Raw genomic sequence first — 221,799 nt, forward strand, 5'->3', positions numbered from 1 at the left:
GAGGTTTGACATGAGACTGAAACTCGTACCGCAGAACACCTCGTTCGACTTCTTCAGTCGTTGGAAAATCTGGCTTGGAATCTCCGGCCTGATGATGGTGATCGCGTTCACCTCTTTTCTGCTGCAGGGGCTGAACTTCGGCATCGATTTCCGCGGTGGAACCACGATCCGGACCCAAAGCGCACAAGCAATCGACGTGGGTGTATACCGCGATGCTTTGTCTCCGCTGCAACTGGGTGACGTCACCATCACCGAGATTTTTGATCCAAGTTTTGGTCCAGCTGAAAATGTCGCGATGATCCGTATTCAGGCTCAGGAAGACGCCGAAGCGGTCACCGCAGACGTGATCACCCAGGTCGGCGAAGCGCTGGCTGCCGCAGACTCCGGACTAAAACTGCCCTTTGAAAGTGTCGAATCCGTTGGCCCAAAAGTGTCGGGCGAGTTGATCCAGACGGCTGTGATCGCGGTTGTCTTGGCCATTGGTGCCGTTCTTGTCTACATCTGGCTGCGCTTTGAATGGCAGTTTGCACTGGGGGCAGTTGCCGCATTGGTGCACGATGTGATCCTGACCATCGGCATCTTCTCGGAACTGCAAATCCGCTTCGATCTGGCGATCATCGCGGCGCTGCTGACCATCGTCGGCTATTCGCTGAACGACACAGTTGTCGTCTTCGACCGGGTGCGCGAGAATCTGCGGAAATACAAAAAGAAGGACCTCAAGGAGGTTCTGAACATCTCGATCAATGAGACCCTGAGCCGGACTGTCATGACCTCGGTTACTACGTTGCTGGCTTTGATCTCACTTTATGTTCTGGGTGGCGACGTAATCCGCGGCTTTGTGTTTGCGATGATCTGGGGCGTGATCGTTGGGACCTATTCTTCGGTCTTCGTGGCCTCAACCATCCTGCTGTGGCTGGGTGTCAAGCGCGACTGGTCCAAACCGTCGAATACGGCGGGCAACCAGTTTGCCAATATTGATGCCTGAGGCTCTACAACAGGCCTTGGCCCTGCCGGGCCTCACTTGGCTGATCCTTACCATTGGAGCCGCGGGACTTGTCCGCGGCTTCACAGGTTTTGGCACCGCGATGATCTTTGTGCCGGTGGCGACCCAGTTCCTGCCAATAGCGGATGTGGTCTTTCTGATGGCCGCCACCGGTATTGCATCAACCTTTGCCTTGGCTCCGCAGGCGTGGCGGGATTGTGACAAGGTTGAGATCAGCACTCTGGGCTTTGCCGCAACGATAACCGTACCGCTGGGGCTGTGGATCATGGTGCAGGTGGACTCGGTTGCGCTGCGCTGGGTTGTTTGCGGCATTACCGGTCTGACCCTGCTGGCCGTGGTTACTGGCTGGCGGTGGGAGGGTAAACTGGGACTGCCCGGACGTCTCGCCATCGGCGGCAGCGCAGGCGTTGTCGGCGGCATGACCGGGCTGACCGGCCCGGTTGTCATCGTGTTCTATCTGGCCAGTTCCACAGATGTGCGCAAGATTCGTGCCAACACCATCATTTTTCTGGCATTGCTCGACGTTGTCATCGTTTTCAACATCCTCATCAGCGGTGCCGCAGATTTGTCGATCCTATGGATTGTCCTGCTGCTGTGCGTGCCTTATCTGATCACTACGCTTATCGGCAAAGCATTGTTCGACCCGAAACTGGAACGGATCTACCGCCTCGCGGCCTATTCGGTCATCCTGATTGCGGTCATTTCCGGACTGCCGCTTCTGGATTGAAGAAGGGACATCATGCGTCTGAATCAGATTACTTTTACAGATGCCAAACCCATAGACGGTTATGGCCCCGGTTTTTTTCGAATTGGCGGCGATGTCTTCCACGGCGCTGTCCTGACAGGCCCGGCAGGCCCGGCAGAGTGGGGCGGCTATGACGACCGACACCCCCTTCTGGACCTGGCGGGCAGGATCGACGTCCTGCTTATCGGCACGGGCGCAGACATGGCCCACATCCCCCAATCGCTACGGGTTGAGTTGGAAAATGTCGGACTTGGTGTTGAAATCATGAACTCCCCCGCCGCCTGCCGCACTTACAATGTGCTGCTCGCCGAAGGTCGCCGCATCGCACTTGCCCTGATCCCTGTCTGATGGGATTCTCTTCATCTGGCCAAAAATATCCCGGGGAGTGTGAGGGGCTGGCCCCTCACTTCGACATGTGCCAGCTGTGGTGCGCTGGCATCCTGCGGCAAATCTCGCCTTTTGCCCCTGCGGACAATCCGCTAAGCGGGTCTCATGACTTTGACTGTAACAGATCTGTCGATCACTCGTGGCGGTGTTCCCGTCCTTGAGGGCCTCAGCTTTCAGCTGTCGCCGGGCAAGGCTCTGATCCTGCGGGGCCCAAACGGGATCGGCAAAACGACGCTTCTGCGCACGTTGGCTGGCTTGCAGCCTCCGCTGGAAGGCATGATCGAAGGGGCCGAGGACCGGATCGCCTACGCGTCCCATTCGGACGGGCTCAAACCGACATTGTCGGTGACTGAAAACCTGACATTCTGGGCAGCGGTCTTTGGTACATATGACATCCAGCCGGCGCTGGACGCTTTTGAGTTGAACGAACTCGCCGACCGTCACGCCGGCAATCTGTCGGCGGGCCAGAAACGGCGGTTGGGGCTGGCGCGGATGCTGGTCACAGGGCGGCCAATCTGGATGCTGGACGAGCCGACCGTCTCGCTGGACAGGAACGCGGTGCAAATGTTTGCCGATGCGGTGGGAGCACATCTGGGTCAGGGCGGGTCAGCCCTGATCGCGACCCATATCGACCTTGGCCTTGATGGCGAGGTTCTGGACGTCGGTCCTAACAAGGCCAAACCCAAACCCATCGACGATTTCGACGGAGGTTTCCTGTGATCGCCCTGTTGCTGCGCGACCTGAAACTGGCTTTACGCGCAGGCGGCGGGTTTGGGCTGGGTCTGGCCTTTTTCCTGATCGTTACTGTGATGGTGCCATTTGCGGTGGGGCCGCAATCCTCGCTGCTGTCCACGATTGCGCCCGGTGTGCTCTGGCTGGGGGCCTTGCTGGCCTGCCTTCTGTCGCTTGACCGCCTGCTGGCACTGGACTGGGAAGACGGCTCGCTCGACCTGCTGGCCACGGCACCGCTGCCGCTGGAATCGGTTGTCACAGTCAAGGCGCTGGCCCACTGGCTGACCACTGGTCTGCCGCTGGTTCTGGCCGCCCCGTTTCTGGGTGTCTTGCTGAACCTGCCGCTACCGGGGTTTTTCTGGCTGGTGATCTCGCTCCTGATCGGTACCCCGGCCATGAGCGTCATCGGGACATTTGGTGCTGCGCTCACCGTTGGCCTGAAACGTGGCGGGCTATTGCTGTCGCTTCTGGTGTTGCCGCTTTACGTCCCCACCCTGATTTTCGGGGCCGAAGTTGCCCGGCGTGGAACAACAGGGATGGAAGTGCAGACGCCACTGCTGATGCTGGCCGGGATCACGGCGGCAACCATCGCATTGTTGCCCTTTGCCAGTGCTGCCGTGCTACGTATCAATCTGCGGTGAACCGCGACAAGTTTGATGGATGTCAATTGAGAACCACCCCAACTCGGACTAGATAGGGCCCATGTCAATCGCAGCCAAAGCCAACGCCCTCTGGGAATATGCCAACCCGCGCAAGTTTCTTGAAACCAGCGAACGGGTCTTGCCGTTTTTCTGGATCGTCTCGATCCTCTGCATCGTTGTCGGTCTGACCTGGGGCTTTTTCTTTACACCGGACGACTACAAGCAGGGGTCGACGGTCAAGATCATCTATCTGCATGTTCCGGCGGCTCTGATGGCGATCAATTGCTGGCTGATGATGCTGGCCACCTCATTGGTCTGGCTGGTGCGTCGCCACCATGTCAGCGCGCTTGCGGCACGGGCTGCTGCACCGATCGGGATTGTAATGACCCTGATTGCGCTGCTGACCGGGGCCATCTGGGGACAGCCCATGTGGGGCACATGGTGGGCTTGGGATCCGCGCCTGACATCGTTTCTGATCCTGTTTCTGTTCTACCTTGGCTATGTCGCCTTGTGGGAAGCTATAGAAGATCCGGATACCGCAGCCGATCTGACCTCGGTTCTGTGTCTTGTTGGGTCGGTCTTTGCGATCCTCAGCCGGTATGCGGTGAATTTCTGGAATCAGGGCCTGCATCAGGGCGCATCGGTCATGCGGGCCGGGGCCGTTACCGGGGCGGATACGGAAGAGAAAGTCAGCAACGTCTTTTTCTACCCCCTGCTGGCCTGCATCATCGGATTTGTTCTGCTGTTCATCGCCTTGGTGTTGTACCGCACCGGAACGGAAATTCGCGCCCGTCGTATCAAGGCGTTACAGGCACGGGAAAGGGTGGGCGGATGATCCCCGATCTTGGAAAATATGCAGACGCTGTTTTGTCGTCTTATGCCGTTTCCATTGCCCTTATCGTGGTACTGGTTGCGTTCAGCGTGATGCGCGGGCGCAAGGTGCGTGCTGAAATGGAAAAGGTCGAACAGAGGATGTCGCGCAATGGCTAAAATCTCGCCCCTGATGATTGCGCCACCTCTGATATTTGGCGCATTCGCGGTTCTCGCAGGCATCGGCATGTTTCGCGAAGATCCCAACGCTTTGCCCTCGGCCCGCGAAGGCCAACCGGCGCCGCCCGTGGTTCTAACCGAGTTTCCGGGAAAGACCCTTTTCGACGACGAAACGCTGCGGGACGGAGAGGTCAAGCTGGTCAACTATTGGGCCAGCTGGTGCGCCCCATGCCGCGTCGAGCACCCCAATCTCGAAGCGCTGGCAGCTGAAGGCATCCCTGTTTATGGCATCAACTACAAAGACAAGCTGAGCAATGCCGATTCGTTTTTGACCGAGCTTGGCGATCCTTACGCCGCTATTGGGCGTGACGAGCAGGGCCGCATGGCGTTGGATTGGGGCCTTTATGGTGTTCCCGAAACCTATGTGATTGATGGCGATGGTACGATCATCCTGCGATTTGCGGGCCCAATCACGCAGCGGGTGATTGAAAACACCCTTCGCCCCGCCTTGGAAAAAGCTGCAGGCGGTTAAGGTCGGTCCTATAGCCAAAAGCCTAAACGGGTCTACAGACGATAGCCGCCGGTTACGCCCAGAACCTCTCCGGTAACAAATCCCGCCGCATCCGATGCCAGAAACCGTACGACGTTGGCGATATCTTCAGGTGTTCCGATCCGGCCCAATGCGGTCTCTTCGACGAAAAGCGAGGTCAGGTCGTCTGGCCGGGGGGCTTCGGGGATGTTGATGGCGCCCGGCGCGACGGCGTTGACACGGATACCGTCCGGGCCAAGCTCTTTCGCCATGGCACGGGTCCAGAGGTTCAGTGCGGCTTTGCTTGCCCCATAAGTCACGGCATCGCGCGGCGGCAGCGTTGCGTTCATGGATGAAATGCTGACGATGGATGCACCGCGTTTCAGATGTGGCAACGCAGCAGTGAGCAGCGCGGCAGGGGCCAGAAGGTTGAGATCGAGGATCGCCCGATGATCCTCAGCCTTAAACTCTTGCTTCGGAGTGGAACGGACAAGGCCCGCGTTATTCACGATCACGTCCAGCCGCCCGAAGTGATCGATGACCTGTTCAACAACCAAGGTCGGTTGATTGTCTTTCGTCAAGTCAGACTGAATCGCCAGAGCGTCGCCTTTCAGCAAATCTGGATCGGGCTCGCTGGCCAACCATGTGAACGCGATATGGTGATCTGGGCTTAGGTTTTCGACTATTGCCCGCCCAATCCCGCGGGCGCCACCGGTTATCAGCGCAACTTTATCCATGGGCACACAAGATCGGCAAAGTGTCCGAGATTCAACGCTGATCTTTTCGCGCTTAGAATTCTGTCACTTTCGCAGCAGTATCCAGAACATTGCTGCAATGAAAGCGAACGTTACGAGGTTCATCAGGGTGTCTGTGAGATCACCGATCAGCATCGCGTTGCCCCTCTTCTCTTAGTCCACGGAACAGGCAAACCATCAGCAGGACCGAAATAAAGACAAACGGCAAGGCTCCAAGCGAGATGAGGATTTTCACCGAGTCAACTGATCCAGAAAGGATCATTGCAACGCTTAGAAGTCCAAGCAATGCCCCCCAGATCAGACGCACACGTGGAGGAGGGTTTTCGTCCCCACCCGTCGAGAAAGTGCCCAAGACAAATGCCGCACTTACGACGCTGGTCACAATGAACAAAAATGCAGCCATTACAGTAGCGAGGGTCGTGATCAGAGACAGCGGTAAGCGGTCGAGCAGGGCAAAGGTTACACGCTCAATATTCGTTTGGGTGTAAGCCAGAAGTTCGCCCGCGCCATTGAGCGCTTCAAAAAGCCCGATGCCACCAAAAGCGCCGAACCAGAGGATCGAAAACAACGTGGGGGCGAACAGTACTCCGATCACGAATTCTCGTATTGTTCGACCGCGAGAGATGCGGGCGACGAAGACGCCCACAAATGGTCCCCAGGCGATCCACCAGACCATATAGGTAAGTGTCCAATCGCTGAACCATTTGGTGACGTCATCGCCGAAAAACGTAAAAGTCTGAAAACCCCTTGGAATGACATTGGTGACATAGTCGCCGAATCCCTGAACGACGGTGTTCAGAAGATATTCAGTTGGGCCGAGGACTACCGTGTAGGCCACAAGGCCGATCGCAATCAGCATAGCAGCGTTGGACAAACGCGCCATGCCTTGACCCAGATCGATCAAGAGCGCCGGGATATACGCAGCGACCATGGCCAGAAAGACAACGCCAATCAAAAGGGCTCCGACCGTTTCCCGGCCACCCAGAACAGCGATGCCATCTGCCACCTGAAACACGCCCATAGCCATGGAACCTCCAACACCGATGGCTATTGCGACGATTGCCATGAAATCTGAAAGCCACCCGACACGTTCTGCCCAGCGTTCACCGGGAAACAGGCTTTGGATCGGGGCGCTGACCATCATGCCGGTGCCGCGCCGGAAACTGAAATAGGCAATCGTCAGCGCGGTGGAGCCATAGATCGCCCAGGCATGTAGCCCCCAGTGAAAGTTCGTTGCCAGCATGGCTTGCTGCGCCGCGATGAAATCCGGCGCCATGCCTGTGATAAAGTTGAAGTGAGTTAGCGGTTCTGCCACTGCCCAAAACAACAGGCCGACGCCCATACCGGCGGAAAACAACATCGAAATCCATGTGGCCGTGGAAAACTCTGGTTCTTCGTCATCCCGGCCGAGGCGAATATTGCCATACGGTGAAAACGCCAAAAACAGGCATCCGATCAACATACCTGAAGCAGCGAGCATCACGAACCAGCCGCGGCTGTGGAAGGTCTGTTGGACGATACCACTTGCCCAGGTCACCAAGCTTTGAATGTCCACGACGCCCCATATTCCGATCACTGCAATAACGCTGAGGGAGCAAACCAGCAGAGCGTTGGGTTTCTTCATGGTGAATGGTTCCTGTGGATGACCTTGCCCAACAGTTTCAGGTTTTCGAATGAATGACCAGAAAACAAAAGACCCCCGGTTGTTGGCCGGGGGTTTTGATTGGTCGCATCGCTATCGGGTTACGATTCCTTTGCAAGGTTACGCAGCACATAGTGCAGCACGCCGCCGTTTTCGATGTATTCAATCTCGGGTGCGGTATCGATGCGGCACTTCAGGGTGATGGTCTTCTCAGTTCCATCGCCATAGACGATTGTGCAGGGTACCTCTTGCAGCGGTTGAATGGTGTCCAGACCGTGGATCGAGACGGTTTCGTCCCCCTTCAAGCCCAGTGTTTTGCGCGTGTCACCCCCTGTGAATTCGAACGGGATCACGCCCATGCCAACCAGATTGGATCGGTGGATACGCTCAAAGCTCTCGGCGATTACGGCCTTGACGCCCAGCAGCGCCGTGCCCTTGGCCGCCCAGTCGCGGCTTGAGCCCGCGCCGTATTGTTCGCCGCCGAACACGACCAGCGGGGTGCCATTGGCCTGATAGGCCATCGAAGCGTCATAGATCGACGTCTGTTCGCCATCCGGACCTTTGGTGTATCCGCCTTCAACTCCGTCCAACATCTCGTTCTTGATGCGGATATTGGCGAAGGTGCCGCGCATCATGACTTCGTGATTGCCCCGTCGCGAGCCATACGAGTTGAACTCGCGCGGCTGAACCTGACGGTCGGTCAGATACTTGCCAGCCGGCGTCGTGGTAGCGAATGATCCCGCAGGTGAGATGTGGTCGGTGGTTACCATGTCGCCCAGAATGGCCAGAACCTTGGCGCCTTTGATGTTCGAGATCGTGCCCGGTTCCGCCCCCATACCCTGGAAATAGGGCGGGTTCTGGATGTAGGTCGACGTTGGCGGCCAGTCATAGGTTTCCTGTTGCGGAACCTCTACGCTTTGCCATTTCTCATCCCCCTTGAAGACATCCGCATATTTCGACTGGAACGCTTCGCGGGTTACGGTTGCTTCGACCAGTTCCGCGATTTCACTTTGGGTTGGCCAGATGTCCTTCATGAAGACGTCGTTGCCATCCTTGTCCTGACCGATGGGCTCGGACGTCAGATCGATGTCGAGCGTACCTGCCAGCGCATAGACAACAACCAACGGCGGCGAAGCCAAGTAGTTTGCGCGGACATCCGGTGAGATACGGCCTTCGAAGTTCCGGTTGCCGGACAGAACCGACGTGGCGACCAGATCGCCCTCGGCAATGGCTTCCGAGATTTCTTTCTGGATCGGGCCCGAGTTGCCGATGCAGGTGGTGCAGCCGTACCCAACAAGGTTGAACCCAACCTTGTCCAGATCTTCTTGCAGTCCAGCGGCCTCAAGATAAGCAGATACAACCTGCGAACCGGGTGCCAGCGAGGTTTTGACCCAAGGTTTGCGGTTCAGACCCAGAGCTGCGGCTTTGCGAGCCACAAGGCCTGCACCGATCATCACGTAAGGGTTCGATGTGTTGGTGCAGGAGGTGATCGAAGCAATTACAACCTTGCCCGACTCCATGGTGTAGTCTTCGCCCTTGACGGCGACTTCCTTGCCCATGGAGCGCTTGAAAGTCTCTTTCATTTCCTTGGTGAAAGCGGCCTTGGCGTCGGTCAGCGCAACGTAGTCCTGCGGGCGTTTCGGGCCTGAAATTGCAGGAACGATTGTGCCCATGTCCAGTGATAGGGTGTCAGTGTAGATCGGCGCATAACCCGGGCCTCTCCAGAACCCGTTTTCCTTGGCATAGGCTTCGACCAGCGCGATGCGGTCTTCGTCGCGGCCAGTGTTGCGCATGTAGCGCAGGGTTTCGTCGTCGATCGGGAAGAAGCCGCATGTCGCGCCGTATTCCGGCGCCATGTTGGCAATGGTTGCACGGTCAGCCAGCGGCAGGCGGTCCAGCCCTTCGCCATAGAATTCGACGAATTTACCCACCACGCCCTTGGCGCGCAGCATTTCGACAACTTTCAGAACAAGGTCCGTACCGGTGGTGCCTTCGACCATCGAGCCGGTCAACTCAAAACCGATCACCTCAGGGATCAGCATCGAGATCGGCTGACCCAGCATTGCGGCTTCGGCCTCGATCCCGCCAACGCCCCACCCCAGAACGGCCATGCCGTTGACCATGGTGGTGTGGCTGTCGGTGCCAACCAGTGTGTCGGGATAGGCAACTTCTTCGCCGTTCTGATCGGTGTCAGTCCAGACAGTCTGTGCCAGATATTCCAGGTTCACCTGATGACAGATACCGGTGCCGGGAGGCACAACGCGGAAATTGTTGAACGCGTTCTGACCCCATTTCAGGAACTGATAGCGTTCCATGTTACGCTCGTATTCGCGGTCGACGTTCATCTGGAACGCACGCGGGTTACCGAACTCGTCGATCATGACCGAGTGGTCGATAACCAGATCGACCGGGTTCAGCGGGTTGATCTTCTGTGCGTCACCGCCCAGGCCCTTGATCCCGTCGCGCATGGCGGCCAGATCGACCACCGCTGGAACACCGGTGAAGTCCTGCATCAGCACGCGGGCAGGGCGGTACGCAATCTCGCGCGGGTTCTTGCCGCCATTGGCACCCCATTCGGCAAATGCTTTGATGTCATCGACCGAGACCGAAAAGCCGCTGTCTTCAAATCGGAGCATGTTTTCCAGCACGACTTTCAATGCGGCAGGAAGGTTGGAAAAATCACCCAAACCGGCCTGCTGCGCGGCGGGGATCGAATAGTAGGAAATGGATTTGCCATTCACGTTCAGGCTGCGGCGTGTCTTGGCGGTATCCTGTCCGACTTTAATGGGCATCGGGTGGCCTCCCTTCTCAAATGACTTGGATTTCGGGCATCGCTGAATGTTATCTGCATCACCCAAGCCGCTGGTTCAAGGTTCAATGACACTGGATTTGCAATTTTGTATACCATTGCACACATATGAGCGGAGAATTGCAAATACCGCCCTCAAGAAACGTTGATTGGCGGTTGAAGGGCAAAACGGCTATCCCAGAGAACACCCGCTTTATCCGAGAGTTTTTATGTTCAGACCCGCTGCTTTGACCGCTCTGATATCCTGCCTGCTCGCCACCCAGTCCATGGCCGGTGAGGATCCTGTGGTGGTTGAGCTGTTCACCTCACAGGGGTGTTCGTCTTGCCCGCCGGCGGACCGGATTATGCGTGAGCTGGCGAAACGCGACGATGTCATCGGGCTGGCGCTGCATGTCGACTATTGGGATTACATCGGCTGGAAGGACGAATATGCCGATCCTGATCACACGCTCCGGCAACGGGCCTATGCCCGCGAAAACGGAAAATCCATGATCTATACGCCCCAGATGATCATAAATGGTCAGCACGATATTGTCGGCGCTCAGGCTCAGGAGCTCGACCGTCTGATTGATGCGCATCTAAAGGCCGCCCCCGAGGCAGCGGTGACAGCAACCCGAGACGCTGACGAAGTGACCGTGAGTGTGACGCCTGTAGAACTGCCCGAAGGTGAGACCTATGACGTGCGTATCGTTCAGTATTCGCCTCTGCGCCATGCCTCGATCCGCCGTGGTGAACTAGCCGGGCGGGAATTGGATTATGCCAATGTTGTCGAGACCTGGCAGATTGCGGGCCGGTGGGATGGGCAAACGCCGCAGACATACTCGGCGCAGCTGGAGCCAGGCTTGCCAGCCGTCGTGCTTGTGCAAAGGGCCGGTCACGGGCCAATAGTTGCCGCGTCTTGGGCCAAGTGATCAGGGCATGTCGTCCGGTTGGACGCCGAGCCCGTTCCAGCTTTTCCAACGCCGATGGATCCAGAACCACTGTCCCATATGCTGCCGCACGATCTGTTCCAGATCGTCATTGGTGAACTGAGTCATCGTCTTTGGGTCCGTGTGCGGAACGGGATCATGCAGGATGATTTCAAAGTCGATGCCATTAGGCTGGCGCACGGCATAGCACGGTATCAGTACGGCCTTGTACTTGATGGCCAGCTCTGCGTTCAGCACGGATGTCACGGCAGGCTTGCCAAAGAATGTCAGCTCTTCGCCCCCCAGCGCATGCAGGTCGGACACGATGGCAATGATTCCACCGTTCTTGAGTGACCGGACCATTTCGACCATGCCACGCCGCCCCTGTTCGAACATCGGCGCGCCGGTTTTGTAAAAAGCTTCGACATAGGCGTCGTTGAAATAAGGATTCGCCATCCGCCGGTAGAGGCATCCAATCGGTTTGCCGCTGTGTTCCTGCAGGGCGACGCGTGCCGCAAGATAGTGACCAAAATGCGCCGTGATCATCATCACCGGGCGCCCTTCGGCAATCGCGGCGTCAAACGCAGCAATACCGGGCCCGGATATCTTGGCGTTCACCTGACGTTCGATGAAACCTTCGGGTGAGAAATGCTCCATTATTGCCCGACCGGCATTATCCGACACGTCTCGATAGATCGTTGTGATCTCGGCGTCAGACAATTCAGGGCAGGTGAGCTTTAGATTCCGGCGGACACGGGTGCGAAATCCAACGACGGGTGCAAGGGTTTTCATGATTGCACCCATGGTTGCTATGCGCCTTTCATAAGGAAGCAGGCGCATAGCGCCGATGATTCCCTGCAGGAGCAGATTGGCGACATAGTATTTTCCAAGCTCAAACCGGCTGAGCTCCGACTTTTCGACGGGCATGGAGGTGTCTCACCGCGTGTTGCGAAATGTTGCCTCAGACATACAACCCGGTACCCGTAACCTCAAGCACCCTGGCGAAATGGCTGCCCTAACGATCTGGCGGGTGCGCCTGTTCCTGCTTCAACCCGTGCTTTCGTCGTCTTCCTTTTCAATCAGCGTAATTGTTCCGGCGTCTGACAAGGCACGAACCGCCCCAACGATCTGGGTCATGGCATCTTCGGCCTCAGATTGCTTGACCCGCCCGCGTTCCGCGATTTCCTCGCGCAGGTTTTCTGCCATGCGGGAGGAGATATTCGACAGCAGAAACTCGACAGATGCCTTGTCATCGTCCGCGGCGGCACCAGCAAGGGCCGCGACCAGAACAGGCTGATCGACTTCCCTCAATATGGCTGGAACATCACGGGGCGAAATCCGGCCGGAGATATGGGCGAAGGTAAAGATCGAGCGGCGCACCAGATCGGCAAAATCGGCGTCGTCCTCATCCAGCGCGTTCAGCAGGTCGTCGCGCGTGGCGGACGCAGACTGGTTCAGAATTGCACCCACACGCGCGCCCGGACCGTCATTGAAGGCCTGAACAGGCCGCTGATCCAGCTGAGCAGCCAGTGACCAGCCGATCCGCTCAACCGCTTCGGGCGTGACATTTGCTGTTTTCGAGATTGCGTAGGTGATCCGCCGCGCCACCGGACCCGGCATGTGGCCCAGCATCTGCGCCGCCTGTGCCGTATCCATTTTTGAAAGCATCACAGCGGCCACTTCAGTGCTTTCCGCCTGTGCCATGGCCGCAAGGTCCTGGGCCGGAATGTCGCGCAACCTTTGCCAGGGATCACCGATCTGGCGAACTCCGGCAACTTTGCGCAAACGCGCCGCTGTTGCGGGCGTGATCTTTCCGCTGACGGCATCTAAGGCTCCGGCAAGCCCATGTGGAAAGGCCAGACCGACATTGTCCAGGGCTTCGCTGAATTCCTGTGCCACAGCACCCAGAGTCACCCGGTCCACAAGGCCCATTTCCCCCAATTGGTGTGTCAGTTTTTCTTGCAGGTCATCGGGAAGTTCCTCCAACGGAAGATCGGCGCCATCGTTCAACAACAGGCGCACGACGACAGCTGCTTTCTGACGGCTGGTCAAAGATCGGGGAACAAGGCGCGGGCTGTCGCCACCCCCTGCGGAAAATGGGGCCGAAGCCCCTTGAACCGTTTGAATTAATGCGTTGGTGTTCTGCATCTGCCTGTGGAGCCAAAGTTTTCGAACCACAGGCAGATTAGAGAGAGTCGGGTTAAATAACCCTGAACCTCAATAGCTGTATGTCAGGCCCGTTCGGATCGCTTCGCGCAGCGACGCCTCGGCCCATGTGCCTTCGCCGCCTCGGGCCTTTATTTCACGCCATTGTTCGATCGCCAGATCGGTTCGGCCTTCGGACACAAACCCCTGCGCCATGTAGCTGCGCGCCAAAAGATTGTCTGGGTTGGCATTGATCGCGTTTTGATAAAAGACATTTGCCAGTTCCAGCTCGCCCATTTTGCGATAGGTGAAACCCCAATAGGTCAGGACACGATCGTCCTCCTGATCCATGATGCGCAGAATGTCCTGAGCGTGCCCGTATTGCCCGTCATAAGCCAGTTCGCGGACCGCATTATACAGCTGATCATCGGTCAGGTTAGACTTGTCGGGTTTGACGCATTTTCCACGGGTTTCGTCATATACACGGCCGAACAGGCATTTCTTGGTCGTATTCGTGGGTTTCGGCGGGCTGCTGCTGTCACCGCCTGCGGCATGGACAGCTGGCGCGAAGGCAAAGGCTTGCAAGGCAAGGGCAGAAGCTAACAAAAGGCGCATTTCTTTACTCCGTTCTCGGGGCTCTTATTGAAATCATAGTGTGATCTACAAAAAAGCTAACAGTGGAACGGTCGCTTTTATTCACGAACTGGACAAAAATTGTCAGCTGTTGACAGATTTTGCACAGCTTTTTGTTTCAGTATCCCAGGCCGTACCGGGTACGCAGGATTGGGTCTGTTTGGAATGCTCTTCGCAGGCAAGCCCGACCGAGGCCACAAGAACCAGTGCCAATGCGCTTAGGAGTGTTCGGATCATGATGTTTCCCTCGTATGGAAAAAGCACATGCAGGATACCGCATTTCTGTTGATCTGGCAAAAAGCAAGGGGGTGCCCTGCATGTGGCAGAGCACCCCCGGCTAACAGACTGAAAAGATAACCGTTATTCGCCAAACACGCGCGCAAAGATCGTATCGACATGCTTGGTGTGATACCCGAGGTCGAATTTCTCTTCGATCTCCGCAGGGCTGAGTGCGGCAGTTACATCAGCATCCGCCAACAGTTCCTCCTTGAAGTCGGTGCGGTGTTCCCAAACCTTCAAAGCGTTGCGCTGTACCATGGCATAGGCGTCCTCACGGCTGACACCTGCCTGGGTCAGGGCCAGCAGAACGCGCTGGCTCATGACCAGCCCGGGGAACTTGTTCATGTTTTCCAGCATGTTTTCCGGGAAGATCAGCATTTTGTCGACCACACCTGTCAGGCGGGCCAAGGCAAAATCCAGCGTGATTGTGGCATCCGGACCGATCATGCGCTCGACAGATGAATGCGAGATGTCGCGTTCGTGCCAGAGCGCAACATTCTCCATCGCCGGTATTACGGCCGCGCGGACCATGCGTGCCAGACCGGTCAGGTTCTCAGTCAGCACCGGGTTTTTCTTGTGCGGCATCGCCGAGGAGCCTTTCTGGCCCATCGAGAAGAACTCAGCCCCCTCCAGTACCTCGGTCCGCTGCATGTGGCGGATTTCGATGGCGATGTTCTCGATGCTGCTGGCGATGACGCCCAGCGTTGCAAAAAAGGCCGCGTGGCGGTCACGCGGAATGACCTGCGTGCTGATCGGCTCAGGCACCAGACCCAGCTTGTCACAGACATGTTCCTCGACTTGCGGGTCGATATTGGCAAAGGTACCAACCGCGCCGCTGATCGCTCCGGTGGCGATTTCCGCACGTGCATCGCGCATCCGGGACAGGTTGCGGTCCATCTCGGCGTAGAAGCGGGCAAAGGTCAGACCCATGGTTGTCGGTTCGGCGTGGATGCCGTGGCTACGTCCGATACGAACCGTGTTCTTATGTTCCATCGCGCGGCGCTTGAGCGCGGCCAGAAGCCCTTCAAGGTCGCCAATCAGGATGTCGGCGGCGCGGGTCAGCTGTACGTTGAAACAGGTGTCCAGCACGTCCGAGCTGGTCATGCCCTGATGCACAAAACGCGCCTCTTCACTGCCGACATGCTCTGCAAGATGGGTCAGGAAGGCGATGACGTCATGCTTGGTGACGGCCTCGATCTCGTCGATGCGGGCGACATCGAATTCCACATCCTTGGCTTTCCAGACAGCTTCGGCATTTTCACGCGGGATCACGCCCAGATCCGCCATGGCATCGCACGCGTGCGCCTCGATCTCGTACCAGATGCGGAACTTGGTCTCGGGCGACCAGATGGCGACCATGTCGGGGCGGGAATAACGGGGAATCATAGGCGACGGCACCTTTTTTGCAGATTGGATGAGGCGTTGGCGCGGGGTTTAGCCGCGTGCGGGGTAGGGAACAAGATGCGAGAGCGTATATGAGACGGTTTGCCCTGATTATTGCCGTTTGTTTGGGCTTTTCAGCAGCAGACGGGTTCGGAAAACTGTCCTGCAAAGGATATGACAAGGCAGTGACGGGCAGGGTGTCGCAACAAGGCAAGTTTTGGGCCTGCAACTAGGTCTCACCGGATCATGCCGCCAGTTGGGGTGGATGCCCGTCTTGCCCTTGCTGCCAAGCGATGCTGGACAAACAGCGCTGCGACAGTTCAATCTGATCGGAAGGAAATAATCAGGTTATTGAGATATGCGTTTTTTATCATGTTATATACTTGCCCTCTGTGGTGCGTTTTGGGTCGGCGCAGCTGCACCAGCACTGGCTGACACACCCGTGATATACACCGATGAAGGCCAAGCGCTCTTTCGGTTTGACGTACCAGACTTCTGGGTCCTTCGTACCGGCGGCCCGCGCGAGATTGAGGATACCGAACTGGGCGACGCCCGTGCGGTCGCGCGGGTTATGGGGTTCCGACCGGTGACAGACGACGCGGTGTGGATGGGTTTCGTATCACCTGCGGGTGTTGGAACAATTCAGGGCGGCGTCCGGTACTTGCAGGATATCGACAAGTTACTGGTCAAAGACCCTACGACGACCAGCACCAGCGATACCCGTATCGGCGGATTGCCAGCCCGCGTGTTTCGGGGCACCGGGCACCGGGACGGCAAGGGAGTAAGCTTTACCGCCACCGTCATTGACCTTCCGCAAGGCCGGGTTGCCATCGCAGTTGCTATTCTGCGGGACGGGGCAGACCCGAGTTATGCAGATGATCTGAACGCCGTATTCGCGTCGTTCCGGGCGCTTCAGTGAGGGAGGGAGCGATGAGCGTTAGACTGATCAATCGGATGTCCCTTACGCTAGGGTTTGGGATCGCGACTTTGACGCTGTCGGCCTGTGACGGTGTTACGGTTGGGGTCGGGTACGGGTATGACCCGTTTTACGACTCGATGCTGTGGAACGACTACTACCATGACGTTAATGTGGATATTGACGTTGATCGTCCCAACCGACCTGATCGACCAGTGCGTCCCGAGCGTCCGAAACCGCCTGTGGCCAAACCTCCCGCGCGCCCGCGCCCACCTGTCGCGCGTCCGCCGGTTGCCCGCCCGCCCATTCATCGACCGGGCCCGCGGCGCTAAGGAACAAAAGGCCGCCTGTCAGGCGGCCTTTCTTATGAAAGAAGCTCGGTCGTTATGTGGGCCGAGCCTTCAAGCGTCCGGTGAACCGGGCACTTGTCCGCAATCTCAAGCAAACGTTGCCTTTGCTCCTGATTCAACGGGCCGCTCAGGCGGATTTTCCGGCGAAACTGGTCCACCTTGCCATCATTCACCAATCCGGCATCCTGTGCGTGAACCTTGTCATGACACACATCGACGCTGACATTTGTCAGGGGCCAGCCTTTGCGCCGGGCGTACATGCGTATTGTCATCGATGTGCAGGCCCCCAAACCGGCCGAGACAAAGCCATAAGGCGACATGCCCTTGTCCGTACCGCCATAAGATGCGGGCTCATCCGCGACCAGATGGTGGTTTGGACCCGCCTGAATATCCTGCATGAACCCGCCCGGATCTGCTTCGGTTATGCGCACAACGCCCTCTGGCGCACCCGGTGGCGGAGCGGGTGGGCACAGTTTCACATAGCGTGAAACCCAAGCGGCAATAACATCCGCTGCATATTCGGCGTCAGAGGCGCGCGTGATCAGATGGTCGGCGTCGTCGAGAGTTACAAAGCTTTTGGGGTGTTTCGCGGCCAGAAAGATCGCGCTCGCATTGTCGATGCTGACCGTTTCGTCGCGTGGGGCATGAAGGATCAACAGAGCAGCTTTGAGGTCGGCGATTGCAGATGACAGGGCCGATTTGGCAATGTCGTCCACAAAAGCTTTACCAATGCGGAAGGGGCGACCACCCAAAGAGACCTCGGCACTGCCATCCTCTGCGATCTGAGGCAGCGCCGCCTCAAAGTGATGCGACACATGGGCGGGGTCCGCCGGTGCACCCAATGTCACGACGGCTTTTACAGTCGGAATACCAGCCCGCGCCCGCAACACCGCCGCGCCCCCAAGCGAGTGGCCGATCAGCAGGGCAGGTGCCATTTTTCGACCAGCCAGATATTGCGCGGCTGAAATCAGATCCTCGACATTCGAAGTGAAGGTCGTATTGGCAAACTCGCCTTCGGAATGGCCCAGTCCGGTGAAATCGAACCGCAGCACCGCAATGCCCATGGCAGCCAGTCGGGCAGAAATGCGCCGGGCGGCCGGGATATCCTTGGAGCAGGTAAAGCAGTGGGCGAACATGGCCGTTGCCAGCACCGGTCCGTCCGGCAAATCCAGTCGCGCCGCCAATTGGCTGCCGTCATGTCCGGCAAAAGTGATGCGTTCCGTGGGCATGTCGGCTCCTTGAATGGTACGGGGGAACACGCCCAATACTGTGTATTTGCCCCTTGGGTCACAACCCTTAAGTCACACGCGTAACGGGAAGGTGAGAACGAATGGGTGTTTCACAGGCTGCGCAAGATCCCTGCCGTTTTCGTGTTGCACGACGGCGGAGCTCTTACCTTCTTTTATTATCAAGAAATTTGATGGTGATGCAAACAAACATTCGTTTCACTTATGTTCTTCCACATCCCATTTGTGGTTCCTGAAAGCTGAAACAGGAGACACAGATGTCACATGCAGATATTGCACCCCGGATACCCGACCTGCGTTCACGTATGATCCTGGCTATTGTTCTGGCCGGCGTTGCCGGGTTCGCGATTGGCCAATCCTGGCCCGCGCCCCAAGGTGGTTCGCAGGTTCAGATCAGCCCTGCCACGGAAGATTGGCATGGAAATGTCCGCCGGTCCCATTGGTCAAATTGAGGGCCCGGCCTTATTCGATCCCCATCAATTGGGGGTCAAAGGGGTATCTGGACAGGTTCTCATACCCGGTTTCTGTGATAAGAACCTGATCCTCAAGCTTGATGCTGAAATCGCCACCGACTTCGCCGACGCAGGCTTCGACGCACAGCACCATACCGGGCTCTAGTGGGTAATCGTAGGCGCCTTCGACGGCTTTGTCCGGATACGCAACCAGCGGCCATTCATCACACAATCCCACTCCGTGCATCAGGCAGCCATATTTCTGCGCCTGAAACTTGTCGTCAAGCCTGTGCGACATGGTGGTAAGTTCCGGGATCATCACACCGGGCTTCAGCATCTGCATGTTGGTCATGATGTGTTCATGCGCGTGCTGCATGGCATAGATCATGTCAGGGCGGGGCTTTTGGTCACCGATCCACCATGTGCGCGAGATATCGATGCATATCCCGTATGACCCGATCAGGTCGGTGTCGAAGGCGATGATTTCGTTTTGCTGCGTGATGCGCGGGCCGCATTCCTGGAACCACGGGTTCGTGCGTTGGCCTGACGCCAGCAGGCGGGTTTCGATCCATTCGCCACCGCGACGGATGTTTTCCGCGTGCAGAACAGCCCAGATATCATCCTCGGTTGTCTTGCCATTGCCGACATTCGCGCGTGCAAAGCTCTCCATCTCCGCCACAGCGGTTTCGCAGGCGTGATTGGCACAGCGCATGGCCAGAATCTCATCTGGTCCCTTCACGGCACGGGTCTTTTCGGTCAGCTCTTCGCCTTCCATGACCTCAAAGCCCTGCGCCTCAAGCGCGCGCAGACCGTGCAGCATGATCTTGTCGACAGCCAAACGTTTGTTGCCGCCGCCATGCGCATCGATCAGTACGCGCACCTCGTTCGAGAAAACATCTGCCGCAATATCCACCTTGTCGCCACGGTCGAAGTAAAACAGGTCCGCCCCTGAACGCTGTTCGCGCACCAGCGGATTGAACGTGCTGAGGAAAGGCGAGTTCTTGTAGTCCCAGATCACCATATAGCCATCTGCACATAACAGCACCGCGCGAAACGGGTTATGCGTGTTCCACAACTGCATGTTCGTGCTGTCGGTCGCATAGCGGATGTTCAGCGGGTCAAAAACCAGCAAACCTCCGTATCCACGATCAACGATGGCCTGCGTCAGACGCTTCCAGCGGTGTTCCCGCATCCGGGCAAGATTGGGCAGTTCCAGACCTGCCGCAACCCATTCGTCAAAAGCCAGCTGTGTCGGTCCGATCTCGATCCGATCATTTTCGTTTGGCGTGCCATCACCCAGCGTAGCGCCTCGGCTGGGGTCAATCTTGCGCGTGTCTCGGTAATGCTTGTTCATGACGGACCTCGTTGCTTGTTCAGTCAAACCTAAGGTGCCCATGTGGATCGTCTTGGAAAAATGCGACGGCGATCCTGTCGTTTTCGACCGACAAATATTTCGACCCATGCTAAGCCACTGGTATGAATAAAATTCTGCAAGATAAAATACCGTATGATGTCGGCGACCTACGTGCTTTGCCGGGTATCCAGCCTGCAACGATGGAAAACTGGTTGCATCGGGACGAGGCTTTTGCCGGTCAGATGCAACGCCGGCAGAAGCTGCTGACGGAACGCCGCGAAGACGTTCTGGCGCTTGATCCGCAGGCTGAACCCGCCGCTCGGGAACTGCTCGACCTTGTGCTGTCGCAGGTCTATCCCAATGCGGATGAAGAAGTCGTCAGACCCGACGGAGTAAGTGTCGCAGTCGACCGGGCGCAGCCGCTTGATACATTGTGCAGGCTGGTTCAGGAGGATTTTTGCATCCTGCAAAAGCGCGGAACTGTACATGTATTGACCGGCGCAATCCTGTGTTTCCCGGCCAGCTGGCTTTTGTCGGAAAAATTCATGCGACCACTGATCGACATCCATGTGCCTGTCGCAAGTTACGACGAAAATATCGCCAAGCGGGTGCAGCGCCTGTTCGACGGGATACAGCCCGGTCGTCCGCTCTGGCGTTTTAACGCGCTTTGGTATGAAGACCCCGAACTGTTTCAGCCCCGAAGCTCCAGTGACAGGCGGGGCGACACAGATCGACGTAAAACGTCCTACTTGCGAAGCGAGCGGCAAACTCTGCTGCGCTTGCCGAAAACGGATGCGGTCGTCTTTTCAATCCACACTTATGTTTTGGCCGCGAACGCGGTTCCCAAAATGGAAAACCCCGCCTGAAGGCGGGGCATCCAAGGAGGGTCTTCTGTAATTCTCTTACTGGCCCAAAGCGGCCGCAACATCGGCAAACGCATTCGTTGCGTTCAGGGCAACTATCGCGAAGGTAAAGACAAGCACCTGTGTGTTGAGGCGAAAATCTTCACCCCGGATCAGATTGACGGCAGCCATTGACAGGGCAATCGGGGTCGAAACGCCAGCCAGTACACCCGTCATGCACCAACTGCTGAGACGCAAAACGTCACTTGGCTTCGCGACACCATCTTCGTCATCGAACGTTTCCTGACCTGGCATGTTTGTATCTTCACTGCGAAACGCGATGCTGAGCAATTGTTCATCTGTCAGCTGGATCGGGCGGGACGTCGAAGCATGAAGAACACTTATGGTGTCATCGTTCTCGGGCACATTCATTGCCGAGAACTGCCCGGTCAGCGACTGGAAAATTTGTTTTCTGTCGCGTGTTCGGCTGGGGGCCAGAGTGTCAAAGGCGCTCATGAACTGCTCGACCGTCAGAACCGTGTGTGGCGACAGCCATTCAACGCGCCGGGTCGAACAAATATCGACCATGCGATACAGAATGACGACCATCATCAGTTCCGAAATCTCGGAGTCATCCAGCAGGGGGGAAACCGGCGTGATCGAAAGAACCAACCTGTTTTGCGGATTTGCGGCGCGGGGTTTTGTTATCGTTTTTAGCCCCGCGGCGCGATCCATACGCTCGTACCGGTCTTCCTGCTCGGGGGTGCCTGTATCCAAGGTCAGTCGCACAAGGTACTGACTTGAAACAATGCTTGCTTCGGAATTGCTCAGCAACGCCTTGCGTTCGACCAGATGGCCGTAATCTTCCAGCGTCGTGGCAACGATTGTGCCAAAACGCTCGATCGCGCCATTTGCGTCGCCATTGAATTGCAGGCCGCCATGGTAGCTGTGCTTCCGAACCACTGCACTGTCCTTTTTTGCGTACTGTTCAGCAAACACTGTAACAACCATTCGTGAGGAGAATTTGGCGGAAAATGCAAAAAAGGTGATTTTACCCCGGCATTGGTTACGCATTGGAAACCAAGAAACTAAAGGCTTTTGTTTGTCACTGTGGCGGAAATGTGGCGAAAGAGGGTGCGGAGTGTGTTTTTGGTGCGACCGGGCTATTGGTCGATTCGCGCGGCCATGATTGCTATGGATTGCTGATAAACAGAGGCCGCGTTCCACTGTTTCAGCACTTGAAAATTCCGCTCCCCTGGCTGATAGCCACGCCCTGGCTTCCACCCTTTCTTGCGAAGAAAATTGGCGGTCGAGGCAAGCGCGTCGGTCATGTCATAGAAGTCCACCCGACGGTCGCCGGTGGCATCGACGCCATAGGTCAGGGCGTTGCCCGGCAGGAACTGAGTGTGACCCAACTCGCCATGTTTTGCCCCTTTTGTCGCCACGGTAATGCTTCCTGCATCGACCAGTTTCAGTGCCCCGATTGCGTGCGGAACAAAGAACTCGGACCGGCGACAATCATAGGCCAGTGTCGTGATTGCGGAAACAACCTGACTGTCTCCCATAAAATTGCCAAAGCCGGTTTCCATGCCGTGAATGGCGATCAGAACGCCCGCCGGAACACCGTATTGCCGTTCAAGAGCAGTATAGAAATCGGGATTTGCCGCCTTGCGTTTGCGCCCCTGCGCGACGATTGCATCAGCGCCTCTGACACGCATGAATTTGTCCAGCGTGTATTTGAAGCTTTTCTGATTGCGATCCGCCGCAATTGTGCCCGTGGCGTATTGCGCCTGGGCAAGCGCCTGAAGGCCCTTCTTTTTCACACCAGCCTTGCGGGCCTGCTGGGCGAAATCGGCCTTCCAGGCCTCGAACCCCGCGCTGGTATTCCCACAAGGCGCGGCCAGAAGGGGCGAAGACACAAGCAGGGCGATTAACAGGTAAAGACGAAACATAATTATAATCCGATGGTGTTTAAATCTGTGGCCAGCCTACCTTGAGCTTTGAATTGGGCAAAGCAGTTCGTTGGAGTAGCACCAACCGTTCCTGCAAATGCCTGTTGATTGATCTGCGGAGCGCCGTTGAAGGGTTTCAGCATCGGGCACATAGCAAGGGCGAAGGTAAAAAGTGTGTATTCTGCGCCGTGGCACCCGAAAAGGCTGAACAGCGACAGACCGGCGCAAATGAAACAGGGGCGCCCGTTTGAGCGCCCCTGCAAATCCATGCCGTGGTTGCTTAGCAGCTGTAATACATGCCGTATTCAACCGGGTGTGGTGTGTGCTCGTAGGTTTCGACCTCTTCCATCTTCAGGGCGATGTAGCCGTCGATCTGGTCTTTGGTGAACACGTCACCTTGCAGCAGGAAGTCGTGATCCGATGCCAGCGCTTCCAGAGCTTCACGCAAGCTGCCGCAGACAGTCGGGATACCGGCCAGTTCCTCGGCAGGCAGATCGTACAGGTTCTTGTCCATGGCTTCGCCCGGGTCGATCTTGTTTTTGATGCCGTCAAGGCCAGCCATCAACAGAGCGGCAAACGCCAGGTAGGGGTTTGCAGCCGGGTCGGGGAAACGAGCCTCGACACGTTTTGCTTTAGGGCTTTCGGTCCATGGAATACGGACACAACCCGAACGGTTACGGGCCGAGTAGGCGCGCAGAACGGGGGCTTCGAAACCGGGGATCAAACGCTTGTAGCTGTTGGTAGCCGGATTGGTGAAGGCGTTCAGGGTCTTGGCGTGCTTCAGGATGCCGCCGATGAAGTACAGCGCTTCGTCCGAAAGATCAGCGTATTTGTCGCCCGCGAACAGTGGCTTGCCGTCTTTCCAGATCGACATGTTCACGTGCATACCGGTGCCGTTGTCACCTGCGATAGGCTTCGGCATGAAGGTTGCCGATTTGCCGTACGCGTGAGCCACGTTGTGGATGACATATTTGTACTTTTGCAGCTCATCCGCCTGCTTGGTCAGGCTGTCGAAGATCAGGCCCAGCTCGTGCTGGCAAGACGCAACTTCGTGGTGGTGCTTGTCGACCTTCATGCCCAGACGCTTCATGGTCGACAGCATTTCCGACCGCAGGTCCTGCGCTTCGTCGATCGGGTTCACCGGGAAGTAGCCACCCTTGACGCCCGGACGGTGGCCCGTATTGCCCATTTCGTATTCGGTGTCGGTGTTCCATGATGCGTCAGTTGCATCAACTTCGTAGGATACCTTGTTGATTGTGTTCGAATAACGGACATCATCAAACAGGAAAAACTCGGCTTCGGGACCCATATACGCGACGTCACCGATTCCTGATGCCTTCAGGTATGCTTCGGCTTTCTGCGCTGTGCCGCGCGGGTCACGCTCATAGGCTTCGCCTGTATCGGGTTCGACAACCGAGCAGTGCACGCAAATGGTTTTCTCTGCGTAGAACGGATCAACATATGCACTTTCGGTATCGATCATCAGCTTCATGTCCGAAGCTTCGATCGACTTCCATCCTGCGATGGACGAACCATCAAACATGAAGCCTTCGTCCAGGAAGTCTTCGTCGACCTGATCGGCCATCAGGGTCACGTGCTGCAGTTTGCCGCGGGGGTCGGTGAAACGGACGTCGACATATTCGGCGCCCTCTTCCTTGATCAGCTGAAGAACTGCGTCCTTGCTCATTCTCTTGATTCCTCTGACTTGAAGATTGGTATGTTAGAGCGCGTCCGAGCCGGTCTCGCCGGTACGGATGCGAATGGCTTGTTCAACCGGAGAGACAAAGATCTTTCCGTCGCCGATCTTGTCGGTTTTGGCAGCCGACACGATGGCTTCGATGGCGGCATCAACCTGGTCATCGTCCAATACGACCTCGACCTTCACCTTGGGCAAAAAGTCGACAACATATTCCGCGCCACGATACAGCTCGGTATGGCCTTTCTGACGGCCGAAGCCTTTGACTTCGACGACGCTGAGACCCTGAACACCTACGTCCTGCAACGCCTCTTTCACTTCGTCCAGTTTGAACGGCTTGATGATCGCTTCGATCTTTTTCATTCCGGCTCACCTTGAATGGTTGTCTCAGGCGCAGTGATCACGTCTAAGATCGGGCGGCAACGTGATTGCGGTATCGGTCGGGTCGGTATCCTTTGAAATCAGGCTCTGTGCTAAATTTTAGGCGGTTTGCACAAAAAGTAATCGAAATTGAATCGTGCGAAGGTGTGATATGACGGAATTGCTGACAGCAGCGCAGATGAGAGCCATCGAGCACGCGGCCATCAGGTCCGGTGAGGTTACGGGTTTGGAGCTGATGGAGCGGGCAGGGCAATGTGTTGTCGAGGCGATCTTCGAGGAATGGCCGGATCTGGACAGGCGAGGGGCCAGCCCCTCGCGCTCCCCGGATTTTTTGGAAAAAGATGAAGAGGATCCGCTGCGTGCAGTCGTATTGTGCGGGCCCGGAAACAACGGCGGTGACGGGTTTGTCGTGGCGCGGCTTTTGCGGGAACTGGGCTGGAAGGTTGAGGTATTCCTGTATGGTGATCCCGAAAAGTTGCCGCCGGATGCCCGGGTGAATTATGAGCGATGGGGTGGTTCGGCAAAGGATGTATCTGAGATCGCACGGGGCAGAATCTTGTATCCGGATATTCTCATCGACGCATTGTTTGGGACCGGTCTAACACGATCGATTGAAGATGTGAGGCTATGGGAAATTCTCTGGGCATATGATGACGCTGAGACGGCATGGGAGTTGCGGCGTCAGGATGCGAGTACGCACATAGTTCCTCCACGCACGGTCGCGATAGACGTTCCTTCAGGTCTTTGCGCAGACTCAGGCAAAGTCGTGGGAGAACTTTTCCCTCAGCATGGACGTCGCTGTGCACGATCAGCACTTACGGTTGCGTTTCATTCGAGAAAGCTTGGCCACGTGCTGAGTGAGGGACCGTATTTTTGCGGACATGTTGTCACGAAAGATATCGGGTTGAGGCAGGATGCGGGGGGCGACGAGATTTCGAAGGCTGTGGATAATCTGCCTGGGGTTTGCCTCGGTAAGAGTATGAATGAGCACAAATACACCCATGGGCATGTCCTGATTCTTTCCGGTGGGCCCGGCAAGACCGGTGCGGCGCGCCTGGCCGCGCGGGGGGCGTTGCGGATTGGGACAGGGTTGGTGACGCTGGGGGTGCCATCCTTGGCTTTGGCAGAGGTGGCGAGCCGGATCACCGCCCTCATGCTACAGTGCGTTGATGGTTCTCAAATGCTGTCAGACGTGTTGCAGGACGTGCGGATGAACGCCCTTTGTCTGGGCCCCGGTTTGGGGTTGGAGCGCGCGCGGGACCTGGTGCCGGTCGCCCTGATTGCGAAACGTGCGACGGTTCTGGATGCGGATGCGCTGACGGCTTTTGCGGGCGATCCAGGAAACTTGTTTGAAATGCTGCATGACCGCTGCGTTCTGACCCCGCATAGCGGTGAGTTTGCGCGGCTGTTCCCCGATCTGGCTGAAAAGCTGAGCGAAACGCCGGTCAGAGGCCCCGCCTATTCCAAGGTGGACGCAACGCGAGAGGCGGCGGCGCGCGCGGGATGCATCGTGTTGTTCAAAGGGCCGGATACTGTCATAGCGGCGCCGGACGGGCGATGTTCGATCAATGCCGCATGCTATAGTCGCGCGGCCCCTTGGCTTGCAACCGCCGGGTCAGGCGATGTGTTGGCCGGTTACATCGCCGGGCTACTGGCGCGGGGCTTCGATCCGATGGCGGCGGCTGAGACATCAGCGTGGCTGCACGTGGAATGCGCGCGTCGTTTCGGGCCGGGATTGATTGCTGAGGATCTGCCTGAGCAGTTGCCCGATGTTTTCAAACAGCTGAATATCTAGTTGTTTTGGGCAGAAAGCAGCTCAGGTTCTGTCAGAATGGCATGTTTTCGCTGTCAAGATGTGCGCAGATGCATACCGCATATTTGTCAGGTGCATAGGCAGGCATCACTAATCGTTTGCAAGCTGCCAGCACGAGTCGGGGTTATATCTTGTAAGTTAATGAAAAATAATGTAAAATGGCAAAATTCTTCGTGTGCTCTGTTGCTAAAATACAATTCTTGCGTAAGACAAGGCGCAGACCACTGGAACGCTCGGATTCAGTAAACAAATGGGCAGTATCTGAACCCCGAACCAACTATGGTGAGTGAAATGACCCCAAATATCAAAAAGTTATCGGTTGCCGCCTTTCTGACTGCCACGGTCGCTGTTCCGGCAGCCGCAGAGCTGAAATACGAAAATAACAGCGGCGGCTATGTGCTGCTTTACGGGCAGTTAAACCCGGCCTTGATTTCGGTTGATGACGGCCAAGATACCGAGACCCGAGTCCTCGACAACGATCTGTCGAACAGCCGGGTTGGCCTGCGTCTGATGCAGCCATTTGGCCAGAACGAGTTTACCTTCCGCTTGGAATCGGCGTTGGGCTTGCCGAACTCGACTGAATGGAACCAGAACGGTACAAACTTTAGCGGCTGGACCCGCGACGATATCCGGTTTGTGGATTTTGCCTTGAAGGGCAGCTACGGCAAGTTCTCGGCAGGTCAGGGCAGCATGGCGGCAGATGGTGCTGCAGAAGTGGACCTGTCCTATGTCGGCACCGCGCTGTATTCGTTCACAAACGATGAGAACTCTGGCTTTTTCTATCGCGGCACAAACGGTGTGCTGAGTGGTATTACGGTTGGTGACAGTTCCAGCAACTTTGATGGCTCACGTCGTGGGCGCGTCCGGTATGACACTCCAACGGTTAACGGATTCTCGGCCGCTTTTGCATATGGTCAGAACATTCTGTCCAGCAGTGACGATGATGACTACTACGATGTCGGCGTGTTCTATGAAAACACCTTTGCAGGCGGTGTAGAGTTTGCGGCAGCTGTCGCGTATTCGGTGCGGGAGCGGGATGACAATTCAGGGGATCGCAAGGATACACTCGGTTCGGCCTCGGTGCTGTTGCCCAGCGGTCTGGGGTTCACGATTGCCGGCGGCACGCGTGACGATGACCGGGCTGGCCAGACGGACCCGAATTACTGGTACGGCAAGGTCTCGTACGAGGGGAACTGGGTATCCTGGGGTAAGACAGGTGTCGGCATCGACTATTATGACGGCGCGGATTTCGAGACCAACGGGTCCGACACCAAGGCATGGGGTATCGCTGTCGTGCAGAAGGTCGAAGCGATCAATACCGATGTTTACCTGAAGTATCGCAACCACGATTTCGATGACGGAACGTCGTTCGAAAACAACGAAGCCTGGGTACTGGGCGCGCGCTGGAAGTTTTAATTGCCTTCCAGCGAGCCAACACGAACGCCCCGGTTTTCGGGGCGTTCTTTTTTGCCAAAACTAGGTTGATTCAGCCTTTGCCCCTTGCACGTTGGCGGCAGGGCAAATAGAAGGCGTCAAATTTGCCCGGCGCGCCCGTTTTGCGCGCCCCGAATCCTATGGGGACTACCAAAATGCAGGTTACCGAGACGCTGAACGAAGGTCTGAAACGCGGCTACAACATCGTTGTGACCGCAGCCGAACTGGACGACAAGGTCAATGAAAAGCTGACCGAAGCACAGCCGGAAATCGAAATGAAAGGCTTCCGCAAAGGCAAGGTGCCGATGGCGCTGCTGAAAAAGCAGTTTGGCCAGCGCCTGCTGGGCGAGGCGATGCAGGAATCCATCGACGGTGCGATGAACAAGCATTTTGAGGACAGCGGCGACCGCCCCGCGCTGCAGCCCGAAGTCAAGATGACCAACGAGGACTGGAAAGAAGGCGACGATATCGAGGTCGCGATGTCTTACGAAGCGCTGCCCGCGATCCCTGAGGTCGATCTGAAATCGGTTGCGCTGGACAAGCTGATCGTCAAGGCGGATGACGCCGCTGTCGAGGAAGCGCTGAACAACCTGGCCGAAACCGCTCAGGACTTCAAAGCCCGCCGCAAGGGTTCGAAAGCCAAGGAAGGCGACCAGATCGTGTTCGATTTTGTCGGCAAGGTTGATGGTGAAGAATTCGAAGGTGGATCGGCCGAAGATTACCCGCTGGTTCTGGGCTCGAACAGCTTCATCCCCGGTTTTGAAGACCAGCTGGTTGGTGTAAAGGCCGAGGAAGAAAAAGACGTCAACGTGACCTTCCCGGAAGAATATGGTGCCGAACATCTGGCCGGAAAAGACGCGGTCTTTACCTGCACGATAAAGGAAGTGAAAGAGCCCGTCGCGGCCGAGATCAACGATGATCTGGCGATGAAGTTCGGCGCCGAGGATCTGGCCGCTCTGAAAACTCAGATTTCGGAACGCCTGGAAGCAGAATATGCGGGCGCGTCGCGCGCTGTCATGAAGCGGGCCCTGCTGGACGTGCTGGACGAAAAAGTGTCGTTCGACCTGCCGCCGTCGCTGGTCGAAGCCGAAGCCAAGCAGATTGCACATCAGCTGTGGCACGAGGAAAACCCTGAAGTAACCGGTCATGACCACGATGAGATCGAACCCACCGATGAGCACAACAAGCTGGCCGAACGCCGCGTGCGTCTGGGTCTGCTGCTGGCCGAGCTGGGCCAGAAGGCAGAGGTGGAAGTCACCGACGCCGAGATGACCCAGGCGATCATGAACCAGGCGCGTCAGTACCCGGGTCAGGAACGCCAGTTCTTCGAGTTCGTGCAGCAGAACGCTCAGATGCAGCAGCAACTGCGCGCGCCGATCTTCGAAGACAAGGTTGTCGACTATGTGTTCGAGCTGGCGCAGGTCAGCGACAAGGAAGTCAGCAAAGACGACCTGCAAAAAGCCATTGAGGCACTGGAAGAGGAATAATCCTCTTCCTTCCCTCTTTTTTCAGAGAGGGCAAAAAAACGGAGCCGCCTGAGATCAGACGGCTCCGCATGGGTGGCCTTTGTATCTATGAGGTGAGGGGGTCAGGCCTCATGAGCAAAAGCACGGGGGGTATCTAGCAGAGCGATCTTCTGCTCTGGTGTGAACGTGTCCGAGAGCGCTTCGATCAGCTTCAGAACGTCTTGGCGTTCAGCTTCGTTACTTGCGGCGCTCATCTGTTCCACAAAATACTTCTCAAGATCAGTCAGTGGCTTGTGATCCTGATTGGCCGGGCTCTGAGTTGCTGCCTTCTTGGCTGCAAACAGTGCCAGCGCCTCTTCGTCATCCATAAAGACGTTCTCATGGATGCCTGCAAACTCACGCAGGCCCGAGATGCGTTCATCGGTACAATCCAACAGCGCGGCCAGTGCCGAAACTTTCCCCATGGGAACCGTTTCGCCGACATAGTCATATGGCGCGCAGTTCGACCGTTTCAGGACCCGGTCCATAACCGGATCGATTACGGTGATGATATCCTGAATGCCTGCGTTCTTGGCATATTCCAGAGAGCCGATCATCAGCTCGCAGGTGGCATAAGAGACAGAATTCTTTTCCTTGCCGCGTGTGAGACGCTGCGTGTCCACGCAGAAGCGTGTCGATTCCCACATGGTTGCGCTGCGAAGTGGTGCTTCCCCGCAAAGGATTGCCGAAAACACATCCGACAACATATGAGGTCCTGTGGTCTGAAGGGCACGCACGGCTGCGACGACATTCCCCCCGTCGTCGAGTCCGATTACATATGCCGGGTCCAGATGATCGAATTCATCAATTTCCTTACCGTCTTCGATCTTTACGTCCCATCCAAGACGTCCGCCAAAAACACGTGCTCTTAACTCGAACATTTCGTCAAGAACTTCGCTGAACATATGTCTGTTCAGGCCATCTACCACGATGATCATTTCTTCCCCCTTCGAGTGGTTGTTCGGTAATATTGACGTTACCGCTCTCGAAGGATTTTTCTATTGGGGGATTCCCGTATTTTGGCGGAATTTGGGGATTTTTTTGTTTATCCCGGGGTAATAAGCCCGATCGCTATCGCCCGCCCTACGGCTTGAGGGGTGGTCAGCGCACTAAGCTTTTCCCGGCTCGAACGCAAGTGTACTTCTACGGTTCGGTGCGAAATCGACAAAATATCGCCGATATCCTGCTGCGACTTACCTGCAGCGACCCATTGCAGGATTTCCGCTTCGCGAGAGGACAATGTCGGATGATATAGTGCGCCGGTCAGCTGATCCGAGGACACGACGTTGTCGTGGATGTGCACGGCCATGGCCTGCAAATCGCCGATAAAGTTCGTGTAAAGCTTACGCCACTCTTCCTTGCTGCAATTTCGGGTTGCGCTCAGCAGGCCAATATCACCGTAGGGGCCACGTACCGGGATCGTAACACCCTGACTGGGCAAGCCAAAATCGTGAGCATCCCGGAAAACGCGTTGAAAATCTGGGCTTCTTTCCAGACGGCTCCAATCCACCGGCGCGATACTGCGGCGGGCCATGTGGATGGTCGGATCGATCATGATCAGACCCTGTTTCTGGTAGTGCTCAGTCCAGGCGTCGTCATAGGTGACAAAGCCAGCCACAGTTCCTGCCGCCGGATTCATGCCAGCGTAGGCAGCATGATCCATGTCATGCTTCTCACAGATTTGCCTTAGAAATTCGGTATATCGAACTTCTGAATCCGGCAGGGTGCTCAGATCGACAATTTCCATGTGGCGCCTACCAGCTGTGGCCCATCTTGCTGCCCGATGGTGTCGTCGAGCATGCGTATTACACAGAGTGGAACCCGTTTACCTCACCAAGTCAGAACATCATACTTTTCTAAACATGACAAGGAGAGGTCTTAATTGTCTGTGCAATATCGCATATTGCGACACCCAATAGAACATTTTTGTCACTATTCAGTTTCAAGTGCTGTTTCCGATCGAATTCTGACGCGAATGACCGTCAGGGTGTTGGCCTAAGCCCGGTTTCGACCAGCATTCCTCGGGCTTTAGCTTCGGGATAAAAACCTTTGGCGTACAGAAAAATTGCCCTGCGTTGGTCCCCATCTGAAAGCATCCACGCCCCGCGCAAGTACTTCCCGGCAAACTCAAGGTTGGTGTCGGCGTCCAGCAAACCTTCGGCTTTGCCGGTGTATCCCATCGAGCGCGCCGTGGCTGGCAGGATCTGTAGAAGGCCGTAATAGGGCCGGTTGACGGCCCATGGTCGGTGTGTGCTTTCGCGAATGGCCAGCTTGTGAACCAACTCCCGCGGAATCTCGTAATGGTCCGCCCATCTGTTGATCGAAGCTCTCAGCTCGGGCGTTTCATTCGGGTGGAGCGGCGGGTCAAAATGTGGCGTACCCGCCTTGGAGACCTGGTCTGCCCCGCAGGCAACCAACGACACAAATAGAAACAGTGCCAGGAAACTTTGGCGCAGATAAACAAGCATTTTTCGGTCCTCTGGATTTCGGCGGCAATGATACGGAACGACAATGAGCCTTCAAGCGTACACGGGAAAATGGGCTGAAACTTGCCGGTACGACTTGTGAATACAAAGGGAAAAAAGAAAAGGCCGCGCGTTGCGCGGCCTTTAGAATGCTCACAAGCAGCCAGATCAGGCTTTGGCTTCGTCTTCGGCAACCGGTGCCGCGTCGGCAACCATGTCATCATCATCCGAAGCGGCCGAGCCGATGTCGTCGAACAGTTCGGCGATCTCGAATTCAGCAGCGGCTTCTTCTTCAGCAGCCAGTTCCTGAATCGATTTGCCCGAAGCCTGCAGTTCGGCTTCTTCTGCCGAACGGGCCACGTTCATTTTGATTTCGACTTCAACCTCGGGGTGCAGTTTCACTGCGACAGTGTGCAGACCCAGTTCCTTGATCGGGGCGATCAGGACAATCTGTTTCTTGTCGACGGTGAAACCTGCTTCGGTTGCAGCGTCAGCGGCGTCACGCGGGGTGACCGAACCGTACAGAGCGCCGGCATCCGATGCCGAGCGAATCACGATGAACTGCTGACCGTCCAGCTTTTCAGCCAGTGCTTCAGCTTCTTTCTTGGTTTCCAGGTTGCGGGCCTCAAGCTGCGCTTTCTGGGCTTCGAACGACGCGATGTTGGCGTCGGACGCGCTCAGGGCTTTGCCTTGGGGCAGCAGGAAGTTGCGGGCGTAGCCGGGCTTGACGTCAACGACGTCGCCCATCTGACCCAGTTTCGCAACGCGTTCCAGCAGGATAACTTGCATGTCAGTCTCTCCTTACTTCACAGCGTAGGGCAGCAGGGCGAGGAAGCGGGCGCGCTTGATAGCACGGGCCAGTTCACGCTGCTTTTTCGCCGAAACGGCGGTGATGCGCGAAGGCACGATCTTGCCACGCTCAGAGATGTAGCGCTGCAGCAGACGGGTGTCTTTGTAGTCGATTTTCGGCGCGTTCTCACCCGAGAACGGGCAGACCTTGCGGCGGCGGAAAAATGGTTTTGCGGCCATGGTTTAGAGTCCTTTTCTCAAGCGTTGATCAACGGCGCTCGCGGCGATCGCCACGTTCGTCACGCTTCTGCATCTGAACCGACGGACCATCTTCGTGGCCGTCGACCTTGATGGTCAGAACGCGCATGACGTCTTCATGCAGGCGCATCAGGCGCTCCATTTCCTGCACCGCGCCCGAGGGGGCATCGGTTTTCAGAAAGGCATAATGGCCCTTGCGGTTTTTGTTGATCTTGTAGGCCATCGTCTTGACGCCCCAGTACTCGCTATCAACCAGCTTGCCGCCGTTGTCAGCCAGAACGGTGCCGAAATGTTCGACGAGGCTTTCCGCCTGCGCGTTGGACAGATCCTGACGCGCGATCATTACATGCTCATACAGTGGCATGTGCACTCCTGTTTATATCAAGGCGCATTTCATAGGCGGGGCCAAACGTTCCTTCGCGACCCTGCCACGAGAGGCTGCGCGATTCATACGACTGCGAAGGATGGCCCCGTATACACGTCTGAGCCGCAGGAGCAAGCCCTGCCACATATGCCTCTGAGACGCCGTCCAAATTCCTTTGGGCCGCCCAATTGCTGACGCTTTTCGGCTCAAAGTTGTTTTGCATACCGGACATCAACCGGACCAACAGAATTTCGAAAGTAACCTTAAAAGGGTGACGTGTTATGACCGCTACTAACACAAACGCATATCAGGAAAACGTTGCCGGCTCGCGATTTGAGAATTCAGTGCCGGTAATGATCACGTTTGCACCTAACTGGAAGGCCCGCCTGATCCTGGCGCGGATGGTCGGGGCGTTTCTGATCGTTTCTGCGTTCTCAATGTGGTTGATGCCCGGATCGGTGGTCGGCGCAGATGTTTGGCCGATCAAGATGGCGGCATCCATGCTGTTTCTGGTCGTTGGTGTCGCCCTGCTGACAATCGAGGTTCTTGACCCGCGCCCTGACGCCTATTTCGACCCGATCCGCCGCGAAGTCCGGGTGTTGCAGAAAAACGAAGACGGACGCCCTCAGACTGTCCTGCGCCGCAGCTATGACTCACTGGGTGGGGCAAGTTTCGAAGAGAATGAAGTTCATCTGTTTGACGTGGACGGCAGCCTTTTGATGAAGCTGCCACTTGAATCGGCGGATGTCAGCCGGGCGCTGAAAGGTCAGCTTAGCAAAAGCATAACAATTTTCGGCTGAGTTTTATTCTGTTCAAAAACGAACAGAAGTTGTGATTCAAAAAAGGTTGTGTGCCGCCCTTGGGCGGCACATCTTGCGTTCAAGCAGTCCTGATGGACTGCATTCACAAAACCGCGGAGATTGATATGAAATCCACCCTTCTTGCTGCTGCATTGGCCGTATCAGCGACAACGGCATTCGCCAGCGCCGAGAAATACGTGTTGGATCCCAGCCACAGCCAAGTCATTTTCAGCTATGACCACCTTGGGTTTTCAACCACGACTGGCATGTTTTCCGGCTTTGAAGGCGAGATCATGTTTGACCAGGAAAACCCCGCCGCTTCGAGCGTGAACGTTTCGATGCCCGTGTTGGAGATGTTTACCGGCTGGAAGCCCCGTGAAGATCACTTCATGACCGAGGATTTCTTTGGCGCGGCCGAAGGAGATTTGATCACCTTTACATCGACAGGAATCGAAGTGACCGGTGACAACACCGCGAACATCACCGGCGATCTGACGATGAACGGTGTGACCAAATCGGTTGTTCTGGACGCAAAGCTCAACAAGGCTGACACTCACCCGATGGCAAATCAGCCCTGGGCGGGTTTCAATGCCACAACAACGCTGGTCCGTAGCGAATTCGACCTGGGTCAGTTTGCACCGTTTGTCAGCGGCGAAGTGCAAATCCAGATTTCGGTCGAGGCACAAAAAGCCGAGTAATCGCAGATTCACGAACAGAAAAACGCCGGTGATCAAATCACCGGCGTTTTTTTTTGCCTTACTGACCGCGTGCCGCAGTGAGTTCTACGGATACTGCGACGGTAAAGCCCAGCGAGTCTTCGGTAGGTTGCGATGTGCCTACGTCAAACTCCAACCGGTTAAGCTCGGTCGTGCCCGCCATTGTGGCTGTGTCGCCCTGAAGATCCAGCGAGAAGGGCAAAACGACGTCGATCGACTTGTCGCGAATTGTAAGCGGGCCGCGCGCCTCGTACCCATTTTCTGTTTTATAAAGGTCGGCCTTGAACTGGGCAGTTGGGAACCGGGCGTTGTCGAAGAAATCCGGCCCCATGGCCTGATCAGTTACGGTTCCAAGACTAAGCGAGCCAATGGCTATCGTGACATCGACAGATCCCGCCAATCCCGGGCCTGTGGGCTCGTCAAAGGCAATTGCTGCCGTCCAGTCGGAAAACGTACCCGTAACGGGGCTGTTCAGTTGCGAAATGGTAATCGACAGCGTGCCGTTCTGAACCTGCCATTCAGATTGAACCTCGGCCAGTTGGACATCCGGGGTTTTTTCAACGTTTTGGGCAAGCTTTCCAGTTGCCCAGCCACCGGTGACGACGACGCCCCAGACCGCCAGTGCCGCGACGGCTGGAATCAGTGAATGGGTTTGATGTGGTGGTACCGGTGCATCTGAAGGCCCCGGCAACATCCGGCGCAACGTGCTGTCCTTGTCGATGACGTGATGTTTCAGCGCACCTGCGACATGCAGGACAAGGGAAACAACCAGAACCCACATGAAGAGCCAGTGCAGAACCCCTGTAACCTCGGCCACGGCGGTGGATTTCGGTACATAAGGCAGGTTTTGGCCGAAGGGCCAAAGGATTGGGGCAAAGCCTTCGGTCGCGGCGTGGTGAATCCAACCGGTCAGCGGCACAAGGACCAGCGAACCGTAAAGCAGCCAGTGGATGGTTTCAGCGGCGAAGGCTTCGGGCTTGTTGTCAGCATTCAGAAGGCCGGGCTTGGTTTGGGTGAACGCCCAAAGAATGCGGGCCAATGCCACGAAGAACACGGTGACCCCGACGGTCTTGTGCAACGAGAACACGCGCGCGGCGCGGGCAATTTCCACCTCGGTAGGGGCAGTTGCCGAGTGTAATACCGCATGCGCCAGATTGTCTGCGACCCAGCCGAGGGGCAAAGCTGTGAAGATCAGCAACGCGGTCAGCCAGTGAAACGTCTTTGCGATGCTGCCGTAGCTTGAAATGGAATTGGTCGATTGCATATGTCGCGCGCTCCGGGATTCTAGGGTGTGCCCAAGGTAAAGCCGGATGAAACAGACACAAGTGAGCGCGGGTGCACACAAAAGGTGCCAGAATGCAGAAAGCAGGCAATACTTGTGCCAGACGGTCAGTCAGTTTACACCCCGCCGCAACCTGACACCATCCATGAGGTTGCAATGACACTCGCGTTCGTTTTCCCGGGGCAAGGCGCCCAGACCATAGGTATGGGCAAAGCTCTGGCTGAGGCCTACCCGGCAGCTCAGGCCATCTTCGATGAGGTGGACGACGCGTTGGGCGAGAAGTTGAGCAGCCTGATCTGGGATGGCGATATTGCTGACCTGACACTGACCCAGAACGCCCAACCCGCGTTGATGGCAACATCGATGGCAGCCATGCGCGCTTTGGAAGCCGAAGGCGTATCAGTCAGCAAGGCGGCTTTTGTGGCGGGGCATTCGCTGGGTGAATACTCGGCCCTGGCCGCGGCGGGTGCCTTGTCTGTTGCAGATACAGCGCGTCTGTTGCGCACCCGTGGTCAGGCCATGCAAAGCGCCGTACCCGTGGGCGAGGGGGCCATGGCCGCCATTCTAGGGCTGGATCTGGAGGCCGTGCGCGCTGTGGCGGAAGAAGCCGCACAGGGCGAGGTCTGTCAGGCCGCAAATGACAACGATCCCACGCAGGTTGTCGTGTCGGGTTCAAAAGCGGCTGTCGAGCGCGCAGCCGAGATCGCCAAGGAAAAAGGCGCAAAACGTGCTGTTATGTTGCCTGTAAGTGCTCCATTTCACTGCGCGCTGATGAAACCTGCTGCAGATGTAATGGCAGAAGCGCTTGCTGCCGTCGAAATTAAGGCCCCTGTCATACCTTTGGTGGCTAATGTGCGCGCCGAGGCTGTCAGCGATCCGGATCTGATCCGTCAATTGCTGGTCGAGCAGGTGACAGGTTCGGTTCGCTGGCGGGAAAGTGTGCAATATATGGCGGCACAAGGCGTGACCGAAACATGGGAAATCGGCGCTGGCAAAGCGCTGTCCGGTATGATCCGCAAGATCGATCGCGAAATCGCGGGTAAGGCTGTGGGCACACCGGAAGATGTTCAAAAGGCCATTCAGGCCGAATCGTAAGCAGAATTTGCGTTGTAGCCGACGCAGCAAGAGGGAAACAGAATGTTTGATTTAACAGGTAAGAATGCGCTGATCACCGGTGCTTCGGGCGGTATCGGAGGCGACATTGCACGTGCGTTGCATGGCGCCGGTGCAACGGTTGGATTGTCCGGTACACGCGTTGAGCCGCTGCAGGCTCTGGCCGACGAACTGGGCGAACGCGCACATGTTCTGCCCTGCAACTTAAGTGATCCGGAAGCCGTTGAAGCGTTGCCAAAGCAAGCGGCCGAGGCGATGGGATCGGTGGACATTCTTGTAAACAACGCCGGAATCACGCGCGACAATCTGTTCATGCGTATGTCTGATGAAGAATGGCAAAGCGTCATTGATGTGAACATGACCTCGACCATGAAACTGTGCAAAGGGGTGATCCGGGGCATGATGAAGGCGCGCTGGGGCCGGATCGTCAATGTCTCGTCCGTGGTGGCCGCAATCGGTAATCCGGGGCAGGCGAACTATGCCGCGTCGAAGGCCGGTATGATCGGGTTTTCCAAAGCTTTGGCTCACGAAGTTGCGACGCGCGGAATTACTGTGAATGCCGTGGCACCTGGATTTATCACGACGGCAATGACAGAGAAACTGACCGAGGAACAGAAAAAGGGTCTGTTGCTCAAGGTTCCAGCCGGGCGCATGGGCGATCCGGAGGAAATTGCAGCTGCCGTTCTGTATCTTTCCAGCCCCGAAGCGGGCTATGTTACCGGAAGCACCTTGCATGTGAATGGCGGTATGGCCATGTTGTGAGCGCGACAGGGGCGAGTGCGAAAGCGTTTGCCTCTTGCGTCGACTATGCTATAGGCGGCGCATCTATGCGGGGCCGGTCGTTCAGGTCGGCCTTCTATTTCCCGGTTCGCCGGGACCGAAACCGCCCAAAACGGGCAAACCAAAGCCAACCCGTGCGGGCAAGGGCAGAATCGGGCGGACCGCCCTGTAAAGGAATGAGGAATAGACATGAGCGACGTCGCAGATCGCGTTAAGAAGATCGTTGTTGAGCACCTGGGTGTTGAAGAAGATAAAGTCGTGGAAAACGCGTCCTTCATCGACGATCTGGGCGCAGACAGCCTGGACACTGTTGAGCTGGTCATGGCCTTCGAAGAAGAGTTCGGCATCGAGATCCCCGATGACGCAGCCGAGACCATCCAGACCTTTGGCGACGCCGTCAAGTTCATCAGCGAAGCGTCCTAAGCGTTTCTTTCTGATTAAAATCGGCGTTTCCGGGCAACGGGGGCGCCGTTTTTTTATGCCCGGCTGAAATTCGGGCTTGCGCGGCTATTGTGGCCTGCGCACTGTTTCCACTGAGGCAAAACTCAAAGTGGACAGGGCATGATAAGATCCACTCCAATGATAAATACCGCGCGTTTGACGCTGTGCGCCATGCGCCCAGAGGACTTTGACCAGTTCGCGGAAATCTGGCGTAACCCTTGCGTCGTGCAGCATATCGGCGGTTCTCCCCGATCGCGTGGCGAAGCGTGGGATTCTTTCCTGCGTAATGCGGGGCATTGGCAGATGGCCGGTTTTGGTCAGTGGGGCGTAATGCAGCAATCGAATCGCAAGCTGATCGGGCAAGCCGGATTCTTCTATAGCAACCGATGCATGGGCGACGATTTTGACGGCTTCCCCGAGGCAGGGTGGGTTCTGGTCCCCGAAGCACAGGGGCAGGGATTGGGATACGAGGCCGCCAAGGCTGCGCATGACTGGTTTGACCGGGTGATTCCCGGACCGTTGGTCGCGATGATAAACGCTTCAAATACATCCTCGCAGAAACTCGCCAAAAAGCTTGGCTATGTTTTGATGCGGGAAGGGGTGTATAATGAAACCCCGGTACACTTGTTACGACGCAACGGACCGCCAGCCCGCGCGTAAATTCGCCACTTAATCAGTATGCCGCAAAATGGCCAAACTGTGCCGATCCCGGAGATTTCGGGCGGGCATTCCAGTTGTATGGTGCCGGGGATTTCAAAACGATTGAGCGGAGGACCGAGCTCATGAGGATTTACCCCACGATGGAACTGCAGAACGGCCGGTGTGTCTCGCTGGACAAGGGTCGTCTGGAAGAAGCGATGATCTGGCACGTGAATCCGGTAGAAACCGCACGGAGCTGGGCAGAGGCGGGTGCCGAATGGATGCACCTGACGGATTTCGACGCGATCGAGGGCAAGGATACCAACGCGCAGCTGGTCGAAGATATCATTCGCAAGGCCGAGATTCCGGTGCAGCTGGCGGGTGGCATGCGCACGCGCGAACAGATTGAGCGCTGGATCGACAAGGGCGCAGGCCGCGTTGTGGTTGGCACGCTGGCCGCGCGCGAACCGAACTTGGTCAAGGAACTGGCCAAGCTTTACCCGGATCAGATCGTGCTGTCGGTTGATGTCTGGCAAGGCCTTGTTATGACTGACGGCTGGCGCAGCCAAAGTGCATTCACGCCCGAAGCCTTTATTGATGCGTTCGGCGATGCGCCGTTTGCCGCCATCGTGGTGACGGATATCGACAGTGACATGGAAGATGTCGAGGCACAGCTTGGTCTGATCTCGCGACTGGCAAACCATTCGCGTACCCCGGTGATTGCCAGCGGCGTCGTGCGCACAGCAGACGATATCTCGCGGCTTGCATACATCCCCAATATCTCGGGCGCGATTGTCGGGCGTGCGCTGTTTCGCAAGACACTGGACCTGACCGAAGCACTTGATACTGCCAAATCGGCGCACGAGCCGGTCGCGCAGTTTCAGTAAGCAACTCCGCCCTTTTGGCTGGACGCGCGAAAGGGCGGTTTTAGCAGGCGCCGAATTTCCGGTTTCCTTGGGCAATCGGCGGCAGGACGCCGGGATGGAAAGAACCGTTGCTCTTGCCCCCGCACCCCGGGCCGGGGTATGAGCGGTTCTCATAAGAGGAAGCAGGCAAGAGGCACTTCATGCGCAGAGTCGTTGTAACCGGTCTTGGATTGGTCACTCCTTTGGCCAGCGGGGTCGAGGAAACCTGGTCGCGGCTGCTGGACGGAGAGTCCGGCGCAGGCCCAATCACGCATTTCGATGCAGAGGCAAGCGGGGTCGCAACGACCTACGCCTGCGAGGTGCCGCGCGGCGACGGAACCAACGGGACCTTCAATCCCGATGACTGGATGCCGCTGAAAGAGCAGCGCAAGATTGAGGATTTCATCCTGTATTCCATCGCGGCCGCCGAAATGGCCTGCAAGGATGCAGGCTGGCTGCCGGAAGACGAAGAATCGCGCCTGCGTACCGGTGTTCTGATCGGCTCGGGCATTGGTGGTCTGGGATCGATTGCCAATACCGCGAACCTGATCCGCGACAAGGGTCCGCGTCGGGTATCTCCGTTCTTTATTCCGGGCGCACTGATCAACCTGGCCTCGGGTCAGGTATCAATCCGTCACGGGTTCAAAGGGCCGAACCACTCGGTCGTGACCGCATGTTCGACCGGTGCGCACGCAATCGGCGACGCCAGCCGCATTATCCGGGCGGGTGACGCGGATGTCATGGTGGCAGGTGGCGGCGAGGGCTGTATCTGCGAGATCGGTATCGCCGGCTTCAACGCATGTAAGGCGCTGTCGACCAAATTCGCAGATAATCCCAAGGCTGCCAGCCGACCCTATGACGTGGACCGTGACGGTTTCGTGATGGGCGAGGGCGCTGGCATCGTGGTTCTGGAAGATTACGAGCACGCCAAGGCGCGCGGTGCCAAGATCTACGCCGAAGTTCTGGGCTATGGTATGTCGGGCGACGCCTATCACATCACCGCCCCGTCCGAGGATGGCGACGGGGCCGAACGTTCCATGAGGGCGGCGTTGCGCAGCGCCGGGCTGGAGCCGAAAGACCTGGATTACATCAACGCGCATGGCACCTCGACCATGGCGGACACGATCGAACTGGGTGCTGTCGAGCGCCTGTTGGGCGAGCATGCCGGGAATGCGACGATGAGCTCGACCAAGTCGGCAACCGGTCACTTGCTGGGTGCTGCGGGTGCGATTGAGGCGATATTCTCAATCCTGGCGATCCGCGATCAGGTCGCACCGCCAACAATCAACCTGGACAACCCGGCAGTTGAAACCCCGATTGATCTTGCCCCCAACGCCAAGCGCGAGCGTGAGATTAACGTGGCGTTGTCGAATTCGTTCGGGTTTGGCGGAACCAATGCCAGCGTGATCTTCGGAAAGGTCAGTTAAATGTGGCGGGCCATCGCTTCGAATGCGCTGACCATCCTGGTGGTCGGCCTGTTTCTGGTGGGCGGTCTGATCCTGTGGGGACAGTCGCAGTACAAGGCCGAAGGCCCGCTTGAAACTGCGATTTGCCTTCAGGTCAAAAGCGGTTCGAATATGACACGTGTTAGTCGCGATCTGGAAGATCAGGGTGCCATTCGCAGTTCAATTCTGTTTCGGATGGCCGCTGACTATACCGATCAGGCGCAGCGGTTGAAAGCGGGCAGCTTTCTGGTGCGCGAAGGCGCGTCTATGGCGCAGATCATCGAAGAAATCACCAGCAGCGGCGCCAGCACCTGTGGGTCGGAAATCGAATACCGTATCGGTGTAACGCGCACCCAAACCCGCGTGCGTGAACTGGACCCGGCAACATTGGATTTCGTCGAGATTGCTTCATTTGATGCGGCAGAGGAAGAAACGCCTGATGCCTATACCGAGAAGCGCAACGAGGCTGACACGCGCTATCGCGTGTCGCTGGCCGAAGGTGTGACCTCGTGGCAAGTGGTTGAAGCTCTGAAATCATTCGAAGCGCTGTCAGGTGAAGTGACCGAGATCCCGGCTGAGGGCATGTTGGCCCCGGACAGTTACGATGTTGTGGCCGGACAGGATCGCAATGCGATTTTGCAGGCCATGCAGGACAAGCAACAACTGCGGATCAACGCGGTTTGGGAAAGCCGCCAAGGCGGGTTGCCACTGGACACTCCTGAAGAGATGCTGATCCTTGCGTCTATCATCGAAAAGGAAACCGGTGTTCCGGAGGAACGTGGCCAGGTCGCCAGTGTGTTCGTGAACCGCCTCAAACAGGGGATGCGGCTGCAAACCGATCCGACCGTCATCTATGGCGTGACAAAGGGGCAGGGCACATTGGGTCGCGGGTTGCGGCGCAGCGAACTGAACCGTCCGACACCGTGGAACACCTATCAGATTGACGGGCTGCCCCCGACGCCGATTGCAAATCCGGGTCTGGCGAGTCTTGAAGCTGCAGTTGCGCCGGATGACACCAACTATGTATTCTTCGTCGCCGACGGCTCGGGCGGTCATGCGTTTGCAGAAACCCTGCAGGAGCATAATCGCAACGTTGCCAAATGGCGCGAAATTGAGGAACAGCAAAGCTCGGGGAATTAAGCCCGGCGGAATGCTGGTTTTGCCAACGAAAACGCCGACGCCGGTATGAAAACTGGCGTCGGCGTTTTCTTTGGCAGCCTGTTCAGTCCTTAGGCGGCTGAACGTCTTTTGTTGGGACGGCGCCGTCTGCTGCTGGAAGGTTTCCCATCCCCGTTGGCTGGTTTGGGCTTGAACCCGCGACGGCGGTTGTTTTGACGACGTGCAGGTTGCTGAACCTCGACCCCTTCCGGCATGGTGCCGCTTGTGACAGGGATTTCAATTTTCATCAGCTTCTGGATCTGACGCAGCAGGTCAACTTCTTCCGGTGCACAGAAAGCGATCGCTTCCCCCTCGCGCCCGGCACGGGCGGTGCGCCCGATACGGTGGACGTAATTGTCGGGTACGTCGGGTAGGTCGAAGTTGATGACATAGGCGACACCGGGGATGTCGATGCCACGCGCGGCAACGTCGGTGGCCACCAGTATGTTCACCTCTCCAGCGCGGAAGGCATTAATGGCCCGGTCACGCTGGCCCTGGCTTTTGTTCCCGTGAATTGATGCTGCGTTGAAGCCATCGGCGACCAGCCCTTTCATCAGCCGTTCAGCGCCGTGTTTTGTGCGGGTGAAGACCAGCGTCAGTGCATCCGCGTCCTGCGACAGGATTTGGCGAAGTTTAGAGGGTTTTTCGGCTTTTGGAACAAAATGAAGGGACTGAGTGATCTTGTCCGCCGCCTTGCCCGGGGGTGAAACCTGCACCCGCTGTGGATTGTTCAGATAGGCACGGCTGAGCTCCTCCATCTGTTTCGGCATTGTGGCCGAGAACAGCATGGTCTGGCGGGGTGTTCCCAGTGCAGGCGCAATGCGACGCAGAGCGTGAATGAAGCCCAGGTCAAGCATCTGATCCGCTTCGTCCAATACCAGATGGCGCACCGAACCAAGGTCAACAGCGCCGCGTTCCATCAGGTCAATCAGGCGCCCCGGGGTGGCGACCAAAATATCGGTACCGCGGGCAAGGAACATCACTTGTTTGTTGATCGACTGGCCACCAACAACTGTGGCGACCCGCAGCTTTGTTCCTTTGGTGAGGGTGCGCAAACTGTCGGCGATCTGGTTCACCAACTCGCGTGTAGGGGCGAGGATCAGCGATTTGGCTGTTTTGGGATCGGGCTTGCCGGGCTGCGCCAGCAGGTGGTCGATCAGGGGCAGGCCAAAGGCCAGTGTCTTGCCGGTGCCGGTTTGGGCCAGCCCGAGGATGTCATGCCCGTTCAGGGCCAGCGGAATGGCCTGGTTCTGAATCGGGGTGGGTTGTGTGAAATTGGCGCGTTTCAACGCGTCGTTCAGTGTCGGCGCGAGGCCGAGCATGTCGAAGTCGAACAAAAAATTATCCTTTGCGGCCCGCAGGTTAAATCCCGCGAGCAGGTGATGACTGGCCACGTTCATGTGACCGGCAGGGTTGAGCGAGACCTCGGGATGCGCGAGCGAATCCAGCGCCATCCGGCCATCGCCTAAAGAACCCTGCGTGAAGGGGAACTGGGAGTTATGTGTTGGCGCTGTGGGGCCTGAAACCCGACGATGCTCACGCGGTGGCGCCGTGATGAGGGGCACATGAGGGTTTCGGGGGGAAATGTCAAGGACTGGTTTTGCAGCGCGCCGGACCCTGCGGTGCCGAAATCGGGTGATGCGGGCGATTTTGAGCGCGATTTCGGAAAATGTCAGGTTTGTACACGCGTCCGCGCGGGGGTTGTGCAATTTGTACACGCTGAAAGCGGCACCGGGGTAACCCTGTATTAACCCCTCTGGTCGGTGAGGCGGTCAGGGCTAGGGAGGCAAAAGGGCGGGGCGGCGTTTAGGCCGAGGGTTACCATAGCCGGAAATTCACTGTCCGTTAACCCGCACCGTACGATCCCTGTTGCGCACCTGTTGCGTAAACCCTTGACTTTGCGCGCTTTATCCCGTATAGGTTGTGTCATGCTAGAAGAAGTGGGCGAACGGCCTCGGGGTGACCCGGTGGCCGTTTTTTCGTTTCTCTCGTGCGGAGAACACTCACGCATGAGGTCACAGGCAAACATGACTTTGATTACCCCGGAAGAGCGGATTTCCCAGACGGCTGAACTGTTGCAGTCCCTGGAAAGGTCCATTCGCGATCTGCGGCAAGCGGCAGAAGACCTGCGCAAACAGATCGGTGCCGGGGAGGATGCAGATCTTGCTGGTTCAGCCAAGCAACTCGGTCAGCTGGAGGGGCTGATCCGAAGTTGCCAGAAAGTGGAGACAAGCTTTGTCGAACAACATTACAGACAAGCCGGAATTGCCCAAGGAGGGTACGCGCTCGACCTTGAGCGGGCCCGATTTGAGATCGGGTGCAGGCTGGCTCGCCTCCGCCGATGCTGCAGTGCGGGAGAGATTTCTGAGTGAGATCGGGGAGGGGGGGCTGTGTGCCCTCCCTTTCCTGTTTGAATTCTGGGCGCTGCCACATCAATTGCCGCCCGAAGGCGACTGGCGGTCCTGGGTGATCATGGGCGGGCGCGGTGCGGGCAAGACGCGGGCCGGGGCCGAGTGGGTAAGGTCGATGGTCGAGGGGCCGAAACCGCTGGACAAGGGCGAGGCGTGCCGCGTGGCGCTGGTGGGTGAAACATTCGATCAGGTGCGCGACGTGATGATCTTTGGCGACAGCGGGATATTGCAATGCTCGCCCCCGGATCGGCGACCCGTGTGGAAGGCATCGGAACGCAAGCTGATCTGGCCCAACGGGGCCGAGGCTCAGGCGTTTTCGGCACATGATCCCGAAGGGCTGCGCGGGCCGCAGTTCGATGCGGCCTGGGTGGATGAGCTGGCCAAGTGGAAGAAAGCAGGCGAGACCTGGGACATGCTGCAATTTGCGCTGCGTTTGGGCGAGAGGCCCCGGGTCTGCGTGACCACGACACCGCGCAATGTGAAGGTTCTGAAGGATTTGCTGGCGTCGCCGTCCACCGTGCAGACCCATGCGCCGACCGAGGCGAATCGGGCCAATCTGGCGGCGTCGTTTCTGGAGGAAGTGCGCGCGCGCTATGCCGGCACGCGGCTGGGGCGGCAGGAGCTGGACGGGGTGTTGCTGTCGGATGCCGAAGGGGCATTGTGGACAGGCTCTATGCTTGAGGCGGCGCGCTGCGCACAAGTGCCCGAGCTGGACCGTATCGTCGTGGCGCTTGACCCGGCGGTGACGTCCGGGTCAGGCGCGGATGCCTGCGGGATCGTGGTGGTTGGCGCGCAAGTGCAAGGCCCGCCCGAGGACTGGCGCGCCTATGTGCTGGCTGACCGGACGGTGCAGGGCGTTGGCCCGGCGGGCTGGGCGCAGGCGGCGATTGACGCGATGGATGAGTTCGGGGCCGAACGGCTGGTGGCTGAGGTCAATCAGGGCGGGCAACTGGTGGAAGAGGTCGTGCGGCAGGTAGACCCTCTGGTCCCTTATCGTGCTGTGCGGGCCTCCCGCGGCAAGGTCGCGCGGGCCGAGCCTGTGGCAGCGCTGTACGAGCAGGGGCGGGTGGCCCATGTGGCCGGGCTGGACGCGCTGGAGGAGCAGATGTGCCAGATGACCGCGCGCGGGTTCGAAGGGCAGGGCTCACCCGACCGGGTCGACGCGCTGGTCTGGGCGTTGCATGAGTTAGTGGTAGGGCCTGCGGGGGTGTTTAGAAGGCCGAGGGTGAGGGCGTTGTGAGAGGTTGTTCACTTTATACCTAGATAGCGAACGACTGAAAGCATCCTGTACTAATGGTGCTGCGCAAGACGCAAAAGTCAGCTTTCGAAGGCGCGTTCTTCGATACGATAGCGGAACTGGATATAGCCGCTCGGGCAGGCAACTGCCTGCGCATCAGTTAGAGTGACATCTCGGAGAGTTCTTCCAAATAATGGTGTTCCATCACCGATCAGGATCGGCATTTGGGTTATGGTGATCTCGTCAAGTCGACCGAGGTTGATAAAATTCTGAATAGTCTTGCCGCCGTCAACATACGCACTCTGATAGCCTTCAGCCTCAAGCCTGTCCAAGAGTGCGGCCAGGTCGCCTGAATACAGTTCGATTTTGTTTTTCAGATTGTCTGGTGGCGTTTGAACCGTTTTGCTTAGCACAACAATCTTTGTTGTTCCGTAGGGCCACTGATCGGGTGGCAGATCAAAGCTGCTGATCATTTCCATGCACTTGCGACCCATGATCACGCAATCGATGGTCGCAATGTAGGTCGCAAAGTCGATGTAGCCCTCGGCCATGCCGACCTCCGGGTCTCCGGAGGTTTCGAGCCAGTCAACACTGCCATCGGCCCGGGCTATAAACCCGTCTGCGCTTGTTGCGATATAAGCGCTGCACTTCATGATGACCTCCTTGATTTTCTAGCCAACTCAAAGGATGCTGGTTGTCATCTAACCTGATAGCAGACATTTGTTCCAACGGATATCTCGGCAGCTTCGTCCGCAATGAGGAAATTTGAACTCAATGCAAAGTTGGCGTGAAGCAGGCGGTCGAGATAGCCGTTGCCCACCCCCCGTACGCCTCGTTCCCAAGCCCTAAACCTCTATCCGTCATAACTCCTTTCAACAAGCCGGGCAGAGCGGCGGCAGAAAGGAGCACAGATGGTATTCGATTTCTTGCGTCGTGGATCGGCCGGCAGCGCGCCCGAGGCGAAGGCGAGCGCGACGGGGCCTGTGGTGGCGTGGCAGACTGGCGGGCGCGTGGCGTGGAGCCCGCGGGACACGGTGTCTCTGACGCGGACGGGGTTTTCGGGCAATCCGGTGGGGTTTCGGTCGGTCAAGCTGATTGCTGAATCGGCGGCGGCTCTGCCCTTGATATTGCAGGGTCAGGGGCAGCGTTTCGATGCGCACCCGATCCTGGCCCTGTTGCGACGCCCGAATGCGGCGCAGGGGCGGGCAGAGATGCTGGAGGCCCTGTTCGGGCAGTTGCTGCTGTCGGGCAATGCTTATGTCGAGGCGGTGCAGACCGAGGACGGGCTGCCGGTTGAGCTGCACGTTCTGCGCTCGGACCGGATGAGCGTGGTGCCGGGGGCGGATGGGTGGCCCAAGGCCTATGATTACAGTGTCGGTGGCAAGACGCACCGGTTCGCGGCCGAGGCCATCTGTCATATCAAGACGTTCCACCCGCAGGATGATCATTATGGGTTCTCACCGATGCAGGCGGCGGCGACGGCGATTGATGTGCATAACAGCGCCTCGCGGTGGTCGAAATCGCTGCTGGACAATGCCGCGCGGCCCTCGGGGGCGCTGGTGTGGAAAGGCGGTGATGGGCACGGAATGATGGCCGAGGAGCAGTTCCGCCGCCTGTCCGACGAGATCGAGCAGAACTATCGCGGGGCGCGCAATGCGGGTCGGCCGATGGTTCTGGAGGGGGGGCTGGATTGGAAGCCGATGGGCTTTTCCCCCTCAGACATGGAGTTTCAGAAGACCAAGGAAGCCGCCGCCCGCGAGATCGCGCTGGCCTTTGGGGTCCCGCCGATGCTGTTGGGGATACAGGGCGACGCGACCTATTCGAACTATCAGGAGGCCAACCGGGCGTTTTACCGCCTGACCGTGCTGCCTCTGGTGACGCGGGTGGCGGCGGCGGTGTCGGAGTGGCTGACGGGCTTTACCGGCGAGGATCTGATCCTGAAGCCCGATCTGGATCAGGTAACGGCCCTGTCTGCCGAGAGGGATGCGCAATGGGCGCGGGTCAACCGGGCGGAATTCCTGAGCGATGTGGAAAAACGCAGATTGCTGGGGCTGCCGGAGCGTGCCGATGGCTGAGGGGTATCCGCCGTTCGAATGCGCGCCGGGGCTACGTCTGGCCGCGCATGAGCGGGTGGCCGAGATCCAGCACGCGCATCTGTGCAGGCGGCTGGATCAGATCGAAGAGATGATGGAGCGGCTGGAGAAACGGCTGTGGCTGACGGTCTATGGTGTGGCCGCAGTGATCCTGGCGCAGGCGTTTCAGTCATTCCTGGTGGTAACGCCATAAGTTCAGTGGGTTACATGGAGAAGTTCATGGATTTGGAGCATAAGTTCGCAGGGTTCGGTGACATCCTGTCAGTGACCGAGGATGCGGTGATCGAAGGCTATGCCAGCCTGTTCGGGCAAGTCGATCAGGGCAGCGACATGGTGCAACGCGGGGCCTATAGCGCCTCGCTTGAGGGGCTCGCTAAGGCGGGTCAGCGGGTCAAGATGCTGTGGCAGCACGACCCGGCGCAACCCATAGGTGTCTGGGACGAGGTGCGCGAGGACGACAAGGGCCTGTGGGTCAAGGGTCGCCTGCTGGAAAGCACCCAGAAAGGCCGGGAAGCGGCCGAGCTGATCCGGGCGGGTGCGATGGATGGCCTGTCGATCGGCTATCGCACCAAACGGGCCGTGAAGAATGACAAGGGCCAGCGGGTCCTGACCGAACTGGAGCTGTGGGAGGTGTCGCTTGTGACCTTCCCGATGCTGCCCAGTGCGCGGGTGGCGGCAAAGGGGAGCGACCTCGATGCCGAGAACACCTGGCGCAGCATTGCCGAGGTGTTCAACGACGCCCGGCAGGAGCTGGCGCGGACCTAGCGCGCCTCAAACCCACCCAAAAACAGGACATGCTGATGAGCAAGACCGAGATCCCGGCCTTGACCGGAGAGGGTGCGCCCCTGGTTCAGGAGGTGAAGCAGGCGATGGCTGGCTTCGTGAATGAATTCAAGGGCCTGAAGGCTGAAGTTAAAACCAAATTGCAACAGACAGAAGAGCGACTGACCATGCTGGATCGTAAATCAACTATCGCGGCGCGCCCGCATCTTGCGGCCTCGACCCTGGACGGTGCCCCGCACCAGAAGGCGTTCGACGCCTATGTACGCTCGGGCGAGGATGATGGGCTGCGCGGGCTGGAAATGGAGAGCAAATCGCTGTCCACCGCCGTCAACAGCGATGGTGGGTATCTGGTCGATCCGCAGACTGCCGAGACGATCAAGTCGGTTCTGAACGCAACCGCGTCAATCCGTTCGATTGCGTCGGTGGTGAATGTCGAGGCGAATTCGTTCGATGTGCTGATCGACCATACCGATGTCGGTGCCGGCTGGGCAGATGAGAATTCGGCCACTTCCGAAACCGGAACCCCGTCGATCGACCGCATCTCGATCCCGCTGCACGAGTTGAGCGCGCTGCCCAAAGCCTCGCAGCGTTTGCTGGATGACAGCGCGTTCGATGTCGAGGGCTGGCTGGCCGGTCGGATCGCCGACAAGTTTGCCCGTGCCGAGGCGGCGGCCTTTATCACGGGTGACGGCGTGGACAAACCCAAGGGTCTGATGATCCACCGGGCGGTATCCGATGACACCTGGTCCTGGGGCAGCCTGGGGTACGTTGCCACCGGCATCGATGGCGGTGTCGATGCGGATGCGATTGTCGATGTGGTTTATGCGCTGGGCGCGCAATACCGGGTCAATGGCACATTCGTCATGAACTCGAAAACGGCGGGTGTGATCCGCAAGCTGAAGGACAGTGATGGCCGTTTCCTGTGGTCGGACGGTCTGGCCGCCGGTGAGCCCGCGCGCCTGATGGGCTATCCGGTACTGATTGCCGAGGACATGCCGGATGCGACCTCGGACAGCTTCTCGATCGCGTTTGGCGACTTCAAATCCGGTTACACCATCGCCGAGCGCCCCGATCTGCGCGTGCTGCGTGATCCGTTCAGCGCCAAGCCGCATGTCCTGTTCTATGCGACCAAGCGTGTGGGCGGCGATGTGAGCGACTTTGCAGCCATCAAGCTGGTGAAATTCGGCATCGCCTAAGCGGTGACGAATCCGGGGGGCCATCGGCCCCTCGGGCGGCGGGCGCGGGCCGGGGTGAGATCCCCCGCGTTGTCTAGCTGCTCCCCTCCGTCCGAGCAACGTGGGGCGGCGCGTGCCCGTCATTTTCCTGACTGAGGCCCCCGGTGGGGTCCGAGATTGCGGAGTGAATGGATGATGTTGATCGAAGAAACCGCCATCGCGGATGCGGCGCTGCCGGTGGATCAGTTCAAGGCGCATCTGCGGCTGGGCAGGGGCTTTGCCGAGGATGACGTTCAGAACGAGGTGCTGAAGGGGTTCCTGCGGGCGGCCATGGCCGCGATTGAGGCGTGCACCGGCAAGGTTCTGATCGAGCGCGACTTTTCATGGAGCCTGAGCGGTTGGCGCGATCCGTTGGGCGAGGTTTTGCCGGTTGCTCCGGTGACATCGGTGTTGGCCATGACGCTGACCGATGCTGCAGGTTCTGAAACCGTCGCGGATGCGGCGGTGTATCGGCTGGAACGCGATGGCCAGCGCCCGCGGGTGCGGCCGGTCGGGTCGGCCCTGCCTGCGATTGCAACGGGGGGTGCGGTGAAGATCTCCTTCACGGCCGGGATGGCCACGGATTGGGCCGGTTTGCCCGCCGATCTGGGCCAGGCGGTTCTGCTGCTGGCGGCGCACTATTACGAATACCGGGACGAGACCGCGCTGGGCGCGGGGTGTATGCCGTTTGGCGTCACCAGCCTGATCCAGCGCTATCGCATGGTGCGCTTTGGTGCGGGGGTGGTGCAATGAATACGCCGCGTCTGAACCTCAAGCTGGTCCTTGAGGCCCCGATGCGCAGCGCTGACGGGGCCGGGGGATATACCGAGGCATGGGCCGCGCTGGGAACGCTGTGGGCCGAGGTCACGGCGCGCAGTGGCGCGGAACGGCAGATCGCCGGCGTTTCCGTCTCGCGCGTGGGGTATCGCATCGTGGTGCGGGGCGCGCCCGAGGGGTCGACCATGCGCCCGGCGCCGGATCAGCGGTTTCGCGAAGGCAATCGCCGTTTCGTCATCCGCGCCGTGGCTGAGCGCGACGCGCGCGGTCAGTACCTGACCTGTTTCGCGGATGAAGAGGTGGCGGCATGAGTTATGGCGTATCAGCCGCCCTTCAGGCGGCGGTGTTTCAGCACCTGACCGGGGATGCGGATGTCAGCGGCCAGTCCGGTGGCGCGATCTATGACGCGGTGCCCACGGGAACGGTTCCGCAGACCTATGTGACATTGGGCCCGGAAGAAGTCCGCGACGCTTCGGACCGGTCGGGCGCGGGTGCGATCCACCGCTTTACGGTTTCGGTGGTGTCCGAAGCCGCCGGGTTTGGCGCGGCAAAGACGCTGGCCGGGGCGGTGTGTGACGCGCTGGACAATGCGCCGCTGGCTCTGAGCCGCGGGCATCTGGTCGGGCTGTGGTTCGAGCGCGCCTCGGCCCGGCGAACCGGGACAGGCGGCAGCATCCGCCAGATCGACCTGAGATTCCGCGCCCGCGTGGAAGACGACTAAGCAATCAACGGAGAGAGCACATGGCTGCCCAGAACGGAAAAGACCTTTTGGTCAAAGTGGATATGAACGGCACGGGCCTGTTCCAGACCATTGCGGGCCTGCGGGCCACGCGGATCAGTTTCAACGCCGAAAGCGTGGATGTCACCAGCCTGGAAAGCCAGGGGGGCTGGCGCGAGCTGTTGTCGGGGGCGGGGGTCAAATCGGCCTCGATCTCGGGCTCGGGCGTGTTCAAGGATGCTGGTACAGACGAACGCGCGCGGCAGCTGTTCTTTGACGGCGAGACCCCGGCGTTTCAGGTGATCATCCCCGATTTTGGCATTGTCGAGGGGGCGTTTCAGGTGACGGGCATCGAATATGCAGGCTCGCACAACGGTGAGGCGACCTATGAGATGAGCATGGCAAGCGCCGGTGCGCTGAGCTTTACGGCGCTGTAATCGCATGGCCAATCCGTGGACGGGCGAGGTGGCACTGACCATCGATGGAGAGCGGCGGGTGCTCAAGCTGACGCTGGGCGCTTTGGCGGAACTGGAGCAGGAGCTGAACACCGGATCCTTGGTCGAGCTGGTGCAGCGGTTCGAGGGTGGCGCGTATTCCAGCAGTGACGTGCTGGCGCTGATCGTTGCCGGATTGCGGGGCGGGGGCCGGGATACCAGCCGCGCCGACCTGCTTCATGCCGAAATCGAGGGCGGCCCGATGGCTGCGGCCAAAGCGGCGGCCGAACTGCTGGCCCGCGCCTTCATGGTGCCGGAAACGACATGAGCGGGTTTGACTGGCCCGCCCTGATGCGGGCCGGGTTTCTGGGGCTGCGGCTGACGCCGGATCAGTTCTGGCGTCTGACCCCGGCAGAACTGCGGCTGATGCTGGGGCAGGGCGCCGGGATGTCCGCGATGAACCGGGCAGGCCTTGACGCGCTGCTGGCCGCCTTCCCGGACAAGCAACAAGGAGAGCGTGATGACGGATCGTGACGGGTTTGACGACTTGCAGGAGCGGGGGGCAGCGCTGGGCGATGCCCTGGGTGATGCTGCGACGATGGCCGCGGCGTTTGACAGCCAGATGAAGCGGATCAGCGCCGCGTTCGAGGAAACCGGCAAGGATGTCGCCACGTTGGAACGGGGCATGTCCAGCGGTTTGCGCAAGGCGTTCGATGGCGTGGTTCTGGACGGGATGAGCCTGTCGGGCGCGCTGGATGTGCTGAAGAACTCGTTGATCCAAACGGCTTATGCAGCCGCGATCAAGCCGGTGACGGATCATTTTGGCGGATTGCTGGCAAACTCGGTCGGCGGGTTGGTGCAGGGTCTTCTGCCCTTTGCCGATGGCGGCAGTTTCAGCCAGGGCCGGGTGATGCCGTTTGCCAATGGCGGCGTGGTCAGCAGCCCGACGATGTTTCCGATGCGCGGCGGCACCGGGCTGATGGGCGAGGCCGGCCCCGAGGCGATCATGCCGCTGGCGCGCGGCGCGGACGGCAAGCTGGGCGTGCGCACGCAGGGCGGTGGGCGTTCGGTGAATGTGGTGATGAACATCACGACCCCGGATGTGCAGGGGTTCCGCCGCTCGCAGGGACAGATTGCAGCACAGATGAGCCGTGCGTTGGGGCGCGGCAATCGCAACAGGTAAATCAGGGAGCAGGTGATGACTTTCCACGAGGTGAGATTTCCCGCCAGCCTGAGCTTTGGCTCGGTCGGGGGCCCCGAGCGGCGCACGGATATTGTGACGCTGGCCAACGGGTTCGAAGAGCGCAACACGCCCTGGGCCCATTCCCGGCGCAGGTATGACGCGGGGCTGGGGATGCGCTCGCTGGACGATATCGAGACGCTGATCTCGTTCTTCGAGGCGCGGCAGGGCCAGATGTACGGGTTTCGCTGGAAGGACTGGTCGGATTTCAAATCCGGCAAGGCCACGTTGGATGTCGATGTCGGAGATCAGGTTATCGCACGCGGCAACGGTGTGCGAACCGAGTTTCAGCTGATCAAGACCTATAGCTCGGGCGGGGTCAGCTATGCCCGCCCCATCGTCAAGCCGGTGCTTGGGACGGTGCGTCTGGGGCTGGATCAGGATGAGATCCGGGAGGGCGTGGAATTCGAGGTTGATCTGGCAACAGGCCGGATCACCTTTGCCGACCCGCCACCGGAAGAGGTGGATATCACCGCCGGGTTCGAATTCGATGTGCCGGTGCGGTTTGACACCGACAAGATCCACACCAGCGTCGCCAGTTTTCAGGCCGGAGAGGCGCCGAACGTTCCCGTGGTTGAGGTGCGTGTCTGATGGCTGTGGATGAACAGGGCCTGCACGCGCATCTGCAAAGCGGGATGACCACCGTGTGCCGGTGTTGGGCGATCAGACGCCGGGATGGTCAGGAATACGGGTTCACCGATCATGATCTGGAACTTGGCTTTGACGGATTGACGTTCAGGGCCAGCACCGGTTTGACGGCGGCGGCCATCGAGCAGGCCACCGGCCTGTCCATTGACAACACCGAAGCCATGGGCGCGCTGTCGGATGCGGCCATTCGCGAGGAGGATATCGAGGCGGGGCGGTTCGACGGGGCCGAAGTGCGCGCGTGGCTGGTCAACTGGGCCGACCCGGATCAGCGCATCCTTCAGTTCCGGGGCTCGATCGGGGAATTGCGGCGCGCAGGCGGTGCATTCCACGCCGAGTTGCGTGGCCTGACCGATTTGCTGAACCGCCCGTTGGGGCGCGTGTATCAGAAGCCTTGTACTGCCGTTTTGGGGGACCGGACCTGTCGGTTCGACATGGATACGCCCGGCTATTGGATTGAGGGCGCCGTCACCGGTTTTGATGGTGGAACCGTTCTGCTTGTCGCGGGCGGGGCAACCATCGAAGACGGCTGGTTCGAGCGCGGCAGGATTGACGTTGTGTCGGGAGCGGCGAAGGGGCTCTGGTCATCAATCAAGCATGACCGGCAGGTGGCGGACGGGCGGCAGATCACGCTCTGGTCCGGTTTCGGGGAAAGCCTGGTGCCGGGTGACATGGTCAGGCTGCGGGCAGGGTGCGACAAACGCATGGAGACCTGTCGTTTGAAGTTCAACAACCTGCTGAACTTTCAGGGCTTTCCCGATCTTCCGGGCGAAGATTGGGTGATGGCCGTTCCCAAACAGAGCAAAGCCAACAGCGGAGGGAGCCTGAGGTGACGATACACAGGCAGGATATTGTCGCAGAAGCACGCAGCTGGCTGGGGACGCCTTATGTGCATCAGGCCTCGACCCAGGGGGCGGGCACGGATTGTCTGGGCCTGCTGCGCGGCGTCTGGCGCGCCGTGATCGGGCAGGAGCCCGAGGCGGTTCCGGTCTACAGTCTGGACTGGTCCGAGCCGCAGGGCGAGGAACGCATGTGGGCGGCGGCGCGGCGGCATCTGGTCGAAAAACCGGTCGGCGATTTCGCGGTCGCAGATGTGCTGCTGTTCCGGATGCGCGATGGCAGCGTGGCCAAACATCTTGGCATCGTCAGCGTCGCAGGCCACGAGCCGAGGTTCATTCACGCCTATTCCGGTCATGGCGTGGTCGAGAACGCGCTGAGCGGCCCATGGCGCCGCAGGGTCGTTTCCTGTTTCGAATTCCCGTTGGAGGTGCTCTGATGGCTACTATTCTTCTTTCCGCAGCCGGGGCGGCGCTGGGCGGTTCAATCGGCGGAACGGTCGCGGGCCTGTCCACCGCGATCATCGGTCGGGCCATTGGCGCGACGGTCGGGCGGGTCATCGACCAGAGGTTCTTCAGCCAGTCCGTCATGGGCAGTGGCAGCGAAGTCGTCGAAACGGGCCGCATGGACCGGTTCAGGCTGACGGAAACCGGCGAGGGTGCACCGGTGACCACTGTCTTTGGGCGTATGCGCGTGGGCGGTCAGGTCATCTGGGCGTCGGACTTTCTTGAGACCGAGACCCGTGAAACGCAGGGCGGCGGAGGCGGCGGCAAAGGCAAACCCAAGGCACCCGAAGTGACCACCGTCAGCTACAGCTATTCGATTTCGCTGGCCATTGCCGTTGGTGCAGGCGAGATCGCCGATGTCGGGCGCATCTGGGCAGATGGGGAAGAACAGGACCGATCCGGGTTGAACATGCGCATCTATCACGGCACGCAAGACCAGTTGCCCGATCCCCTTATCGAAGCAATCGAAGGGGCGGGCACGGTGCCGGCCTATCGCGGTACAGCCTATGTCGTGATCGAGGATTTCCCGCTTGCGAGTTTTGGCAACCGGGTGCCGCAGTTCTCGTTCGAGGTGGTGCGCCCCGCGCAGCGCGACATGCCGGATTACCCAAGCGCCCTGCCGCAGATCGTGCGGGGCGTGGCGATGATTCCCGGCACGGGCGAGTATGCGCTGGCCCGTTCGCAGGTGAATTATGCGCAATCCGGGACAAGCTGGGCGGCCAATGTGCATTCCGCGTCCGGTGTATCGGATCTTGTGAGCTCGACCCGTGCGCTGGAGACCGAGTTGCCAAATTGCGACGCGGCCTCGTTAGTGGTGTCGTGGTTCGGTGACGATCTGAGATGCGGCGCATGCACGATCCGGCCCAAGGTTGAACAGAGTGGCACGGACAGCCGCAACATGCCGTGGATCGTGTCGGATCAGGTCCGCAGCACGGCGGGCCAGGTCGCGCGGCAGGACGGCCGCCCGGTCTATGGCGGAACACCCGCAGACCCGGCGGTGGTCGAGGCGATCCGACACCTCAACCAGTCGGGAAAGCGGGTCATGTTCTATCCGTTCATCCTGATGGAGCAATTGCAGGGAAACGGGCTGCCTGATCCCTGGTCGGAGGCCACAAGTCAGCCCCACCTGCCTTGGCGGGGACGGATCACGCTGGATGTGGCGCCGGGGCGCGCAGGGTCTGCTGATCAGACCGCGGCGGCGGACGCGCAGGTGGCTGCGTTCTTTGGGACGGCAAGTGCTGCGGATTTTACGATCAACGAAGGTTTTGACGCCCCGGTGGACACCGGCGGTGGCAGCGGCACCAGCGGCTCAGGCCCGGTGCTTGGCGGGCGGCCGGATGATCGCGGGCCTGGCGATCTGCAATGGGTAAACGGTGGCGGCACATTTGGCGGCTTGCTTGGCAATGGTCCGGTTCCGGCCACGAAGATCGTCAAATACTCCGGCCCGCAGGAATGGGGCCTGCGCCGGTTCATTCTGCACTATGCCATGTTGTGCAAGGCGGCTGGTGGGGTGTCGTCCTTCTGTATCTCGTCCGAGATGCGTGGCCTGACCCAGATCCGCGGGGCCTCGGGGTTCCCCGCCGTTGCGCAACTGCGTGCGCTGGCGGCAGAGGTGCGCCAGATTCTGGGCCCGGACACCAAGATCGGCTATGCGGCGGATTGGAGCGAGTATTTCGGATACCAGCCGGATGGAAGCGGAGACAGGTATTTTCACCTCGACCCGTTATGGGCGGATGACAACATCGATTTCATTGGCATCGACAACTACATGCCTTTGTCCGACTGGCGTGATGGAGAAAACCACGTGGACGCCGAGGCAGGTGCGCCGTCGGTCTACGACCTTGGGTATCTGCGCGGCAATATCGAGGGGGGCGAGGGGTACGACTGGTATTATGCCGCGCCGGAAGAGGCCGAGGCACAGATCAGAACGCCCATCGAAGATCAAGAGCATGATGAGCCATGGGTCTGGCGCTACAAGGACCTGCGCGGCTGGTGGTCAAATCTGCATCACGAGCGGATCGGTGGCGTTCGTCAGCCCAATCCGACCGACTGGGTGCCCGGATCAAAGCCGATCTGGTTTACCGAGTTGGGATGTGCGGCAATCGACAAGGGCACGAACCAGCCGAACAAGTTTCTGGACCCGAAATCGTCTGAATCGCTGTTGCCTGCATATTCAAACGGGCTGCGTGACGATTTCATTCAGGTCCAGTACCTGGCGGCGACCCTTGGATATTGGAGCGACCCGAACGTCAACCCGGTGTCGCAAGTCTATGGCCGACCAATGCTGGACCTGGCGAATGCCTATGTCTGGGCGTGGGATACCCGCCCGTTTCCGACCTTTCCAAATCTGCGAAGCCAGTGGGATGATGGGGCAAACTATGACCGGGGGCATTGGCTGAACGGCCGGTCCGGTTCGCGCACGCTGGCCTCGGTCGTGACTGAAATATGCCATGCGGCAGGGGTGACGGATATCGATGTTTCCGGGCTTTACGGTGTGGTTCGGGGATATGTCATCGAAGATGTGACAAATGCGCGGTCGGCTTTGCAACCGCTGATGCTGCGCTATGGGTTCGACGCGATCGAACGGAACGGCATCTTGCGCTTTCAGATGCGGGATGGCTATGGCGCGATTGCCCTGAACCCCGATCATCTGGCGATCAGCGGTGATCTGGATGGCACGGTTGAACACCGGCGTGAAGCTGAGGCCGAGATGACGGGCCGCGTGCGCCTGCGCTTTGTCCAGTCAGATGCGGATCACGATCTGGTTGCGGAAGAGGCAGTTCTGCCCGAGGACAGCACGCATTCTGTCTCGGTCAACGAGATGCCGTTGTCCATGACACGCACCGAAGGTCGGCAAACGGCTGAGCGCTGGTTGAGCGAGGCCCGTGTTTCCCGCGATACGGTGCGGTTTGCCTTGCCGCCATCGCTGCTGCATCTGGGCGCAGGTGATCTGGTGCGGTTGTCAGAAACCGAAAACAGCCCCCTTTACCGGATTGACCGACTGGAATCGGCCGATCTGCAACTGGTCGAGGCGGTTCGGGTTGAACAGGGCGTGTATAAGGCATCGCAATTGCGCGACGACCCGGCGGTTGTCAGACCCTATGCCGCGCCCGTTCCCGTGCTGCCGGTGTTTCTGGACCTGCCGCTGATCACCGGGGCAGAGGTCCCGCATGCACCTTATCTTGCGGTGACCGCTGATCCCTGGCCGGGGGCCGCGACGGTTTATTCCTCCTCAACCGATGAGGGGTACAGCCTGAGTGATGTGATCCCCGGTCAGGCCATTGTGGGCGTGACCGAAACGCCGCTGAGGCGCGCCAGTATCGGCGTCTGGGACGAAGGCCCGGCGGTGACGGTGCGGCTGTTGGCCGGTCAGTTGGAATCGCGTCCGCGTGGCGCGGTTCTGAACGGTGTCAATCTGGCGGCCATCGGCGACGGAACACCCGGCAACTGGGAGGTGTTCCAGTTCTCGGATGCCACGCTTGAGTCCCCCGGCGTTTACGCGTTGTCCGGGCGGTTGAGGGGCCAGTTGGGGTCGGATGCCCTGATGCCGGATGTCTGGCCGGACGGGTCCATATTCGTGGTGCTGAACGATCAGGTGCAGCAGACCAACCTGTTGCGCAACGAGCGGGGGCTGGCCAAACACTATCGCATCGGCCCGGCGACCCGTGGTTACGATGATCCGGCTTACCAGCACCTGATCGCCTCATTCGACGGCAATGGTTTGCGCCCGTTTTCCCCGGTTCACCTTCGGGTGCGATCCGACGCAACCGGCGAGCACCTGACCTGGGTGCGGCGCACCCGGTTGGATGGGGATGACTGGTCAGGGCTGGAGGTTCCGCTGGGCGAGGAAAGCGAATCCTATCTTGTGCGCGTCTTTGCTGGGGGAACCCTTGTCCGTGAAGAGATGACATCCCTGCCAGGGTGGTCCTATTCGGCGGCATTGAAGGCGGCAGATGGTCTGACCGGGTCATATGAGGTCGGGATTGCGCAGGTGTCGGCCATTTACGGCCCCGGTGCGATGGCGCGACTGGTTGTCAGGTAAGCGGCCCGATGCGACCGCTATTGCACGGAGATGTAAGTGCCGCGGCGCGCGCCTTGTTGGCGGCGCCGCCGCCAGAGCGGACCCGCTTATGCGTCCGGATGATCCATGAGGCGGAACTGGCCGACAATCACCGCGCGCGCACGGGTCGGCTGCATCCGGTTTACGGCAACGGATCGTTGATGGCGGTTGCGCGCAACAGGGTGCTGGCCGATGAGCCGGGGTTTGACGATTTGCAATATTGTCAGTGTTTTTCGCTGGTTTTGCACCATCTTGCCGAGTTTCTGATCACCCGGTCGCGCAGCTGACGCATTTGCTGGCAGCCAGATCCAGAGACAATCGCCCATCGGGAATACGGTCGCCGCAATCCTCGCAATACCCGTATTCCCCCTCGTCCAGCCGCATAAGCGCGGCCTGAAGGCGGCGGGTTTCTACATTGCGATTCACCTGTTGCGCCTTTGCCATCGCCTGGTTTTGCAACGCATCCATGCGGCTGAGCCGACCAACCGCCTGCTGATCCAGTTCAACAACGGCCTGAGCCTGCTGGCCTGATGCGGACAATTGATCCAGTTCGGCCAGACGCTCGTGAATTCGTGTTTCAAAATATGCGCGCTCGGACTCATTCATTTTCGTTGTATCGCGGATCACGGGTTTGCGTTTGGCCTTTTTGCCACTAAATGGCATTCTAGGCGCAGCAAAGGATCAAAAGCTATGTTTGAAAAACGCAGCCCCGTGACACCGGTCGATCCGGTCTGGAACCGTATCACATCCGAGGCCCAAGCAGCCGTCGAGACAGAACCGCTTATGGGCGGGCTTGTACACGCCTGTATCCTGCATCACCGCAGCCTTGAGCGTGCACTGTCCTATCGGATCGCGGCCAAGCTGTGTTCGAACGAAATGTCGATGATGGTGCTGCGCGAGATCGTGGACGAGGCCTATGCAAACGATCCCGGTTTGCTGGAAGCCGCCCGCGCCGATCTGATGGCGGTTTATGAGCGTGATCCGGCCTGCCATCGGTTGTTGCAGCCCATTCTGTATTTCAAGGGCTATCAGGCCATGCAGGCCTATCGCGTCGCGCATTGGCTGTGGCGCAAAGGGCGTTATGATCTGGCGTATTTCTTCCAGATGCGATCGTCGGAGATTTTCGGCATCGATATTCACCCGGCCGCGAGGATCGGCAAGGGGATCATGATCGACCACGCCCATTCCATCGTCATCGGTGAAACCGCCGTGGTCGGAGACAATGTGTCGATGCTGCATTCGGTGACGCTGGGCGGAACCGGCAAGGAAGAGGAAGACCGCCATCCCAAAATCGGAGACGGTGTTCTGATCGGGGCCGGGGCAAAGGTGCTGGGCAACATCAAAGTCGGCCATTGCAGTCGTATCGCCGCCGGTTCGGTGGTGTTGCAGGACGTTCCGCCGTGCAAGACCGTTGCCGGTATCCCGGCCAAGATCGTGGGCGAGGCCGGATGCGATCAGCCGTCGATCTCGATGGATCACATGCTGGGCAAAGATCAGTAAACGGTTTCAGTCCGAGCGGTTGTTGCGCCTTTCCAACCGCTCGCGACGCCTGTCTTCCCGCTTTTGCCTGCGCATTTCCCTGCGCTGTTTTTGCTCGGCTTTCTGACGCGCGATGACGGCGGGATCGTTCGAATTGAACTTCGAATTCTCGCCGGGATAGCTGTTGGGCTTTGCGGATACCGCATCAGGTGACGCCCCAGCGAGTAGTACAAAGACGAACAGGATTTGGATCAGGGATCGTAGGAACATCGCGCACCTTTCTTCGTTCAGCATCCGCAGGAAGAAGGTGGGGATGGCGCCAGTGCCGGGCAATCGGTTCGCCGATCACGGGGGCTCAATTCAGCACCATAAAATATGTGCCCTCGCCAGAATTGCTTTCTGGCGAGGGCGTTTATTGTGATCAGGCCAACATAACCATCGGGTTTTCAAGATTGTCGACAATGGCCTTGAGCAACTCGGCCCCCAGCGCGCCGTCGATGACACGGTGGTCAACCGACATGGTGACAGACATCACCGTTGCCACGGTCAGCTCGCCATCATCCCCGACAACCGGTTTCTTGACGCCGGTGCCGACGGCCAGAATTCCGGCATGGGGTGGGTTCACGATGGCGTCGAAATTGTCGATGCCGAACATGCCCAGGTTCGAGATGGCAAAGGTGCCGCCCTGATATTCATGCGGAGCCAGCTTGCGCTCGCGGGCGCGGGCGGCAAGGTCTTTCATCTCGGTCGAAAGGGCTGACAGGGATTTCATGTCAGCGTCTTGCAGGACCGGCGTGAACAACCCGCCTTCGATTGCGACCGCAACAGCCACATCTGACGGTTTCAGTTGCAGCACCCGGTCACCTGCCCAGACGGCATTACAGGCCGGAACCTGTTGCAGCGCATTGGCTACGGCTTTGATGATGAAGTCATTGACGCTGAGCTTGACGCCACGGCCTTCGAGTTGCTTGTTCAGTTGACCACGGAATTTCAACAGCGCATCCAGCTTGATATCGCGGCGCAGGTAGAAATGCGGAATGGTCTGTTTGGCCTCGCCCAGGCGTGCGGCAATGGTTTTGCGCATACCGTCGAGCTTGATTTCCTCGTACGGGCGGCCTTCGTACATCCGCGCGACCATATCCGCCGATGGACCAGACGGAGCTGCAGGGGCAGCCGAGGGCGCGGCGGCGGCGGGAGCAGTGGCAGGAGCTGCTGCCGGAGCGGTGGCAGTTGCGCCTTCGACATCAACCTTGACGATGCGACCGTGCGGGCCGGAACCGGCAATCTGCGTCAGGTCGAGACCTTTTTGCGCAGCAATCCGGCGGGCCAGAGGCGAGGCAAAAATCCGACCACCATCAGCCTTGGCCGGAGCGGCCGGGGCAGGGGCGGGCGCCTCGGGTGCCGCTGGCGCGGCAGCCTCGTTGCCCGCGACGGCTGCGGGGGCAGCCGCCGGTGCAGCAGCCGGAGCCGTGCCAATGTCATCGGCGCTTTCGCCGTCTTCCAGCAGAACCGCGATGGCGGTGTTGACCTTGACCCCTTCGGTGCCCTCGGGGATCAGGATCTTGCCGATGGTGCCTTCGTCAACGGCCTCGAACTCCATCGTGGCCTTGTCGGTTTCGATCTCGGCCAGCAGGTCACCGGAGGAGACGGTATCGCCTTCCTTGACCAGCCATTTGGCGAGCGTGCCTTCCTCCATCGTCGGGGACAGGGCGGGCATCAGAATTTCTGTAGGCATCTGTCTGTCGCTCCTTACCGGTAGGTCACTTGTTTGACAGCGGCGATCACCTCATCCGTGGTGATCAGGGCCAGCTTTTCGAGATTCGCGGCATAGGGCATCGGAACGTCCTTGCCGGTGCAGTTGATGACCGGTGCGTCGAGGTAATCAAACGCCTCCTGCATCACGACCGAACTGATATAGCTGCCGACGGACCCCTGCGGCCAGCCTTCTTCCACTGTCACCAGCCGGTTGGTCTTCATCACCGAATTGATGATGGCGCCAGTGTCCATCGGGCGGATGGTGCGCAGGTCGATCACTTCGGCGCTGATGCCGTCTTCGGCCAGCTTGTCAGCAGCTTCCAGCGCGTATTGCATGCCGATGCCAAAGCTGACGATGGTCACGTCCGAGCCTTCACGCCAGATGCGGGCCTTGCCCAGAGGAATGGTCAGGTCATCCACCTGCGGCACTTCGAAAGAGCGACCGTAGAGGATTTCGTTTTCCAGGAACACAACCGGGTTGGGGTCGCGGATGGCCGATTTCAGCAGACCTTTGGCATCAGCAGCCGAATAAGGCATGACGACCTTCAGACCGGGGATCTGCATGTACCAAGCGGCGTAGTCCTGGCTGTGCTGTGCGGCCACGCGGGCCGCGGCCCCGTTGGGCCCCCGGAACACGATGGGGCACCCCATCTGACCACCGGACATATAAAGCGTTTTGGCCGCAGAGTTGATGATCTGGTCAATCGCCTGCATGGCGAAGTTGAAGGTCATGAACTCGACAATCGGTTTCAGACCGCCAAAGGCCGAACCCACCGCGATACCGGCAAACCCGTGTTCGGTGATCGGGGTGTCGATCACGCGTTTGGAGCCAAATTCATCCAGCAGGCCCTGCGAGATTTTATAGGCCCCCTGATATTCAGCGACTTCCTCGCCCATCAGATAGACGTTTTCATCACCGCGCATTTCCTCGGCCATTGCATCGCGCAAGGCTTCGCGCACGGTTTCGGACTTCATCTCGGCATCCGCGGGCCAGTCGGGTGACAGGTCCACCGCCGGAGCAGCGGGGGCTGCTGCGGCAGGAGCCGGGGCCGGGGCTGCTGTGGGGGCGGCCTCGGGCGCCGCTGCGGCTGCGGGGGCTGCTGCGGCTGCGGGGGCTGCTGCGGCTGCGGGGGCTGCTGTGGGCAGGGCCGAGGCGTCTTCGCCTTCTTCGACCAGCACTGCGATAGGGGTGTTCACCTTGACCCCTTCGGTGCCCTCGGCGATCAGGATTTTGCCGACGATGCCTTCATCGACGGCCTCAAACTCCATCGTTGCCTTGTCGGTCTCGATCTCGGCCATGATGTCGCCCGAGGATACGGTGTCGCCTTCCTTGACCAGCCATTTGGCCAGCGTACCCTCTTCCATCGTGGGGGAAAGGGCGGGCATGAGAATTTCGGTTGCCATGTCTTATTCGTCCTCTCAGGCGTAAATGTCAGTCCAGAGCTCTTCGACCGAAGGCTCGGGGCTTTCTTTCGAGAATTCGGCGGCCTGGTTGACGATCTCCTTGATTTCCTTGTCGATCGCTTTCAGGTCATCCTCGGTCGCGTGCTTGCCGGTCAGCAGCAGCTCACGCACATGTTCGATCGGGTCGCTTTGTTCGCGGACCTTCTGAACCTCTTCGCGGGTACGGTACTTGGCCGGGTCAGACATCGAGTGGCCGCGATAGCGGTAGGTCTTGATTTCCAGGATATAGGGGCCTTTGCCTGCGCGACAGTGCGCGACAGCTTTTTCACCCGCTTCCTTGACCGCCAGCACATCCATGCCGTTGACGATCTCACCCGGAATGCCGAACGCCTCGCCGCGATGGAAGATGTCCTTGGTCGAGGTCGAGCGGGACTGAGCGGTGCCCATGGCGTATTGGTTGTTCTCGATCACGAAAATCACCGGCAAGCCCCAGATGGCCGCCATGTTGAAGGTCTCATACACCTGACCCTGGTTCGCAGCACCGTCCCCGAAATAGGTGAAGGTCACGCGGCCGTTTTCCTTGTACTTGTCGGCAAAAGCCAGCCCCGCGCCCAGCGGAACCTGCGCGCCGACGATACCGTGCCCGCCATAGAAGTGCTTTTCTTTCGAGAACATGTGCATCGAGCCGCCCTTGCCCTTGGACAGGCCACCAATGCGCCCGGTCAGTTCGGCCATAACGCCGCCCGGATCCATTCCGCAGGCCAGCATGTGACCGTGGTCGCGATATGAGGTGATGCGCTTGTCGCCTTCCTCTGCGGCGGCCTCGAGCCCGACAACAACGGCCTCTTGTCCGATATAAAGGTGGCAGAACCCACCGATCAGGCCCATGCCATAAAGCTGACCGGCCTTTTCCTCGAATCGGCGGATCAGCAGCATCTCGCGGTAGTATGTCTGGAGTTCTTCCGCAGAAACATTTGGTTTCTTTGTGGTTTTTCGCGCAGCCATCGTGGCGATCTCCCCCTTTCGGACAGATAGTTTAGCGTTAAACTATCTCATAAAGCATTTGGGGCTTTCTGGCGAGGGGAAATGTGACGCAGCGTTCGGCGCGGCGCATCCTGGCCGAAACGCCGGGCCTGAGTTGCTTTTTCTGAAAAGGGTCCTTGATCAGCGGATCACAATTTCGTCCGACCGGATCATGCCCAGAACCGAGCGCGCCTGCTGGTCCAGCAGGTCCAGATCCAGATAGGTGTCGGACAGACGCCGTGTCAGGTTTTCCATCTCGGCGATTTCGACATTCAGTTTTTCCAGACTGCGTGACAGAGCGTCCCGTTCCGCCGCAATTTCGACCCGCCGAAACAGGCCGTAATCCCCCTGAACGGCGGCAAAGGTGAAATACACACCCAGCATGAAAGCCACCGAGAAGAAGAGAACTGCACCCAAACCGGGTCGATGGGAACGGGACACTCTGTTTACCGCCGTATGAAAACTTGCCTCAATAACGGGCTCTTTCCGAGCCTCTGATCGCACTATGTCACAGGCGATTCGGGTTGTGAATCCCCTGATTCGGTTTTTTCATCAGTATTTCGTGTGCGTCCCGGTCAAAGCTCAGCGCCAGGACTGAAGCTGCTGATTTCTTGCACGCGTCTGCTCTTTCATACAGGTCCAGTAGAACATGGGCGCAGCGCTGCCGCCGCCGGATAGTTCCTTGTCGCAAGTGGCGTCCCGCGCCTTTAGCCACGCACGTTGTTCATCCAGAAGGGCATCGCCGTTGCCACGTGCATCAGCGACCGGCTTGATCTGTTTCCACAATCGGTTGAGGTCGCGGTCAACAGCTTCCCATTGTTCCTTGGCACAGAAATTTGCATCAAGCTGTGTCTGGCCACCGCAGCTGGATTGTGCTGTTGCAGGCCACGGCATCGCGAGAAGGACGAACAGGTATAATGACCTCATTGTATAATCCCCCATTCAAATAGGGGATTATACCATGAACCGTGACAAGCGGCCAAATGCGGTCAGTGCCGATTATTGTTCCAGCGCAGCGACACCGGGCAGGGTTTTGCCTTCCATCCATTCAAGGAATGCACCGCCTGCGGTCGAGATATAGGTGAAATCCTTGGCTGCCCCCGACGCATTCAGCGCCGCAACCGTGTCACCGCCACCCGCGACCGAGATCAGCTGACCCGACCGGCTGAGGGCTGCGGCTTTCAGGGCCGCGGCATTGGTGGCCGTGTCGAACGGCTCCAGCTCGAACGCGCCCAGCGGGCCGTTCCAGATCAGGGTCTGGCTTTTGTCGAAAATCGCGGTAATCGCGGTGACGCTTTCCGGCCCCGCGTCCAGGATCATGCCATCCTCGGGGCACTGGTCGGCTGGCAGAACCTTGTGGGGTGCGTTGGCTTCGAATTTCTCGGCCACCACAATGTCACGCGGCAGGACGATCTGGCAGCCCGAGCTTTCGGCTTTGGCCAGAATTTCGGCTGCGGTGTCCTTCATTGCGGTTTCAGCCAGTGATTTGCCAACGCTGATGCCTTGGGCGACAAGGAATGTGTTCGCCATACCGCCACCGATCACCAGATAATCGACCTTGTCGATCAGATTGCCCAGCAGTTCCAGCTTGGTCGAGACCTTGGCGCCGCCGACAACCGCCGTTACCGGGCGCTTGGGCGCACCCAGCGCGCTTTCCAGCGCCTGCAACTCGGCCTGCATCAGACGGCCCGCACAGGCGGGCAGCAGACGGGCGATGGCCTCGGTCGAGCTGTGGGCGCGGTGCGCGGCTGAAAACGCATCGTTGCAATAGACATCGCCCAGCTTGGCCATGCCAGCGGCCAGATCGGCGTCGTTCTTGGTTTCGGCCGCGTGAAAGCGTGTGTTTTCGAGCAGCAGGACCTGACCGGGTTGCAAGGCACCGGCGGCCAGTTCCGCCTCGGCCCCGACGCAATCGGCGGCAAAGAGAACCTTGGCACCAAAAGCGCTTTCCAAAGTCGGAACCAGTTGTTTCAGTGACAGGCTTTCACGCCGTTCGCCACCGGGACGGCCAAAATGAGCCAGAAGGATCGGTTTGCCGCCAGCGGCCAGAATATCGCGTACCGAGGGGACGATCCTTTGGATACGGGTGGCGTCGGTCACAACACCGTCAACCACGGGCACGTTGATGTCCACACGCACCAGCACGCGTTTGCCGTTCAGGTCCATATCGTCCAGTGTTTTCCAGCCCATTGTGCGATCCTTGTCGTTGGCAACCGATTTAGGCGGTTCTTTTCCTGCATTTTGCCCTCAGGTCAATGCGTCACTTGGCATTCGCACGCGTGCGTCATAGGTATTTGCGCAAGATAAACGACAGGAGGGCCTCATGGCCGAGATCAAAGACCCCGAAAACACAATCATCATCGAGCTGAAAGGCGGCAATGTCGTCATCGAGCTGCTGCCGGATGTAGCGCCTTTGCACAGTGCGAGGATGAAGGAACTGGCCCGTGGCGGTGAATATGACAATGTGGCCTTTCACCGTGTGATCGACGGTTTCATGGCGCAAACCGGCGACGTGCAGCATGGCGATATGGAAGACGGGTTCAACCTGCGCATGGCGGGCACCGGCGGTTCGTCGCTGCCGAATGTTCCGGCAGAATTTTCCAAGCTGCCCCATGATCGCGGCACGCTGGGCGCGGCGCGCTCGCAGAACCCGGATTCGGCCAATTCGCAGTTCTTCATCAACTTCAAGGACAATCACTTCCTGAACGGTCAGTACACGGTCTATGGCCGCGTCATCGACGGGATGGAGCACGTCGATGCGATTGTACGCGGCGAGCCGCCTGCAAGCCCGGACCGCATGATCAGCGTCAAGGTGGCCGCAGATGCATAAACTGGCTGCGGCTTTTGCCTTGCTGGCAAGCCCGGCGCTGGCCAGCGGTTTGCAGATCGAGGTCGAAGGGGAAGGGGCCAATGGCACAATCTCGATCGACCTGTTCGAAGATGTGGCACCCCAGCATGTGGAACAGATCACCGCTCTGGCTGCTGACGGTCAGTATGACGGCGTCGTGTTTCATCGCGTAATCGATGGCTTCATGGCGCAAACCGGCGACGTGCAATACGGCAACTCGGGCGCAGACGGCTTCGACATGCGTTATGCCGGGCGCGGCGGGTCGGATCGCGCGGATTTGCCTGCCGAGTTCTCGGACGTGAGTTTTGACAGGGGTGTTGTCGGCATGGCCCGGTCAAGCGATCCGGATTCGGCCAATTCGCAGTTCTTCATCATGTTCGCCCCCGGCCCGTTTCTGGACGGCCAGTATACCGTGGTTGGTCAGGTGACCGACGGTATGGATGTGGTCGACGCGATCAAGCGGGGCGAAGGCCAGAACGGTGCGATCATCGGTGCACCGGATGTGATGAAAAAAGTTACCGTTACCGAATAAGATGATTTAGCCCGGCTCAAGCGCCGGGCTTTTTCTTTGGCCTATTGGTCGATGAAATCGCGGATGGCACGGGTATAGGCACCGGGATCCTGAAAAGATGCGAAGTGGCTGACATCATCCAGAACAAGCAACTTGGCGCCCGGAATCGCGTCAGCAATTGCTTGTGAATGCGCCATCAGAATGGCCTCGTCATGTGCGCTTTGAACCACAAGTGTCGGGACGGTGATCGATGACAGCGCCTCAAGCCCGCCGGGTTTTTCGGTGCCCCACATGGCTGCAACGCCGCCAAGAAATGCTTCGAACCCGTCAGGAGTCGGGGACATGGCCGCATAATCTTGGGCCATCATGCCTACATAAGTGCCAAACACCTCGTTGGTTTCCACCGAAGGATCGATCCCATCCAGTGTGACATTGCCTGCATGGGCAAAGTGACTGGCCAGCCGATCCGGGTTGGTGGTCGAGATTGAATACCCGATATTTGCCCCGTCGGACCAGCCGACCAGATGCACCTGATCGACACCCAGATGATCCAGCAGCGCCAGATAATCCAGCGACAACAACGCGTAGGAATAGGGGCTGCCATCGTTGGTGGATCGTCCGTGCCCGCGCGTATCCGCCACGATTACCCTGTGGTCCTGGGACAGGTCAGCAATCTGCGCGGCCCAGACATCGCCATGGGCAAGCCCACCGTGGATCATCAGAACCGGCGTGCCGCCCGCATCGCCATACGTGGCGTAATACATGTCGATGCCGTTGATCTCTGCCGTGCCCGCTTCGGTGGCGGCGGGCATCTGGGGGGCTAGCGGGATGCTCAGCCATTTGTCTTCGGCCCAGCCTGCCGTCGCGGCGCAGCTTAGGAAAAATGCTGTGGTTAATGTCTTCATTGTATCCTCCCGTTGAACCAAAGGCCGTAACCAAGCCAGGTTAGGCGGAAGGATACCGTGTTTTTCAGTAATCGGGATAATTACCTTTCCCGCGCGGATCAGTCATCCGAGGACATTGCTTTCCAGATCAAAGCGCCGATTGCGCCGCCAATCAGGGGGGCTACCCAGAACAGCCAGAGCTGAGCCAATGCAGGGCCGTCGGCAAACAGGGCAACGCCGGTTGAGCGCGCCGGGTTGACGGAGGTATTCGTCACTGGGATTGAGATCAGGTGGATCAGGGTCAGCGCCAGACCGATGGCAATCGGAGCGAACCCTGCGGGTGCCTTTTCCGACGTCGCGCCCAGAATGATCAGAACGAAGAAAGCGGTCATCACGATTTCGATGATCAAAGCCGACATCAACGAATATCCCTGTGGTGAGGCCTCACCATACCCGTTTGACGCAAACCCACCGACACCAGCGAAATCGGGTGCCCCGCTGACGATCAGGTACAGAACCACTGCGGCGGCAATTGCGCCAATGACCTGTGCAACCCAATAAGGCAGAAGGTCTTTGGCCGGAAACCGTCCTCCAATCATCAGGCCCAAACTGACGGCCGGGTTGAAATGCCCGCCCGAAATTGGGCCGACCGTGTAAGCCATCGTCAAAACGGTAAGGCCAAAGGCAAAGGAAACACCAAGCCAGCCGATGCCGACATCTGCCACACCAGCCGCCAGAACGGCACTGCCGCAGCCCCCCAGAACCAACCAGAACGTGCCGAAGAACTCGGCAAGTAGTTTCGATGACATAGAAAATCCTCCGCCCAATAATGAGGTTAACCGTAATTCAAGAATTAGCTTATGTTAAATTGTTGCGAACGGGGAATTTTTTTCGACGCTTCCTCAATCGGGTCAGAACGGACCGCTGTGCCATTGAGCGGGATCAAGATGAAAAAGCTTTGACAGCTGTTCATAGATTGCCGGGTCAGAGGATTTCAGTGCATGTGGACGTTCAAAGAACGCTTCGACCGAAACGGCAAAGAACTCTTCGTGCCCTTCCGCGCCGTAGGGATCGATCACTGTAGGTTTTCCGTTTTCCACGGCGTGAACATGTGTCTTGTAACCGTTCAGAAAGGCGGTTTCCCATTCGCCAAAGCTTTGGCTATTGCTGAGCACGGGAACACCATTGGTTGCGCCCGAGAGGTCATCAAGCTGGTGCGCGAACTCGTGAAAGACGACGTTCCGGCCATCGTGATCATTCAGGGCTCCGCGCTGGCTGTGGGCCCAAGACAGGATCACGGGGCCACGGTTCCAGCTTTCCCCGCTGCGGATGATTTCCTGTTCAGTGACGACATAGCCACTGTGGCGGCGCTGTTTTGACTTGAAGGCACCGGGGTAAACCAGAATGGTCGTCAGGTTGTCATACCACTGGTCCGTATTCACCACGAGCAGACAGGCTTGCGCGGCAATCGACACCTGCATGTCTTCGGTGACGTCCAGCCCGTCGCAGCCGACGAAATCGACCTGATCAAGAAACAGGTTGATCTTTCCTTCCAGCGCCCCGCGCAGGTCTTTGGGCAGTTTCCGGATAATTGGCACCTGAGCGTTCACAATATCGCGCTGGTGCCGGGACAGCGACGTGGCCAGCAAGGTCAGGCGGGATTGTCTTTTCGACCAGAAGTGAAAGGCCGCAGCGCCAGCGATCAGCGCGACAACCGTCAGAAAAAGCAACATGGATCGACTGTAGCGTGATCAGATAGGGACGAAAACGGGAAACCCGGATCAACCGGGCACGCAAAAGAAAAGACGCCACGGGTTTCCCCACGACGTCCTGACATAAAATGCAGTCTGCTTACTGCTTGACTTCTGCCGCCGGGTTCGATCCCGCTTTGGCGCTGCGGCCGGGGTTCAGGGGGTCGTCCTGACGCTGAACCGAGCCTTCGAAATGCGCGCCGCTTTCAATGGCGATGGTCTTGTGGATGATGTCACCTTCGACACGGGCGGTCGAGGTCAGGCGAACCTTGAGACCACGCACGCGGCCAACGATGCGACCGTTGATCACAACGTCATCTGCGGTGACTTCGCCCTTGATCGTTGCCGATTCACCAATGGTCAGCAGATGGGCGCGGATGTCGCCTTCGACAGTGCCTTCCACCTGAATGTCACCGCTGGTCTTGATGTTGCCGGTGATGTGCAGATCCGAGGACAGAACCGAGGCCGGCGGCTTGGGTTTGGGTGCCATTGCAGGTTTCGCGTCAGCCGGAGCAGGAGCCGCTGGGGTCGCCGGAGCGGCTGGTTTGGCCGCCTCGGGTGCTTTGGGTGCGGGCTCGTTGATTTTGCTTTTAGAAAACATTTTTCGCAGCCTTGATGTAAGTCATTGGGTTTACGGGATTTCCGTTCACGCGCACCTCGTAGTGCAGATGCGTGCCGGTGGACCGTCCGGTGTTACCCATATCAGCAATATGATCCCCGCGCGAGACCCTTTGGCCGACCTTTACGTTGATCTTGGTGTTATGAGCATAAAGTGTCTCAATTCCGAACGCGTGCTTGATTTTCACAAGGCGTCCGAAGCCTGATTGCCAACCGGCATGCGTGACCACGCCATCAGCGGTCGCAAAAATATCGGTGCCAGTCGCTGCGGCAAAATCCGTGCCGTTGTGCATCCGGCTACCGCCGGTTTTTGGGTCGCGGCGGCGACCATATCCGCTGGTAAAGCGAAACGCGCTTTTGACCGGGCTGGCGAAGGGTGCCTTTTCCGCCGCAATCCGGTACAGGTTCAGCTGATCCATCTGGCGCAGCAACGTGTTTGCGCGGACTTCTTCGGGCGAAAGCTCGTCTTCTTCGCCGCGTGTGCTAAGGGATAAAGGGGTCAGCGGACCGCCCATACCGCTATATCCGCGCCGGACCTCTTCGATGATGCGATCTGTCGGCATTCCGGCCTGACGGAACATCTTGTCCAGAGGCTCGACCGAGATGACCATCGCCTCTTCCAACTGGCGGAAAATCTCGTCGCTGCGTTCCTGCATCAGACGGATTTCCAGTTCCAGATCGTCCCGCTGTTCCAGCGCGTCCCGCGCGTTGGTGGCGATCAGGTCGCGTTCTTTGGCGGTTCGCGCCAAGGCGTCCGTCATAAAGGCCATCTGCACCGGGGCGCTGGAAACCGCAGCATACATATCGGATCCGCTGGTGTCCTGTTTCAATTGGGCCAGCTCTGAGCGCGCCTCCTCGCGCTGTTTCATCGTGGCGCGCAATGTCGTCTGGATGACTTCAATACCTGTCTCAAGCTCGCGGCGACGGTTTTCCGAGGCCAGCAGTTCCGACTGCATCGCGGAAATCTGGTCCAGCGCGGCATTGAATCGGTCCTGAGCGGCCAGTGCCTCATGCGCACGGGAATCGCGTTCTGCCGACAGGGTGTTCAGGCGTTCCTGATAGATGGCCTGATCGCGCTTTGCCTGTTCCCGGAAATTCCCGGCCCCGATGCTGTCCATCAGCAGTATGGCTGTCGCAACCGCTGTCCATCCGACCATGACGGCAACACCGGCCACTGCGACGACCTGAGTTTCCGAACTGAGCCGGATAAATTTTGTGTCTGTGTCGGATTTCAGAAAGACCCGGCGTTCCGGGAAATGCCTCTCAAGCAGTGAGTGCAGTTTTATTGCCAGACGTGTTCGCACGCGCCCTACCTTTCATCCCCAAGATCGGAACCGGTCGTGAGTGCCTGCCGTCCCTTGCGCCGATTGCATAAAGCGGCAGCGGCGTTCGGGCAAGTTTGTTGACCAATCAAGTGCAAACGACGCAGAAATCCCCCAAAGATCGGCGAGATTTTGCCGAAAATGACGCAGAAGTGTCAGTTCGAGAGGTCTCCGGGTGCAGGCAGGTCTTCGGTCAGGGGCCAGTAGAAATCGGGGGGCAACCCGGCTTCTGCCCGTTTTTCTTCGTTGAAGGGGGGCTTGAGAACACCGTGGAAGTACCGCCGGACCAGCGCGTGAAACACATCCTTGGGGTCGGCGTTTTCGCGGCCACACAGGAAGTGGAACCATTTTGAGCCGTAAGCGACGTGGCCGACCTCTTCGGCATATATCACTTCGAGCGCGGCGATGGCCTGCGCGGCCTTGGCCTTGCGGAATATCTCGATCATGCCAGGAGTGACATCAAGCCCCCGCGCCTCAAGCACCATAGGCACAACGGCCAGCCGCCCCATCAGATCTTCGGCTGTATCTTCGGCGGCGCGCCACATGCCAGCATGGGCGGGCAGGGCGCCATAGTGGCTGCCCATCTGTTCCAGACAATCGCAGACCATCTCGAAATGGCGCGATTCTTCTTCGGCGCATTTCACCCAGTCATCATAGAACCCGATGGGCATGGGTACATGGCCAAAGCGCGCGATGATGTCCCAGTGCAGATCGACGGCGTTCAGCTCGATATGGGCAACCGCGTGTAGCAGGGCAATGCGCCCGGCCTCGGTACCCGGTTTCCGTTTGGGTACTTCGCGCGGAGACAACAGCGCGGGCTTGTCCGGGCGCGCGGGGGACAGGGGCGGTGATGCGGTGCCGATCTCGATCGGCTCACCCTCGGCCTTGCGGGAGGCAAACCACGCGGCGGCATGGGTTTTGGACAGGGCGGTTTTGGCCCGCCCGTCCGCTGTTGTCAGAACCTCTGTCGCCATCTGTGTCAGTGTTTTGGGCACCGGGTCGCTCCGCCTTAGGCATGTCAGCGCGGGTGATAGACCGGATGGCGCGGCAGGTCGAGGGGGGCTTAGATCGCTTTCACCGCTTCCAGCACCTCATCCACGTGGCCGGGCACCTTGACCTTGCGCCAGACCTTGGCAATGCGGCCCTCGCTATCAATGACAAAGGTCGATCGCTCGATCCCCATCGATTTCCGGCCATACATGTTCTTTTCAACCCATACGCCATAGTCTTCGCAGACGGTCGAACCTTCGTCCGACAAGAGCGGAGTGGTCAGCCCGTGTTTGGCGACAAACTTGTCATGCTTGGCGACGCTGTCCCGTGAAATGCCGAAAACGTGAGCCCCTGCATCGGTAAACGCCTGAAGCTGCTCTGAGAAACCGATGGATTCCTTGGTGCACCCCGGCGTATCATCACGGGGATAGAAGAACAAAACCACGGTGCCACCGCGCAACGCCGAAAGCGTCACCTCGCCACCGCCGTCGCGCGGCAAAGTGAAGTCGGGGGCGATGTCTGAAACGTCGGGCATTGGAAACTCCGCTAAAGGTTTTTAAAGGCTGCCCGTCATCATAGGGCAACGCGTGCGGGTTGGAAGGCGTGGATAGCAAATTGAAGCAGCACGAAGACGACGAAGCAAAGCCGGGCAAGCCTGTGCGCCGTCGGTCGCGCCGCCGCACCGCTGGTCTGTGGGCCATGCGTGGGGCCATCGTGCTGGTGCTTCTGGCGATGTTCACCGGTTTCATGGTCGTGGGGCAGAGGATGCACGCGCCTGTGTGGCTGCGCGACAGGGTCGAAGCCCGGCTGGAACGGGCGCTGGGCGGGCTGCAAATCCGGTTTGGAGACGTCAGTTTCATCATCCACGAAGGCTGGCGCCCTCGTCTGCGGCTGACCGATGTTGCCATCAGTGACGCCGCAGGCCAGCAGATTGCGCAGGTATCCGATATGCGCGCCAGCCTGGCCATGCGCCCCTTGCTGCGCGGTCAGGTCCGGCCCAAGCGCATCATTCTGAGTGGCGCGCAGATCGCCATGACCCGCGATCAGGACGGGGCGCTGACCCTGACCGTGGGATCGGGCAGCGCGCCGGTGCAGGAAGCGCCGGACCTTGCACAGCTGATCGAGGGATCGGACGAGGTGTTTCAGTCTCCGCTCCTGTCGGCGCTGACCTCGGTCGAACTTGATGCGATTACGCTGGATTACCGCGACCTGCGGCAGGGGCGGTCGTGGGTTCTGGACGGTGGGCATATTCAGGCGAACCGCAGTGACAACGAAGTGCGGCTTGCGACCGGGTTTTCGGTTCTGGCCGGGCGTGACTATGTCAGCAGTATCGAAGCCAACTATACCAGCGTACTGGGCACGCCTGCCGCCAGTTTCGGCATCTCGGTCACCGATCTTCCGGCCGAAGACATAGCAGGCCAAAGCCCGGCCCTTGCGTGGTTGCAGGTTCTGCGCGCTCCGATTTCAGGGGCTTTGCGGGGCAGTGTCGATGAGAACGGGGCCACAGGAACCGTGTTCGCAACCCTCAATCTGGGGGCCGGGGCGGTGCAGCCCAACCCGGAAACGCGCCCGGTTCCTTTCGAATCTGCCCGCACGTATTTCACCTATGACCCGAAAGCCCAGATGCTGGACTTCAATGAGGTATCGGTGGTGTCGGCCTGGGGCACAGTTCAGGCCGATGGAAAGGCGTTTCTGCAAGGGGCTGAGGACGGTGTGCTGGACAGTCTGGAGACGCAGCTGCGCTTGTCCGGGATCAATGTGAACCCGGCAAATCTTTTCCCGGAGCCGATTCAGCTGTCGCGTGCCAGCGTGGATTTCAAGATGGCGTTCAACCCGTTCCAGTTGCGCCTTGGCCAGATGACCATCGAGGATCCGGGTCATACCGTGCGCGCCTTCGGGGTTTTGCACGGGCGTCCCGATGGCTGGGCTGTGGCGCTGGATGCCCATCTGGATCAGATGAGCTCGGACAATGTTCTGAGTTACTGGCCCGAGCGTCTGGCGCCGAAGCCACGGGAATGGGTGACGGAAAACCTCTATCAGGGGGTTTTGTCGGACATGGATTTCGCCCTGCGTCTGGAGCCCGGTTCCAAACCGGATCTGTATCTTGATTTCGGGTTCGAGCAAGCCAAGGTCCGCTTTGCCAAGACCCTGCCGCCGATCGAAGATGCACAAGGTCAGGCCAGTCTGATCGACAGCCGGTTTACGGTCACCGCGCAGCAGGGGGTGGTGGTCGCCGATGACGGGGGGAGTGTGGATGCCGCGGGGACGTCCTTCATCATACCTGACACGGATATCAAGAAATCCGCACCCGGCATCGCGCGTATTCAGGCAAAGGGCAGCGTGACCTCTGCATTGTCGCTGCTGGACCGACCACCGCTGGAATTGCTGAGCAAGGCCGGGTTGCCCGTTGACGTTGCCAAAGGCACGGTTGCGTTGACCGGAACGCTGTCCCTGCCGCTGATAAAAGAGCTGAAGTTTCAGGATACCGAATTTCACTTCAACGGAACGCTGGCCAATCTGTCCAGTGACCGTCTGGTGCCGGGATTTTCCGTAAGTGCCCCGATGCTGGATATTTCCGGCAATCAGTCGGGTGTTCAGATTCAGGGACTGGGGCAGTTCGGCGATGTTCCGCTAGAAGCGCTTTGGCAGCAGCCTATTGACGGCGAAACCGAACAGCGTAGCACCTTGACCGGCCAGATCGAACTGTCCCCGCGTCTGATGGATGAGATCAGGGCCGGCCTGCCGCCGGGGATGCTGACGGGCAAAGGGGTTGCCGATATTACACTGGGCCTGGGTGCTGGGGCACCTCCGAAACTGTCTGTTGCTTCGGACCTTCAGGGCGTGGCGCTAGCCATCCCTGAACTCGGCTGGCGCAAGGCGGCGAACACCAAAGGATCGCTGACTGCCGACGCGACGTTGGGCGCGCAGTTGAAAGTGGACGACCTGCGGATCAACGCAGCGGGACTGCGCACAACCGCATCCATTTCCTTTCACGAAAACAGTGAATATGACCGTGTCCAGTTCAGCTCGTTCGATCTGGGGGACTGGCTCGCGGTTCCGGCGGAACTGATCGGGCGGGGGGCTGCTGTCCCGGATATCCGCGTCTTAGGCGGTGTGCTGAACATGGGGCGTGCAAACTTCGGGGAAAGCGGCGGATCGGGCGGAGGCGGAGGTGCCGGACCAAAACTGGACGTGACATTGGACCGTCTTCAGGTCACCGAAACTGTTGCGCTGACAGGTTTCCGGGGCGCGTTCCAGACGACCGGTGGCGTAAATGGCACTTTCACAGCGCGGGTGAACGGCGGAGCGGCTGTTGCCGGTCAAGTGACCCCGCGGGGAAATCGAAGCGCCGTTGACCTGACGTCGAAAGACGCGGGGGCCGTTTTGCGATCAGCCGGGGTTCTGACACAGGCGCGCGGCGGTGATCTGGACCTCAAGCTTGAACCGGTGGCTGCGCCCGGCAGTTACGACGTGATCCTGAAAATCGTAAATACGCGGATCACCGATGCCCCGGCCATGGCCGCGATCCTGAACGCGATCAGCCTTGTTGGTCTGCTGGACGAGATGGCCGGGCAGGGGATCTTCTTTTCGGCGATTGACAGCCGCATGAGGATATCGCCCACTGACATCAAAGTGCTGAGTGGCAGCGCTGTTGGCCCGTCAATGGGGCTTTCGTTTGATGGCACAATCGACACCGTGAACAGCCTGCTGAACCTGCGGGGGGCGATTTCACCGATTTACCTTCTCAATGCCGTTGGCAGCGTGTTTACCCGCAAGGGTGAAGGCGTCATTGGGTTCAATTACACGCTGACCGGGCGGATATCTTCGCCCAAAGTCGCGGTGAACCCTCTGTCCGGTCTGGCGCCCCTGTTTCTGCGTGATCTCTTGCGTCAGCCTGCGCCAACGGTCTCGGATGGCCCCAATGCTGCGCCGGTGGAACCTGACGAGCCGAAACCGACTTTTGGCTCTCCTCCCAGTGATCGCTGAGGAGATATGGCAGAATCTTTTTTGGGGTTGTAAGGCGCGGTCATGAAGCTCAGCGATTTTGATTTCGACCTGCCCGACGACCTGATTGCCACGCGGCCTGCCTGCCCGCGATCCTCTGCGCGCCTGCTTGTGGCGCAGGGGGGTGGTACAGTGGACAGCCACGTGTTCGATCTGCCCGATTTCCTGCGTCCGGGTGACCGGCTGGTGTTGAACGACACACGCGTTATCCCGGCGCGTCTGAACGGGCGGCGCCACAGGGACAGCGCGCAAGGCCCGGTTTCCGCCGGGGTCGAGGCCACTCTGCTGGATCCGCAGGCCGATGGCACCTGGTCTGCGCTCATCAAGCCGCTGAAGAAAGTGAAGCCGGGGGAAGAGATTGTATTTTCCGCCGATCTGAGCGCGACGCTGGATCGGGTGAAAGACGGGCAGGCCTTTTTGCGCTTCAATCTCAGCGGTCAGGATTTCGACAAGGCACTGGATCAGGCCGGTGCGATGCCGTTGCCGCCCTATATCGCCGCCAAACGTCCGGCCGATGAGCAGGACAAGACGGATTATCAGACCATCTGGGCCCGCAAGTCCGGTGCGGTGGCAGCGCCGACCGCCTCGTTGCATTTTGACGATGCCCTGATGCAGGCTTTGTCGGAACGGGGTGTCGCCGTCACACATGTGACCCTGCATGTTGGCGCCGGAACCTTCCTGCCGGTCAAGGTCGAGGATGTGACAACCCACAAGATGCATGCCGAATGGGGGCAGGTCAGCGCCGAGGCTGTCGCCGAGATACAGGCCACCAAAGCTGCTGGCGGGCGTGTCATCCCGGTGGGCACCACTGCCCTGCGCCTGATCGAAAGTGCTGCGCGTTCGGGCACGATCGAACCGTGGGAAGGTGACACCGATATCTTCATCTATCCCGGTTTCCGGTTTCACGTTACCGATGCGCTGATGACAAATTTTCATCTGCCGAAATCCACGTTGCTGATGCTGGTTTCGGCGTTGATGGGTCAGGACCGGATGCGTGATATTTACGCCCATGCCATCGCGCAGAAATACCGGTTCTTTTCTTATGGCGATGCGTCGCTTTTGATCCCCGGATAGGCGCGCATACGGCATCACCGACAGGGAATGTCGTAGACAAGCGCGATGGAAGCGGTCTTTGATCGCAGAACAAAACTCAAACAAGGTTGGCACCTATCGGAGGCCCAAATGATTCAGGTTCTGTCCAGCGCATGGGCATTGTTGCTCGGCATGGGGTTGCTGATGGTCGGAAACGGCCTTCAGGGCACGATCCTGGGTGTTCGCGGACAGCTTGAGGGATTTTCGACCCTTGAGATGTCTTTTGTAATGTCAGCTTATTTCGTTGGTTTTCTGGGCGGTTCGCGGCTTGCGCCCGAGATGATCCGGCGTGTTGGCCATGTGCGGGTCTTTGCGGCACTGGCGTCTTTCATTTCCGCCGTGATGATCATGTATCCGATGCTGGCAGACCCGATTGCCTGGGTTCTGGGGCGCGTGGTGATCGGGTTCTGTTTCTCGGGCGTTTACGTCACTGCGGAAAGCTGGCTCAACAATGCAGCCAATAATGAAAACCGCGGGCAGGCCCTGTCGCTTTACATGATCGTTCAGATGTTGGGTATCATCGGCGCGCAGGGCCTTTTCCTGTTGGGCGACCCGGCCGGGTACGAAACATTCGTGATCGCCTCGATCCTTGTTTCGGTTTCTTTCGCACCGATTTTGCTGTCGATCTCACCAACTCCGGCGTTCGATACCACCAAGCCGATGACGCTGCGGGAGTTGATGAAAAGCTCTCCGCTGGGGTGTGTCGGCATGTTCCTGCTGGGGGGCGTGTTCTCGGCGCAGTTTGGGATGTCGGCGGTTTATGGCGCTCAGGCCGGATTGTCCTTGGTTGAAATCTCGGCATTTGTGGCGGCGTTCTATGTTGGGGCAATTGTCCTGCAATACCCGCTGGGCTGGTTTTCCGACCGGATGGACAGGCGTTTCCTGATCCTGTTGGTTGCGGCAACCGGGGCTGTTGGCGCCGTCAGTGGTATGCTTTATGGCTTTTCCTTCGAAATCCTTCTGGCGTCTGCTTTTGTGATCGGCGGAATGACCAACCCTTTGTATTCATTGCTGATTGCGCACACCAACGATTTTCTGGAATACGAAGACATGGCCGCGGCATCCGGCGGCCTGATCTTTATCAACGGCCTTGGGGCAATTACCGGACCTGTTATCACAGGTTGGCTGATGGGTGACGCGGTGTTTGGCCCTCCGGGCTTTTTCCTGATCATCGCCGTGTTGCTTGTCGCGTTGGCCGCCTATTCGGTCTACCGGATGACCCAGCGTGCAGCCATTCCTGTTGATGAAACCAGCACCATGTCGACGCTTTATCCAACCGCATCGCCCGTTGCATTCGAGGTTGCACAGGAAGTTGCGATAGAGGCGGCAGAAGCCGAGTTCGAAGAGGGTTCGCGCGAAACCGCTTGAGACACGGAATTATGTCGTTTGTGTTGCAATATGTTACTGTAACAGTTCTGTAAAAGGGACTTAAATGACGTTACGTCTGGGGCGCGGGCAATTGACGGAGTTTAAGGCAATGGTAACGCCTGAAGAAGTATTGAGTTTTTGGTTAGATGAAGTTAGCCCTAAGGGTTGGTATCTTGAGGATGAGGCGCTGGATGCAGACATTCGGGCGCGGTTTCAGCCAACTTGGGAAGCGGCGGCAGCGGGCCGGTTTTCGCTCTGGTTGACTTACCCCAGCGGGGCGCTTGCTTATATCATCCTGACAGATCAGTTCCCACGTAACATGTTCCGAGGGGAGGCGCGTGCCTTCTCGACTGATCGTGCGGCATTGGCGGCAGCAAAATGCGCAGTCGACAAAGGCTGGGACAAGAAGATCGACGAACCGGCCAGACAGTTCTTTTACCTGCCCATGATGCACTCGGAAAACCTGTGTGATCAGGAACGCTGTGTGCGTCTGATCTGCCAAAACATGAGCAGCGACGCAAGCAACCTGCTGCACGCCAGAGCGCATCGCGAGGTGATCCGCAAGTTTGGTCGTTTCCCGTATCGGAACGCAGCGTTGTCCCGCAGCTCGACCCCGCACGAAACTGCTTATGTCGATATGGGCGGGTACGGGACAACCGTGCGCGAACTACAGGCGACGGGCTAAGCGCTAAACGCAACCGCGCTTTGGCCGCGTTGCGCTTTATGACTCAGGCGTGCATCCCCGCACTGCCAAAACGTGTTCCGCCGCGATATCGGCACCGGTTTGGATCGCCTGCGCAATCAGCACTTCTGGCGTGTCAGCAAGTTTCGAAATCCGCTCCTGAACCGTTTGCAGCTTCTGTTCTGCTGCATTCAGGCGGCCCAGCGTTGCCTGGAGGTTTTGCGCGGCTTGGCTGTCTGCCAACGTGTCTTGCTGTGAAATCGCCGTCAAATCAGTCCGCAGCGCCGCAAGCTCGTCCCGAATGCCCTTCGCCTCATCCCGGAGGGGGGTCACGGCTTGAACCGTTTGCGAGACTTCAGCAGTGATGCTTTCGGCTTTCGACGCCAGTTTCCAGCCCAGAAACAGGCACAGCGCAACAAGTATCAATGTGGCGTTGAGCAGGGCAAGCAGCAGATCTTTCAGAGTTTTGGCCATGGTCAGCCCCTTGAATGGGTTGAGAGAAGAATAGGTCCGACCGGTGTCGGCGTTTCTTTTCTAGCCATTGCATGGCCCGGGGTATAGGCTGAAATCCGCAAGTTCAGGCATCGCTTACCCTGCGTCCTATTTGTCGCGGGATGGGTATATTGATGCGTTCCGAATAATAGTTTAATGGTAAACTAAAATTTTCAACTCCTGCGCCGAGAGGAACACATGGCTGCACAATCCTATGATCTGATCGTAATCGGGGCTGGCCCCGGCGGCTATGTCGCTGCAATCCGCGCAGCCCAGCTGGGTTTGAAAACCGCGGTTGTCGAGCGCGAGCATTTGGGGGGGATATGCCTGAACTGGGGCTGTATTCCCACCAAGGCGCTGTTGCGGTCGTCCGAAGTGTTCCATCTGATGGAGCGCGCCAAGGATTTCGGTCTGAAAGCCGAAAAGATCGGATATGACCTGGACGCGGTGGTCAAACGATCCCGTGGCGTAGCTGCGCAGCTGTCAGGTGGCATCGGCCATCTGCTGAAGAAGAACAAGGTTGCCGTTGTGATGGGTCAGGCCACGATCCCCGCAAAGGGCAGGGTCAGCGTCAAGACCGACAAAGGCACCGAGGAACTGACGGCCAAGAACATCATTCTCGCAACCGGGGCACGGGCACGGGAACTGCCGGGCCTTGAAGCTGATGGCGATCTGGTCTGGACCTACAAGCACGCGCTGCAACCGCCGCGGATGCCGAAAAAACTGCTCGTCATCGGGTCTGGTGCGATCGGCATCGAATTCGCCAGCTTCTACAATACGCTGGGCGCAGACACCACGGTCGTTGAGGTGATGGACCGGGTGTTGCCGGTAGAAGATGCCGAGATCAGCGCATTGGCCAAGAAGGCGTTCACCAAACAGGGCATGACCATCATGGAAAAGGCCATGGTCAAGCAGTTGGATCGTGGCAAGGGGAAAGTGACCGCGCATATCGAGGTTAAAGGCAAGTTTGAAAAACACGAGTTCGACACAGTGATCTCGGCCGTCGGGATCGTTGGCAATGTCGAAAACCTCGGTCTGGAAGCTCTGGGCGTCAAGATCGACCGGACACATGTAGTCACGGACGAGTATTGCCGCACCGGGGTTGAGGGCCTTTATGCGATCGGTGACATCGCGGGCGCGCCCTGGCTTGCGCACAAAGCAAGCCACGAGGGTGTTATGGTCGCGGACCTCATCGCTGGTCAACATGCGCATCCGGTCAAACCCGAAAGCATCGCAGGGTGCACCTATTGCCAGCCTCAGGTTGCGTCGGTTGGATATACCGAAGCAAAAGCTAAAGAACTGGGTTACGACATCAAAGTCGGCCGCTTCCCCTTTATCGGCAATGGCAAGGCCATCGCTTTGGGTGAACCGGACGGGCTGATCAAAACCGTATTCGATGCAAAAACAGGCGAGTTGCTGGGCGCCCACATGATCGGTGCCGAAGTCACCGAACTGATTCAGGGATACGTGGTTGGTCGCCAGTTGGAGACAACGGAAGAAGACCTGATGAACACCGTCTTCCCGCACCCGACACTGTCAGAGATGATGCACGAAAGCGTGCTGGATGCCTATGGTCGCGTGATCCATATGTAAGATCGGCGTATTTGCCCCGGCCGGGTGGGGGGCTCTGCCCCCGCCCCGCGCGTGCCGCGCGCCTCCCCCGGGATATTTTGGGCCAGATGAAGCAGGGATCCTTTATTCATCTGGCTGCAAATATCCCGGAGCGCGAGGCAGAGCCTCGCAAAAAACCTATGTGTTCAAAGCATCCAGAATGCGCGCCCATGACCGGATGCCCTTGTGGAAGCTTTTCACGTCATATTTCTCGTTCGGTGAGTGAATGGCATCATCTTCGTTTGCATATCCAACCAGCATCGAGTCGAGCCCCAGAACGGTGTTGAAATAGCCGACAACAGGGATTGATCCCCCCATGCCGGTGAACACTGCCTCGCGGTCCCATTCATCCGACAGCGCACCGCGCGCGGCTTCGAATTCGGAGCGGGTGATATTCATGACCGAAGCGGGAGAGCCTTCCATGTCGTTGTCCCAGACCACTTTGGCGTCAGGGGAGAGCCGATCCTCGACATGTTTGCGGATTTTGACGCGCAGCGCGTCCGGGTCCATGTCACCAACAAGGCGGCAGGTAATTTTGCAATGGGCCTTGGACGGAATAACGGTTTTGGAGCCCGCACCGTTATAACCGCCCCACAGACCGTTCACTTCGAGCGTTGGTCGTGCCCATTGTTGCTCCAAGGTGGAGTACCCCTTTTCGCCATGTGGTTGGGTGTAGCCGACCGAATTCAGATAATCCGCTTCGTCGAAGCCGCAATTCTGCCATTGGCGCAACTGGTCTTCGGGTACGTCATGCACACCTTCGTAGAACCCGTCGACCGCGACCCGCCCGGTTTCGTCGTCATAAAAAGAGGTCACGATTTTCGACAGTTCGCGCAGCGGGTTCAGGCCCGGGCCGCCATAGTGGCCGGAATGCAGGTCGATGCGCGGTCCCACGATGGTAAATTCGTCCTTCAGCATGCCCCTCAACTGCGCCGCAATCGACGGAACGCCGCGTGATACCATGGATGTATCGCAGACCAGCGCCAGATCCGCTTTGAGTTCGGCGGCATTTTCCTTGAGGAAAGGAACCAGTGAGGGCGAGCCCGATTCTTCTTCGCCCTCGAAAAAGAAAGTTATGCGGCACGGCAAGGATCCGTGCACGGCTTTCCAGGCGCGGCAGGCTTCGACAAAAGTCATCAACTGACCCTTGTCGTCTGATGCTCCGCGTCCGCGGATGACCGGACCGGTTTCGGTGTCCTCAATGGCGGGATCGAACGGATCCCGGTTCCACAGGTTCAGCGGATCGACCGGCTGCACATCGTAGTGGCCGTAAAACAGGAAATGCGGCGCAGTCGCGTCCTCACCCACGTGACCGACAACCATTGGGTGGCCCGGTGTTTCCCGTTTCTCAGCCGCAATTCCGATACTGTTCAGATCGGCAACCAGCCAGTCCGCGGCGCGGCTGACCTCGGCCTTGTATGCGGGGTCGGTCGAGATCGACGGGATGCGCAGCAGTTCCATCAGGCGGTCGATCGAGGTTTGCAAATCTTCGTCAATCCGGTTCAGCACGGCGTCTAGCGACATGGGGGGCTCCTGCCTGTTTTTTTGTTCCTGCGAACCCTAGCAGCGTTGTCGGTGCCGTCCAGAGTTGTTGACACGAATTGCGGCCCGGCAGTGTAAGCTTTGATTAGGGGGGAGAGACCTGCGTCGTTTCCACGCGTCCGATAGCCGTAACTTTACTTGTCGGATGGGGTGCAAACTTATATTTGATGCAAATCAAAGTTGGGTTCACCTTTTCGGCGGTAACCAGCTGAATAAGGGAACACAAAGCCACCGAAACAGGTTAAGCTGTGGGAGGTGGCGAAAATATCGCCCAGTGAAAAACCGGATACGGGCGTTCAAGGAGGGTCCTTTGGACTATACTGCTCAGCTCGATTCAGCGATTGCCAGGCTGCATGATGAAGGTCGTTACCGGACCTTTATCGATATCGAACGTCGCAATGGACATTTCCCCCATGCGGTGCGCACGCGTCCGGATGGGTCACAGCAGAGTATCACCGTATGGTGCGGCAACGATTATCTGGGCATGGGGCAAAACCCGGTCGTTCTGAATGCAATGCACGAAGCTGTTGATGCAGCCGGTGCAGGTTCGGGCGGTACGCGCAATATCTCGGGCACCACAGTTTATCACAAAAGGCTTGAGGCTGAACTGGCCGATCTGCACGGCAAGGAAGCCGCGCTGCTTTTTACCAGCGCCTATATCGCCAATGACGCAACGCTCAGCACGCTGCCCAAACTGTTCCCGGGCCTGATCATCTATTCTGACGCGCTGAACCATGCCTCGATGATCGAAGGCGTGCGCCGGAACGGCGGGGCCAAGCGAATCTTCCGGCACAATGACGTGGCGCATCTGCGCGAACTGCTTGAGGCGGATGACCCCGCAGCACCCAAATTGATCGCATTCGAGTCGGTTTATTCAATGGACGGCGATTTTGGTCCGATCGAAGAGATCTGTGACCTCGCGGATGAATTCGGCGCGCTGACCTATATTGATGAAGTGCATGCCGTGGGCATGTATGGCCCTCGCGGGGGCGGTGTGACCGAGCGTGATAACCTTGCCCACCGGATCGACATCATCAATGGCACGCTGGCAAAGGCCTATGGCGTGATGGGTGGCTATATAGCGGCCAGCGCCAAGATGTGCGACGCTGTGCGGTCATATGCGCCCGGCTTTATCTTTACCACGTCCCTGCCACCTGCGGTTGCGGCCGGGGCTGCCGCATCTGTTGCCTACCTGAAAACTGCACCTGAACTGCGCGAGCAGCATCAGACGCAGGCCAAAATCCTCAAGCTGCGGTTGAAGGGTATGGGACTGCCGCTGATCGACCACGGGAGCCATATCGTGCCCGTGATCGTCGGAAACCCGGTCCATACCAAGAAGCTCAGCGATATGCTGTTGGATGATTACGGCATTTATGTGCAACCGATCAATTTCCCGACCGTTCCGCGCGGAACCGAGCGTCTGCGCTTTACCCCTTCTCCGGTGCATGGACCTGACGAAATGAACCGTCTGGTACAGGCGATGGACGAACTTTGGTCACATTGTGCGCTAAATCGCGCCGAACTTGCCGGTTAACCTCACGCCAAAGTGTGCAACGTATTTGCCGCGTGTTAAGCTTACGCTAACAAAATTGGCAGACGAATCGTTTTGGGGATGATTCGCCGCTAACGCGAAACACGCGACAGGCAGAATGGGGCAGCAGGAATGATTGGGCGCAGATCAAAGCGCGAATCTGATGAGGACGTAGATGTCAGACCCAAAGGGTTTGATGACTACGAGGTACGCCTTGGTGACAAGATGCGCGGCGAACGCGCAACCATGGGCAAATCTCTGTTGGATGTTCAGCGCGAGTTGAGGATCAAAGCCAACTACATTGCTGCCATCGAAAACGCGGATCCCGACGCCTTTGACACGCCCGGCTTTATCGCCGGGTATGTGCGTTCTTATGCGCGTTATCTGGGTATGAACCCGGATGAAACATTCTCGACTTTCTGCGCGGAAAGCGGTTTTTCGGTCGCGCATGGCATGTCGGCCGAGGCTTCGGTGGTGCGAAAGCCGACCGGTGCGCTTCCGGCGCGTGGGCCAATGGGACGCGATCCCTTCATCTCGCCCAATACGCCGTACATTCCGGGCAAGGAATCTCTGGTCAGTCAGATTGAACCGCGCGCCATCGGCTCGTCGCTGGTGCTGTTGGCGGTAATTGGCGGCATCGGCTATGGCGGGTGGGCCGTTCTGAACAAGATCCAGCAGGTGCAGGTCAGCCCGGTTGAACAAGCGCCTGTGGTGCTGTCCGACCTTGATCCGCTGGATGCCGTGCGCGGCGGCGTTGTCGATGATGTGGTTGCTGCGGCGAATACCGAGGCACTGGACCGTCTCTATCGTCCGCAGGCCTTGGATGTTCCGGTTCTGGTTGCCCGCGATGCGCCGATTTCGACCCTTGACCCGCGCGATGTCGGAACCTTCCGCCCGCCAAGCCTGCCGCAGTTCGAAGTTGCCGAAGTGCACACGGTTGAACGACCAGCTTTGCCTCAGGTCGTGGAACAGGTTGATACCACGCTGAAAATCGTTGCTGTCGATCCTTCTTGGATGCGGGTAACGGCGGCAGATGGCAGTGTCATTTTCGAAGGGACGCTTGGGACGGTCGAGCAAGGCAGTGTCTTTGAGGTTCCGCTGACAGAAGAACCGCCGCTGTTGCGGGCAGGGGCGTCGGGATCGGTTTATTTCTCGATGAACGGCGAGCACTATGGCCCGGCAGGGGCACCCGGCACGGTTGCTAAAGGGGTGATCCTTTCGAAAGACGCAGTTTCTGAAGTCTATGCCGTTGCCGATCTTGAAGCGGATCAGAACAGCGCGCTCAAGCAGCTGGTGGCTGAACTGCAAACCGCGGCGACAGAAGTGCCCGCCGAGTGATCTTGCCATTGCGGTAACCCCTTTGCCGGACTATCTACTGTCGCAACTCAGGCAGACGCGGATCCGTCCTTATGTCCCTTAATCACGTGCGCCCTTGGCGCGACATTTATCGTCGTAAATCCCGTCAAATCATGGTCGGCAACGTCCCTGTCGGGGGCGATGCCCCGATCGCCGTTCAGACCATGACCAACACCCTGACCACCGATGTGGCGGCAACAGTGGCGCAGGTTCAGGCCGCAGCCGAGGCTGGCGCGGATATCGTGCGCGTTTCAGTCCCCGATGAGGCGTCGGCTAAGGCATTGAAAGAGATCGTGCGCGAAAGCCCGGTGCCCATCGTTGCGGACATCCATTTTCACTATCGCCGTGGTATCGAGGCGGCCGAGGCAGGCGCTGCCTGTCTGCGCATCAATCCCGGCAACATCGGCGATGAACGCCGGGTGAAAGAAGTCATTCAGGCCGCGCGCGACCACAATTGCTCGATCCGGATCGGCGTGAATGCGGGCAGTCTGGAAAAGCACCTGCTTGAGAAATATGGCGAGCCGTGCCCCGAAGCGATGGTCGAAAGCGGGTTGGAACATATCCGCATCCTTCAGGACAATGATTTTCATGAGTTCAAAATCAGTGTGAAGGCCAGCGACGTTTTCCTGTCCGCCGCCGCATATCAGGGCATAGCCGAAGCCACTGATGCGCCCATCCATCTGGGTATCACCGAGGCGGGCGGACTGGTGTCCGGCACCATCAAATCTGCCATCGGGTTGGGCAACCTGCTGTGGATGGGGATCGGCGACACGATCCGCGTCAGCCTGTCTGCCGATCCGGTGGAAGAGGTGAAGGTTGGCTTTGAAATCCTCAAATCCCTTGGTCTGCGCCACCGGGGCGTCAACATCATCTCATGCCCGTCCTGCGCACGGCAGGGGTTTGACGTCATCAAGACCGTCGAGGCGCTGGAACGCCGTCTGGAACACATCAAGACACCGATGAGCCTGTCGATCATCGGCTGCGTGGTCAACGGACCGGGCGAGGCGCTGATGACCGATGTCGGGTTTACCGGTGGCGGGGCAGGATCCGGGATGGTTTATCTGGCAGGCAAGGCCAGCCACAAGATGTCGAACGATCAGATGATCGACCACATCGTGGAACAGGTCGAAAAGAAAGCGACGGAACTGGATGCGGCTGCGGAAGCCGCTGAGTAGTGTGGGCTTGGCTGTGTCGGTAAGGCAGGCATAGCGACCTTACTCATCCCTTGCCCTGATGCCTGAGCTGTTGCAAACTTGTTTCGTGACCGAACGATGCCTGTTTCGCCATTGGTTCCGTCGGTAAACAGACCAGCGCGGACCCATGCTTTGGGAGGAGTGTGTCATGACATCCAAGACCGCAGGCCCTACGCCACCTGAGAACCTGACGCCACACCAGCAGGCCATGCCCAAGGTCAATCGGGTTACTTCGGATGACATAAAGGCGTCGCTGAAAGCTGGGTTTTCCGATTTTCTGGCGCGCCCCTTCATGAGCGGTTTCTTCGGGCTTTTCTATGCGGCTTTCGGAATCCTGATGGTCTGGAGCTTGGTCTGGCTTGGCAAGATCTGGATGATCATTCCAGCGATTGTCGGATTTCCTCTGGTCGCGCCTTTCGCCGCTGCGGGACTTTATGAGATGTCCCGGCGGTTACAGAAGGGAGAGAGTTTTGGCTGGTATGAAATCCTCACTGTCATGGCCGATCAACGCAAGCGCGAAATGGGCTGGATGGCCTTTGTCACACTGTTCATTTTCTGGGTTTGGGTTTACCAGGTCCGGCTTTGGCTTGCGATCATCCTGCAGAACTCATCCTTTTCGGATTTTGATGGATTCTTGAACATCATCTTGTTCACTCCGCAGGGGTGGACATTCCTTGCAATCGGCACCTGTGTCGGAGCGTTTCTGTCGGCTGTCCTGTTTTCGGTAACTGTCGTCGCAATGCCCATGCTTCTGGACCGGGAAACCAATTTCGTTTCAGCCATGTTGACGTCCTTACGCGTCGTCTCGGAAAGCCCTGTGGTCATGCTCGGCTGGGCAGCGATCATCTCGGTCACAATGTTATTGTCGATGGTTCCGGCGTTTATGGGCTTGATCTTCACCTTGCCGATCCTTGGCCATACAACGTGGCATCTCTATCAACGGGCCGTGGAACCGGCAGACGGCTGAGGTCAGCGATCAGTTCGTCTTTTTTGTCTGGGGGCAGCTGTGCCGCCCCCAATACCAATCAACCCTGTTCCGCGCGAACGCCATCTGCAATTTGCTGCATCTGATCGGCGGGCAGATAGCCGCGCAGCAACTCGGTTCCCAGCACGAATGAGGGGGTGCCCGAAATCTGCATCCGTTGCGCCAGGGCACGGGTGCGGCTGATCTCATCCGTGACGCTGTCGCTGTCCATCGCGGCGATGATCGCGTCGCTGTCCAGGCCCAGCCCGTCAGAGATGCGGCGCAGGGTAACTTCGGACGGTTCGCCGTTGAAGGCCATCAGGGCATCGTGAACCTGTTTATAGGCGTCACCACCAGCGACGTGTTTGGTGGCCACGGCAAAGCGCGAGGACAAAACAGATGCGTCGCCCAGAATTGGCAGCTCTTTGATCACAAACCGGATATTGCCGTCGCTGGCCAGCAGGTTTGCCACTTCGGGCACCGCACGGCGGCAATAGCCGCAGCGGTAGTCCATGAATTCGACCAGCGTGATATCGCCATCCGGGTTGCCGCCGACCCAGCTATAGCCATCGTCGAACAGTTCGGCCGCATTGGCGGCGACCAGTTCTTTGTCGGCGGCCGCTTCGGCCACTGCGTTTCGCTGTTCGAGTATATTGATTGCCTCGATAATGACTTCGGGGTTTTCCAGCAGGTATTCGCGTACCTGAGCGCCAAACTCTGCCTTTTCGGCATCATTCATCGCGTTCAGGTCCAGCGCCTGTGCCGAGGTCGCCGCCATGGAAAGCCCCAGAAGGGCAGGTGCAGCATGTCTGAGGATCATTTCCGTTTCCTTTTATCTTTCTTGAGTCGTTCTGAGGCAATCAGCACGTCTTGTGCCCTTTGCCAACCCGGAGAGCCTTCGGGCAACTGTCCTACAGCCCGTTTCGCGTGAATTCCGGCATCCTCCATCCGACCTTGCAGCGCATAGCGTTCTGCCGTCACGGTCGAAGCCATGCCGTTATTTCCGACCTGCGCATAAGCCACACCCAGGTCCTGCATCAGGCGCGCATTACGAAAATCGCGCGCGCGCGCTTGTTCCAGTGCGTTCAATGCCTGTTTCGTTTCCCCCTGTGCCAGCAGGGCACGCCCGTAGCTCGCAAGGATCAACGCATTATTCGGGGCCATTTCAACAGCGCTAGCATAAGCTTTAACAGATTCGCTTACACGTCTGTTTTCCAACAGTATTTGCCCCTTCAGATCGTAATAGAACGGGTCGTCAGGACGCTCGGCGAGCGCTGCGTCAATTGCGGCACGGGCGCGGGACAGATCGCGGTTCTGATGATAGGCCGAAGCCTCTCGCATCAGGCGGATGTCTCGGTAGGATTCTTCGCCAGCGCGCCGCAAGGTCCAACTGGGCGACCGCAGAAAGGCCGAAAGCTTGCCTTTGACCCGCGCAAACCAGTAGTCCGCATTGGGGTTTGGAACGGCTCGGTCGCCAAACTCATCCAGGAACGCCTCGGCGGCACGCAGGCGGTCACGGCTTGTCGGGTGTGATCGCATATAGGGGTCCTGATTGGCGACACTCAGCAGTTCCTGACCGGCGAACTTCCGGTGCAGTTCCACCATCCCGCTGGGCGAGATTTCGGCCCATCGCAGGTAACTTGCCGCACTGCGGTCGGCGGATGCCTCTTCTGCGCGGGTGTGACCCAGAAAACCGCGAATTGCCGCGCCTTGGGTGCCAGCGGCGATCCCGATGGCGGCCTCGCCCCCACCCGCCGCAGCTGCCAGCAGGGCCAAAGCCGTGCCGAGACTGGCGTTGCGCTGCGCGGCTTTCAAGTTCTCAGCCCGCCGTGCCAGATGACCATTCGAGATATGGGCGGCCTCGTGCGCGATGACAGCCTGCAACATCTCGGGGCTTTCGACGGTCAGAATCAGCCCGTAGTTCACATAGATCGCGTTGTAGTCGATGACGAATGCGTTGAACGTGTTGTCGTTGACGACCAGAATCTGAACCCGGTTCGTGTTCAGCCCCGCAGCCCGCAACACCGGAAAGGCCAGTTCACGCAGGCCATGTTCGATATCAGGGTCGCGGATCAGGCTTTGCGCGTGCGATTGCATCGCTGCCGCCAGCCAGACGACAACGGCAACCATCAGGGCCGGGATTGACGCCAACCGGGATACGCGCTCAAAAGCCATGACTGCAACATGGGAGATGGGCATGAGAAACTCAACCCGGTCCGGGGTCGATCCCTTCATCGTGATGGATGTGATGGAGGCGGCACGCAAGGCCGAAGAAGCAGGTCGCCATGTTATTCACATGGAAGTCGGCCAGCCCGGAACCGGCGCACCCAAGGGTGCAACCGAAGCTTTGGCCACGGCGATGGAGCAAGGCCCGCTGGGATATACGGTTGCTCTGGGTCTGCCCGCCCTGAGGCAGCGGATCGCCCGGCTTTATGGCGATTGGTACAATGTCGATCTGAACCCCGAGCGGGTGGTGATCACACCTGGCTCGTCCGGCGGATTCCTGCTGACCTTTACCGCATTGTTCGACAGTGGCGACCGTGTCGGTATCGGCGCGCCCGGCTATCCGTCCTATCGCCAGATCCTGAAGGCACTGGGTCTGGTCCCGGTCGACCTGCCGACCGCGCCGGAAAACAGGTTGCAGCCCGTGGCGGCGGATATTCAGGGGTTGGATCTGAAGGGGCTGATGGTGGCCTCACCCGCAAATCCGACCGGTACGATGTTGGACCGCGCCGCCATGGGCGCCCTGATCGAGGCGGCGCACGGGCAGGGCGCGTCGTTCATCAGTGATGAGATTTACCACGGGCTGGAATACGAAGCCAAGGCCGTGACGGCGCTGGAACTGACAGATAAATGCTATGTGATCAACTCGTTCTCGAAATACTTTTCGATGACCGGATGGCGTGTAGGCTGGATGGTGGTGCCCGAGGATCAGGTGCGCGTGGTCGAACGGATCGCTCAGAACATGTTCATCTGCGCCCCCCATGCCAGTCAGGTCGCAGCGCTGGCTGCCATGGATTGCGACGACGAATTGCAAGCCAATCTGGACGTGTACCGCCGCAATCGCGCGCTGATGCTGGACGGGCTGCCCAAAGCCGGGTTTTCGAACATCGCGCCGCCCGATGGGGCGTTTTATGTCTATGCCGATGTGTCTGATTTGACCGATGACAGCCGCGCATTTGCGGCCGAGATTCTGGAACAGGCCGGTGTGGCCGTGACACCTGGGCTGGATTTTGACCCACAGCGCGGCCATACCACATTGCGATTTTCCTATGCGCGCGCGACCTCTGATATTCAGGAAGGGCTTGAGCGTTTGCGCCTTTTTATGACGCGGCGCGGCGCTGTCAGGGAACCGGCCTGAGCCGTTCACAAGCCGCCCCTTGTGGTATAGGGTGCCCGGCAAACGATCTCGGGAAAACTTGAGGCCATGAGCAGGATCTTCTTTAGCATTGCGCTGTTCTGGGCGTTGGCTGGTGGTGCCATTGCGCAGGATTTTAGCGCGTTGGCGCGTGTCCAGCCTGACCAGAGCCGTATTACGGATGTCGGGCGTACCGGTGTTCGGGTGGACATCGCCCTCAGTCAGGGCGTTCCCTACAGGATTTTCACCTTGCAGGATCCCTACCGTATGGTTCTGGACTTCAACGAAGTGGATTGGGTCGGGCTGACCCGCGAAGATTTCCTGCAATCCGATCGCATCAGCGGCGTGCAGTTCGGCGCATATGTTCCGGGTTGGTCACGTCTGGTGCTGGAACTGGGGGCACCGATGGCAGTGACGAAAGCAGAAATGTCGGTGGCAGAGGATTCGGGGGCTGCATTGTTGTCGCTCGACCTCAAGGGGACGGATTTCGATGCCTTCAACGCCTCGGCAGGTGCGCCGCGAAACCCGGGCTGGGACTTGCCGGAACCGGCGGATGTGCCGCAAGCCGCGGTGCGCAGCGCCGACCGACCCTTGCGTGTCATGCTGGATCCGGGCCACGGAGGCATTGATCCGGGGGCCGAGACTGACGCGATTGATGAAAAAACCCTGATGCTGACTTTCGCACGTGAGCTGCGCGAAATCCTTCTAAGATCAGGCGGGTACGAGGTGGTTTTGACACGGGTCGACGATCAGTTCGTCTCGCTGGAGCGCCGAATTGCGCTGGCGCACCGGGCCGGTGCGGACCTGTTCATTTCGCTGCACGCCGATTCCCTGTCCGAAGGGCGGGCGCATGGTGCGGTGGTTTATACCTTGTCCAACGATGCCTCGGATGTGGCCAGTGCGAAGCTGGCGGAACGGCACGACCGCGGGGATTTGATTTCCGGTATCGATCTGAACGGGGCGGATGGTCAGATCACGGATGTTCTGCTGGACATGGCCCGTCAGGAAACGATGCCACGCACAAGCGCGCTGGCCAAGGCCATTGCAAACGGTCTGGCACAACAAGGTGGGCCGATGAACGGCAAACCCTTGCGTACCGCGTCATTTTCAGTGCTCAAGGCGGCGGACATCCCGTCGGTTCTGGTCGAGCTTGGGTTTCTGTCCAGCCCCAGAGACCTGAAGAACCTCAATGATCCTGATTGGCGGGCGAGAATGGCGCTGGGAATTCATCGGGGGCTTGAAGATTGGCGCCAGCAGGATGTGATCCGCAAATCCCTTATTGGCCAGTGACCTTGCTGCGCAAAACGGCTAGAATACGCTCGGTGTTTTGACCCTTGGGCGGCGCATCACTATATAGGCGGCACCGCGAGAAAAAGGCAGTAACGTGATCCGGTTCATTCTTTCGATTTTCGGGGCGATTTTCAGCCTCGTGACATTGGGTATTTTCATGGCCGCGCTGGTGATCGGTGCGGTGTTCTGGATGTATGGGCGCGATCTGCCCAGCCACGAGTCGCTGGCACAGTACAAACCACCCACAATCAGCCGGATCTATTCGGGTGAAGGCAAGCTGATTGATGAATTCGCGCAGGAACGCCGCCTGTTCACCCCGTCCGAGGAAATCCCGGATCTGGTGAAGCAGGCGTTTATTTCGGCGGAAGACAAGAATTTCTACAACCATCAGGGCTATGACCCGCGCGGCATCATTGCCGCCGGTGTCGAGGCGGTGCGGACCAAGGGCGAAACCGTTCGCGGTGCATCGACCATCACGCAGCAGGTCATGAAGAACTTTCTGCTGTCCGGTGACCGCCGGGCCGAGCGTAAGATCAAGGAAATCATACTTGCGACCCGGCTTGAGGATACATTGGACAAGGAACAGATCCTCGAACTTTATATGAACGAGATCTTTCTGGGCCAGAACTCGTACGGTGTGACTGCTGCCGCACAGACCTATTTCAATAAAACCCTGCAGGAATTGGCCCCACATGAGGCCGCCATGCTGGCTGCCATGCCCAAAGCGCCGTCAGATTACCACCCCGTTTGGGAAAAAGAGCGCCTTCTGGCCCGGCGCAATTACGTGTTACGCGAGATGCAGCAGAACGGTTACATCGATCAGGCGACTTATGAGGCCGAGGTCGAATTGCCTTTGCGCTCGGTCCAAAACGGAGATTTTGAAAGCTTCCGTACGGCCCTGCCGCCCCGCGACTATTTCACCGACGAAATCCGCCGCCAGCTGAGCGAAGATTTTGGTGAAGGCGAGTTCTTTACCGGGGGTTTCACCGTGCGTGCATCGGTGGATGAGGAAATGCAGGTTGAGGCCGCACGGGCCCTGCGCGAGGCGCTCGAGAAATATGATCGGTCCCGTGGCAAATGGCGCGGAACAGGTGACGTGATCCCGGAAGAAAAACTGGCGGATGAGGCGCAATGGCGCGAGGCGCTGGCGGCCATGGAAATTCCGCGCGACGTTATTCTGCCAACCCGTTGGTATCCAGCCGTGGTTCTGGGCGTGACCGACCAGCAACTGACTGTTGGTGTCGAAGAAGGTCCTGCCGATGGGATAATCCCGCGCGCGGACATCAAATGGATGCAGGGTGATTTTGCGGCCAACTTCAAGCGCGGCGATGTCATTCTTGTTGTTGCGGGTGAAGATGGGCAATGGTCAGCCCGCCAGGTGCCAGAGGTGCAAGGCGGCTTTGTCGCGATGGATGTGAACTCGGGTCGTGTTCTGGCGATGCAGGGCGGGTTCTCGTATCAGGATACCGTGTTCAACCGGGCCACACAGGCACAGCGCCAGCCGGGATCGTCCTTCAAGCCGTTTGTTTATGCTGCTGCGCTGGACAGCGGATACAGCCCCGCGACCATCGTTGTCGATGCACCCATCGAAGTGAACACGCCGCAGGGTCTGTGGCGCCCCAAGAACTCCTCCAACAAGTTCTACGGTCCAACTCCTTTGCGTACAGGGATCGAACAGTCGCGGAACCTGATGACCATCCGTCTGGCGCAGGAAGTTACAATGCCCGTCGTTGCCGGCTATGCGGAACGGTTCGGTGTCTATGACCGGATGGGCGCGTTTCTGGCAAACTCGCTGGGGGCCGAGGAAACCACGCTTTACAAGATGGTCGCGGCCTATGCGATGTTTGCAAACGGCGGCCAACGTGTGGAACCCACTCTGGTCGACCGCATTCAGGACCGGTTCGGAAAAACCATCTATCGCCACGATGACCGTCAGTGTCTGGACTGTAACTCGACCTGGCTGGAACCAGATGAATCGCCCACCCTTGTCACGGATCGCGCACAGGTCATGGATGCGATCACCGCCTACCAGCTGACATCGATGATGAAAGGTGTGGTCGATCGCGGGACGGCATCCAGCGTTGTGAATCTGCCTGTGCCAACAGCGGGCAAAACCGGAACCACCAACGACTCGAAGGATGCGTGGTTCATCGGCTTTACGTCGAATATCGTGGCCGGTTGCTACATCGGTTATGATCGACCGCGTCCGATGGGACGTGGGGCCTATGGTGGCACGCTGTGCGGCCCGGTCTTCCAGAGCTTCATGGAAAAAGCGGTCGAGAAATACGGCGGCGGTCCGTTCGAAGTGCCCGAAGGCGGCCATTTCATCAAGATCGACCGCTTCAGCGGGGCCCGTCTGCCCGATGATGCCACCGGTGACTATGTCGTGGCCGAATTCTTCCGCGACGGTGTCGATGGTTTCATCGACCGTGTCTATGATGGTGGTTTTGCCATCGGATCGGACCTGCCATTGTTTGAAGAAGTCCAGCGCGCGGGGGTTCAGGTCCAGACGTCAACGGGCGAGACCGTGACCGTTGGACCGAAAGCTTCCCAAGGGGACCTGAGCACCGGTGGGCTTTACTGACAAGGCGCGTTCCAATTGGCTAAAACTCCGCTGATTCCGCACTCTTTGTTGGGGGCACCCGGACAGTTGCGCATTTCTCCGGGCGTCCTCTCGGGCCAGCACGTGTTTCTCACCGGCATGACCGGTAGCGCGGCGGACGGCTCGATGCCAAGCGATCCGGAACAACAATTCCGAAACGCCTTTGCAAAGATTGCAGAGGTCTTGAAGGAAGCCAGTCTTGGATTGGATGCAGTGGTCGAGATGACGACATACCACGTTGAAATGCGAGATCATTTCGACCTGTTCGATCGCGTGCGCCTTGAGGTTCTGACCGCGCCTTACCCGGCCTGGACCGCAGTTGAAGTTGCGGGATTGCGACGGAAAGGGGCGCTGGTGGAAATTCGGGCGATCGCGCATCTTTCTGATTGAAAGCATGATAGCTGTTTCAGCACCCAGCCTGTCTTGTGGTGTCTCGCACCTCTTGCTATCACGCAGGCCTGATTGAGCAAGTTGGGACAAGACCATGCGCGCCGAAACCCAGAACATCGTGGCGGATATCAAAAAGTCGCTGGAGCTGCTGGCGCAGCGTATGGACTATGAAACCGCACCGCATCGCCTTGAGGAATTCAACGCGCGCGTCGAAGACCCCAACCTTTGGGATAACCCTGAAAATGCGCAGAAACTGATGCGCGAACGGCAGATGCTGGTCGATGCAATCGAGACGTATGAATCCATCAAGACCGACCTCAGCGACAATATCGAACTGATTGAGTTGGGCGAGATGGAGGAAGACCAAGAAGTCGTTCAGGATGCCGAAGCGGCGATCAAGACGCTGAAAGCCAGAGCCGCAAAAAAAGAGCTTGAGGCGCTGCTGGACGGTGAGGCCGACAGCAATGATACCTTCCTCGAAATCAACTCGGGCGCAGGGGGAACCGAAAGCTGCGACTGGGCGTCGATGCTGGCGCGCATGTATGTGCGCTGGGCCGAGAAAAAGGGTTACACGGTCGAATTGCAATCCGAGACACCGGGCGAGGAAGCGGGGATCAAATCCGCAGCCTACAAGATTTCCGGTCACAATGCCTATGGCTGGCTTAAATCGGAAAGCGGCGTGCACCGGCTGGTGCGGATTTCGCCCTATGACTCGGCGGCCAAGCGCCATACGTCGTTCAGCTCGGTCTGGGTCTATCCGGTGGTCGACGACAATATCGAGATCGAGGTGAACCCGGCCGATATCCGCATCGACACCTACCGGTCTTCGGGGGCTGGTGGCCAGCACGTGAACACCACCGACTCGGCCGTTCGGATCACGCACATCCCGACCGGGATTGTTGTGACCAGCTCGGAAAAGTCCCAGCACCAGAACCGCGATATTGCCATGAAGGCCCTGAAGTCGCGCCTGTACCAGCAGGAACTGGATCGCCGAAACGCGGATATCAACGCGGCGCACGAAGCTAAGGGCGATGCAGGCTGGGGCAACCAAATCCGGTCTTACGTCTTGCAGCCCTATCAGATGGTCAAGGACCTGCGAACCAATCACGAAACCTCGGATACCAAAGGGGTTCTGGACGGGGACCTGGACGGATTCATGGCGGCAACCTTGGCCCTGAACGTGGCAGGCAAAAGCCGATCCGAGGCGCAGGGCGACAGCTAAGGTGACACGCCAGCGTTCCTTTCTGGACCTGCTGAAAGGGCACTGGCAGCTAATCCTGATCACCGGTCTGGTCTTTGCGCTCTGGAACACGCCGTTTGTTGTTCCGCTAAAAATTCTGGTCGTCTTTCTGCATGAGCTGTCTCATGCCGTGACAATCCTATTGACTGGCGGCTCGGTCGAGAGTTTCACGATCTCACCCCAGCAAGGAGGGATGGTGATCGGCCGGGGCGGCAGCAGGTTTCTCAGCCTGTCCGCCGGCTATCTCGGCTCGCTTGTGTTTGGCATGGCGCTTTTGATCATCGCCTTGAGGACAAATGCTGACCGGGCTGTTCTGGCTGTTTTCGGCGCAATCATGTGTCTGATCGCACTGCTGTACATACGCGATGCTTTCGCCTTGCTGTTTTGCGCAGGCGTCGGGGCGGCAATGATTGCGACAGCGTGGTTTCTGAGCCACGAGGTCAGTGATCTGGTGCTGCGCGTTGTCGGGCTGACCAGCATGATCTACGTGCCGTTTGATATCTTTGATGACACCATCCGACGATCCGGCGCACGCTCGGACGCGTTCTTGTTGGCCGAGGAATTCGGCGGCACCGCGATGCTGTGGGGTGGGGTCTGGTTGGTGTTGAGTGGTGGCGCCATTGCCCTTTGTCTACGGTACTGGTTGGGCCGGGACAGCAACCTGCCATTGCACCGCAGAGCGTTGTGATGCTGTTGTTTGTAAGACAAGAAAAGATACATCTAAACAGTGGGTTTAAATGAGGTGAACCGCTCGCTAGGCTGTTGAAGACCAACAACAGACTGGCGTGTTATGGACCTGACCCGGATATCTGCCACAGAGCTTCTGAACCAACTGGCTACCCGGCAGGTTTCGGCCACAGAAGTCATGCGGGCCACGCTGGATCGCATTGCCAAAGTCAACGGTGACGTGAACGCCATCGTGGCGCTGCGGGACAAGGGCGAGCTGATGGCCGAAGCGCAGACCCGCGACAGCGGCCCTGTCACTGGCCCGCTGCACGGCCTGCCAATTGCGGTCAAGGATTTGGTCAATGTGGCAGGTATTGTCTCGTCGCATGGATCGCCTGTTTTCGGGGATGTCGTCCCTGACAGGGATGATCTGATTGCCGCCAGGATGCGGGCCGCGGGCGCCATCCTGATCGGCAAGACCAATACGCCGGAATTCGGGCTGGGCTCGCACACGTTCAACCCGGTCTATGGTGCGACGCGCAATCCGTATGACGCCAGTTACACCTGCGGTGGCTCATCAGGTGGGGCAGCAGTGGCTTTGGCGACGGGTATGGTCGCATTGGCCGACGGGTCCGACATGATGGGCAGCCTGCGCAACCCGGCGGCCTGGAACAATGTTTACGGCTTTCGCCCAAGCTGGGGCAGTGTGCCGTCTGATCCGGTCGGCGATAGTTTCCTGCATCAGCTGTCCACATTGGGTCCAATGGCGCGCAGTCCCGAAGATCTTGGCATCCTGCTCGACGTGATCTCGGGGCCCGATCCGCGCCTGCCATTGGTCGGAGAATATGCACCGGTTTCCCCGGTTGTCGCAGCAGATCTGAACGGGCTGCGCATTGGCTGGCTGGGCGATTGGGGCGGGGCCTTTCCAACAGAGGCCGGAATCCTTGAGCTGTGCCGGGATGCGATGAAGGTATTCGAAGCGCGGGGCGCGCGTGTTGAACATGTCGCCCCGCCTTTCGATGCCGAACGGTTATGGACCAGTTGGATCACCCTGCGGTCCTGGAGTGTCGCCGCAGGGCTTGAACCTTTGGTTGAACGACGGGACCATCTGAAAGACACAGCCCAGTGGGAGCTGGACCGGGGTCTGACGATGAGTGCCATGGACGTGCATCGCGCCAGCGTAATTCGATCAGAATGGTTCCGGCGCGCGGCGGAACTGTTCGAGCAGTTTGATGCCCTGGTCCTGCCATCCGCACAGGTTTGGCCGTTTGGGATCGAAACACCTTACCCCACCCGGATCGCGGACCGCGCAATGGATACATATCATCGCTGGATGCATGTCACGGTACCGGTCAGCCTGATTGGCTTGCCTTGTCTGGCCGCGCCCGCCGGATTTGGTGTGCAGGGCCTGCCCATGGGCTTTCAACTGTTTGGACCAAAAGGATCGGATCACAAATTACTGTCGGTCGGGGCGGCGTATCACACCGAAACCGACTGGCCCAACAAGAGGCCGGCGATGTCATAACGCCGATCAGGGAGGAGACTAAATGGAAAAGCCATTTGGCGTTCCGGACATGCGTCCGGTAGATACTGCCATGCTGCGCGCCGCGTTGCGGCGCGCCTGGGCCGACTTTCGGCGCGCGCCGCAGTTTGGGTTGATCTTTGCCGGGTTCTACGTGCTTGCGGGATGGGCGATGGCATGGGTCACCATCCAGACTGGTACAACCTTCTGGCTGGTTCTGGCAGCTATCGGCTTTCCGCTGATCGGCCCGTTTGCCGCTGTTGGCCTTTACGAGGTGTCGCACCGGCTGGAACAGGGCGAACCGCTGGATCTTGGCGCAATCTTTGGTGTCGTGCTGCAACAAAGCCGTCGGCAATTGCCGTCGATCTGCGCCATCATCGTCGTGGTGTTTCTGTTCTGGTTTTTCCTGGGGCACATGATCTTTGCCCTGTTCCTTGGGCTGGCCACGATGACTAACGTGTCATCCTCGCTTGAGGTCTTTCTGACGGCGAATGGCCTGACAATGCTGGCTGTGGGCACGGTGGTTGGGGCGGTATTCGCAACCGTTCTCTATATGATCACCGTATTGTCGATCCCACTGCTGCTGGATCGCGAACTGGATTTTGTCACGGCAATGATTGCAAGTTTTACCTATGTGTCCGGGAATTTTCCGGTGATGCTTGCCTGGGGGGTAATCATCGCTGTTCTGACGTTCCTGGCCATGGTGCCCTGGTTTCTGGGCCTTTTGGTGGTTCTGCCACTGTTAGGCCATGCCAGTTGGCACCTGTATAGGCAAATCACCCAAGTCGAAGGGGAGGGCACATCGTCCTGAGAAAACCGCTCAGGGATACTGTGCCGGATTGTTGGTCGACAAGCGCGCAGCGGCGAAAATCGCCGTTGCATCGTGCCCGAGATATTTCAGAACCACGGGCTCCGGTGCCTCAGGGGCGGCTGGGCTTATGACCGTACCGCGCCACTGAACCGCTGTTCCCGTGCGATCGGGTGAAATCATATAAACGCGGCTGTTCTGACCCGCTCGCTGAGAGGTCAGCATATAGACGGAACTGCCGGTGCAGGCGACGATCCCTTGTATTTCGCGCGCCTGCGGCGTTGCTTCGGGCATCGCGGCGCGCGAGACATATCCGCGTATCAATGTGCATTGGGCCAGTGGTCGGGCGTGCAGCAAGGTCATGCGGTGCGAGGCCGAGACGCTTTCGATCACGGCATAAAACCCCGGAGAAAACGCAGTTCTGGCGATCATGTCCACACCTGACCCCAGAAACTCGGTCAAGGCCGCCGCTGCGGGGTGGTCCTCGATCTTTTCAATTTCGTCCAGGGGCTTCAGGAGGATGCGCGCATCCACGTCGAAAAACCGGCAGATGCGATCCAGAACATCCGGCCGTGGAACACTTTCGCCCGAAAGATACCTGTTGAACTGCGTCCGATTCACGCCAAGCTTGCGGCAAAGTGCCGAGACCGACCGATACCTTCGTGCCAGTTGCCGCAGATTCGCGCCAAACATCGCGCGAAGTTCAGCCGGGCTGCGAATGTCGTCGGTCATGGATGCCCACGCCTTGCTAAGTTTCCTGAAAAACCATCGCAGCACTGGAACCAAGCCCCGGCGCTCATTGAAAAATCGTACAGATTGACCCCAAGCAACGTATCCCCACGTCGCGTTGCGCGTTGAGGCTAATGCCATAAAGCGCAATGGCAATAGGCTTTATCTGAAAATGCCTAATCTTTATCCGGAAAAGCTTACCCTATGGCAAATTTAGCGCATAGAAGGACGCGTGGGTTGATTTTGCAAATGCCCACCAACCCAAAGATGTGCTCCCGCCTTGGATGCAGGAAAAGCCCCAAGGCGGGTATATTGTTCAGTCGCCGCGCAGCAGGGCCGCCACGCCGGTGCGGGCGATTTCCATCAGGCCCAACGGGCGCATCAGGTCAGCAAAAGCGTCGATCTTGTCCGGCGCGCCGGTGATCTCGAAGATGAAAGAGTTCAGGGTGCTGTCGACCACATTGGCACGGAAGATGTCAGCCAGGCGCAGCGCCTCGACGCGTTTGTCGCCTTCACCCACGACCTTGATGATGGCCAGTTCGCGTTCAACCGAAGGGCCTTCGACCGTCAGGTCATGCACGTCATGGACAGTCACGATCCGCCCCAGCTGCGCCTTGATCTGTTCGATCACCTGCGGTGTGCCGGTGGTGACAATGGTGATGCGGCTCAGGTGTCCTGTGTGATCCACCTCGGCCACGGTCAGGCTTTCGATGTTGTATCCGCGCCCCGAGAACAGACCGATCACACGGGCAAGGACACCGGGTTCGTTCTCGACCAGCACGGCAATGGTGTGGCGTTCCTGCACGTCCGAGAAGGTAGGCCGTAGGTTATAGGCCGAATGGCGGTTGGAGCCTTTTTTGATATGTAGGGCAGACATTTATGTCCCTTTCATCATCCTGTGTTTGCCGGGCGCAATGGTCGCCCGGCGGTAATCCTCGGACGGTATCAGACCAGAACCGAACCTTTGCTGTCGATCACGCCCTGCGTTTCGGCCTCGCCCAGCAGCATCTCGTTATGTGCCTTGCCCGACGGGATCATGGGGAAGCAATTCTCGTGCTTTTCGACCAGACAGTCGAAGATGACCGGGCCGTCGTAGTTGATCATCTCCATGATCGCATCGTCCAGATCGGCGGGGTCCGAGCAGATGATGCCCTTGGCCCCGAAGGCCTCTGCGAGTTTGACGAAATCGGGCAGGGCTTCGGACCAGGAATGCGAATACCGCTCGCCATGCAGCAGTTCCTGCCACTGGCGGACCATGCCGAGGCGTTCGTTGTTCAGGATGAACTGCTTGACCGGCAGGCGGTACTGAACGGCCGTGCCCATTTCCTGCATGTTCATCAGCCAAGAGGCTTCACCGGCGACGTTGATTACCAGCGCGTCAGGATGTGCCATCTGCACACCGATCGAAGCCGGGAAGCCGTAGCCCATCGTGCCCAACCCGCCCGATGTCATCCAGCGGTTGGGATCTTCGAACCCAAGATATTGTGCCGCCCACATCTGATGTTGCCCAACCTCGGTCGTGATATAGCGATCATGCTTTTTCGTCAGCTCTTCAAGACGTTGCAGCGCGTATTGCGGTTTGATCGACTTTTCGCTGTTGGTGTAGGACAGACAGTTGATCTTGCGCCACTCAGAGATCTGCGCCTGCCATTTCTTGACGGCTGCCGCATCGGTCCTGCGCCCGCGTGACTTCCACACCTTCAGAATGTCTTCCAGTACATGCGCCACGTCGCCGACAATCGGGATGTCCACACGGATGACCTTGTTGATCGAAGACGGATCAATATCGATATGGGCTTTCTTCGACTTTGGAGAGAACGCGTCGATGCGCCCGGTGATCCGGTCGTCGAACCGTGCGCCGATGTTGATCATCAGGTCACAGCCATGCATCGCAAGGTTCGCCTCGTAGAGGCCATGCATCCCCAGCATCCCCAACCAGTTTTCGCCCGACGCCGGATAGGCACCCAGACCCATCAGGGTTGAGGTGATCGGGAAGCCCGTGGAATCCACCAACTCGCGCAGCAACTGGCTGGCTGCGGGGCCAGAGTTGATGACACCACCACCCGTGTAGAAAACCGGCTTCTTGGCTTTTTCAATGGCTGCAACAAGTTCGTTGATTTCCTCCAGATCGCCTTTCAGCACTGGCTGGTAATGCGAGGTCGAAGGTTTGGGACTGTTGTATTCACCCGTGGCAAACTGCACATCCTTGGGAATGTCGATCAGAACCGGGCCGGGACGGCCCGACTTGGCCACATGGAAGGCCTCGTGCAGCGTCTCGGCCAGCGAATTCGTGTCCTTTACCAGCCAGTTGTGTTTGGTGCAGGGGCGGGTGATGCCAACGGTGTCGGCCTCCTGAAAGGCATCCGATCCGATCATGAAGGTCGGGACCTGCCCGGTCAGAACCACAATCGGAATCGAATCCAGCAACGCATCAGTCAGGCCGGTAACGGCGTTTGTGGCACCGGGACCAGAGGTTACAAGCGCAACACCCGGCTTACCGGTCGACCGCGCATAGCCTTCGGCGGCGTGGATTGCACCCTGTTCGTGACGTACCAGAATGTGGCGAATGTCGTTTTGCAGAAAGATCTCGTCATAGATCGGTAGGACGGCGCCACCGGGGTATCCGAATACCGTGTCCACGCCCTGATCCTTGAGGGCCTGAACCACCATCTTTGCGCCGGTCATCTCACGTGTCATCTGCTTTGCTCCGTTCGCGACATGTGTCTTGCGTTTGACAAAAAAAAGCCCCCGAATTTTCGGAGGCGCATGGGTTCGATTATGGTTTACCGTTACCGGCCCATGCGCGTGGTTCCTACGATTACGACTAGCGTTCTCATCGCCAGAGGCTCCTTTTTGCTTGGAGTGGACATTATGGTCGGGGGGGAGGAGCGTCAACAGACAAATCCACCAATTTTCTATCTCAATGGCGGTATTTTGCGAAATTTTGTTGCGCAGATTGCCGCATGCCGGGAATTTCCGGGAAAAGGGAAGTCGTTTTTCTGAGGGCGGGACAGGTATGAAGGTCTGAATGCGTCAGGCCGATGTCTGAAATTGGCATGATCCGGTGTTTTGTCTGGGTCACGCTGATCTTGTGGTCGCAAACGAGGGAGGCGGAGCATGTTACAGGACCTGGTAGATCTGGGACGATATCCGATCGATCGCCCGGATTCGCCAGCTTACAGGCGATTGATCGAGGATCTGCGGCGCGAGTTGGAACAGGACGGATGTGCGGTTCTACCGGGTTTCGCACATGCACAGGGGATCGAGCTTTTGGTGCAAGAGGCCGACGAGGTGGCGCCCAATGCACACCGGTCTTTCAATCGTACAAATGCCTATTTCACCAAAGACGACCCACGGTTCGACGCCGCCCATCCGATCAGACGGTTCTATGACCGTTCGAACGCGTTTGTTCCTGCCGACAATTTTGCGCATTCCGGTCCTTTGCGCAGGATTTACGAGTTTAGCGGATTTCTTCCCTTCATTCGGGATGCGCTGGATGAGCCTGAGGACCGCTTCTTTCGTTACGACGACCCACTGGCAGACGTGATCATCAATGTCGTGGAAGAGGGGCAGGGCTTTCCCTGGCATTTCGACACCAACAACTACACCGTGACACTGGCGATCCAGAATGGCGAGCAGGGCGGTGCATTCGAATACGCGCCCAATCTGCGCTCAGTCGAGGATGAGAATTTCGATCAGGTCGCTTCGGTTCTGGATGGAAACACGGCGCGTGTTCATCGGCTGGAATTGCGACCTGGGGATTTGCAGATATTCAAAGGCCGCTATTCTCTGCACAGGGTCGCACCGGTCAAGGGCACGCGGCGGCGGTATGTGGGTATCTTTTCATTTGTCGAGGCCGAAGGCATGTGCGGCGGGATCGAACGTACGCAGCAGCTTTATGGACGCGTGTTGCCGCATCATTATGAGCGTGCGGGTTTGCGAAAGGATCAGTTGCTGGATTGAAGGGGCACTACCGGAGGTGAACGCTCCCGCCCGCCGTCAACGCGCCTTTGGCGCGTCTTCTCTGGTTGGGCCGGGCAGCGCTGCGCGCTGCGGTTGCGCAAGGATCAGAAACCGACCCCGGTGCCTTGCAGCATGCCATGTTCCAGCGCGTAGCGGGTCAGCCCGGCAGTCGAGGAAATTCCCAGTTTGCGCTTGATGTTCTTGCGATGCGTTTCAACCGTGCGCACCGAGATATCCAGCTTTTGCGCAACCTCTTTGTTTGATTTGCCCTGCGCCAGTTCCAGCAGAATTGTTTGCTCGCGCCCTGTCAGCGCCTCGCGTGCGTTGTCACCTTTGGGTTTCAGGGATCCACTTGCACCGGTGCACAGATACTGCTCACCCCGCATGACCGCATCGATGGCCTGCTTGATCTCTTCGGTTGGGACATCTTTGAGAACATAGCCTTTTGCGCCGTGGCTGAGCGCGGTCGAAATGTATTCGGGGCTGTCATGCATCGACAGGATCAGGATGCGCGTACCGGGGAGGCGTTCCAGAATGATTTCCGTGGCGCTGAGTCCGCCGAGGCCAGGCATGTTCAGGTCCATCAGGATGACATCCGGGGCGAGGCCAACCGCCTGATCCACCGCGGCCTGACCGCTGCCGAGTGTTCCAACCACTTCGATATCGTCGTAGCTTTCAAGGATCGACTGAATGCCCTCGGCCACCATGGGATGATCGTCGACAATAAGAACTCGGATGTTTTTGGCGCTCATGTACCGGCCTTTCGGTTCGGAGTTGCGTCTTCCTGCGGTGGCAACAGGTGGCTCAGCGGCAGACTGGCCTCGATCACCGTTCCGCCGCGCGGTCCGCGTGATGACAGAATACGCAGCGATCCGTCAAGTTGTTCAATTCGCTCCTGCATGTTGCGCAGGCCGATGCCGGTGGTCGGGGTCCCGGATTCTGCGCGCAACCCACGGCCATTGTCTGTGATCCGCATGGTTGCGCCTTTCTTGTGGCCACGCAGGTCAATCGTAACATAAGAGGCATCCGCGTGGCGTTCGATATTTGTCAGCGCCTCTTGTGCGATGCGATAAAGCGCGATCTTGCTGTCCTGATCCAGCCGGTTTCGGAAAACGACGGTGGAAAATTCGGTCTCGATCCCGGTTCGTTCGCGAAAATCGTCGGTCAGAGCCTTCAGCGCAGGTCCAAGGCCAAGGTCGTCCAGCACGCCGGGGCGCAGGTCGCGGCTGATGCGGCGCACCTCGGTGATGGCGGTGCGAAGATGGTCGATGCCTTTGTCCAGCGGATCGCGCGCACCCGCATCATCGCCGCGCAACAGACGGCGGCGCGCATTGTCCAGCGCATAGCGTACACCCACAAGGATCTGGCTGATGCCATCATGCAGTTCGCGGGCAACCCGGCCGCGTTCCTCTTCCTGCGCGTCGAAGACACGTTGCGTCAGTTCCTTCAGCTTGGCATCCGCCAACCGTCGCTCGCGAATGTTCAGCAACATGCCCGAGGCAAACACAATCAGAACGGCGGCAACAACAATGGCGCCGATATACATGAAGGTGCGTTGCACGCGGGCCTCGACCTCGGCTCTTGCGTTGGCGACCGTGGCGACAATGTCGTCAATGAAGACCCCGGTACCCACGACCCAGCGCCAGTCCTGCAACCCGACGACATAGGCGATCATTTGCGCCTCATCCCCGGTCGAGGGTTTTTCCCACATGAAGCTGTGCCACCCGGCCCCCTGACGGGCGAGGCGAATGAACTCATCAACGATAGGCGTTCCATCGCTGTCGGTCAGACCTTCCCAGTTGCGGTTGATGAATTGTGTCTGACGGGGGCTGACCAGATTGTTGCCATCATAATCGTAAACGAAAAAGAACCCGTCCTGCCCATAGATCATTGCCGAGAGTATCTGCGAGACAAGGTTCTTTGACACCTCGTCATCCGGTTCAGCGCGGCCATAGATATAGGCAAACCCATTTCGCGCCTGCGTCACGTAGTTGCGAAGTTCTTCTTTCTTGGCCTCGATCAGGCTGCGCTCCAGGGCTTCGATCTCGCGCTCGGCGGTCGCACGCGCCTCATAGGCTACAAGCACAGCGATTGCGGCCACGGCCACAACCAGCGGGATTGCGGCCACCAGCGACAGTTTCTGCGCATAGGTCAGCGAGACCAGATGTCGAAGTCTTTGCATGGACGAATCGATACGCAAGCGGCGTCAAAAATGCAAAAAGATTGGCGTTGGTCTGTGAAATTTCGGTGTTTGGGCCGTTTTTGTTGGAGTTTTCGTTCGGAAATTTCACCGCATCCCCAAAAGAAATCGATTCTCTACGCAGTAGTAGGTATTCCCTTTCGCTTCGCTCACATTAGGCTGACGCGCACTGAATGCGACAGGTCCGGTTCTGCCGGATCGTGACTATGAAGGGGAGGAACACTCATATGGATCGTCGTTCATTTCTGAAAAAATCCGCGCTGGGCGGTTCGGCAGCTGCAGCAACCGCTCTGGCGGCTCCGGCCTATGCACAGGGACAGCGCACACTGACCATGGTGACCTCGTGGGGTCGTGGTCTGGCTGGCGTGTTTGACAGCGCGCAGCGTTGTGCCGACAGCATCAACGCCATGTCGGATGGCAGCCTGAATGTTGAAATCAAAGCGGCAGGCGAACTGGTTGGCGCATTCGAGGTGTTTGACGCGGTGTCGTCCGGTCAGGCCGACATGTATCACGCCGCTGACTATTACTTTGTGGGTCAGCACCCAGGTTACGCCTTCTTTACGGCTGTGCCTTTCGGCATGACCGCACAGGAACTGGTGAACTGGTACTATCATGACGGCGGTATGGAGCTGCATGATGAGCTGGGCGAAATCTTTGGCCTGAAGTCCTTCCTGGCCGGTAACACCGGTGCGCAGGCGGGCGGCTGGTTCTCGAAAGAAATCAACAGCCCTGAAGACTTCAATGGTCTGAAGTTCCGTATGCCCGGTCTGGGCGGCAAAGCACTGGGCAAACTGGGCGCTTCTGTTCAGAACATCCCCGGTTCCGAAGTGTATCAGGCGCTGTCGTCTGGCGCGATTGACGGAACAGAGTGGATCGGACCCTGGGCCGACGAAAAGGCGGGCTTCCAGGAAATCACCAAGACCTACTACACCGCGGGCTTCCACGAGCCGGGCGCAGGTCTGTCGCTGGCAACCAACCGCGACGTGTTCAATGAACTGACCCCGGCCCAGCAGAAGATCATCGAGATTGCTGCCGCAGAAGCACACCAGTGGAACCTGGCGCAATTCCTGGCCAACAACGGTGCAGCGCTGCAGCGCCTGCAGGCCGGTGGTGTCAAGGTCCTGGAATTCCCTGACAGTGTCTGGGATGCGTTCGGCAAGGCCAGCCAGGAAGTTCTGGACGAGAACATGGGCGATGAGCTGTTCAAGAAGATCCACGACAGCGCAATGCCGTCGATGGCGGCTTCGTCGGCATGGAACAACCTGTCGTCGGGTGTCTACACCGCACAGCGTGACCGTGTTCGCGGCTAATCCTTCCTGATCAAAGGAAAAACGGTTTCCCCGCACCTTGCGGGGAAACCTTTCCCGTTGCGTGAAAGGACTTGGGCAAGCCACAATAGGCCTGCGCGCAACTGAGACGACCTGGGGACAACATGCAGGACGAAAACGGTATCTCGTTCTTCGGCGCCCTGTGGAATGGACTGGTCTGGTTCATTCAGAACATTGCCGAAGCCTTCTATAATTTCGGATATGCGATCACGCATCCGCAGCTCTGGCTGGACTGGTCTGACAAGGCGTCAATCATGCGCTTTGTGTATTACGGCGGCTCGGTCGAGTTCTTCTTTGTGGTGTTCACCTTCTTTTTGGTTCTGACAGCCGTTGGGTTGTACTACCGGAATTTCATGTGGGCTGTTGTGCGCGGCCTGGAAGGTTTTGCAAACACCACCGGGCGGTTCTTTGCCTGGGCGGGTCTGCTGATGGTGATTCAGCAGATTGTCATCGTATTCATGCAACGGGTCTTTACCCGTCCTGATATGTCCTTCGGTCTGGGCATACCGTTCCAGATGGATATCAGCTGGTTCGCGGAAGAGCTGAAACTGTATAACGCCATGGTCGTCTGCCTGTGCTGTACCTACACATTTGTGCAGGGCGGGCATGTGCGCGTTGATCTGATCTATGCCGGTATCAGCCACCGCGCCAAGCGTGTGGTCGATATGTGCGGCGCGTTGCTGTTCATGATGCCAATGGCGGTGCTGACCTGGATGTACGGCTGGTTCTTCCTGTGGCGTCACTTGATCGTGCCGAACCCTTCCGCCAGTGATGCGTTGGACCGTCTGGTTGCCAAATCCCGCGCCCTGCGTTGGAACGTGGAAACCATCGGGTTCAGCCCCAACGGGTTCAATGCCTACTTCCTGTTCAAGATCCTGCTGGTGGCGTTTGCAGCCATGGTGTTTCTGCACGCCATCGCGTTTTTGTACCGGTCGTATCTGGAATACGTGGAAGGACCGGACAGCATCGGAAAATACCTCGACAAGGACAGCCTTGGTGAGGGTGAAGAAGCCTATGAAGGCGCGCATTAAGGGCGGAGAAAAAGACAATGCTATTCGGACTTGATGGCGTCGAGATAGGCCTCATTATCGTATTCTTTTGCCTTTTCGGGGGCATTCTTTCCGGCTTTCCGGTGGCTTTTGCCATCGGCGGGGCAGGGATTATATCCTTTGGCATCATCGCCGCGCTGGACAGTGCGGGGTTGCTGATCCACCAGGCGATTGACGTTGGATCGCAAAGTTATCGGGACCTTGTGAATTCCGGAATCAAGCCGGACACCATATCGGTGTTCCGATACCCGGATTTGCCAAGGCTCGCCGAACCGGTTTTTGCCTCGGGCTGGGAGACCGCGCTGGACCGGAACGTGTCGTTCATCGTGAACCGTATGAACGAGCGCGTGCTGGCCGGGCAATCCATCGAGACCCTTCTGGCCGTGCTCATGTTCGTTCTGATGGGCATCACGCTGGAACGTTCAAAGATTGCCAACGATCTGCTGACGACGATGGCACGTGTTTTTGGCCCGCTTCCGGGTGGTCTGGCCGTGTCGATCGTGGTTGTGGGGGCTTTCCTTGCGGCTTCAACCGGTATCGTTGGCGCAACCGTTGTGACGATGGGCCTGCTGGCGCTTCCAACCATGTTGCGCAACAACTATTCGCCGGAACTGGCGACCGGTGTGATCGCGGCATCGGGCACCTTGGGGCAAATCATTCCACCGTCGATCGTGATCGTCCTGCTGGGCACATTGGCAGGGGACCTGTATTCGACAGCGCAGGAAACCCGGGCTGTTGAAGCCGGTTGCACCGACGCGCTGACCTTTCTGGGTGAACCTGCGGTTGTCTCGGTCGGGACATTGTTCCAGGCGGCATTGCTACCGGGGATCATGCTGGCGTTGCTCTACGCGCTCTACGCCTTTGGCTATGCGCTGTTGAACCCACACAAGGCTCCTGCTGTGGCTGTGTCCGGTGGCTCCGGGGAACCCATTACCCGGTCGGAAGGCCTGACATGGTTGCTGGGCGCGCCGGTTGCCCTGATCGTCGGCGCGATCCTTTTGGGCAATGTTGGTGTGATCGGAAGCCAGAATATCTCGGTCTCGGCCTTTTCGGACATCGGCGAGGGTGCGTCGCTGCGGACCAACGTGTCGGCAGAGTGCAAGGCGTCGATGATCGACCTGCATGGGCAGGCTGCCTGGGATCAGGCTGTTGCCGAGCAGGAAGCTATTGATGCCGCTGGCGGCACAACCGAAGCGCATCGCCTGACAGAAGAGGAACTGGCGGCCGAACAACAAAAAAGGATTGCCGATGCGGCGCCGATTGGCACTGGTGTGGCGGTTACCCTTGTTCTGCTGGGGCTGACCCTGGTTCTGGGCCGTGGTATCGCACCGTCGCGGTCACCGCAGCCGCTGATCCTTGGCGCGATCGGGCTGTTGCTGATGGCATTTGTCGATATCCTAATGATATCGCCTACCACATCCTCTGGCGTGACTTTCGTGTTGCTCGCCCTGCCGTTCGCGCTCGCCATGTATGGCTGCAAAGAGGCTGCGGCGCGCTGTGCCACAAACGATCTGATCCGCGTGGTCTTCCCGCCGCTTGTTCTTATCATCGCGGTGCTGGGCTCGATCCTGGGAGGTGTCACCAATCCGACACCGGCGGCTGCGCTGGGCGCGGGTGGCGCGATCATGCTGGCGGCCTACCGCAAGCTGCAGGATCAGGGCCGTTCGGGCAAAGTGGTCATCTGGTCGACTTTCGCCGTTGTCATTGCATTGCTGATGGGGGTCAACTTTGACCTGCGTATCAATCAAGGCAGTGTGACAGTAGAAACCTGGATCGCCTTCATCATTGCTTATGCGGCCTACCTGTACGCTTTGTTCGGTCTGCTTTACGGGTGCTGGGTGCTGTATTCCAGCGGTGTATTGACCCCGGTGGTGCGCGAGACGGCCAAGGTAACCTCGATGGTATTCACCATCCTGATCGGATCGCAGTTGCTGAACCTCGTGGTGATTTCATTTGGAGGGGAGCATTACATTCAGCAATTCCTGAAGAGCTTTGACAACGAGTTCACGGTTTTCCTGATCGTGATGCTGGTGCTGTTCATTCTGGGGTTCGTGCTGGATTTCCTCGAGATCATCTACATCGTGATCCCCATTGTGGGCCCTGTGATCTATGGCGGCTCGTTCGATCCGAAATGGGTCACGATTATGGTGGCGGTGAACCTTCAGACGTCGTTCCTGACGCCACCTTTCGGGTTTGCGTTGTTCTACCTTCGGGGGGTTGCGCCGAAGGAGGTAACTACAGGTCATATTTATCGCGGGATCGTTCCGTTTGTTCTGATCCAGGTGATGGGGATCGCGATCTTGTGGTTCTTCCCGACGATTGTCACGATCGTTCCGGACCTGATGCCAAACTGATCCGATCCGGAAGAGAATATTGCAAAGGGGGCCGATTGGCCCCCTTTTCTGTTTATTTCGGGCAAGGGGCCAGCCCCTTCTTGGCCTGCGGCCAATTCATCCCCGGGATATTTTTGGCCAGATGAAGATGCGGATCAGGTGAACTGGATCAGGTCCCAGCGATTGCCGAAGGGATCACGCCAGACTGCGACGACGCCATAGGATTCGTGGCGTGGTTCTTCTTCGAAGTGAACATCCCTGGCGCGCATGTTCGCATGGTCGCGATAGAAATCATCGGTTTGCAGGAAGAACCCAACGCGCCCGCCGGTCTGGTTGCCTATGGCGGGGGTTTGTTCAGGTCCGTCAGCCTTTGCCAGAAGAAGGCAGCCGCTGTCCGAACCGGGAGGCGCGACCAGAACCCAGCGCTTGCCATTGCCGAGGTCGATGTCCTTGATAAGTTGGAAGCTGAGCGTCTTTGTATAAAACAAGATGGCGTCGTCGTAATCCGGCACCACAAGGGTGACGGCATGCAGGCTTTGTTTCATCGCGCGGTCAGCCTTTGGTCGGGTGCCGGTCAGGGAGCTGGATATTGGCGACCTGTTCGGCGATTGGCGGCGCCGACAAGGGGTGATGCAATGTGCCGGTATAGGCATCCGGATCGCTGATTTTCTGCCAGCCCCCCTGAATATAGGCCTCGAGCCCTGAAAACTTGGCTTTGTAGCCCATCTTGGGGCTGCCGGGGACCCAGTACCCCAGATAGATATAGGGCAGGCCCGCCTCAAGTGCGATGTCGATATGGTCGAGGATCATGTAGGTGCCGAGTGAGTTTTGCGGCTGTTCCGGGTCGTAGAAGGAATAGACCATACTTAGACCGTCATCGAGCACATCGGTCAGGCTGACGGCGATCAACTCGCCCGTTTCAGGATCGGCATATTCCACAACGCGGCTGCGGATCGGTGTTTCCTCGATCATCGCGGCGAATTCGAAAACATCCATGTCAGCCATGCCGCCATCGGCGTGACGGGTATCAAGATAGCGGCGGAACAGCTCGTATTGTTCATCCGTGGCCCATGGCGAAGTTGCGCGGCGTTCCAGGTATCCATTCCGCCTTGCTGCGCGCTTCTGGCTTTTGGTCGGCCGGAAGGCTGAAACATCGATCCGGGCCGACAGGCAGGCTGCGCAATCCGTACACGAAGGACGGTAGAGTACATTCTGAGACCGGCGAAATCCTTGTTGAGACAGGGAGTTGTTCAGCTGTTCAGCCCCTTCGCCTTGCAGGGCGGTGAACAGTTTACGTTCCATCCTGCCGCCAAGATAAGGGCAGGGCTGCGGTGCCGTGACATAGAATTGTGGCGCAATTGGCAGCGTATGTCGCATGAAATCCCCATCCAACCTCGGGAAGGATGATAGCAACCGTTCCCGAGACCGCCAAGTGTTTCACGCAACCTTGCGTCAGGCCCGTTGGTTGATCATCACGGTGCCCAGAAAACTGTCGGTCAGACCCTGGCCACGGGCGCTGGTCATCATCATGATGACCGAGATGATCTGGACCACGGGAAAGGCCATGCTGACAAAATAGCCGGCAGTGTGGGCAAGCGCCTTGCCCAAGTCCATTCGTTCTCCGAACGCGTCACGCAGCTCGATCCCCATAAAGCGCATTCCCAGCGTGGCTGAGCCGTTGGCGATGGTCACCACCCGGTAGACGAAACTGACAACGGCGTAGATCAGGGCCAGGAAAAACAGACCCAGAAACGCAGTAAAGAGGATTGCCACCGTGCAAAGCAGCGAAATGAAGGCGATATCGAACAGCCAGGCGACAAAGCGTTTGGTTGTCACGGAACGATAGAAATCGGGTTGGGTGTCCGGGTTTGGCAGATGGTTCATTCGATAGGTCCGAAAAACTGGGGTAGGGGCACCCTGTCCCAAAACACCGGGGCAGGGCAAGGTCAATCAGGCGGGCTCGCCCTTGCCATCTTCGTCATGGTTCTCGCGGGCGCGTTCATCCATGAATTGGTCGAATTCGGCCTTGTCCTTGGCGTCACGCAGGCGGCGCAGGAATGCTTCGAAATCCTGTTGTTCGCGTTCCAGGCGGGCCAGTGTATCTGCTTTGTAGGCGTCAAAGGCGCTGTTGCCCGAGGGCTTCATTGCACTCATGTGGCTGTGCCAGGATTTGCGGCGGTTGCAGGATTTGCTGAACATGCGTTTGCTCCAGATCATATAGGCCAGTAGGGCAAGGCCAACGGGCCAAAAGAAGATGAAACCAAGAACCATGGCGGCGATCCAGGCCCCTTTGCCTTTGTCATCCAGCCAGGCTTCGGTTCGATAAAGCCATCCCGGATTCGCGGGGACGGCGGGGTCGGACAATGCGGTCATTTGAGCTCTCCAGGGTTGATGTAAACTCTATTCACATTGCATAGATGGGGTATCGTTTGGTTGGGTGCAAGGGGTAATGTGAAAAAGATTTACATTAAGCAATCCGGTTGACGTTTCAGGATCTGGCTCGCAGGGTCTGGGTATGGATATGACGGACAACAAAGCTGCCCCTGCACTAATGGACATTCTTGAACTGGAAACGCAGGTCTGGGTGGCGCTGGTTGAAGGCGATGCAAGCGCCGATCGCGCCTTGCTAAGCGCGGATTTTCTGGGCGTTTATCCCACGGGTTTTGCCAATCGGGACGATCACGTCGGGCAACTTGCAGATGCGCCGACGATGGCCGAGTTTGATCTGAGTGACACTCGGTTACGCGTTCTGACCCCGGATATCGTCTTGCTGTCCTACCGTGCCGATTACCTGCGCCCGGGCGCAGATCGGCGCGAGGCAATGCTGATTTCATCTTTGTGGGAAAGAAGAAACGACGTTTGGGTCAACAGCTTCAGTCAGGATACGCCGGTTCAGGTAACCTAATCAGAATGCCCCATTGACGATTACGCGCCGCAATGCGCAGGGTGCGCGCATGACTGACGCTCTTGCCATTACCCGCCTTCCGCGTGCGTTTGATCCGTCTCTGGGCGATGAAACCCGCGCTCTGATACCTGATCTGTCGCAGGAGATGGGAGAGCTGGTGGCGGGAACCGCCGGGTCCAGCCCATATCTGAAAGGCCTGATCGAGCGTGAAAGGGAATGGCTGCCTGATGCCTTATTGCGCCCGGATCAGGCGCTGTCTGAAGTCATGGCGGATGCGCGTGAGCTGCCGCCGGATCAGCTGAAATCCGGCTTGCGGCAGGCCAAGCGGCGTGTGGCGCTGTTGACCGCGCTTGCCGACATTGCAGGTGCCTGGCCGTTTGAGAAAGTCACCGCGGCGCTGACCGATTTCGGTGCACTGGCCGCGGATACTGCGGCCAAGGCCGAGATTGCGACGTTGATCCGGCGCAACAAACTGCCGGGTATGACCGAGGACGATATCGAAACTGCCGCCGGGATGGTCATTCTGGCCATGGGCAAGATGGGCGCGCATGAGCTGAACTACAGCTCGGATATCGATCTGATTGTGCTGTTTGATGAGACGCGGTTTGACCCCGATGACTTCTACGAGGCCCGGCAGGGCATGGTGCGGGCAACGCGGAACTTCTGCGCGACGCTCAGCGACAAGACTGCCGATGGCTATGTTTTCCGCACCGACCTGAGGCTGAGGCCAGATCCTGCCGTAACACCGGTCTGCATGGCGATGGAGGCCGCTGAACGGTACTACGAAAGCCTCGGCCGCACGTGGGAGCGCGCGGCATATATCAAGGCCCGTCCCTGTGCCGGAGACTTGGCCGCGGGTCAGCGGTTTCTGGACACATTGCGCCCTTTTATCTGGCGTCGCCATCTGGATTTTGCTGCCATTCAGGACGCGCATGATATGCGTCTTCGGATTCGCGAAAACAAAAGTACGGGCGGGTCCTTGTCGATTCCCGGCCACGACATGAAGCTGGGGCAGGGCGGTATTCGCGAGATCGAGTTCTTCACCCAGACCCGTCAGCTGATCGCAGGTGGTCGCGATCCGGATTTACGGGTGCGCGGAACGGTTCCGGGGTTGGCGGCGTTGGCGTCAAAAGGCTGGGTGCCGCAGGATGTCGCGGATAAATTGACCGATCATTATCGGGCACATCGCGAAGTCGAACACCGCATTCAGATGGTTCATGATGCACAGACGCATAAGGTTCCGAAATCATCGGAAGGCATCGAACGTATCGCCTGTCTGATGGGGATCGGCGGCGATGAACTGAAACAGGACCTGAAAAATCGCCTGACCGAAGTGCACGAACTGACTGAAGGATTTTTTGCGCCTGGACCCGGTCCTGCACCTGCGGCGGCGCAGGATGTGGAGTTTGACCAGAGTGTTCTGGCCCGGTGGACGACCTATCCGGCCTTAAGGTCCCAGCGCGGGTCGCGGATTTTCGAACGGTTGCGGCCCGAGTTGCTGTCGCGTCTTGCCAAGACCGCCAAACCGGATGAGGCGTTGATGGCGCTGGATGGGTTTCTGTCTGGCCTTCCCGCCGGGGTTCAGCTGTTTTCCTTGTTCGAGGCCAATCCGCAACTGATCGACCTGCTGGTCGATATCGTTGGCACATCTCATGCTCTGGCTTCGCATCTGTCGCGCAATGCCTCGGTTTTCGACGCGGTGATCGGCGGCAGTTTCTTTGCCGATTGGCCGAGGCAGAAGGCATTGCAAATCGAACTGGCCCGTGCGCTGGCGGAAGAGCCTGACTATGAAACCCGGCTCGACCTTGCACGGCGCTGGTGCAAGGAATGGCATTTCCGGGTCGGCGTCCACCACTTGCGGGGTCTGATCGACGGGGCACAGGCAGGTCGGCAATATGCAGAACTTGCACAATCGGTGATTGCCGCCATCCTGCCATATGTTGCCGAGAATTTCGCCCGCAAACACGGGCCCGCCCCGGGGCGCGGAGCGGCGGTGTTGGGCATGGGATCGTTGGGCGCAGGACGGATCAATTCGCAATCCGATCTGGACATGATTGTGATCTATGACCCGCAGGATCAGGACATGTCCGATGGTCCGCGTCCTCTGGCCACGCGCACCTACTACGCGCGGTTCACGCAGGCGCTGATCACGGCACTTTCGGCACCGATGTCACAGGGGCGGCTGTATGAGGTCGACATGCGCCTGCGCCCGTCCGGCAATCAGGGGCCGGTTGCCACCAGTTGGGCCAGCTTTACCAATTATCAGCAGAATGAGGCCTGGGTGTGGGAACATCTGGCCCTGACCCGTGCTCATGTCGTTGCGGGTGATGCCGGTTTGGCAAATGATATCGAAGCGTTTCGCGTCGGGTTTCTGTCGCGACCACGCGAGCGGGACAAGGTTTTGCGCGAAGTCGCCGAGATGCGAACGCGTCTGGCCGCAGCCAAGGCACCCGCCGGGATCTGGGATGCCAAAAACGGGCCCGGCCGCCTGATGGATATCGAACTGATGGCCGAAACCGGTGCCTTGCTGGCAGGGACTACGGCACGCGACGTGTCCTCGGGCCTCGATGGTGCCGTCGCTGCCGGGTTGCTGGATGTCGCGCAGGCGCAATCCCTGAAAGACTGCTACAGCCTATGCTGGTCGGTGCAATGTGCGGCCCGGCTTCTTTCGGGCAAGGTCATCGAGGCGGAACAGATCGGTGAAGGAGGTGTGGATTTCCTGTGCCGCGCCACCGGGTTTGAAGAGGTCGATGCACTGCAACGGGCATTGCAGAAGAGTTACACAACCGCGGCCGACCTGATCGGCAGCGTGATCCAAGAGGGCGAAGATGGCACGCAGCACTGATCCCAATGACCACAAAGGTCTGATCCAGGAAGCCTATCGCATCGAAGGCATCACCTTGCCGGAATGCCGCAGCATATTTCTCGACTGGGCGCTCAGCCTGCCCGAAGAGCGTGACCAGAACTCGGCGCTGACCGAATTGCACGCGGCATACGCGCTGCACAGCCCGGATCATCCCATGACTCAGGTTCTGTCCGAGGGCCTTCAGGCGGCCCAAACCCCGAAACGGCGCGGTGGGTGGCGCTCACGAAACCGCTAGGGCTTTTCCATCGGCATATTCGCGACTAAGAGTGCGTCATGACCCAATCTGCCGACCGCCCCCGTATCCGCCTGAAACCCAAAGCCAACGCGCGCGGCCTGCGCCATGGCTTCCCTTGGGTCTATGCAAATGACATCGTCACCGACCGCCGCACGCGCAAGATCCCCGCAGGCGCTCTGGCGATTCTCGAGGATGACAACCGTGCAGCGCTTGCGCTGGTGGCCGTCAATCCTGACTCAAAAATCATGTGCAGGGTGCTGGATCACGACACAAACGCGCAGTTGGACAATACTTGGTTCGAAACCCACCTCAGCCGCGCCGTTGCACTGCGTGAAACTCTGTTTGATGCGCCTTTCTATCGTCTGGTCCATGCCGAGGCCGATGGCTTTCCCGGTGTGATCATCGACAGGTTTGGCGATAGCTGTGTCATCCAGCCCAACGCGGCTTGGGCCGAGATGCATCTGGATACGCTCACCGACGCGCTGATCAAGGTCGCAGGCGTGACGACGGTGCTGAAAAACGCCTCGGGCCGTACGCGCGGGCTGGAAGGGCTGGACGATGAGAACCAGACTTTGCACGGCACCGCACCCGACGCACCCCTGCCTGTGCCGATGAATGGTGCCACGTATATGGCCGACCTGACCGGAGGTCAGAAAACCGGCCTGTTTTACGATCAACGCCCCAACCATGCCTTTGCCGCACGGCTGGTACATCCCGGAGCGCAGGTGTTGGACGTGTTCAGCCATGTCGGCGGCTTTGGTCTGGCAATGCTGGCCGCAGGTGCCGGACAAGCCCTGTCCGTCGATGGGTCTGCTGCCGCGCTGGAACTGGCCACCAAAGGCGCTGCGGCATCGGGCCTTGCCGACAGGTTCCAGACACGGCAGGGCGACGCGTTCGATGTTCTGACCCAATTGGGGGACGAGGGTGCGGCGTTTGACGTGGTTATCTGTGACCCACCTGCCTTTGCCCCCTCAAAACAAGCGCTGGACGCGGGGTTGCGCGCTTATGAGCGTATCGCACGGCTTGCCGCACCTCTGGTCAAACCCGGCGGCTATCTGGGGCTGTGCTCGTGTTCTCATGCCGCCGATCTGGGGCGGTTCCGCGACGCCTCCTCCCGCGGGATCGGCCGGGCGGGTCGACAGGCGCAACTGATCCACACCGGATTTGCCGGGCCGGATCACCCGCAACTGCCGCAACTGGCGGAAAGCGGCTACCTCAAAGCGGTGTTCTATCGCCTATGAAGGCTGTTCTCGACACTTGCGTCCTCTATCCCACGGTCATGCGCGAGATGCTGTTGGGTGCCGCGCGATTGGGGTATTTCACTCCGCTCTGGTCCGCCCGCATCCTCGAAGAATGGGCCCGCGCCGCCCGTAAGTTGGGCCCGACGGGTGAGGCGCAGGCGCGCTCCGAGATCGTGTTGGTGCAAGCGGCCTGGCCGGATGCTGAACGTCCAGCGAACGAGGGTCTTCAAAACCGTCTGTGGCTGCCGGACGCCGCAGATGTCCACGTGCTGGCCACAGCAATCGCTGCTTCCGCTGATCTGATTGTCACGGTTAATGCCAAAGATTTCCCCAGAAATATCCTGACTGATGAAGGGCTTGACCGGCAAGATCCCGACAGCCTGCTGTACGGATTCTGGCAATCCAATCCAGAAGGCATGAGCACACTTGCCACTCAGGTCCTTGCCGAAGCCAATCGCCTCTCAGCCGAAAAATGGACCCTTCGCGCGCTCATGAAAAAAGCCCGGCTTCCGCGATTGGGCAAGGCACTCGCCACCTGAGTGTGTTCCAGCTTCATCTGGCCCAAAATATCCCGGAGAGCGCGAGAGGCTGGCCTCTCGCAGCACAGGCTTCACTGCTGTGCCCAACGTTGTTCAAGCTTTTCCAGCGCCGCAACACGTTCATCTGTCTTGGGATGGCTCATCAGCCATGCCGGGACCACCCCGGCGCGTTGCTGTGTCAACTCTTCCAGCTTGTGAAACAGTGATTTCTGCGGACCGATTCCGATACCGGCTTTTGTCAGCAAGGCGGCCGCATATTCATCCGCTTCATACTCATCCCCCCGCGACAGGCGCGAGGCGATCAGTGCGGTCAACGCGTTGGCAATCATCGCTCCGACAAAAGGGATGAACCGGTTCAGGACCATGATCAGCGCCGTGCGCATCGCATTCTGCCCTGAAAAATCGATCATCCGCCGCCGCGCGTGACCTAGTGCCACATGGCCCAACTCATGCGCGATTACACTGGCCATTTCCTCAGCCGAAACCTCGCCGTTGCGGAACTTGCGGTAAAATCCCCGCGTGATGAATATCCGCCCGTCCGGCGCGGCCAGCCCGTTCACCGGGTCGATCTCGTAGATATAAACCGGAACCCGCTCGATCTCGAGCGCGGCAGCCAGTCGGTCGGTCATGCTCTTGAGGGTCGGGTCAACAAGTTCGGTCGACTTTGCGTCGAGTTCCCGATGGGTGCGCCAGACGGAAATCCGGTACATCACAATTCCATAGGCAATGGCCAGCAGGATAGGGGTCAGGCGAAGCATGGGCTAGATATGGGTTTTCAACACCCCAAGAGCAAATGGAAAATAATAGCTTTTCTCTGTTCTGCTGCATTTCAAAGTGAGGCTGCAGAACGCGACCGTGTTCATGGATCGCTTTCAGGTTGCGAAAGCGTAAGTCCAATTTCATAGCAACGTTCCAAAAGCGCCTGTCGCCGCGGGGCTGATCCGGTCGCACCATGCAACAGCTCGAGTTTCCGGGGTGAAAACCCGAAATACCCGAACGTGCCTTTGGTCCAGAGTGTCTCAAGCGCGTCGGTGTATCCTTTGGCTTCCATTTCGTCAGAACGCGCACCGGCTGGCACCAACAGTAATCCTGTTCGCGACCTCTGGAGGGACTTTTCCGGGTCGTCCAACTGATCGTAGGCCCAGCCCCACATCCATACGCGGTCGACCCAGCCTTTCATCATCGAAGGCATTCCCCACCAGAACAACGGAAAGGCCAGGCAGATTGCATCGGCGCGCGCAATCCGTGTTTGTTCCGCAAGTATGTCTTGCGGTGCGCCCGTGCCTGCTTCGCCTTCTATATCCGCCATTGACCAGCGTGGATCGAACCCTTCTGCATGCAAATCCGCAACCTCGGTGGTATGGCCAGCCGCCTTTGCACCTTCGCAGAGTTTCGCGACAGCGGCGGCCGTAAAGGAGTTCGGCTTTGGGTGATCCAGGATTGTCAGCAGATGCACAGTCAACTCCTCAGGTTTTCGAACGGCAACCGGGATACTGTGAAAGCTCAACCCTGCTTGAGGTCAAGGTTAAATCAGCAGGAATACCTGAAGGTGTGTTTCACCGCGTCAGCTCGCGCACTCCCTGTTCCAGACCAGCCAACGTCATGGGCACCATGCGATCTTCAAAGATGTCGCGGATCATGCCGATGGAATGAGTAAATTCCCAGTATTTCTCGGGCACCGGGTTGATCCACAGGTTTGACGCCCACTGTTCGCGCGCGCGTTGCAGCCAGACCTGACCGGCTTCCTGGTTCCAATGTTCATTGGCACCGCCGGGATAGGCGATCTCATAGGGGCTCATCGAGGCGTCGCCGACAAAGATGCACTTGTAGTCGGATCCATAGGTGCGCAGCACTTCGTGGGTCGGGGTCTGTTGGTTCCAGCGGCGGCGGTTGTCGCGCCAGACCCCTTCATACAGGCAATTGTGAAAGTAGTAATATTCCAGATGCTTGAACTCGGTTCTTGCAGCGGAAAACAGCTCTTCAACCACCTTGATATGCGGGTCCATCGAGCCGCCGACGTCCAGAAACAGCAACACTTTGACGGCGTTGTGACGCTCGGGCCGGGTTTTGACATCCAGATAGCCATGCTCGGCCGTGGCACGGATGGTGCCGTCCAGATCCAGCTCTTCGGCTGCTCCCTCCCGCGCCCAGCGGCGCAGGCGTTTCAGGGCGACCTTGATGTTGCGGGTGCCCAGTTCAACCGTGTCGTCGAGGTTCCTGAATTCCCGCTTGTCCCAGACCTTGACGGCACGCTGGTGGCGGCTTTCTTTCTGACCAATACGGACGCCTTCGGGGTTATACCCGTATGCCCCGAACGGAGAGGTTCCTGCGGTACCAATCCATTTGTTACCGCCCTGATGACGGCCTTGTTGTTCCTTGAGTCGTTCGCGCAGTGTTTCCATCAGCTTGTCGAAACCGCCGAGCGCTTCGATCTCGGCCTTCTCCTCGTCCGACAGGTGTTTCTCGGCCATCTTGGCGAGCCAATCGGCTGGGATATCGACAGCTTCCAACACCTGATCGAAACTGATCTCGCCCAAGCCCTCAAAGCTGGCGGCAAAGGCGCGGTCGAACTTGTCGATATTGCGCTCGTCCTTCACCATCGACACGCGGGCAAGGTAGTAGAACGCTTCGACATCATAGGTGACCAGACCCTTTTTCATGCCTTCCAGAAAAGTCAGATACTCCCGGAGCGATACCGGTATGCCAGCTTTGCGGAGGTTTTCGAAAAAGGGCAGGAACATCGCGTCACGCCACCATGCGAAGCAGAACCAGCGAGATCACCAGCCCCACAAGCGCAAAAGCGATCCCATATCCGGCGGCATACTGCGCCATGTCGGCGCCGTTTCCATTGCGTTTTTTTGCGGTCAAAGCGCCCAGGATTGCACCCAGTATCGCCATTCCCAGTACTAGCAACATATGTGTTTTATCCGTCTTTCGTGCTGTCAGCGGGGCGTCGGCCACTGTTTTGAGCCATAGATTGAGCCACCAAATCCGAACCGAACCCGTATCGCGCCCATCCAAGGCTGTCCAGCCTGACGGCACGTGCCTGCTGCAATTGACCGGCCTGTTTCAAGGCCTCGGACTTCAGCAGCAGCAAGGTGGCCAGAAGCGAAGCGTTTTCCGCGCGGGTCATCACGTCGATGGCCTGATCCAGTTCGGGCAGGACCTCGGGCCCGCGATCCTGCGCAAGCGCAAAGGCTGCGGTCTGGGTTGAGACATAAGCCTGATGAACCTCGGTTCCGGGCGTCGCGCGAAGAAATTGTTGCGCGATCTTGAACTGCCGCTGGGCTTCTGCCGGGTCACGAAACTGCTCCATCCGGCCCATCAGGTAGTGGGGATAGGCGCGGCGGTGGTCTGTCCATCCCAGTTGCTGCCCGATGCGGGCTGCCTTTTGCGCGGCGCGCATCTGTCGGGGGGAACCCGGCCCCGGTCCAAGTGATTTCTGGATCGCGTTGATCCACTCTCGGGGGGTATTTGTGGGGGGTTGCGCAGCTAGTCGGTCGCCGCGTGGATTCAGACGGCTGAGAATTCCGGGGATGACGGCAGCGACCTGATCGCGGGTCATGCCGGTGTGCAGTTCAGGCGCATAAGCCGCGCGCAGGATCAGCATGTCGAACCCGGTCAAGACCGTATGAATATTGTCGTCGTTGAACACCGAATCCGGCAGATGATAGAGGTCGTTCAGAGGACCAAGGGCCTGTGCCAGTTCTTCGTGCAGGCAATCGCGCATTTCCTGCGGGCTGACATCGTAGGGGATAAAAATCCCCAATCTTTCGCGCTGGCGCAGCTCAACCCAACTGCTTTTGGTTTTGCGGCGGTCGCGCTGATACTCAGCCAGGCTGGACGCGTTTGGCACCACGAAACAGGCCGCGTTTGGCAGAATTTGCAGAATGTCCTTCTGGCTGACCGCTTCGATCGTGATATTGGCCTGCCCGTCGTTGATTTGTCGGATGTTGATACCCGCCTCGCGCTTCAGGCGGTTCAGCAGGCGGGTCAAATCCTGCTGCATACTTTGTGTCGGCGATCCGGTCAGGCGAACGGTGATCGGCGTTTCGAACCGGGTGAACACGGGCAGTGCGGCCCCGCTCTCCAGTTCGAAATGCAGGGGCAGGAAATCCGACGCGATGTTTTTGTTGGACCGTGCCGGTGGCGAAGGGCGGGGTGCCGCAAAAGACTTGGCCGGCGGCAACGCCACTTCGACATATGGGACATCGTTCCCGAGTTCGATCGTCTCGACAGACGTGCAGCCAGCGATAACCAGCGCCAGAAAAAGGGCGCCCATACGCATCATGGGCGGGCGTACTTGATGAACGGTGTCAGGGTGCCGATGCGATCATAAAGGTGGCGCGCCGTTTGGTTGAACTCTTGCGTCAGCCAGTAAACGGATGGGGCGCCCTGGCGATCCGCCTCTTCATAAACCGCCTGAATCAAGGCGCGACCGACGCCCGTTCCTCGCGTTTCAGGTCGGGCGAACAGGTCTTGCAGATAACAGACCTTTTCCACTTTCCAGGCGTGGCGATGAAACAGGTAATGCGTCAGCCCGACCAAAACGCCATCCTGTTCCGCGACAAAACAGGAAAAATCCTGCGGGTCGTCGCCCACCAATCTGGAAAAGGTCGTTTCATACACGTTTTTTGGCAGGGTGGTTTCATAATACGCCAGATAATCCCGCCACATTTCGGCCCACTGATCTTTGTCCTCGGCCCGCAGGGTTCGGATTGTCAGAGCGTTCGCCAAGTGATGACCCCAATACTGCTGCTTTGAAACGCGGTTGCGTCAGGTATCTCGATGCTGACACCCGGGATACCCAATGGCAAGCCGTGATCACAGAATGTTCACACGCAGGCTAGCGTTTGCCACGTGCCATGAAAGCAAGACGCTCGAACAGATGCACATCCTGTTCATTTTTTAGCAAGGCGCCATGCAGCTTCGGCAGCGCGCTGGCCCCGTCACGCCTGAGGTCTTCCGCCGTCAGGTCTTCGGCCAGCAACAGCTTCAGCCAGTCCAGAACCTCTGAGGTCGAGGGTTTTTTCTTGAGCCCTTGCGTCTCGCGGATTTCATAGAATTGCGTCAGCGCGGCGGTCAGAAGTGCGTCCTTGATGCCGGGGTGATGCACATCAACGATCCGGCGCATGGTCGCCTCATCCGGAAAGCGGATATAATGGAAAAAACAGCGGCGCAGGAAGGCGTCGGGCAGCTCTTTTTCGTTGTTCGAAGTTATGATGACGATGGGGCGGTGCTTGGCCCGGACCGTCTCTCCCGTTTCATAGACGTGGAACTCCATCTTATCGAGTTCCTGCAACAGGTCATTGGGGAACTCGATATCCGCCTTGTCGATTTCGTCGATCAGCAGAACAACCTTTTCGTCGGCGTCAAAGGCCTGCCACAACTTGCCCTTGCGGATATAGTTCGACACGTCATGGACACGCTCTTCGCCCAATTGGCTGTCACGCAGGCGGCTGACGGCATCATATTCATAAAGACCCTGCTGCGCGCGGGTGGTGGATTTCACATTCCACTCGATCATTCTCAGCCCCAGCGCACCGGCCACTTGCCTTGCCAATTCGGTCTTGCCGGTACCGGGCTCGCCCTTCACCAGCAGGGGGCGTTCCAGCGTGACAGCGGCGTTCACGGCAATAGTCAGATCGTCGGTGGCGACATATTCGGCTGTACCTTGGAAACGTGCGGTCATGGGCCTCTCGTGCGTATATTGTGTTGGACGGGCAGGTTGTGGTTTCCGGGTTACAGAGCGGCAAGGTTTTTTACAACCCGCGTCCCTGCGTCGCCCGGCGGGAATTGTGCTGTAACTCCAAGCCCTTTTGCTTGATTCCGATATAGACCAATCCCGGGCGCCGTGCCTCTCGCCCTAAAAAAGCCTGTCAAATTTCATAGAAATACAAGGTTTTGTTGATGTTTGTCTCATAGTTAGACAAATCCGCGGGGGTGCACTGTTGCGCAACGTTTGTGTAGTGACATTCCACCGTCCGTCGGCTAAACGCTGCGCAGAAGGGAGAGCCAAATGTCAGCTGAAACAGCCTCGAACGACGTTACTGGCCAAACCGAGGGAGCAAATATGAAGCAGGAAGTTTTTCTGCCGGAAGATTACCGTCCGGCCGAAGATGAGCCTTTCATGAATGATCGTCAGCTTGAGTATTTTCGCCGCAAGCTGCTGGATTGGAAGACAGAGTTACTGGCTGGTAGCCGCGACACCATCGAAGGGCTACAAGACAACACCCGTAACATTCCGGACGTCGCGGACCGCGCCAGCGAAGAAACAGACCGTGCGCTGGAGCTGCGGACCCGTGATCGTCAGCGAAAGCTGGTCGCAAAGATCGACTCAGCCCTGCGCCGGATTGATGATGGCGAATACGGGTATTGCGAAATGACGGGCGATCCGATCTCGCTGAAACGTTTGGACGCACGACCGATTGCAACCATGACACTTGAAGCGCAAGAGCGCCACGAGCGTCGCGAAAAGGTCCACCGCGACGATTAATCGCCGGGTATGTGTAAGAAATCCAAACGCCGGGGCCTGTGGCTCCGGCGTTTTTGCGTTATGCGGGTGTCATGAAGATAGACGGATTGAAATTCTGTGTAATCGGCGGTGGAATCGGCGGCCTGGCCTCGGCACTGGCGCTGCAACACCGTGGGGCGCATGTCACGCTTCTGGAGCAAGCCCCGGCCCTGACCGAAGTCGGTGCTGGTTTGCAGATCAGCGAGAACGGGATGCGCGTTCTTCATGCACTTGGCGTCACAGGTCTTTCTGTCGGGCAGAAATCCCATGGAACTGTCTTGCGCGATTACCGAAATGGGCGCGTGGTCAGTCGGCTGCCAGGCCCCGCAGCTGGTCCGACCTACTACTACCACCGTGCCGACCTTCTGAACCTTCTTCATGATGCGGCCTGTGACGCAGGCGTGGATCTCCGGTTGGGTGCCAAAGTTTCGCATGTGCAAAAGCACCCCAACGAGGCAGAGGTGGTCTTGGCGTCAGGCGAGCGAATTCGCGCAGAATGCGCCATTGCGGCCGATGGCGGCCGCAGTATGCTCCGCCCGGCTTTGAACGGGGCAGAGGTGCCGGAGTTCACGCATCAGGTGGCCTGGCGCGCCACCATACCCTGGCAGCCCGGTCATGATCCGGTTTCCGCATCCCTGACGATGGGGCCGGGGCGGCATGTGGTGACCTATCCGTTGCGCGACGAAAGCATGATGAACATTGTCGCGGTCGAAGAACGTTCGGACTGGCGGGAAGAAGGATGGCGTCAGACGGGCGACCCTGAAGAGCTGCGCAAGCGATTTGCAGATTTCGGTGGCCCCGTGCGCGACATTCTATCGAACGTCACGGATGTGCACCTGTGGGCATTGTTTCTTCGGCCTGTCGCGCAAAACTGGCAGAATGGCCGATTGGTTCTGCTAGGGGACGCGGCCCATCCAACATTGCCATTCATGGCACAGGGTGCATGTCTGGCGCTTGAAGACGCCTGGGTGCTGGCGCGCGCGTTTGACGAACGATCGGGTATCACCAGCGCGCTGGCAACCTATGAAACGACCCGCAAACCAAGGGCGCAGCGCGTTGTCGCGGCGGCCGGATCAAACGCGCGGAACTTTCATCTGCGCGGTCCAGCCCGATTGGCTGCGCAATGTGTGCTGAGGGTCGTTGGTGCCCGGTTGTCCCAACGCTATGAGTGGATCTACAGACACGACGTCACGGCTGCTTAAGGCCTCAAAGATCCAGGTCAATCCAGACGGGAACGTGATCGGATGGCTTTTCGTGCCCCCGAACAGCCGCATCAATCTGGCAATCCCGCATGAGGTCGGCCGCTTGTGGCGTCAACAGGAAATGATCAATCCGAATTCCGTCATTCCGGTTCCACGCGCCAGCCTGATAATCCCAGAAAGAATAGTGGTCGGGACCCTGCGTTGTCGCGCGGAAGGCCTCGGTAAAGCCAAGGTTCAGGATTTTTCGAAAGGCGGCCCGGCTTTCCGGGCGGAACAACGCGTCTTCCCGCCAGGCATCGGGGCGTTTGGCATCCTCGGCCTGGGGGATGATGTTATAATCACCCGCCATTAGCGCCAGCTCTTCTGATTCCATCAGACCCTTTGCGCGCTCATAAAGCCGTTCCATCCAGGCCAGCTTGTAATCGTATTTCGGTCCGGGTGCCGGATTCCCGTTGGGCAGATACAGCCCACAGAGGCGCAAGGCCTTTTTGCCCACGACGGTCGCCTCGATCCAGCGTGCCTGTTCATCATTGTCATCACCGGGAAGGCCGCGTGATACATCCTCCAGCGGAAGCCTCGACAGGATCGCGACGCCGTTGAAGCTTTTTTGACCGTGTGTTTCCACGTTGTACCCGCGATCTTCAAACATCTCGCGGGGGAAGTTTTCGTCGACGGATTTGATTTCCTGAAGAAGAACAACGTCGGGTTGGGCATCGTCCAGCCAGCGGGGCAGCGCCTCGGTTCGCGCCTTGATGCCATTGATGTTGTACGTGGCGATTTTCATGCGCGATCCTCCGAAACTTTGTGGCAACCTATCGCTCAGAACGGGCCCAGCGGCAAGTCGGAGATCGGATTAGCGAGGCTCTGCCTCGCGCTCCGGGATATTTTTAGCCAGATGAAGAAACGGATCCTTAACCATTTTTTCGATACTTGAAGGGGCGGTACAGGCGGGGACGCCGATGACCGCGCCAGGTGAAGCTCTCTGGTCGTTTTGGTCAGAGAGCGGATCCCTGCTTCATCTGGCTGAAAATATCCTGGGGGTGTGGGGGCAAAGCCCCCACCGGTTACATCGAAAACGACGTGCCGCAGCCACAGGAAGAGGTGGCGTTGGGGTTGTCGATCACAAACCGCGCACCAATAAGCTCCTGAGTGAAATCTATCACCGCGTTTTCAAGAAAGGGCAGAGAGATCGGGTCGACGATGACTTTCTGCCCTTTGCCTTCAAGAATGAGGTCGTCGGTGTTTGGCGTATCCAGAGCAATTTCATATTGAAAACCGGAACATCCACCGCCCTCCACTGCGACACGCAGGGCTTGCCCCTGTTCCGCGGCACCGATTTCGGCAAGGCGGTCAAAGGCGCGTTCGGTGACTGATGGGGGCAGATTCATGCCGGTCTCCAAAGGTTTATTTCCCAAGCGTCCTACAATATATGAAACCAAAAGACAGGCGACAAGGACAAGGCCTTTGGACAGAGCGGGTTTTGCTTCGGACCCAGACCGCGCAAGGGGGCGGCTGGTGCCAGAGGAAGAGAGCAGCTTCCGGTCATGCTTTCAGCGTGATCGCGACCGGATCATTCACGCCAGTGCGTTTCGGCGGCTCAAGCACAAGACGCAAGTCTTTGTCGAGCATGAAGGTGACAGTTATCGAACACGGCTGACCCATTCCATCGAAGTCGCTCAGGTCGCGCGAACAATTTCAGGGGCGTTGGGCCTGAATCCTGAACTCACCGAAGCTGTTGCGCTGGCGCACGACCTGGGTCATACGCCCTTTGGTCATACGGGTGAGGACGCCCTCCACGCGCTGATGGCGCCTTACGGGGGGTTTGATCACAACGCTCAGGCCATTCGGATCGTAACCAAGCTGGAGCGGCATTATGCCGGGTTTGACGGATGCAACCTGACTTGGGAGTGTCTGGAGGGTATCGCCAAGCATAACGGTCCGGTTGTTGGCGATCTGCCCTGGGCCCTGGCTGAATGCAACCAGGGCTTTGACCTTGAACTTCATACCCATGCAAGTGCCGAGGCGCAGGTGGCGGCCTTGTCTGATGACATTGCTTACAACAATCACGACCTTCTGGATGGGTTGCGTGCGGGGTTGTTTGAAGATGATGATCTGCGCCACCTTCCGATCGTGGGGGCGTGTTACGCGGATGTGGATGCGAAATACCCCGGTCTTGATCCGTATCGGCGGCGTCATGAAGCACTGCGGCGGGTTTTTGGGGTCATGGTGGCGGACGTCATCACAACGTCGCGCGACTTGATCGCGGCCTCGGGCGCGCAGTCGGTCGAAGAGGTTCGCCATCTTGGGCATCCTGTCATCCAATTCTCGACCGGGACTTGGGCGGATCTGAAACAAATCAGGGCGTTCCTGTTCACCCGGATGTATCGCGCACCCAGCGTCATGAAGGTGCGGGCCGAGGTTGCAACGGTTGTCGAAGACCTGTTCCCGATCTACCTGAACGATCCGAAACAGATGCCGGCACGCTGGCACGAGGACATTGAAGCTGCGGCGGACGAGACTGCTCTGGCCCGGATCGTATCGGACTATATTGCAGGAATGACCGACCGTTTCGCTTTGCTGGATCACGCCCGGCTGACGGGCTGATTGCGCCGCAATGAAACGGGTAATGGTCCATGTTTGCGACCTTTATTGCGGGTTGATTGGTACCTTGCGCAGGCGGGAAGCGATGATCAGAAGCCGTACGACGGACAGTGCGCAGGGTATTTGAAATCTCAGACAGAGGATATCTGGGCGCCATCGGCAGACATTGGGCGCAAACCATGTCCAAACAATAGGCGTCCATTGACCTTGCCGTGATGCGTGGTAAACCGCCGGGCAAGCAAAAGGACATCCGAAATGAACCTGTTTTCCGAGATCCGCGGCCTTGTACTGGACGCGTTGGCACAGATGCAGTCCGAAGGCGCGTTGCCCGAGGGGCTGAGTTTTGACAACGTGGCGGTCGAACCGCCGCGTGATGCGGCGCATGGCGACATGGCGACCAATGCGGCGATGGTGCTGGCAAAACCGGCCAGGATGAAACCGCGTGACATTGCCGAGGCATTGGCAGGGAAGCTGGTGGCAGATGACCGGATCACCAGCGCCGATGTGGCAGGTCCGGGCTTTCTCAATTTGCGGCTGGCACCGTCGGTCTGGCAAGGCGTGCTGGCGGCCGTGCTGGAGAAGGGCACCGATTATGGCCGCTCGACTATGGGCCATGGGCAGAAGGTCAACGTAGAATATGTTTCGGCCAACCCAACCGGTCCGCTGCACGTGGGTCATACACGGGGTGCGGTATTCGGTGACGCTCTGGCAAGCCTGCTGGCCTATTCGGGCCATGACGTGACCCGTGAGTATTACATCAACGACGGCGGTGCGCAGGTGGATGTGCTGGCGCGCTCGGCTTACGAACGCTATCGCGAGGCCAATGGTCTGAGCCCCGAGATTGCCGAAGGTCTTTATCCTGGCGACTACCTGATCCCGATCGGTGAGGCGTTGAAAGAGAAATACGGCGATAGCCTGATCGACAAGCCGGAAAGTGACTGGCTGGAAGAGGTGCGTGAGTTCTCGACCGACGCGATGATGGATCTGATCCGCGCTGACCTGAAAGCGCTGGGCGTCAAGATGGATGTGTTCTTCTCGGAAAAATCTCTCTATGGCACCGGTCGGATTGAGGCCGCATTGCAATCGCTGACTGACAAGGGCCTGATCTATGAAGGCGTGCTCGAGCCGCCGAAGGGCAAAAAGCCCGAGGATTGGGAGCCACGCGAACAGACGCTGTTCAAATCGACCGAACATGGCGACGACGTCGACCGACCTGTCAAGAAATCGGATGGCAGCTGGACTTATTTTGCCCCGGATATTGCTTATCACTATGACAAGGTGACCCGTGGTTTTGACGCACTGATCGACGTGTTTGGCGCCGACCACGGCGGCTATGTCAAACGGATGAAGGCGGCTGTTTCGGCACTGTCCGACGGTAAGGTGCCGCTTGATATCAAACTGACACAGCTGGTGAAGCTGTGGAAGAATGGCGAGCCGTTCAAGATGTCCAAGCGGGCAGGGAACTTTGTCACTCTGCGCGATGTGGTCGATCAGGTGGGCCCGGACGTGACGCGGTTTGTTATGCTGACCCGCAAGAACGACGCGCCGTTGGATTTCGATTTTGACAAAGTGCTGGAACAAAGCCGCGAGAACCCCGTGTTCTACGTTCAGTATGCACATGCCCGTGTCATGAGCGTGCTGCGTCGTGCGGCCGAGGCTGGAATTGCGGCTGATGATGCGACCCTTGCGGGCGCTGACCTGAGCAAGAACGGTCATGTCTCGGAACTGGTTGTTGCGAAGAAGCTGGCAGAATGGCCACGGCTGGTCGAGATTGCGGCCCGAACCAATGAACCGCACAGGGTCGCCTTTTATCTCTATGAACTCGCAGGCGACTTTCACGCGTTGTGGAACAAGGGCAATGACGAGACGCAACTGCGTTTCATCCAGGATGGCGATGTTGCCACAAGCCAGTCAAAAATCGCTTTGGCCCGGGCCGTTTCTGTTGTGATTTCAGCGGGCTTGGGTATTCTTGGCGTTACTCCGGCGCAGGAGATGCGGTAACGAATATCGCCCGAACCGCCGGTACGAGGTAGGCAAGAAATGACCCGCGGGCCTTATTTTCAGGCGCGAAACGGGCAGTGAGGCGGACATGGCGAGTTACGATTACTCGGGGCATCAAGGCCCCGGGCAGATTCATTACCCGAATCAAGCGCATTCTGACGATGTGTATGGTTTTCCCGAAGACATGCAGGAAGATGACGCGCCGCGTGGCTCGTTTGGTCTGGGCAGGGCGGTCAATTTTCTGGGGGCTGTTGCATCCTTGGCGCTGGTCGCCGGTGTCGGGGTCTGGGGCTATCAACTGATCATGCGCGATGTCAGTGGCGTGCCGGTTGTTCGCGCCGCCGATGGGCCGATGCGTGTACAGCCGGAAAGTCCGGGTGGAACTCCGGCCGATCATCAGGGTTTTGCCGTGAATGCCGTCGCCGCCGAAGGCAGTGCTGCGGCGCCAGCCGACCGGTTGATCCTTGCGCCGCGCCCGGTGTCCTTGACGGACGAAGATCTGCCCGCCGGAGAACTGAAGCCGACCCCTGCGCTGCATGTGGTCGAAGAACCGATCACCACGCAGGAGGCCGCGCGCTTGCGCCAGAACGCAGTAGATGCGCTGGTTGCGGAATTGGCGGGTGCGGCAGCAGAAACGCAGCAAGAGTTCGAAGACGGTGTGCAACTGGCATCGCTGACCACCCCTGATGAAGAACCCGCCATTGACCCGGCAGATTTTGCTGCGGCCTTGCCGGACCCGAGCTTCGCAGAGTTGCCGGGTGTGCGCCGATCGTTGCGCCCTGTGACGCGTCCGGCACGGTCTACCCGCAGTCAGGTCGCGCCCAGTGAGAATTCCGAAGACGCCATCAATGCAGCGGTGAAAGCCGCGGTCGGGGTGGATGTTGATCCGGATACGTTGGCAAAGGGAACCCGGCTGGCGCAGCTTGGAGCTTATGACAGCACGCAAGTGGCACAGGCCGAGTGGGACCGTTTGAATGGTCAGTTTGGTGATTATTTGTCGGGAAAACAACGAGTTATACAGAAAACTTCAAGCGGTGGACGGACCTTCTACCGCCTTCGTGTACTGGGGTTCGAAGACCTGAGCGACTCGCGCCAGTTCTGCGCTGCTCTGGTCGCGCAAGGCGCTGATTGTATCCCGGTGGCCGTGAGGTGAAGTTCGGAGCAGCGATCACAGATGCTGAAGGACTGCGCCTGACGCAGGAGGAAAGAGACCTATTTCGCCAGATGAACCCGTTTGGGTTCATTCTGTTCGCCCGCAATATTGAAAGCGCCGATCAGGTGCGCGCCTTGTGTGATGATTTACGAGAGGCCGTTGGGCGCAACTGCCCCATTACCATTGATCAGGAAGGTGGGCGCGTACAGCGTTTGCGCGCACCCTTGGCTCGCGAATGGCTGCCGCCGCTGAATCATGTGATCAGGGCGGGTGATCAAGCGGAACGCGCCATGTACCTCAGGTACCGCCTGATTGCGGATGAGCTGTTTGGTCTGGGTATCGACAGTAACTGTGCCCCCATGGTCGATGTGGCGCGTCCCGAGACCCACGCGTTTCTGAAGAACCGCTGTTACGCCTTTGACCCCGAACAGATTTCCAGGGTCGGCAGGGCCGTGGCGCAGGGTCATCTGGATGGGGGTGTTCTTCCGGTTCTCAAGCACATTCCCGGCCATGGCCGTGCCACTCTGGACAGTCACCATGACCTTCCGCACGTTGATTTGCCGCTGGAAGAGTTGGAATACAGCGATTTCGCTCCGTTCCGCGCCTTGAATGACCTGCCGATGGGGATGACAGCACATCTGGTCTTCGATCAGATCGATCCCCGGCCAGCCACCATTTCTGCGGCCATGATGGGCCTGATCCGAGACAATATCGGCTTTGGCGGGCTGATCATGACCGACGATATTTCGATGAAAGCGCTCAGTGGGGCGTTGACGGACCTCACACGGCAATCTTTGCAGGCGGGCTGTGATGTGGTCCTTCATTGCAATGGCAGCTTTTCTAAACGCGCCGCTGTGATGGAAGTCGCCGGGGAGATGTCGGATGTGGCACAAGCCCGCGCAGAACGGGCGCTGGCGATGCGGAAACCCCCGCGGGAACTTGACATCCAAGCCGCCGAAGCGGAACTATCTGCCCTAATGGGCGGGCAGGTATATGAACGATAATCTTTTTAGCGAAGACCCTGTCTCGGTCGCGGATCGTCTTGCGGCCGAAGCGCTGATCGTTGACGTCGATGGATTCGAAGGCCCGTTGGACGTTCTGCTGACCCTGTCCCGTACGCAAAAAGTGGATTTGCGCAAGATCTCGGTTCTTGCGCTGGCGCAGCAATATCTGGCCTTTGTTGAAAAGGCGCGTGCGCTGCGCATTGAACTGGCCGCCGATTATCTGGTCATGGCGGCGTGGCTGGCCTTTCTCAAGTCCCGCCTACTGCTACCGCCAGACCCGGATGACGACGGGCCATCGGGTGAAGAGCTGGCCGCGCATCTGGCGTTTCAACTTGAACGCCTGCAGGCGATGCGTGACGTCGCTGCACGGTTGATGGCCCGCGACCAACTGGGGCGTGATTTTTTCAAACGCGGGCAGGGCGAGGACGTCACCCGCATTCGCACCGTGACTTATTCTGCTACGCTGCTGGACCTGATGCAGGGTTATGCCCGTATCCGCACCCGTGACGAATTCCGCCCCTTTGTGATGGACCGCGATGCGGTGTTCACGATGGAGCAGGCACTGGAGCGGATGCGCCCGCTGATCGGTTTTGCGGGGACGTGGACCGATATGGAAACCTATCTGCCCGATGGTTGGGATACTGACCCGGTGCGCCGCAGATCAGCAACGGCTGCGACCTTTGCGGCCTCGCTGGAACTGGTGAAAGAAGGACATATGGAGATCAAGCAGAGCGAGACATTCGCGCCGATCCATTTGCGTAAGAGGACCCAGACACGTGACTGACGCCCCAGAAGAAACCGGCACCCTGTTCGAGGCGCCACCGCTGGCGGAACAGGAGCGTATGGTCGAGGCCGTTTTGTTTGCCAGCGCCGATCCGGTGACGATTGCCGACCTTGAGGCGCGGATGCCGCATGGAAGCGACGCCGCGCAAGCCGTTGAACTGCTTCAAAGGCGTTACGAGGGGCGCGGCGTGCGCGTGGTACGCGTGGGGGAGGCCTGGGCGATTCGCACAGCCCCTGATCTGGGCTTTCTGATGCAGAAGGAAACGGTTGAGACCCGTAAACTCAGCCGCGCCGCGATTGAGACATTGGCGATCGTGGCCTATCACCAGCCCTGCACCCGCGCCGAGATTGAGGAAATTCGCGGCGTATCAGTCTCTCGCGGGACGATTGATCAATTGCTAGAGATGGAGTGGATCAGGCTGGGCCGACGCCGCATGACACCGGGTCGTCCGGTGACATTTGTGGTAACGTCCGAATTTCTGGATCATTTTGGGCTGGAGAACGCCCGCGATCTGCCGGGTCTCAAGGAGCTAAGGGCTGCAGGTTTGTTGGAAAACCGGCCTCCACCGGGGGCGATCCCGCTGGGCGAGGGGCGCGAGGACGAAGTTGACGAGGACCAGTCGGAACTGTTTGAGGAGTAATAACCCGGCCAGGTCACTACAGGTCAGGCGCGGAACCTGCGGCAGTAAACGCGGGTTATCCGACACATGCACCGTTGAAAGAAATTCTGAGGATTAGACGGCCGTTTTGAAGTGCTTGGACAGTTTCAGGCCTTGCCCCTGATAGTTCGATGCAATCCCGGCACCATATAGCTGCGTGGGCATCTCAGCCATTTTCTCATAGACAAGACGCCCGACCACCTGTCCGTGTTCCAGCACGAAAGGCGCTTCGTGGCATCGCACCTCAAGCACACCACGTGACCCGGCACCGCCCGCTGCGGCATGGCCAAAGCCGGGATCGAAGAACCCGGCATAATGCACTCGGAATTCACCAACCATCGCCAGATAAGGTGCCATTTCGGCGGCATACATCGGCGGGATATGGACCGCCTCGCGGCTGACAAGGATATAGAATGCGCCGGGGTCAAGTATGATGCGACCGTCCTTGGTGCGTACTTCCTCCCAATAGTCCTGGGGGTCGTATTCGCCAATTCGGTCCAGATCGATTACCCCGGTATGGGGCTTGGCGCGATAGCCGACCAGATCGGTGTCGGGCAGTTGCAGATCGACCGAAAAGCCAAGACCATCATGAATCACAGCAGGCCCGTCCACCAACGGCGATTCGGCGTGCAGGGCGGTCAGTTCGGCGTCAGACAAGACGGCCTGACCCTGACGGAAACGGATCTGGTTTAGACGCATACCGGGTCGGACCAGAACCGAAAACGAACGTGGACAGATCTCGGCGTACAGCGGGCCTTTGTAGCCTGCGGGCACGCGATCGAACTCGGTGCCACCATCGGTGATGGTACGGGTCAGAAGGTCAAGCCGCCCGGTCGAGCTTTTGGCATTGGCGACGGCGGTCATGTCGCGGGGCAGGGCAAGCGATTCCATCAGAGGCACCAGATAGACGCAGCCCTTTTCCAGAACAGCGCCATCCGAGATGTCGATGCGGTGCATTTCAAACTCGGCCAAGCGATCCGTAACAGTCCGTCCTTCGCCCGCTAGAAACGAGGCACGCACTCGGTAAGCAACTGTTCCTAAACGCAAATCAAGGCTGGCCGGTTGAATTTGCGCTGGCAGAACATCGGGGTTGGCGGCAATCTCTCCGCGCGCGATCATCGCTTCGATTTGCTGGTTCGCGCAAACACCTGTCATCTCGATCCCCTCGCGTGCCAGAGCGGGATCTGGCCTTTGTGCCATAAACGTCGGTGTGATTTGGTCGGGCTAGCAGGACTCGAACCTGCGACCTTCCGTCCCCCAGACGGACGCGCTACCAGGCTGCGCCATAGCCCGACGTTGGGCCGTTCATAAAGATTTTCCCGGCAGGGGCAAGAGGAAAACACTGCCTTTTTTCCTAACCCGTCGCCTGTGTTTCGACCCGATCCAGCCAGCGGCGCAGGTCTTTTGCAATCGGTGCAATCTGGCGCAGAAGTTCGTCGTCAAACTCGGCGCGCTTCCACGCCAGCGAAGCAATTCCGCCCATCAGGGGCGCTGCGTTCAGGTCTGGCTCTGGTTCTTGTTCTGACACAGCCGTGTGAAGCGCGTCGGCCTGCATGCATTCATTCACCGGCTGCTTGGCCGGTTCGTCCAGATCCATAGGGATTTGTTCGGTGGCTGCAGCGGGTTTGGGTTCGAACGGCACCACAGTACCTTGAACGGGTTCAATCAGGGCAGGACCCGGTTCGTCCAGAGGCGGAGACAGTGCTGCGACATGTGCGACGCCTTGCTCGCGCAGGATGCGCTGCACGCCTTTGATTGTGGTCCCGTCTTCATGAAGCAGTTTCTTGATGCCCCCCAGAAGACGCATGTCATTGGGGCGATAATACCGGCGCCCGCCCGCGCGTTTGACCGGTTTGACCTGAGTGAAGCGGCTTTCCCAGAATCGCAAGACATGGGCCTGGACACCAAGCCAATCCGCTACTTCACTGATCGTGCGAAACGCGTCGCGGGATTTGCTCATATCCGCGTGACCCTGGGGTTACTTGCGATTCCCGACGGCGACGCGATCTTTCATAAGATGCGACGGGCGAAAGGTTAGTACACGGCGGGGCTGTATCGGAACCTCTTCGCCGGTTTTGGGGTTGCGGCCGACTCGCGCGGTCTTGTCGCGAACACTGAACGTACCGAAGGACGAGATTTTCACCTGCTCACCACGCACCAGAGCGTCGGACATGTGGTTCAGAACGCTTTCGACCAGCTGCGCACTTTCGTTGCGCGAAAGCCCAACTTCGCGAAAGACGGCCTCGCTCAGATCCATTCGAGTCAGTGTATTGTCGCCCATGTCATTTCCCCTGTTGCTGTCAAAGCATACGGGTACGGCAAATTCGCTGTCAATATCAATGAATTGCAAGAAGCTGTGTAAGCTGGATTGCGCCGGTTACCAGCGCAGAACCACCGCGCCCCAGGCCAGACCGCCGCCAATCGCTTCGGTCACGATCAGGTCACCGGGTTTGATCTGCCCGCGTTGTTTACCAACCGACAATGCCAATGGGATGGATGCAGCCGAGGTGTTGCCGTGATCCTGAACGGTCACAACTACGTTTTCCATTGGCAGGCCCATCTTTTTGGCCGTGCCCTGAATGATGCGAATATTTGCCTGATGAGGAACAATCCAGTCTACGTCAGCGCTGCTCAGCCCCGCGCGGTCCAGGGCTGTCTCAGCGGTTTTGGTAAGCTTTTCAACGGCATGTCGGAAGACCTGATTGCCCTGCATACGCAGATGCCCGGTGGATTGGGTCGAAACCCCCCCATCGACATAAAGAAGGTCCTTGTAGCGCCCGTCCGAGTTCAGATCGGTTGCAAGTATGCCGCGATCCGCAGCGGTGCCTTCGCCGTCCTGCGCTTCGAGTACCAATGCGCCGGCACCATCCCCGAACAGAACACAGGTCGAGCGGTCGGTCCAGTCCATAATCCGGGAAAAGGTTTCGGCACCAATGACCAGCACGCGTTTGGCCTGACCTGACAGAATCAAAGCATTTGCGTTGCTGAGGGCGAAAACGAATCCTGCGCAGACAGCCTGTACGTCGAAGGCAAACCCTTTGGTCATGCCCAGTCGGGCCTGAACCATGGTCGCGGCAGAAGGAAAGGTCAGGTCTGCGGTCGAGGTCGCCAGGACGATCGCGTCGATATCATCCGCTGTCAGGCCCGCATCGGCCAGCGCAGCCTCGGCAGCCTTGGTGGCCAGGTCTGACGTCGTTTCGTCATCGGCGGCAAAGTGACGGCGTTCGATCCCCGACCGGGTTCTGATCCACTCATCCGTCGTGTCCAGCGTTTTCTCGAACTCGGAATTTGGAACAATACGTTCCGGCAAATAATGCCCGACACCTACTACAACTGAACGGCCTGCCATTTTTGGGGTACTGCCTTTTTTGTTAATTATCGGTCTGCGGCGCTGCTTGCGCAGCATCTTGTTCAAGCTGGGCTGTGGATGCAACCCGCGCCGCTAATTTTTCGGCGAAACCGGACTGTGCCAGAGTAAAGGCCAGTTTGATCGCCGCCGAAACTCCAGTCGCATCTGCCCCGCCGTGGGATTTAATAACGGTCCCGTTCAGACCCAGAAACACGCCACCGTTCACACGACGCGGATCGATGCGCTTTTTCAGGCGCTGTAGTGACGTGATGGCCAGAATCGAAGCCAATCGGGACAACGGAGAGTATTTGAACGCCTCACGCAGAAGTTCTCCGATCAGGCTGGCGGTGCCTTCGCCCGTTTTGATCGCAACATTGCCCGTAAACCCGTCAGTAACAATGACATCTGCCTTGTCACCGGGAATATCACTGCCTTCGACAAAGCCAACAAATTCGAAATTCGCCTGTTCCGCGAAATCCGAGATCAAGGCGTGCGCTTCTTTCAGTTCCGCGCGGCCCTTATGCTCCTCGGTGCCAACGTTCAGCAGCCCAATCCGGGGGCGGTTCAGGGCCATGCCGTTGCGCGCATAAGACGCGCCCATCAGGGCGAATTGCAGCAAATCCTTGGCGTCGGCGCGTACATCGGCGCCCACATCCAGCATTACATTGAACCCTTGCGGGTTGCGCGAAGGCCACAGGATCGCGATTGCGGGGCGGTTCACACCCGGCAATTTGCGTAGACGCATCATCGACAGGGCCATCAGGGCACCGGTGTTCCCGCAGGACACTGCGCCATGAGCTTCGCCCTGACGAACCGCTTCCAGCGCGGACCACATTGAGGTCTGCTTGCCGTTGCGCACAACCTGGCTGGGCTTGTCCTCCATCGTGACAACGTCGGGGCAATCACGAAAAACGACGCGCCCTTCAAGGACACGTCGTTTGGCAACCAGCTTGCGCAATACCTGTTCGGGCCCGTGCAGCAGGAACCCGATATTCGGGTTCTTGCCAGCCGATTTTGCCAGACCTGCAACGACGACAGCGGGGCCTGCGTCCCCTCCCATTGCGTCAACCGAGATGGTGATCCGTCCGGCGTGCGTGGGCTGATCGTTCATGCCTTGGCCTGTGCTCGATCAGGCTTAGGCTGCGTCTTCGTCCAGATCGATTTCGTCGGCCTGTGCGACGACTTCGCGATCGTCATAGTGGCCGCAAGATGCACAAACGTGGTGCGGGCGTTTCAGCTCGCCGCAGTTCGGGCATTCGTTCGGGTTTGCAGCAACCAGAGCGTCGTGTGCGCGGCGGTTGTTGCGACGCGACTTGGAAACTTTGTTCTGTTGGACGGCCATGGTCTCAACCTTTGTCTGACTGGGGGCCGCAGATTCGCTGCCGACCCGGGTTTCGTAGTTCGTTTATCGTGGTTTGACGCGCGTTTAGGCGACGAGCCCCGCAATGTCCAACCCAAAATCCGATGAGCGCGCGAAAATACTGCGATTCTCGGCATGTTCAAGCGATTTTTCTGACCGCCTGCTATGACAGGAAATCCGGCACCTGTCACTCGTCTTTTTTTAGCACATCGCGCAATCCTGCCAATCCCGCAAAGGGTTTGGCATCGTCATCCGTCATCGCCTGTTTGCCCGGTTCTGTGTAGGCAGCCTGACCCAGTTCCGCGCCGTCTTTCCGTGGATATTGTGGCAAAGCCAGAGACAGGGCCTCGATCATGACAAGGGCCGGATCAATTTCCGGTCCCAAAGGTTCAGATTCGTCATCTTCCGGGATTTCGAACTCTGGATCATCAGGGTCTGCCCAATCCGCAAGAAAAGTTCGGTGCACCGTAATGTCGATCCTTGTCGTCACCGGTTCCAGCGTCACCACGCAAGGTTGGGTGACAGTTGCACCGAGTTTGCCGTTTAGAACCCAGTCCCGTTTGCCCTGCGCCCGCAGGTCGCCCGAAAAGCTGAGTTTGCGCAGCCCCAGCAGCCCAAGGTCTTGCCTGATTTGCTCAAGCACGGTGGTTGCAGGGCGCAGATCGAACCGTGTCGGGGCGTTCTGCGGCAGGTCAGACACCCGAAATGATGTCGCGTTGCTCATTCGTGAGCCTTTCTATGTGTTGAACCGTGGCAGCGGTTTATGTAATCGGATAGAAGCCGAAGAAGGCCAAGGCAAGAGGGTGCAGATGTTGAAGGTAGTGAACCGGTTGAAACCAGCTGCGAAATCGCTTGTGTTTGTTGCCTGTCTGGCTGCGATCGGAGCTTGTACGGCTGTCTTCAAGAATCACGGCTATGTGCCACCGGCCGAGGAACTGGCGGAAATCAAAGTGGGCGTAGACACGCGGGACAGCGTGCAAGAGGCCATCGGCGCGCCGGGCGCATCCGGCGTGGTTCGGGATTCGGGCTATTACTACGTCCGCTCTCGCGTGCGCCACTACGGTCCGAAACGGCCCGAGGTGGTATCGCGCGAACTGGTTGCCATCAGTTTTGATCAGCGCGGTGTTGTCAGAAACATCGAACGCTTTGGTCTTGAAGACGGGAATGTGATTGCTCTGGAGCGCCGCGTTACCGATTCCAACGTTCAGGACAAAGGCTTCCTGCGTCAGCTGCTGGGCAATATCGGCAACTTCAATCCGGCCAACATTCCGGGCGCCAACTAATTTGCGCCAAAACCTTGCGGTGGTCGCAGGGCAGTCACATGTCTTGTGCTAACGGTGTCGTACCGACGCCTGAGGGTCGGCAACCGTGGAGGACGCGACCGTGGCAACGGCAGTTTTGTTAAGCAAGGGGCGCTATCGCGCCAGACTGGCGCAGTCGCCCGAGGATATCAGAACAGCTCAGGCATTGCGGACCTTGGCTTTTGGCACTGAGCAACCGGACTGCGACGAATTTGATGCACGCTGTAGCCATATCCTGGTCGAGGATATGCGCTCGGCAGACCGGCTGGTCTGCTGCTTTCGGATGCTGACCATGAATAGTGGCGGCGAGATCGGACAAAGTTATTCAGCACAGTTCTATGACCTGACCTCGCTCGAAGGCTTCAAAGGTCGGATGGTCGAAATGGGACGATTCTGCATCCATCCCGATCACAGCGACCCCGACATCCTGCGTGTAGCCTGGGGGGCAATGACGGCCTACGTTGACCGGAACAACGTCGAGATGCTGTTTGGATGTTCCTCTTTTGCCGGAACCGAAACTGAGCAGTATCTGGATGCGTTTGCGATGCTCAAACACCGCCATCTGGGCCCGAAACGTTGGTTGCCGCGTGTGAAGGCTCCGGATGTGTTTCGATTTGCCGCGCGTCTGCGGCGCAGACCGGACGTGAAAAAGGCAATGCTGCGGATGCCACCCTTGTTGCGGACCTATCTGATGATGGGCGGTTGGGTCAGCGATCATGCAGTGGTGGATCGCCACATGAACACGCTGCACGTTTTCACAGGGGTGGAAATCGGTGCGATCCCCCCGGCACGCAAACGTCTGTTGCGGGCGGTGGCCGGGTAGATTGAGTATTTTTGAAAAGGTGAAGACGGGGCGTTGACGCAATGTGTCAGCCGGTTTAGCTGGCGGACATGGCGAGAATTCCTTTGTTGCAGATGTCTGGCATTTCCCTGACTTTCGGGGGTGACCCGGTGTTTTCCGAACTGGATCTGGTGGTTCAACCCGGTGATCGTGTTGCGCTGGTGGGGCGAAACGGGTCCGGAAAATCCACGCTGATGAAAGTGATGGCCGGTCTGGTCGAGGCTGATCGGGGCGAGATTGTCGTGCCGCCCGGAAAATCCGTTGGCTATATGGAGCAAGATCCGACAATGGAAGGCTTTGCCACGTTGGGGGATTACGCCTCCAGCGGGTTGGAGCCGGGAGAACTTTACAAGGTTGAACGGGCCGGTGAAGGGTTGAAGTTCGATCCTTCACGGGCGGTTGAGACGGCTTCGGGCGGAGAGAGGCGGCGGGCTGCGCTGGCCAAGCTGATGGCAGAAGCTCCGGATCTGATGTTGCTGGACGAGCCGACCAACCATCTGGATATCGAAGCCATCGCGTGGCTGGAACGCGAACTTGGCGCGACCCGAGCGGCCTTTGTGCTGATCTCGCATGACCGGGCCTTTCTAAGGGCGCTGACCCGGGCAACACTTTGGATCGACCGGGGGGCTGTTCGGCGACAGGAACAGGGCTTTGAAGCCTTTGAGGCCTGGCGGGACAAGGTCTGGGAGGAAGAGGACCAGCAACGCCACAAGCTGAACCGCCTGATTAAGTCCGAAGCGAAATGGGCGGTTGAGGGCATTAGCGCCCGACGCAAACGTAACCAAGGCAGGGTGCGGGCCTTGCAGGCGTTGCGGGCAGAAAAGGCGGCGCAGATCAAACGTCAGGGTTCGGCTGCAATGGCACTGGAGGCCGGGCCAAAATCAGGCCGTAAAGTGATTGAGGCCAGGGCGCTGGCCAAAGGGTTCGGCGACAAGCAGATCGTTCGGAACTTTGATCTGCTGGTACAGCGCGGCGACCGGGTGGCCTTTGTCGGGCCGAACGGTGTTGGCAAAACAACGTTGCTGAAGATGCTGCTGGGGCAGGTGGAGCCGGACGCGGGCTCGGTTTCCTTGGGGACGAACCTTGAAATCGCGGTGTTTGATCAGACCCGTGCCCAACTGGACCCCGAGATGAGCCTGTGGGACAGTCTGACCGGCGATCCGGAAATGCGGGTGTCGGGCAAGGCCGATCAGGTAATGGTGGGCGGGCAGCCCAAACATGTTGTAGGGTATCTCAAGGAATTTCTGTTTGACGAACGGCAGGCCCGAGCAGCCGTCAAATCCCTGTCCGGTGGGGAAAAAGCCCGGTTGTTACTGGCCAAACTGATGGCGAAACCCTCGAACCTTCTGGTGCTGGACGAACCGACCAACGATCTGGATGTCGAGACGCTGGACCTGCTGCAAGAGCTTTTGGACGATTACAACGGCACCGTTCTGCTGGTCAGCCATGACCGGGATTTTCTGGACCGCGTGGCGACAACCACCATCGCGATGGAGGGGAACGGACGGGCGACAGTCTATGCTGGTGGCTGGTCGGATTACATTGCGCAGCGTGGCGACGTGATCCAAAAAAGCGTAGAAAAAGCAAAAGCTTCAAAGCCAAAGATTAGGCAGGAAGAAAAGCCGAAATCCGGCCTTTCCTTCTCGGAAAAGCATCGGCTGGAGAAACTGCCTGCCGAGATCGCGCGCCTTGAGGCCGAGATCGCCAAGCTGGAAGAGTTGATGTCCGATCCTGAGCTGTTCACGCGCGAACCGGTGAAGTTCCAAAAAGCGACCGAGGCGCTGGTTGAGCGGCAGGAGAAACTCTTGGCCGCTGAAGAGGAATGGCTGACGCTCGAAGAGAAGGCTGAAAGCGCTTAGCGCGCCAGACGTTTTGCCGGATTACCTGCCACGGTTTCTCTGGCGGGGACGTCTTTGGTGATGACGCTGCCAGCGCCGATTGTGGCGTAGTCGCCTATGGTAATGCCGGGCAACAGGATCGCTCCGCCGCCAACCCAAACCTGCCTGCCGATGGTGACGGGCAGGCCGATTTCCAACCCTTGTGTCCGATCAGCCGGGTCCTTGGCATGATGCGCGCAGTAAATCTGAACATTGGGGCCAAACATCGTGTCGTCGCCGACTCGAACGGGGGCCGTGTCCAGAACCACGCATCCGGCATTGAAATAAACCCGGCTGCCCAGATGGATGTTCATTCCATACGCGCAGTGAAAAGGGGCTTCGAGAAAACAGTCCTCGCCGACATGGCCCAGCAGCGCGTGTAGTTCCGGGGCCATCGCGCCGCGTGTGTCGGGCGGACAGGTGTTGTGAGGGTGAACAGCCCGTCGTGCCCGCGCGCGCAGATCGTCCAGCTCAGGATCGAGACAGCAGTACCACTGCCCGGACTGCATTTTCTGGCGCTCCGACATAGGGCTGTCTTACCGCATCCGCAGAGCGCCGTCGATGCGGATGACCTCGCCGTTCAGGTAGCCCATTTCAACGATGAAACCGGCCAGCCGCCCGTATTCCTTAGGGTCGCCCAGGCGGGCCGGGTTCGGGACGTCGGCGGCCAGTTGTTTCTGCACGTCTTCGGGAAGGCCCGCCAGCATCGGGGTCATAAAGATACCCGGCGCAATGGTCATGACGCGAATCCCGGTCGAGGCCAGATCGCGGGCCATTGGCAGGGTCATGCCAACAACCCCGCCTTTCGATGCAGCATAAGCCGCCTGTCCCTTTTGGCCGTCGAACGCGGCAATAGATGCAGTGTTGATGATCACACCGCGCCCCCCGTCCAGTTCGGGTTCATTCTTTGCCATCTCGGCAGCGGCCAGCCTTGAGACGTTGAAAGTGCCGACAAGATTGATGTCGATCGTGCGCTGGAACGCGTCCAGCGGGTGGGGCCCATCCTTGCCAACCGTCTTGATTCCATAAGCGATACCCGCGCAGTTCACAGTCGCGTTGATCTTGCCCATCTTGTCCATGCCGTGGCGCACGGCAGCTGCGACCGAGGTTTCGTCGGTTACATCCGTAAGCGCAAAATATCCGCCGATTTCGGAGGCGACTTGAGCGCCACGGTCCGCGTCACGGTCCAGAATAGTGACTTGCGCGCCCTGCGCGGCAAAGTGACGGGCGGTGGCTTCACCCAGACCGGATGCGCCGCCGGTGACAAGAGCGGCTGTGGTGGACAGGTGCATCGGAACTCCTCCCTAAGATATGAACAACTGTTCAATAACTGCTTTGCAGGGGCGGTGTCCACATCTTTGAGCTTGAACGCCTAAAGGGGCGGGGCGGACTGACCGCCGCCGGGTCAATACGCATCTTTAAGGCATCTTAATCCGCGCTTCACGAAAACGCGCCCGTTCGTGAACGAAGTAATCACAGCCATTGCGTGTTTTTTCGTCAGGAGGTTCCGATATGGTAAATGGTAAGAAACAAACACTGGGCGCTGTTCTGGCCGCACCTATCTTTGGGATTGTGGTTGCCGGCAGTGCTGTTGCAGCGCCGGAAACCTGTAACTGGAAAACGGCTCGAAGTCTTGCGAATGCAGGCGACTATGCCGGGCTTTGCGATTGTGTTCAGGTGACCCCGAGCTTTCTGGACAGACTTCAGAAGCGACCGGATTTCGAGACAACACTGAGCGTTACCGGGGCGCAATGCCCGGGGCTGGCGGCTTTGCTGACAGACGTGCCAACGGCAAGCCTGTCCGGTCTGGCCGAGAATCGGGGTGAAAGCCGCGGTTCAGAACCCGGCGGGGCAGGATTTGCGAACGCGGCTGGTCCTGACGGCCTCGGTGGTGGAGGAGAACCCGACAACGGCGGTGGAGAGCCCGGCGGTGGCGGCGGAGAACCTGGCGGCGGTGGAGAGCCCGGCGGCGGTGGTGGAGAGCCCGGCGGTGGCGGTGGAGAACCCGGCGGTGGCAAAGGCAATAACGGGGGCGGAAAGGGCCATAACGGCGGCGGCAAAGGTGGCGATAAGGGGAACAATGGCGGCGGCAACGGCGGCGAGGGCAGCAGTCCGGGTCGCGGAAACAACGCCAATGACGACGAGGGCGAACGCGACCGGCCCGGTGGCGGAAAGGGACGTCAGTAGTCTCGTCGACCCCAATATAGATACGGCCACCCAATCGGGTGGCCGTTTTCTGTTTTGCTGTCCAAGGTGAAAGAGGCGTCAGCCCAGTTGCACCAATGCGTGGCGTTTCTTGCCTGCACTCAGCTTGATCGGAGACGTCAATGCGCCCGCGTCGATCATCAAACCCGCATCCGTCAGCGGAGCGTCGTCCAGTTTGGCCCCGTTTTCGGCAATCAGGCGCTTGGCCTCTTTGCCGGATTTGGCCAGGCCTGATTTGACAATGATCTGGACGATGGACATGCCGTCGCCCAGCTCGTCCGCGCTGAGGGTCAGGGTGGGCAGATCGTCTCCAACGCCACCTTTTTCGAACACTTCACGGGCCGTGGCTTCGGCCGTTGCCGCAGCTTGCGCCCCGTGGAGAAGGGCTGTCACCTCATTGGCGAGGCGGATTTTGGCCTCATTGATCTCGGACCCGGCAAGCGCGCCAAGACGGTCACATTCATCCACGGACAATTCGGTATAGAGCTTCAGGAACCGCCCGACATCCGCATCGGTGGTGTTGCGCCAGAACTGCCAGAATTCATAGGGCGAGCGCATCTCGGCGTTCAGCCAGACCGCGCCATCCTGCGATTTGCCCATCTTCTTGCCGTCGCTGGTGGTCAGCAGGGGAGAGGTCAGGCCGTAGATTTCGTGATCCAGCACCCGGCGTGTCAGGTCGATACCGTTGACAATGTTGCCCCACTGGTCGCTGCCGCCCATTTGCAGAACACAGCCATAGCGGCGGTTCAGCTCCAGAAAGTCATAGGCTTGCAGGATCATGTAGTTGAACTCGAGAAACGACAGCGACTGTTCGCGATCCAGCCGGGATTTCACCGATTCAAAGCTGAGCATCCGGTTGACCGAAAAATGTCGCCCGATGTCGCGCAGGAAATCGAGGTAGTTCAGATCATCCAGCCATTCGGCATTGTTCAACATCAGTGCCTTGTTTTCGGCGTCAGTGTCGTAATCGATATAGGCCGCGAACACCTTTTTGATGCCTGCGATGTTTTCGTCGATCTGTTCGGGACCCAGCAGGGGGCGTTCATCCGCGCGGAACGAGGGGTCGCCCACCTTGGTGGTGCCGCCGCCCATAAGGGTGATCGGCTGATGACCGGTCTTCTGGAACCAGCGCAGCATCATGATCTGGATCAGGCTGCCCACATGCAACGACTTGGCCGTTGCATCAAAGCCGATATAGGCCGGCTTGCACCCACTGATCAGCGCGTCGTCAAGGCCCTGATAATCGGTGCAGTCGGCGAGGAAGCCGCGCTCGATCATCGTGGCGATGAAATCCGATTTGGGGTGGTAGGTCATATCGTGCCCTCGGGGTTTGTGTTGCGGGGCACTGTATAGGCGGCGCTGCGGATGAGGAAAAGCCACCTTTTCACTCTAAAAGCGCGTGCCGTGATATGCGCGCTCACCTTGATGGCCGGGGTGTTGATCCTGAAGCGCGACGTCGGAAAAAAACCGACGCGCCCAATCAGAAGGCTTGCCAAGGCGGCATAACAAAAGCACCTTGACCAAGCTGCAACCCAGAGGTGAAGTCCGGAAACCCCGGGCACGGCGGAAACATTGCCAGATCAGGAGGCAGGCGTGGGCCAAGCCATCAAGAAACACGGAATGGTTCGGGCATTGGGCGCGATGTCCGGTACGTCGCTGGACGGGGTGGACGCTGCGGTGGTGGAAACCGACGGGCACTCCATCGCTGGATTCGGGAAAAGCGGTTATCGCGCCTATACCGAAGCCGAACGCGAAATTCTGCGGGCGGCTTTGGGGCAATGGCACGGCCCGCAAGTCGATGCGGCAGCTGAGATGGTGACCTTTGCCCATGCCGAGGCGCTGTCCGAGTTCGAAGACGTGGATCTGATCGGCTTTCACGGCCAGACGCTGGCGCATGAACCGCGCGGGCGCGGGACATTGCAGGTGGGCGATGGTCTTGGTCTGGCGCAGGCTTTGGGGCGCCCGGTGGTTTGGGACTTCCGAAGCGATGACGTGGCGATGGGGGGCGAGGGTGCTCCGCTGGCGCCGTTTTTTCACTTTGCTTGCGCCAAGTGGTTTGGTGCGGACCGCCCGTTGTGCTTTCTGAACCTGGGCGGTGTTGGTAATCTGACCTATGTGGACCCAAGCTTTGATGGTCCCGAGGCGCCGGGGGCGCTGCTTGCCTTTGATACGGGGCCGGCGAATGCACCGGTCGATGACCTGATGCAGGCCCGGCTGGGGCAGCCGATGGACCGGGATGGTGCGGTTGCGCGCAATGGCACCGTCGAAATGGGTGCGCTGGAGCTGTTCCTGGCTGAGCCTTTCTTCGCACGCATGCCGCCCAAGTCGCTGGACCGGAATGATTTCTCTGAGATGATCGACCTGGTGAAAGAACTGGGTGACGCTGACGCGGTGGCGACCCTGACCGGGATGTGCGCAGCGGGGTTGGTGCAGGGGATGGAACACTGTCCGCAACCGCCGTCTTGCGTGCTGGTTACAGGCGGTGGACGGCGCAATCCGGTGTTGATGGAGATGCTGCGCGTATCTCTCGACTGCCCTGTCGAACCGGTCGAGGCCGTGGGGCTGGACGGCGATATGCTCGAGGCGCAGGCTTTTGCCTATCTAGCCGTGCGCGTGGCGCGGGGATTGCCAACCTCGTGCCCCGGAACAACCGGGGTGAAAGCGCTGGTAGGCGGGGGCATGGTCAGTTCAGTGAGCGTTCAACCGGTGGGTTGAGGCTACATCCAGGTACTGGCTAACGCGTTATCGACACACAGGCTTGCCACTGCGTCGGGCTGTGTCGAAGTGAAAATGCCCTTTGTGATACCGGTCAGCGTCAGGACCAAGAACAGTCCCGAACAGGCCACAGGCTCCGCTGTGCAACTCTCGTAACACGGCGCTTTGATCGGTATCGCTCCACCCGTCCTGAACGGTGATCTGCGTTCCGTCCTGCAACACGAAGGTCGAGATATCGATGGCCCGACCCCGCGCATGTTCGGAAATGCGCGCATAGGGCTGGCTGTTCTGCGTCTTGCAGGCATAGTGGCCAACAACGCGCATCCCCTTGAGCCCACCACCCAGATCAGCGAAGATGGGTTTGGCGACGTTTTCGATCCACGTTTTCAGCGTGACGGCTGTCTGACAGTCCATCAGCGAAAACTGGCTGAGCGCAACATCCGAAATTCTGTAAATCCGGACCGGGTTGGCGATGCCGCAACCCAGCGCTTTTCCAGCCAAAGACGCGCGGGTTTCGCCCAGAATGGTCCAGTCGCCACAGACCGCGCCGCGGTCGCGCATACGCTGACGACCCACTTCAAACCGGCGGAACTTGCAAGGGCGCAGCGCAGGGCGTTTCGAGATCAGCACCGCAGGTTCAACAGTCGCAGCAGGTTCGATGTGTTCGGTTGCGTCTTCCTCCTCCAAATCGGGTAGTGCCAATTCGGATGAATGGGGGGATTCTGCACAGGCGGTCTCGGCGCTCGCAAGACAGGTGCTTGCGAACAGAAGCAGAAGGACCAGAAAGATGTGTTTCACAATCACCCGATGCTCCGATACCTGCGGTTGCGTTTACAGAATGATAAATGCGTAACTTTCTGTAAACTCACCTTTTCAGAGCATCCCCAGATCAACCTATCCCCGAGGGATATCAAACCCAGGTTCTGCCAGTTGGAACCCATCGAATTGAAATCCGGGAGACACTGTACAACTGACCAGCGTGTAATCACCGGTGCTGCGCGCGGCCTGCCAATGGCCGGTGGGAACAATCAGTTGCGGTGCGCCCCGAGACAAATCGGGTGACAGCACATGGTCAACCGCCGGGCCCTTGTCTGTTGCGCTCAAGGACAGGATTAATGGCGCGCCCGCGTGGTAGAGCCAGATCTCGGTCGCGTCGACCCGGTGCCAGTGGCTGCTTTCCCCCGCCTGCAGCAAGAAGTAGATACAGGTGCCGGTCGGGCGGCCCTTGTTCTCGGCGCGCCAGGTTTCCGCGTACCAGCCGCCCTCGGGGTGAGGTTGCAGGTTCAGGCGGTCGATGATCTCTTGTGCGGTCATGTGGCCCCCGTGTGTTTGGCGCAATTATGCACGGCAAGGTGTGATCCGCTATGGTATTCGTGCGCACGGGGAATATGTATGCCGCATGACACTGACCATTCCATTCGATAACTCATATGCCCGCCTGCCGGACGCGTTTTTTGCGCGACAGAATCCGGTGCCTGTACGCGCGCCCAAGTTGATCGCGTTCAATGATGATCTGGCACGGCTGTTGCAGGTCCATCCGGGCGACGTGCAAGAGATGGCGGAAGCCTTTGCAGGTAATCGCATCCCCAATGGTGCGGACCCCATCGCGCAGCTTTATTCCGGGCATCAGTTTGGCCAGTACAACCCGCAGCTTGGGGACGGGCGCGCGGTGCTGTTGGGCGAAACTGTCGGAATAGATGGTGTGCGGCGGGATGTTCAGCTTAAAGGCTCGGGCCCGACGCCGTTTTCACGTAGGGGCGACGGCAGGGCGTGGCTGGGTCCGGTTCTGCGCGAATACGTGGTGTCCGAGGCGATGCACGCGCTGGGCATCCCCACAACACGCGCACTGGCGGCGGTAGAGACCGGTGAAACCGTGTTCCGGGAGGGTCCGATGCCCGGTGCGGTGCTAACCCGGGTTGCAACCAGCCATTTGCGAGTAGGTACCTTTCAGGTCTTTGCCGCGCGGGGGCAGTTGGAAAATCTGCGGCGTCTGACAGAGTATGCCATCGCGCGCCACTATCCCGGCGTCGAAGGGCCAATGGGCCTGCTGCGGGCCGTTCGGGATGCGCAGGCCCGCCTGATCGCTCGGTGGATGAGCGTGGGCTTTATCCATGGGGTCATGAACACCGACAATTGCTCGATCGCGGGTGAGACCATCGATTATGGCCCCTGTGCCTTCATGGACGTTTATCACCCCAATACGGTCTACAGCTCGATAGATCGGATGGGCCGTTATGCCTATGCCAACCAGCCAGATATTGCAGTGTGGAATCTGGCGCAGCTGGCAACCTCACTGATCCAGCAGATGGACAACAAGGACGCGGCTGTTGAGGAGGCGACCGAGATCGTGCATGCCATGCCAGACCTGCTGCAACAGAACTGGTTGACCCGGTTCCGGGCAAAGGTCGGACTGACGACCGCTGAAGAAGGCGATCAGGCGCTGATCACCGATCTGCTAAAACGCATGGCCGAGGGGCAGGCTGATTTCACCAACACCTTCCGTGCGCTGGGTAAAGATACCGCGCGCGATCAGTTTATCGACCCGCAGGCCTTTGACAGCTGGGCAGAGGGCTGGCGTGCACGTTTGGTGCGTGAGACGTCACCGCATGACGTGATGACCGCAGCGAACCCGGTCTTTATTCCGCGCAATCACCGGGTCGAGCAGTTGATCCAATCAGCGGTGGCGGGGGATTACCAGCCGTTCCATCGGCTGAACGCCGTCCTCGCGCGGCCCTACGACGATCAGGCAGATGCGGAGGATCTGAAACGGCCCCCGACCGATAACGAGGTCGTGCACGCCACGTTCTGCGGTACGTGACGGTCAAAAATCTCTGGTAGTCGCTCGGTGCGGTATGGTTTCGCGGGGAGGGGCGAATTGTTTTGTCCGGTCTAAATCGGTGTTGGATGCGCTGAAACTGCGGTACTTCCGTCCTGCCGCTCCCGGATGAAATGAGGGGAAACCCATTTGTTTCCGGCCGCGTCACGTGCCGGGTTTTTAAGCGATATACCATGCCAAGGCGACTTCCCCGGTTGCCGTTGCTGCGAAGTGAAACTGAAGGGTTGCGTCCGGCGGCAGGCGTGTCACTTTGGGTCAAGCCCACTGGTCAAATCTACATGCAGTCATCTTCCACCCTTCGCATTGCCAGCTATAACATTCAGAAATGCCTCGGGCTGGATTTCCGGCGCCAGCCGCAGCGCATTTTGCAGGTCATCGAACATATGCAGGCCGATATCGTTGTGTTGCAGGAGGCCGACAAACGTCTGCCGCCGCGCCCGGCGGCCCTGCCGCATTTCATGCTGGATGAAGCGGGGTGGCAGATCGTCGATCTGGGCGGTGCCGGTAGTCTGGGCTGGCATGGCAACGCGGTGATCTGGCGTGGCGAGGGCCTTTCGGTCCGGCGGACCGGACATCACGAATTGCCCGGGCTTGAACCGCGCGGCGCGGTCCGTGTCGAATTTGATACCCATATCGGGCCGTTGCGGGTGATGGGTATGCATCTGGGGCTGTTGCCTGCATCGCGACGTCAGCAGATCTCGCATATCAGGCGATTTGATAAAGAGCTGGAGCAGATGCCGACTGTCTGGGCGGGGGATTTCAACGAATGGTCCCGACAGCCGATTCTGGATCACCTCGCGCCGGAAATGCGTTTCCTGCCCCCCAAGCCAAGTTTTCCCGCGGCGCAGCCGCTGGGCGCGCTGGATCGGATCGCGCTGGGCGCGGGCGTCAGGGCCACTGCGCATGGTGTCCATGACGCGCGCCCTGCACATATCGCATCGGATCATTTGCCGGTTTGGGCTGATTTGGCGCGCGTGGCTTAACTTCAACGGAAAAGAAGAAATCCCTGTGGCGCAAAGTGCGCAGACATACTAAGACAGACACCCGAGCAATTCTGAGGGGCATCATGTCGGAAACGATTATTGGACGTTGTGAGGCCAAGGGTCTGCGCATGACCGGTCAAAGAAGGATCATCGCGCAGGTATTGGAACAAAGCGACGACCATCCGGATGTCGAAGAACTGTACGCGCGTGCTTCTGCCATCGACACAGGCATCTCAATTGCGACGGTGTATCGTACGGTCAAATTGTTCGAAGAGGCCGGGATTCTGGAGCGTCTGGAGTTCGGCGATGGGCGGGCCCGTTACGAGGATGCAGAGCGCGATCACCACGATCACCTGATCGACATGCAGTCGGGCGAGGTCATCGAATTTGTCGATCCCGAAATCGAAGCCCTGCAGGAAAAGATCGCCGCCAAGCTTGGGTACAAGCTGAAAGGGCATCGGCTGGAACTGTACGGCGTACCGCTCAAGCAGAAGTGATCCATCACAAATCGCGAACGGCCCCGCCACGTTAATTCATTGAACGTGTCGGGAATTGGCTTGCCAGACGTCGCTGGTTGCGGTTCATGTGCCCGGACACTGCACCCCAAGTACCCTTTTCCTTTGGACGCGCGCATGAATAACGTAAACGGCATCCTTTTGCTGATCGGCTCGATGGCGGCCTTTTCGCTTGAGGATATGTTCATCAAGTTCCTGGCGGGCGCTGTACCGACCGGTCAGATCATGGTGTGTCTGGGTGTGTTCTGCGGGATTGTCTTTGCGGTGATGTCGGTGGTCACCCGCAAACGCATCTTCGATCCCGTGGCGTGGAAACTGCTGCCGATGCTGCGCGCAGGGACAGAAGGATTCGGTGCCGTGACCTTTGTCACCGCGCTGTCGCTGATCGATCTGTCCACTGTCGCCGCCGTGTTTCAGGCCATGCCGCTTGCCGTGACCATGGGCGCGGCCCTGTTTCTGGGAGAGCAGGTCGGCTGGCGCCGCTGGAGTGCCATTGGTGTCGGCTTTGTCGGTGTTCTGATGATCATTCGCCCCGGATTGGAAGGGTTTCAGCCGGACTCGCTGTTTGTCGTTCTGACCGTGTTTGCGATTGCGGCGCGTGATCTGATAACGCGCAAGCTGGATGTTCGGGTGGCCTCATCGGTTGTGGCGATGCAGGCGTATATCGCAGTGGCGCTGGCCGGGTTGCTGTTGATGGTTGTTTCAGGAACACCCTTCGTGCCGGTACAAAGCGGCCAGGCAGGTCCGTATCTGGGGGCGATCGGTTTTGGTGTTCTAGGGTATTACGGCATCGTCACGGCCATGCGGGTTGGCGAGGCTTCGGCCATGATGCCGTTTCGCTACACGCGTCTGGTTTTTTCGATCCTTGCCGGAATGCTGATGTTCGGGGAACGCCCTGATGCGCTGACAATGGCTGGGGCGAGCCTGATCATCGGATCTGGCCTGTATACCTTTATCCGCGAACGACGTTTGGCGCGCAATCTGGTCCCGGCGTGAACCTGTTGGCGCAAACAGCAAACTGTTAGCCCTAAAGGTCGGTAAATATGCGTGTTAGCGATAACGGAACCGGTTTACTTTTGGCCGGTTGCTGTTATGACGCGTGCAACCGACTGCAGCCATAGGGACAGACCTCATGAGCACCATTATTGACATCCACGCGCGCGAAATTCTGGACAGCCGGGGCAACCCGACAGTCGAGGTCGACGTGATTCTGGAGGACGGCACCATGGGCCGCGCCGCCGTACCGTCCGGTGCGTCCACCGGCGCACATGAAGCCGTTGAAAAACGCGACGGCGACAAATCCCGCTATATGGGCAAAGGGGTTCTGGAAGCCGTGGCCGCCGTGAATGGTGAGATCGCCGAGGAACTGGTGGGTTTTGACGCGACAGAACAAGTGGCCATCGATCAGGCGATGATTGAACTGGATGGAACCAATAACAAAGGCCGTCTGGGTGCCAACGCCATTCTGGGCGTGTCGCTGGCCACCGCAAAGGCGGCAGCCGATTTCACCACGCAGCCCCTTTATCGCTACGTCGGTGGTACCTCGGCCCGCGTGCTGCCGGTGCCGATGATGAATATCATCAACGGCGGCGAACACGCCGACAACCCGATCGACATTCAGGAATTCATGATCATGCCAACCTCGGCCGCGAATATTCGCGAGGCGGTGCGCATGGGGTCCGAAGTGTTCCACACCCTGAAGAAAGAGCTGTCGGCTGCCGGTCTGGCCACCGGTGTCGGTGACGAGGGCGGTTTTGCCCCGAACATCGCCAGCACCCGCGAGGCGCTGGATTTCATCCTGAAATCCATCGAAAAGGCGGGCTACAAACCGGGTGAAGAAATCCACCTGGCCTTGGATTGCGCGGCGACCGAGTATTACAAGGACGGCAAATACGTTTTGGCGGGCGAGGGGATCACCCTGACGTCCGAGGAAAACGCAGCCTATCTGGCAGCGCTGGCCAACGACTATCCGATCATCTCGATCGAAGACGGCATGTCCGAGGATGATTGGGACGGCTGGAAAGCCTTGACCGACGCCATCGGCGACAAGGTGCAGTTGGTGGGCGACGACCTGTTTGTGACCAATCCGGCGCGCTTGGCCGAAGGGATCAAGCGCGGCTGCGCGAACTCGATGCTGGTCAAGGTGAACCAGATCGGTTCGCTGACCGAAACTCTGCGCGCCGTCGATATGGCGCACCGTGCGCGTTACACAAACGTGATGTCGCACCGTTCGGGCGAGACCGAGGATGCCACCATTGCCGATCTGGCGGTGGCGACCAATTGCGGTCAGATCAAAACTGGCTCGCTGGCGCGGTCGGACCGGTTGGCCAAATACAACCAGTTGATCCGCATCGAGGAATCACTGGGCGAGGTTGCGGAATACGCAGGCGCGTCGATCCTTCGCAAGTAACGCGCGTGGTGCTAGGCTGGCCCCTGGGTTTAATCCGGGGGTCGCATTGTGCTGAACATCATCGAACCGGAAACGCCGGACCAGTTTGAAGCGGTTCGGCGTTTGTGTTGGGATTACAGGGATTTCCTGCTGGCACTGGATGAAAGAACCGCCCAAATCGTTCAGGCCTTCTACCCAAGCGAAAAATACACCCGTGTAATGGACAACATCGACGCGGAACACACGCCGCCGAACGGTGGGATCAAACTGGCATTGCTGCATGGGAAACCGGTTGGCTGTGGCATGTTTCACACGTACGAGCCTGGTGTGGCTGAAATCAAACGCGTATTTGTAACTGACGCAGCAAGAGGGACCGGCGCAGGCTGTGCCATCATGCTTTCGCTGATTGAAATGTGTCGAGATCTTGGGTTCGACTATATTCGAATGGACACCGGCAAACCCCTGGAAGCGGCGACTCGGTTATACCTGTCTTTGGGCTTTCACCTGCGCGACGCCTATTACCAAACTCCTGAAATCGCACGCGACCACCTGCTTTTTTTCGAGATGCCGCTATTTGAGAAAGACACACGCGGGCCTGAGAAAAGTTAGAGTTTTCAGGGATATATCCGTCTGTTTTGGAGGTGTTTGACAATAAAAATGTGGCTTATCTATTCTTATGTGTGAACTTGTTACTTATCACGTCCACACCGAATGCCGTAGTTTGTCTTCATTGCAGAAAGGAGACTACGATGTCTGTATCCAAATTCCTTCTGATAATCGCCACAACGTCCATCACAGTATTGTCCGCCTGCGCGGGTCCAGGAACGTATCCGATAACCGGAGAACAGGTTTCGTCGAATGACCCGGTTCAGGACATGAATCCGGCAAATATCTTCCGCGGCGAGTCGCGCTAAAGTACCTTGCTCATCAGCATATACCTGTCACGTTGTCTGAACCCGGTGCGCAGATATAGCTTTTGGGCAGTTTCATTGTTTCGGTCGACTTCCAGATGAAGAGCCATCAGGCCCGCCCCGGCAAGAGCTTTGGGCAGGTCCAAAAGAACCTCGGTGGCAATGCCGCGGCCCCGAACGGCGGGGCGTATATAGATCTCGTCCACGAAACCGTCCATGCCGCCGAACTCGACTGACCAGCCAAAGGTCAGGATGATATATCCCAAAGGCGCGCGCCCGGGTCCGATCAGATAGACACAGCCATGAGGGATGCCATCCAGCATGGGGGCGAGGGCATTGCGTGTCTTGTCGGCGTCCTGTGTCAGCCCGGCCTCGGTATGAAAGGCGGTGACCAGCGTCATAAGGCGATCCAGATCTTCGGGGCGCGCAAGGCGGAGGGCGGCGCTCATAATCTGGCCAGCCTTTCTGTCAGCAAGGTGAAAAAGCCGTCAGCGTCGATTTCCCCCATGAACAACGCATTTGGTGCGCGGTTGGTGACACCCCACCAATCCGCAACGGTCATGCCCAGGGTCAGGTCGGACCCTGTTTCAATCTCGACATTCACGTGGCGACCCGAAAACAGCTCGGGGCGGATCAGATAGGCAGTGACGCAAGGGTCGTGCAGGGGGGCGCCTGCGCTGCCGTATTTCTCTTTGTCGAAGCGTTCAAAGAAATCCGTCATCTCGGCCACGGCATGTCCAACCTTGCTGTCCAATGCGCGGAACGCGTCGTTTCGTGATTTGGTCACCAGCGCTTTGTGTGTGACATCCAATGGCATGACAACGATTGGCCTTTCGGATTTAAAAACGATATCAGCAGCTTCTGGGTCGACATAGATGTTGAATTCAGCGGTGGGGGTGATGTTGCCGACTTCGAAATATGCCCCGCCCATCAAGGCGATTTCCTGCACGCGGTCGATAATATCGGGGGCTTTGCGAAATGCAGTCGCGATGTTTGTCAGCGGCCCCAGTGGACACAGGGTCACCGTCCCAGATTCTTCAGAGCGCAGGGTGTCGATGATGAAGTCCACAGCGTGACCTTCAGCCAAGGGCATCTGCGGATCCGGCAGGACCGGGCCATCCAGCCCGGTTTTTCCGTGCACATGTTCTGCGGTTACAAGCGGGCGGTTCAGCGGTTTGTCGCAGCCCGCATAAACCGGCACATCCGTACGTCCGGCCAATTCACAAACGATTCGGGCGTTCTTGGCCGTAAGGGCGAGTGGGACGTTACCCGCGACGGCCGTGATACCCAGAACCTCGATCTCGTCCGGGCTGGCCAGCGCCAACAGTATGGCGACGGCGTCATCCTGACCGGGATCGGTGTCGATGATGATCTTGCGAGGGGGCATGGGCGTCTCCGGGGGTCGTGAAGGTGGGACACTCGCAAGTGTCGGATCGCTTGTCTACCCGTTTCTGGTCGCCGCCAGTGCATCCGCCGGCGGGAGTTTGCCGTTGGCGCGATGCTCTTCCGTTTTGACCTCGTCCCACAGCGCATCCATCTCGGCCAGATCGCTTTGCGTGGGGGTCTTGCCCCGTTCGGCCAGCCGGGCTTCGACCTTTTCAAAGCGACGGGTGAACTTGGCATTGGTGCGACGCAGGGCGGCTTCGGGTTCGATGCCAAGATGACGGCCCAGATTGACCATCACGAACAGCAGATCGCCGAACTCGTCTTCCAGTGCGTCGGCATCCATTTTGTCGCGCGCCTCTTCCAGTTCGGCGGCTTCTTCGGTGATCTTGGCCAGCACATGGCTGGCGTCAGGCCAGTCGAACCCCACCCGAGCGGCACGTTTTTGCAGCTTATGCGCGCGCAACAGGGCGGGCAGGTTTGCGGCCACACCGTCCAGTGCACCTTTTTGTTCTTTGCCCGCCCGCTCGGCGGCTTTGATGGCTTCCCAATCTTTGGTTTGCTGGTCGGCCGACTTGTCACGGGATTCATCGCCAAACACATGCGGATGGCGGCTGACCATCTTGTCGGACATGGTGCGCACCACGTCCTGAAAGGTGAAATGTCCTGCTTCTTCTGCCATTTGGGCGTGAAACACGGATTGGAAAAGCAAATCCCCCAGCTCGCCCTTAAGCTCGTCAAAAGCTTCACGTTCGATGGCGTCCGCGACCTCATAGGCCTCTTCGATCGTATAGGGGGCGATGGTTGCGAAATCCTGTTCGATATCCCACGGGCAGCCGGATTGCGGATCGCGTAGGCGGCGCATGATTTCCAGCAGCCGTTCGATACCTGCATTGCTGTCATGGATCAGAGGATTTTCAGCCATTGCGAACCCTTTCATTCCGGTGTCAGATGCATCCATTCCGCAGTCCCGATCAGGAGTCCACCCCAGATGCCCGTCGTCAACCGAATTGCCGATTTCTCTGCCGACATGACCAGATGGCGCCAGTATCTGCATACCATCCCCGAGTTGGAATTCGAATGCCATGAAACGGCAGCCTTTGTGGCCGAACGTCTGCGTGAGTTCGGGGTTCATGAGTTGCATGAGGGGATCGCAAAGACCGGGATGGTCGCGATCATCAACGGGCAGGGCGACGGGCCGACGATTGGCTTGCGCGCCGATATGGATGCGTTGCCAATTACCGAAGAAACAGGCGTTGAATATGCCTCTCAGAACCCCGGAAAGATGCACGCCTGCGGTCATGACGGACATACTACGATGTTGCTGGGTGCGGCACGTTATTTGGCCGAGACGCGAAATTTCAGCGGTCGCGTGGCGCTGATCTTTCAACCCGCCGAGGAAGATGGCGGCGGTGCTGGTGTGATGGTCGAAGAAGGCATCATGGACAGGTTCGACATCTCGCAGGTCTACGCGCTGCACAACGCGCCGGGATTTGCCGAAGGGACGTTCTATACCACGCCGGGGCCGATCATGGCGGCTGTCGATACGTTCGAAGTGCATATTCAGGGTGTCGGCGGCCACGGTGCCATGCCGCATGAAACCCGTGATCCGGTTATGGCGGCCTGTGGGATTGCGCAGGCCATTCAGACCATTGTCAGCCGCAACCATTATGCGCTGGATGATCTTGTCGTTTCGGTCACGCAAATCCACACCGGCACGGTCAACAACGTTATCCCGGATACGGCCTATATCAACGGTACCGTCCGAACGTTCGATCCGAACGTCCAGCAGATGGTGATGCGGCGCATGGCCGAGATTGTCGAAGGACAAGCCAAATCCTATGGGGTCGAGGCGCGATTGGAATACAATGTCGATTACCCAGCCACCATCAATGATGCCGAAAAGGCGGGCTTTGCGACCGAGGTGGCGCGTGAAATATCCGGTGACGACCGGGTCACCGGCAATACCGGGCGCGAGATGGGGGCCGAGGATTTCTCGTATATGCTGCAAAAGCGCCCCGGTGCTTATTTGTTCCTTGGGCAGGGCGAAGGCGCAGGGCTGCATCATCCGAAATACAACTTTAACGATGAAATTGCACCGGTGGGCGCGTCGTTTTTCGCGCGGATCGTGGAAAAAGCGCAGCCGTTGAGCTGAAAAAAGGTTCGGGAAAGGGACTACAGAAGACATGGCACTCGAAGACGCAAGAAACCAGGTGGATGAGGCATTCACCAATCCGGACCTCAAGGGGTTGTCTTATGAAAATACGTTCGGCGGGGCGACGTCTTTTCTGCGGCGGCTTTACACCAAGAACCTGAAGGGTGTGGACATCGCCGTTACTGGCGTGCCGTTTGATCAGGCAGTTACGAACCGGCCCGGCACGCGCCTTGGCCCTCGGGCGATCCGTGAGGCCAGCGCACTTCAGTCGCCCGATGCGCCTTATGGCTGGCCCTTTGATGCGCTGAGTGAACTGGCGATCGTGGATTATGGCGATATGGCTTATGATTACGCCAATATCCCGGCCTTTCCTGACACGCTGACCGACCACATCCGAACCATTCTGGCTGCTGATGTGGCGTCGGTTGCGCTGGGTGGCGATCACTATATCAGCTTTCCGATCCTCAAGGCCTATGCCGAGAAATTCGGGCCAATGTCCCTGCTGCAATTCGATGCGCATACCGACACATGGGCCGATGATGACATGTCCCGCGTGGATCACGGGACAATGTTCTACAAGGCTGTAAAGTCGGGCATTGTCGATCCGAAACGCTCGGTCCAGGTGGGTATTCGCACGACGAACGAGGATACGCTGGGCGTGAACATCATCGATGCGCGCGAGGTTTATGAATCGGGACCAGCTGCTGTGGCAGAGAAGATCAAGAACATTCTTGGTGACAGCCCCGTTTACCTCAGCTTTGACATCGACGGTCTTGACCCGGCTTTTGCCCCTGGTACGGGCACGCCAGTCTGGGGTGGATTAAGCTCGATTCAGGCGCAAATCATCCTGCGCGACATTGCCGGGATCAATATCAAGGGCGGGGACGTTGTCGAAGTATCGCCGCCCTTTGACACCTCAGGTGCGACAGCGATTGCTGGGGCCCATGTGGCGACGCAGATCATTTGCCTGTTGGGGTGGAACAAGCTGGATAAAGCAGATGGGTAAACCCGCAAGGGTTCACGTTAACCAACAGTTAGCCATGCTTAAGGTATGTGCTGGATCAAGTGACGAACAGGGACGGGACCATTACGCACATGACCGAATTCAACCAACCACTTAGCGGGAATGATCTGGCCCGGTTTTCCGGGCCGAACACATTCATGCGCCTGCCGCAGGCCTCCTCGCTTGAGGGGTTGGATGTGGCGGTGTTGGGGGTGCCGATGGATATTGGCACGTCGTGGCGGTCGGGCACGCGCTTTGGCCCCAAGCAGATCCGCGGCGAAAGCGCGATGATCCGGCCCTATAACATGGCCACCAGAGCGGCCCCGTTCGACAGCTTGCAGATAGCCGATATTGGGGATCTGGCGATCAACACCTTCTCGCTTGCAGACAGCCTCAGGATCATCAAGGAAAGCTATGACGCCATTTTGGCGAAAGGCGTGATCCCTGTGGCGATGGGGGGCGATCATTCGATCACCCTGCCGATCCTGCGAGCCATCAAGGCCAAACACGGTCCCGTGGCGCTGGTGCATGTGGATGCCCATGCCGATGTGAATGACGAGATGTTCGGTGAACGCGAAACCCACGGCACCGTTTTCCGCCGCGCCTATGAAGAGGGGCTGATTGTTCCCGACAAGACGTTCCAGATCGGCATTCGGGGCTCGGGTTATGCAGCCTCGGATTTTACCGAGGCCAAGGACTGGGGCTTCCGCCAGTTCCCCGCATGGGAGCTGTGGCAGCAGAACCTGACCCAGATCGGATCGCAGGTTCGCAAGATCATTGGGGACCACCCGGTTTACATCTCTTACGACATCGACAGCCTTGATCCCGCATACGCTCCGGGCACCGGCACGCCGGAAATCGCGGGTCTTTCGACACCGCAAGCGCTGCAACTGATCCATGCACTGCATGGGGTAAACGTAGTGGGATGCGATCTGGTCGAGGTCTCACCTCCTTATGATCCATCGGGCAACACTGCACTGACAGCAGCCAACCTGATCTATGAGATGCTGTGTATCCTGCCGGGTGTGACGTCGCGGTAAGACGCGGTGGAATGTCTTGCCGTCGGTTTTGTTCCGCTTAGGGTTCACCAAAAAGGATAGAGCGGGATGAGAAGGATGGCTTTGTGGGCGGTGGTTGCGCTTATGGTTGGGGCGGGCGCCTATGTCCGGCTGGCACCGTCAGACCCTGCGCGGTGGCACGTCGCTTTGGTTTCGCCCGAAAGCCAGAACTTGCCGGGTGGTGCGTTGCGCGTTGTTGAAACCGGTCCCGACGGGTTGCAGCGTCTTGATGAGATTGCCCAAGCCACGCCGCGCACCACGGTCTTGGCGGGTTCGGTCAGTGAGGGCATGATCACCTATGTTACCCGCACGAAATGGATCGGCTTTCCCGACTACACCACGGTACAGCAGGACGGCGACACGCTGCGCATCCATGGCCGCCTGCGGTTTGGCCGCAAGGATTTCGGGGTAAACAGGGCGCGGGTCGATGGGTGGTTGGCGCAATTCTAGTCGTTGCGCAAACGGTCAGGACGCATCGTCCAAATCTATGGGGTCGAAAGGCTCACTCTGTAATTTGGACGACAAACACCCTTCCTGAACCTCGCGCCACATAGGAACGTTCAGGGACATCTGGCATTGCGCGGTGAACATGCGTCCGTCGACCTGAAGGCAGATCATCTCACCCAGTTCGATGCGAGACCCGGATGTGTCGGTGCAATAGCAATCCCGCGTCTTGCCGTCAGGGCCGATGTAATCGGCGAGGGCAGGCGTGGTTGTCAGCAGCAGAGTAAGATAAACCCGTTTCATGGCCGCGAGCTTAGCATGACGTTGCCCTTGACCAAAGCCCCCGGATGAGAGACACCGCCGGGATGATCCCCGAAGAACGTCTTGAACAGATCACCCAGCGTTTTCAGTACCTCGAAGCTGCCATGGCAGATGGCGCATCGGTTGGTGATATTGCGGCGCTGGCCAAAGAATATTCCGACCTCAAGCCTGTGGTCGATCAGATCATGGCCTGGCGACAGCTGGTGGGGGATCTGGCCGAAGCGCAGGCGATGCTGACTGACCCGGACATGAAAGAGCTTGCCGAGGAGGAAATCCCCGAGTTGCAGGCCCGCATCCCCAAGGCGGAAAACGCGCTCCAACTGGCACTGTTGCCAAAGGATGCGGCAGATGCCCGTCCGGCGATGCTGGAAATTCGCCCTGGCACCGGCGGGGACGAGGCCGCTTTGTTCGCAAGTGACCTGTTGCGCATGTATCAGCGTTACGCCGAGGCGCGTGGCTGGAAATTCGAGATTATCGAAGAACAGGCCTCGGATCTGGGCGGCATCAAGGAAGTAGTAGCCCATATCAAAGGCGACAACGTCTTTGCGCGACTGAAGTACGAATCCGGCGTCCATCGGGTGCAACGCGTGCCCGAAACCGAAAGCGGCGGGCGCATTCACACCTCGGCGGCGACTGTGGCGGTTCTGCCCGAGGCCGAGGATGTAGACATCCAGATCGACGCCAATGATATCCGAATCGATACGATGCGAAGCTCGGGCGCGGGCGGACAGCACGTGAACACGACTGACTCGGCTGTGCGGATCACGCATCTTCCGACGGGATTGGTGGTGACAAGTTCCGAGAAGTCCCAGCATCGCAACCGCGAGATCGCCATGCAGGTTCTGAAGACGCGCTTGTACGATCTGGAGCGGCAGCGGATTGACAGTGAACGCTCGGCAGATCGTGCCAGTCAGGTTGGCTCGGGGGATCGCTCGGAACGCATTCGTACTTATAACTTCCCGCAGGGGCGCATGACCGACCACCGGATCAACCTGACGCTATATAAGCTGGATCAGGTGATGCAGGGTGATCTGGACGAGGTGATTGATGCGTTGACGGCGAATGATCAGGCCCGGCTGTTGGCCGAGATGGCACAATGACGGCTCTGCAAACAGCGGCACAGGCCATGGTGGCAGCGACAGCGCGTCTGCGTGCGGCCGGAGTGGACGATCCGGCACGCGACGCGCGTCTGTTGCTGGCCCATGCTGCACGGATTGAAGCCAGCCGCGTGACACTGATTGCCCCGGAAGAATTACAGCCCGAAATCGCCGAGCGTTATGACCAGTTGATCTCCTTGCGGGCCATCCGGGTTCCGGTGTCGCATCTGTTGGGTGAACGGGAGTTCTACGGCCGCAGGTTTCGCGTCAGCCGGGATGTCCTTGATCCGCGTCCGGAAACAGAAACCCTGATCGAAGCTGCGTTGAGCGAACCATTTGATCATGTCCTCGACCTGGGGTTGGGCTCGGGGTGTATCCTGATAACCCTTCTGACCGAACGCAGCAGTGCCACGGGCGTGGGTGTTGATCTGAGCGAAGCCGCCTGCCTGCAAGCCAGTGCCAATGCGGTTCAGCATCAGGTAGAGACGCGGATTGAGATCCTTCGATCAAACTGGTTCGAAAACATTGAAGATAAATTCGACCTGATTGTTTCCAACCCTCCGTATATCTCAGTGTCTGAGATGGAAGAACTTTCGCCCGAAGTGCGTGAGCACGAGCCGCGCATGGCCCTGACGGATGAGGGGGACGGGTTGGGCGCGTATCGTCGGATCGCGGCGGCGACCCCGGATTTTCTGTTGCCGGGCGGGCGAATTCTTGTCGAAATCGGTCCGACGCAGGCGGCAGAAGTGTCAGCCTTGTTCGATGCCGCCGGGTTGGTGGACGTCCGGGTAATCCCCGATCTGGACGGTCGCCATCGTGTCGTCGGCGCAAGAATGCCGGGATGAGCGGCGGGTTTGCGGCAAAAAACGCCTACCTGTAGAAAAAAGCTGGTGAAAATCCGAGATTCCTCTTGTCTGCGCCGTCAGGACATGCTTACTCAAGATTAGTCGGCGAGGTTGACGCTGTTGCAGCGCACCCCTGACGCCAAGCCCAAAAAGTCGACTTCCCGTCACGGCAAACGCCTTAGAGCAGTGCAAAACACGGGTTGAGCGACAGCGCATTGATAAGGCTGACGTAAAGTAAGATGAGATCTTCCAAACCCCGTTCGCGGGCCAAGAATAACCGCAATCGTCCTTCTGGCGGCAACGTCGTAAACCGGGTTTTTGACAGCTCGGGTCCCGAAGGCAAGGTCCGTGGCACGCCGCAGCAGATTATTGACAAATACAACCAGTTGGCACGTGACGCTCAGCTGTCGAATGACCGCGTGGCGGCAGAAAACTTCCAGCAACACGCGGAACACTACCTACGGATGCTGAGCGAAGCGCAGCGCGAGATTGACGCGCGCCGTGAAGAGCAGGAGCGCCAGAACCGCGAACGCCAGGCCGAGCGCGACCGTGAACGTGCCGAACGTCAGGAACGCGAAGCGACCCGCCAGGCTGATCCGGCCGAAGCACCGCAGCCTGATGTGATGGACCTGTCTCAGCAAGTTTCAGAGCCCGATAGCGGTCTGGTGGAGACCCCGGAAAACAAAGAAACCCCGGCGGCTGAAACACCGGAAGAGGCGCCGCGCAAGGAAAAACCCGCGCGCAAGCCACGCGCTCGGAAGCCCAAAGCTGCACCCGAGGCAAAAGAGGATGCTCCTGCCGACACGGGGGACGCACCGGAGGCGGCAGAATAAAGCCGATGTCCAAAGAACCAAGCCCCGAGGTTTAACTCGGGGCTTTTTCGTTTGATCAGGTTTTCTTAACTTCGCGCGCCAAAGCGCAGAACGCTTCCAGCGGGACTTGCTCGGCTCGGTCCGTGGGCTTGATACCTGCGGCCAGAAGGCGGGCTTCGATATCCGGGGCAATGCCTTTGAGTGAGGCGCGCAGCATCTTGCGGCGTTGGTTGAAGGCGGCAGCCACGACGCGCGACAGGGTGGCGGCATCGGCGGGATAGCGTGGCTCGGGTAGGGCGGTCAGGTGGACCACGGCGCTTGAAACCTTGGGCGGCGGAGTGAAGGCCCCGGGGGGAAGCGACATGGCGATACGTGCCTCTGCCCGCCATTGGGCAAGGATGGCAAGGCGTCCATAGGCTTTGCTGCCGGGTTGGGCAACAATACGCTCGGCCACTTCGCGTTGGAACATCAGCGTCAGGCTCTGCCAGAATGGGGGCCATTCGGGCGGTGTCAGCCAACGCACCAGCAGCTCGGTGCCGACATTGTAGGGCAGGTTGGCGGCGACGCGGATTGGCGGTGTCAGATATTCAAGCGGGTTGATCTCCAGTGCGTCGCCATTGATTACCTCAAGCCGATCTGGATACGCGGTGGCGATGTCGTTCAGGGCGGCAATGCACCGTGTATCTTTTTCGACGGCCACGACCTTGCGCGCGCCTTCGGACAGCAGGCCTCGCGTCAACCCACCGGGACCGGGGCCGATTTCAAGCACATCGCATTCTGACAAATCGCCGGCCTGTCGGGCGATCTTGGCAGTCAGGTTCAAATCCAACAGAAAATTCTGCCCCAGCGATTTGCGCGCCGAAAGCTGGTGGGTTGCGATGACCTCGCGCAGAGGGGGAAGCGTGTCTATAGCGCTCATGATCCGAATACCTTGGCGCCAGTTAAAGGGGCTGTGCCCGAGATTTTTGTGCCTCCGGCGGGGATATTTTCAGCCAAGTGAAGGATCAAGAGCTTTTTACCATGCGTTGGGCAAGTTTCAGGGCTTCAATCAGGCTGGAGGGGTTGGCGATGCCTTTCCCCGCGATTTCCAGTGCTGTTCCGTGGTCGGGTGAGGTACGGATGAACGGCAGGCCAAGGGTGACATTCACGCCCCGGTCGAAATCCAGCGTCTTGATCGGGATCAGGGCCTGATCGTGATACATGGCGATGGCGGCGTCATAGCGGGCGCGGGCGGCTGCGTGAAACAGCGTATCCGCAGGGTGGGGGCCTGTAATTGTCGCGTTCTCGGGGTTCAGATCAGCCAGCATCGGAGCAATCCAGTCGAGCTCCTCTGTGCCCATCTTGCCGCCTTCACCTGCATGCGGGTTCAGGCCGGCAACTGCGATGCGGGGATGCGCGATACCGAACTGATCACGCAAACCGCGCACGGTGATTTCAATCGTCTCGCGCAGAAGATCAGGGGTAAGTGCTGCGGGAACCTGTGACAATGGAATGTGAATTGTCGCGGGAACGACGCGCAACTGCTCGCTGGCCAGCATCATGACAACCCGGCGGGTTCCGGAAAGGGCTGCCAGAAACTCGGTATGGCCAGGAAAGGTGAACCCTGCGCCGTCAATCAGGGCTTTCTTGTTGATCGGTGCGGTGCAAAGCGCTGCGGCCCCACCGGTCTGTACCAGTTCGGTGCCGGTTTCGATGGCATCAACCACCGATGGCGCGTTAGCCGGATTCGGCTGGCCGAATACGTTCGCGGCGGGAAAATCCATCTGAAGAACGGGCAGGGCCCGGCCACAGGCTTCAGCAACCTGACTTGGGTGTTCGATTTTCGCAACGGGTGTGCCTGCTGGCAGGTGGCTGGCGTCCCCGATATAGAAGAACGGGCAGGCATCGCGCAGTTCAGCCCACGCCTTGGCCGCGATTTCCGGGCCGATACCGGCCGGTTCGCCGCAGCTGAGCGCGACGGGCCGTATCATTCCTGAGTAATGACAGCGTCAGCCCGCAGCTGCTCCACCAGACTGGCCGCAAAGGCCTGAAGACGTTGCTGCGCCAGCGCGTTGGCGACATCGCCCCGAGAGGTGTCTTCGCCCAGATCCCGCGTGCGGTTGCACAGCATCAGGAACACAAGCGTCTGACCATTGTTGCGGGTCAGATTCGCCGACGCTTCGTTCCGGTCCAGCTTGGCCAGTTCCACGGCAATATCACCGGGCACCTCGGAAGGTGCGGCTTCGACCCGGTCCAGAACTTCGGCGGGCTGATCCTTGGCAATGCCATAGAGATCATCACAAGTGTCGATTTCTTCTTTCAACTTCGCGGCCCGCGAAAGGGTTTCGGCGCTGCGCCCGCCAGGCAGGTAATAGGCGGCATAATCCAACTTTGAAATACGCGGAGCGCCGGTTGCGACTTCGCGCAAGCCCCGCATCTGAAACAGGGCAACCGCGTTCGGCAGGGTGATCGGGTCGGTGATTTCACCGGTCTGAAGCCCCAGGATGACAGGTTGAAGCGCCGGGGGCAGGTTCGAGATGTTCAGCCACTCCAGACGTCCACCCTGACCCCGTGTTGCGGCTGCGGAATACTGAGCGGCGGCAGCAGAAAAAGCGTCCTGCCCTTCAAGGCGCGAGATTTCTTCGGCCAAAAGCTCGGTCTGGGCAACCGTTTGCGGGTTTACCGGGATGATGATTTCGGACAGCAGGACCTGCAATCCGCCACCGCCCGTCTGGCCCAGCGCGCGATCAATCTCATCCTCGGTCGGGCGCGCCTGCGACAGATAGCGCGAGCTGATATAGTCGCGCCATGCCAGTTGATCCGCGACATAGTCTCGGACCGTTTCAGGGTCAACGCCCGCGTCGCCGAGAAGTTTCAGGAATTGTTCGGACGACAATTGTCCGCGCGAGGCGAATTCGTCGATGCCCAACTGAACGGCCTCGGGCGTCGCTTGCACGCCGGCGTCGCGCATGACCTGCCTGCGCAGTTTTTCATCAATAAGGGCATCCCTGACGTCAGCTTCGTTGTCACCGGGCAAACCCAGAACATTCAGGAATTGCAGGCGCTGTTCAAGCTCGTACCAGGTGACAATGTCCTGATTGACGCGGATCGCGGGTGAGAACAGGCTTTGCGCGCTACCCTGAAGCGGCGCGATTGCAAAAACTGCGGCAACCAGTGCCGGTGTGACCGGTTTAAGCCAACCGGAACGGAGAAACCTGGAGAAACCTGATATCAACTGCATGTTCTCTTGTATGTCTTGCCACCGCCTTCAAGGGCGTACCCTGTCAAAGAAAGGGTAAAGCCGAATTCTGTCGAAGGCTCAATAGTGGATGTTGAAGTAAAGCGCCGACTTACGGACATGTTAACCCGAACGCATTCGTTCTGATAGGTCACACCCAGACCCAGCCGGATCGGCTCCGACTCAGCCAGATCGTAGCGCGCCAGAGCATTGGTCAGCCAGTTCTGATCGACCTGGTAGCGTCCGAAAAGCAGAATTTCCGAGATTTCTTCGGTGATGTTTTCCGCCGGGTCCGGTTCCTGCCAGATATAGCTGCCGGAAAGGCCGGCATTTTCGGATGCCCATGCGCCGCGCAGTTCGGCTTTGACAAAGCTGAAATCCCCGTCGATCAGACCGCGCCCGGCAAGTGACCAGCCATTGGCCGTGCTGATCTGTCCGGCCACCAGCAAATCCGACGATGTGCCCTGCAACCCCGATGTCAGCGTGAAGTTTGGATCGGCGTCGGCCCGAAACACTTGGCCCACAGTCGCCTGGGCCTGCCAGCCACCCGCGCCGTACCGGGCCCAATTCAGGCCAATAACGCCTGTGGCGCTGTTCTCGCGCTGATCTTCAGCAGGGAACCGCGAGAGGGACAGAAGGTTGCCCTGATCGAATTCCTGAAAAGTGCTTTCATCATTCGGAACATCGGTGTCCGATACATGTGTCCATCCGAACTGCGCAATCGGTTCGAGGAATTGAACAGCCCCCGATTCCTCGCGCCGGGTCATCGGATAACGGAGTGTCAAAGCCGCGCGCGGCGTAGATCGGGTCACGTTGTCGGGATAATTGCTGTCGTGGCGAATGTTGAAAGTGTCAACCGACGCCCCCAGCGTGGTATCGACCCGCAATCCCGATGAGAAAGTCCAGCTGCGTAGCCATTCGGCATCGAAGGTGGCCCGTGCCATGTCGCGACCAACAACATCTGTGTCGCTGGTACGTTCATGCGCATGACCGATGAATGCCAGCCGAACCTCGCCCCCTAGCGTGCTGGGAAAATAGCGTTTTTCATAGTTGAGGTCGAAGACGCGGGACGGGATTTCGTCCTGATTTTCGCTGTCCCGTAGTGTTTTGTAGTAGATCAGGCCGGTTTTGAACGCACTATCGCGCTTGATCCGCTCCAGTGCGATTTCGCTGCGCAAGCGGTCCAGATCCGGCAAGCCGTAATCGGCCAGATAGGCATCGTCGGATGTAGTTTCCAGATTGAAGGTCAGACGGAAATCGTTCTTCAAATTGAACCAGCCGGTGGCAAATAGGTAGCCGCGATCCTGATCGGGTTGCACATCATCCCGTGTATAAGCGCCTTCCACCTGGATGCGTCCGTTCACAAAGGCCTGACGATAGCGGTATCCCAGAGTTGTCGTCTTGGCTGAGACGTAAGGAGTAAGTGTCAGGTCCTTGTGATCGCCAAGTTTGAAGAAATATGGAACCTGAACGCCAGTGCCCAATTGCGAGGTGCTGCGGATCGAAGGAACCAGAAAGCCGGTTGCCCTCTCTAGCGTTGGGTCGGGCAAGCGCAGATAGGGAAAGTAGAATACCGGATAATCCAGGACCCGAAGCTGCGCGCCTTCAAAATATAGTTGCCGTTCCAGTTGATCATGCGTGACTTTGCGCGCCCTGATCTGCCACAGAGGCGGCCTGCCGTCGGTGCAGACATGACAGGATGTGGCTGAAACCTTGCTGAATTGCGTATAACGTCCTGCGGCCCGTTTCGCCTGAACCGAAGCGATCTGTACTTGCTGTTCAAACACCATGCGTGCACCGATCAGCAGTCCGTTCTGAATTCCGCTGTCCAGTTGCCCTGAATCCGCCAGCAGCGTAGTTTGACCACCCTGATCGATACGAATGGGGCCTTCCAGTATCAGCTCGCCAGTCTCGCGGTCATACGTGATACGATGGGCGGACAACTTGGTGTCGCCCTGAAAGGCTTCGACATTGCCTTCAGCCACAAGTTTGCGTTCAGGCGTGATGAATACCTTGTCGGCCACCAGTAAGGCAGGCTCTTGTTGCGCTTGTGTGCCCTGTGGTTGTAGCTGGCCTTGGGATGTCTGTGCTGCAGTTCCTGCCGGGACGGACAAAGCCAGTGCACTGGTAAGCAACACAGGAACGATATTCCGCATCAGCCGTCCTCCGCATGCAGTAGCAGACCAAGAGACAGCAGAATTGCGGCAAAGGGCGGTGCCCAGGCAGCGATATAGATGGGCAATTGTCCGTTTTCCCCGAGGATTTGCGCGAAATTGCGCACGAAATAGATGGCAAATCCAAGCAGGACGGCTGTCAGGACCGCGATCCCTGTACCGCCGAACCGAACGTGGCGCATGGTAAACGCGGCCCCGATCAGAACCATCGAGATCAGAAAGAAAGGCCGGGCCAGCTGTACTTGCAGCCAGACCTCATATTGTTTGGTCGAAAACCCCGCCTCGCGCAGGTCGCTGATCAACTGGGGCAGGTCGTATACCGAAACCGAATCCTGTTGCCCCAACGTGTCGATGATCCGTTGTCGGGTCAGTGAGGTCGGTAGCTCCAGACGCTCGTGCACAACTGAATTGGATTCGGGGTTTTGCGCATCCTGTAAGGCCCAGGTTTTTACCCGATACAGAACCCAGTTGCCGTCTTCCAACTCTGCCCGGTCCGCAACAATTTGCTGGGTAGGTTTGCCATCCCGCCCAAAGGTGATGACGGTAACACCGTCCAGCCGCAGCTTGTCTTGGTTCGACGTTGACCTGGCGTGGATAACGGCCTGTCCGTTCTCGGCGGATTGGCGCAGCCACAGGCCCTCGCTGCTGATCGAAAGGGCTGAACTGCCGTTGTTTCGGTATGAATCCGACAGGCGGCGGTACTCTTCGGATGTGGCCGCTGCGATGGGATTCAACAGTGCAACGGCCAGAGCGCCGATGATCAGCGACAACAGGACAGGCGCAACCAAAGCACGGATGCCCGAGCGGCCAGTTGCACGGGTCACCACAAGTTCGGAGGTACGTGCCAGCCCAACGAACAGCGCAATGGTGGACAGGATGACCAGCAGAGGCAGCATTTCGCTGATGGCGGCTGGTGTATTCAGCAGTGTGAGGTGCAGCAGCTGGGCAAAAGACAAGTCGAAATCGTCAAAGCGGCGAATCTGTTCGATCAGATCGATGAGAATCATCAAGGTCAGGAAAATACCTCCGATGACCATGAAGCTTTGCAGAAACCGGCGGGCAAAATAACGGTCCAGGATCATAGGCGCGACCCCGCTGCGCCTGTAGTGCGGGGCGTCGGGCCGATATCGCGCCTGCGCAATGCTGTGCGCGACGGCGTATGCCTGCCCTCTCGTACCACGTCTTTCTCCCCCGAGCCTGCCGGTCATTTTTTCGGGACCTTAATGCAATTGAAAGGCGGGGAAAACTGCTATCTGGTCAATGCGTGCCCCGCGGGCTAGGTCTTGGGGAACAGAATTCGAGGAGTGTACAATGAGCAGTCTGATACCGATCCGTTTTCAGGAATTTGACCTGGAGGCTATGGCGCAGGCCGGAGGGCGCGTCGCCATCATCATTCCGGACGACGGTAAGATGGGCCCGGCAGCCCGCAGAGCCAACCGTCTGACGAAGGGCGGGTTGGCGCGGCTTGTTGAAAGCGAGAGTTTCAGCAAATCCAAAACAGGGGACGTCATCTCGATGGCATGGCCCACAGGAATGGCGGCTGAGGCGCTGGATGTTCTGGTTCTGCCACGTCGCCCCGAGGCCGGCGAAGCCCGAAAGGCAGGTGCAGCCCTTGCCAAACTGGCGGGCGGAAAGGACATGCTGGTGATGGTTGGCAATCACGCGCGCGCCGAGGATCTGGCACTGGGGATTGTTCTGCGCAGCTATGAATTCGACGCGCATAAAACAAAGGAAAGCCAGAAGGCTGGTACAGTGACAATCAGCCACTCAAAGCCTGCTGAGGCCGAGGCAGAATTCGCACCTCTCTATGCAATTGCTGACGGGGTTCGGATGACGCGCGATCTGACCAATGAACCAGCAAATGTTTTGACCACCACCGAATTCGCGGACCGCCTGGTTGAGATGCAGGAGCTGGGTCTTGAGGTCGAAGTGCTGGACGAAGACAAGCTGGCCGAGCTGGGAATGCGCACGTTGCTAAGCGTCGGGCAGGGCTCGGACAGCCCTTCGAAAGTGGTGGTGATGCAATGGAATGGCGGGGCTAAGGACGACGCGCCTCTGGCTTTGGTCGGAAAAGGCGTGGTGTTCGACACGGGTGGTATCTCGCTCAAACCAGCTGTCGGCATGGAAGAGATGACCATGGACATGGGCGGCGCCGGAGTTGTTGCGGGCACCATGCGCGCGCTGGCCAAGCGCAAGGCAAAAGCCAATCTCGTGGGGCTGGTTGGTCTGGTCGAGAATATGCCATCAGGTAACGCCACCCGTCCGGGTGATGTGGTCAGGTCAATGAAGGGCGACACGGTCGAGATCATCAACACCGACGCCGAAGGCCGCCTGGTTCTGTGTGACGTGATGTGGTACGCGCAGGAACGGTTCAAGCCGGTCGGAATGATCGACTTGGCAACTTTGACTGGTGCGATCATCATCGGTTTGGGCCATGAAAACGCTGGTGTTTTTTCGAACAATGACACGTTCTGTGATGCCTTCCTGAAATCAGCCAAAGCCGAGGATGAAGGCGCTTGGCGGATGCCATTGGGCGACGCCTATGACAAGTTGTTGAAATCGCGCATTGCCGACATGAAGAACGTGGGCGGTCGCCCCGCCGGTTCCATCACCGCCGCGCAATTCCTGCAGCGGTTCGTGAAAGAGGAAACGCCGTGGATTCATCTGGATATCGCGGGCGTCGCCTCGGTGGCTGAAGAGACCTCTTATGCGCCCAAAGGCGCCACCGGCTGGGGCGTGCGCGCGTTGAGCCGGTTTGTGCAGGACAATTTCGAGTAAGCATATGGGCGCTGTCTATTTCTACCACCTGACCCGCCAGCCGTTGGAGCACACCTTGCCCGCGCTGCTGGACAAGGCGCGGCAAGCCGGGTGGCGGATAGCCGTGCGGGGTACTGACCCTGCACGGATGGACTGGCTGGATGAAAAACTGTGGCTGGGCCCCGAGGACGGATTCTTGCCGCATGGTCGCGCTGGTGGCCCGCACGACGCGGACCAGCCGATCCTGCTGACCACCAGCGCCGTGGCGGGAAATGGTGCGACCTGTATCATGGCTGTGGATGGCGCGCCGGTCGAAGCGGAAGAAGTCGCCGCGCTGGAACGGGTTTGTATCCTGTTCGATGGCAATGACGGCATGGCGGTACAACACGCGCGCGGGCAGTGGAAAGCGCTGACGGATGCCGGATGCTCCGCACAATACTGGTCGGAGGAGTCCGGGCGGTGGGAAAAAAAGGCTGAAGCCTGACCGGCCCGCAATTTTCAGGAGATACGACAATGCAGAAAAAGCCTTTGGGCCGTACCGGAATTATGGTGAGCGATCTGTGCCTTGGTACGATGACATTTGGCTCCCAAACGTCTGAAACGGATGCGCACCGGCAGATGGATATGGCGTTGGACGCGGGGATCAACTTTGTCGACGCGGCGGAAATGTATCCGGTGAACCCTGTCGCGAAAGAAACGATCGGGCGCACCGAAGAGATTTTGGGAAACTGGAATGCCGCCAATCCTACCCGCCGGGGTGATTATGTTCTGGCGACCAAGCATTCCGGCGCGGGGCTGTCCTTTGTCCGCGATGGTGCGCCGATCACCGCCCGCACCATACCCGAAGCGATTGAGGGGTCTTTGCGACGTTTGCAGACCGGGTATATCGACCTCTATCAGTTTCACTGGCCCAATCGGGGCAGCTATATGTTTCGGCAGAACTGGGATTATGCGCCGTCTGGCGAAAACACAGATGAAGTGCTGAGCAACATGCAAGAGTGCCTTGAGGCATTGCAGGCTCAGGTAGACAAGGGCAATATCCGTGCCTTTGGCCTGTCGAATGAAAGCGCTTGGGGAACCGCGCAATGGCTGCGGCTGGCCGACCAGATGGGGGCGCCGCGCGTGGCATCGGTGCAGAACGAGTATTCATTGCTGTGCCGCCATTTTGACACCGACCTGGGTGAGTTGAGTGTGCATGAAGATGTTGGGCTGATGGCGTTTTCCCCGTTGGCGGCAGGCTTTCTGACCGGAAAGTACCAAAATGACTGCGTTCCCGACGGATCGCGTATGTCCTTTGTGCCTGAGATGGGAGGCCGGAAATCCGGTCGTGTTTTCGAGGCGGTTGCAGCTTATCTGGACATCGCCGCACGGCATGGTCTGGATCCGGTGCATATGGCGTTGGCGTGGTGCCGGACGCGCCCGTTCATGATGTCGGCAATCTTCGGGGCCACGACCGTTGCACAGCTGGATCATATTCTGGCGGGCGTGGATCTTGAATTATCCAAGGATGTGTTGGCCGAGATCAGCAGGGCACATCGGGCGCACCCGATGCCGTTTTAGGGGCTCTGCCCCCGTCGCCTTTGGCGACGCCCCCGGGATATTTTTGGCCAGATGAAGAAGGATCCGGTCAGTGATGGGTGGGATGCGCGCGTTCGTGTCTCAGGTCGCGGGCCGATTGACCGTGGGCGGTGCGGAAAGCGCGGGCAAAGCTGGATTGCGAGGCAAAGCCGGTGGCGAGCGCCACATCCATCAGTGGCATGTCGGTGTCGGTGACCAGACGGCGGGCCTCGGCCAGGCGCAGTTGCAGATAGTGGTCCTGCGGCGTCGTGTTCAGGCGCAGTCGGAACTGTTGTTGCAGCGTCCGTGGGCTGGTGCCCAGGCGGTCTGCGATAAAGGCCAGCGGCAGGGGATCATCAAGTGACGCTTGCATCATCGAGTTGGCCTTGGCGGTCAGTGCTGTGTGGCGATGGGGTGCGCCTGTGCGGCTTTGCGGTTTTCCAGGGTCCGGAGCACCATCGTAAAGGAACAGGCCCGCAACGCGCGCGGCGAAACTTGCGCCATGACGGGCGGCGATGATGTGCAGCATCATCTCGACAGCCGGAATTGCGCCACCCGAAGTCAGTCGATTGCCCGAAACGGTGAAGCGGTCGGTGCGCACATCAACTTCGGGAAACCGCGTGGCGAAATTTTCTAGGTCTTCCCAGTGGGTTGTTGCCAGATGGCCATCCAGTAGCCCGGCCTCGGCCAGGAGCCAGGGGCCGCCATCAATGCCTGCCATCGTTGCGCCTGTGCCCGCGATGCGCCGCAGACCAGCCAGCAGGCTTGGGGTGGCGTGGCGGGCCAGTTGGAACCCGGCGACCACGATCATCAGGTCGCAGGATTGCAACCGGGCCAGTGGAATACCGGGCACTTGCAACGCACTGGTCAGAATCGCGGGTTCTGGCGTTGCGGTTACATAGTCCCAATCAAAGGCCGGGCGGTCCGCCAGACGGTTCGCGGCCCGCATCGGGTCCACCGCAGAGGCAAAGCTGAGCGTGTTGCATTCGTCCAGCACAAGCACCGCGGTTTTCAGGGCGCGGTGTTCCGGCTGCAGTATGTTTTTTGCGGATTTCATCAAGTTTGATTCGCATATTGCCAAGTGGTTTTCCCAAAGCTGCGCCAGAGTCGGGTCAGAACGCAAATCGGAATCCGGGGAAAAGCCTGGGGAAAACCCAAGGCAAAACCGGGTATAACTTGGGGAAAACACCATGCCTCTGGAAATGAACCGCGAAGTCTTTATTACCTGTGCCGTAACCGGCTCGGGCGGGACGCAGGACCGCAGCCCGCATGTGCCGCGGTCGCCGCAGCAGATCGCCGACAGCGCAATCGCTGCCGCCAAGGCCGGGGCGGCAGTGGTACACTGCCACGTGCGCGACCCCGAGACCGGTGTGCCAAGCCGCCGGTTGGATCTGTATCGCGAGGTGACAGACCGCATCCGCGACGCTGATGTGGACGTCGTATTGAATCTGACGGCCGGCATGGGCGGCGACATCGTGTTCGGCGGTGTTGAAAACCCGTTTCCCGTGGCCGCGGGCACGGACATGGTCGGAGCATCCGAACGTGTGGCGCATATTGCCGAATGTTTGCCCGAGATATGCACCTTGGACTGCGGCACAATGAACTTTGCCGAGGCCGATTATGTTATGACGAATACGCCCGGTGCGCTGCGCTCCATGGGCAAAATGATGACCGACCTGGGTGTCAAACCCGAGATCGAAGCCTTTGACACTGGCCACCTGTGGTTTGCAAAGCAACTGGTGAAGGAAGGGATTCTGGCACCCAACGCTTTGGTCCAGCTGTGCATGGGGGTACCGTGGGGCGCGCCGGATGATCTGAATACCTTTATGGCGATGGTGAACAACGTGCCGGATGACTGGACCTTCAGCGCGTTTTCACTGGGACGGAACGAGATGCCGTTTGTCGCGGCTTCGGTTTTGGCGGGCGGCAATGTGCGCGTTGGGCTTGAGGACAACCTCTGGCTGGATAAGGGCGTAATGGCCGAGAACTGGCAACTGGTGGAACGTGCGGGATCCATCATCGAGAATATGGGCGCGCGCGTGATCGGCCCTGACGAAGTCCGTGCGAGCCTGGGGCTGACCAAGCAGGCACCTGTTGCAAAATAATGGACACGCGGGTTTTGGGGGCCAGCCCCCAAGCCCCCGGAGTATTTCTAAAAAGATGAAACATGCGCAGCCAGTAGGTGGGAAATCATGAAAACGGCAGCAATTATTGGGGGCGGAGTTATCGGTGGTGGATGGGCCGCGCGGTTCCTGCTCAATGGCTGGGATGTGCGGGTGTTTGACCCTGACCCCGAGGCGGAACGCAAGATTGGCGAGGTGCTGGACAACGCAAGACGGTCCTTGCCGGGGCTGAGTGACGTTCCGTTGCCAGCCGAGGGTGTGCTGAGCTTTCACAGCGACATGGCCGAAGCGGTTAAGGGTGCGCGTTGGATACAGGAGAGTGTGCCGGAACGTCTGGATTTGAAACTGAAGGTTTACAAAGGCTTGCAGGAGGCTTGCGATCCGGGCGCGATCATCGGATCCTCGACCAGCGGGTTCAAGCCGTCCGAACTTCAGGACGGAGCGCTGCGCCCCGAGCAGATCGTGGTGACGCACCCCTTCAACCCGGTTTACCTGTTGCCTTTGATCGAGCTTGTACCAACGGACAAGAACCCGCCCGAGATGATCGAACAGGCGCAGAACCTGTTGAAAACGCTAGGTTTTTTCCCGTTGCACGTCAAGAAAGAGATCGATGCGCATATTGCCGACCGGTTCCTGGAGGCTGTCTGGCGCGAGGCGCTTTGGCTGGTCAAGGATGGCATTGCGACGACCGAAGAGATTGACGAGGCCATCCGTATGGGTTTCGGCATCCGCTGGGCGCAGATGGGTCTGTTCGAAACCTACCGCGTGGCCGGTGGCGAGGCGGGGATGCGGCATTTCATGGCGCAGTTCGGGCCTGCCTTGAAATGGCCGTGGACCAAGCTGATGGATGTTCCCGAGTTCACTGACGAACTGGTCGATTTGATCGCCAATCAATCTGACGCACAATCCGGGATGCATTCGATCCGAGAGCTGGAGCGTATTCGCGACAACAACCTCGTTGGCATGATGCGGGCCCTCAAGGCGCAGAATTACGGTGCGGGTGCGGTGCTGAACCAACATGACGCACGGTTGAAACCCGGTGCGCTGCCGACGCTGGATCAAGCGGATCTTAGCCAGCCCATCCTGACCCTGTCGCGGGCTGTTCCACTGGACTGGACGGATTACAACGGCCACATGAACGAAGCGAGATATCTGGAGGCCTTTGCCGCCGCCACCGATCGGTTCATGGAAATCATCGGATGCGATGCGGATTACATTGCCTCAGGCGGCAGCTATTTCACAGCGGAGAACCACATTCGCTATTTGGATGAAGCTCATGCCGGTGCAAAAATCGACGTGCGCACGCAGATGCTGTTGGGGCAGGGCAAGAAGCTGCATGTGTTCCACAGCATGTATGAGGACGACAAGCTGCTGGCCACGGGTGAAAGTTTTCTGCTGCATGTCAGCCTGGAAACCCGCCGCCCCAGCGCGCCATCTGCTGAAATCGAAGCGGCTATGGCGCGGGTTGCAGAGGCTCAGGCCGGATTGCCTTATCCCGAGGGCGCAGGCGCAGCGATCAGGAAGTCTTCATGACGCGCCGGGTTCTGGTGACGGCTGGCGCGTCAGGCGTCGGCCGGGCCATGGCCGAGGCGTTTGACGCGGTTGGCTATGACGTCCGGGTTACTGATATCGATCAGGCGGCGTTGGATACTTTACCCGATCATTGGATCGGGCATCAAGCCAATGCTGCGGACGAGGCTGACATGCGCGCGGTATTTGACGCCGTCCGTTCGACAGGCGGGTTGGATGTGCTCTGCGCCAATGCCGGTATTGCCGGCCCGACAAATGCCATTGAGAATATTGAACTGGACGCGTGGCGTGCTTGTGTCGCGGTCAATCTGGACGGTGCATTTCTGGCGGCAAAATATGCAGCGCCGCTGATGAAAACGGCGCGGGCGGGCAGTATCATTCTGACCTCGTCGACAGCCGGGCAGTATGGCTACCCGTTCCGGGCGCCCTATGCGTCGGCAAAATGGGCGGTCATCGGGTTGATGAAGACGCTGGCGATGGAGTTGGGGCCCTATGGCATCCGTGCCAATGCCATTTGTCCGGGCGCAGTTGAAGGCCCTCGGATGGAAGGCGTTCTGACCCGCGAGGCTGCAGCCAAGGGCATGACCCGTGACGAGGTCTATCGGGGCTATGCCTCGGGCACCTCAATGGGGCGCTTCGTCGAAGCGCAGGATGTCGCCAATATGGCAGTCTTCCTTGCCTCAGATGCGGCACGTCTGGTTTCAGGACAGGTGATTGCGGTGGATGGCCACACGGTCAACCCGGACCCGAAATTGTAACTCAGCCCTGGTTTGGACCACGGATCTGGCGGATGGTCTGACGGACCGCCTGCCAGTCCTGTGCTTCTTGCCGATTTCCGGCAGCTTCGCATTCGCGCATTTTTTGCGCGGCTTCGGCCTCGGCTTGATCTCCATGTGCCGCAAAAAGTGCACGTGCGTATTGAGCGGTTTGAATTGCGTCCATTCCTGTGCTCCTCCGTCTGTGTTCGGAATGCCTTATGGTTCGCGCCAAAGTAGAATAGCACAGGTTGGATGGTGCTGCATCACCAGTCGCGGGAAACCGCCGTTCTGAGGCGACGCAGATGGTTTGGAAAGTCCCGGGCGGCCACGTCGGCCTCGCGTACCAGTGTGTCGAAATGGCGTGAGAATGTCTCGATCCGATCCCGGTCGCGGAAGGCCATATAGTGACTTCCTGCGTAAAATACACAAAGCAGCGGGCCGAAAATCGTCACGGGTGCGGAATAAAGCCGTTTTGCGTCAAACAGATAGATACGCATCCGCGGATAGAGCTGTTCGCACAGCGCCAACAGGTGATCGATCTGTTCCAGCCGAACCTCGGGGCTGAGACCCTGATAATACCCAGTGGCGCTTGCAAAGCTTTCGATTTCGAATAGCGGCATGGCGATCTCATAGTCTGACTGGGCGCTGCGCATCCATGCCAGACGATCCGCCGACGCGCCGATGGCTTGGTCAGCGGTCCGGCCCAGATGCGGGGCGTATTCCCATTCCAGTATCGAACGCGTCTTGAGCATGTCGGGCAGGGTGGCCGGGACATAGCGGATTTTGTACCCGGCGGCCTCCTGATGCCACTCGAAGATACGTTCATCGACAAGGGCGCGTGGGGCCTCGGTAAAGGTCAGCGAGCTAGCCAGAAGCTCAGCCGCGCTTTCCGGCCTGTCAGATAGGCTCAGCAACCAGTCGGCCGAAACGCCAAGCGCCGCTGCACATCCGCCAACAACATGTGCGTTGGGCAACCGCGCGCCATGATCTGTCAGCAATTGGGAAACGGTCGAGCGGTCAACGCCAATATTGCGCGCAAGGGCACTTTGGCTGACATGACGCTCTTCCATCGCGCGGGCGAGGCGGAGACGAAATTGCGCGGCACGGTCGCGCTTGTCGATATTTTCCTGCATGCCGAGATCTTTATCACATTTGATGAGTTTTGTTAATCATATTCAGAATTTTCAATGCCGGGGTCCGGATGTAACGCTTTGAGTAAGAAAAAAACGGGGTTCGGAATGGAAACGCGGCGAAGATCAGTCGTGAAAGCAATCGTTTGGAATGCGATGGGGTTGGCGATCATGACAATGGTGGGCCTGTTGGCAACAGGCTCGGCCGCTGTAGGAGGGGCGCTGGCGCTGGCGAACACGGCCATCGGCCTGACGATGTACGTGATTTACGAAAGAATTTGGGCGAACATTTCGTGGGGCCGAAATGGCTGACCCCACGACACCCAAATCGCCCGAATGGGGCACGTTTTTCCTTATAGTCTTGTGTTATGCTGCGTGGCTTGCCGGTCTGTTCTGGCTGGCAAACACATCCTTGTGGTTGGCTATCCCTGCTCTGGGTGTTGTTGCGGCTTTGCATTCGTCACTGACGCATGAGGCCCTGCACGGGCACCCATTTCGTGCCAAATGGCTGAACGAGGCGTTGATGGCACTGCCGTTGACATTGGCAATTCCGTATAACCGCTTTCGGGACCTGCATCTGGCGCATCATCAGGATGCCACCCTGACGGACCCTTATGACGACCCGGAATCGAATTATCTGGATCCGCATATCTGGTCGGGATTGCCGCGGCTGGCGCAGATGATCCTGAGCCTGAACAACACGCTGTTGGGGCGGATGGTACTGGGGCCCGTCCTTGGTCAGGTTCTGTTTATGCGTGACGAATGGCGTGGGTTGATGCGCGGGGACAGGGCGATCCTGCTGGCATGGGCTGTGCACCTTCCCGGCGCGGCGGTGGTTCTGTGGGTAGCTGCGCAATCGGCCATGCCGGTTTGGGCCTATCTGGTCGCGGCCTATATGGGGCTGTCGCTTTTGAAGATCCGCACGTTTCTGGAGCATCGTGCACATGAAAAATCCCGCGCCCGCACGGTGATAGTCGAAGATCGCGGACCTCTGGCATTTTTGTTTTTAAACAATAACCTACACGTGGTTCATCACATGAATCCGGCGGCTCCGTGGTATCGCTTGCCTGCATTGTACCGCGACGGAAAGGACAGGTACTTGGCTTGCAACGAAGCCTATGTTTACCGGTCCTATGCACAGATATTCCGGCAGTATTTCGTTCGCGCAAAAGACCCTGTGCCACATCCTCTCTGGCCAAAGCCTTGAATTGACGACACAACGGGTGGCATGAGTCTCTGGATCCCCGTCACCATCGCCGCCGCCAGTTTTCAGACTGTGCGTTTCATGCTGCAAAAATCTCTGGCCAGCGTGAAACTATCTGCTGCAGGTGCAACTTTTGCGCGGTTTGCCTATTCCATGCCGTTGGCGGTTATCGGGCTATATGTTGCGTTGCAGATAACCGGGGCGAGCATGCCTCGGCTTGGCAGTTTGTTCTGGCTTTACGCGGTCATCGGAGGGACAGCGCAAATCCTTGCAACGATCTGCGTGGTGGCGTTGTTCAAACAACGCAATTTTGCCGTTGGAATTACCTTCAAGAAAACCGAGGTGATCCAGACCGCGATTGTTGGTTTTTTGGTCTTGGGGGACAGTGTGTCGCGGGGCGCATTGTTCGCGATCCTGTTGGGGTTGATGGCTGTTCTTTTGTTGTCAAAAACACCTGGAGGGGACGGACCCTGGTGGCGCCATCTGACCAATCGGGCTTCGCAATTGGGGCTTGGATCAGGTGTTTTGTTTGCGTTTTCCGCCGTCAGCTATCGTGGGGCTTCACTGCAACTGGGCGATATCGATGCGTGGTTCCGAGCGCTGGTAACGTTGGCCGCAGTGGTGACATTCCAGTTCGCCAGCATGGGGATATGGCTGCTGTGGCGCGACCGGGCCGAACTGCGCGCAGTCTGGCAAACGAGAAAGACCGGGGTATTTGTCGGCCTGACCAGCCTCGGCGGCTCGTTTTGCTGGTTCTGGGCCTTCACCTTGCAGAATGCGGCTTATGTCAAAGCGCTGGGGCAGGTTGAGCTGATCTTTAGCCTGATAGCGTCGATCCTGTTCTTCCGCGAGACGATCACCCGGCGCGAAATCGCCGGGATGATGTTGCTTGGGTTTTCGATTTTAGCGCTTGTTCTGGCAATCTAGCTGGCGCGACGTTCGTCAAAGCTGAGCGCGATGAAGCTGGGCAGGTGATCTCCCATGCCCACGACGGCCGGGCCGGTGTCTTCCTTGCGCCCACGACTGCGCCCCTTCGGTTCGCGAACCTTTTTGCCTTCTTTCGGGCTCTCGGGGGCTTTGGCCTTTTTCTCAGGCTTTGGCTGTTCGGGTCTGGGGTCGTCCTGAACCGGGTTGTCTATGCGCGGGATGTCTTTTTGGATCAACTTTTCGATCGCAACCAGTGCTTTTTCGTCGCGTCCCGAACAGATTGTGATGGCTTTACCTTCACGGCCGGCGCGGCCGGTGCGGCCAATGCGGTGCACATAATCCTCGGGGTGGCCGGGGACGTCGAAATTGAACACATGGCTGACGGCTGGCACATCCAGGCCACGCGCAGCCACGTCTGAGGCGACCAGAAGGCGCAATGATCCCTCACGGAAACCGTCCAGTGTTTTCATACGCTGCGACTGGTCCAGATCGCCATGGATGGCGGCCGCGTTGTAGCCATGTTTTTTCAGGGATTTTGTGCAGATATCCACGTCAGTCTTGCGGTTGCAGAAGATGATCGCATTTGTGCATTTGTCGCCTTCAGCATCGATCAGCGCACGCAGAACCTTGCGTTTGTTGCTGGCTTCGCGGTCCCGACGGCCGCCTTTGAACATGACCACGCCCTGTTCGATGGTCTCGGATGCGGTCGCCTGACGGGCAACTTCGACCCGGGCAGGGGCCGACAGGAACGTGTCGGTTATCCGCTCGATCTCGGATGCCATGGTGGCTGAGAAGAACAGGGTCTGACGGGTGAAAGGTGTTAGTGAGAAGATGCGTTCGATATCGGGGATGAACCCCATGTCGAGCATACGGTCCGCTTCATCCACCACCATGATCTGCACGCCGGTCAGCAACAGCTTGCCGCGCTCGAAATGATCCAGCAGACGGCCCGGCGTGGCGATCAGAACGTCGACGCCACGGTCAATTAGAGCTTCTTGCTCTTTGAAGCTGACACCACCGATCAACAGCGCTTTGGTCAGTTTCAGGTGTTTGGTATAGGTGTCGAAATTCTCGGCCACCTGAGCGGCCAGTTCCCGCGTCGGGCACAAGACCAACGAACGTGGCATACGGGCACGCGCCCGGCCACGGGCCAGCAGTGTGATCATCGGCAGCGTAAAGCTGGCGGTTTTACCCGTGCCTGTCTGGGCTATGCCCAAAACATCGCGACCTTCCAATGCGGGCGGAATCGCACCTGCCTGGATCGGAGTTGGGGTTTCGTATCCAGCTTCCTCAATGGCTTTGAGGACCTTCGGGTTCAGGTTCAGTTCGTTAAACTTTGTCATGTAAGTCCGGTTGAATGCGGACACTTGACCTGGCCCGCGCGTATAAGATGTGCCGGGCCCGGATGGCCATGCGCGTGATGCGACATTTCGGCTTGGACGCGGACATAACAAAAACGTTGGTCGGGGTCAAATGAAGACCGCTGCATCAGGGTTTCATCGAGACAGGTTCGAGTTTTGCGCAACAATTCAGCAACTTCCGGGAAAGTGTTTCGCCAATTTTCCGTCCAGATTCAATACGCGGTGGCGGATTAGCCCATTCTGCTCCAGCCGGGCGCGGACATCTGGGTCAGCGCCGCTCATCTCGTTGAAGAACGCGCGCAGCCCGTCCTCGCCGTGTTCGCTTTCAATCCAGCTGAGCAATTCATTCTTGTTCAGCCCCCCCATCTCGCGTGGGGCATTCGGGGCCATGCCAGCCTGATACGAGCCGCGATCCAAGCGGAACGGATAATGTGTGATCCAGTGGTCCCAGTCCGGCGCGTGGCGGTGGCATAGATCGACCTGCGCAAGCTCATATTTGCACGGCAGCAATTTCCCGTTCTGAAACAGGTTGTGGATACGAAAACTCAGACGTTTCAATCCCGTGCGCACAAACAACTTGCCCTGTACATGGCTGAGGAACCCGCCAAGGACGAAAGCCCCATAGTTGGGATAAAGCATCTCAATCAGCTGTGTTCGGGCCGGGCTTTGTGGAACATGCGCCTTGTACAGGTCTTCACCGCCCGCCAGCGCCTCGATTGGGCGGACACGGGCGGCGTGAACCTTGTCCCCGATATCGCTCAACACATCCGAGATTGGGGTCGGCGACCACAGAAACTCGTCAACATCGATATGGGCCAGCCAATCTAGGTGCGTGTCGCGATAGGCGTATGTCGCGTTGACCGATTGGCGAACCTGGTGCTTGTCCGGTCGTGTGCGTTTTAGCTTTTGCCAATAGGCGTCATCACAAACCTGTGCGCAAACACTGGGATGTGCCTTCAGCGCCTCGAATGTGCGCTGGTTCGGTTCATCCAGATAGATGTAGATGGTCTCGGCGCCCAGATCGATGTGATGGGCCACGAACCGAAGGACATCCTCGGTCGGGCCCCTGACCATCGACACGACACCCCATGTGGTCATGTGCGCTGCGCGCGCGCTTTGCGCATGAGTTTCAGGCGGCGAAAGACACCGCCGGGATCTCTGTTGAGCTCGGTCATCAAGTGATCGACCAGCGGCGCGATGGTGGTGTCGCTTAGGGCCTTGGTCCAGACCGGAGCAATCAGATTGACGTCCAGCCCGCCACTTCCAAGGGAAAACCCTTTCATCTGATAGGGCAGCGGGACGCGTTTCAATTTTTGATACGGAAATGGTGTTTCCGGGATCAGCCCGGAAAAGCGCCTCTCGAACTCATAAAGCTTCATCATGCCGAACAACATGCGCAGCGCATGACCAACCTCGCGCTGGGTTGCAGTTTGACCGTGGTCCGCAAAGGTTTGAACCGACGAGACCAGCCACCGCAGATCAAGCGCGGACAGAAGGTGGTCCGACTGTTCGTCCCAAAGGCGGCAAAACAGAAGCGGGGCGTGGCGCGGGAAGGACCGCTTTCGCAGGTTCGAGATCAACTGGGCATTCAGGAAGGCAAGTTCCGAATTTCCGACAAATTCCCGCGCAATCAGAGCACGCTTGCGATCCCAGCTTGTATTGGGCTTCGGTGGGGGCACAGTTGCACTTTCGGGCAATGTGCGACTGGCCATTTCAATAAGGTCAATGTCAAGGTCAGGCAACGAGGTGGTGCCGAACTGAAACGGGCTGCGCCGGTTTTCATACCTGTCCAGCATGTCGGGCAGACCGCCGGGGAAAGTCAGTTCATCCTTGCTCATGCGCGCAGAATTGCACAGGCTGACTCGGCTGTGCAATCAGTCAGTTGGATCACACCATCATCTCTTTGGTGGCGGTCAGGTTCAGGGCGGGATAGTCCCGAACCACCCGGTCGATGTCCCATTGCAGCCGGGTCAGATAGACAATGTCGCCGTCATGGTCGTGCGCGATGTGCTGCTTGTTTGCATTCACAAACTTTTCGACCTCGGCCTTGTCACCACTGACCCAGCGGGCCGAGGTGAACTGAGACGCCTCGAAACGCACGGGCAGGCCGTATTCCATTTCGATCCGGCTGGCGAGCACTTCGAATTGCAACGCGCCGACGACACCCACGATAAAGCCCGAGCCAATCGAAGGTTTGAACACCTTTGCCGCGCCTTCTTCGGCAAACTGCATCAGGGCCTTTTCCAGGTGCTTGGCCTTCATCGGATCGCCCGCGCGGACGCCTTGCAGCAGTTCCGGCGCGAAAGAGGGGATGCCGGTGACGCGCAGCGCCTCACCTTCGGTCAGCGTGTCACCGATGCGCAGCTGGCCGTGGTTGGGAATGCCTATGATGTCACCCGCCCAGGCCTCTTCTGCCAGTTCCCGGTCAGATGCCAGAAACAGCACTGGGTTTGAAATCGCCATCGGTTTCTTTGACCGCACATGGGTCAGTTTCATGCCGCGTTTGAAATGGCCTGATGCCATGCGGACAAAGGCCACCCTGTCGCGGTGCTTGGGGTCCATGTTGGCCTGCACCTTGAAAACAAAGCCCGCGACCTTCTTTTCATCCGGCGATATCTGGCGGGGTTCGGCGGACTGAACCTGCGGCTGTGGGCCATAAGCGCCGATGCCTTCCATCAGTTCCTTGACGCCGAACGAGTTGATGGCCGAGCCGAACCAGATCGGGGTCATATGCCCTTCAAGCACCGCCTGCGGGTTCAGCGCGGGCAGCAACTCGCGCGCCATCTCAACCTCTTCCAGCAGCTTTTCCAGCAGGTGCGCAGGAATATGTTCCGACAGTTTCGGGTCATCAAGCCCGTTAATCTCGATGCTCTCTGCCACCTTGTTGCGGTCGGCGCGGTCCATCAGCTCCAGCCGGTCGCGCAGCATGTCGTAGCAGCCGATGAAATCACGACCTACGCCAATTGGCCATGCGGCGGGGGTGACGTCGATGGCCAGCATCTCTTGAATTTCGTCGATGATCTCGAACGTATCGCGGCTTTCGCGGTCCATCTTGTTACAGAAGGTCAGAATCGGCAGATCACGCAGGCGGCAGACCTCGAACAGCTTTTGCGTCTGGCTTTCGACACCCTTCGCGCCGTCGATCACCATCACGGCCGCATCCACGGCCGTCAGCGTGCGGTAGGTATCTTCCGAGAAATCGCTGTGGCCGGGCGTGTCAACAAGGTTGAACCGGAAATTGCCATAGTCGAACGACATGGCCGATGCGGAAACCGAGATTCCGCGATCCTTCTCCATCTGCATGAAGTCCGAGCGTGTCCGCCGGGCCTCGCCCTTGGCGCGCACCTGACCAGCCATCTGAATGGCGCCCCCGTAAAGCAGGAACTTTTCAGTCAGCGTCGTCTTGCCCGCATCCGGGTGCGAGATGATGGCGAATGTCCGGCGACGGGCAATCTCGGGCGGCAGGGCAGGTTGGTTCGAGGTATCAAGCATGACCGCGCGTATAGGCGGGGAATCCTGCCGAAGCAAGACAAAGGGGGTGGTTCGAATCACAGGCTTGTGGTTATAGGAACATATAGTGAACAAATTGTGGAGAAGACCAATGGATTTGAAAGAGATTGCCAATGAATTGGTGGCTGGCTGCCGTGAGGACCGCGCCAAGGAAAATCTTGAGAAATTGTATGCGCCGGACGCAGTTTCTGTTGAAGCGGTCGATTACTCAGGCATGGGGCGCGAAGTTCAAGGGCGTGACGCGATCCGTGGCAAACATGAATGGTGGGAAGGAGCCCACGAGGTTTCTGGCGCTTCGGTCAGCGACCCGTTTGTGCACGGCGAAGACCGCTTTGCGGTGATTTTCGAAGTGCAGGGTAAGGTAAAGGAAACCGGCGAAGCCTTTGATATGCGGGAAGTGGGTGTCTATCACGTCGCAGATGGCAAGATCGTACGCGAAGAGTTCTTCTACTGATCCCAAGCCATTTCTGGTCTTCCCTGTCTGGCCGATGCTAGACATGCGGTAATGACTGACAGGGAGGATCCGATGGACCTTGGAATAAAAGGAAAGCGCGCGCTGGTCTGTGCCAGCAGCAAAGGGCTGGGTTTGGGCTGTGCCGAGGCTTTGGCTGAGGCTGGCGTAAATCTTGTGATGAATGCGCGTGGTTCGGACGCTTTGGAGAGCGAGGCGGCACGCCTCAGGTCAGAGCATGGCGTCGAGGTACAAACAGTCGCGTGTGACGTGACGACTGCGGAAGGGCAGGCGCGGGTGATCGAAGCGGCGCAGGGCGTTGATATTCTTGTGACAAATGCCGGTGGACCGCCGCCGGGTTTATGGTCGGACTGGGAGCGTGATGATTTCATCAAGGCGCTGGATGCCAATATGTTGACCCCCATTGCGTTCATGAAAGCGCTGCTTCCCGGAATGATGGACAAAGGTTGGGGGCGGGTGGTGAACGTCACCTCACAATCCGTGCGCGCGCCAATTGCGGTGCTGGGGCTTTCGAATGCAGCCCGCACGGGTTTGACCGGATATGTCGCGGGAACTTCACGCCAGGTTGCACCGCATGGCGTGACCATCAACAACCTGCTGCCCGGCATTCACGCAACGGATCGTGCGGATGCGCTGGACAGCGGCGTGGCTTCCCAGCAAGGCATCTCGATCGAAGACGCCCGCGCAAACCGTTCGGCAACCATTCCCGCGCGACGATATGGAACGCGGCAGGAATTCGGGGCTGCCTGCGCGTTCCTGTGCTCTCAACATGCGGGATTCATCGTTGGTCAGAACATTCTGCTGGATGGCGGCGCAACCAATTTGACGATGTGACCATGGCGCAAGGATTTTCGTTGAAAGATCAGATGTTCAATGCTGAGAAAGTGAATTATCTCAGTGGTTTGTTTTCCGATTCTCATGCAGAATTTGATGCTCTGGCATTCCGGGCTGCGGTCATGTCGCGATTGCTGGAGTTAGAGCTGAAGGATCGGATCATCTGGATCGCCACATGCCTGCAACAGGCGGTGCCCGGTGATTTGCCTGCTGTTGCCCCGTCGATCCTGCGCGCCTTGCCCGCACCTTTAGACCCGACGAAAACGGATGACGATTTTGGCGATTTCATCTTTGCGCCGGTCGGTGAGTGGGTAGCGACCATAGGACTTGAGCATACCGATCTGGCTTTGGACGTGATGGAGGAACTGACACAGAGGTTTTCCATGGAATGGGCAATCCGACCGTTCCTGAACCACGACCCGGACCGGGTATTGCGGAGGATGCAGGACTGGTGCTCTCATGACAGTTACCATGTGCGCAGGTTGGTCAGCGAAGGGACGCGCCCCAGACTGCCATGGGGGCAGGCGGTTGCATTAGGTTTGCAGGACCCGCTGCCGTTGCTGGACAAGTTGCACATGGATTCGACGCGGTATGTCACCCGGTCCGTATCCAATCACCTGAATGACATCACCAAGAAAGACCCGGATCTGGTATTGGATCGCCTGAAGGCGTGGCGCAGCCAGGGTCATCAGAATCAGGACGAGCTGGACTGGATGATGTCACACACCCTGCGCGGGCTTGTGAAAGCGGGGCATCCTGAAGCGATGAAGATGTTAGGCTATGACCCGGAGGCGGATATCGAGGTCGCGGTCAACCTGACTTCCGAAGCTCGGATTGGTGACGCTTTGGCCTTTTCGGTCACTTTGAAAGGGTTTGGAGAGCTGCCAGTTCTGGTTGACTATGTCATTAATTTTCAAAGACCTGGCGGGAAAATCTCAGCCAAGGTGCACAAGTTGAAGCAGGCGGCTTTGAAGAACGGGAAACTGACATTGGAAAAACGCCACAAGTTGAAGGGCGACGCCACAACATTCAAGTTGGTCCCCGGCGCACATCGGCTTGAGGTTCAGGTGAATGGCAAGATTCGCGCGGGCGTGGACTTCGACCTGCTTGGGTAATACCGCGCAGGACCACTCACGCTTTCGTCAAAAGCGCCTTCCCCGGATTGCGAACCCCCGGCGGCTGCATTAGCTCTGACATGACCATTTGCGAGGGAAAAGCGCGATGAAACATGAATCGGTGCAGAACTATTATGGCGAAGTCCTGCAAAGCAGTGCTGACCTGCAGACCAATGCATGCTGCACGCCTGACGACATGCCCGGTCATGTCAAAAAGATCCTTTCAAAGATTCATGACGACGTACTGACACGCTACTATGGATGCGGTCTGATTGCCCCACTTGATCTGGAAGGCATGTCGATCCTTGATCTGGGGTGTGGGGCCGGGCGGGATGTATATGCCTTGTCCGCCATGGTCAGCGAGACGGGCCGGGTGGTGGGTGTCGACATGACGCCCGAACAACTGGACGTCGCCCGCGCGCATCAGGAGTATCACGCCGAAGCATTTGGATATGCCCGCAGCAATGTGGAGTTCCATCACGGCTATATCGAAAAACTGGATGAGCTTGATCTGGAACCCGGATCGTTCGATATCGTCGTCTCGAACTGTGTGGTCAACCTTGCCACGGATAAGAATGCGGTTCTGCGCGGCGCGCATCGGTTGTTGAAAGAGGGCGGCGAGATGTATTTCTCGGATGTCTATGCTGACCGCCGTATTCCGCAGGCGATGGCCGAGGACGAAGTACTTTATGGCGAGTGCCTGTCCGGCGCGCTTTATTGGAATGATTTCCTGTCAATGGCTCGAACGGCCGGTTTCGGCGACCCGCGCCGCGTGACGCACCGTCCGTTGACGATCGAAAATCCCGTACTGGAAGAGCGTGTCGCGCCGTTGAAGTTCCTGTCCGCGACATACCGTCTGTTCAAACTGCCGGCATTGGAACCGGCCTGTGAGGATTATGGGCAAGCCGTAATCTACAAGGGGACCGTGCCGAACGCACCGCATGAATTTGTTCTGGATGACCACCACGTTATCGAAGCCGGCAAGGTGTTTCCGGTCTGCGGCAATACCTGGATGATGCTGAAAGACACCCGATTTGCCCGTCACTTTGACTTTATCGGCGATTTTTCGACCCATTATGGCATTTTCGAAGGCTGCGGTGGCGAAAGCCCTTTTGAGGCCGTGGGTGCATCTGTCGCTTCTGGCGGGTGTTGCTGATCCCTTGCGCCTGAGGGGCGGGGTTGCTATCCCCGCTCAAGCCCGATGGATTTGATCGGGAAAGGCAACGGGGTCCATCGGTGACAGGTAACGCAATTCCACCGCGTCTGGAAATTCGCAACATTATCCGTCGGTTTGAGGGTCGGGTTGTTGTGGATGATGTTTCGCTGACCGTTCAGGCAGGCAAGGTGACATGTCTGCTGGGGCCGTCGGGCTGCGGGAAATCCACCACGTTGCGCATGATCGCCGGGGTCGAGATGCAGGACTCGGGAGAGATTTATGTTGATGGCAAGCTGATCTGCGACACAGTGTTCCGGGTGCCTCCGGAACGGCGCGAGATCGGTCTGATGTTTCAGGACTTTGCGCTGTTTCCGCATCTGAGCGTGGCCAATAACGTGGCCTTTGGTCTGAAGGGCAGCAAGGACGAAAAACGCGCCCGGGTCGAGGAGTTGTTGCAGAAGGTCGACCTGATGCGGTTCATCGATGGTTTTCCGCATCAACTATCGGGTGGCGAGCAACAACGCGTGGCGTTGGCGCGTGCCCTGGCGCCGCGCCCGCGGATCATGCTGATGGACGAGCCGTTTTCGGGCCTCGACAACCGTTTGCGTGATGGTATCCGTGACGAAACGCTGGCCATTCTCAAGGAAGAAGATGCCGCTGTGTTGCTGGTCACGCATGAGCCGGAAGAAGCGATGCGCATGGCCGACGAGATTGCCTTGATGCGGCGTGGCAAGATCGTGCAACAGGGCGCGCCCTATAACGTCTATACGCGTCCCGCAGATAAGGCGGCGGTGGCGTTTTTCAGTGATGTCAACGTTTTGCGAGCGCAAGTGAATGGCGCATTGGCGGATACGCCCTTTGGTCAGTTCCTGGCGCCGGGCATTCCGAATGGTACGGATGTCGAGATCGTTTTTCGCCCTCAGCACATCAAGCTGGACTTTGACCGCAACGGCAAGGGGCCATTGCCGACACCAACAGATGGTGTGGCAGCCCGTGGCGTCGTAGAACGCGCGCGGTTTCTGGGCAATGAAAGTCTGGTAGAGTTTCGCATGGACTATGATGGTTCGATCCTAAGGGCCACCGTTCCGAACGTGTTTGTGCCCAACCCGGGCCGGGTGATGTGGCTGACCATCCGCCGCGACAGGTGCTTCGTTTTCCCCGAGACAAGGCGCTGATCCATCGATTTCCGCCCAAGTGGTGCGCGAAAACCTCAGATTGCGGGGCCGCGTCGCTTGCCGCAACGCAGGCCCGGGTCTATCAAGAGCCAAACGCGGGGGTAAATCGGGCACATGCGAATTCTTCTGACCAATGACGACGGGATCAATGCCCCGGGCTTGATCACGCTTGAGGCGATTGCAGCTGAGCTGGCCGGACCGGATGGAGAAGTCTGGGTGGTCGCACCTGCGTTTGAACAGTCCGGGGTCGGGCACTGCATCAGCTACACGCATCCGATGATGGTCGCCAAGCTGGGCGAGCGGCGCTTTGCAGCCGAAGGATCGCCTGCCGATTGTGTATTGGCAGGGCTTCACGACGTTATGTTGGATACCCCTCCCGATCTGGTTCTGTCCGGCGTGAACAGGGGCAACAACTCGGCCGAAAACACGTTGTATTCCGGTACGATCGGCGGCGCGATGGAAGCGGCATTGCAGGGCGTCCCAGCGATTGCCCTGTCGCAATATTTTGGCCCCCGCAACCTGGGCCTTGACGACCCGTTTGACGCAGCCGCCCGGTATGGTGCAGATTTGGTGCGCCGGATTCTGGACGCAACTCCGGCAGAACAAGGTGATTACCGGCTGTTCTATAACGTGAATTTCCCCCCGGTTCCGGCAGCAGAAGTGCTGGGCACGCGGATTGCGGCGCAGGGGTTTCGGCGCGACACACGGTTTTCAGTCGAACCGCACAGTTCTCCTTCGGGGCGGCGGTTCCTGTGGATCAAGGGGGGCTATCAACACAATCCGACCGCACCCGGAACGGATGCGGCCGTCAATCTGGAAGGCTATATCTCGGTCACGCCGATGCGCGCTGACCTGACTGCACATGACATGCTGGAGGCATTGAAGGCGGTCGAATGAGCGGACTGGACCCTGAAACCGTAATGCAATTCCTGTTTGCCTTGCGCAAACGGGGGGTCACGGATGCGCGCGTGCTGGCTGCGATGGAGCAGGTGGACCGCGGTCGCTTTGTCACTGGCCTGTTTGCAGGGCGCGCTTACGAGGACATGCCGTTGCCGATTTCCTGCGGTCAGACGATCAGTCAACCCTCGGTCGTTGGTCTGATGACGCAGGCCCTGAACGTGAGGCCACGGGACACGGTGCTCGAGATTGGCACAGGTTCAGGATATCAAGCGGCGATCCTGTCCAAACTGGCCCGCCGGGTCTACACAGTGGAACGCCACAGGCGGTTGGTGAGCGAAACAAGCAAGCTGTTTGCCGACCTGGGCCTGACGAATATCACGTCGATGTTGTCGGATGGGTCATTCGGCCTGCCGGAACAAGCCCCTTTTGACCGGATCATTGTCACAGCCGCAGCCGAGGATCCTCCGGGCCCGCTCTTGGCGCAGCTGAAAATCGGGGGTATTATGGTTCTACCCGTGGGCCAGTCGGACGCGGTGCAGCAGTTGATCAAAGTGACGCGCACCGAAGATGGTCTGGACTATGACGAATTAACGTCCGTCCGTTTCGTGCCCCTTCTGGAGGGGCTTGGGAAGGACGAGGCGTAATAGGCTTAAAGAATTGGTCGCCGGAACTCCGAGTAACAGGGGCAGGCGTTGAGGACAGAATTATGAGAGCAGTATCCAAATCAGCAATGCGCCGCTGTGCGACCGGGGTGGCCGCTCTGGCCATTCTGGCCGGGTGCGAGGGGCCTCTGGATTATGACCTTCGCGGGCAGATCGGTGGATTTTCGACCACCAATGCAGCGCAATCCGCGACGGCATCCCGCCCGGCACCAGACAGTAGGGGGGTCATTACCTATCCGAACTACCAGGTGGTCGTGGCGCGCCACGGCGATACGGTGCGGGACGTGGCAGCGCGGGTTGGCCTGCCCGAGGGCGAGCTTTCGCGTTTCAACGGCCTTCAGACAACGGACACGCTAAGAGAGGGTGAGGTTCTTGCACTGCCACGCACTGTTGGTGCTGGCAGCGGTGTGGACATCGCGTCGGTTGCCGGGTCTGCAATTGATCAGGTGCCGGCGTCGGGTTCGGTTCAGACCACAACACTGGAACCCGCGAAACCGGCACCAACACCCGCGCCGGTGTCAGCTGGGCCGGAGCCGGTCAGGCACAAGGTCAAGCGGGGTGAGACGGCCTATACAATCTCGCGCCTCTACCAGGTGCCGGTTGAATCTCTGGCGGAATGGAACGGGCTGGGATCTGATTTTACCGTGCGTGAAGGTCAGTACTTGTTGATTCCGGTCAAGAACCAGCCCGCGCCCCGGCAAAATGCGGCTAGTGCCGCGCCCGTTCCCGCCACCGAAGTGACGGAACCGGGACAGGGATCACCGACGCCGACGCCACCCAGCGCTACGCAGCCCTTGCCGGACGAAAAAGTTGCGCCTTTGGCCGAGGCCCCCGACGTGACCGCCGAAGCGCCAACCAATACGCGCACTTCCGCGCTGTCCCTGCCGGTTGGCGGCACTATCATTCGCGGCTATGACAAGGGCAAGAATGAGGGCATCGACATCGCTGCCGCGCCGGGTACGTCGGTCACAGCTGCCGAAGCCGGTACGGTCGCGGCGATCACCGCGGACGCGGATCAGGTGCCGATCATTGTGGTCAAGCACAACAACGATCTTCTGACTGTCTATGCAAATGTCGACAAGATCGCCGTCAAGAAAGGCGATAAGGTTCGCCGTGGTCAGAAGCTGGCTCAACTGCGGGGCGGCGACAATGCCTATGTGCATTTCGAAGTCCGCAAAGGGTTCGATTCCGTAGACCCGGAACCTTATCTGAAGTGAGACTAGATGGCCCGTACCGGGCCATGCCTTCGGCGAGAGTATTTCTGAAAAGATGAAGCCTGTCAGACGTACGGGTCATAGTCGCTCAGGCGCTTTCCAGGTTCGTCGGCGAAGATCTCCGGAAGGGGTGAAACAGCTTCGATCAGGTCGATTCGAAAAACACGAAATCCGTTGCGTAGTTCGCACCAGGCGGTAAGGGTCCAGACCCTCCCCCAGTATTCCATATGGAGCGGGCGGATAGTGCGTTCGGTTAAAACGCCGTCGATGCGGCGATAAGACAGGTGAAGTTTCTGACGTGATTTGATGGCTGCGCGGATCGGTGCCATATGGGCAAGGCCCCTTGCGGCATCGGCAAACGGGTAGACCTCGAATTTCCAGCTGTCCGCCTCGGCCACGACCTGCGTTGGCAAAACAGCGTCGATCTTGTCGGCAAGCGATTGTGCGGCAGCCTTCAGGTCAGTATCCGCGGCCTCGGCCACGATGGCCATGCCAAGATTCAGCGCCTCAAGCTCGGCTGTGGTCAGGTTCAACGGGGGCAGGGTGATCTGCTCGCGCACCATGTAGCCGACACCGCGCTCTCCCTCGACCGGAACGCCCGAGGCAACAAGCGTATCCATGTCGCGATAGATGGTGCGGACCGACACTTCAAGCCGGTCCGCAATGTCCTGCGCGCGGTGCAGTTTGCCATCGCGCAGGATCTGGATGATATCGAACAGGCGGTCAGTGCGGCGCATGACACGCCGTTCTGACTGCGTTTAGGCAGTCATGTTCCATAGGACTTTCTCGTGACGCATCTGGATACTATCGGGATTGATGACCGCCATCATGCCTGCCGCACATTCCTGTTGCGGAAACTGCGCAGCGGCGTCCTCTGCCGCTTTCAAATCGGTCCAGACAACATAATCGGTCCAGCGACCATCTTCGCCCTGGCTAAGCTGCCGATGGGCGAAGCCCGGCGCGCTGCGCACAAAGGCCTCAGAAGCCTGACTGAGTTTCACGAACTCTTCCGGCGTGGTGCCATTGGCCAGCGTGAAGGTGACGATTTCAGCAACGTGGGTCATTTAATTCTCCATTGACCTTGTTTCGATGCCAAAGCCCTAACGGATAACAACTGACATAAACCTGTCAGTTGAAAATTGCGACCCCTTAGATTCCTCGCGATTTCCAAAATTTTTGCCCGCAACCCGTTGCAGATGCCTTTTGAGACCAGCGATCGAGGCGTAAAGACTGAGTCAGTTGATGTTCCCGGCGCGCAAACGTGCCGACGAAAAAGGAGAAAAGACATGCCACTTAACAATATCGGTCTTCCTGGACTGCTGCTGATCGCAGTAGTGATTTTGGTTCTGTTTGGCCGCGGCAAGATCAGTTCGCTCATGGGTGAAGTTGGCAAAGGCATCACCGCGTTCAAGAAGGGCGTCAAGGACGGTTCGGAAGAGCTGGAAAAGGACGCTTCTGAGCTGGCCAAGGACGTCACACCTGAAACCGAGAAAGACAAGGCGTAAGCGCGGATGTTTGATCTGGGCTGGACCGAGCTTCTGGTCATCGGCATCGTTGCCCTGATCGTTGTGGGGCCAAAGGACCTGCCGGTGCTGTTCCGCAATGTCGGACGTTTTGTCGGCAAGGCACGCGGAATGGCGCGCGAGTTCAGCAGCGCCATGAACGAGGCTGCCGATCAGGCCGGAGTGAATGAGATCAAGAAAGGTCTCAACGCTGCCGTGAACCCTGTGGGATCGGCCATGGACGGTGTCAAGCAAGCCGCGCAGGAGATGGCGAAAAGCATCGATCCCACAAAGTTCGACCCTGACAGCGAAACGGGTAAACTAGCGGCCGAGCGGGCCGAGCAGGCCAAAAAGGTTCAGGCGTCAGCCGCCCGTGCCACCGCCGAGCGCAAGGCCAAGGAAGCAGCCGATGCGCTGGCCAAGGCAGAAGAGGCCGAAGCCGCGCTGAACACTGAAAGCAAGACATGAGCAAAACCGACGAGATTGACGATTCTTCGGCCCCGTTGATCGAACATCTGGCCGAACTGCGCACACGGCTGATCCATAGCGTTGTGGCGTTTCTGGTCGGTATGATCATCTGTTTTTCAGTGGCGACGCCGATCTTCAATTTCCTGACCAATCCCCTGTGTGACGTTCTGGCTGAGCGCGGGCAGGATTGTGGCCTGATCTTCATCTCCCCACAGGAAGGGTTCTTTGTTGCGATCAAGGTTTCCCTATTGGGTGGGTTCATTCTGGCATTTCCCTATATCGGGATGCAGATGTGGCGCTTTGTAGCACCGGGCCTCTACAAGTCCGAGAAAAACGCGTTCCTGCCTTTCATGCTGGCTTCGCCCTTTATGTTTCTCCTGGGCGCAAGCTTTGCCTTCTACGTCGTCACGCCTCTGGCCTATGACTTTTTTCTCGGGTTCCAGCAATTCGGAGCTGAGGGTGAAGCCGTGGCCGATGGGGTCAATGCGGCACCGCTGAGTGTGGTGTTCCAGGGCTCAGCCCAGGAGTATCTGAACCTGACGATCAAGTTCATCGTGGCCTTTGGATTATGTTTCCAACTGCCGGTTCTCCTGACTCTCATGGGGAAGGCAGGACTGGTCAGTGCCGAGGGGCTGGGCGCTGTTCGGAAATATGCGGTGGTCGGCATTCTGGTTCTGGCCGCAGTCGTCACACCACCGGATGTCATCACACAAATCATTCTGTTTGTGGTGGTCTACGGCCTGTACGAGATTTCGATCTTCCTGGTCGCGCGAGTAGAAAAGAAACGCGAGGACCAGTTGCGCGCTGACGGTTATTACGATGATGAAGCGGAAGCGGATGATGACCTGATGCAGGAATTCGAAGACGACAAGTAAATCTGTCGACGAAAACAAAAGGGCGCGCCATCCATGGGCGCGCCTTTTTCTTTTGAAACTCTTGTTGTGCCAATTGGAACGTGCTTTGAACCCCTCAAGACAAAACCGGAGGCCCATATGGACGACCATGCCCTGAACCGTATCGCCGAGGCGTTGGAACGCATGGCACCGGCTCCTTTGGCGGCGCCTGATTTTGCCGTTGCTCCGGCATTTGTGTGGCATGTCGAGCCGGATCGACTGGAACCTGTTACACATGTCAACCGGGTCGATCTGGATCTCCTGGTCGGCATCAATCGCTCTCGCGACACGTTGATGGACAATACGCGCCGGTTTGCGGCAGGGTACAAGGCAAATAACGCGCTGCTCTGGGGTGCGCGGGGGATGGGAAAGTCCAGCCTTGTAAAGGCCGTGCACGGCTCTCTGAGCGCTGATTATGCCGACCTTAAACTGGTCGAATTGCAGCGCGAGGATATGGGAACGGTGGCGCGGTTGCTGAACCATCTGCGCGCAGCGCCCTACAGGTTCATACTGTTTTGCGATGACCTGTCGTTCAGCCACGATGACCAGCACTACAAATCTCTCAAGGCTGTTCTGGATGGTGGTATTGAAGGCAGGCCAGAGAATGTGGTCTTCTATGCCACTTCAAACCGTCGCCATCTGATGCCGCGGGATATGATCGAAAACGAACGCTCCAGCGCCATCAATCCTTCCGAGGCGGTCGAAGAAAAAGTCTCGCTGTCGGATCGCTTCGGCCTGTGGCTTGGGTTCCATCCCTGTGATCAGGACGAGTATCTTGCGATGATCGACCGCTATTGCGCCGCCTATGGCGTTTCTGTTGATGCAGAGATCTTGCGCGCCGAGGCAATTGAGTGGCAAGCCACGCGCGGGTCGCGCTCTGGCCGTGTCGCCTGGCAATTCTTCGTCGATCTGGCTGGGCGCAACGGCGTGCATATCGCCTGATCCGGGCTTCACCTGGCTGCAAATATTCCCGCCAGAGGCATGGCCCGTCAGGGCCATTTCCTAAAGCAGTGCCAGAATCCGTGCAGCTTCATCCTTGGTGCTGTTCAACACGCTCCGGTCTTCCCCGGGATGAAACCGCGCGCGGACGGCCGTGGGCATCGGCGCGGGTTCGACAACCGAAACCCGCGGACCGGTGCGTTCTGTTTCGACGGCCCAGCTGCGGGCCAGAGCCATCTGCGCGGCCTTGGTGGCACCGTAGATGCCATAAAACTTCTCGCCAGCCTTGGGATCGTCAAAAAACACCGCATGGCCACTCTCGCCCAGAAGGGGTGAGACATAGGGGATCAGAACCGAGGTCGCGTTTGCATTTGTGTTGATCGCCTTGGCCCATTCCTTGGGGTCAACAAAATGCACTGGCGTCAGTGCTGATGTGTGGATGGCTGTGTGCATCCACAGGTCAACCTTGCCCCAACGGTCATGGATGCCACGACACAGGGTCGCCATGGCGTTTGGATCGGTGATGTCCATGGGGGCCAGAGTGGCTGACCCGCCCTTCGCCTTGATACGATCGTCCAGCTCTTCAAGCCCGCCGGTGGTCCGGGCAACGGCGACGATATGGTATTCAGGTGCCAACGCTTCGGCCAGCGCAGCGCCCAACCCGCGAGAGGCCCCGGTGATAAGGGCGATTTTTGTCTGATCGGTCATGGCTGCGGTTTGAACCCCTGCGCGAGGGGCGTCAAGTCGCGATTAACTGCCGGGAATGGCGATCCGCTTGGTCTGGCCGCTTTGTCGCAGCATGATGCCCTGTTCGTCGATTGCTATCACCGTACCCGAGGCGACACGGCTTCCGGGTTCAACCTCTTTCACGCGGCCCGATGACAGGCGTACCAAGGCGTGCAGTTCGGTTATGGGCCCGAACACCCCCAGAACAGAAACAGAGTTCTTGTTTAACGCGCCCTGCTGTGTGGCCGCGTTTTTGACATTGGTGTTTGACATGGTCCGTGGCCCGGCATGAGTTCCGAACCCCTTATTTCGAGTGAGTGGTTGGCGCCCGATATCAAAACGATCAGGTAAGCAAAAGACCCTCACAGACACCACGCTTCACGACGTAGCGACCTTTTTGTTAGTCCCTGTGATCGTGCAAGAATCGCCGCCGGGTTGTGGCAGATTTCCACTCATCGGTGGAACAGTATAGGTGCGAGCCACCCTGAATAGGGTTGTCCTATCTGCATGCCGAACGGTTTGATTCGCGGTCTGAACAGAAGCTGGACGTGCACTCGGTGGGCGGAGTCATTCAGCCTGAGGCGAGTTTAGCCGCATTCCACGACCCGCCCGGAACTTGCATATCCGCGCGTTTCTGGCTGACACGGCTGCTGTTTTCCAGACTGTCCAGGTAATCCGCGCTAACGCTGCCTGTAATGTAATTGCCATCAAAGCAGGAACAATCAAATCCCTGGATGTCCGGGTTGCCTTCCTGGGCCGCCCAGATCAGGTCCTCCAGATGCTGATAGAACAGTGCATCGGCGCCCAGCTCTTCACGGATCTCTTCGATCTCTTTGCCATTTGCGATCAGCTCGGCCTTGGTCGGCATGTCTATGCCATAGACATTGGGGTATTTGACCGGCGGCGAGGCGCTGGCAACATAAACCTTCTTGGCCCCGGCGTCGCGGCACATCTGAACGATCTTTTTGATGGTGTTGCCGCGCACGATTGAATCGTCGATCAATAGAACGCTGTGGCCTTCGAATTCCAGCGGAACGGCGTTCAGCTTGCGGCGGACGGATTTCTGTCGCTCGGCCTGACCCGGCATGATAAAGGTACGCCCGACATAGCGGTTCTTCACCAACCCCTCGCGATAGGGAATGCCGGTGATTTTTGCCGCTTCCAGTGCCACGGGGCGGGCGCTGTCGGGTACGGGAATGATCCGGTCGATTTCCAGGCCCGAGTCCTGAATTTGTTTCGCTAGCGTCTGTCCCATGCGCATCTGGGTTTTGTAAACCGAGACACCGTCCAGCAGTGAATCCGGACGCGCCAGATACACATACTCGAAGATACAGGGCGTCAGCTTACCTTCGACCGCCTGAAACTCGTGCATGTTGCCTTTCAGGTCGATCAGGATGGCCTCGCCCGGGCGCAGATCGCGCAGCTTATCAAAACTGTTGATGCCAAAGGCTACGTCTTCCGAAGCAAAGGCATAATCGTCCCCCTGACCGTCGACATTGCGTTTTGCGACCGACAGAGGCCGAATGCCAAATGGGTCGCGGAACGCCAGCATGCCAACACCTGCCACCAGACATATGACTGAATAGGCGCCCTGAACCCGCTCCATCGTCATCTTCACACCGGCAAAGATGTTTCGGATCGGGTCCGAATTGCCGTTCACCTTGATGGCGTCAGCCACTTTGTCGGCCAGCACGTTCAGCAGGATTTCCGAATCCGATGTGGTGCGCAGGTGGCGGCTGTATTTCCCGGTCACTTTCTCGCGCTGTTCCGCTGTGTTGGTAATGTTGCCGTTGTGAACAAGATAGATACCGTAGGGTGCGTTCACGAAGAAAGGTTGTGCTTCGGCCGCGCTGAGTGATCCGGCCGTTGGATAGCGAACATGCCCCATGCCGATATGACCCAAAAGGGTTTCAGCATCCTGGGCGTTGAACACGTCCTTGACCAGACCATTGGCTTTCTTTTCCCGGAAGAATTCGCCGTTGTAGGTCACGATCCCCGAGGCATCCTGACCCCGGTGCTGCAACATCAGCAGCCCGTCATAGATCTCCGCAAAGACATCATGTGTCCGGCTTGCGATTCCTAAAATCCCACACATTCAAGGGGCTCCAACTTCTATGACGATTTCATTCGAGGATTGGCCGCAGTTCGGCACCGGACTTTCTGCATCTTCAGCGCGGAATTGTTCGCTACACAGGAACAAGACGCCGTTAGGGCGACCATCACTGCGATCAGCGCGCATTCGTACAGAAAGGACAAGATCGGTGGCTCCGATTCCGTGGCGGGTTGGCCCCCACATAATGCCTAATGGCGTGGCTGTCATCAAAGGATCACAATAGCCAAATGCCGCAGGCCAAGTTTGCGTATGTCGACGTAGAAAAACGAAGATGGTGACATGCGCAAACATATGTGCTGTCATGCATCTGATTGCATACATTAACTGCTAAAACTCAGCACGTCGGGGGGACCTGAATGTGGCAGCATAAACCTCCTCACAAGAACCAGGAACGGATCAGGCAGCGGTGCCATCGGTGCCGAGGATTGGGGCGCGCGTCGTGCCAGATCTGTAACGGAGCGGGTGAGATCGCCAAAAGCAGAGATATCTTTGGAAAACCGATTTTCAGTCGATGTGACGGATGCTTTGGCTTGAAAACAATCCGCTGCACCGTGTGCGGTGGCGAGGGGTTTGTCTGATCTGCAACAAAAAAGCCCGGCAGGGCCGGGCTTTCATGAATTGGTGATCTGCCTCTATCAGCCGTTGGAAGGTGCAGTTGTTGCCGGTTCAGCGTTTCCTGCCGTGCAACTGGCGACCAGCTGTTCATACTGAGTCGTAACCCACCCCAGAGCCGCCTCGGGGTTTTGTTCCTCAATCTGGCCGCTGAACTGTTCAAACACCTTGGCCGACCGGCTTTCATCAACAATTGTGTAAGACTGGCCGGTCATGACGGTGTCGTAAACGAAGAATGCGATCGCAACCAGAAGAATGCCACGAGCGATGCCGAAGAACAGCCCCAGAGCCTGATCCAGACCGCCAAGGGCCGAGCGCTGGACCAGTGATGAAAACAGCGGTGTGAAGATACTGACCACGATCAGCGCCACCGCAAAGACCGCTGCAAACCCGGTGATCACGGACAGTTCGCAACTGTCACGCAGGAAATCTCCGACGACCGGGATTTCCTTGACCAGAGGTACAGCCTGCGGGGCGAAGATGAACGCCAGAACGGCCGCCGCAACCCAACCCGCGATGGCCAGAACTTCGCGCATGAACCCACGCGAGTAGGCCAGCAAGCCTGACAGCACGATGATCAGGGCAACCACCCCGTCGATTATAGTAAAACCTTCCATGGCCCTCGCCTGTTCTTTTTCTGCCCCTCAAGGCGCGACTTTAACCTGCTCCGAAGGTTTCGCCAACAAACCCCACCAAATCTGAGGGTCGGGTGAGTGTCAGACCTGCCACAGTACCGGTTTTGCCACCTGCCGGAGCTATTGCCGCTGTGAAACCAAGTTTTTGTGCTTCTTTCAACCTGTTTTCTGTCTGCGGAGCCGGTCTAAGTGCCCCGGATAGCGAGATTTCCCCGAAAACGACGGTGTCTGCGGGCAGGGCTGTGTCCTCGCGCGCGCTGAGCAGTGCGGCAGCAACGGCCAGATCGGCGGCGGGTTCACTGACTTTCAACCCGCCGGCCACGTTCAGATAGACGTCGAGACCCGCAAAAGGAATGCCGCAACGCGCTTCGAGCACGGCAAGGATCATCGCCAGCCGCCCGCTGTCCCAGCCCACCACAGTCCGGCGTGGTTGCGAATGGGGTGACGGGGCGACAAGGGCCTGCAATTCGACCAGAACGGGCCGAGTGCCCTCAATCCCGGCAAAGACGGCAGAGCCAGGGCTGGGCGTACCGCGTTCCGACAGGAACAAGGCCGAGGGGTTGGTGACCTGCGCCAGCCCTTTGCCTGTCATCTCGAACACGCCAATTTCGTCGGCGGGACCAAAGCGGTTCTTGACCGCCCGCAGGATACGAAACTGATGGCCGCGCTCGCCCTCGAAATACAGCACCGTATCGACCATGTGTTCGACAACACGGGGGCCTGCGATCTGGCCTTCCTTGGTGACGTGTCCGACCATGATGATCGACACGCCGTGCCGTTTCGCAAAGGTGGTCAATTCATGAGCAGCCGCCCGGACTTGCGACACGGACCCCGGCGCGCTGTCGACATTGTCGGCCCACATGGTCTGGATCGAGTCGATGATCGCCAGACCGGGTTTCTCGGCTTCAAGCGTGGTAAGAATGTCGCGCAGGTTGGTTTCGGCAGCAAGTTGCACCGGCGCATTTTCCAGCCCAAGGCGGCGCGCCCGCATGCGAACCTGCGCACTGGCTTCTTCACCCGAGACATAGATCGTCTTGACGCCAGCACGGGCAAATCGGGCAGCCGCTTGCAGCAGCAGGGTGGATTTACCGATGCCGGGGTCGCCGCCCACCAACAGGGCAGATGCGGGAACAAGCCCGCCACCAAGCACCCGGTCCAACTCTTCCACTCCGCAGAGTGTGCGGGGTGGCGGGGTTTCCTCGGTCGACAGATCGGTGAGCGTCATCGACCGCCCGCGTTTCGATCCCAGCGATTTCTTGGCTGGGCCTGCCGACAGAGGTACGTCCTGGATGATCGAGTTCCACTCGCCGCACCCTTCGCAGCGGCCCGACCAGCGGGAATGGGATGCGCCGCAGGCGGAGCAAGAGAAGGTTGGTTTTGCCATGACGTCTTGGTGCCCGAGGACGGACGGTTCTTCAAGCCCTTGCTGGGCTTTCCTCGTTGTCAGCGCCCTATGTCCGAGCGATGGTTTTGCATTGGCGTTCGGTGAGAATGCCCAAAGCGATGGAGGCAAGGATGCAGACGGTGAACAGGTAAAGACCCCATGCGGGCTCAACAGTGGCGTAAGAGATACCTTTGGCCAGGCTGATGTAAAGCGCGATCAGGAAGATATCTGCCATCGCCAGCTTGCCTAGGATGTTCAGCGCGGGTTGTACGCGGGCATCTAGCAGGTTCCACTGTATCAGGGCGGTGCCAATGGTTTTGATGTAGGGCGCGAAAAGGGCAAAAATGGTGACGATCAGCGCGAGGAAGACGTCGGATTTCCAAAGGGATTGGAGGCCGGTGATGACGCTGATTTCGCTGAGGCCAAAGATCGGCAGAAACCCTGCGCGCATCAGCGGGGCGAACCACGCGATGGGGTAGAGGATCAGGAGGGAGAGGGTGGCGAGGCGGAGGGTCATATTTACTTTTTAGGTGTTCCGCCGCCAATCGGGCGACGCGTTTCAGTTATGTGTTAGCTTAATTCAAGAATTCAAACTCGTTTTTGTCAGTGGGGAGAAGTCAAATGCCAGCTTTTGTGGCTTTCAAGTCAATTGTTGATCCTTCGGATTGCGATTTTCTGGGGCATATGAATGTCTCGCGATACTTTGCGGCTTGCTCAGATTCGGTGTTTGCTATCCAATCGGAGATGGGACTGAACGCAGACGATATGCGTTCGGGACGGAAGCTCTCATTTGCGGTCGTACATGCGGAGAGTAGTTTCCTCGCCGAACTTCGAGCGGGGGAGGCAATTCAGATGGAGAGTGAGGTACTAGAAATAGGCGGAAAGTCGGTCACCTTCCGACACAGATTGCTGCGCTCTGCCGACAGAAAAACTGTATTCTCAACAGTGTTCAAATGCGTCTTGTTAAATCTCGAAACTCGAAAAGCCGAATTGCTTCCAGATGAGGTTGTCGCAAGCGCGAAAAACTGGCTAGTGAGTGAGGAGGATTAGCGCACCGCCTCAATCGGCCCCACAGCGCTCCCACTGATGAACTGCTCCACATAGGGATCACCCGAGGCATCCATCTGGCTGACAGGGCCGGTCCACTGGATCACACCTCCGTGCAGCATGGCCACGTTGTCGGCAATCGCGCGGACCGAGCTCATGTCGTGGGTGATGGTCATCGCGGTGGCGCCCATCTCGGTCACGATTTCGCGGATCAGGTCGTTGATGACGCCGGACATGATCGGGTCGAGGCCGGTGGTGGGTTCGTCAAAAAAGATAATCTCAGGCTCGGCGGCGATGGCGCGGGCAAGGCCCACGCGTTTTTGCATCCCGCCTGACAGTTCTGCCGGAAAACGGTCGGCCACGTCGGATTTCAGGCCCACGCGGCGCAGTTTTTCGATGGCGATCTCGCGCGCTTCCTCGGTTGGACGTTTCAAGGATCCACGCAGCAGGCGAAAGGCGACGTTCTGCCAGACGGTCAGCGAGTCGAACAGAGCACCGCCCTGAAACAACATTCCAAACCTGGCCAGAAACGCATCCCTGTCACCGGATTGTGCATCTTTGCCGTCCACGTAGATCACGCCACTGTCAGGGTGGATCAAGCCCAGAATGCACTTCAATGCCACCGACTTGCCGGTGCCCGAGCCGCCAATGATCACCATTGAGGTGCCTTTGGGAATCTCAAGGTTCATGCCTTGCAACACATGGTTGTCGCCAAAGGCTTTATGTACGTTCTCCATCCGGATCATAGCGAGAAGAACACCCCTGTGAGAACAAAGTTTGCGGCGAGGATCAACACGGCTGCGGCCTCGACCGACCCTTTGGTAGCGCGACCGACACCCTGTGCGCCGCGGCCCGAATTCATGCCGTAATAGCAACCCATGATAGCCGCGATCACGCCAAAGGCCGCGCCTTTGACCAGAGACGATACAATGTCGCGCATCTCAAGGAAATCGACCGTGTTTTTCAGATACGCCGCCGGGTTGAAGCCCAGATTCTGCGTAGCGACAGTGTACCCGCCCGCAATCCCGATAACGTCACCTACGGCGACCAGTGCAGGCACGGTGATCAGCGCGGCCAGCACACGTGGAGCAGTAAGGTATTTCATCGGATGGGTCGACAGCGTGACCAGAGCGTCGATTTGTTCGGTCACTTTCATCGTGGCGATCTCGGCCGCGATGGACGACGTCACGCGCGCGGCGATCATCAGGCCGACCAGAACCGGGCCAAGTTCGCGCACCATGCCGATGGCGACGATCTGGGGCACGACAGCCTCGGCGTTAAACCGTGCACCGCCTGCATAGATTTGTAAGGCCAGCGCGCCGCCGGTGAAAATGGCGGTCAGGCCGACGACGGGCAGGGACAGCCAGCCGATATTCAGCAGGGCCATCCCGAATTCACGCGGATAGAAGGGTGGGCGCAGGATATGCGACACTGCATCAAGCGCGAACAGGGCCACCCGGCCAAAGGCCGCAAGCAGGCCCAGCACGGTGCGGCCCAGCCCCCCCAGCGCGCTGATTGGGTTCATTCCACGTAGCCCCGCGAATAGCGATTGCCCATGGATGTTAGGATTTCATAGCCAATCGTACCAGCGGCCTCGGCCAGATCATCAACGGTTTGATGACCATTGAGAATGCGCAGACGCTCCGGGTCCTTAGGTAAGTCTGTGACGTCCACGGTGATCAGATCCATCGAGATTCGTCCAACAACCGGGCAGGGTTGGTCGCCCGCAAATGTGTCGATGCCGCCGCCAATAGCGCGATGCAGGCCATCTGCATAGCCGGCAGCAACGGTGGCGATCCGGGACGGCCGACGCGCCACCCAGGTGTTTCCATAACCCACGGTCTCGCCCACGGCCAACTTGCGCACCTGAATGACAGGAAGGTCGACGGTTACAACGGGTTTTGCACCGGCAAAGGGCATGCCGCCGTAAAGGCCGATGCCCGGGCGGCAGAAATCGAAATGAAACTCAGGTCCCAAAAGCATCCCGCCCGTCGCCGCCAGAGACCGCGGCGCGGCGACCCCATCAGTCATCTCGTGGAAGGTTTTCAGTTGTTGCTGGTTCATCGGGTGGTCCGGCTCGTCCGAGCAGGCCAGATGAGACATGATGAGCGCCGGGTTCAAGGCTTCGGCCTTGGAACGCAACTCAGCCCAGTCGGCAGGTTCAAGACCAAGCCGGTTCATGCCACTGTCCAGTTGGATACCAAACGGGTGGTCGGGCAGGGCCTCTGTGTGGCGTTGAAACTGTTCCGGCGAGTTGATCAGCGGTATCAGGTCGTTGCCGCGCAGCAGGTCGGCATCGCCTTCCATATGTCCCGAAAAAACGAAAATCACCGGGCCGGGGCCAACTGCCTCGCGAACGGTTGCGCCTTCTTCTGCGGCAGCCACGAAAAACTTGCGAACACCTTCTTCCGCCAACGTGTCGCTGACAGGTCCTGCGCCCAACCCATAGGCATCTGCCTTGACCACGGCGCCGGTTTCGACCCCGGTTTTCGCGTCGAGTGCCCGCCAGTTTCTGGCGAGGGCCTGAAGATTGATCGTCAAACGTGCAGTACTCATGGGACTGTTCATGACATTGCGCCGTCCAAGGTCAAGAGGGAAAGGGCTTTTTCCGCGACAGATTGCGCCCACCATGCGACAGATACGGCGGAAAACACCCAAAAAAGCAGACATTTTGGCGACTTACTGCTGTATTAAGCCGTTTTCGGGATTGTCTTCACATAGGTGTTAAAGTGATGTTGAGAACAAGATCGTCCCATCGCGGCAATAAACGGTGCTGCGGCATATGCCGAGGAAATCATGGATTTTTATACCGAACAAACGCCAGATCCGTCCGAAACAGCCCGGTTTTTCGCAGAAGTATTTTCGGCGTCGGAAGGCCCGGACGAGGGGGCGGTTATCGAAGCTTTTGTTCAAGAGATGATCGATACCACCCCACCACAGGACCTGATGGTGTGCACCGCGCGTCACGATCAGGTGCTGCTTGGCTGCGCCATCTTTTCCCGAATGCTGTTTCCACAGGATACGCGCCGGGTATTTATCCTGTCGCCTATGGCTGTCCGAACAGACAGGCAAAAAGCCGGGATTGGACAGGCTTTGATTGCCTATGGTCTGGACTGCCTGCGGGCATCAGGCGTGAATGTGGCACTCACCTATGGTGATCCCGCTTATTATCGAAAAACAGGTTTTAAGCAGGTTTCTGAGGCCACTGCACAACCGCCGCTAAAGCTGAGCCATCCGCATGGCTGGCTGGGGCAGTCGCTGGATGGTCAGGCGCTTGCGCCACTTAGCGGCCCGTCGCAATGCGTGTCTGCATTGAACAATCCGACGCTTTGGTGAGTGCATGGTTCAATCTGTCAGAAAATAGGCGGGTGGACCTCATTCTTGGTTCGCGCACCAGATCCTGAATCGCGCGAAAAGCTCAGAGAACGTTATTGCTTTGCCAACAATCAAAGGAAAGTCGGGAAAACCCAAGTAAGGCTGTCCTTTCGCGATCAATAACCTTCGATCTCGCCACCCTGCTGCCACGGCTTGACCAGATTGCCAAACCGGGTGAATTGCGCCTCGAATGACAGCTCGACCGTGCCGATAGGACCGTGGCGCTGTTTGCCAACGATAATCTCGGCCTTGCCGTGCAGGCGTTCCATGGCCTGCTTCCATTCTTCCATCTTCTCAAGCTCGTGATCGCCGGGTTTTTCACGTTCTTTGTAATACTCTTCTCGGAACACGAACATCACGACATCGGCGTCCTGTTCGATCGAGCCTGATTCCCGCAGGTCAGAAAGTTGCGGACGTTTGTCGTCGCGGTTTTCGACCTGGCGGGAAAGCTGCGACAGGGCAATCACCGGAATGTTCAGTTCTTTGGCGATTGCTTTCATGCCCATTGAAATCTCGGCAATCTCGTTAACCCGGTTGTCGGACATGCCGCGGCACAGTTGCAGATAGTCGATCACCAGCAGGTCCAGCCCATGTGTGCGTTTCAACCGTCGCGCGCGTGCGGCAAGCTGAGAAATCGGAAGGGCGGGCGTGTCGTCGATAAAAAGCGGGCAGGCTTCAAGTTCTTTGGCCGCCTCAACGAAACGGCGGAATTCGGCCTCGGTCATGTCGCCCTGACGGATCTTGTGGCTAGAGATTTCGGACGCCTCGGCCAGAACGCGCCCCGCCAGCTGTTCAGCGCTCATCTCAAGTGAGAAAAAGCCGACGACCCCGCCGTCAATTGCGCCTTCGGAACCATCCGGTTTCAGACCGCGTTTGTATGCTTTGGCCACGTTGAAGGCCACGTTGGTCGCCAGCGAGGTTTTCCCCATCGACGGACGACCTGCGAGAATGATCAGGTCCGAGGGGTGAAGACCACCCAGTTGTTTGTCGAGATCGACCAGACCGGTCGAGATCCCAGCCATGCCGCCACCGCGCTGGTAAGCTTCGTTGGTGACATTGACGGCTTCTGTGACCGCCTTGAGGAAGGACTGGAACCCCTGTTCGGTCTGGCCCTGCTCGGAAAGCTGATAAAGCTGTTGTTCGGCCTCGACGATTTGTTCTTTCGGTTCGCTGGCTACATCGACCCGCGCGGCCTTGTCGGAGATGTCGCGGCCCAAGCGGATCAACTCGCGCCGGATGGCGAGGTCATAGATCATCTGGGCGTAGTCATGTACCGCAAAGGCGCTGATCGACGCGCCGGCCAGTTTGACCAGATAGGCGGGCCCGCCCAGTTCCTTCAGGCCCTCATCCTCGGCCATGAAGGATTTCAACGTTACAGGCGAGGCCAGCGCGTTCTTTGCAATGCGTGCGGCGGCGACCTCATAGATGCGGGCATGAACCGGGTCATAGAAATGCTCGGACCCAATGATCGAAGCGACCCGGTCGTAAAGGTCGTTATTCGTCAGAATTGCACCCAGAAGCTGCTGTTCAGCCTCAATGGAATGCGGCATGGTTTCGGCGTTCTGAATATGCGCCGCTGCCTGCTCGATACTGCTGATCTCGTTCATCATGTCCCCGCTGCCCGTTCCGAGGTTCTACACGCCACACCCCGGTTCAAGCTATCTGCAAATGAATGGGGGTAAGTTAGTATAACTGCCCCCCGCCTTGGGATAACTGCCCACCCCAATGGGGGTAACTTAGCCCCAGTTTTACACGGGCGCAGCGTTATCGCAACATTTGGTGTGTTGGCTGGATATCATGACTAGATAGGGGCGCTTTGATGCGATTCGAAAATCAAATATCCCCAAGCCGTCCACAGGCTGAAAATCACGATTTTCGCGCGTCCTGCCAGCCTCGCGGGTCGTTCAGAAACGCCTCGACCCCGTCAAGTGTTTCCTGATCAAAGGCTTTTTGCGCCTTGGCCTCGGCCAGAACATCCCACCACGTGCAAAGGTGATGCAGCTTTACACCATGGTCGCCCAGCGTCTTCTCGGTTTCGGGGAAGATACCGTAGTAGAAGATCACAGCCGTATGCCCGCAGGTGGCACCAGTTTCGCGAATTGCATCGACGAAGGACAGTTTCGAACCGCCATCGGTAGTCAGGTCCTCGACCAGCAGCACACGTTCACCTTCGCTCATCGCGCCTTCAATACGGGCGTTGCGCCCGTAACCTTTGGGTTTTTTGCGCACATAGGTCATCGGCAATGCCATACGTTCGGCCACCATCGCGGCAAAGGGGATGCCCGCAGTTTCGCCGCCCGCAATGTTGTCAAAGGCTTCAAAACCCGCGTCCCGCATCACCGTAACGGTCAGAAAATCCATCAACGTGGAACGAATGCGCGGGTAGGAGATCAGCTTGCGGCAATCGATATAGGTCGGGCTGGGAAGGCCACTTGCCAGCGTGAACGGCTCGCGCGCGTTGAAATGGACGGCCTTGATCTCCAGCAGCATCCGGGCCGTCAGGCGAGCGATTTCAGTGCTGTCGGGAAAAGAACTGGGGATCATGGCGGGACCTCGGCGATGAAAAGATGTTTCGGGCTGATAGCCCGACCCTTGGCCCGGAGTCGAGAGCTGTTGGAACAAAAGAAAAGCGGACCCCCCTAAGGTCCGCTGTTTCCGGCATAATGCTATGCGAACAACAGTGTCGCTGCGTTACCCTTGCCCGAACATGTTGACCCACCGGATCAGCATTGGTGCCAGACAAATCAGCAATAGGACAGGCATCATGCACATGGCCATCACAGCAGACATCTGCACAGGCAGACGGTTTGCCTTTTCCTGGGCGCGAAGCTCTCGGTCAAGCCGCATGTCAGTGGCGAAGCGGCGTAACGATGCGGATATGCTGGTGCCGTACTGGTTGGATTGCAAGAAGGCGTTCGCGAACGAGTTCATCTCGTCGATACCGACCCGGTTCGCCATGTCCAGAAAGGCGGCCTGACGTTCTTTGCCTGCTTGCAACTCCAGTTGAAGAACCGAAAACTCCTGCGAGATTTCCGGAGCTGCCTTGGCCATTTCATGCGAGACCCGGATCATCGCCGCGTCAAAGCCCAGCCCGGCCTCGATGGCGACTTGCAACAGGTCAAGCGCGTTAGGCAGGCTGTGTTCGATGGCCTGGCGGCGTTTCTTTATGCGGCGCCGCAACCACAGTGCCGGGCCATAAAAGCCCAGGACCATCAGTGCCGTCACGATCTGCATTGTGTTTATCCAGGTAACACCCTGCAAAAGGTCGGCGATCCCTAACTGAACTTGCGTTTCGATCGGCAAAGCCATGGTTGCGACGAACGCGGCAGGCAACACAAATCCCAGGACGACCCGAAAGGTATAATAGGTGCGAATGGCGTGCTTTTGCCGAATTCCGGCCTGTTTCAACAGCTTCCCGATCCTGGAGCGTTCGCGTTTTGACGACGGGACGAAGGCTTTCAGCAGCCCGTGCGGGTCGCTGTTGTCACCCTGGATAAGGTCAAAATCCTGCCCATGCCCTTGTGAAGCCGACCCAACGCGCATACGGCGTGCTGCCGTGTTTTCACTTGCCGTAAATCCGGAAAGGCCCATGACGACAAAGAAAACACTAAGGGCAATTCCGACCAACAGGATCAACTGCGGTGTGACGCGCGGATTGTTTAGAATGTCCTGAAGAATATCCATATCCCAATTCCCCTTAGAATCTGAATTTAACCAGCCGCTTCAGGATGAAACCCTGGGCAATTGTCAGGCCAATGATCACCTGGGCGAAATACGGAAACAGCGGATCGCTGCGTACGTCGCCGTAAAATGTTGGCGTGGAGATCTCGATCGAAAGATAAATGATGACCGGCAAAATCGTGAGGATAAGGCTGCTCAGGCGACCTTCGGCGGAAATTGCCTTGATCTTCTTTTGCATCGTGTGTCGGTCCCGGATGGTCTGGGACAGAATGCTTAGAACGCGGGACAGGTTGCCGCCGGTTCCATGCTGAATGCCGATACTTACGGCAAGGTATTTTGCATCCTCTGTTCCGACGCGGTGCGCAAAGTCGTGAAAGGCGGTCGCGACGTCATCACCATAGTTGATCTGGTCTTTGATGATGCCAAACTCTGACCCGATCGGATCCGGCAGATCAGAGGCAACGTTTCCAACCGTCACTGCAACGGGATGCCCCACCTTCAGCCCTCGGGCCATCAGGTCTAACGCGTCAGGCAATTGTTTCGTCAGTTTCTTCGAGCGGGCGTCTTTCATGGCGACCAGCAGGAGGATCGGGCTGATGAGGCCGAACACAGCGCTCAGAATGACCGCCAGTTCCGGGGCAAGGAACCGGGAGGCCCCGAAAAAGATCATCAAAACCAGAAGGGAGACGGCGAGAACCACCCAAACCGGGTTGACCGCCAAACCGGCTTGCACAAGCAGACGGCGAAACCGCGTAATCAGCCCGGCTTTTTCACCAGCAGCCAGCATTGCGGGATCGCGGAGCAGCTGCAACACCTGATCTGTCGAAGCCCCGTTCTGGATCAGTTTCATGCGGCGGTTTCTGGCTTCGCCATGCGTTTCCTTGCGCGCTAGAAGCTGGTGAACGCCTTCGTAGGCAAGCAGAATACCCAGAAAAATCGACACGTAGATCAGGATGTTCAGTATGTTGGGCTGAAGGTCAATCATGATGCCGTCGCCCCGTGAATAAACATGTTGGTGTCCACATCGACACCCGCCGCCACCAGCTGGTCGAAGCATTTTGGCCGTATTCCGGTTGGCAGGAACTCTCCCAGAACGTCGCCGTTTTCAGACTTGCCACGGCGCTTGAAGACAAAGATGTCCTGCATCGTAATCGTATCGTCTTCCATGCCCGTGATTTCGGAAATACTGACGACCCTGCGTGTCCCGTCGCTCAGACGGCTGAGTTGCAGGACGATCTGAATGGCCGAGGCGATTTGAGACCGGATGGTTCTGACGGGCAGGTCAGCCCCCAGCATCGTCACCATCTGTTCGACCCGGCTGAGCGCATCGCGGGCCGAGTTCGCATGTACGGTCGTCATGGAGCCGTCATGTCCCGTATTCATGGCCTGAAGCATGTCAAAGCATTCGGCACCACGGACTTCGCCGACAATAATGCGGTCAGGCCGCATCCTGAGCGCGTTGCGCACCAGATCCCGCTGCGTGATCACCCCTTGACCTTCCGAGTTGGGGGGGCGGGTTTCCAAGCGGACGACATGGCTTTGCTGTAACTGAAGTTCGGCCGCATCTTCGATTGTCACGATACGCTGCTTGCCGTCGATATAGGATGAAACGGCATTCAGCATTGTTGTCTTGCCCGAACCGGTGCCGCCAGAAATAAGAATGTTCAGCCTCGCTTCGACCAGCGCGGCCAGAAGCTTGGCGGCCTGTTCGTTCATGCTGTCCCGCTGGACCAACTTGTCGATGGTCAGAGGATTGCGTGAGAATTTGCGGATCGACAGCGCCGGCCCATCAACTGAACACGGGCGGATAATCGCATTGACCCGGCTTCCGTCTTCCAGACGCGCATCGACCCATGGCTGGGATTCATCAATACGGCGGCCGACCCGGCTGACGATCTTGTCAATGATCCGAAGCAGATGGCGTTCGTCGCGAAAGCGCACGGACGATTGCTCCAGCAGGCCAAATCGTTCCACATAGACCTGATCATAAGAGTTGACGAGAATGTCGTTGATGGTCGGGTCTTCCAAAAGGGGTTCCAGCGGGCCCAGACCCATCACTTCGTGAATGAGCTCATCAACAAGGGCCGTAAATGCCTCGGACCGTAAATGAAGGCGTTCGGCCTCGATCAGCCCGGTGACCAGCGCGGCGATCTGACGTTTCAGTTCGGACCGTTCGACCTTGTCGATCACTGACAGGTTCAGACGGTCGAGAAGCTCACTGTGCAGACGGCTTTTAAGCTCCAGATGCGCTTGCAGGTCAACGTCCACCGGCTCTGGTGTTGCTTTGGACTTTGACACCTCGATCGGCCGTTCCAGAACCAACACGTTCGATTTGGACGCGGCCCGGCGTGATTTGTACTCGTTAAACACGGCGATCTCCCATTATGCAGTTTTTTGTGTGGCTGGCCGGGTGCCTTCGGACATGAACGCAGCCAGTTTCGTCAGGGTCTTGCCAAGGTCCGAATGCGGCTTCATGTCCACAATCGGTCGTCCCAGATCGACCGCGTTTCGCGCAATCTTGGGATTGTCCGGCAGCCAGTGCTTCAGTTTCGTTTCCAGCACTTTTTCGGCCTCGCGAACGTGTGCGGGTTTGATCAGCGTCTTCCGTTCGCGGTTCACGACAACCTCGACGGGCAGGGCCACGTTCGCCTCGCGATAGAAATCGATCAGGCGCCGGGTCTGGCGAACACACGGAACCGTGGTGTCAGTAACCAGTGCAAGTTGGTTCGCGCGTTTAAAGATGGGTTCGACCCATTCCACAACGGCACAGGGCAGGTCGATGACAACATAGTCGTACCGGCGCTGAAGCAGGTCGAGCATCCCCTCGATCAAGCCCGGTCGTATGGATTGAAGCGGAACCAGCGGCGCGGGCGCGCACAACACATCAATGCCGAGCGTATGGTTCTGAAGGATCGACGTCAGGAAATGATCATCCGGCTCTTCCTGATTTTCGATGAGTTGGAGGCATCCCCCGTTATCTTCAAGATCCAGAAACACGTTCGCGTTTCCGAATTGCAGATCAAAATCCAGAAGCGCGACGCGGTTTTTCGCCTTTTTCCTCAGGAAGGATCCTTTCCCGCCCACCAGTGAGCAGGCAAGGTTGACTGCGACCGTTGACGCTCCGATTCCACCGCGGGATTTTGCAACCGGGATCACCGTGCCAAGGGCAGAGGGGCCATTTCGAATGAACCCTTGCGGAAGTGATCGGGAAGAGATTTTTTCTGCTACTGCAGCTTTCAGCCCATCCTCGTCAATGGACAGGGGCAGAACCTCGTCGATGCCGATTTTCCGCAACTCGCGGGCGACCGAGATCGAAACGTCATTCTGCGTCAGCGCGACAAACAAGGTGTCGTCTTGTCGATGGGTCAGCAGGTCTTTGACAGCCAGAACCTCGCCCGCGTCGCAGGGGTCGATTTCGAAAATAACCAGGTCATGCTTGAATGCCAGATTGCGTGCTGTTCCGTTCAAAGCTTTGAAAGAACCCGCATTCTCTGAGATTTCGTTATTTTGACCGGCGGGAAAGGCATTGGCGACCACCTGAGCGACGGTTTCGCTTTCAGATACAAGCATGACAGAATGTGAATTGAGATTGGAAACGTTCTTAACCATTAACCTGACTCTCCTGATGCCAGGTCTTCGGCAGGCAGCGAAACGCTGAAATTGGAAAACCCGGCTGTTGAAGGAATTGTGCTGCTGGTCGCGCCCGCGGCATTTGCAAGCGCGGCCAGCGGCGACACGAACTGAAAATCATTCAGGTTCAGCTCAACCGTGACCATGGGTGTGTAAGGGCCACCCAGGAAGCCCAGATTGGAATTGAAATCATAGGAAAACTGCAAGGCGTCAATCGTCGTGCCGGGGGGCAGCAACGGGTTGATGCGCCCCCAGATTTCAGATGCTGTGGTGTTGGTGGCGTCACCCACACAAGCTGGCGTTACGGGGTCGGCACATACGCCAGCCGACGCACTGCATGGGGTGCCAAAGCGAGGGGACAACGCGGATGTTCCCCGCGTGTGGGTTTGTGGCACACCCGGACAGGCCGCAGGGCGCACCACAGCGATGCGCGCCGCCAACTGTGCGGCTTTTTGCGCGTTCACTCCGCTGTATGATAGCCGGCCAAAGTCCAGCAATGCCAGGAACAGGAAGGAAAACAGGGACACAACCAAGGCAAACTCAACAAGAACCCCACCATTTTGGTCGCGCAGCATCTTGTCCGCGACCTGGCGCAAGATGGCGCGGTTATTTCGCAACCGTGTCATTGGCCAAATATCCGCGATGTGTCAGCGACGTCGGTGGTTATCGATGACGCGCCGCTGCCGAAAAGCTTCAGAATGCCCCCCAGCGGGAACTGAACGGTGATATTGGCGCTTACCTGACCGACGGGTGCCGGGTTCATGCGATACGTGCCCGACACGCAGGACAAGCTGGGCGTTACTGAGTTGACGGTTACACTGGGTGGAAACAGGCTGTTGCCATGAATGTCACGCTCGACAATCCCTTTCAGAGTTGTGCTGAGCCCCGCGACAGTTCCGCCAGACGAACAGATATCCGAGGGCGTGACGCGCGACATATAACGGCTGGCATCCCGGACCCCGGCAATGACCGACTGGTACGACCACATGAGGCGTGCGGATTCCAGTGTCACCGCCAACAGCAGCAGCATAATCGGCATGACGAGGCCGAACTCGACAAGGATCGCTCCATCGTCGCTTTTGGCGAAGCGCTTGAAAGGGGATTTGAGGCGAATAAACATGAACCCTCAGCCCCTATCGATACAACTGTACGACGTCGCGAAAGATGCCGCCAAACCCGTTGCCGCCGCTGCCAACTCCGGTCACATCGGGGAAACCGACGACCTCTCCGTGGATGTCGAAACTGGGGGGTGAGCCACCGTCATCACCCACCGGTTCAGTCAGGAACACGGCTACGAATTTTGTGACTGGAACTCCGGTAGTCGAACCGGACACCGGGTTTTGCGCGCAATCAACACCAGCAGCCGTAACAACGCGTCGCGCCGGGTCCTCGGACATCTGGCTGGAACACATTGGACGACCGGTTTCGGCAAGCGAAGGGTCCAGAATGGAGTTTGCATTCGGTGCCGCGTAAGGGTTTGTATTTCCGTAGGCTATTTCTCTCAGATACATTCCGTACCGCGTTCCTGCGAAAACGGTATCCGATCCGGACAGTGAAGGCAGATGCGCGTCGCTGCCGATGCCGTCGGCAATCCCATCTGCCAGATCGTGGTTTCGATTAAGGTACCCGGTTCGATCCCAGTTGCCGTCACCGAAACGGTTGTTTCCACCGCAGGTGCCCGCCGTCATGCACAGGTCGCGCCCCAAACCTGTTGTATCAGGGGTCGTCTGTTCATTACCCTGAATGCAAGCGCCGCCACCGTTGCTTTCAATCCCCTTGATCACATTTGGTGCGGGCGCGAAATCGATATTGTTCTTCTCACCGTTGAGAACCGAGCGGTAGATGTCAAAGCGGACGTTGAATGCAGCGTTGGTAATGCCGTTTTTCTGGCCGGGTTCGGTGTTCAGACCATTGGTCAGAACACATTGGGTGATCTGGCTTTGCGCCGCGATCAGACAGGCCAGCTTATTGCCCCCTTCGTCGGCACATACACCCGAGCTGTCTTGGAAATTCGCCAGATCAATAAAGCCGAAATTACCCGGACCCCAAGCCGTTCCGTTGCCGCCGCTGCGCAACAGAATCTGGTCGCCCACAGTCAAAGTGGATTCCCAATTCGGGGGCAGGCAGAACATCAGGGGTGAGATATCGCACGCCGCTTTCGAGTATCCGGCCACTGCCTCGGCTGAAACGCTGGCAGCAGAAAACCCAGCCCCACCAAGCATCTTGTCCAGCGCCGAAGCCAGGCTCATCGTCAGGGACTTGGGTGTCAACACGATCTGCGCGAACCTGGCCTTTCGTGGATCGGTTGTAAGATCTGCGCCAAGCGGGGTCAGATCCGATGCCGGAAGCGCCGAGTGAAACAGGAGGGTATAATCCGACGATCCTGAAAGCGTGGTCGCCCCGTTGGCGAATGTCTGGCTGTCGCTGACAAGATTTGCTGCTGCATTTGTGGCGCGCGTAATCGCGTCCGGTTGGCCATCCAACTCTCCCGCTGCGGCCAAAGCTACGTTGTCGGCGAATGACTGAAGCTCTGCATGTGTCGAATTCAACCGGCCGACGTCCAGTGTGATCGCAAAGAACCCAAGGAATGCGACCAAAGCAGTGCCCCACAGGATCGCAACGGTGCCGTTCTCCTCTTTGGCGAATGCGGATATGATAGCGCGAGTTGGCATGGCTGAACTTATTGACCGGGTGTCTGACTGACTTTGATTGGGCGAATGCGGGGTTTGACGCGCGGCGTCGCGGACGCCGGCGCAAGCTGCGCATCTTTTTGGGTATCAGGTTGCAATTCGGCGGCGGGCGCAGTTTCTGTTGCCTGTTCCGCTTCTTCCTGTTGCCGCTGGATGGTCACAACCTCAGTCTCGGTTCCCCGGCGCAGCTTTACAGTGGGTTGAATATCAACCTTTTCTACCGGTCCTTCCTCCTGCAACAGATCGCGCAGGCGAACCATCTCCATGGGTTCATCCTCGACGCTGTCCAGGGTACGCAGTGTCAGGCTCAGGGTTCCGGCCTTTTGAGCCAGGGCCAGACGTTGACCTTGTTGCGGGGTCACTTCCACCGTAATCGTGCGGGCGACCTCCGGCTGATCGCTTAATTCCTCCGACTGCTGGTCCACACCAATGACGCGAATATTCTGCAAGATGGTGACCGCGCGCAGGTCCTGCTTGGCACCTTGGGTCAAGACGATATCAACGTGATCGCCCGGGGTAACAAAACCGCCCACGGCTGTTACAGCATCGACCTCGATCGCCATGGCGCGTGTGTTTTCACCCAACTTCTGAACAAGGGTGACTTTTTCTCCAAAGTTCGAAACCTTGGAAAGAAGCATTACTTCGCCGGGATAGAACCGGCCCTTGGCGCGCCGCAGCTGACGGCGATTGTTT

Annotated in this window: 231 protein-coding genes, 1 tRNA gene and 2 pseudogenes (2 of these 234 cut by a window edge); 124 read left to right on the forward strand and 110 right to left on the reverse strand. The window is 58.5% G+C overall.

Features of this window, described 5'->3' with window-relative positions:
- From secD to AC2FLO_RS03360, 9 genes are all read left to right on the forward strand, one after another.
- Positions 1–9, forward strand: partial view of a protein translocase subunit SecD gene (gene secD, locus AC2FLO_RS03320; protein WP_496751328.1) — the 3' end only. 1,653 nt of this gene lie to the left of the window's left edge; the window shows 9 of its 1,662 coding nt (coding positions 1,654–1,662); the start codon falls outside the window, past its left edge; its stop codon occupies positions 7–9.
- 1 nt (position 10) lies between these two features.
- Positions 11–985 carry a protein translocase subunit SecF gene (gene secF / locus AC2FLO_RS03325; RefSeq protein WP_496751329.1) on the forward strand — a complete coding sequence of 325 codons (975 nt, stop codon included), beginning with the start codon at positions 11–13 and terminating at the stop codon, positions 983–985.
- The gene (locus AC2FLO_RS03330; protein ID WP_480584935.1) at positions 978–1,730 is read left to right on the forward strand and encodes a sulfite exporter TauE/SafE family protein; all 753 of its coding nucleotides are present in this window, start codon (positions 978–980) and stop codon (positions 1,728–1,730) included. The genes secF and AC2FLO_RS03330 overlap by 8 nt, the downstream gene beginning before the upstream one ends.
- 12 nt (positions 1,731–1,742) lie before the next feature.
- The gene (locus AC2FLO_RS03335; protein WP_480480338.1) at positions 1,743–2,096 is read left to right on the forward strand and encodes an Mth938-like domain-containing protein; all 354 of its coding nucleotides are present in this window, start codon (positions 1,743–1,745) and stop codon (positions 2,094–2,096) included.
- Positions 2,097–2,240: 144 nt separating this feature from the next.
- The gene (ccmA, locus tag AC2FLO_RS03340) at positions 2,241–2,855 is read left to right on the forward strand and encodes a heme ABC exporter ATP-binding protein CcmA (protein WP_480584932.1); all 615 of its coding nucleotides are present in this window, start codon (positions 2,241–2,243) and stop codon (positions 2,853–2,855) included.
- The gene (gene ccmB / locus AC2FLO_RS03345; protein ID WP_496751330.1) at positions 2,852–3,508 is read left to right on the forward strand and encodes a heme exporter protein CcmB; all 657 of its coding nucleotides are present in this window, start codon (positions 2,852–2,854) and stop codon (positions 3,506–3,508) included. Before ccmA ends, ccmB begins: the two co-directional genes overlap by 4 nt.
- Before the next feature lie 61 nt (positions 3,509–3,569).
- On the forward strand, positions 3,570–4,343 hold the full coding sequence (locus AC2FLO_RS03350) for a heme ABC transporter permease (RefSeq protein WP_267366837.1): 774 nt from the start codon (positions 3,570–3,572) through the stop codon (positions 4,341–4,343).
- Positions 4,340–4,498, forward strand: a complete 159-nt coding sequence (gene ccmD, locus AC2FLO_RS03355) for a heme exporter protein CcmD (RefSeq protein ID WP_480480344.1) — start codon at positions 4,340–4,342, stop codon at positions 4,496–4,498. Before AC2FLO_RS03350 ends, ccmD begins: the two co-directional genes overlap by 4 nt.
- A complete protein-coding gene (locus tag AC2FLO_RS03360; protein ID WP_496751331.1) occupies positions 4,491–5,030 on the forward strand; it encodes a DsbE family thiol:disulfide interchange protein in 540 nt (179 codons plus the stop codon). Before ccmD ends, AC2FLO_RS03360 begins: the two co-directional genes overlap by 8 nt.
- A 32-nt stretch (positions 5,031–5,062) precedes the next feature.
- Here the strand turns inward: AC2FLO_RS03360 and AC2FLO_RS03365 are convergent, their stop codons facing one another.
- The 3 genes from AC2FLO_RS03365 to acnA form a co-directional block, all read right to left on the reverse strand.
- Complete coding sequence (locus AC2FLO_RS03365; RefSeq protein WP_480584923.1) at positions 5,063–5,764, reverse strand: SDR family NAD(P)-dependent oxidoreductase; 702 nt, start codon at positions 5,762–5,764, stop codon at positions 5,063–5,065.
- A 139-nt stretch (positions 5,765–5,903) separates the two neighbouring features.
- Entirely contained in the window at positions 5,904–7,406 is a 1,503-nt protein-coding gene (locus AC2FLO_RS03370) for a BCCT family transporter (RefSeq protein ID WP_480584920.1), read from the reverse strand.
- Positions 7,407–7,525: 119 nt separating this feature from the next.
- On the reverse strand, positions 7,526–10,216 hold the full coding sequence (gene acnA / locus AC2FLO_RS03375; RefSeq protein WP_496751332.1) for an aconitate hydratase AcnA: 2,691 nt from the start codon (positions 10,214–10,216) through the stop codon (positions 7,526–7,528).
- Between the two features lie 226 nt (positions 10,217–10,442).
- Between acnA and AC2FLO_RS03380 the strand changes: the two genes are divergently transcribed.
- Positions 10,443–11,144 carry a DUF1223 domain-containing protein gene (locus AC2FLO_RS03380; protein WP_496751333.1) on the forward strand — a complete coding sequence of 234 codons (702 nt, stop codon included), beginning with the start codon at positions 10,443–10,445 and terminating at the stop codon, positions 11,142–11,144.
- Here AC2FLO_RS03380 and AC2FLO_RS03385 read toward each other — a convergent pair whose 3' ends face one another.
- The 5 genes from AC2FLO_RS03385 to purB all read right to left on the reverse strand — a co-directional run bounded on the left by AC2FLO_RS03385 (position 11,145) and on the right by purB (position 15,584).
- Positions 11,145–12,068 carry a lysophospholipid acyltransferase family protein gene (locus AC2FLO_RS03385; protein ID WP_496751334.1) on the reverse strand — a complete coding sequence of 308 codons (924 nt, stop codon included), beginning with the start codon at positions 12,066–12,068 and terminating at the stop codon, positions 11,145–11,147.
- Positions 12,069–12,188: 120 nt separating this feature from the next.
- Positions 12,189–13,289, reverse strand: a complete 1,101-nt coding sequence (locus tag AC2FLO_RS03390; RefSeq protein WP_496751335.1) for a flagellar motor switch protein FliG — start codon at positions 13,287–13,289, stop codon at positions 12,189–12,191.
- 69 nt (positions 13,290–13,358) lie between these two features.
- Positions 13,359–13,901: a tetratricopeptide repeat protein gene (locus tag AC2FLO_RS03395; protein WP_480584906.1), complete on the reverse strand. Its 543-nt coding sequence runs from the start codon at positions 13,899–13,901 to the stop codon at positions 13,359–13,361.
- A gap of 102 nt (positions 13,902–14,003) precedes the next feature.
- Positions 14,004–14,156, reverse strand: a complete 153-nt coding sequence (locus AC2FLO_RS03400; RefSeq protein ID WP_496751336.1) for a hypothetical protein — start codon at positions 14,154–14,156, stop codon at positions 14,004–14,006.
- Positions 14,157–14,279: 123 nt separating this feature from the next.
- Positions 14,280–15,584, reverse strand: coding sequence for an adenylosuccinate lyase (gene purB, locus AC2FLO_RS03405; RefSeq protein ID WP_480584903.1), 1,305 nt, complete (start codon positions 15,582–15,584; stop codon positions 14,280–14,282).
- 355 nt (positions 15,585–15,939) lie between these two features.
- Between purB and AC2FLO_RS03410 the strand changes: the two genes are divergently transcribed.
- Together AC2FLO_RS03410 and AC2FLO_RS03415 are read left to right on the forward strand one after the other, a co-directional pair.
- The gene (locus tag AC2FLO_RS03410; RefSeq protein WP_496804147.1) at positions 15,940–16,500 is read left to right on the forward strand and encodes a hypothetical protein; all 561 of its coding nucleotides are present in this window, start codon (positions 15,940–15,942) and stop codon (positions 16,498–16,500) included.
- An 11-nt stretch (positions 16,501–16,511) separates the two neighbouring features.
- Positions 16,512–16,829 carry a hypothetical protein gene (locus tag AC2FLO_RS03415; protein ID WP_496751338.1) on the forward strand — a complete coding sequence of 106 codons (318 nt, stop codon included), beginning with the start codon at positions 16,512–16,514 and terminating at the stop codon, positions 16,827–16,829.
- A 32-nt stretch (positions 16,830–16,861) separates the two neighbouring features.
- Here AC2FLO_RS03415 and AC2FLO_RS03420 read toward each other — a convergent pair whose 3' ends face one another.
- Positions 16,862–18,076: a bifunctional alpha/beta hydrolase/OsmC family protein gene (locus tag AC2FLO_RS03420; RefSeq protein WP_480584894.1), complete on the reverse strand. Its 1,215-nt coding sequence runs from the start codon at positions 18,074–18,076 to the stop codon at positions 16,862–16,864.
- A gap of 275 nt (positions 18,077–18,351) precedes the next feature.
- Here AC2FLO_RS03420 and AC2FLO_RS03425 point away from each other — a divergent pair, with 275 nt between their 5' ends.
- Complete coding sequence (locus AC2FLO_RS03425; RefSeq protein ID WP_480584891.1) at positions 18,352–18,546, forward strand: hypothetical protein; 195 nt, start codon at positions 18,352–18,354, stop codon at positions 18,544–18,546.
- Between the two features lie 10 nt (positions 18,547–18,556).
- On the opposite strand, the gene dddP is transcribed toward AC2FLO_RS03425, so the two are convergent.
- Complete coding sequence (gene dddP / locus AC2FLO_RS03430) at positions 18,557–19,900, reverse strand: dimethylsulfonioproprionate lyase DddP (protein ID WP_496751339.1); 1,344 nt, start codon at positions 19,898–19,900, stop codon at positions 18,557–18,559.
- 122 nt (positions 19,901–20,022) lie between these two features.
- On the opposite strand from dddP, the gene AC2FLO_RS03435 reads away from it, so the two are divergent.
- Entirely contained in the window at positions 20,023–20,766 is a 744-nt protein-coding gene (locus AC2FLO_RS03435) for a heme-dependent oxidative N-demethylase family protein (RefSeq protein ID WP_496751340.1), read from the forward strand.
- A 36-nt stretch (positions 20,767–20,802) separates the two neighbouring features.
- On the opposite strand, the gene AC2FLO_RS03440 is transcribed toward AC2FLO_RS03435, so the two are convergent.
- The 4 genes from AC2FLO_RS03440 to AC2FLO_RS03455 all read right to left on the reverse strand — a co-directional run bounded on the left by AC2FLO_RS03440 (position 20,803) and on the right by AC2FLO_RS03455 (position 24,753).
- On the reverse strand, positions 20,803–21,705 hold the full coding sequence (locus tag AC2FLO_RS03440) for a hypothetical protein (protein WP_496804148.1): 903 nt from the start codon (positions 21,703–21,705) through the stop codon (positions 20,803–20,805).
- A gap of 200 nt (positions 21,706–21,905) precedes the next feature.
- Complete coding sequence (locus AC2FLO_RS03445; RefSeq protein ID WP_496751342.1) at positions 21,906–22,694, reverse strand: lytic murein transglycosylase; 789 nt, start codon at positions 22,692–22,694, stop codon at positions 21,906–21,908.
- A gap of 280 nt (positions 22,695–22,974) precedes the next feature.
- Positions 22,975–24,381 (reverse strand): type I glutamate--ammonia ligase, encoded by a 1,407-nt coding sequence (gene glnA / locus AC2FLO_RS03450; protein WP_267366350.1) that lies wholly within the window; start codon positions 24,379–24,381, stop codon positions 22,975–22,977.
- 33 nt (positions 24,382–24,414) lie between these two features.
- Entirely contained in the window at positions 24,415–24,753 is a 339-nt protein-coding gene (locus AC2FLO_RS03455) for a P-II family nitrogen regulator (RefSeq protein WP_209503542.1), read from the reverse strand.
- A 169-nt stretch (positions 24,754–24,922) separates the two neighbouring features.
- Between AC2FLO_RS03455 and AC2FLO_RS03460 the strand changes: the two genes are divergently transcribed.
- The 3 genes from AC2FLO_RS03460 (at position 24,923) to tig (ending at position 29,505) form a co-directional block, all read left to right on the forward strand.
- A complete protein-coding gene (locus AC2FLO_RS03460; RefSeq protein ID WP_496751343.1) occupies positions 24,923–26,566 on the forward strand; it encodes an NAD(P)H-hydrate dehydratase in 1,644 nt (547 codons plus the stop codon).
- Positions 26,567–26,875: 309 nt separating this feature from the next.
- Entirely contained in the window at positions 26,876–28,000 is a 1,125-nt protein-coding gene (locus AC2FLO_RS03465) for a porin (protein ID WP_496751344.1), read from the forward strand.
- 173 nt (positions 28,001–28,173) lie between these two features.
- Positions 28,174–29,505, forward strand: a complete 1,332-nt coding sequence (gene tig, locus AC2FLO_RS03470) for a trigger factor (protein WP_480909754.1) — start codon at positions 28,174–28,176, stop codon at positions 29,503–29,505.
- Between the two features lie 101 nt (positions 29,506–29,606).
- Here tig and AC2FLO_RS03475 read toward each other — a convergent pair whose 3' ends face one another.
- The 6 genes from AC2FLO_RS03475 to rpsF all read right to left on the reverse strand — a co-directional run bounded on the left by AC2FLO_RS03475 (position 29,607) and on the right by rpsF (position 33,399).
- Complete coding sequence (locus AC2FLO_RS03475; protein ID WP_267364593.1) at positions 29,607–30,461, reverse strand: acyl-homoserine-lactone synthase; 855 nt, start codon at positions 30,459–30,461, stop codon at positions 29,607–29,609.
- Between the two features lie 107 nt (positions 30,462–30,568).
- Positions 30,569–31,270: an autoinducer binding domain-containing protein gene (locus tag AC2FLO_RS03480; protein ID WP_267364591.1), complete on the reverse strand. Its 702-nt coding sequence runs from the start codon at positions 31,268–31,270 to the stop codon at positions 30,569–30,571.
- Between the two features lie 235 nt (positions 31,271–31,505).
- Complete coding sequence (locus AC2FLO_RS03485) at positions 31,506–31,991, reverse strand: transglycosylase SLT domain-containing protein (RefSeq protein ID WP_480504716.1); 486 nt, start codon at positions 31,989–31,991, stop codon at positions 31,506–31,508.
- Positions 31,992–32,156: 165 nt separating this feature from the next.
- Positions 32,157–32,777: a 50S ribosomal protein L9 gene (gene rplI / locus AC2FLO_RS03490; protein WP_267364588.1), complete on the reverse strand. Its 621-nt coding sequence runs from the start codon at positions 32,775–32,777 to the stop codon at positions 32,157–32,159.
- A gap of 12 nt (positions 32,778–32,789) precedes the next feature.
- Entirely contained in the window at positions 32,790–33,017 is a 228-nt protein-coding gene (gene rpsR, locus AC2FLO_RS03495; protein ID WP_005608650.1) for a 30S ribosomal protein S18, read from the reverse strand.
- 28 nt (positions 33,018–33,045) lie between these two features.
- Positions 33,046–33,399 (reverse strand): 30S ribosomal protein S6, encoded by a 354-nt coding sequence (gene rpsF, locus AC2FLO_RS03500; RefSeq protein ID WP_170610248.1) that lies wholly within the window; start codon positions 33,397–33,399, stop codon positions 33,046–33,048.
- 353 nt (positions 33,400–33,752) lie between these two features.
- On the opposite strand from rpsF, the gene AC2FLO_RS03505 reads away from it, so the two are divergent.
- On the forward strand, positions 33,753–34,199 hold the full coding sequence (locus tag AC2FLO_RS03505; RefSeq protein WP_496751345.1) for a hypothetical protein: 447 nt from the start codon (positions 33,753–33,755) through the stop codon (positions 34,197–34,199).
- 125 nt (positions 34,200–34,324) lie between these two features.
- Positions 34,325–34,897, forward strand: coding sequence for a YceI family protein (locus AC2FLO_RS03510; protein WP_496751346.1), 573 nt, complete (start codon positions 34,325–34,327; stop codon positions 34,895–34,897).
- A gap of 58 nt (positions 34,898–34,955) precedes the next feature.
- On the opposite strand, the gene AC2FLO_RS03515 is transcribed toward AC2FLO_RS03510, so the two are convergent.
- Positions 34,956–36,179: a cytochrome b/b6 domain-containing protein gene (locus AC2FLO_RS03515; RefSeq protein ID WP_496751347.1), complete on the reverse strand. Its 1,224-nt coding sequence runs from the start codon at positions 36,177–36,179 to the stop codon at positions 34,956–34,958.
- A 174-nt stretch (positions 36,180–36,353) separates the two neighbouring features.
- Between AC2FLO_RS03515 and fabD the strand changes: the two genes are divergently transcribed.
- The 7 genes from fabD to mltG all read left to right on the forward strand — a co-directional run bounded on the left by fabD (position 36,354) and on the right by mltG (position 42,660).
- Positions 36,354–37,292 carry an ACP S-malonyltransferase gene (fabD, locus tag AC2FLO_RS03520; protein ID WP_480485275.1) on the forward strand — a complete coding sequence of 313 codons (939 nt, stop codon included), beginning with the start codon at positions 36,354–36,356 and terminating at the stop codon, positions 37,290–37,292.
- A gap of 42 nt (positions 37,293–37,334) precedes the next feature.
- Entirely contained in the window at positions 37,335–38,072 is a 738-nt protein-coding gene (gene fabG / locus AC2FLO_RS03525; protein WP_480485277.1) for a 3-oxoacyl-[acyl-carrier-protein] reductase, read from the forward strand.
- A gap of 207 nt (positions 38,073–38,279) precedes the next feature.
- Positions 38,280–38,513: an acyl carrier protein gene (locus AC2FLO_RS03530; RefSeq protein WP_050602116.1), complete on the forward strand. Its 234-nt coding sequence runs from the start codon at positions 38,280–38,282 to the stop codon at positions 38,511–38,513.
- 138 nt (positions 38,514–38,651) lie between these two features.
- Positions 38,652–39,191, forward strand: a complete 540-nt coding sequence (locus AC2FLO_RS03535; RefSeq protein WP_480584874.1) for a GNAT family N-acetyltransferase — start codon at positions 38,652–38,654, stop codon at positions 39,189–39,191.
- Between the two features lie 122 nt (positions 39,192–39,313).
- A complete protein-coding gene (locus AC2FLO_RS03540) occupies positions 39,314–40,057 on the forward strand; it encodes a 1-(5-phosphoribosyl)-5-[(5-phosphoribosylamino)methylideneamino]imidazole-4-carboxamide isomerase (RefSeq protein ID WP_480584871.1) in 744 nt (247 codons plus the stop codon).
- A 179-nt stretch (positions 40,058–40,236) separates the two neighbouring features.
- Positions 40,237–41,502 (forward strand): beta-ketoacyl-ACP synthase II, encoded by a 1,266-nt coding sequence (gene fabF / locus AC2FLO_RS03545; RefSeq protein ID WP_496751348.1) that lies wholly within the window; start codon positions 40,237–40,239, stop codon positions 41,500–41,502.
- The gene (mltG, locus tag AC2FLO_RS03550) at positions 41,503–42,660 is read left to right on the forward strand and encodes an endolytic transglycosylase MltG (RefSeq protein WP_480480395.1); all 1,158 of its coding nucleotides are present in this window, start codon (positions 41,503–41,505) and stop codon (positions 42,658–42,660) included. It begins immediately after the preceding gene.
- 89 nt (positions 42,661–42,749) lie between these two features.
- Here the strand turns inward: mltG and AC2FLO_RS03555 are convergent, their stop codons facing one another.
- The gene (locus AC2FLO_RS03555) at positions 42,750–44,015 is read right to left on the reverse strand and encodes a DEAD/DEAH box helicase (protein ID WP_480486454.1); all 1,266 of its coding nucleotides are present in this window, start codon (positions 44,013–44,015) and stop codon (positions 42,750–42,752) included.
- Positions 44,016–44,705: 690 nt separating this feature from the next.
- Between AC2FLO_RS03555 and AC2FLO_RS03560 the strand changes: the two genes are divergently transcribed.
- Both AC2FLO_RS03560 and AC2FLO_RS03565 read left to right on the forward strand, forming a co-directional pair.
- Complete coding sequence (locus AC2FLO_RS03560; RefSeq protein ID WP_480584869.1) at positions 44,706–45,050, forward strand: hypothetical protein; 345 nt, start codon at positions 44,706–44,708, stop codon at positions 45,048–45,050.
- Positions 45,028–46,329, forward strand: coding sequence for a DNA-packaging protein (locus AC2FLO_RS03565; protein WP_496751349.1), 1,302 nt, complete (start codon positions 45,028–45,030; stop codon positions 46,327–46,329). The genes AC2FLO_RS03560 and AC2FLO_RS03565 overlap by 23 nt, the downstream gene beginning before the upstream one ends.
- Positions 46,330–46,406: 77 nt before the next feature.
- Here AC2FLO_RS03565 and AC2FLO_RS03570 read toward each other — a convergent pair whose 3' ends face one another.
- Positions 46,407–46,979 carry a dihydrofolate reductase family protein gene (locus tag AC2FLO_RS03570; RefSeq protein ID WP_480584864.1) on the reverse strand — a complete coding sequence of 191 codons (573 nt, stop codon included), beginning with the start codon at positions 46,977–46,979 and terminating at the stop codon, positions 46,407–46,409.
- Positions 46,980–47,237: 258 nt separating this feature from the next.
- On the opposite strand from AC2FLO_RS03570, the gene AC2FLO_RS03575 reads away from it, so the two are divergent.
- The 17 genes and pseudogenes from AC2FLO_RS03575 to AC2FLO_RS03655 all read left to right on the forward strand — a co-directional run bounded on the left by AC2FLO_RS03575 (position 47,238) and on the right by AC2FLO_RS03655 (position 59,920).
- A complete protein-coding gene (locus AC2FLO_RS03575; protein ID WP_496751350.1) occupies positions 47,238–48,401 on the forward strand; it encodes a phage portal protein in 1,164 nt (387 codons plus the stop codon).
- Positions 48,394–48,612, forward strand: a complete 219-nt coding sequence (locus AC2FLO_RS03580; RefSeq protein ID WP_267365006.1) for a GTA head formation protein, RCAP_rcc01685 family — start codon at positions 48,394–48,396, stop codon at positions 48,610–48,612. Before AC2FLO_RS03575 ends, AC2FLO_RS03580 begins: the two co-directional genes overlap by 8 nt.
- Positions 48,613–48,626: 14 nt before the next feature.
- Entirely contained in the window at positions 48,627–49,184 is a 558-nt protein-coding gene (locus tag AC2FLO_RS03585; protein ID WP_480584861.1) for an HK97 family phage prohead protease, read from the forward strand.
- A gap of 35 nt (positions 49,185–49,219) precedes the next feature.
- Entirely contained in the window at positions 49,220–50,398 is a 1,179-nt protein-coding gene (locus tag AC2FLO_RS03590) for a phage major capsid protein (protein ID WP_496751352.1), read from the forward strand.
- A gap of 171 nt (positions 50,399–50,569) precedes the next feature.
- Positions 50,570–51,169, forward strand: a complete 600-nt coding sequence (locus AC2FLO_RS03595) for a head-tail connector protein (protein WP_496751353.1) — start codon at positions 50,570–50,572, stop codon at positions 51,167–51,169.
- Complete coding sequence (locus AC2FLO_RS03600; protein ID WP_496751355.1) at positions 51,166–51,504, forward strand: phage head closure protein; 339 nt, start codon at positions 51,166–51,168, stop codon at positions 51,502–51,504. The genes AC2FLO_RS03595 and AC2FLO_RS03600 overlap by 4 nt, the downstream gene beginning before the upstream one ends.
- Positions 51,501–51,914: a DUF3168 domain-containing protein gene (locus tag AC2FLO_RS03605; protein ID WP_496751357.1), complete on the forward strand. Its 414-nt coding sequence runs from the start codon at positions 51,501–51,503 to the stop codon at positions 51,912–51,914. The genes AC2FLO_RS03600 and AC2FLO_RS03605 overlap by 4 nt, the downstream gene beginning before the upstream one ends.
- Positions 51,915–51,934: 20 nt before the next feature.
- Positions 51,935–52,348 (forward strand): phage major tail protein, TP901-1 family, encoded by a 414-nt coding sequence (locus tag AC2FLO_RS03610; protein WP_267364994.1) that lies wholly within the window; start codon positions 51,935–51,937, stop codon positions 52,346–52,348.
- A 4-nt stretch (positions 52,349–52,352) separates the two neighbouring features.
- A complete protein-coding gene (locus AC2FLO_RS03615) occupies positions 52,353–52,673 on the forward strand; it encodes a gene transfer agent family protein (RefSeq protein WP_267364992.1) in 321 nt (106 codons plus the stop codon).
- Positions 52,670–52,879 carry a rcc01693 family protein gene (locus tag AC2FLO_RS03620; RefSeq protein ID WP_267364990.1) on the forward strand — a complete coding sequence of 70 codons (210 nt, stop codon included), beginning with the start codon at positions 52,670–52,672 and terminating at the stop codon, positions 52,877–52,879. Before AC2FLO_RS03615 ends, AC2FLO_RS03620 begins: the two co-directional genes overlap by 4 nt.
- A complete protein-coding gene (locus tag AC2FLO_RS03625) occupies positions 52,866–53,528 on the forward strand; it encodes an RcGTA-type gene transfer agent tail tape measure protein (protein ID WP_480480413.1) in 663 nt (220 codons plus the stop codon). Before AC2FLO_RS03620 ends, AC2FLO_RS03625 begins: the two co-directional genes overlap by 14 nt.
- 15 nt (positions 53,529–53,543) lie before the next feature.
- Complete coding sequence (locus AC2FLO_RS03630; RefSeq protein ID WP_496751360.1) at positions 53,544–54,176, forward strand: phage distal tail protein, Rcc01695 family; 633 nt, start codon at positions 53,544–53,546, stop codon at positions 54,174–54,176.
- Complete coding sequence (locus AC2FLO_RS03635) at positions 54,176–55,063, forward strand: phage/gene transfer agent baseplate hub protein (RefSeq protein WP_496751362.1); 888 nt, start codon at positions 54,176–54,178, stop codon at positions 55,061–55,063. Before AC2FLO_RS03630 ends, AC2FLO_RS03635 begins: the two co-directional genes overlap by 1 nt.
- Complete coding sequence (locus AC2FLO_RS03640; RefSeq protein ID WP_496751364.1) at positions 55,060–55,506, forward strand: C40 family peptidase; 447 nt, start codon at positions 55,060–55,062, stop codon at positions 55,504–55,506. The genes AC2FLO_RS03635 and AC2FLO_RS03640 overlap by 4 nt, the downstream gene beginning before the upstream one ends.
- Positions 55,506–56,837 (forward strand): annotated as a pseudogene (locus AC2FLO_RS03645) (baseplate multidomain protein megatron); the annotation flags it as partial. The gene AC2FLO_RS03640 and the pseudogene AC2FLO_RS03645, both read left to right, overlap by 1 nt.
- Positions 56,838–56,999: 162 nt before the next feature.
- Positions 57,000–59,615 (forward strand): annotated as a pseudogene (locus AC2FLO_RS03650) (baseplate multidomain protein megatron); the annotation flags it as partial.
- A gap of 8 nt (positions 59,616–59,623) precedes the next feature.
- A complete protein-coding gene (locus tag AC2FLO_RS03655; RefSeq protein WP_480584850.1) occupies positions 59,624–59,920 on the forward strand; it encodes a DUF7742 family protein in 297 nt (98 codons plus the stop codon).
- Here AC2FLO_RS03655 and AC2FLO_RS03660 read toward each other — a convergent pair.
- Entirely contained in the window at positions 59,901–60,296 is a 396-nt protein-coding gene (locus AC2FLO_RS03660) for a TraR/DksA family transcriptional regulator (RefSeq protein ID WP_480584848.1), read from the reverse strand. The two genes, AC2FLO_RS03655 and AC2FLO_RS03660, sit on opposite strands and share 20 nt — an antisense overlap.
- Positions 60,297–60,323: 27 nt before the next feature.
- Between AC2FLO_RS03660 and cysE the strand changes: the two genes are divergently transcribed.
- Entirely contained in the window at positions 60,324–61,133 is an 810-nt protein-coding gene (gene cysE, locus AC2FLO_RS03665) for a serine O-acetyltransferase (RefSeq protein ID WP_267364267.1), read from the forward strand.
- A 6-nt stretch (positions 61,134–61,139) separates the two neighbouring features.
- On the opposite strand, the gene AC2FLO_RS03670 is transcribed toward cysE, so the two are convergent.
- The 7 genes from AC2FLO_RS03670 to AC2FLO_RS03700 form a co-directional block, all read right to left on the reverse strand.
- Entirely contained in the window at positions 61,140–61,445 is a 306-nt protein-coding gene (locus tag AC2FLO_RS03670) for a hypothetical protein (protein ID WP_496751367.1), read from the reverse strand.
- A gap of 88 nt (positions 61,446–61,533) precedes the next feature.
- Positions 61,534–62,847 carry a pyruvate dehydrogenase complex dihydrolipoamide acetyltransferase gene (locus AC2FLO_RS03675; protein WP_496751369.1) on the reverse strand — a complete coding sequence of 438 codons (1,314 nt, stop codon included), beginning with the start codon at positions 62,845–62,847 and terminating at the stop codon, positions 61,534–61,536.
- Positions 62,848–62,861: 14 nt separating this feature from the next.
- On the reverse strand, positions 62,862–64,271 hold the full coding sequence (locus tag AC2FLO_RS03680) for a pyruvate dehydrogenase complex E1 component subunit beta (protein WP_496751371.1): 1,410 nt from the start codon (positions 64,269–64,271) through the stop codon (positions 62,862–62,864).
- Between the two features lie 15 nt (positions 64,272–64,286).
- The gene (gene pdhA, locus AC2FLO_RS03685; RefSeq protein ID WP_209503593.1) at positions 64,287–65,276 is read right to left on the reverse strand and encodes a pyruvate dehydrogenase (acetyl-transferring) E1 component subunit alpha; all 990 of its coding nucleotides are present in this window, start codon (positions 65,274–65,276) and stop codon (positions 64,287–64,289) included.
- A gap of 159 nt (positions 65,277–65,435) precedes the next feature.
- Entirely contained in the window at positions 65,436–65,735 is a 300-nt protein-coding gene (locus AC2FLO_RS03690; protein WP_209503595.1) for an FtsB family cell division protein, read from the reverse strand.
- 141 nt (positions 65,736–65,876) lie between these two features.
- Entirely contained in the window at positions 65,877–66,221 is a 345-nt protein-coding gene (locus tag AC2FLO_RS03695) for a lysozyme inhibitor LprI family protein (RefSeq protein WP_496751373.1), read from the reverse strand.
- 72 nt (positions 66,222–66,293) lie between these two features.
- Positions 66,294–67,484, reverse strand: a complete 1,191-nt coding sequence (locus tag AC2FLO_RS03700; RefSeq protein ID WP_480584838.1) for a phosphoglycerate kinase — start codon at positions 67,482–67,484, stop codon at positions 66,294–66,296.
- Positions 67,485–67,617: 133 nt separating this feature from the next.
- Between AC2FLO_RS03700 and AC2FLO_RS03705 the strand changes: the two genes are divergently transcribed.
- Both AC2FLO_RS03705 and AC2FLO_RS03710 read left to right on the forward strand, forming a co-directional pair.
- Positions 67,618–68,124, forward strand: coding sequence for a peptidylprolyl isomerase (locus tag AC2FLO_RS03705; RefSeq protein ID WP_209503601.1), 507 nt, complete (start codon positions 67,618–67,620; stop codon positions 68,122–68,124).
- A complete protein-coding gene (locus tag AC2FLO_RS03710; RefSeq protein WP_209503603.1) occupies positions 68,117–68,674 on the forward strand; it encodes a peptidylprolyl isomerase in 558 nt (185 codons plus the stop codon). Before AC2FLO_RS03705 ends, AC2FLO_RS03710 begins: the two co-directional genes overlap by 8 nt.
- A 41-nt stretch (positions 68,675–68,715) precedes the next feature.
- Here AC2FLO_RS03710 and AC2FLO_RS03715 read toward each other — a convergent pair whose 3' ends face one another.
- The 7 genes from AC2FLO_RS03715 to AC2FLO_RS03745 form a co-directional block, all read right to left on the reverse strand.
- Entirely contained in the window at positions 68,716–69,558 is an 843-nt protein-coding gene (locus AC2FLO_RS03715) for an alpha/beta fold hydrolase (protein WP_496751375.1), read from the reverse strand.
- Positions 69,559–69,656: 98 nt separating this feature from the next.
- Positions 69,657–70,346: an aquaporin Z gene (aqpZ, locus tag AC2FLO_RS03720; RefSeq protein WP_480584834.1), complete on the reverse strand. Its 690-nt coding sequence runs from the start codon at positions 70,344–70,346 to the stop codon at positions 69,657–69,659.
- Between the two features lie 102 nt (positions 70,347–70,448).
- Entirely contained in the window at positions 70,449–71,270 is an 822-nt protein-coding gene (locus AC2FLO_RS03725; protein ID WP_496751377.1) for a M90 family metallopeptidase, read from the reverse strand.
- A gap of 118 nt (positions 71,271–71,388) precedes the next feature.
- On the reverse strand, positions 71,389–71,889 hold the full coding sequence (locus AC2FLO_RS03730) for a bactofilin family protein (protein ID WP_209596778.1): 501 nt from the start codon (positions 71,887–71,889) through the stop codon (positions 71,389–71,391).
- Positions 71,879–73,210 carry a DUF5930 domain-containing protein gene (locus AC2FLO_RS03735; protein WP_496751379.1) on the reverse strand — a complete coding sequence of 444 codons (1,332 nt, stop codon included), beginning with the start codon at positions 73,208–73,210 and terminating at the stop codon, positions 71,879–71,881. Before AC2FLO_RS03735 ends, AC2FLO_RS03730 begins: the two co-directional genes overlap by 11 nt.
- Positions 73,211–73,383: 173 nt before the next feature.
- On the reverse strand, positions 73,384–74,202 hold the full coding sequence (locus tag AC2FLO_RS03740; RefSeq protein ID WP_496751960.1) for a ferritin-like domain-containing protein: 819 nt from the start codon (positions 74,200–74,202) through the stop codon (positions 73,384–73,386).
- Between the two features lie 89 nt (positions 74,203–74,291).
- Entirely contained in the window at positions 74,292–74,753 is a 462-nt protein-coding gene (locus AC2FLO_RS03745) for a peroxiredoxin (RefSeq protein ID WP_209503615.1), read from the reverse strand.
- Between the two features lie 80 nt (positions 74,754–74,833).
- Here AC2FLO_RS03745 and AC2FLO_RS03750 point away from each other — a divergent pair, with 80 nt between their 5' ends.
- The 4 genes from AC2FLO_RS03750 to AC2FLO_RS03765 all read left to right on the forward strand — a co-directional run bounded on the left by AC2FLO_RS03750 (position 74,834) and on the right by AC2FLO_RS03765 (position 81,368).
- The gene (locus AC2FLO_RS03750; RefSeq protein WP_496811634.1) at positions 74,834–78,205 is read left to right on the forward strand and encodes a YhdP family protein; all 3,372 of its coding nucleotides are present in this window, start codon (positions 74,834–74,836) and stop codon (positions 78,203–78,205) included.
- Positions 78,206–78,247: 42 nt separating this feature from the next.
- The gene (gene queA / locus AC2FLO_RS03755) at positions 78,248–79,297 is read left to right on the forward strand and encodes a tRNA preQ1(34) S-adenosylmethionine ribosyltransferase-isomerase QueA (RefSeq protein WP_496751383.1); all 1,050 of its coding nucleotides are present in this window, start codon (positions 78,248–78,250) and stop codon (positions 79,295–79,297) included.
- 108 nt (positions 79,298–79,405) lie between these two features.
- On the forward strand, positions 79,406–80,683 hold the full coding sequence (locus tag AC2FLO_RS03760; protein WP_480504774.1) for an MFS transporter: 1,278 nt from the start codon (positions 79,406–79,408) through the stop codon (positions 80,681–80,683).
- A gap of 109 nt (positions 80,684–80,792) precedes the next feature.
- Positions 80,793–81,368 (forward strand): DUF924 family protein, encoded by a 576-nt coding sequence (locus tag AC2FLO_RS03765; protein WP_496751962.1) that lies wholly within the window; start codon positions 80,793–80,795, stop codon positions 81,366–81,368.
- Between the two features lie 36 nt (positions 81,369–81,404).
- Here AC2FLO_RS03765 and AC2FLO_RS03770 read toward each other — a convergent pair whose 3' ends face one another.
- A complete protein-coding gene (locus AC2FLO_RS03770) occupies positions 81,405–81,839 on the reverse strand; it encodes a hypothetical protein (protein WP_496751385.1) in 435 nt (144 codons plus the stop codon).
- Between the two features lie 216 nt (positions 81,840–82,055).
- Here AC2FLO_RS03770 and lpdA point away from each other — a divergent pair, with 216 nt between their 5' ends.
- Entirely contained in the window at positions 82,056–83,450 is a 1,395-nt protein-coding gene (gene lpdA / locus AC2FLO_RS03775) for a dihydrolipoyl dehydrogenase (protein WP_480584815.1), read from the forward strand.
- Between the two features lie 156 nt (positions 83,451–83,606).
- On the opposite strand, the gene AC2FLO_RS03780 is transcribed toward lpdA, so the two are convergent.
- Positions 83,607–84,992, reverse strand: a complete 1,386-nt coding sequence (locus tag AC2FLO_RS03780) for a M20/M25/M40 family metallo-hydrolase (RefSeq protein ID WP_480584812.1) — start codon at positions 84,990–84,992, stop codon at positions 83,607–83,609.
- A 328-nt stretch (positions 84,993–85,320) separates the two neighbouring features.
- On the opposite strand from AC2FLO_RS03780, the gene hemA reads away from it, so the two are divergent.
- The 4 genes from hemA to AC2FLO_RS03800 all read left to right on the forward strand — a co-directional run bounded on the left by hemA (position 85,321) and on the right by AC2FLO_RS03800 (position 90,057).
- Positions 85,321–86,544 carry a 5-aminolevulinate synthase gene (gene hemA, locus AC2FLO_RS03785; RefSeq protein ID WP_496751387.1) on the forward strand — a complete coding sequence of 408 codons (1,224 nt, stop codon included), beginning with the start codon at positions 85,321–85,323 and terminating at the stop codon, positions 86,542–86,544.
- Between the two features lie 129 nt (positions 86,545–86,673).
- Positions 86,674–87,879: a helix-turn-helix domain-containing protein gene (locus AC2FLO_RS03790; protein WP_496751389.1), complete on the forward strand. Its 1,206-nt coding sequence runs from the start codon at positions 86,674–86,676 to the stop codon at positions 87,877–87,879.
- Between the two features lie 71 nt (positions 87,880–87,950).
- Entirely contained in the window at positions 87,951–89,072 is a 1,122-nt protein-coding gene (gene ispG / locus AC2FLO_RS03795) for a flavodoxin-dependent (E)-4-hydroxy-3-methylbut-2-enyl-diphosphate synthase (protein ID WP_480584804.1), read from the forward strand.
- Between the two features lie 166 nt (positions 89,073–89,238).
- Positions 89,239–90,057 carry a DUF2189 domain-containing protein gene (locus AC2FLO_RS03800; RefSeq protein WP_480480460.1) on the forward strand — a complete coding sequence of 273 codons (819 nt, stop codon included), beginning with the start codon at positions 89,239–89,241 and terminating at the stop codon, positions 90,055–90,057.
- Positions 90,058–90,115: 58 nt separating this feature from the next.
- Here AC2FLO_RS03800 and AC2FLO_RS03805 read toward each other — a convergent pair whose 3' ends face one another.
- Together AC2FLO_RS03805 and AC2FLO_RS03810 are read right to left on the reverse strand one after the other, a co-directional pair.
- A complete protein-coding gene (locus tag AC2FLO_RS03805; RefSeq protein ID WP_480558133.1) occupies positions 90,116–90,874 on the reverse strand; it encodes a DsbA family protein in 759 nt (252 codons plus the stop codon).
- Complete coding sequence (locus AC2FLO_RS03810) at positions 90,871–92,253, reverse strand: M48 family metalloprotease (RefSeq protein ID WP_496751391.1); 1,383 nt, start codon at positions 92,251–92,253, stop codon at positions 90,871–90,873. The genes AC2FLO_RS03805 and AC2FLO_RS03810 overlap by 4 nt, the downstream gene beginning before the upstream one ends.
- Here AC2FLO_RS03810 and AC2FLO_RS03815 point away from each other — a divergent pair.
- The 8 genes from AC2FLO_RS03815 (at position 92,252) to AC2FLO_RS03850 (ending at position 101,933) form a co-directional block, all read left to right on the forward strand.
- Positions 92,252–93,415: a pyridoxal phosphate-dependent aminotransferase gene (locus AC2FLO_RS03815; protein ID WP_496751393.1), complete on the forward strand. Its 1,164-nt coding sequence runs from the start codon at positions 92,252–92,254 to the stop codon at positions 93,413–93,415. The genes AC2FLO_RS03810 and AC2FLO_RS03815 overlap by 2 nt on opposite strands.
- 66 nt (positions 93,416–93,481) lie before the next feature.
- A complete protein-coding gene (locus AC2FLO_RS03820) occupies positions 93,482–94,702 on the forward strand; it encodes an N-acetylmuramoyl-L-alanine amidase (RefSeq protein WP_480584795.1) in 1,221 nt (406 codons plus the stop codon).
- A gap of 94 nt (positions 94,703–94,796) precedes the next feature.
- Positions 94,797–97,286, forward strand: coding sequence for a penicillin-binding protein 1A (locus AC2FLO_RS03825; RefSeq protein ID WP_496751395.1), 2,490 nt, complete (start codon positions 94,797–94,799; stop codon positions 97,284–97,286).
- A gap of 15 nt (positions 97,287–97,301) precedes the next feature.
- Positions 97,302–97,694 (forward strand): RidA family protein, encoded by a 393-nt coding sequence (locus AC2FLO_RS03830; protein ID WP_496806675.1) that lies wholly within the window; start codon positions 97,302–97,304, stop codon positions 97,692–97,694.
- Positions 97,695–97,788: 94 nt separating this feature from the next.
- Positions 97,789–98,916 (forward strand): peptide chain release factor 2, encoded by a 1,128-nt coding sequence (gene prfB / locus AC2FLO_RS03835; protein ID WP_480473323.1) that lies wholly within the window; start codon positions 97,789–97,791, stop codon positions 98,914–98,916.
- A 1-nt stretch (position 98,917) separates the two neighbouring features.
- A complete protein-coding gene (locus tag AC2FLO_RS03840) occupies positions 98,918–99,622 on the forward strand; it encodes a M50 family metallopeptidase (protein WP_496751397.1) in 705 nt (234 codons plus the stop codon).
- A gap of 102 nt (positions 99,623–99,724) precedes the next feature.
- A complete protein-coding gene (locus tag AC2FLO_RS03845) occupies positions 99,725–101,125 on the forward strand; it encodes an amidase (protein ID WP_496751399.1) in 1,401 nt (466 codons plus the stop codon).
- A gap of 22 nt (positions 101,126–101,147) precedes the next feature.
- The gene (locus AC2FLO_RS03850; protein ID WP_480584780.1) at positions 101,148–101,933 is read left to right on the forward strand and encodes a DUF2189 domain-containing protein; all 786 of its coding nucleotides are present in this window, start codon (positions 101,148–101,150) and stop codon (positions 101,931–101,933) included.
- A 9-nt stretch (positions 101,934–101,942) separates the two neighbouring features.
- Here the strand turns inward: AC2FLO_RS03850 and AC2FLO_RS03855 are convergent, their stop codons facing one another.
- From AC2FLO_RS03855 to AC2FLO_RS03865, 3 genes are all read right to left on the reverse strand, one after another.
- A complete protein-coding gene (locus AC2FLO_RS03855; protein WP_480584777.1) occupies positions 101,943–102,662 on the reverse strand; it encodes a helix-turn-helix domain-containing protein in 720 nt (239 codons plus the stop codon).
- Positions 102,663–102,975: 313 nt separating this feature from the next.
- Positions 102,976–103,536, reverse strand: coding sequence for an acetolactate synthase small subunit (ilvN, locus tag AC2FLO_RS03860; protein ID WP_209503637.1), 561 nt, complete (start codon positions 103,534–103,536; stop codon positions 102,976–102,978).
- A 68-nt stretch (positions 103,537–103,604) separates the two neighbouring features.
- A complete protein-coding gene (locus AC2FLO_RS03865) occupies positions 103,605–105,356 on the reverse strand; it encodes an acetolactate synthase 3 large subunit (protein ID WP_496751402.1) in 1,752 nt (583 codons plus the stop codon).
- A 420-nt stretch (positions 105,357–105,776) separates the two neighbouring features.
- Between AC2FLO_RS03865 and AC2FLO_RS03870 the strand changes: the two genes are divergently transcribed.
- Positions 105,777–106,622, forward strand: a complete 846-nt coding sequence (locus AC2FLO_RS03870) for a HalD/BesD family halogenase (RefSeq protein ID WP_496751406.1) — start codon at positions 105,777–105,779, stop codon at positions 106,620–106,622.
- 104 nt (positions 106,623–106,726) lie between these two features.
- Here AC2FLO_RS03870 and AC2FLO_RS03875 read toward each other — a convergent pair whose 3' ends face one another.
- Complete coding sequence (locus tag AC2FLO_RS03875; protein WP_480473305.1) at positions 106,727–107,374, reverse strand: response regulator transcription factor; 648 nt, start codon at positions 107,372–107,374, stop codon at positions 106,727–106,729.
- Positions 107,371–108,804, reverse strand: coding sequence for a cache domain-containing protein (locus AC2FLO_RS03880; RefSeq protein ID WP_209503642.1), 1,434 nt, complete (start codon positions 108,802–108,804; stop codon positions 107,371–107,373). Before AC2FLO_RS03880 ends, AC2FLO_RS03875 begins: the two co-directional genes overlap by 4 nt.
- Positions 108,805–109,049: 245 nt before the next feature.
- Here AC2FLO_RS03880 and AC2FLO_RS03885 point away from each other — a divergent pair, with 245 nt between their 5' ends.
- The 3 genes from AC2FLO_RS03885 (at position 109,050) to AC2FLO_RS03895 (ending at position 113,553) form a co-directional block, all read left to right on the forward strand.
- A complete protein-coding gene (locus tag AC2FLO_RS03885) occupies positions 109,050–110,132 on the forward strand; it encodes a TRAP transporter substrate-binding protein (protein ID WP_267363846.1) in 1,083 nt (360 codons plus the stop codon).
- A 122-nt stretch (positions 110,133–110,254) separates the two neighbouring features.
- Positions 110,255–111,181, forward strand: coding sequence for a TRAP transporter small permease subunit (locus AC2FLO_RS03890; RefSeq protein WP_496751409.1), 927 nt, complete (start codon positions 110,255–110,257; stop codon positions 111,179–111,181).
- 17 nt (positions 111,182–111,198) lie between these two features.
- Complete coding sequence (locus AC2FLO_RS03895) at positions 111,199–113,553, forward strand: TRAP transporter large permease (protein ID WP_496751410.1); 2,355 nt, start codon at positions 111,199–111,201, stop codon at positions 113,551–113,553.
- Between the two features lie 134 nt (positions 113,554–113,687).
- On the opposite strand, the gene AC2FLO_RS03900 is transcribed toward AC2FLO_RS03895, so the two are convergent.
- The 4 genes from AC2FLO_RS03900 to AC2FLO_RS03915 all read right to left on the reverse strand — a co-directional run bounded on the left by AC2FLO_RS03900 (position 113,688) and on the right by AC2FLO_RS03915 (position 115,905).
- Entirely contained in the window at positions 113,688–114,077 is a 390-nt protein-coding gene (locus AC2FLO_RS03900; RefSeq protein ID WP_480584765.1) for a VOC family protein, read from the reverse strand.
- 7 nt (positions 114,078–114,084) lie between these two features.
- Positions 114,085–114,909, reverse strand: coding sequence for an arginyltransferase (locus AC2FLO_RS03905; RefSeq protein ID WP_496811635.1), 825 nt, complete (start codon positions 114,907–114,909; stop codon positions 114,085–114,087).
- 75 nt (positions 114,910–114,984) lie between these two features.
- The gene (locus tag AC2FLO_RS03910) at positions 114,985–115,416 is read right to left on the reverse strand and encodes an RDD family protein (RefSeq protein WP_209596678.1); all 432 of its coding nucleotides are present in this window, start codon (positions 115,414–115,416) and stop codon (positions 114,985–114,987) included.
- Positions 115,417–115,482: 66 nt separating this feature from the next.
- Positions 115,483–115,905 (reverse strand): DUF2852 domain-containing protein, encoded by a 423-nt coding sequence (locus AC2FLO_RS03915; RefSeq protein WP_209503649.1) that lies wholly within the window; start codon positions 115,903–115,905, stop codon positions 115,483–115,485.
- A 148-nt stretch (positions 115,906–116,053) separates the two neighbouring features.
- On the opposite strand from AC2FLO_RS03915, the gene AC2FLO_RS03920 reads away from it, so the two are divergent.
- The 5 genes from AC2FLO_RS03920 to AC2FLO_RS03940 are packed head-to-tail and all read left to right on the forward strand — an operon-like array spanning position 116,054 to position 121,318.
- Positions 116,054–116,437 carry a DUF4440 domain-containing protein gene (locus AC2FLO_RS03920; protein ID WP_496751414.1) on the forward strand — a complete coding sequence of 128 codons (384 nt, stop codon included), beginning with the start codon at positions 116,054–116,056 and terminating at the stop codon, positions 116,435–116,437.
- Positions 116,438–116,486: 49 nt separating this feature from the next.
- Positions 116,487–119,282, forward strand: coding sequence for a [protein-PII] uridylyltransferase family protein (locus AC2FLO_RS03925; protein ID WP_496751416.1), 2,796 nt, complete (start codon positions 116,487–116,489; stop codon positions 119,280–119,282).
- Positions 119,266–119,538, forward strand: a complete 273-nt coding sequence (locus AC2FLO_RS03930; RefSeq protein WP_480558098.1) for a hypothetical protein — start codon at positions 119,266–119,268, stop codon at positions 119,536–119,538. Before AC2FLO_RS03925 ends, AC2FLO_RS03930 begins: the two co-directional genes overlap by 17 nt.
- Before the next feature lie 38 nt (positions 119,539–119,576).
- Positions 119,577–120,779: an RSP_2647 family RNA methyltransferase gene (locus AC2FLO_RS03935; RefSeq protein ID WP_496751418.1), complete on the forward strand. Its 1,203-nt coding sequence runs from the start codon at positions 119,577–119,579 to the stop codon at positions 120,777–120,779.
- On the forward strand, positions 120,776–121,318 hold the full coding sequence (locus AC2FLO_RS03940) for an RSP_2648 family PIN domain-containing protein (protein WP_480584752.1): 543 nt from the start codon (positions 120,776–120,778) through the stop codon (positions 121,316–121,318). The genes AC2FLO_RS03935 and AC2FLO_RS03940 overlap by 4 nt, the downstream gene beginning before the upstream one ends.
- A gap of 71 nt (positions 121,319–121,389) precedes the next feature.
- Here AC2FLO_RS03940 and AC2FLO_RS03945 read toward each other — a convergent pair whose 3' ends face one another.
- The 7 genes from AC2FLO_RS03945 to AC2FLO_RS03975 form a co-directional block, all read right to left on the reverse strand.
- Complete coding sequence (locus AC2FLO_RS03945; RefSeq protein WP_496751420.1) at positions 121,390–122,076, reverse strand: M48 family metallopeptidase; 687 nt, start codon at positions 122,074–122,076, stop codon at positions 121,390–121,392.
- A 101-nt stretch (positions 122,077–122,177) separates the two neighbouring features.
- Entirely contained in the window at positions 122,178–122,774 is a 597-nt protein-coding gene (locus tag AC2FLO_RS03950) for an NAD(P)H-dependent oxidoreductase (RefSeq protein ID WP_496751422.1), read from the reverse strand.
- A 100-nt stretch (positions 122,775–122,874) separates the two neighbouring features.
- Positions 122,875–124,059 carry a vWA domain-containing protein gene (locus AC2FLO_RS03955; RefSeq protein ID WP_496751424.1) on the reverse strand — a complete coding sequence of 395 codons (1,185 nt, stop codon included), beginning with the start codon at positions 124,057–124,059 and terminating at the stop codon, positions 122,875–122,877.
- A gap of 4 nt (positions 124,060–124,063) precedes the next feature.
- Positions 124,064–124,234 (reverse strand): hypothetical protein, encoded by a 171-nt coding sequence (locus AC2FLO_RS03960; protein WP_209503658.1) that lies wholly within the window; start codon positions 124,232–124,234, stop codon positions 124,064–124,066.
- A gap of 7 nt (positions 124,235–124,241) precedes the next feature.
- The gene (locus AC2FLO_RS03965) at positions 124,242–125,609 is read right to left on the reverse strand and encodes a DUF2927 domain-containing protein (protein WP_496751426.1); all 1,368 of its coding nucleotides are present in this window, start codon (positions 125,607–125,609) and stop codon (positions 124,242–124,244) included.
- Positions 125,606–126,055, reverse strand: a complete 450-nt coding sequence (locus AC2FLO_RS03970; protein WP_496751428.1) for a GNAT family N-acetyltransferase — start codon at positions 126,053–126,055, stop codon at positions 125,606–125,608. The genes AC2FLO_RS03965 and AC2FLO_RS03970 overlap by 4 nt, the downstream gene beginning before the upstream one ends.
- A gap of 109 nt (positions 126,056–126,164) precedes the next feature.
- Positions 126,165–127,010 (reverse strand): AAA family ATPase, encoded by an 846-nt coding sequence (locus AC2FLO_RS03975; protein ID WP_480504831.1) that lies wholly within the window; start codon positions 127,008–127,010, stop codon positions 126,165–126,167.
- A 381-nt stretch (positions 127,011–127,391) separates the two neighbouring features.
- Here AC2FLO_RS03975 and dksA point away from each other — a divergent pair, with 381 nt between their 5' ends.
- A complete protein-coding gene (gene dksA / locus AC2FLO_RS03980; RefSeq protein WP_209504868.1) occupies positions 127,392–127,814 on the forward strand; it encodes an RNA polymerase-binding protein DksA in 423 nt (140 codons plus the stop codon).
- Positions 127,815–127,885: 71 nt separating this feature from the next.
- Complete coding sequence (locus tag AC2FLO_RS03985) at positions 127,886–129,034, forward strand: FAD-dependent monooxygenase (RefSeq protein WP_496751430.1); 1,149 nt, start codon at positions 127,886–127,888, stop codon at positions 129,032–129,034.
- A gap of 4 nt (positions 129,035–129,038) precedes the next feature.
- Here the strand turns inward: AC2FLO_RS03985 and xth are convergent, their stop codons facing one another.
- Positions 129,039–129,818 (reverse strand): exodeoxyribonuclease III, encoded by a 780-nt coding sequence (gene xth, locus AC2FLO_RS03990; RefSeq protein ID WP_480584732.1) that lies wholly within the window; start codon positions 129,816–129,818, stop codon positions 129,039–129,041.
- Positions 129,819–130,098: 280 nt separating this feature from the next.
- Complete coding sequence (locus tag AC2FLO_RS03995; protein ID WP_480584730.1) at positions 130,099–130,422, reverse strand: HesB/IscA family protein; 324 nt, start codon at positions 130,420–130,422, stop codon at positions 130,099–130,101.
- Positions 130,423–130,498: 76 nt separating this feature from the next.
- On the opposite strand from AC2FLO_RS03995, the gene AC2FLO_RS04000 reads away from it, so the two are divergent.
- The 6 genes from AC2FLO_RS04000 to scpB all read left to right on the forward strand — a co-directional run bounded on the left by AC2FLO_RS04000 (position 130,499) and on the right by scpB (position 137,217).
- Complete coding sequence (locus AC2FLO_RS04000; protein WP_496751433.1) at positions 130,499–131,638, forward strand: deoxyguanosinetriphosphate triphosphohydrolase; 1,140 nt, start codon at positions 130,499–130,501, stop codon at positions 131,636–131,638.
- A 252-nt stretch (positions 131,639–131,890) separates the two neighbouring features.
- Complete coding sequence (argS, locus tag AC2FLO_RS04005; RefSeq protein WP_496751435.1) at positions 131,891–133,636, forward strand: arginine--tRNA ligase; 1,746 nt, start codon at positions 131,891–131,893, stop codon at positions 133,634–133,636.
- An 88-nt stretch (positions 133,637–133,724) separates the two neighbouring features.
- Positions 133,725–134,789 (forward strand): SPOR domain-containing protein, encoded by a 1,065-nt coding sequence (locus AC2FLO_RS04010; RefSeq protein ID WP_496804154.1) that lies wholly within the window; start codon positions 133,725–133,727, stop codon positions 134,787–134,789.
- Entirely contained in the window at positions 134,786–135,793 is a 1,008-nt protein-coding gene (gene nagZ, locus AC2FLO_RS04015; RefSeq protein ID WP_496804155.1) for a beta-N-acetylhexosaminidase, read from the forward strand. Before AC2FLO_RS04010 ends, nagZ begins: the two co-directional genes overlap by 4 nt.
- Entirely contained in the window at positions 135,783–136,577 is a 795-nt protein-coding gene (locus AC2FLO_RS04020) for a segregation and condensation protein A (protein WP_480538046.1), read from the forward strand. The genes nagZ and AC2FLO_RS04020 overlap by 11 nt, the downstream gene beginning before the upstream one ends.
- Entirely contained in the window at positions 136,570–137,217 is a 648-nt protein-coding gene (gene scpB / locus AC2FLO_RS04025; RefSeq protein ID WP_267363960.1) for an SMC-Scp complex subunit ScpB, read from the forward strand. Before AC2FLO_RS04020 ends, scpB begins: the two co-directional genes overlap by 8 nt.
- A 93-nt stretch (positions 137,218–137,310) precedes the next feature.
- Here the strand turns inward: scpB and AC2FLO_RS04030 are convergent, their stop codons facing one another.
- The 8 genes from AC2FLO_RS04030 to AC2FLO_RS04065 form a co-directional block, all read right to left on the reverse strand.
- The gene (locus AC2FLO_RS04030) at positions 137,311–138,390 is read right to left on the reverse strand and encodes a 2'-deoxycytidine 5'-triphosphate deaminase (RefSeq protein ID WP_496751965.1); all 1,080 of its coding nucleotides are present in this window, start codon (positions 138,388–138,390) and stop codon (positions 137,311–137,313) included.
- Between the two features lie 61 nt (positions 138,391–138,451).
- A tRNA-Pro gene (locus AC2FLO_RS04035) sits at positions 138,452–138,528 on the reverse strand.
- A 61-nt stretch (positions 138,529–138,589) separates the two neighbouring features.
- Positions 138,590–139,195, reverse strand: a complete 606-nt coding sequence (locus tag AC2FLO_RS04040; protein ID WP_496751441.1) for a MerR family transcriptional regulator — start codon at positions 139,193–139,195, stop codon at positions 138,590–138,592.
- Positions 139,196–139,213: 18 nt separating this feature from the next.
- Positions 139,214–139,516: an integration host factor subunit alpha gene (gene ihfA / locus AC2FLO_RS04045; RefSeq protein WP_209503673.1), complete on the reverse strand. Its 303-nt coding sequence runs from the start codon at positions 139,514–139,516 to the stop codon at positions 139,214–139,216.
- 96 nt (positions 139,517–139,612) lie between these two features.
- On the reverse strand, positions 139,613–140,584 hold the full coding sequence (locus tag AC2FLO_RS04050) for a beta-ketoacyl-ACP synthase III (RefSeq protein ID WP_480584709.1): 972 nt from the start codon (positions 140,582–140,584) through the stop codon (positions 139,613–139,615).
- A gap of 22 nt (positions 140,585–140,606) precedes the next feature.
- Positions 140,607–141,695, reverse strand: coding sequence for a phosphate acyltransferase PlsX (plsX, locus tag AC2FLO_RS04055; RefSeq protein ID WP_496751443.1), 1,089 nt, complete (start codon positions 141,693–141,695; stop codon positions 140,607–140,609).
- 24 nt (positions 141,696–141,719) lie between these two features.
- Positions 141,720–141,926 carry a 50S ribosomal protein L32 gene (gene rpmF / locus AC2FLO_RS04060; protein ID WP_008756996.1) on the reverse strand — a complete coding sequence of 69 codons (207 nt, stop codon included), beginning with the start codon at positions 141,924–141,926 and terminating at the stop codon, positions 141,720–141,722.
- Positions 141,927–142,131: 205 nt separating this feature from the next.
- Positions 142,132–142,668: a YceD family protein gene (locus AC2FLO_RS04065; RefSeq protein WP_496751445.1), complete on the reverse strand. Its 537-nt coding sequence runs from the start codon at positions 142,666–142,668 to the stop codon at positions 142,132–142,134.
- Positions 142,669–142,753: 85 nt separating this feature from the next.
- Between AC2FLO_RS04065 and AC2FLO_RS04070 the strand changes: the two genes are divergently transcribed.
- From AC2FLO_RS04070 to AC2FLO_RS04080, 3 genes are all read left to right on the forward strand, one after another.
- Entirely contained in the window at positions 142,754–143,227 is a 474-nt protein-coding gene (locus AC2FLO_RS04070) for an outer membrane protein assembly factor BamE (RefSeq protein ID WP_496751447.1), read from the forward strand.
- A gap of 100 nt (positions 143,228–143,327) precedes the next feature.
- The gene (locus tag AC2FLO_RS04075; protein ID WP_496804156.1) at positions 143,328–144,068 is read left to right on the forward strand and encodes a GNAT family N-acetyltransferase; all 741 of its coding nucleotides are present in this window, start codon (positions 143,328–143,330) and stop codon (positions 144,066–144,068) included.
- A gap of 68 nt (positions 144,069–144,136) precedes the next feature.
- The gene (locus AC2FLO_RS04080; protein WP_496751451.1) at positions 144,137–145,945 is read left to right on the forward strand and encodes an ABC-F family ATP-binding cassette domain-containing protein; all 1,809 of its coding nucleotides are present in this window, start codon (positions 144,137–144,139) and stop codon (positions 145,943–145,945) included.
- Here AC2FLO_RS04080 and AC2FLO_RS04085 read toward each other — a convergent pair.
- Positions 145,942–146,490 (reverse strand): sugar O-acetyltransferase, encoded by a 549-nt coding sequence (locus tag AC2FLO_RS04085; RefSeq protein WP_496751453.1) that lies wholly within the window; start codon positions 146,488–146,490, stop codon positions 145,942–145,944. The genes AC2FLO_RS04080 and AC2FLO_RS04085 overlap by 4 nt on opposite strands.
- 9 nt (positions 146,491–146,499) lie before the next feature.
- The gene (locus AC2FLO_RS04090; protein WP_496751455.1) at positions 146,500–147,255 is read right to left on the reverse strand and encodes a 3-hydroxyacyl-CoA dehydrogenase; all 756 of its coding nucleotides are present in this window, start codon (positions 147,253–147,255) and stop codon (positions 146,500–146,502) included.
- A 220-nt stretch (positions 147,256–147,475) separates the two neighbouring features.
- On the opposite strand from AC2FLO_RS04090, the gene AC2FLO_RS04095 reads away from it, so the two are divergent.
- Positions 147,476–148,150, forward strand: a complete 675-nt coding sequence (locus AC2FLO_RS04095; RefSeq protein ID WP_496751457.1) for a hypothetical protein — start codon at positions 147,476–147,478, stop codon at positions 148,148–148,150.
- 78 nt (positions 148,151–148,228) lie between these two features.
- On the opposite strand, the gene tyrS is transcribed toward AC2FLO_RS04095, so the two are convergent.
- Entirely contained in the window at positions 148,229–149,482 is a 1,254-nt protein-coding gene (tyrS, locus tag AC2FLO_RS04100) for a tyrosine--tRNA ligase (protein WP_496751459.1), read from the reverse strand.
- A gap of 279 nt (positions 149,483–149,761) precedes the next feature.
- Here tyrS and AC2FLO_RS04105 point away from each other — a divergent pair, with 279 nt between their 5' ends.
- Positions 149,762–150,883, forward strand: a complete 1,122-nt coding sequence (locus AC2FLO_RS04105) for an anhydro-N-acetylmuramic acid kinase (protein ID WP_496811636.1) — start codon at positions 149,762–149,764, stop codon at positions 150,881–150,883.
- A 27-nt stretch (positions 150,884–150,910) separates the two neighbouring features.
- On the opposite strand, the gene AC2FLO_RS04110 is transcribed toward AC2FLO_RS04105, so the two are convergent.
- Complete coding sequence (locus AC2FLO_RS04110; RefSeq protein ID WP_496751461.1) at positions 150,911–151,687, reverse strand: extensin-like domain-containing protein; 777 nt, start codon at positions 151,685–151,687, stop codon at positions 150,911–150,913.
- 90 nt (positions 151,688–151,777) lie between these two features.
- A complete protein-coding gene (locus tag AC2FLO_RS04115; protein ID WP_480485391.1) occupies positions 151,778–152,197 on the reverse strand; it encodes a cupin domain-containing protein in 420 nt (139 codons plus the stop codon).
- An 85-nt stretch (positions 152,198–152,282) separates the two neighbouring features.
- Between AC2FLO_RS04115 and AC2FLO_RS04120 the strand changes: the two genes are divergently transcribed.
- The 7 genes from AC2FLO_RS04120 to AC2FLO_RS04150 all read left to right on the forward strand — a co-directional run bounded on the left by AC2FLO_RS04120 (position 152,283) and on the right by AC2FLO_RS04150 (position 158,520).
- On the forward strand, positions 152,283–153,701 hold the full coding sequence (locus AC2FLO_RS04120; protein ID WP_496751462.1) for a protein adenylyltransferase SelO: 1,419 nt from the start codon (positions 152,283–152,285) through the stop codon (positions 153,699–153,701).
- A 296-nt stretch (positions 153,702–153,997) separates the two neighbouring features.
- Entirely contained in the window at positions 153,998–154,702 is a 705-nt protein-coding gene (locus AC2FLO_RS04125; RefSeq protein ID WP_267364547.1) for an endonuclease/exonuclease/phosphatase family protein, read from the forward strand.
- 83 nt (positions 154,703–154,785) lie between these two features.
- On the forward strand, positions 154,786–155,199 hold the full coding sequence (locus AC2FLO_RS04130; RefSeq protein WP_480473221.1) for a Fur family transcriptional regulator: 414 nt from the start codon (positions 154,786–154,788) through the stop codon (positions 155,197–155,199).
- A 135-nt stretch (positions 155,200–155,334) separates the two neighbouring features.
- The gene (locus AC2FLO_RS04135; RefSeq protein WP_496751464.1) at positions 155,335–156,213 is read left to right on the forward strand and encodes a DMT family transporter; all 879 of its coding nucleotides are present in this window, start codon (positions 155,335–155,337) and stop codon (positions 156,211–156,213) included.
- 136 nt (positions 156,214–156,349) lie between these two features.
- The gene (gene eno, locus AC2FLO_RS04140) at positions 156,350–157,627 is read left to right on the forward strand and encodes a phosphopyruvate hydratase (protein WP_496751466.1); all 1,278 of its coding nucleotides are present in this window, start codon (positions 156,350–156,352) and stop codon (positions 157,625–157,627) included.
- 48 nt (positions 157,628–157,675) lie between these two features.
- A complete protein-coding gene (locus AC2FLO_RS04145) occupies positions 157,676–158,215 on the forward strand; it encodes a GNAT family N-acetyltransferase (protein WP_480584677.1) in 540 nt (179 codons plus the stop codon).
- Between the two features lie 140 nt (positions 158,216–158,355).
- Positions 158,356–158,520, forward strand: a complete 165-nt coding sequence (locus tag AC2FLO_RS04150; protein WP_480480564.1) for a hypothetical protein — start codon at positions 158,356–158,358, stop codon at positions 158,518–158,520.
- Here the strand turns inward: AC2FLO_RS04150 and AC2FLO_RS04155 are convergent.
- The 3 genes from AC2FLO_RS04155 to mazG are packed head-to-tail and all read right to left on the reverse strand — an operon-like array spanning position 158,517 to position 160,825.
- Positions 158,517–158,966 (reverse strand): GNAT family N-acetyltransferase, encoded by a 450-nt coding sequence (locus AC2FLO_RS04155; RefSeq protein ID WP_267364554.1) that lies wholly within the window; start codon positions 158,964–158,966, stop codon positions 158,517–158,519. The two genes, AC2FLO_RS04150 and AC2FLO_RS04155, sit on opposite strands and share 4 nt — an antisense overlap.
- The gene (locus AC2FLO_RS04160; protein WP_496751469.1) at positions 158,963–159,904 is read right to left on the reverse strand and encodes a nucleoside hydrolase; all 942 of its coding nucleotides are present in this window, start codon (positions 159,902–159,904) and stop codon (positions 158,963–158,965) included. The genes AC2FLO_RS04155 and AC2FLO_RS04160 overlap by 4 nt, the downstream gene beginning before the upstream one ends.
- Before the next feature lie 54 nt (positions 159,905–159,958).
- Entirely contained in the window at positions 159,959–160,825 is an 867-nt protein-coding gene (gene mazG / locus AC2FLO_RS04165; RefSeq protein ID WP_480538247.1) for a nucleoside triphosphate pyrophosphohydrolase, read from the reverse strand.
- A gap of 66 nt (positions 160,826–160,891) precedes the next feature.
- Between mazG and AC2FLO_RS04170 the strand changes: the two genes are divergently transcribed.
- The 4 genes from AC2FLO_RS04170 (at position 160,892) to AC2FLO_RS04185 (ending at position 164,566) form a co-directional block, all read left to right on the forward strand.
- The gene (locus AC2FLO_RS04170) at positions 160,892–162,055 is read left to right on the forward strand and encodes a M20 aminoacylase family protein (RefSeq protein ID WP_496751471.1); all 1,164 of its coding nucleotides are present in this window, start codon (positions 160,892–160,894) and stop codon (positions 162,053–162,055) included.
- A gap of 31 nt (positions 162,056–162,086) precedes the next feature.
- Positions 162,087–163,061: an agmatinase gene (gene speB / locus AC2FLO_RS04175; RefSeq protein ID WP_480480570.1), complete on the forward strand. Its 975-nt coding sequence runs from the start codon at positions 162,087–162,089 to the stop codon at positions 163,059–163,061.
- 89 nt (positions 163,062–163,150) lie between these two features.
- On the forward strand, positions 163,151–164,098 hold the full coding sequence (speB, locus tag AC2FLO_RS04180) for an agmatinase (RefSeq protein ID WP_496751473.1): 948 nt from the start codon (positions 163,151–163,153) through the stop codon (positions 164,096–164,098).
- Between the two features lie 66 nt (positions 164,099–164,164).
- Complete coding sequence (locus tag AC2FLO_RS04185) at positions 164,165–164,566, forward strand: DUF1499 domain-containing protein (RefSeq protein ID WP_496751474.1); 402 nt, start codon at positions 164,165–164,167, stop codon at positions 164,564–164,566.
- Positions 164,567–164,581: 15 nt separating this feature from the next.
- Here the strand turns inward: AC2FLO_RS04185 and AC2FLO_RS04190 are convergent, their stop codons facing one another.
- Positions 164,582–164,863 carry a hypothetical protein gene (locus AC2FLO_RS04190; protein ID WP_496751476.1) on the reverse strand — a complete coding sequence of 94 codons (282 nt, stop codon included), beginning with the start codon at positions 164,861–164,863 and terminating at the stop codon, positions 164,582–164,584.
- Positions 164,864–164,925: 62 nt separating this feature from the next.
- Between AC2FLO_RS04190 and prfA the strand changes: the two genes are divergently transcribed.
- The 3 genes from prfA (at position 164,926) to AC2FLO_RS04205 (ending at position 167,656) form a co-directional block, all read left to right on the forward strand.
- Complete coding sequence (gene prfA, locus AC2FLO_RS04195) at positions 164,926–165,981, forward strand: peptide chain release factor 1 (protein ID WP_496751967.1); 1,056 nt, start codon at positions 164,926–164,928, stop codon at positions 165,979–165,981.
- Positions 165,978–166,823, forward strand: a complete 846-nt coding sequence (gene prmC / locus AC2FLO_RS04200; protein WP_496751477.1) for a peptide chain release factor N(5)-glutamine methyltransferase — start codon at positions 165,978–165,980, stop codon at positions 166,821–166,823. The genes prfA and prmC overlap by 4 nt, the downstream gene beginning before the upstream one ends.
- Before the next feature lie 239 nt (positions 166,824–167,062).
- Positions 167,063–167,656 (forward strand): DUF4167 domain-containing protein, encoded by a 594-nt coding sequence (locus tag AC2FLO_RS04205; RefSeq protein WP_267364566.1) that lies wholly within the window; start codon positions 167,063–167,065, stop codon positions 167,654–167,656.
- A gap of 55 nt (positions 167,657–167,711) precedes the next feature.
- Here AC2FLO_RS04205 and rsmA read toward each other — a convergent pair whose 3' ends face one another.
- The 5 genes from rsmA to lptG all read right to left on the reverse strand — a co-directional run bounded on the left by rsmA (position 167,712) and on the right by lptG (position 174,108).
- Positions 167,712–168,554 carry a 16S rRNA (adenine(1518)-N(6)/adenine(1519)-N(6))-dimethyltransferase RsmA gene (rsmA, locus tag AC2FLO_RS04210; protein ID WP_496751480.1) on the reverse strand — a complete coding sequence of 281 codons (843 nt, stop codon included), beginning with the start codon at positions 168,552–168,554 and terminating at the stop codon, positions 167,712–167,714.
- Between the two features lie 85 nt (positions 168,555–168,639).
- The gene (pdxA, locus tag AC2FLO_RS04215; RefSeq protein ID WP_496751481.1) at positions 168,640–169,605 is read right to left on the reverse strand and encodes a 4-hydroxythreonine-4-phosphate dehydrogenase PdxA; all 966 of its coding nucleotides are present in this window, start codon (positions 169,603–169,605) and stop codon (positions 168,640–168,642) included.
- The gene (locus AC2FLO_RS04220; RefSeq protein WP_480584655.1) at positions 169,602–170,855 is read right to left on the reverse strand and encodes a peptidylprolyl isomerase; all 1,254 of its coding nucleotides are present in this window, start codon (positions 170,853–170,855) and stop codon (positions 169,602–169,604) included. Before AC2FLO_RS04220 ends, pdxA begins: the two co-directional genes overlap by 4 nt.
- On the reverse strand, positions 170,846–173,008 hold the full coding sequence (locus AC2FLO_RS04225; RefSeq protein WP_496751483.1) for an LPS-assembly protein LptD: 2,163 nt from the start codon (positions 173,006–173,008) through the stop codon (positions 170,846–170,848). The genes AC2FLO_RS04220 and AC2FLO_RS04225 overlap by 10 nt, the downstream gene beginning before the upstream one ends.
- The gene (gene lptG, locus AC2FLO_RS04230; protein WP_480584649.1) at positions 173,008–174,108 is read right to left on the reverse strand and encodes an LPS export ABC transporter permease LptG; all 1,101 of its coding nucleotides are present in this window, start codon (positions 174,106–174,108) and stop codon (positions 173,008–173,010) included. The genes AC2FLO_RS04225 and lptG overlap by 1 nt, the downstream gene beginning before the upstream one ends.
- Before the next feature lie 229 nt (positions 174,109–174,337).
- On the opposite strand from lptG, the gene AC2FLO_RS04235 reads away from it, so the two are divergent.
- Genes AC2FLO_RS04235 through AC2FLO_RS04245 form a run of 3 tightly spaced genes read left to right on the forward strand, consistent with a single transcriptional unit; the run spans position 174,338 to position 177,343 of the window.
- Positions 174,338–175,804 (forward strand): leucyl aminopeptidase, encoded by a 1,467-nt coding sequence (locus AC2FLO_RS04235; protein WP_496751485.1) that lies wholly within the window; start codon positions 174,338–174,340, stop codon positions 175,802–175,804.
- Positions 175,805–175,808: 4 nt separating this feature from the next.
- Positions 175,809–176,267: a DNA polymerase III subunit chi gene (locus AC2FLO_RS04240; RefSeq protein ID WP_480584645.1), complete on the forward strand. Its 459-nt coding sequence runs from the start codon at positions 175,809–175,811 to the stop codon at positions 176,265–176,267.
- A 29-nt stretch (positions 176,268–176,296) separates the two neighbouring features.
- On the forward strand, positions 176,297–177,343 hold the full coding sequence (locus AC2FLO_RS04245) for an aldo/keto reductase (protein WP_480584642.1): 1,047 nt from the start codon (positions 176,297–176,299) through the stop codon (positions 177,341–177,343).
- Between the two features lie 67 nt (positions 177,344–177,410).
- On the opposite strand, the gene AC2FLO_RS04250 is transcribed toward AC2FLO_RS04245, so the two are convergent.
- Positions 177,411–178,397, reverse strand: a complete 987-nt coding sequence (locus AC2FLO_RS04250) for a GlxA family transcriptional regulator (RefSeq protein ID WP_480584639.1) — start codon at positions 178,395–178,397, stop codon at positions 177,411–177,413.
- 133 nt (positions 178,398–178,530) lie between these two features.
- Here AC2FLO_RS04250 and bcoG point away from each other — a divergent pair, with 133 nt between their 5' ends.
- From bcoG to AC2FLO_RS04265, 3 genes are all read left to right on the forward strand, one after another.
- A complete protein-coding gene (bcoG, locus tag AC2FLO_RS04255) occupies positions 178,531–179,445 on the forward strand; it encodes a 3-dehydrocarnitine:acetyl-CoA trimethylamine transferase BcoG (RefSeq protein ID WP_480584636.1) in 915 nt (304 codons plus the stop codon).
- Between the two features lie 84 nt (positions 179,446–179,529).
- Positions 179,530–180,996, forward strand: coding sequence for a carnitine 3-dehydrogenase (locus AC2FLO_RS04260; protein WP_496751969.1), 1,467 nt, complete (start codon positions 179,530–179,532; stop codon positions 180,994–180,996).
- A complete protein-coding gene (locus tag AC2FLO_RS04265) occupies positions 180,993–181,751 on the forward strand; it encodes an SDR family oxidoreductase (protein ID WP_496751488.1) in 759 nt (252 codons plus the stop codon). Before AC2FLO_RS04260 ends, AC2FLO_RS04265 begins: the two co-directional genes overlap by 4 nt.
- A 1-nt stretch (position 181,752) precedes the next feature.
- Here AC2FLO_RS04265 and AC2FLO_RS04270 read toward each other — a convergent pair whose 3' ends face one another.
- Both AC2FLO_RS04270 and AC2FLO_RS04275 read right to left on the reverse strand, forming a co-directional pair.
- A complete protein-coding gene (locus AC2FLO_RS04270; protein WP_480584630.1) occupies positions 181,753–181,935 on the reverse strand; it encodes a hypothetical protein in 183 nt (60 codons plus the stop codon).
- A gap of 79 nt (positions 181,936–182,014) precedes the next feature.
- Positions 182,015–182,884, reverse strand: coding sequence for a helix-turn-helix domain-containing protein (locus AC2FLO_RS04275; RefSeq protein ID WP_267366129.1), 870 nt, complete (start codon positions 182,882–182,884; stop codon positions 182,015–182,017).
- 105 nt (positions 182,885–182,989) lie between these two features.
- Between AC2FLO_RS04275 and AC2FLO_RS04280 the strand changes: the two genes are divergently transcribed.
- Genes AC2FLO_RS04280 through AC2FLO_RS04290 form a run of 3 tightly spaced genes read left to right on the forward strand, consistent with a single transcriptional unit; the run spans position 182,990 to position 185,012 of the window.
- Positions 182,990–183,193, forward strand: a complete 204-nt coding sequence (locus tag AC2FLO_RS04280) for a DUF2061 domain-containing protein (RefSeq protein WP_496751971.1) — start codon at positions 182,990–182,992, stop codon at positions 183,191–183,193.
- Positions 183,186–184,088, forward strand: coding sequence for a fatty acid desaturase (locus AC2FLO_RS04285; protein ID WP_496751490.1), 903 nt, complete (start codon positions 183,186–183,188; stop codon positions 184,086–184,088). The genes AC2FLO_RS04280 and AC2FLO_RS04285 overlap by 8 nt, the downstream gene beginning before the upstream one ends.
- A 21-nt stretch (positions 184,089–184,109) precedes the next feature.
- A complete protein-coding gene (locus AC2FLO_RS04290; protein ID WP_496751492.1) occupies positions 184,110–185,012 on the forward strand; it encodes an EamA family transporter in 903 nt (300 codons plus the stop codon).
- On the opposite strand, the gene AC2FLO_RS04295 is transcribed toward AC2FLO_RS04290, so the two are convergent.
- From AC2FLO_RS04295 to AC2FLO_RS04310, 4 genes are all read right to left on the reverse strand, one after another.
- Positions 185,009–186,355 (reverse strand): DEAD/DEAH box helicase, encoded by a 1,347-nt coding sequence (locus tag AC2FLO_RS04295; RefSeq protein ID WP_267366133.1) that lies wholly within the window; start codon positions 186,353–186,355, stop codon positions 185,009–185,011. The genes AC2FLO_RS04290 and AC2FLO_RS04295 overlap by 4 nt on opposite strands.
- 186 nt (positions 186,356–186,541) lie before the next feature.
- Positions 186,542–187,471 (reverse strand): glycosyltransferase family 2 protein, encoded by a 930-nt coding sequence (locus AC2FLO_RS04300; protein WP_496751493.1) that lies wholly within the window; start codon positions 187,469–187,471, stop codon positions 186,542–186,544.
- Entirely contained in the window at positions 187,468–188,211 is a 744-nt protein-coding gene (locus tag AC2FLO_RS04305; RefSeq protein ID WP_496751494.1) for a hypothetical protein, read from the reverse strand. Before AC2FLO_RS04305 ends, AC2FLO_RS04300 begins: the two co-directional genes overlap by 4 nt.
- Before the next feature lie 49 nt (positions 188,212–188,260).
- The gene (locus AC2FLO_RS04310) at positions 188,261–189,865 is read right to left on the reverse strand and encodes a peptide chain release factor 3 (protein ID WP_267366522.1); all 1,605 of its coding nucleotides are present in this window, start codon (positions 189,863–189,865) and stop codon (positions 188,261–188,263) included.
- A 109-nt stretch (positions 189,866–189,974) separates the two neighbouring features.
- Between AC2FLO_RS04310 and AC2FLO_RS04315 the strand changes: the two genes are divergently transcribed.
- The 8 genes from AC2FLO_RS04315 to AC2FLO_RS04350 all read left to right on the forward strand — a co-directional run bounded on the left by AC2FLO_RS04315 (position 189,975) and on the right by AC2FLO_RS04350 (position 197,414).
- Positions 189,975–190,337, forward strand: a complete 363-nt coding sequence (locus AC2FLO_RS04315) for a SnoaL-like domain-containing protein (RefSeq protein ID WP_480480611.1) — start codon at positions 189,975–189,977, stop codon at positions 190,335–190,337.
- Positions 190,338–190,409: 72 nt separating this feature from the next.
- Positions 190,410–191,189, forward strand: a complete 780-nt coding sequence (locus tag AC2FLO_RS04320) for an SDR family oxidoreductase (protein ID WP_267366518.1) — start codon at positions 190,410–190,412, stop codon at positions 191,187–191,189.
- Positions 191,190–191,191: 2 nt separating this feature from the next.
- The gene (locus AC2FLO_RS04325; RefSeq protein ID WP_496751495.1) at positions 191,192–192,304 is read left to right on the forward strand and encodes a YhaZ family DNA alkylation repair protein; all 1,113 of its coding nucleotides are present in this window, start codon (positions 191,192–191,194) and stop codon (positions 192,302–192,304) included.
- A 106-nt stretch (positions 192,305–192,410) separates the two neighbouring features.
- Positions 192,411–193,460: a methyltransferase domain-containing protein gene (locus AC2FLO_RS04330; RefSeq protein ID WP_496751496.1), complete on the forward strand. Its 1,050-nt coding sequence runs from the start codon at positions 192,411–192,413 to the stop codon at positions 193,458–193,460.
- Between the two features lie 107 nt (positions 193,461–193,567).
- Complete coding sequence (locus tag AC2FLO_RS04335; RefSeq protein WP_496751973.1) at positions 193,568–194,635, forward strand: ABC transporter ATP-binding protein; 1,068 nt, start codon at positions 193,568–193,570, stop codon at positions 194,633–194,635.
- Positions 194,636–194,749: 114 nt separating this feature from the next.
- Positions 194,750–195,532, forward strand: a complete 783-nt coding sequence (gene surE, locus AC2FLO_RS04340; protein ID WP_496751497.1) for a 5'/3'-nucleotidase SurE — start codon at positions 194,750–194,752, stop codon at positions 195,530–195,532.
- Positions 195,529–196,179, forward strand: coding sequence for a protein-L-isoaspartate(D-aspartate) O-methyltransferase (locus tag AC2FLO_RS04345; protein ID WP_209503723.1), 651 nt, complete (start codon positions 195,529–195,531; stop codon positions 196,177–196,179). Before surE ends, AC2FLO_RS04345 begins: the two co-directional genes overlap by 4 nt.
- A gap of 62 nt (positions 196,180–196,241) precedes the next feature.
- A complete protein-coding gene (locus AC2FLO_RS04350; protein ID WP_496811637.1) occupies positions 196,242–197,414 on the forward strand; it encodes a peptidoglycan DD-metalloendopeptidase family protein in 1,173 nt (390 codons plus the stop codon).
- A gap of 62 nt (positions 197,415–197,476) precedes the next feature.
- Here the strand turns inward: AC2FLO_RS04350 and AC2FLO_RS04355 are convergent, their stop codons facing one another.
- Both AC2FLO_RS04355 and AC2FLO_RS04360 read right to left on the reverse strand, forming a co-directional pair.
- Positions 197,477–198,148 (reverse strand): helix-turn-helix transcriptional regulator, encoded by a 672-nt coding sequence (locus AC2FLO_RS04355; RefSeq protein ID WP_496751499.1) that lies wholly within the window; start codon positions 198,146–198,148, stop codon positions 197,477–197,479.
- Between the two features lie 21 nt (positions 198,149–198,169).
- Complete coding sequence (locus AC2FLO_RS04360) at positions 198,170–198,475, reverse strand: hypothetical protein (protein ID WP_267364188.1); 306 nt, start codon at positions 198,473–198,475, stop codon at positions 198,170–198,172.
- A gap of 222 nt (positions 198,476–198,697) precedes the next feature.
- On the opposite strand from AC2FLO_RS04360, the gene AC2FLO_RS04365 reads away from it, so the two are divergent.
- The 4 genes from AC2FLO_RS04365 to AC2FLO_RS04380 all read left to right on the forward strand — a co-directional run bounded on the left by AC2FLO_RS04365 (position 198,698) and on the right by AC2FLO_RS04380 (position 201,216).
- Complete coding sequence (locus AC2FLO_RS04365) at positions 198,698–198,916, forward strand: twin-arginine translocase TatA/TatE family subunit (protein WP_496751500.1); 219 nt, start codon at positions 198,698–198,700, stop codon at positions 198,914–198,916.
- 6 nt (positions 198,917–198,922) lie between these two features.
- Positions 198,923–199,381: a Sec-independent protein translocase protein TatB gene (gene tatB / locus AC2FLO_RS04370; RefSeq protein ID WP_267364187.1), complete on the forward strand. Its 459-nt coding sequence runs from the start codon at positions 198,923–198,925 to the stop codon at positions 199,379–199,381.
- The gene (tatC, locus tag AC2FLO_RS04375) at positions 199,378–200,256 is read left to right on the forward strand and encodes a twin-arginine translocase subunit TatC (RefSeq protein WP_267364186.1); all 879 of its coding nucleotides are present in this window, start codon (positions 199,378–199,380) and stop codon (positions 200,254–200,256) included. The genes tatB and tatC overlap by 4 nt, the downstream gene beginning before the upstream one ends.
- A gap of 117 nt (positions 200,257–200,373) precedes the next feature.
- Positions 200,374–201,216, forward strand: a complete 843-nt coding sequence (locus tag AC2FLO_RS04380; RefSeq protein ID WP_496751504.1) for an ATP-binding protein — start codon at positions 200,374–200,376, stop codon at positions 201,214–201,216.
- Positions 201,217–201,276: 60 nt separating this feature from the next.
- On the opposite strand, the gene AC2FLO_RS04385 is transcribed toward AC2FLO_RS04380, so the two are convergent.
- The 6 genes from AC2FLO_RS04385 to AC2FLO_RS04410 form a co-directional block, all read right to left on the reverse strand.
- Complete coding sequence (locus AC2FLO_RS04385) at positions 201,277–201,921, reverse strand: SDR family NAD(P)-dependent oxidoreductase (RefSeq protein ID WP_267364183.1); 645 nt, start codon at positions 201,919–201,921, stop codon at positions 201,277–201,279.
- A 42-nt stretch (positions 201,922–201,963) separates the two neighbouring features.
- Positions 201,964–202,212, reverse strand: a complete 249-nt coding sequence (locus tag AC2FLO_RS04390) for a hypothetical protein (RefSeq protein WP_496751506.1) — start codon at positions 202,210–202,212, stop codon at positions 201,964–201,966.
- A 298-nt stretch (positions 202,213–202,510) separates the two neighbouring features.
- Positions 202,511–204,034, reverse strand: a complete 1,524-nt coding sequence (gene purF / locus AC2FLO_RS04395; protein ID WP_496751507.1) for an amidophosphoribosyltransferase — start codon at positions 204,032–204,034, stop codon at positions 202,511–202,513.
- A gap of 653 nt (positions 204,035–204,687) precedes the next feature.
- On the reverse strand, positions 204,688–205,281 hold the full coding sequence (locus AC2FLO_RS04400) for a CvpA family protein (protein ID WP_267364181.1): 594 nt from the start codon (positions 205,279–205,281) through the stop codon (positions 204,688–204,690).
- A 40-nt stretch (positions 205,282–205,321) separates the two neighbouring features.
- The gene (gene radA, locus AC2FLO_RS04405) at positions 205,322–206,683 is read right to left on the reverse strand and encodes a DNA repair protein RadA (RefSeq protein WP_496751509.1); all 1,362 of its coding nucleotides are present in this window, start codon (positions 206,681–206,683) and stop codon (positions 205,322–205,324) included.
- A 67-nt stretch (positions 206,684–206,750) separates the two neighbouring features.
- Positions 206,751–207,200 (reverse strand): paraquat-inducible protein A, encoded by a 450-nt coding sequence (locus tag AC2FLO_RS04410; RefSeq protein WP_496751511.1) that lies wholly within the window; start codon positions 207,198–207,200, stop codon positions 206,751–206,753.
- 104 nt (positions 207,201–207,304) lie between these two features.
- On the opposite strand from AC2FLO_RS04410, the gene AC2FLO_RS04415 reads away from it, so the two are divergent.
- A complete protein-coding gene (locus AC2FLO_RS04415; protein ID WP_480584607.1) occupies positions 207,305–207,733 on the forward strand; it encodes an acyl-CoA thioesterase in 429 nt (142 codons plus the stop codon).
- Here AC2FLO_RS04415 and AC2FLO_RS04420 read toward each other — a convergent pair.
- The 3 genes from AC2FLO_RS04420 to alr are packed head-to-tail and all read right to left on the reverse strand — an operon-like array spanning position 207,730 to position 210,286.
- Positions 207,730–208,476, reverse strand: a complete 747-nt coding sequence (locus AC2FLO_RS04420; protein ID WP_496751513.1) for an ABC transporter ATP-binding protein — start codon at positions 208,474–208,476, stop codon at positions 207,730–207,732. The two genes, AC2FLO_RS04415 and AC2FLO_RS04420, sit on opposite strands and share 4 nt — an antisense overlap.
- Positions 208,473–209,255: an MlaE family ABC transporter permease gene (locus AC2FLO_RS04425; RefSeq protein WP_209503739.1), complete on the reverse strand. Its 783-nt coding sequence runs from the start codon at positions 209,253–209,255 to the stop codon at positions 208,473–208,475. Before AC2FLO_RS04425 ends, AC2FLO_RS04420 begins: the two co-directional genes overlap by 4 nt.
- Positions 209,252–210,286: an alanine racemase gene (gene alr, locus AC2FLO_RS04430; protein WP_496751515.1), complete on the reverse strand. Its 1,035-nt coding sequence runs from the start codon at positions 210,284–210,286 to the stop codon at positions 209,252–209,254. Before alr ends, AC2FLO_RS04425 begins: the two co-directional genes overlap by 4 nt.
- Positions 210,287–210,526: 240 nt before the next feature.
- Here alr and AC2FLO_RS04435 point away from each other — a divergent pair, with 240 nt between their 5' ends.
- Positions 210,527–211,066: a GNAT family N-acetyltransferase gene (locus AC2FLO_RS04435; protein ID WP_496751517.1), complete on the forward strand. Its 540-nt coding sequence runs from the start codon at positions 210,527–210,529 to the stop codon at positions 211,064–211,066.
- A 155-nt stretch (positions 211,067–211,221) separates the two neighbouring features.
- Here the strand turns inward: AC2FLO_RS04435 and AC2FLO_RS04440 are convergent, their stop codons facing one another.
- From AC2FLO_RS04440 to cpaB, 10 genes are all read right to left on the reverse strand, one after another.
- On the reverse strand, positions 211,222–212,712 hold the full coding sequence (locus tag AC2FLO_RS04440) for a replicative DNA helicase (RefSeq protein WP_496751519.1): 1,491 nt from the start codon (positions 212,710–212,712) through the stop codon (positions 211,222–211,224).
- A 259-nt stretch (positions 212,713–212,971) separates the two neighbouring features.
- Positions 212,972–213,649, reverse strand: coding sequence for an orotate phosphoribosyltransferase (locus AC2FLO_RS04445; protein WP_267366868.1), 678 nt, complete (start codon positions 213,647–213,649; stop codon positions 212,972–212,974).
- 147 nt (positions 213,650–213,796) lie between these two features.
- Positions 213,797–214,789: a type II secretion system F family protein gene (locus AC2FLO_RS04450; protein ID WP_496751522.1), complete on the reverse strand. Its 993-nt coding sequence runs from the start codon at positions 214,787–214,789 to the stop codon at positions 213,797–213,799.
- Positions 214,790–214,802: 13 nt separating this feature from the next.
- Positions 214,803–215,771: a type II secretion system F family protein gene (locus tag AC2FLO_RS04455; protein ID WP_496751524.1), complete on the reverse strand. Its 969-nt coding sequence runs from the start codon at positions 215,769–215,771 to the stop codon at positions 214,803–214,805.
- On the reverse strand, positions 215,768–217,156 hold the full coding sequence (locus AC2FLO_RS04460; protein WP_496751526.1) for a TadA family conjugal transfer-associated ATPase: 1,389 nt from the start codon (positions 217,154–217,156) through the stop codon (positions 215,768–215,770). The genes AC2FLO_RS04455 and AC2FLO_RS04460 overlap by 4 nt, the downstream gene beginning before the upstream one ends.
- 12 nt (positions 217,157–217,168) lie before the next feature.
- Complete coding sequence (locus AC2FLO_RS04465; RefSeq protein WP_496806671.1) at positions 217,169–218,395, reverse strand: CpaE/TadZ family protein; 1,227 nt, start codon at positions 218,393–218,395, stop codon at positions 217,169–217,171.
- Positions 218,395–219,042 (reverse strand): TadE/TadG family type IV pilus assembly protein, encoded by a 648-nt coding sequence (locus tag AC2FLO_RS04470; RefSeq protein ID WP_267367915.1) that lies wholly within the window; start codon positions 219,040–219,042, stop codon positions 218,395–218,397. Before AC2FLO_RS04470 ends, AC2FLO_RS04465 begins: the two co-directional genes overlap by 1 nt.
- On the reverse strand, positions 219,039–219,536 hold the full coding sequence (locus AC2FLO_RS04475; protein ID WP_496751529.1) for a TadE/TadG family type IV pilus assembly protein: 498 nt from the start codon (positions 219,534–219,536) through the stop codon (positions 219,039–219,041). Before AC2FLO_RS04475 ends, AC2FLO_RS04470 begins: the two co-directional genes overlap by 4 nt.
- 13 nt (positions 219,537–219,549) lie before the next feature.
- Positions 219,550–221,088, reverse strand: coding sequence for a pilus assembly protein TadG-related protein (locus tag AC2FLO_RS04480; RefSeq protein WP_480584589.1), 1,539 nt, complete (start codon positions 221,086–221,088; stop codon positions 219,550–219,552).
- Between the two features lie 8 nt (positions 221,089–221,096).
- Positions 221,097–221,799: the 3' portion of a Flp pilus assembly protein CpaB gene (gene cpaB / locus AC2FLO_RS04485; protein WP_496751532.1), read on the reverse strand. 257 nt of this gene lie beyond the right edge of the window; only the last 703 of its 960 coding nucleotides appear in the window; the start codon falls outside the window, past its right edge; it ends in the stop codon at positions 221,097–221,099.

The organism is Ruegeria sp. TASC047, assembly GCF_059612445.1.

Excerpts from the sequence above, each read along its gene's own strand:
- secF (WP_496751329.1), top strand. The coding sequence starts at position 11 with ATGAGACTGAAACTCGTACCGCAGAACACCTCGTTCGACTTCTTCAGT.
- AC2FLO_RS03330 (WP_480584935.1), top strand. The coding sequence starts at position 978 with ATGCCTGAGGCTCTACAACAGGCCTTGGCCCTGCCGGGCCTCACTTGG.
- AC2FLO_RS03335 (WP_480480338.1), top strand. The coding sequence starts at position 1,743 with ATGCGTCTGAATCAGATTACTTTTACAGATGCCAAACCCATAGACGGT.
- ccmA (WP_480584932.1), top strand. The coding sequence starts at position 2,241 with ATGACTTTGACTGTAACAGATCTGTCGATCACTCGTGGCGGTGTTCCC.
- AC2FLO_RS03350 (WP_267366837.1), top strand. The coding sequence starts at position 3,570 with ATGTCAATCGCAGCCAAAGCCAACGCCCTCTGGGAATATGCCAACCCG.
- ccmD (WP_480480344.1), top strand. The coding sequence starts at position 4,340 with ATGATCCCCGATCTTGGAAAATATGCAGACGCTGTTTTGTCGTCTTAT.
- AC2FLO_RS03360 (WP_496751331.1), top strand. The coding sequence starts at position 4,491 with ATGGCTAAAATCTCGCCCCTGATGATTGCGCCACCTCTGATATTTGGC.
- AC2FLO_RS03365 (WP_480584923.1), bottom strand. The coding sequence starts at position 5,764 with ATGGATAAAGTTGCGCTGATAACCGGTGGCGCCCGCGGGATTGGGCGG.
- AC2FLO_RS03370 (WP_480584920.1), bottom strand. The coding sequence starts at position 7,406 with ATGAAGAAACCCAACGCTCTGCTGGTTTGCTCCCTCAGCGTTATTGCA.
- acnA (WP_496751332.1), bottom strand. The coding sequence starts at position 10,216 with ATGCCCATTAAAGTCGGACAGGATACCGCCAAGACACGCCGCAGCCTG.
- AC2FLO_RS03380 (WP_496751333.1), top strand. The coding sequence starts at position 10,443 with ATGTTCAGACCCGCTGCTTTGACCGCTCTGATATCCTGCCTGCTCGCC.
- AC2FLO_RS03385 (WP_496751334.1), bottom strand. The coding sequence starts at position 12,068 with ATGCCCGTCGAAAAGTCGGAGCTCAGCCGGTTTGAGCTTGGAAAATAC.
- AC2FLO_RS03390 (WP_496751335.1), bottom strand. The coding sequence starts at position 13,289 with ATGCAGAACACCAACGCATTAATTCAAACGGTTCAAGGGGCTTCGGCC.
- AC2FLO_RS03395 (WP_480584906.1), bottom strand. The coding sequence starts at position 13,901 with ATGCGCCTTTTGTTAGCTTCTGCCCTTGCCTTGCAAGCCTTTGCCTTC.
- AC2FLO_RS03400 (WP_496751336.1), bottom strand. The coding sequence starts at position 14,156 with ATGATCCGAACACTCCTAAGCGCATTGGCACTGGTTCTTGTGGCCTCG.
- purB (WP_480584903.1), bottom strand. The coding sequence starts at position 15,584 with ATGATTCCCCGTTATTCCCGCCCCGACATGGTCGCCATCTGGTCGCCC.
- AC2FLO_RS03410 (WP_496804147.1), top strand. The coding sequence starts at position 15,940 with ATGCGTTTTTTATCATGTTATATACTTGCCCTCTGTGGTGCGTTTTGG.
- AC2FLO_RS03415 (WP_496751338.1), top strand. The coding sequence starts at position 16,512 with ATGAGCGTTAGACTGATCAATCGGATGTCCCTTACGCTAGGGTTTGGG.
- AC2FLO_RS03420 (WP_480584894.1), bottom strand. The coding sequence starts at position 18,076 with ATGCCCACGGAACGCATCACTTTTGCCGGACATGACGGCAGCCAATTG.
- AC2FLO_RS03425 (WP_480584891.1), top strand. The coding sequence starts at position 18,352 with ATGTCACATGCAGATATTGCACCCCGGATACCCGACCTGCGTTCACGT.
- dddP (WP_496751339.1), bottom strand. The coding sequence starts at position 19,900 with ATGAACAAGCATTACCGAGACACGCGCAAGATTGACCCCAGCCGAGGC.
- AC2FLO_RS03435 (WP_496751340.1), top strand. The coding sequence starts at position 20,023 with ATGAATAAAATTCTGCAAGATAAAATACCGTATGATGTCGGCGACCTA.
- AC2FLO_RS03445 (WP_496751342.1), bottom strand. The coding sequence starts at position 22,694 with ATGTTTCGTCTTTACCTGTTAATCGCCCTGCTTGTGTCTTCGCCCCTT.
- glnA (WP_267366350.1), bottom strand. The coding sequence starts at position 24,381 with ATGAGCAAGGACGCAGTTCTTCAGCTGATCAAGGAAGAGGGCGCCGAA.
- AC2FLO_RS03455 (WP_209503542.1), bottom strand. The coding sequence starts at position 24,753 with ATGAAAAAGATCGAAGCGATCATCAAGCCGTTCAAACTGGACGAAGTG.
- AC2FLO_RS03460 (WP_496751343.1), top strand. The coding sequence starts at position 24,923 with ATGACGGAATTGCTGACAGCAGCGCAGATGAGAGCCATCGAGCACGCG.
- AC2FLO_RS03465 (WP_496751344.1), top strand. The coding sequence starts at position 26,876 with ATGACCCCAAATATCAAAAAGTTATCGGTTGCCGCCTTTCTGACTGCC.
- tig (WP_480909754.1), top strand. The coding sequence starts at position 28,174 with ATGCAGGTTACCGAGACGCTGAACGAAGGTCTGAAACGCGGCTACAAC.
- AC2FLO_RS03475 (WP_267364593.1), bottom strand. The coding sequence starts at position 30,461 with ATGATCATCGTGGTAGATGGCCTGAACAGACATATGTTCAGCGAAGTT.
- AC2FLO_RS03480 (WP_267364591.1), bottom strand. The coding sequence starts at position 31,270 with ATGGAAATTGTCGATCTGAGCACCCTGCCGGATTCAGAAGTTCGATAT.
- AC2FLO_RS03485 (WP_480504716.1), bottom strand. The coding sequence starts at position 31,991 with ATGCTTGTTTATCTGCGCCAAAGTTTCCTGGCACTGTTTCTATTTGTG.
- rplI (WP_267364588.1), bottom strand. The coding sequence starts at position 32,777 with ATGCAAGTTATCCTGCTGGAACGCGTTGCGAAACTGGGTCAGATGGGC.
- rpsR (WP_005608650.1), bottom strand. The coding sequence starts at position 33,017 with ATGGCCGCAAAACCATTTTTCCGCCGCCGCAAGGTCTGCCCGTTCTCG.
- rpsF (WP_170610248.1), bottom strand. The coding sequence starts at position 33,399 with ATGCCACTGTATGAGCATGTAATGATCGCGCGTCAGGATCTGTCCAAC.
- AC2FLO_RS03505 (WP_496751345.1), top strand. The coding sequence starts at position 33,753 with ATGATCACGTTTGCACCTAACTGGAAGGCCCGCCTGATCCTGGCGCGG.
- AC2FLO_RS03510 (WP_496751346.1), top strand. The coding sequence starts at position 34,325 with ATGAAATCCACCCTTCTTGCTGCTGCATTGGCCGTATCAGCGACAACG.
- AC2FLO_RS03515 (WP_496751347.1), bottom strand. The coding sequence starts at position 36,179 with ATGCAATCGACCAATTCCATTTCAAGCTACGGCAGCATCGCAAAGACG.
- fabD (WP_480485275.1), top strand. The coding sequence starts at position 36,354 with ATGACACTCGCGTTCGTTTTCCCGGGGCAAGGCGCCCAGACCATAGGT.
- fabG (WP_480485277.1), top strand. The coding sequence starts at position 37,335 with ATGTTTGATTTAACAGGTAAGAATGCGCTGATCACCGGTGCTTCGGGC.
- AC2FLO_RS03530 (WP_050602116.1), top strand. The coding sequence starts at position 38,280 with ATGAGCGACGTCGCAGATCGCGTTAAGAAGATCGTTGTTGAGCACCTG.
- AC2FLO_RS03535 (WP_480584874.1), top strand. The coding sequence starts at position 38,652 with ATGATAAGATCCACTCCAATGATAAATACCGCGCGTTTGACGCTGTGC.
- AC2FLO_RS03540 (WP_480584871.1), top strand. The coding sequence starts at position 39,314 with ATGAGGATTTACCCCACGATGGAACTGCAGAACGGCCGGTGTGTCTCG.
- fabF (WP_496751348.1), top strand. The coding sequence starts at position 40,237 with ATGCGCAGAGTCGTTGTAACCGGTCTTGGATTGGTCACTCCTTTGGCC.
- mltG (WP_480480395.1), top strand. The coding sequence starts at position 41,503 with ATGTGGCGGGCCATCGCTTCGAATGCGCTGACCATCCTGGTGGTCGGC.
- AC2FLO_RS03560 (WP_480584869.1), top strand. The coding sequence starts at position 44,706 with ATGACTTTGATTACCCCGGAAGAGCGGATTTCCCAGACGGCTGAACTG.
- AC2FLO_RS03570 (WP_480584864.1), bottom strand. The coding sequence starts at position 46,979 with ATGAAGTGCAGCGCTTATATCGCAACAAGCGCAGACGGGTTTATAGCC.
- AC2FLO_RS03575 (WP_496751350.1), top strand. The coding sequence starts at position 47,238 with ATGGTATTCGATTTCTTGCGTCGTGGATCGGCCGGCAGCGCGCCCGAG.
- AC2FLO_RS03580 (WP_267365006.1), top strand. The coding sequence starts at position 48,394 with ATGGCTGAGGGGTATCCGCCGTTCGAATGCGCGCCGGGGCTACGTCTG.
- AC2FLO_RS03585 (WP_480584861.1), top strand. The coding sequence starts at position 48,627 with ATGGAGAAGTTCATGGATTTGGAGCATAAGTTCGCAGGGTTCGGTGAC.
- AC2FLO_RS03590 (WP_496751352.1), top strand. The coding sequence starts at position 49,220 with ATGAGCAAGACCGAGATCCCGGCCTTGACCGGAGAGGGTGCGCCCCTG.
- AC2FLO_RS03595 (WP_496751353.1), top strand. The coding sequence starts at position 50,570 with ATGATGTTGATCGAAGAAACCGCCATCGCGGATGCGGCGCTGCCGGTG.
- AC2FLO_RS03600 (WP_496751355.1), top strand. The coding sequence starts at position 51,166 with ATGAATACGCCGCGTCTGAACCTCAAGCTGGTCCTTGAGGCCCCGATG.
- AC2FLO_RS03605 (WP_496751357.1), top strand. The coding sequence starts at position 51,501 with ATGAGTTATGGCGTATCAGCCGCCCTTCAGGCGGCGGTGTTTCAGCAC.
- AC2FLO_RS03610 (WP_267364994.1), top strand. The coding sequence starts at position 51,935 with ATGGCTGCCCAGAACGGAAAAGACCTTTTGGTCAAAGTGGATATGAAC.
- AC2FLO_RS03615 (WP_267364992.1), top strand. The coding sequence starts at position 52,353 with ATGGCCAATCCGTGGACGGGCGAGGTGGCACTGACCATCGATGGAGAG.
- AC2FLO_RS03620 (WP_267364990.1), top strand. The coding sequence starts at position 52,670 with ATGAGCGGGTTTGACTGGCCCGCCCTGATGCGGGCCGGGTTTCTGGGG.
- AC2FLO_RS03625 (WP_480480413.1), top strand. The coding sequence starts at position 52,866 with ATGACGGATCGTGACGGGTTTGACGACTTGCAGGAGCGGGGGGCAGCG.
- AC2FLO_RS03630 (WP_496751360.1), top strand. The coding sequence starts at position 53,544 with ATGACTTTCCACGAGGTGAGATTTCCCGCCAGCCTGAGCTTTGGCTCG.
- AC2FLO_RS03635 (WP_496751362.1), top strand. The coding sequence starts at position 54,176 with ATGGCTGTGGATGAACAGGGCCTGCACGCGCATCTGCAAAGCGGGATG.
- AC2FLO_RS03655 (WP_480584850.1), top strand. The coding sequence starts at position 59,624 with ATGCGACCGCTATTGCACGGAGATGTAAGTGCCGCGGCGCGCGCCTTG.
- AC2FLO_RS03660 (WP_480584848.1), bottom strand. The coding sequence starts at position 60,296 with ATGCCATTTAGTGGCAAAAAGGCCAAACGCAAACCCGTGATCCGCGAT.
- cysE (WP_267364267.1), top strand. The coding sequence starts at position 60,324 with ATGTTTGAAAAACGCAGCCCCGTGACACCGGTCGATCCGGTCTGGAAC.
- AC2FLO_RS03675 (WP_496751369.1), bottom strand. The coding sequence starts at position 62,847 with ATGCCTACAGAAATTCTGATGCCCGCCCTGTCCCCGACGATGGAGGAA.
- AC2FLO_RS03680 (WP_496751371.1), bottom strand. The coding sequence starts at position 64,271 with ATGGCAACCGAAATTCTCATGCCCGCCCTTTCCCCCACGATGGAAGAG.
- pdhA (WP_209503593.1), bottom strand. The coding sequence starts at position 65,276 with ATGGCTGCGCGAAAAACCACAAAGAAACCAAATGTTTCTGCGGAAGAA.
- AC2FLO_RS03695 (WP_496751373.1), bottom strand. The coding sequence starts at position 66,221 with ATGAGGTCATTATACCTGTTCGTCCTTCTCGCGATGCCGTGGCCTGCA.
- AC2FLO_RS03700 (WP_480584838.1), bottom strand. The coding sequence starts at position 67,484 with ATGGGCTGGAAAACACTGGACGATATGGACCTGAACGGCAAACGCGTG.
- AC2FLO_RS03705 (WP_209503601.1), top strand. The coding sequence starts at position 67,618 with ATGGCCGAGATCAAAGACCCCGAAAACACAATCATCATCGAGCTGAAA.
- AC2FLO_RS03710 (WP_209503603.1), top strand. The coding sequence starts at position 68,117 with ATGCATAAACTGGCTGCGGCTTTTGCCTTGCTGGCAAGCCCGGCGCTG.
- AC2FLO_RS03715 (WP_496751375.1), bottom strand. The coding sequence starts at position 69,558 with ATGAAGACATTAACCACAGCATTTTTCCTAAGCTGCGCCGCGACGGCA.
- aqpZ (WP_480584834.1), bottom strand. The coding sequence starts at position 70,346 with ATGTCATCGAAACTACTTGCCGAGTTCTTCGGCACGTTCTGGTTGGTT.
- AC2FLO_RS03725 (WP_496751377.1), bottom strand. The coding sequence starts at position 71,270 with ATGTTGCTTTTTCTGACGGTTGTCGCGCTGATCGCTGGCGCTGCGGCC.
- AC2FLO_RS03730 (WP_209596778.1), bottom strand. The coding sequence starts at position 71,889 with ATGTTTTCTAAAAGCAAAATCAACGAGCCCGCACCCAAAGCACCCGAG.
- AC2FLO_RS03740 (WP_496751960.1), bottom strand. The coding sequence starts at position 74,202 with ATGGCGACAGAGGTTCTGACAACAGCGGACGGGCGGGCCAAAACCGCC.
- AC2FLO_RS03745 (WP_209503615.1), bottom strand. The coding sequence starts at position 74,753 with ATGCCCGACGTTTCAGACATCGCCCCCGACTTCACTTTGCCGCGCGAC.
- queA (WP_496751383.1), top strand. The coding sequence starts at position 78,248 with ATGAAGCTCAGCGATTTTGATTTCGACCTGCCCGACGACCTGATTGCC.
- AC2FLO_RS03760 (WP_480504774.1), top strand. The coding sequence starts at position 79,406 with ATGATTCAGGTTCTGTCCAGCGCATGGGCATTGTTGCTCGGCATGGGG.
- AC2FLO_RS03765 (WP_496751962.1), top strand. The coding sequence starts at position 80,793 with ATGGTAACGCCTGAAGAAGTATTGAGTTTTTGGTTAGATGAAGTTAGC.
- AC2FLO_RS03770 (WP_496751385.1), bottom strand. The coding sequence starts at position 81,839 with ATGGCCAAAACTCTGAAAGATCTGCTGCTTGCCCTGCTCAACGCCACA.
- lpdA (WP_480584815.1), top strand. The coding sequence starts at position 82,056 with ATGGCTGCACAATCCTATGATCTGATCGTAATCGGGGCTGGCCCCGGC.
- AC2FLO_RS03780 (WP_480584812.1), bottom strand. The coding sequence starts at position 84,992 with ATGTCGCTAGACGCCGTGCTGAACCGGATTGACGAAGATTTGCAAACC.
- AC2FLO_RS03790 (WP_496751389.1), top strand. The coding sequence starts at position 86,674 with ATGATTGGGCGCAGATCAAAGCGCGAATCTGATGAGGACGTAGATGTC.
- ispG (WP_480584804.1), top strand. The coding sequence starts at position 87,951 with ATGTCCCTTAATCACGTGCGCCCTTGGCGCGACATTTATCGTCGTAAA.
- AC2FLO_RS03800 (WP_480480460.1), top strand. The coding sequence starts at position 89,239 with ATGACATCCAAGACCGCAGGCCCTACGCCACCTGAGAACCTGACGCCA.
- AC2FLO_RS03805 (WP_480558133.1), bottom strand. The coding sequence starts at position 90,874 with ATGATCCTCAGACATGCTGCACCTGCCCTTCTGGGGCTTTCCATGGCG.
- AC2FLO_RS03815 (WP_496751393.1), top strand. The coding sequence starts at position 92,252 with ATGAGAAACTCAACCCGGTCCGGGGTCGATCCCTTCATCGTGATGGAT.
- AC2FLO_RS03810 (WP_496751391.1), bottom strand. The coding sequence starts at position 92,253 with ATGCCCATCTCCCATGTTGCAGTCATGGCTTTTGAGCGCGTATCCCGG.
- AC2FLO_RS03820 (WP_480584795.1), top strand. The coding sequence starts at position 93,482 with ATGAGCAGGATCTTCTTTAGCATTGCGCTGTTCTGGGCGTTGGCTGGT.
- prfB (WP_480473323.1), top strand. The coding sequence starts at position 97,789 with ATGCGCGCCGAAACCCAGAACATCGTGGCGGATATCAAAAAGTCGCTG.
- AC2FLO_RS03845 (WP_496751399.1), top strand. The coding sequence starts at position 99,725 with ATGGACCTGACCCGGATATCTGCCACAGAGCTTCTGAACCAACTGGCT.
- AC2FLO_RS03850 (WP_480584780.1), top strand. The coding sequence starts at position 101,148 with ATGGAAAAGCCATTTGGCGTTCCGGACATGCGTCCGGTAGATACTGCC.
- AC2FLO_RS03855 (WP_480584777.1), bottom strand. The coding sequence starts at position 102,662 with ATGACCGACGACATTCGCAGCCCGGCTGAACTTCGCGCGATGTTTGGC.
- ilvN (WP_209503637.1), bottom strand. The coding sequence starts at position 103,536 with ATGTCTGCCCTACATATCAAAAAAGGCTCCAACCGCCATTCGGCCTAT.
- AC2FLO_RS03865 (WP_496751402.1), bottom strand. The coding sequence starts at position 105,356 with ATGACACGTGAGATGACCGGCGCAAAGATGGTGGTTCAGGCCCTCAAG.
- AC2FLO_RS03870 (WP_496751406.1), top strand. The coding sequence starts at position 105,777 with ATGTTACAGGACCTGGTAGATCTGGGACGATATCCGATCGATCGCCCG.
- AC2FLO_RS03875 (WP_480473305.1), bottom strand. The coding sequence starts at position 107,374 with ATGAGCGCCAAAAACATCCGAGTTCTTATTGTCGACGATCATCCCATG.
- AC2FLO_RS03880 (WP_209503642.1), bottom strand. The coding sequence starts at position 108,804 with ATGCAAAGACTTCGACATCTGGTCTCGCTGACCTATGCGCAGAAACTG.
- AC2FLO_RS03885 (WP_267363846.1), top strand. The coding sequence starts at position 109,050 with ATGGATCGTCGTTCATTTCTGAAAAAATCCGCGCTGGGCGGTTCGGCA.
- AC2FLO_RS03890 (WP_496751409.1), top strand. The coding sequence starts at position 110,255 with ATGCAGGACGAAAACGGTATCTCGTTCTTCGGCGCCCTGTGGAATGGA.
- AC2FLO_RS03895 (WP_496751410.1), top strand. The coding sequence starts at position 111,199 with ATGCTATTCGGACTTGATGGCGTCGAGATAGGCCTCATTATCGTATTC.
- AC2FLO_RS03900 (WP_480584765.1), bottom strand. The coding sequence starts at position 114,077 with ATGAAACAAAGCCTGCATGCCGTCACCCTTGTGGTGCCGGATTACGAC.
- AC2FLO_RS03905 (WP_496811635.1), bottom strand. The coding sequence starts at position 114,909 with ATGCGACATACGCTGCCAATTGCGCCACAATTCTATGTCACGGCACCG.
- AC2FLO_RS03910 (WP_209596678.1), bottom strand. The coding sequence starts at position 115,416 with ATGAACCATCTGCCAAACCCGGACACCCAACCCGATTTCTATCGTTCC.
- AC2FLO_RS03915 (WP_209503649.1), bottom strand. The coding sequence starts at position 115,905 with ATGACCGCATTGTCCGACCCCGCCGTCCCCGCGAATCCGGGATGGCTT.
- AC2FLO_RS03920 (WP_496751414.1), top strand. The coding sequence starts at position 116,054 with ATGACGGACAACAAAGCTGCCCCTGCACTAATGGACATTCTTGAACTG.
- AC2FLO_RS03925 (WP_496751416.1), top strand. The coding sequence starts at position 116,487 with ATGACTGACGCTCTTGCCATTACCCGCCTTCCGCGTGCGTTTGATCCG.
- AC2FLO_RS03930 (WP_480558098.1), top strand. The coding sequence starts at position 119,266 with ATGGCACGCAGCACTGATCCCAATGACCACAAAGGTCTGATCCAGGAA.
- AC2FLO_RS03935 (WP_496751418.1), top strand. The coding sequence starts at position 119,577 with ATGACCCAATCTGCCGACCGCCCCCGTATCCGCCTGAAACCCAAAGCC.
- AC2FLO_RS03940 (WP_480584752.1), top strand. The coding sequence starts at position 120,776 with ATGAAGGCTGTTCTCGACACTTGCGTCCTCTATCCCACGGTCATGCGC.
- AC2FLO_RS03945 (WP_496751420.1), bottom strand. The coding sequence starts at position 122,076 with ATGCTTCGCCTGACCCCTATCCTGCTGGCCATTGCCTATGGAATTGTG.
- AC2FLO_RS03955 (WP_496751424.1), bottom strand. The coding sequence starts at position 124,059 with ATGTTCCTGCCCTTTTTCGAAAACCTCCGCAAAGCTGGCATACCGGTA.
- AC2FLO_RS03960 (WP_209503658.1), bottom strand. The coding sequence starts at position 124,234 with ATGTTGCTAGTACTGGGAATGGCGATACTGGGTGCAATCCTGGGCGCT.
- AC2FLO_RS03965 (WP_496751426.1), bottom strand. The coding sequence starts at position 125,609 with ATGATGCGTATGGGCGCCCTTTTTCTGGCGCTGGTTATCGCTGGCTGC.
- AC2FLO_RS03975 (WP_480504831.1), bottom strand. The coding sequence starts at position 127,010 with ATGACCGCACGTTTCCAAGGTACAGCCGAATATGTCGCCACCGACGAT.
- dksA (WP_209504868.1), top strand. The coding sequence starts at position 127,392 with ATGAAGCAGGAAGTTTTTCTGCCGGAAGATTACCGTCCGGCCGAAGAT.
- AC2FLO_RS03985 (WP_496751430.1), top strand. The coding sequence starts at position 127,886 with ATGAAGATAGACGGATTGAAATTCTGTGTAATCGGCGGTGGAATCGGC.
- xth (WP_480584732.1), bottom strand. The coding sequence starts at position 129,818 with ATGAAAATCGCCACGTACAACATCAATGGCATCAAGGCGCGAACCGAG.
- AC2FLO_RS03995 (WP_480584730.1), bottom strand. The coding sequence starts at position 130,422 with ATGAATCTGCCCCCATCAGTCACCGAACGCGCCTTTGACCGCCTTGCC.
- argS (WP_496751435.1), top strand. The coding sequence starts at position 131,891 with ATGAACCTGTTTTCCGAGATCCGCGGCCTTGTACTGGACGCGTTGGCA.
- AC2FLO_RS04010 (WP_496804154.1), top strand. The coding sequence starts at position 133,725 with ATGGCGAGTTACGATTACTCGGGGCATCAAGGCCCCGGGCAGATTCAT.
- AC2FLO_RS04020 (WP_480538046.1), top strand. The coding sequence starts at position 135,783 with ATGAACGATAATCTTTTTAGCGAAGACCCTGTCTCGGTCGCGGATCGT.
- AC2FLO_RS04030 (WP_496751965.1), bottom strand. The coding sequence starts at position 138,390 with ATGACAGGTGTTTGCGCGAACCAGCAAATCGAAGCGATGATCGCGCGC.
- AC2FLO_RS04040 (WP_496751441.1), bottom strand. The coding sequence starts at position 139,195 with ATGAGCAAATCCCGCGACGCGTTTCGCACGATCAGTGAAGTAGCGGAT.
- ihfA (WP_209503673.1), bottom strand. The coding sequence starts at position 139,516 with ATGGGCGACAATACACTGACTCGAATGGATCTGAGCGAGGCCGTCTTT.
- AC2FLO_RS04050 (WP_480584709.1), bottom strand. The coding sequence starts at position 140,584 with ATGGCAGGCCGTTCAGTTGTAGTAGGTGTCGGGCATTATTTGCCGGAA.
- plsX (WP_496751443.1), bottom strand. The coding sequence starts at position 141,695 with ATGAACGATCAGCCCACGCACGCCGGACGGATCACCATCTCGGTTGAC.
- rpmF (WP_008756996.1), bottom strand. The coding sequence starts at position 141,926 with ATGGCCGTCCAACAGAACAAAGTTTCCAAGTCGCGTCGCAACAACCGC.
- AC2FLO_RS04065 (WP_496751445.1), bottom strand. The coding sequence starts at position 142,668 with ATGAGCAACGCGACATCATTTCGGGTGTCTGACCTGCCGCAGAACGCC.
- AC2FLO_RS04070 (WP_496751447.1), top strand. The coding sequence starts at position 142,754 with ATGTTGAAGGTAGTGAACCGGTTGAAACCAGCTGCGAAATCGCTTGTG.
- AC2FLO_RS04080 (WP_496751451.1), top strand. The coding sequence starts at position 144,137 with ATGGCGAGAATTCCTTTGTTGCAGATGTCTGGCATTTCCCTGACTTTC.
- AC2FLO_RS04085 (WP_496751453.1), bottom strand. The coding sequence starts at position 146,490 with ATGTCGGAGCGCCAGAAAATGCAGTCCGGGCAGTGGTACTGCTGTCTC.
- AC2FLO_RS04090 (WP_496751455.1), bottom strand. The coding sequence starts at position 147,255 with ATGCACCTGTCCACCACAGCCGCTCTTGTCACCGGCGGCGCATCCGGT.
- AC2FLO_RS04095 (WP_496751457.1), top strand. The coding sequence starts at position 147,476 with ATGGTAAATGGTAAGAAACAAACACTGGGCGCTGTTCTGGCCGCACCT.
- tyrS (WP_496751459.1), bottom strand. The coding sequence starts at position 149,482 with ATGACCTACCACCCCAAATCGGATTTCATCGCCACGATGATCGAGCGC.
- AC2FLO_RS04115 (WP_480485391.1), bottom strand. The coding sequence starts at position 152,197 with ATGACCGCACAAGAGATCATCGACCGCCTGAACCTGCAACCTCACCCC.
- AC2FLO_RS04120 (WP_496751462.1), top strand. The coding sequence starts at position 152,283 with ATGACACTGACCATTCCATTCGATAACTCATATGCCCGCCTGCCGGAC.
- AC2FLO_RS04125 (WP_267364547.1), top strand. The coding sequence starts at position 153,998 with ATGCAGTCATCTTCCACCCTTCGCATTGCCAGCTATAACATTCAGAAA.
- AC2FLO_RS04130 (WP_480473221.1), top strand. The coding sequence starts at position 154,786 with ATGTCGGAAACGATTATTGGACGTTGTGAGGCCAAGGGTCTGCGCATG.
- AC2FLO_RS04135 (WP_496751464.1), top strand. The coding sequence starts at position 155,335 with ATGAATAACGTAAACGGCATCCTTTTGCTGATCGGCTCGATGGCGGCC.
- eno (WP_496751466.1), top strand. The coding sequence starts at position 156,350 with ATGAGCACCATTATTGACATCCACGCGCGCGAAATTCTGGACAGCCGG.
- AC2FLO_RS04150 (WP_480480564.1), top strand. The coding sequence starts at position 158,356 with ATGTCTGTATCCAAATTCCTTCTGATAATCGCCACAACGTCCATCACA.
- AC2FLO_RS04155 (WP_267364554.1), bottom strand. The coding sequence starts at position 158,966 with ATGAGCGCCGCCCTCCGCCTTGCGCGCCCCGAAGATCTGGATCGCCTT.
- AC2FLO_RS04160 (WP_496751469.1), bottom strand. The coding sequence starts at position 159,904 with ATGCCCCCTCGCAAGATCATCATCGACACCGATCCCGGTCAGGATGAC.
- mazG (WP_480538247.1), bottom strand. The coding sequence starts at position 160,825 with ATGGCTGAAAATCCTCTGATCCATGACAGCAATGCAGGTATCGAACGG.
- AC2FLO_RS04170 (WP_496751471.1), top strand. The coding sequence starts at position 160,892 with ATGCCCGTCGTCAACCGAATTGCCGATTTCTCTGCCGACATGACCAGA.
- speB (WP_480480570.1), top strand. The coding sequence starts at position 162,087 with ATGGCACTCGAAGACGCAAGAAACCAGGTGGATGAGGCATTCACCAAT.
- speB (WP_496751473.1), top strand. The coding sequence starts at position 163,151 with ATGACCGAATTCAACCAACCACTTAGCGGGAATGATCTGGCCCGGTTT.
- AC2FLO_RS04185 (WP_496751474.1), top strand. The coding sequence starts at position 164,165 with ATGAGAAGGATGGCTTTGTGGGCGGTGGTTGCGCTTATGGTTGGGGCG.
- AC2FLO_RS04190 (WP_496751476.1), bottom strand. The coding sequence starts at position 164,863 with ATGAAACGGGTTTATCTTACTCTGCTGCTGACAACCACGCCTGCCCTC.
- prfA (WP_496751967.1), top strand. The coding sequence starts at position 164,926 with ATGATCCCCGAAGAACGTCTTGAACAGATCACCCAGCGTTTTCAGTAC.
- prmC (WP_496751477.1), top strand. The coding sequence starts at position 165,978 with ATGACGGCTCTGCAAACAGCGGCACAGGCCATGGTGGCAGCGACAGCG.
- AC2FLO_RS04205 (WP_267364566.1), top strand. The coding sequence starts at position 167,063 with ATGAGATCTTCCAAACCCCGTTCGCGGGCCAAGAATAACCGCAATCGT.
- rsmA (WP_496751480.1), bottom strand. The coding sequence starts at position 168,554 with ATGAGCGCTATAGACACGCTTCCCCCTCTGCGCGAGGTCATCGCAACC.
- pdxA (WP_496751481.1), bottom strand. The coding sequence starts at position 169,605 with ATGATACGGCCCGTCGCGCTCAGCTGCGGCGAACCGGCCGGTATCGGC.
- AC2FLO_RS04220 (WP_480584655.1), bottom strand. The coding sequence starts at position 170,855 with ATGCAGTTGATATCAGGTTTCTCCAGGTTTCTCCGTTCCGGTTGGCTT.
- AC2FLO_RS04225 (WP_496751483.1), bottom strand. The coding sequence starts at position 173,008 with ATGCGGAATATCGTTCCTGTGTTGCTTACCAGTGCACTGGCTTTGTCC.
- lptG (WP_480584649.1), bottom strand. The coding sequence starts at position 174,108 with ATGATCCTGGACCGTTATTTTGCCCGCCGGTTTCTGCAAAGCTTCATG.
- AC2FLO_RS04235 (WP_496751485.1), top strand. The coding sequence starts at position 174,338 with ATGAGCAGTCTGATACCGATCCGTTTTCAGGAATTTGACCTGGAGGCT.
- AC2FLO_RS04240 (WP_480584645.1), top strand. The coding sequence starts at position 175,809 with ATGGGCGCTGTCTATTTCTACCACCTGACCCGCCAGCCGTTGGAGCAC.
- AC2FLO_RS04245 (WP_480584642.1), top strand. The coding sequence starts at position 176,297 with ATGCAGAAAAAGCCTTTGGGCCGTACCGGAATTATGGTGAGCGATCTG.
- AC2FLO_RS04250 (WP_480584639.1), bottom strand. The coding sequence starts at position 178,397 with ATGAAATCCGCAAAAAACATACTGCAGCCGGAACACCGCGCCCTGAAA.
- bcoG (WP_480584636.1), top strand. The coding sequence starts at position 178,531 with ATGCCTCTGGAAATGAACCGCGAAGTCTTTATTACCTGTGCCGTAACC.
- AC2FLO_RS04265 (WP_496751488.1), top strand. The coding sequence starts at position 180,993 with ATGACGCGCCGGGTTCTGGTGACGGCTGGCGCGTCAGGCGTCGGCCGG.
- AC2FLO_RS04270 (WP_480584630.1), bottom strand. The coding sequence starts at position 181,935 with ATGGACGCAATTCAAACCGCTCAATACGCACGTGCACTTTTTGCGGCA.
- AC2FLO_RS04275 (WP_267366129.1), bottom strand. The coding sequence starts at position 182,884 with ATGCAGGAAAATATCGACAAGCGCGACCGTGCCGCGCAATTTCGTCTC.
- AC2FLO_RS04280 (WP_496751971.1), top strand. The coding sequence starts at position 182,990 with ATGGAAACGCGGCGAAGATCAGTCGTGAAAGCAATCGTTTGGAATGCG.
- AC2FLO_RS04285 (WP_496751490.1), top strand. The coding sequence starts at position 183,186 with ATGGCTGACCCCACGACACCCAAATCGCCCGAATGGGGCACGTTTTTC.
- AC2FLO_RS04290 (WP_496751492.1), top strand. The coding sequence starts at position 184,110 with ATGAGTCTCTGGATCCCCGTCACCATCGCCGCCGCCAGTTTTCAGACT.
- AC2FLO_RS04295 (WP_267366133.1), bottom strand. The coding sequence starts at position 186,355 with ATGACAAAGTTTAACGAACTGAACCTGAACCCGAAGGTCCTCAAAGCC.
- AC2FLO_RS04300 (WP_496751493.1), bottom strand. The coding sequence starts at position 187,471 with ATGACCACATGGGGTGTCGTGTCGATGGTCAGGGGCCCGACCGAGGAT.
- AC2FLO_RS04305 (WP_496751494.1), bottom strand. The coding sequence starts at position 188,211 with ATGAGCAAGGATGAACTGACTTTCCCCGGCGGTCTGCCCGACATGCTG.
- AC2FLO_RS04310 (WP_267366522.1), bottom strand. The coding sequence starts at position 189,865 with ATGCTTGATACCTCGAACCAACCTGCCCTGCCGCCCGAGATTGCCCGT.
- AC2FLO_RS04315 (WP_480480611.1), top strand. The coding sequence starts at position 189,975 with ATGGATTTGAAAGAGATTGCCAATGAATTGGTGGCTGGCTGCCGTGAG.
- AC2FLO_RS04320 (WP_267366518.1), top strand. The coding sequence starts at position 190,410 with ATGGACCTTGGAATAAAAGGAAAGCGCGCGCTGGTCTGTGCCAGCAGC.
- AC2FLO_RS04325 (WP_496751495.1), top strand. The coding sequence starts at position 191,192 with ATGGCGCAAGGATTTTCGTTGAAAGATCAGATGTTCAATGCTGAGAAA.
- AC2FLO_RS04330 (WP_496751496.1), top strand. The coding sequence starts at position 192,411 with ATGAAACATGAATCGGTGCAGAACTATTATGGCGAAGTCCTGCAAAGC.
- surE (WP_496751497.1), top strand. The coding sequence starts at position 194,750 with ATGCGAATTCTTCTGACCAATGACGACGGGATCAATGCCCCGGGCTTG.
- AC2FLO_RS04345 (WP_209503723.1), top strand. The coding sequence starts at position 195,529 with ATGAGCGGACTGGACCCTGAAACCGTAATGCAATTCCTGTTTGCCTTG.
- AC2FLO_RS04350 (WP_496811637.1), top strand. The coding sequence starts at position 196,242 with ATGAGAGCAGTATCCAAATCAGCAATGCGCCGCTGTGCGACCGGGGTG.
- AC2FLO_RS04355 (WP_496751499.1), bottom strand. The coding sequence starts at position 198,148 with ATGCGCCGCACTGACCGCCTGTTCGATATCATCCAGATCCTGCGCGAT.
- AC2FLO_RS04360 (WP_267364188.1), bottom strand. The coding sequence starts at position 198,475 with ATGACCCACGTTGCTGAAATCGTCACCTTCACGCTGGCCAATGGCACC.
- AC2FLO_RS04365 (WP_496751500.1), top strand. The coding sequence starts at position 198,698 with ATGCCACTTAACAATATCGGTCTTCCTGGACTGCTGCTGATCGCAGTA.
- tatB (WP_267364187.1), top strand. The coding sequence starts at position 198,923 with ATGTTTGATCTGGGCTGGACCGAGCTTCTGGTCATCGGCATCGTTGCC.
- tatC (WP_267364186.1), top strand. The coding sequence starts at position 199,378 with ATGAGCAAAACCGACGAGATTGACGATTCTTCGGCCCCGTTGATCGAA.
- AC2FLO_RS04380 (WP_496751504.1), top strand. The coding sequence starts at position 200,374 with ATGGACGACCATGCCCTGAACCGTATCGCCGAGGCGTTGGAACGCATG.
- AC2FLO_RS04385 (WP_267364183.1), bottom strand. The coding sequence starts at position 201,921 with ATGACCGATCAGACAAAAATCGCCCTTATCACCGGGGCCTCTCGCGGG.
- AC2FLO_RS04390 (WP_496751506.1), bottom strand. The coding sequence starts at position 202,212 with ATGTCAAACACCAATGTCAAAAACGCGGCCACACAGCAGGGCGCGTTA.
- purF (WP_496751507.1), bottom strand. The coding sequence starts at position 204,034 with ATGTGTGGGATTTTAGGAATCGCAAGCCGGACACATGATGTCTTTGCG.
- AC2FLO_RS04400 (WP_267364181.1), bottom strand. The coding sequence starts at position 205,281 with ATGGAAGGTTTTACTATAATCGACGGGGTGGTTGCCCTGATCATCGTG.
- radA (WP_496751509.1), bottom strand. The coding sequence starts at position 206,683 with ATGGCAAAACCAACCTTCTCTTGCTCCGCCTGCGGCGCATCCCATTCC.
- AC2FLO_RS04410 (WP_496751511.1), bottom strand. The coding sequence starts at position 207,200 with ATGACCCTCCGCCTCGCCACCCTCTCCCTCCTGATCCTCTACCCCATC.
- AC2FLO_RS04415 (WP_480584607.1), top strand. The coding sequence starts at position 207,305 with ATGCCAGCTTTTGTGGCTTTCAAGTCAATTGTTGATCCTTCGGATTGC.
- AC2FLO_RS04420 (WP_496751513.1), bottom strand. The coding sequence starts at position 208,476 with ATGATCCGGATGGAGAACGTACATAAAGCCTTTGGCGACAACCATGTG.
- AC2FLO_RS04425 (WP_209503739.1), bottom strand. The coding sequence starts at position 209,255 with ATGAACCCAATCAGCGCGCTGGGGGGGCTGGGCCGCACCGTGCTGGGC.
- alr (WP_496751515.1), bottom strand. The coding sequence starts at position 210,286 with ATGAGTACTGCACGTTTGACGATCAATCTTCAGGCCCTCGCCAGAAAC.
- AC2FLO_RS04435 (WP_496751517.1), top strand. The coding sequence starts at position 210,527 with ATGGATTTTTATACCGAACAAACGCCAGATCCGTCCGAAACAGCCCGG.
- AC2FLO_RS04440 (WP_496751519.1), bottom strand. The coding sequence starts at position 212,712 with ATGAACGAGATCAGCAGTATCGAGCAGGCAGCGGCGCATATTCAGAAC.
- AC2FLO_RS04445 (WP_267366868.1), bottom strand. The coding sequence starts at position 213,649 with ATGATCCCCAGTTCTTTTCCCGACAGCACTGAAATCGCTCGCCTGACG.
- AC2FLO_RS04450 (WP_496751522.1), bottom strand. The coding sequence starts at position 214,789 with ATGGATATTCTTCAGGACATTCTAAACAATCCGCGCGTCACACCGCAG.
- AC2FLO_RS04455 (WP_496751524.1), bottom strand. The coding sequence starts at position 215,771 with ATGATTGACCTTCAGCCCAACATACTGAACATCCTGATCTACGTGTCG.
- AC2FLO_RS04465 (WP_496806671.1), bottom strand. The coding sequence starts at position 218,395 with ATGGTTAAGAACGTTTCCAATCTCAATTCACATTCTGTCATGCTTGTA.
- AC2FLO_RS04470 (WP_267367915.1), bottom strand. The coding sequence starts at position 219,042 with ATGACACGGTTGCGAAATAACCGCGCCATCTTGCGCCAGGTCGCGGAC.
- AC2FLO_RS04475 (WP_496751529.1), bottom strand. The coding sequence starts at position 219,536 with ATGTTTATTCGCCTCAAATCCCCTTTCAAGCGCTTCGCCAAAAGCGAC.
- AC2FLO_RS04480 (WP_480584589.1), bottom strand. The coding sequence starts at position 221,088 with ATGCCAACTCGCGCTATCATATCCGCATTCGCCAAAGAGGAGAACGGC.